The organism is Halobacillus ihumii (genome assembly GCF_902726645.1).
Lineage (GTDB): Bacteria > Bacillota > Bacilli > Bacillales > Halobacillaceae > Halobacillus_A > Halobacillus_A ihumii.
Map to the genome: position 1 here is coordinate 1 of NZ_CACVAO010000001.1, position 230,686 is coordinate 230,686.

Here is a 230,686-nt window from a genome sequence, read left to right on the forward strand (position 1 = left end):
AAGTAAAGAAGCACTTAAACGGACGAATGACCGTATCAACCAAATTGCTAAAAAATATGTTTAGGTCGCCATTCTTGGCGGCTTTTTCTTTTATCCTTACTTATGGCTTTTTGCAAGAAGACCATTGGGCTACTTCACCGCAAGCAGGCAGTGTAGCCAGTCTTCAATGGGTGGAGCAGAATTTGCAAGAATTGCTCGAGGTTGTCCCGAAAGATCACCTTCTATTAGGAATTCCTTTATACTCCCGGTTATGGGAGGAAAACAATGGGGAAGTAAGTTCTACTGCATTAACCATGGAAGAGGCCGAACGCTGGGTGGAAGATAAAGGGTTAACACCTGAGTTAGATGAGTCAACGGGGCAGGAATATGTGCAGAAGACAATCGATGGTACGACCTATAAAATGTGGCTGGAAAATGAAATATCTTTAAAGAAACGGATAAATCTCATGGAAAAATACCAATTAGCGGGAATTGCCTCATGGAGTATTTCCTTTGCTGATCGTGAGGCATGGGAATTTATAAATGAGCAACTACATGAAGAGTAAGGCTGATTCATATGGCGAAAACCCTCGAAATGTTTTAGTTTATGGAAATGTGGGAAGATATAGTTGATGTTTTATAAAGAAAAGAGGGGGAAGGTCATGATTACGTTTAAGGATGTGACGAAAACATATCCTGATGGCACCACTGCCATTAAATCTATCCAACTAGAAGTGCAAGAAGGAGAATTATTAGTTCTGATTGGCCCAAGCGGATGTGGTAAAACAACGACAATGAAAATGGTCAATCGTTTAATAGAACCTACAGAAGGGTCCATTCACATACATAATCAGGATATTAGGGAGTATAGTATTCACGAGCTCCGCTGGAATATTGGTTATGTACTGCAAGAGATTGCTCTGTTTCCGCACATGACGATTGAGGAGAATATTTCCGTCGTGCCTGAAATGAAGAAATGGAAGAAGAAAGCTTTATCAGATCGAATTGATGAGCTGCTTAACATGGTAGGCTTAGATCCTGCTATTTATCGAAAACGTAAACCGAGTGAACTTTCCGGTGGACAACAGCAGCGTGTCGGCGTGTTACGTGCTCTAGCAGCGGATCCTGACATCATTTTGATGGACGAGCCGTTTAGTGCGCTCGATCCGATCAGCAGGGAACAGCTGCAGAAAGACATAAGACAATTGCAGCAGGAGATTAAAAAGACGATTATTTTTGTCACCCACGATATCGACGAAGCAATGGCGATCGGGGATCGTGTTTGTTTAATGAAGGAGGGAGAGATCGTTCAGCTTGACCAGCCTCAGAACTTAATTTTACACCCTGCTAACTCCTTTGTTGAGAACTTTATAGGTGAGAAGAAGTCCCCCTGGCAAACGGCTATTGATGTCATCATGGATCAAACAGAGCCGCAGGTTTACACCGCAGACGACATAGCTGCAGGGAATATTCCACAAGAAGGGACCTTTGCGATAAAGTCTGACAATGGCCAGTTTATATTTGGGCTCCATAATGGCGAAAAGGTAGAACTGCCACCGCTAAGTCATGATATGTCGCTGCGGGAAGCAACCCAAGTTTTTGAAGACGTAGACTACCCGCTTCTCCCTGTAGTCCAAAACGGAAAATTAATTGGAACACTCTCTTATAAAGATATAGTGCGTCACCTAAAGCAGCAAACAAAAACAGATAACGGGGTGATCCGCACATGAATACATTTATCGAAGTGTTCCAGCAAAGACAAGATGTTTTCTTTGGTAAAATTTGGGAGCATTTGCAGATTTCCATTATTGCCCTCGTTATTGCTACTTTAATTTCGGTCCCGCTTGGCCTGTTGTTAACGAGAAATCAGCGTGTTGCTGAGCCAATTATAGGGGTAACAGCTATTATGCAGACGATCCCGAGCCTGGCTGTGCTCGCTTTCCTTATTCCATTTTTTGGAATAGGAAAAACCCCCGCTATCATTGCACTGACGGCATATGGGTTGTTACCGATCATCAGAAATACGTACACAGGTATTAAAGAGGTCAGTCCGGCCTTAAAAGAAGCCGCTACCGGAATGGGCATGAGTTCGTTTAAACGGCTGTCAAAAGTTGAACTTCCGCTAGCTATGCCGGTTATTATGGCCGGAATTCGGACATCAATGGTATTAATTGTCGGGACAACGACCATCGCAGCACTCATCGGTGCTGGAGGATTAGGAGATCTGATTCTGCTCGGTCTTGACCGCGGCGGGGATATCAACTTAATCTTATTAGGAGCGATTCCAGCAGCGTTACTTGCCATCATTTTGGATTTTATTCTGCGTTTATTTGAACGAACATCAGCGAAATCAGGCTTTAGGTCGCTTGTAAGCCTACTTGTTATTGCAGCGTTAATTGCTGTTGGGCCTTTAGCCTTTGGCGGTAAAGTACAGAACGACCTTGTCATCGGGGGAAAGATTGGTTCTGAGCCTGCCATTTTAGCTAATATGTATAAATTATTAATTGAAGAAGAGACAGATTTAAATGTCGGGTTACAGACGAATTTAGGGAAGACGGATTTGGTTTTTAGTGCCTTGCAAGAGGGAAGCATTGATATTTATCCTGAATTTACCGGAACAGCGCTCGTAACCTTATTAGGCAAACAAGCGAAAAGTAATGAACCCGAAGAAGTCTATCAGCAGGCTAAACAGGGTATGGCTGAAGAATTTAACATGGCATATTTGAAACCAATGCAATTTAATAACACCTATGCAGTCGCTACAACTCAGGAATTGGCTGAACGTTATAACCTTGAAACCATAGGTGATCTGAAACCAATTGAAGATCAGATTACTGCTGGCTTTACTCTCGAATTTAAGGATAGGGAGGATGGTTATCAAGGCATGAAGGAAGTTTATAACCTTAATTTTGGAGAAGTGATTACCATGGACCCAGGGTTAAGACAGGGCGCCATTTCCAGCGGGGAAGTAGACATTATCGATGCTTATGCTACAGCAGGGTATATGATTGAGCTAAACTTAAAGGTCTTAGATGATCCTAAGAATTTATTTCCGCCATATCAAGGTGCTCCTTTAATGAGGCAGGAAACACTCGATCAATATCCACAGCTTGCTGATGTTTTGAATCAGTTAGCTGGCAAGATTACCGGTGATCAGATGCGCCAAATGAACTATGAAGTAAGCTTTGAAGATCGTAACCCGGAAAAAGTGGCACGTGAATACCTTATCAGTGAAGGACTTTTGGAAGAATAAGGAGGGTCAATCATGGTTACAAATCCAGATCAAGAACAGATTCGAAACCTATTGCAGGAGTCCAAAACGATCGCAGTTGTCGGGTTATCAGATAAACCCCATCGCACGTCTTACCAGGTTAGTGAGGCCATGCAGCGTGCTGGGTATAAAATTATACCAGTGAATCCTACCATAGAGAATTCTCTAGGGGAAAAAGCCTACCAGCAATTAAGTGACGTAGAAGAACCAATTGATATCGTCAATGTGTTCAGAAGATCTGAATTCCTTCCAGGGATTGCAAAGGATGCAGCCCAAATGGATATTAAAGCTTTATGGGCTCAACAAGGGGTTATTCATCAGGAAGCTTATGAAATCCTTGAAGATCATCATGGGATGGTCATAATGGATATGTGTATTAAAGTAGCTCATTCAATTTTAGCCGGCAAATGAAAATTTTTAGGAAAATCCCTGCTGTAGCAGGGATTTTTTGTGCAACTTTTGATAAATTTATTTGCGTCTTAGAATAAAACCGCTACAATATAACAAGTGATGTATTTATAAAGATGTGCAAAAAGTTCTTGTGACGGTACAAAACGTAACGTTCTAAGAAGACCTTTTCATACGGCAGCTTGTTGAACTTGATGCATATAACGTTTACACATGAGAACATTTGTTCTATTATAGATTTAGATTGTGTCGTATTTAGAAAGGAGCCGATGGGAAATTGTCGAAGCAAAATCAAACTTATTCAGATGATTCCATACAAGTATTAGAAGGGTTGGAGGCTGTCCGGAAGCGGCCGGGGATGTACATTGGGTCAACGGATCAGCGAGGTCTTCACCATTTAGTTTTTGAAATTGTAGACAATGCTGTGGATGAAGCTTTAGCTGGGTTCGGTCAGCAAATGGCAGTCGTTCTTCATAAAGACGGAAGTGTGTCTGTTAAAGATGAAGCTCGTGGTATGCCTACTGGGATGCACAAGACGGGTAAACCTACACCTGAGGTTATTCTGACTGTACTGCACGCGGGTGGCAAGTTTGGTCAAGCTGGATATAAATCAAGCGGAGGCTTACACGGTGTAGGTGCATCAGTTGTTAATGCTTTATCGGAATGGCTGGAAGTGCATATTTGCCGTGATGGAGAGAAGTATTACCAGCGTTTTGAACGTGGCGGGGTTCCGGTTACGACCCTTGAACATAAGGGGAAAACACGAAAAACAGGCACGACCATTCGGTTTAAGCCGGATGAAACGGTTTTTTCGGTGAAGAAATTTAATTTTGAAACCCTCTCTGAACGACTGCGGGAAGCGGCTTTTTTGTTAAAAGGCTTTCGGATTAACTTAGAGGATGAACGTGAAGGAATAAAAGAGTCCTACCAATATGATGATGGGATCGAATCGTTTGTAGCTTACTTGAACGAGGAAAAAGACACACTTCATCCGATTGTTTCTTTTGAAGGAAAACACTCAGAGATTGAAGTGGACTTTGCTTTTCAATTCAACGATGGATTTGCCGAAAGTATTCTTTCCTTTGTCAATAATGTCCGCACAAAAGATGGCGGTACACACGAATCAGGCTCGAAATCTGCGATCACTCGTGTATTTAATGACTACGCAAGAAGGGCCCAGCTGTTGAAAGAGAAGGATAAAAATTTAGAAGGAAACGATATACGCGAAGGATTCACAGCTATCATATCGGTTAGAATTCCTGAAGCCCTCCTCCAGTTTGAAGGCCAGACGAAGAGTAAGCTGGGGACATCAGAAGCCCGGTCTTCCGTAGATGCAGTTGTTGCAGAGCAGCTTTCATACTTTCTAGAGGAAAATCCAGATGTTGCTTCGATGCTGATTAAAAAGGCGATCAGGGCTAAAGAGGCCAGAGAAGCAGCCAGAAAAGCAAGGGAAGATGCGAGATCAGGGAAAAAACGGAAGCGAAAAGACGCTTTGTTAAGTGGCAAGCTGACTCCTGCCCAATCCAAAAACGCAGCGAAAAATGAATTATATCTCGTTGAGGGTGATTCGGCCGGAGGGTCAGCGAAGCAAGGCCGGGACCGTAAATTCCAAGCGGTACTCCCGTTACGAGGTAAGGTTATCAATACGGAAAAAGCTAAGATCGCGGATATTTTTAAAAATGAAGAAATCTCAACGATTATTAATACCATCGGCGCTGGTGTCGGCGGTGATTTTACGTTAGAGGATTGTAATTATGATAAAATTGTCATTATGACAGATGCAGATACGGACGGTGCCCATATCCAGGTGTTGTTATTAACTTTCTTTTACCGGTATATGCGTCCTTTAGTAGAAGCGGGTAAGATATTTATTGCTCTGCCGCCTCTATTCAAGGTATCAAAAGGGAAAGGGAAGAAAGAAAAAACCGAATATGCTTGGGATGAGAGCGGCATGCAGAAACTGATCAAAGAATTTAAAAATGGTTATACGATTCAACGATATAAAGGTTTAGGTGAGATGAACGCTGGTCAGCTGTGGGAAACGACAATGAATCCGGAAACGAGAACATTGATTCGAGTCACGATCGATGACCTCGCCCGGGTGGAGCGTCGGGTCACAACGCTGATGGGGGATAAGGTAGAACCTCGCCGTAAATGGATTGAATCCCACGTTGCTTTTGGTCTAGAAGACGAAGCAAACATTCTAGAAAACGATAAAATCCAGACATAAAAGGGGGATTTTCTGTTGGCTGAGGCAGAAAAATTTTTAGATTTACCATTAGAAGAAGTATTAGGCGATCGTTTTGGCCGCTACAGTAAGTATATTATTCAAGAACGCGCACTCCCTGATGCCCGCGATGGATTAAAGCCGGTTCAACGCCGAATTTTATACGCGATGCATCAAGAAAAGAATACACATGATAAGGCTTATCGGAAGTCTGCAAAAACCGTTGGTACAGTAATCGGAAACTATCACCCGCACGGAGACTCCTCTGTTTATGAGGCGATGGTTCGCCTTAGTCAGGAATGGAAAGTGCGTAAATCGTTAATTGAAATGCATGGTAATAACGGAAGCGTGGATGGAGATCCACCCGCTGCCATGCGTTACACGGAGGCAAGGTTATCAAGTATATCTTCAGAACTGCTTAGAGATATTGAAAAAGACACGGTGGAACACATACCAAACTTCGATGATACCATTCAAGAGCCGACTGTATTACCGGCTAAGTTTCCTAATTTGCTTGTCAACGGTTCTACAGGTATCTCGGCCGGTTACGCCACTGAAATCCCGCCGCATAACCTTGGGGAAGTTATTGATGCTGTGATTATGAAGATTGATAGACCTGATGCTGGTTTGGATGCGTTAATGACAAAGCTAAAGGGACCTGATTTTCCAACTGGCGGCACCATTCAAGGGATGGAAGGCTTAAAGAAAGCTTACGAGACTGGTAAGGGTAAAATTGTCCTGCGTGGACGTGCAGCTATCCAGGCTGTGCGCGGCGGCCGTGAGCAAATTGTTATTGATGAAATCCCTTTTGAAGTAAACAAAGCTACGCTAGTGAAGAGGATGGATGAGCTTCGCATTGACCGGAAAGTAGAAGGTATTTCTGAAGTGCGTGATGAAACAGATCGTACTGGTATGAGGATTGTTATTGAACTTAAGAAAGATGCTAACAGTGAAGGGGTCCTCAATTACCTGTATAAACATACAGATCTGCAAATTACCTACAATTTTAATATGGTAGCCATCCATGATCGCACCCCTAAATTGATGAGCTTACCGCTAATGTTAGATGCTTACATTCAGCATCAGCGCGAAGTCGTGACACGTCAATCTTTGTATGATTTGAATAAGGCAAAACGGCGTGCCCATATTGTAGAAGGCCTCATTAAAGCGATTTCGATTCTTGATGACGTAATTGCCACGATTCGAAGTTCGAACGACAAACAAGATGCGAAAAAGCGATTAATTGCAGCCTATGATTTTACAGAAGAACAAGCTGAAGCCATCGTAACTTTGCAACTTTACCGATTAACTAATACAGACATAACAGAGCTGCAAAAAGAGGCGGAGGAGCTTAGAAACCAAATCAGTTATTTAGAAAAATTGTTAGCGAGTGAACATGAACTTTTTAAAGTGATCAAAGCAGATCTTCGAGCTATGAAGAAACAGTATAATGATAACCGCTTGACACAAATTGAAGAAAAGATACAAGAATTGAAGGTTGATCTTGAGGTAACTGTAGCAAGTGAAGATGTACTTGTTTCTGTTACAAAAGATGGCTATATTAAGCGGACAAGCTTACGATCTTATGCTGCCTCCAACGGCAAAGACTTTGCTATTAAAGATGGAGATCATATACTCAGATTGTCTGAAGTTAACACGACAGATAATTTGCTGCTGTTTACGAATCTCGGGAAGTATTTATTTATCCCCGTGCACAAGCTTCCAGACATTCGCTGGAAGGATCTCGGACAGCATATCGCGAATCTCGTTTCGATAGAGAAAGAAGAATATATTGTAGAAGCATTGCCAATCAGGGAATTTAAAGAAGACGAATACTTGGTTTTCTTTACGAAAAACGGAATGGTCAAGAAAAGTGAGCTCAGTTTATATCAAGCCCAGCGGCATTCCAAGCCATTGGTTGCCGTTAACTTAAAAGGAGCAGATGAAGTTGTAGATGTTCATGTCACTTCAGGGGATGCTCATTTGTTCATTGCTTCAAACAAGGCTTATGGACTCTGGTATCATGAGGAAGAAGTAAACGCTGTCGGCCAGCGGGCAGCAGGTGTGAAAGCTATCCAGCTAAAAGAAGGCGAACACGTAGTTTCTGGACAAGCGTTTGAAGCCGCGCAAGACCCGTCTGTCGTCATCACCACCCATCGAGCTGCAGTCAAACGAATGCGGTTGAAGGAATTTGAGCAAACCACAAGAGCAAAACGTGGCGTCATCATGTTGAGGGAGCTGAAAAAAAACCCGCATCGACTCATTGATTTACATGTCGTTTCAGCTCAGGATAAACTCGTCATAAAAACAGAAAATGAAAAATTGATTACAGTAAATCCTATGGACTTTAAGGCCAATGATCGTTACAGCAATGGATCGTATGTGTTAGACACGGAGCACAACGGTCAAGTAATAGAGGCCTGGATCCAGCCAGAATATGAAAGTCCTTTTGCTGCTGAAGACGAAAAGTAGCTGCCAGCCCTTCTCTAGCGGAGAAGGGCTCAGGCTGTCGAGAAAGTCTCGACAGCCTGATTTTTTCTGATTTCTTTTATTTTTCACCGCTCTCATTTGTTATCCTATTGATAAGAATCTATTTAGGCGGTGATCTTTTGTTTCAGTCAAGAAAAGAACGACAAAATGAAATGGAAATCGTAACGATTGAAGAGCTTGTCCCGGAAAATCACTTACTCCGTAAGATTGACCAATACATAGATTTCTCCTTTATCCCCGAAAAAGTACGTCCCTTCTATTCTGAAGATAATGGTCGTCCATCTCTGGATCCCCTTGTATTATTCAAAATGATGTTCATCGGTTATTTTTATGGCATACGTTCCGAACGTGAGTTAGAACGACAAATTCAGACCAATGTGGCTTACCGATGGTTCTTGGGGTTGAACTTAACGGACGCTGTCCCTCATCATTCGACGATCAGCTGGAATCGCAGAACACGTTTTAAGGAGACCAATATCTTTCAAGAGGTCTTTGATGAAATCGTGCTTCAGGCCATGAACCACCGCATGGTGGCAGGGCGTGTGCTTTTCACAGATTCGACTCATTTGAAAGCGAACGCCAATAAGAAAAAGTTCTCCAAACAAGAAGTTCACGTAGAAACAGCTGACTATATCGAAGAGTTGAATGAAGCTGTCCTTCAGGATCGGGTGGATCACGGAAAAAAGCCCCTCAAAGAAAAAGAGGAGGTGAAGAAAACCAAAGAAGTTAAAATCAGTGATACCGATCCGGAAAGTGGATCTACCGTATGAGAAAAGAGAAAGTCGAGCGTAGCTTCGCAGATTCAAAAGAACTGCATGGGCTGCGTTATTGCCGCTTGCGTGGAAAAGAGAAAGTGAAGGAACAGGCGCTGATGACGGCTGCCTGTCAGAACATGAAAAAGATTGTCCTCCATCTAGCCAGGGTGAGCTAGGCGAAGGAGAGTCTTTTTCTATCTTAAAGAAATTCCAAGGAGCGAGGCCCCTTCCACTCCTGCGGAAGAACGAGTGAGCCGAGATCGCCGAGCGTGGGTTTCGCGAGGAAGCTCGGGCGCTCGTCCGCGGAAAGGGAAGGGGCTTTCGCTCCTGGCGGCAAGAAAAAAAGCTTGTAGAAAAACACGGGGTTTCTCTACAAGCTGAGCCCTTCTCTAGCGGAGAAGGGCTTTTTATATTCCCGGATTTTAGAAGTTTTTATAATATTGTTTTTTCTGAAAAATATGATAAACTGAATGTATATTCACAAATGAGGGGATGGTGTATGGCTAAATTACGGGATACAATCATAGAAACGTCTCTCATTTTATTTGAGCAAAATGGCTTTCATGGTGTAACAGTCAATCAAATTGTAAAGGCGTCCCATACGTCAAAGGGAGGATTTTATCACCATTTCAAGTCTAAGGACGAACTTCTTTTTGTCATCCATGACACTTTTATTACATACGTTCTGAAAGAAGCAAAAGCAGCCAACCAAACACATGCTTCACCTGTTGACAAGATCCAATCGATCGTTCGGGCTTTCGTAAAAGTATTTGACCTATATAAACCGCATATTTCCGTTTTTTATCAGGAAAATCTTTATTTGAAGCCGAAATATGAGGATCAAATCAAGCAGAAACGCGATCAATTTAAGCAAATGGTGCTGCGGGTGGTAGAAGAAGGACAGCAGCTCGGTTATTTTCGCAAAGAATTACCAGCGATAATTACCAGCATGGCAATTTTAGGAATGGTGAACTGGATTTACAAGTGGTATAAGGAAGATGGTGATTACAGCATTGAGCAGATTGCCGATGTTTATGTGGATATAATTCTTCACGCATTGTTGCCTGCTGCAGAGGAGGAAGAATATCGACAAACCATGTTACAGGTTCCTTTTTTTTACTCTGCAAAGTAAACGCTTACAGGATTATTTTTTTGGCTAATACAGACCAACTGGTCGGTCTTTCACATTAAGGAGGAGCATTATGAATTTCGAATTAACGAAAGAACAAGAAATGACGAGGAAAATGGTCAGAGATTTCGCCGATGGGGTGATTCGTCCGCGAGCAATCGATATTGATGTGAATGCAGAGTTTCCCAAGGACATTTTTGATGAAATGGGCAAACTCGGGCTGCTTGGGATTCCTTTCCCGGAGGAATATGGCGGATCCGGAGGGGATACTGTGTCATATGCCCTGGCTGTCGAGGAGATCGGCAAGGTCTGTGGTTCGACAGGACTTAGTTATGCAGCAGCTGTATCGCTAGGCGCGAGTCCGCTGTATTATTTCGGGACTGAAGAACAAAAGCAGCAATACTTAACGCCTCTGGCTAAAGGGGAAACACTTGGTTCCTTCGGCTTAACCGAACCCAACGCTGGATCTGATGCTGGGGGGACAAAAACACGTGCAGTTCTAGAAGGTGATCAGTATGTCATCAACGGAGAGAAATGCTGGATTACGAACGCTGAGTATGCGGACACCATTACAGTGACAGCTGTTTCCGGAAAAAGGGAAGACGGAAGAAATATCATTTCCGCCTTTATTATTCCGAGGGATACACCGGGCATGAAGATTTCCAGCCCCTATGAAAAGATGGGCGTTCGCGGGTCTAACACATGTGAAATTATTCTTGAAGATGTCAAAGTACCGAAAGAAAATATTCTGGGGGACCCTCAAGGTGGTTTCAAACAATTTCTGCATACTCTTGACGGTGGGAGAATTTCCATCGCTGCCCTAGCAGTGGGAATTGCGCAAGCTTCATTAGATAAAGCGCTTGCTTATGCAAAAGAGAGAAAACAGTTTGGAAAGCCAATTTCAGATTTTCAGGCCATTCAGTTTAAATTATCTGATATGGCAATGGAAGTGGAACTTGCTCGAAATATGGTGTTAAAGTCAGCCTGGCTTAAGGACCAAAAGAAACCGTTTACAAAAGAGTCGGCCTATGCCAAGCTATTTGCATCCGAAACGGCCTTCCGGTCTGCCAACCAGGCGATCCAAATTCACGGAGGCTACGGGTATATGCGTGAGTATGAGGTGGAGAGATACTTAAGAGATGCCAAACTGCTTGAAATCGGGGAAGGTACATCTGAAATCCAACGGTTGGTTATTGCTCGTCAGTTAGGCTGTTAATATTTTTGAGGAGGTTATTCCATGTCGTCCCTTTTACAAATGACTGTAGGTGAATTGGTAGAGAAACAGGCGGAAATGTATCCGGACCATGAAGCAATGGTGTATCCGGAGTTAAATCTAAGGAAAACGTATCGGGAATTTAATGATATGGCAGATAACGTTGCTAAAGGTTTGATGGCTCTAGGAGTAGAGAAAGGGGAACACCTGGCTATTTGGTCAGATAATAAGCCCGAATGGCTCGTCACGCAATTTGCTACTGGAAAAATGGGTGCTGTACTCGTAACTGTGAATACAAATTATCGAGCCCAGGAACTTGAGTATCTGCTGAAACAGTCTGATGCCACTACCCTTATTCTGGCAGAAGAGTTTAAAGGAACATCCTATGTCGATATTTTAAAAGAAATCTGCCCCGAATTGGACTCCTCCATTAAAGGGGATCTGCAGAGCGACCGGCTGCCATACCTGAAAAATATTATCGTGCTGGGTGATAAAGAATATCCGGGTTGCTTTTCCTGGCAAGATATCATTGATATGGGCCGTTCCATCTCAACTGAACAATTGGACCAGCGTAAGGCCACTCTATCCTATAAAGATGTTATTAATATGCAATATACCTCTGGAACGACGGGATTCCCTAAAGGGGTTATGCTCAGCCATTACAACATCGTTAATAATGGAAACCAAGTCGCTGATTCTATGAAACTAACAGAGAATGACCGGCTCTGTATTCCGGTTCCTTTCTTCCATTGTTTCGGCTGTGTTCTGGGCACAATGGCAGCTGTATCAAAGGGTGCGACGATGGTAATTTTAGAGCAGTTCAATGCTGAAAAAGTGTTAAAAGCTGTTAAGGAAGAGCATTGTACAGGGCTTCATGGAGTCCCTACGATGTTCATTGCTGAATTAAATGATCCTAGTTTTGAAAAGTACCAACCCGACACGTTGAGAACCGGGATTATGGCAGGGTCCACCTGTCCGATGGAAGTTATGAAAAATGTAATGAATAAAATGGGGGCAGAAGAAATCACCATTGCATACGGGCAGACAGAATCGTCCCCTGTCATTACTCAAACACGGACGGACGATTCGGTTGAACGCAAAGTAGGAACAGTTGGGCGTGTTCATCCTAATGTGGAGGTGAAAGTAGTCGATCCCGCTACTGGGGAAGAGATGGAGCGAGGGATTCCTGGAGAATTGTGTACGCGAGGGTACTTAGTTATGGAAGGATATTACAAAAATGAGGAAGCAACTGCTGCAGCAATTGATCAGGATGGCTGGCTTCATACGGGTGATATTGCCGTGATGGATGCAGAAGGTTATGTGGAGATTACCGGGAGAATGAAAGATATGATCATTCGTGGCGGTGAGAATATCTATCCACGTGAAATTGAAGAGTTTTTATACCAGTATCCAGACGTGCTTGATGTGCAGGTTATTGGCGTTCCTGATCAAAAGTATGGTGAGGAAATCATGGCGTTTATCATTACGAAAGATGGGGCTGAAACGAGCGAACAGGACATCCGGACATTCTGCGATGGACAAATTTCAAAACATAAAATTCCAAAATATATCCGATTTACAGATGAATACCCGATGACAGCCAGTGGCAAAATTCAAAAGTTCAAGCTGAGAGAAGATGCTGTGGATTTTATTAATTCTTATTCATAGGAGGGATTGCTTTGTTTTCTAAAATATTAATTGCAAACCGCGGTGAAATTGCTTCAAGAGTAATTCGCACTTGTGCCAGATTAAATATTAAAACGGTAGCCGTCTACTCAGAAGCTGATCAGCATGCACCCTATGTGGAAGAAGCAGATGAGAGCTATTTAATTGGCAAACCGCGTGTGAATGAATCGTATTTGAACGCCGATAAAATTATACAGGTTGCTCAAAAATCAGGAGCAGAAGCCATTCATCCTGGTTATGGGCTGTTAAGTGAAAATGCTGATTTTGCTAGAAAAGTTCGCGAAGCCGGAATCACGTTCATCGGGCCTTCCGCTGATGTGATGGCAAAAATGGGCGATAAAATTGCTGCTCGAAATGAAATGAAGCAAGCAGGTGTTCCGATTGTACCTGGTACTGAGGAAGCTGTAGCTGATGTAGAGGCAGCCAAGACCACCGCTAAAGATTTTGGCTACCCGCTTATGCTTAAAGCTGCAGCTGGCGGGGGCGGAATCGGGATGCAGGCTGTTCAAAATGAACAGGAGCTCGAAAAAGCCTTTGAAGGCAACCAAAAGCGTGCTGAAACATTTTTCGGAAATGGCAAAATGTTTATGGAAAAGCAGATTATCGATCCAAGGCATATCGAAATTCAAGTGTTAGCTGACGAGTTCGGAAATGCTGTGCACTTATTTGAGCGGGAATGTTCCATTCAACGCCGCCATCAAAAAGTTGTCGAAGAGGCTCCTTCCCCATTTTTATCAGAAAAAACAAGACAGCAGATGGGGGAAAGCGCGCTTAAAGCTGTTCACTCTCTCGGTTACGCCAATGCAGGTACGATTGAGTTTCTAGTGGATGAAGAGGAGAATTACTATTTTCTAGAAATGAACACACGCCTTCAGGTAGAGCATCCCGTAACGGAAGAAATCACGGGACTTGACCTTGTAGAACAGCAGCTGCGGATTGCTGCTGGAGAGAAGCTGGCAATAACACAGGACGACCTCTCCATTCAAGGTCATGCGATTGAAGTGCGCATTTATGCAGAGGATTCGAATACCTTTTTCCCGTCCCCTGGGCAAATAACGAATTTAGTATTGCCGCAAGGAGAAGGAATTCGTCATGAATTAGCTGTCCATGGCGACTCACAGGTTACGCCTTTTTATGACCCGATGATTGCAAAGCTTGTCGTTAGCGGGGCTTCTCGTGAGGAAGCGATCGATCGGCTGACCAAAGCGCTTCATCAATATGAAGTGCAGGGGATTAAAAATAATGTCATGATGTTAAAACGTATCATCACACATGAGAAATTCAAACAGGGTGATACGAAGACATCATTTATTGAAAACTACTATTTACCAACACTTACAAATCACTAAGGAGGAAGAACAATGAACGAAGTAAAAGCATCTATGGCAGGCAGCGTATGGAAGATTGTAGCTCAAGCAGGAGATCAAGTGAAGAACGGGGAGGATATCGCGATTTTAGAATCGATGAAGATGGAAATCCCGATTCCTTCTGAGGCTGATGGAACTGTAAAAGAATTGAAAGTATCTGAAGGCGATTTTGTTAATGAAGGCGACGTTATTGCCATTATTGAATAAATAGGAGCGGGTAAGATGTTGAAGCGGCCGGAAAAAGTCACCGTTAAAGAAGTTGGCCCTCGTGACGGGCTGCAAAACGAAAAGAAGAGTATCGCTACGGAAGACAAAATTGAATGGATTAATCAATTATCGGAAGCGGGCTATGACTATATTGAAATCAGTTCCTTTGTCCATCCGAAGTGGATTCCTCAGCTGAAAGATGCAAGAGAAGTTGCCAAAGGAATTATCCGTAAAACAGGGGTTACTTATGCAGCGCTGGTACCGAATATGAAAGGTCTTGAAGCAGCTCTTGAAACCAATATAGATGAAGTATCTGTGTTCATGTCCGCAAGTGAATCTCACAACAAAAACAATATTAACAAAACCATCGAAGAAACCTATCCAGTACTAGAAGAAGTGGTCAAAGAAGCAAAGGCGAGTAACAAACGAGTACGGGGATATGTGTCAACAGTGTTCGGATGTCCATATGAAGGGGATATTCTGCCAAGTCAGGTGTTGAGTGTATCCAACAGGCTGTTTGATATGGGAATTGATGAGCTGTCGCTCGGAGATACGATTGGTGTCGCGAATCCGCATCAAGTTGATGAGACCCTGCAATTTTTAAAAGGGAAACTTAATTTTTCTAAACTAGCCATGCATTTTCATAACACACAGGGAATGGCTTTAGCCAATGTCTTAGTTTCCTTACAGCATGACATTCAAATATTTGACGGTTCCTTAGGTGGTCTTGGCGGCTGTCCTTATGCTAAAGGAGCTTCCGGAAATTTAGCTACGGATGATTTAGTTCACATGCTTGAATCGATGGGCATTGAAACAGGTATTGCTCAAGGGAAGCTGCTGGAGGCGGCCAGCTACATTCAAGACAAACTTGGCAAGTCTCTGCCGAGTCACCAAATGCATGTGCACAAATGAATTCAGTAACGGAGGTGTATTTCATTGAGTCCATTAGTTACTCTTGAAATCACGGATGAACGAATTGGATACCTTACCTTAAATAGACCTGAGGCCGCGAATAGTCTGTCTACTGCTTTATTAGACGAACTTACGAGCGTACTTGCAGAGGTAAACCGATCTGACGTCAATGTACTCATTGTCACAGGAAGCGGTGAAAAGGCCTTCTGTGCAGGAGCTGACTTAAAGGAAAGGGCCGGGATGTCACAAGATGAAGTCGTTCGAACGGTGGAGAAAATCGGGGATGCGATCCGTAAGCTGGAACAGGTTGAGATCCCAACCATTGCTATGATCAATGGCGCAGCATATGGAGGAGGACTTGAACTTGCCCTTGCCTGTGACATTCGAGTGTTGACTTCTAATGCCAAGGTTGGGCTAACCGAAACGTCGTTAGCGATCATTCCAGGCGCGGGCGGCACGCAGCGGTTGACACGTTTAATCGGCCTAGGGAAAGCGAAAGAAATGATCTTTACTGCAAAACCGATCCAGGCTGATAAAGCACTGACGATTGGCTTAGTTGAAGGCGTTTATACAACTAGTGAGCTAAAAGCTGAAACCCATGCACTTGCTGCGCAAATCGCTAAAAACGGGCCAATTGCGTTAAAACAGGCAAAGAAAGCGATCCAACATGGCAGTCAAACGGACTTGTCTACAGGTCTTGAGATCGAGCGGATGTGTTACAAGCGAACCATTCCGACAGAGGACAGGATCGAAGGATTGCAAGCTTTTAAAGAGAAGCGAAAACCTGAATACACAGGTAAATGAACGAAAAGGCGGTGGAGAAGATGAATGAAACATTAGAACATATGAAAGAAAAAGTATCTTCAGGCGGCTCGTCAAAATATCACGAAAAAAATAATGAAAAAGGCAAGATGTTTGTTCGGGAGCGTCTGAGTCAATTATTTGATGATGATTTAAATATTGAAGATGCCTTTTTTGCGAACTGTATGGATGGTTCTCTTCCAGCAGATGGTGTCGTGACAGGAATTGGGAAAGTTAATGGAGAACAAGTTTGTGTGATGGCTAATGATTCTACTGTTAAAGCGGGTTCCTGGGGAGCTCGTACTGTGGAAAAGATTATCCGTATTCAGGAGACGGCGATGAAACTAGAGATTCCAATGCTTTACTTAGTGGATTCAGCTGGAGCGAGGATAACTGATCAGGTTGAAATGTTCCCTAACCGCAGAGGAGCAGGACGTATTTTCCATAACCAAATTAAATTATCCGGGCGTGTCCCGCAAATTTGCTTGCTTTTTGGTCCATCAGCCGCAGGAGGAGCCTACATACCTGCTTTTTGTGACATTGTAGTGATGGTGGATGGTAATGCCTCGATGTACTTAGGTTCACCGCGAATGGCTGAGAAAGTGATTGGCGAGAAAGTGACACTTGAGGAAATGGGCGGTGCTAACATGCATTGTTCTGTTTCTGGTTGTGGAGATGTGCTGACTAAGGACGAACCGGAAGCGATTGCTTATGCAAGGAACTATTTATCCTATTTTCCTTCAAACTTCCGCCACGCAGCTAAACGGCAAGAACCTGTTAAGCCCGCTTCATTAGAAAAGACTATTTCGGAAATTATCCCAGATAATCAAAATGCTCCCTTTAATATGTATGACCTTATCGATCGCTTAATTGACGAGGGATCATTTTGTGAAATTAAAAAGAAATTTGCTCCTGAAATCATTACAGGATTAACGCGAATTGATGGCCGCACCGTAGGGATTATTGCTAATCAGCCGAGAGCGAAAGGCGGTGTATTATTCCCGGATTCTGCCGACAAATCAGCTAAGTTTATGCAGCTTTGTGACGCCTTTAATATTCCGCTGCTCTTCCTAGTAGATATTCCAGGGTTCATGATCGGAACGAAAGTAGAACGGGCAGGGATCATCCGACATGGTGCAAAAATGTTATCAGCGATGAGTGAAGCAACCGTTCCTAAGATCTCCGTGATTGTGCGGAAGGCCTATGGAGCAGGTCTTTATGCAATGGCTGGACCAGCCTTTGAACCAGATGCTTGTATAGCACTTCCTTCCGCACAGATTGCGGTAATGGGACCAGAAGCAGCTGTTAACGCAGTTTATGCTAATAAAATTGCTGAACTTGATGAAGCAGATCGTCCTGCTTTTATTAAGGAAAAACATGAAGAATATAAAGAAAACATTGATATTTATCGGTTAGCGTCAGAATTAGTTGTAGATGATATTGTTCAACCCGATCGCCTGAGGGATGACTTATCTTTACGATTTGAAGCTTATTCAAACAAGAATGTTACATTTACTGAGCGTAAACATGGTGTGTATCCTGTATAAAAAGTAAATCCACTGCCTTTTAATAGGTAGTGGATTTTTTAATAGTTTTCTTTATTTGTTTATAGGATGATTCTGTCCGATCGAGCGAATTTCGTTTACGGCATCGGGGTTCTCAAGGGCACTCAAGTCTCCGGATGGTTCATTTAAATAAGCTGATTTAATAGCTCGTCTCATAACTTTAGCATTGCGTGTTTTAGGTAAGTCCTGGACAGCAAAAACTTTTTTAGGGGCAAGAGCTTTACCAAGTTTATGGGCTAAATAATCTTTGAGTTCATCGATCAAAGCCGTTGTCTGTTCTTGTTTTAATACAACAAAGGCTACAGCTTCTTCGCCTTTAACTTCATGAGGAACCCCAATTACACCGGACTCAATCACAGCATCATGGGAGACGAGGACGGATTCAACTTCCGCAGGTCCTAAACGTTTTCCTGCTACATTTAATACGTCATCGGAACGGCCGGTGATCGTATAGTATCCCTCTTCATCAACCGTAACCCAGTCTCCATGAACCCAAGTGTCTTCAAACCTGCTCCAGTATGACTTTTCATATCGTTCATTATCTTTATAAAATCCTTTCGTCATGCCGACCCACGGTTGTTTTAAAACGAGCTCTCCAACTTCATTGACTAGCGATTGCCCATTGTCGTCATACACATCAACGTCCATGCCTGGTAACGCTGCGTTAAACGTTACGGGCTGAATCGGTTTAACGAGGACGTTTCCGAATATCCCTCCAGAAACTTCAGTTCCACCAGAGTAATTAAAAATAGGGACTCTGGAATGCCCGACATGTTTAAATAACCAGTGCCATGGTTCAGGATTCCACGGTTCTCCGGTTGAACCGATTAGCTTTAAAGAAGATAAGTTATGTTTTTCTATCCAATCAAGACCGTGCTTAATCATGGATCGAATCAGGGTTGGAGAGATACCAAGGTGTGTCACGTCGTAACGATCAACCAGCTCCCACAATCGATCTGGCTGGGGATAGTCAGGAGTTCCTTCAAACATAACGATCGAAGCGCCGTTCATTAAACCTCCATATACGAGGAATGGGCCCATCATCCACCCCATATCGGTGTACCAGAAAATTGTATCCTCTGAAGTAACGTCCATACACATCCCCGCATCAAAAGCAGATTTGATGGGGAACCCGGCATGTGTATGAAGAACCCCTTTAGGCTTGCCTGTTGTGCCAGATGTATAAATAAGCATGTATGGATCATCCGCTGAGGTTGATTTCGTCTCATATGTTTTATTATGATCTTTCACTTGATTATAGGTCAGATCGCGCTTGTCCTTCCAAGTTACATTCTGCTGCGTACGTTCGACTACAATTACATGCTCGAGTGAATCACAAGCATCTGCAGCCACGTCAGCTTCGTCTTTCATATTAATGGATTTACCTCTACGGTAAAAACCATCGGCCGTAATTAATACTTTTGATTCGGCTGCCTGGATTCGTGTCGCAATTGCTTCAGATTTATAGCCGGAAAAGGTCGGGCAAAAGATCGCACCGATTTTCGAAACGGCCAGCATAGAAATCAGCGTCTCTGGAAGCATTGGTAAATAGATGGTCACGACATCGCCTTTTCCTAATCCTAGTTTCTCTAACCCATTAGAAAAGGAATTTACTTCTTCATAGAGTTCAGCATAAGTAAATGAACGTTTCTCTCCATCATCACCTTCCCAATAAAGGGCGATGTCATGTTTCTTATCATCGTTGTGAGCCCACTTATCAAGAGCATTGTCAACCACATTCATCTTTCCGTTTACAAACCAATCAGGATATTTAATTCCAGAGGAAAGGTCGAGTGTTTTTGAGTACGGCTGATCCCATTCAATACCAAGTTCCGATACAGCTTGATCCCAGAACCAGGTGATATCCTCGGTTGATTTTTTCTGAAAGGCATCATAATCTTCATAGCCGTGTTTTTTCATCCACTTGTATAGTCGTGTGTTCTGTTTCTGTTCATTTGTAGGGAACCATGCTGCTTCGTATGTAGACATAATAATCCTCCTAGTTTGATCCTAATTATCAGAAATATCCTAATTATATTATAACTGAAAACGGTTCATAAATGAATGATACTTCATGTTATTTTGAAAAATATCGGTCTGGAAGGGGATAGTTTTCTATCAACATGGTATAATTTTATTGTTTTGTCAGTCATTTAGTGATAAAGTCAAAATCGGATGAAAGTCGAAGGCGAATAACGAATATTTCCAAGTTGATTTGAAACATTTATTATTACCATCGATTATAAAAGAATGTTATTCTATAAGTGAAATAGTTACTTGTAGATATGGAATTTAGGAGGTAGATTATGAGAATTATTGTAGCAGGGGGAGACGGGTTCTGTGGTTGGCCAACCGCATTGTACCTATCCAAACAAGGACATGATGTAACCATTGTCGATAACTTGGTACGCAGAAAGATTGATGAAGAGTTAAATTCTAATTCTGTAACACCAATTACTACATTAGAAGAACGAGTAGCAAAATGGAAAGAACTGACCGGAAAAGAGATTCAAACGTTTATCGGAGATCTCAATCATTATGATTTTCTTCGTGAAGTATTCCGTCAAACAAATCCGGATGCTTTCGTTCACTTTGCTGAGCAGCGTTCAGCTCCATATTCTATGATTGATCGTGAGCACGCCGTTTACACGCAATCAAATAATGTGATCGGTAACCTAAACGTCCTTTATGCGATTAAAGAATTTGCTCCAGAATGTCATCTCATTAAATTAGGAACAATGGGAGAGTATGGAACACCGAACATTGATATAGAAGAAGGATACATTGAAATCGAACACAAAGGACGGAAAGATCTACTTCCTTATCCGAAACAGCCTGGTTCTTTCTATCATTTATCAAAAGTACATGATAGCCATAATATCATGTTTGCTTGTAAAATCTGGGGTATCCGTGCAACAGACTTAAACCAAGGTGTTGTTTATGGGTTACATACAGATGAAACGAAAATGGACCCTGAACTTGCAAACCGCGTCGATTATGATGGGGTTTACGGAACAGCATTAAATCGTTTTATTAATCAAGCTGCAATTGGTCATGATATTACGGTATATGGCAGCGGCGGACAAACACGTGCTTTTTTAAATATTGAAGATACCGTACGTTGTGTGGAAATTGCTGCAGAGAATCCGGCAGACCAAGGAGAGTTTCGTGTATTTAACCAATTCACAGAGTGGTTCTCCGTCAATGACCTGGCCGAGAGAGTTCAGAAGATCGCTAAAGAAGAGGGGCTTGACACGAAAGTTAAAAAGATTGAAAACCCTCGTATTGAAGCGGAAGAGCATTACTATAATGCAGTAAACACGAAGCTTCGTGATCTTGGTCTGGAACCGCATCTGCTTACAGATGATGTAATTCGTGATATTTTACAGGTGGCTGTGGATAATAAAGACCGTATTATTGAAGAGAATGTTTTACCATCTATAACTTGGAAGTAAGGAGTTAACTGCTTTGAAAATCGCCATCATAACAGAGACATTTTTGCCATCAACGGATGGAGTCGTAACAAGACTGAAGGAAGCAATCAAATATTTGCGCAAACAAGAACACGACATTATAGTTATTGCTCCAGACCTGGGTGTAACAGAATATGAGGGTGCGATTGTCGAAGGCGTGAAGACGACGACAATGCCTTTTTATCGTTCGAAAAAGTTTTCAATGCCGCAAAAAAAAGTGAAGAGTCTCCTTCAAAAGCATAATCCTGATTTAGTTCACGTCGTCAATCCTGCGTTTGTTGGAGCTGCGGGGGTTTACTATGCCAGCAAGCTGAACTACCCTTTACTGGCTTCTTATCATACGCATGTGCCTAAGTATTTAAATTATTATCGACTATACCCATTTGTCCCGGCAGTATGGTGGTATTTTCGAAAGCTGCACAACTTCGCAGATTTGAATTTATGCACTTCGAAAGCAATTCAAGGTGAACTACACGAGAAAAATTTTCACAATGTCCATGTGTGGGACAGGGGCGTTGCCATTGATCATTACCACCCCAATCACAAAAATGAAGCAATGCGGGAACGGCTTTCCGACGGTGAACCAAGCAACAAACTTCTTGTGTTTGTTGGAAGATTGGCACCGGAGAAGGAAATTGAAAAGATCAAACCACTACTTGAAGAACGCGATGACTTGTCCCTTGCTATCGTAGGCGATGGCCCGAATAGAGAAACACTTGAGAAAACATTCGAGGGTACAAAAACCGTTTTTACTGGTTTACTTCATGGTGATGAATTAGCTCAAGCCTTCGCTTCTTCTGATGCCTTAATTTTTCCATCCGTGACGGAAACACTAGGACTTGTGATATTAGAATCGATGGCGTCAGGCTTGCCAGTAATTGCAGCGAAGAGCGGACCGACAATGGAACAGGTTGAAGATGGACGTACAGGGTTATTATTCGAAAATGAAAACACAGCTAGTATGATCGCAGCAGTCGATCGTTTAGAAGATGAACAGCTATATCAGTATTTAAGCAAGAATGCACGAAAAGAAGCAGAAAAACACAGTTGGCAGAAACCAGCCAAGCAAATTCTCGACTATTATTATCAAACATTAGAGGTTTACCAGCAAAACCAGGCTAAACCAACAAAAAAATCAAAAGTTAAAGTCACAGAGTAAAAGCTCTGTGACTTTTTCTGTCTACTATATAAATACTCTCTCTTGAAACTTAGTAGTAACTCCGAAAAGTTTCAAAAAAACATCAATAAAATCATTCTTTCTATCATTCATGCAAACAAGAATCATATTAAAAGAATCGCGAGAGTTTGTAAAGATGGAGATGTCATCGATAATGAGTATCTTTCCGCATAGTATTATCGTTGCATTGTATGTGAACTCTTTGTGAAAAACCGTCTAATGGTTTGTATAAATATGATGAATCAGTTATTTTTAGTAGTGAATGACCAATCAGTCAATAATTGACTGGCAGGTATAATGATAACGATGGAAATTAGAGAGGGGAATAAATAATGTCATCCACCAATGGAAAACATGAAACAAATGATCAGTTATTCTCACCAGAATTCAACCAAAATCCTTACCCAGCTTTCAGCAAACTAAGACAAGAAGATCCTATTCATCAAACGTTATTGCCAAATGGGAATTTTTCTTGGATTGTAACACGTTACGATGATGCTGTAACCGTTCTAAAGGACCCTCGTTTCATAAAAGACTACACGTACTTTCTTGGGAAGGAACAAGAGGAAGAACAGTCAGAGACGAGTATCTTTGTCAAAAACATGCTTTTTTCTGATCCACCTGACCACAGACGATTGCGAGGGCTCGTGCAAAAGGCTTTCACACCGAAAATGATTGAAGGTTTACGAGGAAGAATTGAAGAAATTACTAACGAATTACTTGATAAGGTCGAGCCAAATGGGAAGATGAATTTGATTGATGCTTTTGCTTTTCCTTTGCCGATTATTGTCATTTGTGAAATGCTCGGCGTTCCTAGTCAGGACCGCGACAAGTTTCGGACCTGGTCAAATACACTTGTAGAAGCTTCTAATGATCCAGAAGAAGCTGCACAGCTCCAAGTACATATGGAAGAATTTGTGATGTACCTTAGACAGTTAATTGCTATACGGCGTCAAGATCCTAAAGATGATATGATCAGTAAATTAATCCAATCTGAAGAAGAAGGGGACAGCCTTTCTGAGCAGGAACTTTATGGTGTTATCTCCTTACTGATCATTGCTGGTCACGAAACTACAGTTAATTTAATTACGAATGGAGTATTTGGATTACTGGAAAATCCTGAACAAAAGCAACAATTGATAAACGATCCATCAATAATAGAGTCTGCACTGGAAGAATTCCTTCGTTACAATGGCCCAGTTGAATTCAGTACAGACCGTTGGGCTGCCGAAGCTATAGAATTACGTGGGAAGACCATTGCTAAAGGAGACCATGTGATTGTTGCATTGGACTCAGCCAATCGTGACCCAGAACAATTTGATGACCCAGATGTATTTGATATTACCCGCGGTAAAAGCAAGCACCTCGCGTTTGGAAAAGGAATTCATTTTTGTCTGGGAGCTCCACTTGCCAGATTAGAAGCAGAGGTGGCTGTAACAACATTATTAAGACGTATGCCTGATCTTCAATTGAATACAACTCCTGAAAAATTGGAGTGGCGTCCTGGAATGCTGATGCGCGGTTTAAAAGAATTGCCTGTAGCATTTTGATTTAAAAACACTGCTGGATTATTTGTCCAGCAGTGTTTACCATTTAGTATAAAGGATTATTTTTCTGCGTATAGATCTGTTGTTGTTTTTTCTCTTGATGATAAACCTTCGAGAATCATATTCTTCATATAACCATGGAATACAAACTCTCCGATGGTAATGGCTATAGCTAAAAAGAACGACACGGTTCCTAACGGTACGGATTCTTCAAATAATAAGGATCCTAATAACCAAATCCCGAAGAATGCCACCCCCATATCTGCTATAGTCGCTATCATATTTCCTAACTTAGGTAAGATTAGCAAATCACCTATTATGAAGGAAACCATTGTTAATCCTATGCTTGTGATTAAAATGTCTGTCAGGGAGATTCCAAAGAAAACCCCTAAAAAGAACCATAATATTGCAGTCATCATCACAAGTTTTATAAAAAATGCTTTTATATACTTCATAATATCCTCCTTCTACTATCTCTAAGTTATGTTGTCCTTTTTCTTACCGTTTAATCGAATCGTAACTTGAATATGAAGTGCTTGTTTATAATTGTTTCCAGGATTCCATAAATCACATGTGCCAAGATAAGGTAATAAATTCTTTTAACTGTATAGAAGATACAGTGCGAATGAAATCAAAAAACATACACACAATACTATGGATGTTCTAACTAGAAAGGGGAAATAATCATGCCACAACAACAAGCTCAACAAACTCTTCAGCAAATTGCTCAGATCGCTCAGCAGCTTCAACAACAAGAACAGCAAAATGCTCAACAGCTTCAACAATCACAACAACAAGGTGGAGCTAATATGAGCGCGCAGCAGCCAATGGCTCAACGCGAACAAAATGCTGCCCAGCAGCTTCAACAAATTCAACAACTTGCTCAACAGTGTCAACAGCAAATGAACCAGCAGTAAGGAGCAAGTGATCCTTTCGCCCCGTATCTCAGTGATACGGGGCGATTTATTTTGGCAAAATAGGAGGTTCTCACATCAAAAATGTCATTTACTTTAGATGATCAACATAAATCTAACTTGCAGGTTTAAATATAAGTATTTTTAGGTTTGAGCAATAACAAATGGGGTAAAAAGTTAGCATTAGTATGAAATGGGAAACTGAAGAGGCAATCACTTTTTAGTATAGCCATGTAAGACCATTGGCTATTTTCACATCCTTAATCATTGAGGAGGAATAACGATGAACATAACTTCTGATCAGAAGAAAAAATTACTGCCGGTAACTACTGATCAACAACGTATGAATGATCTTATTTCTAAATTGGCAAGGGATAAAGAGAAAGTAAAAAAAGATGATAAGGCCTATTACGACGAGACAAAGGATAAAAAAGTTATCGAACAGTATTATAGCAAAATTAATTTTAACAACTTAGACGAAGATGCTTTCTTAAAGAAATTAGGGGATCTCCTTAAGGAAACCCATACGAATCCATTGTCATATGATCCAAGCGAATATGTTTATCCATGGGTGGATTTGAGACCAGACGGTGATCTAATCAGTATTTATTCCGGAAACCAGAGGCGTCCTGAAGACGTTATGCGTGAGGATTATGAAACCTCCTTACGCCGCCAGCAAGAAGTAGAAAAATTAAATGAAACAGACAGTGAACAGATTCAGTCAGAACTTTTCCGTATTGAAAAGGAATTCAAATATAATTGTGAGCATGCTGTGCCTCAATCCTGGTTTAATGAACAGGAACCGATGCGCGGTGACCTCCATCACTTATTTACCTGTGAACCTGTATGTAATTCAATTAGATCTAATTATCCTTATTATGACTTTACAGACTATACTCCAGGAAACATAAATATGGAGCGTATAGAGGAATCTTGCGGGAAAGCAGAAGAGGAATTATTCGAACCTGAATTTGCAAAGGGAACTGTTGCAAGAGCAATGCTGTATTTCCTTCTTAGATACCCTGATCAGGTCGAGCAGAAATATCAAAAAAAGATTGATACAGAGCTGTTGCTGAATTGGCATCAAAAATTCCAGCCCTCCCTTTATGAGAAGCACCGAAATCAAGCGATTTATCAACTTCAGGGGAACCGTAATCCATATATTGATTTTCCTGAGATGTTTTTATAATAAGATAATGCACAATTAAGTAAATTATTTATTCTGGATTCCTGTCACGAGTCAACCTCCTGAAAACATATGTTACCAATGAGGTTTACGTTAAGACAGGAGGAGAACAATGAATTCTCATTACTTTAATACGCCCCAAGTCAATCCAAGTGGATATCATCCATATATATCCTATCCTTTTTATAATTACAGGGGCTATGTACCGTATTATTATCGTCAGCAGCCGGTGAGGGGGCAAGCTACTTGGACAGAAGGGGGACAGGTTACGCAGTGTGGGATTCCTTGGTCAGAAAATCACTATATGACAGCAGCCGTTGGAGAAAATTCTCCTTATCAATGTGGGCAGACTCTGAAGGTTAGAAACCTAGCTTCCCAGAGAGAAGTACTGGTAACCATTGTAGACAAAGTGCCAGGATATCCTCCAAATAAAATTAATCTGCATCGTCAAGCTTTTCAAACATTAGGAGGTAGTTTAGACGCGGGTGTGATCAATATTGAGATCACACCATCACCTGAATTAGAGCAGGAAAAATGGGGGAAATATTTATTAGAAGTTACTCAGACTGCCTATCCTGGGTATAATGTAATTGAATATAATTCAGTAGGGAAAACACAATTATCTGCCACACAAATAAAAGAAACCTATGAATATATATTAACGTCCCCACAGGAACGTATTAAGGTGCGAGGAAATGTTGTCTATAATCCTGAAACCGACAGAGTAATTTCATTTGATATCAAGGAAGTATGAGTAGCATAATACCTTATACAACGAAATTGTAAACAGGCATGGAGCTTTTGAAGCACACATGCCTGTTTTATGTGGATTATTTACTTGCCTTCATCCTTGATTTCTTCACGCAAACTTTCAATGCTGTCTTCACGGCGTTGATTCTTTTCCTGAATTTGGTTCATTTCTTCTTGGCTCATTTCTTCAGAATGTGCTTTAACATAATCGTTTGCTTCATCCATATTTTGCAAAGTGTGACCAATATTCTTTTCAATTCTTTCTTTATTATTAGAACGGTCGTCTGGTTTTGCCATGCGCGATACCTCCTTTTTTCCTGGTATAATTAGTATGCACGGGGGTAAAGAGTCTATGTACCAGTTGGAAAAAATATAGTTGTGTTACTATTAATTAAGACCAAATCAGTTGAACAGGAGGAATTTAGCATGTGCAAACACCATCCTTTTGTTAAGGGAGTAAACGTTGATCAACATACAAAATGTGCCCATTATCATACAGATGTCGATATTATCGCGATTAAATTTTACTGCTGCAATGACTATTATGCTTGCTATTTTTGCCATCAGGAAGTTTCAAACCATAATGTTTCAAAGTGGCCGAAAAGCCGCTGGAGTGAACGAGCTATTCTATGTGGAAGCTGTAAACATGAATTAACCATTTCTGAATATATGGCTTCTACAAATTGTCCTCATTGTGAAAGCCGCTTTAATGAGAAATGCAGTAATCACTTTCATCTTTACTTTGAGATGACAGAGCCACCTTCAGACACCACGTGCCATTCGTAAATTATTTTAAGTTTATTTAAACATCCGTATCTTTCAGCAGACTTTTTCCGTTTATACATATGAAAGACATTTTAGAGGAGGTAAAAACATGCGGCCGCTTGTTCATAACACTCCAACTGCAAGAGAAACAGATTTTGAGTCAGCTATAGAGAACCATATACCTGATTTACAGAAGTATTGTCTATCTCTTACCAAATCAAAGTGGGATGGGGAAGATCTCATGCAGGATACGTTAGCAAAAGCTTATAAAGCATGGACTAGGAGCCAAAGACCGATTGTTAAAGCCTATTTATTTCGTATCGCTTCAAACTCTTGGATTGACGGACACCGTAAAGTCAAAGTGAAAGAGGATTTCGGCAAAGACCTATCAGTATTTAGCCAAAGGGATGCATCAATTTCTGATTCTGTATGCCGAGCCATAGAACTGCTTCTTAGAGAATTAACTCCAAAACAGCGAGTTGTCTTATTACTCGTAGAAGGACTTGGACTTACTTCAAAAGAAACCGCAGAAATGCTATCTGACAGTGAAGGCTCAATTAAGGGTACGCTCCATAGAGCTCGTAAAAAAGTAAAAAAGATAAAACACTCTTATGAAACTTCAGACCTTGCAGGAGAGGATCCGATCCTTTATGTAACTGCGCTTCGTAATGGAGATCCGTCCGCTTTTATACAGCTGTATCACAAAGAAACACAGGGTTTACGCATGATGAAGGGGGCCAACCCAACACCAAGTCTTGATAGCCTGCCTATAGCTCATACGATTATCGGAGATGCCACTGCTTATCTGTTAATTTCCTTTGTTTCAAGAAAAGGAAGTATTATGTTTATTCCTTTTTATCAAGAAGAATTATTTTCTTTGTTGTTACAAATTGAAGAAGCCAGCAATGGTTTACTACATGCGAGTTAGAAAGGTTGAAGATACTCATGTCAAATGTAATTCCTTATGTAGTGGAGCAATCAACGAGAGGAGAACGCTCCTACGATATCTATTCACGTTTATTAAAGGACCGAATCATTATCCTAGGGAGTCAAATTGATGATGCCGTTGCAAACTCAGTTGTAGCTCAACTCTTATTTTTAACGGCGGAAGATCATGATAAGGATATTCATTTATATATTAACTCGCCGGGGGGATCGATTTCTGCCGGAATGGCGATTTATGATACGATGCAATTCATCAAGCCGGATGTGTCAACAATTTGCACAGGATTAGCTGCCTCTATGGGCGCATTCCTCCTTTTAGCAGGGGAAAAAGGAAAACGGTACGCTCTTCCGAACGCTGAAATGATGTTACATCAGCCTTTGGGAGGAACAAAAGGTCAAGCAACGGATATTAAAATCCATGCTGATCACATTATTAAAACGAGAAAAACCATAAACAGAATAATCTCAGAGCGTACAGATCAGCCGCTCGAAAAAGTAGAGAAAGATACAGACAGGGATTATTTTCTTACAGCTGAGGAAGCGAAAGATTATGGTATCATTGACAAACTAATGGCCCATGGGAAATCGTAGTTATACCATAAAAAAATTATGTTAACAATAACATAGAAGCGCAAAATCGATACAACGATTTTGCGCTTCTTTTTTGTGAAGTCCCGCCTCTAATTAGATAATTTTGGGACTTTTGTAGTTTTTATTAAAATAATATGTCTATAAAATATATACATACATATTCATGTACTAGAGCAGTGAGAGGAAAGAGGTTTTTGTTTGATAGGTAATATAAAACAACACGATTTGGAGTGGTTAAGATGAAACTAATAAGAGAGGATGGTAATGTTAAAATAGACGGAATTTTAAAGATAGATGACACGGAAAAATTTCTTCTTGAGCTTCAAAATTACTTTTCCAGCAAACCTAGAGAAAAAATAGATTTGGGTTTCTACAAAGATATTGAAATGTTAGATAGGGAATTAAACAGGTTAAACATTGATGAGAAAAGGTTATTACAAATAAAAGTAACCGCATTAATTACATATCTTGATGAAGTAAGTAGCATTCATTTCCCATCACCCTTTATCATAGGGGTATTCACGGCTGTGATTTCTTTAATTCTTGGCGTCATGATAAAGGATTTAGCAGCATTTCCAGTGTGGGTAATTTTCGCAATTATCATTTGTTTCGTTTTGTTTATCCCAGGCATATCGTGGTTAAATTTGATCCAATCTGGAAAGGATGCAGAAGTTAAACAAGCCCTTACAACGCTTCATAGCATATTAGATATACGAAGTTAAATAAAATAATCAAGTTGGGTGTTTTCTATTTTGGAAAACACCTTTTTAATAGTGATGAAATTTAACGACGACCTATTATATTAACTATATTTATCGAAATTTTCTGGTAAAATGTTACTTGTAATAATGGTTAACATAATTGATCATTGTTTACCTATTCGGTAAATGGGAGGGACGATGTCTATGACGATAAATCTCAGGCCAATGAATGAAGAAACATTTAAAAGTTATTATCAAACTTCTTTAGAAGATTATGCTGAACAACATGTTATAGCCGGTAATTGGAAGGAAGAGGATGCACTATTACTTGCAAAGAATCAATTTGAAGAACTGCTGCCAAATGGATTACACACTAATGAACATATTCTTTTTTCTATATATGAGGAAGAGGAAAAAATCGGGATTCTTTGGCTGCATGTTTATACCAATGACGGTGTGAAGCAAATGTTTATTTATGACATAAAGTTAGATGAGGATCAGCGTGGTAATGGATATGGAACAGATACGATGAAGGCTCTTGATGACTATGCAAAGAGTGAAAAGGTTAAACAAATCCGCTTACATGTTTTCGCTCATAATAAGCGAGCTATCTCCCTTTATAAGAAAGTTGGGTATGAAGTGGAGGGTCATTATATGAGGAAGACTCTTTCATGATGAATATAAAAGTTAACTACAAATATTTCTAGTTCAATTAGGGAAAGAGGGGAAACGTGTGAACGATAAACACAAGGAAACAAACTTAAATGGTGATCTAGCAATGAAAAAGAATGAGTTATTAGCTCTTTTCCATCAAGAGCTGCGTCTAGAGGCCGCCACACCAGGTTATACGAGAGAGGTCACAGAGCACCTTGTGCGACATGTAGCCAAACAAAAAAATGAGAAAGGCTTTATTATATGCTCCCATGTAAACGCGGAAAACGCTTCTGAAGTCATTGATTATGAATTGGATTACTTCAATAATCTTGGCCAAGAATTCGAATGGAAAGTTTATAGCTATGATCAGCCGCATAACCTCAAAAGTCTTCTTATACATAAAGGGTTTGATATGGAAGAAAAAGAGGCTCTCATGGTACTCGAACTTAATGAAAAGCACCATTTGTTAACATGGTCAGTTTCTGCTTTTATAAGAGAAATTACCAATAAAGAAGGGATTGAAGAGATCATTGCCTTAGAGAACACAATATGGGGAGAACCTCATAATGATTTAGGTGAAAGACTCTGGAAAGATAAACAAAATGATCCAGATTCTTTATTTCTTTATGGGATATATGATGAAGGCTCCCTCGTTAGTGCTGCCTGGATGTATATTGAACCAAATTCCTCTTTTGCGAGTTTGTGGGGTGGGTCTACATTACCTTCCCAACGTGGAAAAGGTTATTACACTACATTGTTAGCTGTCAGGGCCAAAAAAGCATATGAATGCGGGCGAAAATACCTAACAGTAGATGCTCGTCCGATGAGCCGACCGATCCTCGAAAAGTATGGATTTGCCTGCCTAGCTTATACTTTCGGCTGTCATTCTCCTTCTCATAACTCGATCAACACTAAGGATTACTAATACACGACTAAGTAATCCTTTTTAAATTCTTGAAATGTTCTTTGGAATGTTAAGGTATTATTTCAATACCCTAGATAAATAAAATACATAAAATCGATTGAGATAACATCAATAGTAAAAGGGTGTTTATTAAACTTAATTCGAGGTGGTCTAAATGGCACAAAAAGTTTTGCTATTTGGAGACATAGGGATTGATGACACGATTGCAATTATCTATTCTTTTTTCAACAAAGATATTGAATTAGTAGGAATCGTTGCTGATTATGGGAATGTATCCAGAGAAACAGCTGTAAATAACGTGTACTATTTATACGATCTGTTTGGAATTGAAGATGGGCCGCCTATTATTGGCGGAGCAGAAGTACCTATGACTGGTGAATATCCAATGTATGCCCAAGAAGTACATGGTGAATCTGGTCTTGGACCTATTACACCATCAGATTATGAGGGCGAGAGTGAAAACTTTTTTGAGATCGTGAAACTAATAGAGAAATATCAAGATGACCTCATTATTGTAAATATTGGAAGGCTTACTTCTCTTGCTACAATGTTTATCCTGTACCGATCTCTTATGAAAAAAGTGGATGGTTTTTATATTATGGGGGGTGCCTTTTGGGTACCTGGTAATGTAACAGCTGTGTCAGAAGCTAATTTTTATGGAGATCCTATTGCCGTTCAAATTGTACTCAGGTATGCTCACAACGCAACTATTATCCCACTAAACGTAACTCAACAAGCGATTGTAACTCCGGAAATGGTGGACTATATTGCTTATAAAGGTAAAACAAAAATCATTAAACCATTGTTAGATTACTATTATGATTTTTATAAAGAAAGTAATCCAGATATCCCGGGCAGCCCAGTACATGATGTTCTTACAGTTATGGCATCGATAAGGGATGATTTGTTCACATACGAAACCTTTCCCATTCATATCGTCGAAGCTACCGAAGAAATCCAAAGAGGACAAAGCATTGCAAATTTTATGGAAAGTGATATGGCTGAATCTGATGAATTAGACAGACCACACCGAATAGCCTTCGACTTAGATTATCCAAAGTTTTTTAATGATTTTATGAGCATCATGACAGGGCAGCCATTCAACTCCAAGAATTCAAGCTAGTAAAAAACTGTTTACAAAAGCTAGGAATTCTTCTTCATAAGAATGGTCATATTTATGTAACGAATAAATGCTGCACGATGGTAAATCGAGGAATGGGGTATCAATTGCCAGCATTCGGCCCTCTTGTATTTCCCTGTTGATGGCGAACGAGGGAAGAAAGGAGATGCCCATACCTTCTTGTATAAATCTTTTGGCAGCATGTGACTGAGTAATCCTAAGAAACCTGGAGGAGGGAACATATCTTTGAATTTCCCTTTTTAACAAATCCCAGTATCCAGGATGGTGATGTGTGAAAATGATGGATTGGTTCATAAGCCCATAAGGGTCTAAAGGTGGGGCCGTCTCTGAATCATAACCATCATGAGGGACTGCCAAAGTGATCGAATCACTAAACAACTTTTTGCAAAATAAGCTGCCACTGCTGCTGGGTAAGCAAGAAAAAGCAATATCTATTTGATCATCTTCAATCATCTTTTGTAATTGAGAGGATTCGGTAACTTGAATGGCCAGTTCTATGTCGTGGTTTTTCTCCTGATATCTACGGATGATACTTGGAAAAATACTATCAATTAATAATGAAGTCATCCCAATTGTAAATGTTTTATGATACCCTTGTTTAACACTTTTCATCTTTTGTAAGACATTTTCGTAATTTTGTATAAGGCTCATTGCTTCGATACGAAATATTCTTCCAAACTCAGTGAGTTGAATATGCCTGCCTTTTTTCTCAAACAGTGTTTCCTGCAATTCCTCCTCAAGCTGTCTGATATGAAGACTTACTGCCGGTTGAGTGATGTAAAGTTTCTCAGCAGTTTTCCTATAATTAAGCTCTTCCGCAGCTATTGAAAAAGTGTTTAACCATTTTATTTCCATTTGACTCCTCCTATAAGTAATGCTTATTAAATTCATCATCATTACTTAATTTTTATTATGATACTTCTATCTTACAATAAAAAGAGAGGAGGGGATATTATGTTTAACCCTGGTTTAAAAGGTGTTACTGCTGTGGAAACGTGTTTGAGTCAAATAAATGGTGAAAAAGGGGAGTTGTATTATCGTGATCAGTCCGTTCATGATTTAGTAGGGAGCTATAGCTTTGAAGAAATTAGTTACTTCTTAATGAAAGGAAAGTTTCCGAATTCTAACGAGTTACAATCACTGAAAAAAGTACTGACAAAAGAACGAAGTATTAGCAGTGAAATGAAGAAATGGATTGACCACTTAGTTAAGAAACAATCAATTACAGCAACCATTCGTTCAGCTGTTTCTTTCTTAGATGATTCAGAAGATCGGTGGCCGATTCAAACCCATGAAGCTTACCGGCTGTTAGCGAAACTGCCTACGATCGTTGCTTATAGTTATCGTAAAAAGATGAACCTTGAGACAATAGAACCAGATTATCAATTAGATCATGTTGGGAATTTCCTTTATATGTTATTTGCCGAAAGAAAAACAAAAGAAGAGGTTCAAGCACTTGAGACATATATGATCTTGACTGCAGAACATGGAATGAATGCTTCTACATTTTCTGGAAGGGTCGTTACATCTACTCAAAGTGATATCTATTCTGGCATAACGGCTGCAATCGGGGCTTTAAAAGGACCATTACATGGAGGCGCGCCAACTGGAGTACTAGATTATATTGATGAAGTAAAACAAAAATCTGTTGAGGAAATAATCAAAGTAAAGTTGGCCAATGATGAAAAAGTAATGGGATTTGGCCATCGAGTATATAAAGCAAAAGATCCTAGAGCTGAAGCGTTAAAAGCAAAGTTACTAACTATTGAGCCTAAACCAAATTGGATTGATTTTACATTAAAAATAGAAAAAGAAACTGTTCAATGGCTGAATGATTTAAAACCTGGCCGAAAACTATATGCGAACGTAGAATATTACGCCGCATCGTTAATGAAAGCCATTGGCATTCCGGCAGAATTATTCACACCGATTTTTTGTTGCAGTCGAATCGTCGGTTGGACTGCGCACATTATAGAGCAATCGAGAAATAATACGATTTTCAGACCTGAAGCTAAGTTTCTAAACCATAACTAAAATTTATTATTCTGTCTCATTATCATAAGTTTACTTAGATTATGAGACAGAATATGATTTAATTTAATGAGTACCTATAATATATGTTATGTCTACTCGAAAAAATAAAATGTAAATTATATAATTCTTACTTTCCATCACTTATTTTCAATTTCATATAGTCTATTTTCAGTAAACCGAATATATTTTCTTTCTAAGTAAAGTCCTTTATCTTTGTATATCCAGTCAGAAAATCGTTTAACGTTTTCATACCCACTTATATATAAACGATAGTGTGTATCGAAAGATTTGAAAATGGGCTCAATCCTTTTGATAACAAGAATATCGAAAAGAGATTCCATGAAATTTAATGACCCCCCTACTATATTTACGAATTCTTTTTGTTCGTAAATGCAGCCGTCACCATCAAAGTATCCTCTAACAAAATGTGAAAGGTATTGCTTCGGGACATGAGGAAACTTTAAATCTAATGACTTCTTTGGTTTTATATTGTGTAATTCCATTATATCTGTTTTCATAATTTTACTGTTCAATGTGAGGATGTATATTTTTGTTGTTTTACTTTGTATAATTGGATGGTTTGATTTCATTTCTAACTTTATTTTCTCTAAGATCCTTTTTTCTTTTTGAGCGATACTAATAGATTGAATATCTTTTGGAACAATACCATCGGCAGCAAAGAACCCTAAAATGTACGCCATGTTATTGGACCAGGTTTTAAAGTAATCTTCATTAACCGTATAGCGGCGTTTCCAACTCCCGTGAGGCCTTTTCGAAATATTTTCCTTTTTTAGGATCATTCTAATATATCTAGCGGAAACATTGGCTTTTTTTGCAATATCCTCCGTCCTTTTCCCCATATTATAAAGCCTTATAACCTCTTCATTAGACAATGTTCTTTTTGTTCTAGGCCTACTTTTAGACTGTTCATTCATGAAATTCGGCTCCCTCCTCTTATTTATATCATTATACCGAATATATGTTCCCTTTGGGATAATAATTGTAAGTAGTTTTCTAAAAACTTTCTTTACTCCAATTATTCCTTGAGGTCTAACCTTCCCTTGTATCGAGTATAAATGGTAAACAGAGGTGATTTTTTGAAAGAAACCCAAGAAGTACGTTCTACATCAAGCACACCTGAAGGTATGATTTATGTAGTTGATCCATCGCCATTGAACTGGTTATATATCCTATACAATACAATGGAAGAAGCAGTCAGAGCAGATCGCTCAGGAGCCATTATTCCTTCCCTTGCTGAGTATCAGTGGGTTAACGATACCGTTTTAGAACTAAAACTTAAGGATGGAGTTACATTTCAGAATGGTGAACAATTTACGGCAGACATCGTTAACAAGAGCATTCATGAACTGCTGCGCTGGTTAGTCCCCCACCCTCCTGGGTCCTTCCTTAATTTTTTCAAACCGGCTTCTTTAGACATCATTGATTCTCACACTGTACAATTAATTTTCCAAAACGAGATGGGCTGGCTGTGGCAAAGTTAAGGGCTGCACATTTCGCGAATTTTTGTTTTGGGATAATCTTGGCTTTGGATATCAAAAACTTGGTACCGGGGAAGGCCATTGGTGAGTACTTGACGCTGCCGGCCCGTGGGGTACCGGTCCATTTGTTTTATCAGAGGGTCATTCCTCCATTGAAAATACGATTGCTTTTATTAATAAAGATCCTTTAGCTGCAACATGGCTCACTGAAAAAGAGCTGCGAACACCTTACGTCACTTTAGATGCTAACGCTAACTATCGTAATCCGAGCCGGGGACCGCGATTAAACAAAGTCGTTTTCCGTAATCATTTTTCAAAAACAGAGGCGTTACGTCTTTGTACGACAACAGAGGGATATGTGGATTTAGTAACTGAACTGACCCCTAAGGATGTGCAACAGGTTGAATCCTCACCTTATGCTAAATTGGTTACTTCAGAAGGGAATGAAGTAGTTACAGGGATCTTTAATCGGTTTCAATCTGATGTTGACTTGGACGACTATAATCTGCGTATGGCCATAAATATGGCTATTCGACGCGATGATATTATTCAGAATGTGTACGGAGGATATGCGACACTCACCCCTGCATTAACGCCGCCATGGGCATATGATTTCCCAGAGGAGTTAGAACCGATTATGTATAGCAGACAACAATCCCGCCAGCTATTTGAAAGCTCAAGTTATCCAAAATCCAGACCTTTAAAAATAGTAGCCTTTAAGAAACATGAAAATCTATTACTGGCCGTGGCTGCCCAAATAGAAGAAACTTTATCCATTTGGGTTGAAACTATAGTTATTCCAGTACAAGAAGAAACGAAATGGATACGGGTAGTCGCTGAAAAGAAACTCACTCCAGGATGGGATATTTTAATAGCAAGTGCGACAACACAATTTTATGAAGGGACTCCTGCTTTTTTTCACAGAGAACTTTTTGGTTTTGACGGAGCCCTTCGAACAGGGCCGGAACTGCCAGAATTTGATGAAGTCTATAGAGAGATGGTAAGTCAAATTCGGCGTAAGGAGTTACTTGCGGCAGCAAAAGATGTAGATCGATTTGTATATCAAAATGCTTTATCACTATTTTTATGCGTGCCGCACAAGCTCTACGCCGTAAATAGACATGTTGACTTTAAGCCTTACCGAACTACCTTTGAGCTTGCCGAAACAGAAGTTGGAGAAATGCATTGGTCGCGAAGAAGATAATCTATGAAAAGGAGGCGGCCACTTTATAGTGACCGCCTCCTTTTAAAAAATTGAATCTATCCTTTCAAACCCTCTTTTGTTGAAACCCACTTCGTTACATCATTAAAGTGTTTTCGAGCACTTGCAGGTACATCTTTTTCTGGATATCCAATATAAAGAAAACCTAATACCTCTCCGTCTTTGGGGAGTCCGAACAATTCTTTCATCAGTGGATCATACGTTGGCTTTCCTGTTCTCCAAAACCCTCCCAAACCTAGTGCATGAGCAGTTAAAAGCATATTTTGAATAGATGAATACACAGCACCATATTCTTCTTTAGCAATTACTTTCGGGTCGTCCGCGGGCTCAGCAGCCACCACAATTACAGCGGGGGCTCGGAATGGCTTTTTCATTCTTTTAGCTAATTTCTTCTGATTAACTTCTGTTGATGGATCGTCCATATCTTTTTCAGCAATTTTTGCTAATACTTCTCCTAATGGTTTCCTTCCCTCACCAGTTAGTACAAAAAAGCGCCAAGGCTCAGTTCTGTGATGACATGGAGCCCAAGTTCCGGCCTCGAGAATTTGCTCTAATAATTCTTGAGGAACAGGTTTATCTGAAACTAGCCCCACACTTCTTCTTGTTTTGATAGCTTCTAATACGTCCATTATGATATCCTCCTCAAAAGGTATTTCTTGTATATTGTTAGTATATGATTGATTCATATGAAAAAGGATTCACATATAGTTTACTATACATGAACCCTTTCAACTACTAATATCTATTTTTTAAGAAACGACGTCGTATCCTTGGTCCTCAATCGCTTCATTCATTTCAGATTCACTAATACCGTCTTCGTAAGTGACATTTACTTTACCTGTTTCAAGATCAACGTACACACTTTCCACACCATTTAATTCTTTAAGTGCTCCTTTAACAGCTTTTTCACAATGCGCACATGTCATTCCTTCAACTTGTATCGTTTTAGTTTGCATGATAAATTTCCTTCTTTCTTGATCATTTTTGAATTTTGACTCGTTTCAAACGTAATGAATTACTTACAACACTTACTGAGCTAAATGCCATTGCTGCTCCTGCTAACCATGGAGCTAGTAATCCGGCAGCTGCAATAGGAATACCAGCTGAATTATAAAACAAGGCCCAGAATAAATTTTGGCGAATATTCTTCATCGTTTTTGTACTAAGTTCAATCGCCTTAGCAATTAAATTCAGATCACCACCTAAGATGGTGAGATCAGCTGTTTCAATAGCTACATCAGTTCCTGTACCTATAGCGATCCCAATATCAGCAGTAGCGAGAGCTGGTGCATCATTAATGCCATCTCCCACCATTGCTACACGCTTGCCCTGCTGCTTGATTTGATCAATATGGTATGCCTTCTCTTCAGGGACGACTCCAGCTATAACGCGATCAATTCCCACTTCCTCAGCGATAGCCTGAGCTGTTCTTTCGTTGTCACCCGTTAACATAATCAATTCCAAACCCAAGCTTTTTAATGTCGTTAAAGCTTCTTTTGACTCTGGTTTTACTTGGTCGGCGACGGCGATTACACCTGCTGTTTCATTATTAACAGCAATTAGCATAGCCGTTTTCCCTTGAGACTCCCATTGTTCCATCGTTGTTTCATACTTGGAAAAATCAATTCGTTCTTTCTCCATTAATTTTCTTGTTCCCACGAGAACTCGTTCGTCTTGAATGTCAGCTGTAATACCATATCCAGGTATAGCTTCGAACTGATCTACTTGCAGCAGTTCACTATTGTTTGCGCGACCATATTTCACAATTGCATCTGCAAGAGGATGTTCTGATTGAGCCTCCGCGCTCACTAACAGGTTAAGAACTCGTTCATTCTCCTTAAGAAAATCGGTTACCTCTGGTTCCCCTTTGGTAATAGTTCCAGTTTTATCAAAAACAATGGTTTCAAGCTTGTGGGTCGTCTCGAGATATTCGCCGCCTTTATATAAGATCCCCATTTCAGCACCTTTCCCCGTACCTACCATAACAGAAGTTGGTGTGGCTAAGCCAAGAGCACAAGGGCAAGCGATAACTAACACAGCGATGGACGCTTCAAGTGCTAAAGCTAAGTCACCCGGGCTGATCACAGTAATCCAAAGGATAAAGGTTAACGCGGCAATTCCAACAACAATCGGCACAAAATATCCTGAAATGATATCAGCCAGTCGCTGAATCGGTGCCTTAGAACCTTGGGCCTCTTCTACAACTTTTATAATATTGGACAGTGCAGTATCTTTACCCACCTTGGTTGTTCTCATCCGGACCGTTCCATTTTTGTTAATCGTTGATCCAATAACCTGGTCATTTATTGACTTTTCTACAGGAAGAGACTCCCCGGTAATCATGGATTCATCTGCAGTAGTTCTGCCTTCCACAATGATTCCATCGACTGGGAATTTTTCTCCTGGCTTAACGAGTACAAGATCATCAACTTGAACTTGATCAACAGGTAGACTGATTTCTTTTCCATTTTTCAGTACTGTGGCTTCTTTAGCCTGAAGGTTTAATAGTCCTGAAATCGCCTGGGTAGTACGCCCTTTTGCAACAGTTTCAAAATATTTACCTAAAAGGATTAGTGTAATTAAGACGGCGCTCGTTTCAAAGTAGAGATTAGGTACAACATTGGGATTAATTAAAAATCTAATCAATTCGGCTACACTATAGAAATAAGCAGCACTAGTACCAAGCGCAACTAAAACGTCCATATTTGCTGTCTTGTTGGAAAGGTTTTTATACGCGCCTTTGTAAAACTGCCAACCGATGACAAACTGAACGGGTGTTGCTAACGCTAATTGAAGCCATGGATTCATGAAAGCATGAGGCAATGGTAAACCGAACAAATGATCTGCCATCGTCATTAAAAGCGGTAGTGATAGTACAGCGGAAATCAGTAGTTTTATCCTTTGCTGTTTGATCTGCTGCTCTTTATGGGATTGCTTGCTTTCACGATCTCCACTAAGTTCCGCATCATAACCTAATTTTTGTATTCGTGCGATGATATCCTCTATCTCCAATAATCCAGAGCGGTATTCCACCTGCCCTGTTTCATTGGCCAAGTTAACAGATGCCTGCTCGACTCCATCCATTTTGTTTAAAACTTTCTCGATTCTTGTTGAGCAGGCAGCACAGGTCATACCGGTAATATCCAGCTCAACGGTTTCTTTCTCAACACCGTAACCAAGCTTATTGATTCGCTCCTCGATCATGTCAGGATCAGTTTGACTAGGGTCATATTGAATGGTGGCGTTTTCCATAGCTAAATTGACTTGCGCCTCGATTCCTTCTGTTTTGTTAAGTACCTTTTCTATTCTTGTAGAACAGGCGGCGCAGGTCATGCCGGTAATTCCGACATTTATTTTCTTTTGTTCACTCACGAGCCATCCCCCCTTTTTTTTACTTGGAGAACTGCTGAATAACTTTCATTAGCTCATCAATAGCTTCTTCGCCTTCACCCTTTTTTATGGCACCGGCAACGCAATGATGGGTGTGTCTTTCTAACAAGGAATACCCTACCTTGTTTAAGGCATTATTTATAGCTGAAATTTGTACAAGGACATCCACACAATAGCGATCATTTTCTACCATCTTTTGGATGCCCCGTACTTGACCTTCAATTCGTTTCAGACGATTGATAACAGCCTGTTTTTCATCATCTGTCCTTGGAGTTAATGGTTGTTTTCCACTATTTTCAGGTAATGTATGCTCATCCATTTATGACGCTCCTTTCTTATCTACATATAATATACCCCATACAGGTATTATCAGTCAACAAATTAAAACTATGTATTTTAATGACTATTGAAGTTTAACTTAATACTGATACGGGGTATATAAACATCGTAAGTCAGATGAGAGGTGATTAGATGTTAGAGGTTATTTCATGGATCGCATTAGGAATAGGAGTGATAAGTTCCTTAATTGTTATCATGGATATTATCAAACATCCACAAATGATGACAATCATGAATGTAGTATGGCCCATTAATGGTTTATTCTTTGGGCCTTTCGCTTTATGGACTTATTTTAAATGGGGGCGGCTAAAAGCTAAAAACCTCGAACTCGAGGACAATCGAGGCAGATCCGCAAAGGTATTCGTGTCCACAAGTCATTGTTCAGCAGGCTGTACCTTGGGGGATGCTGTAGGTGTACCCATTGTTGCTTTAACAGCCATGACTATTGCAGGGTCAACTTTATTTGCTCATTATACAGTTGAATTTATTTTAGCCTATGTGTTCGGTATTATTTTTCAATTTTATGCGATCTATCCAATGAATAAAAAGCAGGGTATCATAGGATCGATAAAAGAAGCAATTAAGGCCGATTCCTTTTCTTTACTTGCATTTGAAATAGGCATGTTCGGATGGATGGCCATTGTTCATTTCTTGATTTTTACGGAACCTCCAAAGCCAAATCAACCTACTTACTGGTTTATGATGCAAATTGCCATGGTTTTAGGGTTTCTAACTAGCTACCCTGCCAATTGGTTATTAGTTAAAAGAGGAATTAAAGAAGAAATGTAGTTTTAATTTTTCTAAGTAGGATATAGTAATACAAAACATACTATAGGAGGGTATCTTAATGAGTCACCAACAATACCAAAGTTTAATTGAAGTACTTCATGAATGTATGGAAGCTTGTAATCATTGTTTTAGCTCATGCCTTAAGGAAGATCACGTAAAAGCAATGAGTGAATGTATTCGAAAAGATCGTGAATGTGCTGATATTTGCTCGTTTTTTGAACAGTCCCTCACACGAAATACACCTTATGTAAAAGAAATCGCACATCTTTGTATTGCAGCTTGCCGTGATTGTGGAGAGGAATGTGCTAAACACGACCACGATCATTGTCAGGCGTGTTCAGAGGCATGTAGAAAGTGTGCGGATGAGTGTGAGAAGCTCGTTTCATAAGAGTTAAAAATCTGACAGGAAAATACGACCCTGTCAGATTTTTTACCGAGAACACCTGAGGAAGCTGTTTTTAATTGATTGCTGTCAGCGACCGCGATCCAAAATGGTGTTCGAATGAACGCTGACAACCTCTGCTTCAGGACCACCAAGACTTATCTCTAATCATGTTTTATAACAGTTTGGCCATCTGATTGTACGACTTTACCTTCTTTCATGAGCTTCCCAAGGGCTCTTTTAAAAGCTGATTTACTAATATGGAAAGTGTCTCTGATTTCATCGGGCTGGCTTTTATCGGTGTACGGCATTACGCCGTCATGTTCAACTAGATAATCGTATATTTGTTCCGCATCAGGGTCCATACTATACTGTTTTAAAGGCCGTAATGAAAGATTTAAAGTACCATCATCTTTCACATCGATTACTCGTCCTTCTATAGTTTCGCCTAATCGGGGTTCGACTTTCCGTTCAAAAGGGTGAATAAATCCACGATAACCTTCTTCTGTAAGAACAAAAGAACCAGCTTTAGTAGATCGATAAACACGACCTACAATGGTTTCATTTACTAAAGTTTTTGGAGCAATAGTAAGGTCCTCTAGTACTTCCCCTTCTGAAATGGGTTCTGCGAAAACTCTTCCTTTCTTATCTTTCTCTAAACTTACAAATAACCAATCTCCTGTTTTGGGCCAGGCACCTTTCAGTGCCGGCAAGTGGTCTTTGGACACAAGGAACTCTTTATCCACTCCAATGTTCACGAACGCACCCAGGTTACTCACCACTTCTTCTACCTCTGCCCAGCCATAGGTGTCTAAACGGACTTCAGGCAAAAACATTGTTGCAGTCAGCGCCTTATTTCTGTTCGCATAAACAAAAACGGTTACACTTTCTCCTACTTCCTCAATTTCTTTATTTACTTGATCATGTGGAAGTAAAACTTCTTCCTCATCTTTGCTGATTATAAATCCTTCAGCTATCCTTTTTGCTACGTTCATGGATTGGATTGTACCAATTATAGACTCTTTCATATCTACACCTGCTTTTCCATTCTGTTTTTTTAGTTCAGAACCTACGCATATCGAAATAGTTATTTCTCTCTTTCAGCTATATAGTCTGCCAGTAGCTGGTAAGACCGTTTCTTGGCGTTAAAATCAAAGATATTCGTAATAATAAGAAATTCATCAGTTTGATAATCATTTTTTAATCTTAAAAGCTCTTGATAAACTTTCTCCGGCGTACCAATAATCGCTCTTTGCCGATTACGTGTTATTTTTTCAAGTTCCCTGGCTGTAAAGGTATGATTCTTTACTTCTTCTATAGAGGGGACGCGAGTTTCCAACCCCTTCTCTACTTGTAAAAGCCACATATCCTGACTCAACGCAAGTTCTTCTGCCTCTTTCATTGTCTCGGCACAAACAACGAATACACACGCATTTACTTTTGGATGTTGTAACCCTTCTGAAGGTTTAAACTTTTCACGATATTCAGTCAGAGCCTCAACAGCATGTGCAGGATTAATAAAGTGTCCAAATGTAAAACCTGTCCCATTAATAGCCGCGTGTCTTGCTCCGCGTTCAGAGAGGCCCAATACCCAAATATCAGGATTAGTCGTTGTATGAGGTCGAGCTGAAACTCCATAGTAGTCGTGTGTTTTTGGTATGGTGCCATTCAAAAACCATTGTAATTCCTTCACCTGTCTCGAAAAAGAACTTAACGGTTTATTCACCCCATCTGTTAGCGCTGCTCTCGTTCTCTGACCTCCCCCAGGTGATCGGCCTAATCCTAAATCAATCCGGCCAGGAAATAAAGCTTCCAATACTTTAAAAGTTTCGGCTACCTTGAGCGGGCTGTATTGCGGTAAGAGAACGCCACCGGAGCCAAGGCGGATTCTAGAAGTTTGAGAAGCTATTCTGGTTATCATAATTTCAGGAGAACTAACAGCTAAGCCATTTGTGTTGTGATGTTCAGCAACCCAGTACCTATGATATCCCAGTGACTCTGCCCATTGAGCCAATTCGATGGAATGCTGCAGTGCATCTTCAGCTGTTTGGCCCTTTGAGATCGGACTTTGGTCTAGCACACTTAACTTCATAATGATTCCCCTTTTATTTCTTTACACTAGTACTAGTATGTACGGGTATATTTCATTCTACTGATAAACTTCGTTCATTATCTGATGTAAAATAGCCAATTGTTCTTCGAATAAAATTTTGTATCGTTTCTTTAGTACATCAAATTCTTCTTTCCCTTCATCTGTTAAGGAATACCAATAGACTTTCTGGCGTTTTTTTTCATATGATTTATAACCGTCTTTCCTATGAAGGAGACCTTCTTCCGTCATATCATGCAACGTATCAAGTAAAGTTGACGGGGCCGGAATCCAATTGTTTGTTAACTTATGAAATTCTTCTTTAAAATGTTCGCTAATCATTGGTTGACGAACTTGCAGCAAATGCATAATATAAAACTTAGTGAATTGAGCTGCACTCATATTTAAAGCGAATTTTTTCGGGTTATTTTTATGCGACAATGCAACCTCACCCCTTTTGTGTTATACATTCATTTTATAATAAAAAGGAGTGGGTTTGTCTACTAATAAGGACATTTGTTCGGTTATTGATATGTTTTTTATTTTACGTTTCGGAGTTGCTACTAAGTATCAATCAAGAGTCGTTAAAATGTTCATAAAAGTGTTCACGTTTTTTCGATTTTGAAGAATAATTATTTGTGCGTGATGACAATGTTGTTCTATTGCCGTTATAGCTTTGACCTTTTTTGTATTTGGATAGTCCCATACATATTTAAGAAATGACAGCTCCATCCGTTCAGGGCAGCCTGGTGCGAGATCTACTCGCGTTCTCCCTATATGTCTCAACCAGCGTGTAAGGACACTGCGTAAACAAACATATCGATTAATATTTAGAAAAATAATGATATCAGCCAGCTGTAATCTTGGCTCCCATACACCACTATAGTTCCCTTCAATCACCCATTCTTTCTTTTGCAGGTACATATCTTGTTTCTCAGCTAATTCCTCCAGGGTAGATTCTTTCCATCCTGGTTTCCAAAATAGCCGATCCATATGTACAACACTGTATTGAAAAGCCTGACCGATTTGCTTTGCTAAGGTAGATTTTCCTGATCCAGCTGAACCAATGATAGCAACTCGCTTCATCTTGTTCCCCTCCATGTAATTAGAATGACACGGCGCTAACTTATACTTATCATTTGCTTAGAAGATTGCACTCACAAGTTCATATACTCTTACATAGTTTATCAGTATCTGCATTGTAATAAAAGAAATGTCGTTTTTTGAAACTTATGACACTAACCTTTCGTCTATAGTAATGAAACCATTCATTTTTGCAAGAAAAAAACTCACCATTGTGGGGGCAATAGTGAGCTTTTCTCCTTGACTTTCTATTTAATTAAGATCGCTTTTTTACTTATTCACTTAGAACCTTTACAGTTACACTTTGTCTTCCAAAGTTTAATGCATCTTGACGGTTTGGCATATATACATCAATGCGATTTCCGTCAATTGCTCCACCAGTATCACCGGCAATAGCCACTCCATAACCTTCAACATACACTTTAGAACCTAATGGTATAACATCCGGATCTACAGCGATTACTTTCTGGTTAGGATTTGCATTAAGATCGATACCTGTTGCCGTTACACCACTGCAGCCTGTGCAATTAGCCGTATAAGCTGTTGCTTCTGCCGTGAATTCCTTAACTACGTCATTACTGGAAGATTGTTCACTGGACTGTTCTGCTTCAGCTGTAGTGTTTACTGGCTCAGCCTCTGGTGCTTCTTCCTGTTCAGGTGCCGGAGCTTCTTTCTGTTCTGGTTCTGGTGCTGGAGCCGGTGCTTCTGCTTTTTCAGGAGCTGGCGCTGAAGCTGCCTGAGCTTTCACTGCAAATTGATCACCAGGATGAATGAGTGTGCTTGAAAGGTTGTTCCAAGCCATTAATTGGTCTACAGTTATGCTATATTTTTCAGAAATACCGTAAAGGGTATCTCCTGATTTAACTGTGTACGTCTTGGATGTTTCTACTGTAGCCTCACTATTACCTGATACGGTTAGTTTTTGGTTCGGAACAATTAAATTTGAATTTAAATTATTCCATTTCTTAAGTTGATCAACTGTTACATTTTTATCATTAGATATACCCCAAAGAGTATCACCTTTATCGACTGTATATTCTTCAGCACTAACGGAAGTTGCAAATGCTCCTGTTAATGCAGCAGTAGCAGCTAGAGAGAAAACTGATTTTTTCATAGATTTATGTCCTCCTCTTAATTGATGAGTTGTTTTAACCACAATTAAGATACTACCAGATATATAGATTTTTTTAAGAACAAACAGCTAACAGTTTCTTTTCAACTGTGACACTTTTTTTGCACTGAAGTTACAAAGTAGGCATTTATCTCTATAAAATTACTATAATTTATATCTATTAGTCTTACAATGTCGAATAACGGGTCTCGTTTTATACTTTTCAATAGGAAAATTTAAATATTATTGAAGTGTCAACAGACTTTCCAAAGAAAAAACCTGCTCCATTGTAGTGGAGCAGGTTTTTTGTATGAAATCATCTATTCTGATAAAGCAGCTACCTGTTTCTGAACAGCTGGATCTTGTAAATACTCATCATAAGACATTTCTTTATCAACTATACCTTGAGGTGTGACCTCGATAATACGGTTAGCTATAGTCTGGATGAATTCATGGTCATGAGAAGCAAATAGGATCGATCCTTTAAAATTTATTAATCCTTTGTTTAAGGAAGTAATTGACTCAAGATCCAAATGGTTTGTCGGCTCATCTAACAGAAGAACGTTTGCTCCTGACAGCATCATTTTAGACAGCATGCAGCGAACTTTCTCTCCTCCTGAAAGAACATCTGGTTGTTTCAAGGCTTCTTCACCAGAGAATAGCATGCGGCCTAAAAACCCTCTAAGGAATGTTTCGGTTTCATCCTCCGGTGAATATTGTCGCAGCCATTCTACTAAGTTCATATCAGATCGTTCAAAAAACTTGGAGTTATCTTTAGGAAAGTAGCTCTGGGAAGTGGTTATTCCCCACTTAAACGTTCCTTCATCAGGTTCAACTTCCCCCATAAGGATTTGAAAGAGTGTTGTTTTTGCTACTTCATTGCTCCCTACGAAAGCTATTTTATCGTCTTTATTCATCGTAAAATTTACATTATTTAAAACCTTTACTCCATCAACCGTTTTGGATAGATTTTCTACCGTCAATAAATCATTTCCAATTTCTCGATCTGCTTTAAAAGCAATATAAGGGTATTTTCTTGATGAAGGCTGAATATCATCTAGACTTATCTTTTCAAGCAATTTTTTTCTTGAAGTGGCTTGCTTAGATTTCGATGCATTTGCACTAAATCGAGCAACAAATTCCTTAAGATCTTTAATTTTTTCTTCTTTTTTCTTATTTTGTTCCTCAGCCATTTTCTGGGCCAGCTGGCTTGATTCATACCAGAAATCATAGTTCCCGACATATATTTGAATTTTACCAAAATCTAAATCGGCAATATGTGTACACACATTATTTAAAAAGTGTCGGTCATGGGAAACTACAATAACGGTATTCTCAAAATCAATTAGGAAATCTTCGAGCCACTGAATGGCTTTAATATCTAAGTGGTTTGTCGGCTCATCCAGCAAAAGGACATCAGGGTTGCCAAACAGAGCCTGTGCAAGAAGAACCTTGACCTTTTCAGAACCGGCTAAGTCTTTCATTTCCTTATCATGCAGGTTCTCAGTAATTCCAAGTCCGGTTAATAAACGGGCAGCTTCAGACTCTGCTTCCCATCCGTTCATTTCAGCAAATTCACCTTCGAGTTCAGCTGCTTTCATTCCGTCCTCTTCTGTGAATTCGCCTTTCATATAAATAGCGTCTTTTTCCTGCATGACATCATAAAGTCTTGTATGACCCATAATAACAGTTTCCAGAACCTTATACTCGTCGTACTCAAAGTGGTTCTGCTTAAGGACAGCAAGCCGCTGGTCGTTCTTTAAAGAAACATCTCCTGTTTGCGGTTCTAGTTCCCCACTTAATATTTTTAAAAATGTAGATTTACCAGCGCCATTGGCTCCAATTAATCCATAACAATTTCCAGGCGTAAATTTTATATTAACATCCTCGAAAAGCTTCTGATCGCCAAAACGAAGACTAACATTAGTTACATTTAACATAACGAATCCTCCAGTATCTCAGTGTATAACATTCAAATTATATCATTCATTATAATGATCGAATAGGCTTTTTATTAGTTTTGTATTGCAATTTCGGTGTTTTCACTTATCCATTCATTAAATAGATGGAAATCTGCTTCAACTACACTTTGGTAATAAGCGGACCACACCATGAGCTGCTGAATAAATTGAGTCCTATTCGACTCAATCTCATGAAGAATCGCTTCTTCACTGTGATGATCCATCAAGCCGTCTTCGATATCTACATCAGCACGAGCATGAATTTTCGCTGTGATTTTCGCCATTGTCTTAACCGTGTCCACCATGGAATCAAATTCCTGTAAATCATCATCCCTTAACTCGTTGGTGAAAAGTGACCGCTCCCGGACATAAAAATCATGTCCGTTAAATGTCAGATATCCTAAATAAGGATCGGCTTTGTGATGCATCGCCTGCTGGGTATGAACAACTCTTCGACCTTGATGTTGATTGTCTTTCCAAAACGTCTCATCATAAGGAAAAAAGTAAGCAGGAATAGGTGTTCTTGCTTCTTTAGCTTCCAGAATAATATTACTATTACCCTCGCCTGCAATCATAATATAATATCTTTCAAGTCCTGTCGATCCAATCCCGTCTCCTGCCTTTTTCTTGACATCCTTAACAGCATAGAATTGCGGCTGTCTTTTGATGTTAGATGGAATGGATTCGATATAATCTTCCCATATACGGAGAAACTCCTCTTTTTCCTGATGTGATAAGTCAACTAAGTTATCATCATTGATCGCAGTCTGGATGGAATCAAATTGAGATGCTGAGGATTCTTCTTCAGTTGAGGTCCACTCCTCTTCAAGGTTATGAAGGACGCTCTGGATCGGGCCAGTCGTGTTAGCTTTCGTAAACTGTAAGTGAACGGGATCCTCTTCTCCAGAATGGAACCTTTGCAACTGACCGATATAGTCGTTTAAAAATGACTCCACAAACTCTTCCGTATCATCCTCAGTATAGCCGTGTTGATTGCTCATTAAACGAATGCTGACGACCATACGCAGCACATCATATAAATAAGATCCAAAATATCCCTCATCAAAATCATCTACGTCAAACACAACTTCTTGCTTCTCATTTTGAAAAGCACTGATATTATCGAAATGAAGATCTCCTAATAACCAGGTAGGTTTGTTCTCAGGTGTATGAAACGTAAAAGGAAGACCTGTAACGTCATAGTAGAATAAGTAAGCACTTCCTCTAAAAAAGCTGTAAGGATCCTTGCTCATTTTCCTATACTTGTGCCTTCTATCTTCATGCGACAATCCCATTAGCTTGCCGTCAAACTGATTAAAAATAGTAGCTAAGAGTTGCTTTCTCAAATACCTTTTTGTTTCTGTTATTTCGTTTCGAATGCCTATACTCATTGTTTCACTTCCTTTTTCGATGAATCCGATCCGTCCCCCAGTATAAAAGCACAGTTTATAATGTACAAAAAAAGTACCTTCAGCCTAAAATACTTAAATATATACCATGCCGCCCCGTTAGGCGAGCAGCATAAAAAAAGACCCTCAAATGAGAGTCCTTCACTATACTATGACTTGTAATATAAGCTGTTATTCTCTACTACTTGAAGCACTTTGCTGCTTGCTTCCATTTCATTTCCGCAAATCGGGCAAATTGCTTCTTCATTTGTTCTGAAGTTATCTCTCATCCAGCAGTTGCAATCGTCTGATTTACATACCCAAATTTTTGTTTCTTCTTCAACTATTTCAGCCTGGTTCTTTTTACCGAATGCCATACGTTTCGAAACCTCCTCTGGACATGAAAGAATTATGTAAAAGAGACTGACTACCACTCGAGTCAGTCTCTTTCCACCTTATAATTTAGTTACATTAGCAGCCTGTGGTCCACGGTTGCCTTCAGTAATCTCAAATTCAACAGCTTGGCCTTCTTCTAGGGATTTAAATCCCTCTTCTTGAATCGCGCTGAAGTGAACGAATACATCGTCTTCTCCTTCAACTTCGATAAATCCAAAGCCTTTTTCAGCGTTAAACCATTTTACTGTACCAGTTTTCATAAAAATGGGTCCTCCAATGTTTCTTAAAATTAATATGCGTTCCATAAAAAATGAAAAAAATCACATATTATAAAAAGTACCAATGGGCATTGATCACTCTTTGTAATAGGTGATTCATTATATGTTTGGCACAAATTAATATTATCTATTATCATACTATAGTTCACCGGTGAAGTCAACTTCAGGCGCATACACCTGCTCTATTCATTCTATCCATAAAGTCTGAATTTTATACGTACTTTTTAAACTTTTTCAATCACACCACAGGCAATTCTCTTGCCAGCATCCCCGCTAGGTTGAGACTGATAGTCATCAGGACCCTGATGAATAATAACAGCTTTCCCTATAATATCTTCAACATGAAATCGATCCGTGAAGAATATCATTCTTGAACGTCCTTGATTAGAAAATAATACAGGAAAGTCTCCAGCATGATTGCCATGAGGCTGATCATCAGGATTCCAGTGTCCGCCAGCAGATTGGAAGGGATTTTCACCATCACCAATTTCACATGCTCCATTTTCATGAATATGAAAACCATGTGGTCCAATCTGAACTCCATTTTTTACTTGAAAATCAGGAAGGCCCTCTACCTGAACAAATACCTCCACTCCGTATGGTCGTTGATAAAATTGCACAACCCCTCTTAGTTCAGGAGCAAGCGGACTGCTTTTAAAACTTACTCGTGCCTGCTCAGCCTGATAAGTAGGTCTTGTGGGTGGATATGGATGTTGATAATACATGGCATCTCCTCCTTTTATACCAATATATGTAGCGAACCTTCAAAACATGTCCTTTCAAATTTACATCAATATCACGATGTGCTACACTCCATTTAATGTCTCAACAAGTAAAAGGAGAGATGACATGAAAAAAATATGGATCACATCATTAATCGCTGTACTTGCTTTATTTAGTTTGGCTGCCTGCTCAGGAGGAGATAATTCTGAAAGTAGTAAAAAAGATGAAAGCGCTAAGAGTGAGAAGAGTGAAGGTGAGAGCAAGACAGGTCCTGTTGCAACCGTAAACGGCCAAGAAATTCCGCGTAAGGAGTTTAATCAACAGCTGGAAGGTACTAAACAACGATATAAACAAATGGGTATGAAGATCGAAGGTAAAGAGAAACAAATGGAACAAGGTGTTGTTAACCAACTAATCGGCATTGAGCTATTAAGTCAAAAAGCGACGGAAGCAAATATTAAAGTATCAAAGGAAGAAGTAGAAAAAGGATATGAACAATTTGCCTCCAAATTTCCCTCTGAGGAAGAGCGAAAGAAAGCCCTTGAAGAAAGCGGCATGACCGAAGATAAGGTGAAAAAGCAATTAGAGGAAAATATCAAAATTCAAAAATATGTAGCAGAAAATACGAAAGAAGTTACAGTAAGTGACGAAGAAGCCAAGAAACAGTATGAGTCTATGATGAAAGGTCAAGAAAATGCTCCTAAATTCGAGGAAGCCAAAAAGCAAATTAAACAGCAAATCAAGAGTCAAAAGCAAGGTCAGCAAGTTACAAAGCTTGTCGAAAAACTTCGTAAAGAAGCAGATGTGAAAGTGACCCTATAACTATATAAATACAAAGAAGATCCTGGAACGAACAAGTCCAGGATCTTCTTTGTATTTATCATACGATTTTCTTTAATTTATCATGCTGCTCTTGCAAATAAGTCACGTTAACAGGGTGCTTCAGGCTATACGTGAGCCTGTTGAAACTGTGATCTAATTCCTTACGCCAAGTGTCTCTGGCCGCTTGTAAAGAAAGGTGACATTGCTCTATATAATACTTTTCTATAGTATATTTTACCTTGTAAATCGCATCATGAAGCGGCGTGCTTACCCGCTCACTGAACTTCTCCTTCATCCGCTCCTTCTCATTATGCTCAAAAAATGATTTTGTTCCTTTAAATAGTTGTAATACATCTGAAAGCTCTTTTTCATGAAGAGACAGTTTTTGATCTATAGAAGGTGGAGCAATCGTGTGCCATTCAATGTTGCTTAGTGTAAGCGAACGATTAATCCCTCGTATCTCTGTTTCATAATCCTTCTTATACTGATCTACTAACTCCTTAATAAATACTTCGATTCTAAGAGTTACAGCTTTTATTTCCTGGTTCATTTCAAATTCCACTTCGTTCAATAGTTCGCCTGCCGACTCCTCAATTTGTTCTTTAGCTTCTGAACGATCCCCCTTAATGACTGCGGGGTTAAAATGGTTTTTAAAATAATCATTGAAGTTTAACATCATTCGCTGGTGAACAAAGTGCAGTTGTTTATCCACTTTTTGTATGACTGCTTTTTCTCCTCTTGCTTCTGATTTTTGCTGAAGCACTTGCTGAGCTCGGCTTTGTTCATCCTCTAACATGGCAAGCTTCTCTTCCCTATCCTGCTCGCTAAGCCTGGCATGCTCGATAATGGTTTGTAAGGAAGATACCGCTTCGTTAAGATCATGTTCAATCGAATGATGGAGTACTTCTGTTAGTTCCTCTTGCAAAAATCGTTCAAATCGCTCTTCAAAAGGAAGTAAGCCGCTGTCGATTTTTTCATGGGTTTGCTTTTCCTTTAATCCTTGCAAACTTGATAACGAATAGATACGCGGTTTGCGAATTTGAAACTGAAGAAGCTGTTCCTGTAAATAACGTTCAACTTGTTGTTTTTCCTTCTCATTTTCAGCTAAATCTGCCGCATTGATAATGAAAAACATTTTATCCATAGAGAATGCATCCTTCACTCGTCCAAGCTGAGTTAAAAAGGATTGATCCGCTTTAGAAAACGGATGGTTATAATAAGTTACGAAAAGAATAGCATCAGCATTTTTAATATATTCAAATGATACATTGGTATGGCGGGCATTTACAGAATCTGCCCCCGGGGTATCCACAAGTGTTATACCTGCGCGTGTCCATTCACAATCATAATGAAGCTCCATCCACTCAATAAAGCATGATTTCTTCTCTTCTGAAACGAATGCCGCAAAACGATCCAACGTTATGGTCATTTCCTCATTAATTTTAGGAGCCATTTCTTCATAACCAGCCAGAAAAGCTTGAAGAAATGATCGTTTTTTATGGTCCAGCTTCTGCAGTTTATTTTCTTCTAAAGAAACAATGTCTTGATAGGCTTCTTCTATACCTCTGTAGCTTTTAAGAACTTTCTTACCAGCAAAGGCGAGGTCTTCCAATAACTGTTCTTCGCCTTTAACTCTGACAGTCACTTTCCCATGAGGATGCTGCTTTGATGAGGCTGTGATTTTATTGATCGTTGCTGTGGTTGGATTAGGAGATACCGGTAATACTTGCTCTCCTAATAACGCATTGGCAAATGATGATTTCCCTGCACTAAAGGCTCCGAATAAAGCTATCGTATATTGCTGGTGGTCAAGTCTCTGCTGTTTCCCGCGAAGCTGAGTGAGTAGATCCTCAAAGCCATCGATATTACTTAATATATTCTGTGCCTCGACAAGTTTATTGTGAATATGTGTCTTTTTCGTTACAGCTGTTTCTCGAGGTTCCTGATCTTTGTCTTGCTTTACTTCACTTGGCTTCGCTTCCTGGTATTCCAACTCATGACTGGACTGAACCCGTATACGTGAGTGCCGATTCCGCAGTGCGCGGTCAACTTGATTTTCGTTCTCTTTGCTAGGAGCTTGTTCGGTAAATGCATGCCGTAACCGCTGCTCGACTTCCTTAATAGCAGATTCCATTTCAGAAAGTTCTTTTTCTGCTTGTGATTTATGTTCATATGCCTTAAATAACTGCTGATGAGCTTTCGTTTCAGCTTCATTTCTCTGCTGTAGCAGTCTCTCTACCTGTTCCCACCATTGATTCAACTGGCTGCGGCCATAGCGTTGAATATCTTTAGCCAATTGATCGGTGTATCGAAGTACATACTCCCCCGTAACAGAAGCACCTGTTTCAATTAATTGTTGTATTCTGGATGGCGGATACTCAATACTGAAGGATTGTGTCTCATGAATGACCGTACTGTCGGCCATCGCATTTCCCTCGAGCAACTGCATCATCCGTTCACGTAACGGCCAGGTTACACTCTTTTCTATCGTCTGTTTTAATTGCTCATGGAAATTTTCAAATCGAAAATCTCGCTCTTCTTCCGTTTTCTTCTTCGTAAGAATAAAACCTATCCTAAAACCAGGCTGCATCGATTCCAAATATAAACGAGCATACTCCCGTAATTCACTTGGCATTAAATAAGCATTAGATAAAAATGCAAGCACTCTATTTTCGAATTGTTCTCGAGTTTTGGGTATTCTCTCCTTCTGAACATCTAATAAAGATTCTGCCTCACCGGCTTCTTGTTCCGCAATGATTTGATCATCATGTCTGATCTGGTTATAAAGGGTATCCATTTGTTCTTCATAAACTGATCTGTAATTACTAATGCTTTCATGAATAATGGCAGAAGCGTGATGTAAGGCCGTTTGACTTGGTGAAATGTTCTTAAACATCGCTCGGAAAGTTGCGCTGACTTGTTCAATTTGATTAGCGGAATGCGTTCGTTCTTTTAATGATGTATAAAAAATGTGCTCAGGCTCAATTCCCCACATATGCAGGGAATTCTCAACACTTTGCTGAAATTGGTTAAAAGTTAACTCCGCTTCATTATGTTTATCCACTTGATTAATAATGATGGCAAACGGAATCTGACGTTGCTGCATTTCCAGTAAAAAGCTTAGATTGACTTCAGATTGAACATGATTATAATCCATCACGTAAAACATGTAGTCCATCAAGTGCAGGGAAGATTCGGTAATTAACCGATCTGCATCCCGCGTTGAATCAACACCTGGAGTGTCTAATATTTTCACATGGGAAGGAATCTCCGCTAATGGCCGTCGAATATCAAGCCCGGTTATTTTTTCTCCTTCTCGGCACATTGCTTGGATGGTTTGAATATCAATCGATCCCTCATATTTGACCGGATCATGCTCACTGAAATAGGCAACCGTCGCTTCAGGTCCATTCGATAATTTAACGATGTTTGCACTCGTTGGAATTGGACTAGAAGGCAATATGGAATGGTCAACAAGATGGTTGATCATCGTTGACTTCCCTGCTGAAAAATGTCCGGCAAAGCCGATCATGATTTCTTGCTTGGTAACCTTTTCAATTAGTTCCAATACTTTATTAGCTTGGATCTGGTTATATTTTTCAAGTTCACTGTATAACGATTCTAACTTGGTAATCGTATTAGTATGGGCATCTACGGTGGATACAGACATGCTTTTAATCTCCTTTATGTCTTGTATGTTACTTTTTAGTTTACTCAACATCGATAGAAACTCTCAAGTTTAACCTCATTTCTTCCACATAAATAATTATCGTTGTATTTCTAGTTCCTTCATATATGTTGGCATTCCTTGAACAGGAAATGAAGTGGTAAACAATTCCCGAAGTTGCTTTTTATAATGAGTTGATACATAGGGAAAAGCTCCTCGATAAATTTCTTTCGCATAATGAAAAGGGGGAACTTTATCTTCCCGCTTATTGATGACCGTGAAAGTCAGTGCACGATAGGTTCTGCCCTGTGAAGCGACTTCGACAATAGTGGGTCTGTAATGCCCTTCATAAACCCCTTCACGATCATATAAGTAATCGACTGCCGGAGGTGTAATCTTATAAAGGACCCCTTCCACAGAAGAGGAGCGATTTTCTTTGATATCAGCCCTGCCGCCATCGTGAACATGGTGGGAGAATTGCAACCGGAAATGGGCTAATCTAGCTCCGCCCACTACGTCTTCAAATAACGATTCCACCCCAGCTTTTTTTATCCGTTCAAGATCCATACAGGACCCATACGCAAAGTAAAACATATCGTTACCTTCAGGATATCGAGCCAGTTTCCAATTACCGTGGGGCAGGACCTCCCCATCTTCCATCTTTTCTCCGCCTGCATATACTGCGGCTTCGCAGCTTTCGTGATCTGTATGTACTGTAACTGAATTCCGATCATAGACTGCTCCCGCGGCTCTGTTATCCTCATCAAGTTGTTCCATTATTTGATCAGATACTTCGTGTAGTTCACCGTACACGGTTCCGGTTTGGGTAAGCTTTATGTAAGCATCGCAGGCATGACTTTTAAATAAAGTTGCCTTTATTCGAGCTTGTGAACATAAAAGCGTTGAATCGTCTAAGTGATCATGATTTTTTTCTCCTTTACAAAATGACCCATAAACAAATAAACGCACCATTATCCATTATCCCTCCTTTATGATCGTTGAATAAGCAGGAAGCTGATAATCGCTTTTCGCAGACAGCACAGCCTGAATAACAGCTTGTTCAACGACGTGAGTTGCTAAATAGCTCAATCCATTTAAGTCGACATTCACCTGATTTGTTGTCATCGCAAATAATGTATCTCCATCCACAAATGTATGAGAAGGACTGATCGTTCGTGCTAGTCCATCATGTGCAATTGAGGCCAGTTTATTAGCTTCAGACTTAGATAATGCAGCATTACAAGTGATGACCCCAATGGTCGTATTTCCGCTAAATCGATTCGTCTTTGCCGTATTCATTTGTTCCAGCAGAACCTGTTTGCTGCCTAAGAAACATCCCTGCTTGCGATCGTACGCCCCCGCTAGGAGGTTTCCGGTTGCAGGATCGATTACATCCCCAAAGCTGTTCACGGCTACGACCGCCCCAACCTTTAACTCTCCAACTTTGATCGCATAATGGCCCACTCCACCTTTCATGGCATAGGAGGCTCCTAATAATTTACCTACAGATGCCCCCGTGCCTGCTCCCACGTTTCCTTTTAAAAAGGGTACGTTTAAAAAAGCATTTCTCGTTGCCTGCTGCCCCATATCATTGTCAGGGCGGACTTTTTCATCACCAACCATCAAATCAAATAAAATGGCTCCGGGGACGATCGGAACCTTCGTGACCTGCACATCGAAGCCAATTCCTTTTCTTTCAAGCTCATTCATGACACCTGACCCGGCCTCTAGACCGAAAGCACTCCCCCCAGCTAAAAATACACCATGCACTTGTTCGACAAAATTCTCCGGGTTCAAAGCATCCGTCTCCCGGGTGCCAGGTGAGCCGCCGCGTACAGCCACGCCTGCTTTCGCGCCATTTTCGCAGACTACAACTGTACACCCTGTAGCCGCTTCTTTGTTATCTGCATGACCGAAAGCGAATCCATCAATAGAGGTAATCGGAATTTCATTCACGGCATTCTATCCTTCCTTATGTTTGCTTTTTTACAAAAATGGTAATCTTAATCTATGGAGGTGTAAATATGCCACGTAAACAAATGGTTGTTCATGGCAGAGTTCAAGGGGTTGGATTCCGAGCTACCACAGAACAGATCGCATCTCAGTACAGTCTCACTGGCTGGGTGAAAAATAATTCTGACGGGACCGTAGAAATAGTAGCTGAAGGAAGCGAACAGGAACTCGCCTCGTTTATAAAGGTAATAGAGAAAGGACCAAGCCAGTTCGCTAAAGTCCAGTCACTCGATATAACTGATTTAGAAAATGAAATGGGCTATGAGAACTTCAAGGTGCTTCATTAAAGAGTGACCGCAGATCAGGTTTCTGCGGTCCTCTTTTTTAATTAGTTCTAGGTTGTTCGGAACTTAGGGATATGGTAAATGACCCACTAGGTACTTCTATTTATGCATGGGTCTTACAATAACCTCATTTACATTCACATAGGAAGGCTGTGTAACGGCATAAGCTACAGCTTTTGCAATATCCTCTGAATTCAGCGGGGTCATTTCTTGTTTTTTAAACATATCAAGTACGTCGCCGTCTGTGATGTGGTCCGTTAACTCTGTATCTACGGCTCCTGGAGAAATATTAGTTACTCTGACACCTGAACGCGATAGTTCTTTTTCCATGCCCATGGACAGAGCTTTTACTGCATATTTTGTTGCACTGTACACCGTACTTGACGGAAATACTTCATGCCCTGCTACAGAGGAAACATTTACGATATGTCCTCCTTCTTGAGCTAACATCTCAGGCAGTGAAGCATGAACACCATAAAGAACTCCTTTAATGTTTACATCAACCATCTGCTCCCATTCATCTACGTGATCATTTTTTAAGAAAGATAACAGCATGACACCGGCGTTATTTATATAAATATCAATACTGCCAAAGTCGTCTTTCGTTTCTTTTACCAAGTTTTCCACATCAGCTCGTTTCGTGACATCTGTTTCAACCACTTTTGCTCGTACATTATATTGCGTCTCTACGTCATCAGCGAGCTGCTGCAAACGTTCTGCTCTTCTGGCAGCGAGAACGACATGAGCTCCTTCATCCGCTAAGTGTTTAGCGATGGACTTGCCAATCCCGCTGCTTGCCCCTGTAATAATAGCCGTTTTATTCGTTAATTTTCCCATTATAGTAACCTCCTTTGTGATTCCTCCTCTTATTTACCCGTTTTGTAAGGGAACTATTCATAGAAAAGGAGATTCCAGGTATGAAAAAGTCACCTCTACAGGATAGAGGTGACCTCGCTAGTATGTGTATACTACTGTTCTTCAAAGAACTTGCGGTTCAATTCAATGTATTTATTTTCCTCTTCAGGAACTTCGTCTTCAATGTAAATTGCCTCAACAGGGCAAACCGCTTCGCAAGCCCCGCAGTCGATGCAAATCGCAGGGTCAATGTAAAACATATCTTTCCCTTCTTCGATACAATCGACCGGGCATACATCAACACATTCTCCTGCTTTTTCATCTTTACAAGGTGAAGTTATAACAAATGCCAACGGGATCTCCTCCTTCTTTTATAGATACAAAAGTGCTCCTATTAAATACACACCCTATAAGGCAGTAATTTAAACACTACTTTTTTTATGATAACGTTTATAGGTGGAAAGTGCAATTTTTGCGCCAATTTTTGTTGAAAAAAATCACTTCATGTTTAGTCTTTCCACACTCGTTCGACGGTATATTCTCCACCCTGTTTTTGAATTAAGAAGATATCAGGGCGTGAAAGCCGCTTCCAATCCATAAACCCGATTTCACGATTGTATTTTTGCAGAAGCAGGGCTAGTAAATTGCCATGCGTGACTAGCAATACATTGCCTTCCACCCCGGCTTCTAATTCATCAATAAGCGACAGTACTCTTTCTTTTGCTTCTAAAGAGGATTCTCCACCAGCCATCTTTAGTTCGGGGTCCTTGAAGGTATCATGAAGCACTTCTTCCCAGTCATCAAGAGGATCACGGCTCAAGATTCGTTCTTCTAGACGCTCATCTTTCTCGATGATCATGCTGTTATTCTCCGCAAACGGTTTTATCGTTTCGATCGCACGTAAAAACGGGCTTGAAATGATTCGATCGATTTCATAACCTGAATGCTCGAGAAATGCTGCTAACACTTGAGCTTGACGTATTCCCAATTTCGTTAAAGGTGAGTCTTCATGCTGGCCTTCTGTTTCACTGTGACGGACTAATATTAATTTGTCCATGAGTGGACCATCCCCCTTATTGCTTATCATATTCCTATTATCGCTGATGTCGTACATATTGACAAGGATAGACAGATCATTTGTTCTTTTTCTATCGAAAAATATAAAACAGCTGAGTTAACACGCTCAGCTGTTACTTACTTCCTTAAAATAATGTTTGTAAAAACCTCCAACTCGGCCGGAGTTATCAACAATAAAGTAAAATTCATCACTCTCATTTTTTACATCATATGTTTGACCAGGTGTCAGCACATTGTTAACGACGAATTTTTCAGCATCGTTATGTACACACTCAATATGTTTAATGGTTTTATGATTTTCCCAATTTTTGTGAATCATCGTAACCCTCCTTATTTATGTCTATCATACATTTATTTTTACCATGAAACAATCACTCGAGCGATTTACATAGTCAGCCTTTCATGTTTACCCATTTCTGTTTATTGAACATCCATTCCAATAGAAATGGCATAAACAGGACAATCGTCAGCAAGCGGATCGTTTGCAATGAACTTACGATGGCAGGGTCTGCCCCGGCATCCTTAGCTGTTAGCGCCATTTCAATCAGTCCTCCGGGGGCTAAACTTAAAATGGCTGTAGTCAGCGCCATGTCAGTCCACTCTGATAATACAAAGCCAAATAAAAACGATAGGGAAATTAACAGCAAGGCAAGCCCCAAAAAATAGCCGCAATATCGCCCTGCACGAATCACGTCGTTTAAGATAATTTTATGACCTAAGTGGACACCGATCATAAGCTGAGCACCTATAAATACGGAATCCGGCAATGGAAGTAGAGCAATTCCAACCGTTTGACATACGCCAATAAGAAGCATCGGTACAATAATGAGAGAAGCAGGAATTTTTTCTCTTAACACATATCCCGCCACAAGGCTTGCGAAATAGATTAACAGCGTCCAGAAACTCCCCGTTGCAGCCTCCGTTTCAACAGCCGCGGCGGCCGATTTATTCGTATACAACCAGTGCGTAGCAGCAAATGGAATAATAAATAATACCGATAACAGGCGAATTGTATGAAAAATGGTAACTAATACAGTGTTCCCCTGTAAAGACTCACTCACAGCTATCATGGCCGATAGCCCTCCAGGCACACTGCCGATTAACGTGGTTTTCGCTTCCATAGCTGAACGCTTGGAGAGCACGAAAGCAAAAGAAAGACTTGTAGCCATAATGGCAAATGAGAAAAGTGTGTATGGCAATAAATAAGGCCCTATATTTGCCCATGTTTCAGATTGGAAAGTCAGCCCTATTTGAATCCCGAGCAGCCAAAAGGCAAGATCTCGCAGCAATGAACTAGATTGAGTCTGATGATCGCTCTTTACTTTGTACAGTATTAATAATGTAACCGGACCAAGAATCCAAGGAAGCGGCAAAGCTAAAAAAGCAAAGAGCAAGCCTCCAATAAGAGCAATCAAGTACGTAAGAATATAGTTTTTACTCAAAAAATACTACCTTCTTCCATCGTCAAACTGAATAAACCAAATAGCATGAGGATGGGGCTGGGACAAAAGTGTTTTTATCAAATGAAAATCCGAACTAATTAAAAACTATAATTGGTGCATATAAACCGCTGCGAAAATATACTTCGCTGTAACAGCACACCGTTCGTCTTTCAGTTAAAGAATTTAGTTATGTCCCAGCCTCATCCAAACTTTATTCAGGCAAGTTATTCCTGATTAGACCTTGTAAACAAATGGGTCAAATAACCATAGCCCTCTTCTTCCATGCTTTCTAGGGGGATGAATTTCAGAGCAGCAGAGTTGATGCAATAACGTAAACCTCCCGCTGCCTTAGGCCCATCTTCAAAAATATGACCTAAATGTGAATCAGCTTTATCACTTCTTACTTCTGTACGAATCATACCGTGCGTCTGATCCAGCAGTTCATTGACCTGCTGTTTTTCAATCGGCTTCGTAAAGCTTGGCCATCCGCAGCCTGCATCATATTTATCTTTTGAACTAAATAAAGGCTCTCCAGATACAATATCAACATAAATTCCTTCACGTTCATTATCATTGTATTCATTCTGAAACGGGCGTTCTGTAGCATTTTCCTGAGTCACTGCAAATTGAACATCCGTCAATCGACTTTTTAATTCTGCTGGATTCTTCTTGTAGCTCCAATGATCTTTAATAAAGTCAGCTCTGCCGGACCCCTTTTTATAACGTTTATAATGATAGGAGTTTTTCCGGTGATAATCCTGATGTTTATCTTCTGCCGGGTAGAATGTGGCCGCTGGTATTATCTCTGTCACGATTGGCTTGTTAAACTTCCCTGACTCCTCTAGACGTGCCTTGCTTGCTTCAGCGATTTGTTTTTGAGCGTCATTATGATAATAAATGGCTGTAGTATACGAATATCCTCTATCAGCAAATTGGCCAGCTTCATCTGTCGGATCAATTTGCTGCCAGAAAATTTCCAGCAGGCGTTCGTAAGAAAATACCTCAGGGTTGTACACAATTTGCACAGCCTCGCGATGACCGGTCGATTCGGTAATGACTGACATATATGTTGGATTCTCCGTGCGTCCCCCTGTATAACCAGAAGTGACAGACTCAATGCCAGGACGTTCCTCAAAGGGTTCCACCATACACCAGAAACATCCTCCAGCAAATGTTGCTTTTTGTAGTTGTTGTTTCATCATCCAACCTCCTTCAAGAATTTTTCAGGTTTCTTCTATTTTTTCTAATTCCACAAAAAAAATCAAGAAACATGCCCAGCCGTTTAAATATATAACTTAGGCTGGGATGTTCCTTGTCGTTTTTTTACTTCTTTCTTTTCTTGATCTACGCTTTCGCTTTCATTTTTACTTTTACTGGCTAAATTTTCGCTGTCTTCTTTATCGTTCGTTTCCTCATCAGATTCATTCATTAACTTCATCATATTTATCATAGCTGGGATGTTTTTAACCATCGGTCCGTATTGCTGTACCATAGGGGCTGCTGACTGCACGGCCTTTAAAGCTCCTTGTAGATGCCCAAGCCAGTTGCCACCGCCAGCTGCTGTCTGCGCCGCAGCGGTTGGTGGAAATGCATTCATGAATGAACCGCCGCCAAACCTTGCTGCATCGCCATATGACCTTGCACCGCCACGATTCAAAAAGGGAGCAAGAAATTTCTGTATACCCTGAGGTTGCTGATAGCCAGGGTTATATCCTCTTCCCCAGCCCATTGGACCTTGAGGCGGCGGTGGATTTCTATAAAACATACTGGACCCCTCCGTCACTTGTTTTAACATAGCCTATGCGCAATGCCGCGCAGCTGAGTGGGCTAATTAATAACCTCTTGTTCCTCTGGAACCCAGTTAATAGGCTCTTCCCCAATAGATTGGAGAAATCGGTTCGTCCTTGAAAACGGTTGGCTGCCAAAGAATCCCCGATGTGCGGATAAAGGACTCGGATGAACAGATTCAATGACTGCATGTTTGCCGCGATCCACAGAGCTGGCTTTTTCTCTCGCATGGTTTCCCCATAAAATAAACACTACAGGCTGATCCCTCTCGTTTAACGCTTCGATAACGCGGTCGGTAAACCTTTCCCATCCGATTCCTTTATGGGAATGGGCCTGATGAGCTCGGACGGTAAGAACAGTGTTTAAGAGCAGCACACCTTGTTCAGCCCAACCTTCTAAATTACCGTGGTTAGGTGGTCTCACCCCGAGATCATTCGCTAATTCCTTATAGATATTGCGCAGTGATGGCGGAACCGTCATACCTTCCTTAACAGAGAAGCTGAATCCATGTGCCTGCTCTACTCCATGGTAAGGATCTTGTCCAATAATAACTACCTTTGTATCTTCAAAAGAAGTTTTATGAAAGGCAGCATAAATATCATTCATGTGGGGAAATACTTTATGTGTTCCATACTCCATTTTCAAACGTTCTCTCAATTTTAAATAATATGGCTTGCGAAGCTCCTCTTCAAGGATTGCAGCCCAATCGTTCTGAAAGATTCTCATGCTCATCCCTTTCTTTATCACGATTATTTCATGCCTGTGTTTTAAATATTTCCCGGGCAAGCGCAGGAAGTGACAAACGCCGAATTCATCATCCTTGATCAGTTGACGGAATAGAGTGAAATTAATCGGTATTTGCAAATCGTTGTATTGTTTTTTAAAATAAGTTCTTCAATAATACCTGTACCGATTTGGTCCGCTTTAATATTTCTTCTAACTTCCAGCTTTTCATTCATGGGAAATAGTTTGTAGCCGTCAAAGACGATCTGAAACAAATTATCATCTGCGTGAACCCTTTGTTCTTTCCCATCAGTAATTAATGACCATTCCATGGATAGTGGTGTAGACATAAAGCACCCTCCCCTATTTAATTTTCGCGCATCTTAAACCCTATTGAAACGTAAACTCAACGGTGGACCCTTCCTGAGTCGAATGGATATGAAGTTTAGCCGGAATCTCCTCTTTCAGCTGGGATACGTGAGAAATAATCCCGAGCATCCGGTTGCCATCTTGTAATCCTCTTAAACAATCAATCGCCTGTTCAAGAGACAATTCATCTAATGTACCAAACCCTTCATCGATAAAGAGCGTATCAAGTTGGACTCCGCCTGCATGCGACTGAACCACATCGGCCATACCAAGGGCTAAACTTAAACTTGCTTTAAACCCTTCTCCCCCTGATAATGTCCTCACTGAACGCTGCTGCCCGGTATGGTGATCAATCACTTCTAAATCCAATCCACTTTGAGCCCCTTTTTTGGCAATTTCCTGGCTTCTAACCAATTGATAACGATGATCTGTCATTTGATCTAGACGAATATTAGCCTGAATTAAAATTTCATCCAGGTAAGAAGCAAGCACATATCGTTCTAAAGAAAGGCGTAACGGATTGTTTCCTTTGGCCAGATTGGCCAGTTCTGCTAGATCATAGTATTGTTTAGCTTTATCTCGTTGTTGTTCGAGTAATGATTTCATGGTGTACTGAGCATCTTTATTTTGATTATAATTGATTTCTAATTCATTGATTTCTCGTTGTTTAACTTGAACTTGTTGCTTCTTATACTGCCATTTTTGTTCTAACTCATCAAGCTTAGGTCTCTCTTGATCAGTCAAGCGTGAAGATACTTCTTTATTTCTTTCTAGAACTACAGCCTTCCGTTCTTGATACTCCTTTAGCTTTTTGTTAAGAGAACGAACTTCATCTTTAGGTAATAAGGCATGTTGGTACTGCTCAACTGAATGAAATTCAAATTGGTCAAGCGTTTGATTGAATTCCTTTTCTTTATCCGAAAGAACAGATTCTGCTTTTTGGAGGAACTGTTGAACCTGAGATTCCTGTGTTGCAGCTTCCTTAAACATTTGATCAACTTTATTAAAATGCTCATGGATCATTTCCCATTCCTGCAAAGCCTCACGGTATTGTTTTTCATAAGCAGCCACGAGCTTATTCATTTGTTCGCGGTCTGTTGTTTCAAATGAATAAGCTTGTTTCACTTCCTCTCTTCGGGTTGAATAATGAATCCTTTCCTGCTGGAGAAAGTGATATTGCTGAGTATGCTCGTCTTCCGCTTTTACCACTTGTTCAAGTTTTTCCTCAAGCTGGGTTAGTTGTTTCGCCGCTTCTTGAATTGTAACTAGCTGTTGGTCTAGTTCATGAAACTTGTGTTCTTTTGATTTCAACTGCTCGCAGACTTCAATATAGTAGTTGTCCAATGCTTCCTGGGATCGATCGGCTAGTTGGTCGTCAAATGTTGTGATTAAGTTATCGACAAGCTGCTTTTGGGATTCTCCCTCTGCCTTGATTGTTAATAACTGTTCCTGATGCTTTTGAAAAATTTGATCTTGCTCATCAAACGTCTCTTTTAGTACATCTATTTCCCCAGCACTTAGAACTCCTGGTGGTTTAGCTGCTAGAGAAGGATGTTCATCGGATCCACACACAGGACAAGCTACACGGTCTTGCAAATCACTCGCCAGATGATAGGCATGATGCTGTTTCAAATCCTCAATAGCAGCATCATATTTATCCTGAGCACTTTTGCGTTTCGCTTTATTTTCATTAAACGTTTGCACTAGAGATTGATAGCGTGATCGCAAGTCAAGCAGCTTTTTCCATTCCTTTTTGAGTGAAGACACATCTTCTTTCCGTCGCTTCAAGGCTTCGAGTTGTTCTTTATGATGATACCGCTCAGCAGTAATCTCCCTCTCAGAAGCAGCTTTTTCCGCAAAATTCTGTTTTTGCTTAAGGGAAACTTCTTTACTCTCTTTTAATTCCTTCAACCTGTTTTCTTCCCTAGTTAAGTCTTCATCACATTTCTTCAGCTTGTCATCTAATATAAGAAGCTTATCTAAGTTTTCTCTCATGTGGCTGCTCTGCTTCCATTGCTCCTTTAACTGCTCGCGATAGGATTCGTTCTCCGCCGCTTGTTCATAACTTGCTGCCACTTCTTTTAGGCTTTGTTCAATTTCAAGCTTTCTCTGCTTCTTATACTGCTGATCACGCTTAAGATCTGTTAACTCTTTCTGCCTATCCTTTACTTGACGTTCGTAAGGAAGAACTTCCAACGCTTTCTCAGCAGCTGCTGCCTTTTGCTCTATATCTTGAAAATATTGATGTTGGTCAGCCAGCTCCGCCGCTTCTTTTTGCAACGCTTCTTGTTCTTTAAATAATTCCTCTACTGTTTTCGCATCATAATATAATTCCTGAGCATGCTCGGTCTCTTTCATCAGCGACGTCAATTGCGATGTTTGTCCATTTTTATGCTGCAGCTGATTTGTCAAATGGTTGTTCAGTCTTTTAAGAATATGGTCGGGATCTTCAGCTTTCGTATCCGCAGGCTTCTCGTCCCCCCAGTTAATTCGATTGACGGCTTGATCAATTTTCCATTGAAACTGTTCAATCTCCTCCTGCAAAGATCTTGAAGATTGCTTGAAATAATCTGTGAGTTCCTCATAAAAGTGCGTTCTGAAAATGCGCTGTAAAATCTCTTCCCGTTCTTTACTATTTTCAGAGATTAGCTTTCTGAATTCACCTTGGGGGATCATGATCATCTTTCTAAACTGTTCATAGTCGAGACTAAGCAATTGTTCAATGTGATCATTGACTTCTTTAATCTTAGATGCAAGTAATTGGGCGCCTTGTGATTGAATCATATAAAGCTCTGCCCTTGTAGGCTCCTCTTTAAATCCTTCCCCACGCTCTTTCTTTTTCAATTGTTTCGGCATACGGACAATTCTGTATTCTTTTCCTCGTAACTGAAAATGGAAGTCAACAAATGTCGTTTCATCTGGTTCAGAAAAATGACTGCGTAACGTATCCTGGTCTCGATCAGTTCCACTGGCTCTGCCATATAGCGCAAAACACATGGCATCGAAAATAGTAGTTTTACCTGCACCAGTAGGACCAGTAATTAAGAAAATAGATTCTTCTCCTAACTCTGTAAAATCAATGATTTGCCGAGTTTTATAGGGACCAAAGGCATTCATTGTGAGAGACAATGCTTTCATTTCTTACTGCCCCCTTTCTTGATGTTTTAACGTTTCGATTGAATCTTCCACAAGCTTTTTACGGTGATCAGAAATTGGTTCCTCCTTGATTTCTTTATAAAAAGAGGCGAAAAGAGTTGCTGGAGACAAACGCTGGCGTTCTTTCATCTTCTGGATGTCCTCTGACTGTTTAGGCTGAGAGGAAAGTTTCCGCTCCAGGTGCAAGATATTAGGGTATAGCTTTCTCAGTTTCCCCATTGGATCAATCAGCTGGCCATCATCAAGCAGACGAACATGTAAATAACTTTCAGGATGATCAGCGGCGTCTCCGCGCATCAGTTCGTCAAAATAGCCTTCAATTCGTTCGAAATCACGCATGGGACGAAGCGGTACTCTATCTATTTCAAGCTCTCCCTTTTCGTTGATATCAACAATCGTCACGGATTTATTGTGAGTCACTTCAGAAAAAGAGTATTTTAAAATGGATCCACTATAACGAATCTTTTCTGCGCCGACCCTTTGGGACTGATGTAAATGGCCCAAAGCCACGTATGTGAAAGGCTTAAACAGTTCTGTATCAATGTATGGACTCCCGCCAATCATCGACAACCTTTCTTCCGATTCAGACTCCATACCACCCGCAAGAAATGCATGACCGATCCATATGTGGCGTTCATCCATATCGTACTGCTCTGTAATATACTTAATTAGCTTTTCAGCTGCTTGTTGATGTGAACGCACTTCGTGATCATTAAATCTATAAGCCACTTCCGCTGGTTCCACATACGGGATGAGATGGAAGTGAATCGGACCCCCTCCATCATAAAGAGTCACGGCTTGATATTCCTTCGAAAGTTTAGTATCAAGGTAAAGTTGCTGTTTTCTAAACAGTTGTGATCCAAATTCGAGACGATCCGGACTATCGTGGTTACCAGAAATAGCAAGAACCGGGATGTTAAAATCATTAATAATTGTCGTTAACGTATCATTTAATAGTTCGACAGCTTGCTTAGGCGGAATAGCACGATCGTATAAATCACCCGCGATGATGATCGCGTCAGGCTGTTGTTCTTCAACGATTGTGAGGAATTGCTCCAAAATATAGCGCTGATCTTCCGTCATATACACATTATTAACGATTTTCCCTAAATGCCAATCTGCAGTATGTAAGATTTTCAAAAGGACCCCAACTTTCTTCATCATAACTTGATAGATCATAGCTTCTATTATACTAGATACAGTCGAAGCTTGAAAAAAATAAAAGATATCCACCGAAGGGATATCTTTATAATCTTATTCACTTTCTTCTAATTGATAGGCTTCGTATAAGCGGTCAAAAACGGCTAAAGCGTTTGTAAACGGAATATTCCACTCTAAATAGCTGCTTAATTCATGGTACGAAGTAGCCTGTTTAGGAAAACTGTGATCTTTAAACATCCAATCAGCAAGCTGTTTTTCATCGTCTGCCTGCTTGTTCCCGCGATAACGCATCATATAATGGTAAAATGATCGCATATTCTCTCTCCTTTATAATCATACTTCGAGCAAATAAATATAATTTCAAAGTAAAGACAGGAGGAATTAATCCTCCATGAATTCCTGATGCGCCTTAAGTTTTTTTCTATAAACAACTCGAGATAATATAATGCTTATTTCATACAAAATAATCAAAGGAATCGCCACGACAATTTGCAGCACAAAATCAGGAGGCGTAATCATCGTCCCAATAATAACCAGAACAAAGTACGCATACTTTCTGATTTTTATAAGAAATTCTGGATTGACGAGGCCTAGACTTGTTAAAAACATCACGACAATCGGAATTTCAAAGAGTAAGGCGAATGGAATAGTCACGCGAAAGACGAACTTAAAGTAACGTTCGACCGTAAACAATTCATTAAACATACCATCATTTAATGACAGTAAAAATGGCAAAATCAGTTGGACAAACACTGTATATCCAAAACTTAAACCAGCAATAAACAGTAAGAAAACGGCAGGTATGTATGCTAAAGAAATCTTTCGCTCTTTAGGCGTAAGAGCTGGTTTTACGAATAACCAAAGCTGCAAACTGAGCATAGGTAATGTAGCAATTAACGCCACAAGGCTGGCCATAGAGAAAAAGATCCAAATAATTTCCCCAGGACTTGTCATGTTGAGTTCAAACGGAATATCTCGTTCAAAGAAACTGTAAATTTCCCTAACATAAATAAATCCTAAAATAAAAAAGAGAATAAACGTAGCCAATGTCCAAATAATTCGCTTCCGAAGTTCACTAAGATGGTCGGTCACGTTCATCTCTATATCGTTATGATTATATTGTTCATCAGACATTTTCTGCACCTCCAGGCGATCTAGAGCCTGACACAAAGAAGATGTAAGAGCTGAATTCCCCCCTTACATCTTGCCGTGTTATTTACTTATTTTTGTCCTCTTTTTTTGAATCCTGATCATCAGACATCATATCACCGGTAGCTTTCTTAAATTCTTTAAGAGAACTTCCAAATGCCTTTCCGATCTCAGGCAATTTGGATGGTCCGAAAATGACTAATGCAATAATTAAAATCAAAATCAGACCCGGCACACCAATATTAGATAACATCTAAATCACTCCCGGTATGGTAATTAATTCTTTTTGTTGGAATCTTTATCATTAATCAACTGTTTAGCTTCAGAAAGCTCTTTCTGAGCATCACCCGATAAATCTCGGGCAGAATTTTTAAATTCCTTCAATGTTTGTCCTGTTGCTTTTCCGATCTCAGGCAATTTCTTCGGTCCAAAGACAACTAGTGCAACGAGTAAAATAAGTATTAATCCAGGAATTCCTATACTTGACAGCATGCCATTCACCGTCCTTGTAAAAAGAAGTAAATCTTTTCAGTAATTAAATTCTATTATGGTAATAAATTGCTAAGTATATCGCCAATTACAAACCTGCTATTTCTCTTAGAAAAAAGCTTGCCCTAATCATATCACGTTCTCGTTGAAATGTCTTTTAGTTATAAATATTTTCTCAAAAGAGTGCGGGCGCTAGCATACTCATCTTGTGTATTCATATTAAAAAAGTGATCGCCTGCCATATCCTCAGAAATGGATTGAAAGTCCGAGATGTATTGTACGTTGATTTGATCAAGCAACGAGCGCATACTTCGCTGTTCGTCTTGTAATAATTGCTCAACTACTGGAAGCAGACTTCTACTGTAAATCCCTGAGAGTGGTTGAAGCCTGTCTCCATAGATAGGCACAAGAGCTTGTGTTTCTTTAGAAGCCTCTTTAAACATACTATAGAAAACTTCCTTCTGAATAAACGGCGTATCACAGGCTGACACCAAAACGAAAGGCTCAGATCCATGATTAAGAACAGCATGTAAGCCGGCTAGCGGTCCGGCATTTACAAAAATATCATGTACCACCTCAATAGCAGGATCAACTGTTGGAAATGGCTGATCCTGGTTGATGACCACTCGAACACAACATTGAGATAATTCACTAGTAATTCGCTCGATCACCGTTTGCTCCCCCAGAGGAAGAAGCGCTTTATCACTGCCCATTCTGGTTGAACCACCGCCGGCGAGGATGGCCCCGCAAACCTCACTCGGTTCAATCATCAGGCCCTCACCCGATCATAAATTCTAAAATAATAATCGTAGGGGTTTTTTTCATCCTTGATTCCTTTTGTTTCCTCAACCAGGCGCCAATCAGCTTCTTCATAGGCCGGAAAATAAGCATCTCCCTCAAAGGCATGATCTATATATGTCATATACATTCGATCTGCATAAGGAAGCATCGCCTCGAACAGAACACCACCGCCAATTACAAACCATTCTTTTTCAGGATAGGTTTGATTGAGCTTAATAATCTCATCAATTGAATGAATGATTTCACATCCTTCGACTTCATAATCCTCCCTTGAAGTAAGGATGATATGTTTTCGATTAGGAAGAGGCTTTCCAAAGGAATCAAATGTTTTTCTTCCCATAATGATCGTTTCATCCCATGTGGTCTCTTTAAAAAATTTGAAGTCGTTAGGAATATACCATGGCAAGTCATTATCTTTACCAATTAATTGATTCTTATCCATTGCAAACACAAAAGAAATCATTTATCTGCTCCTCAATTATAAGTGATAGTCGATCCATTACTTACATCTATCTTGATCGCTCGTAAAATGCAGCAAGTCAAAAATATCATACAGCTACCGGGGCTTTAATCCCTGAATACGGGTCATACCCTTCTAGCTGAATGTCTTCGATAGTAAAGTCAAACAGACTGGATTTATCCTGATTAAGAAGAAGTTCAGGTAATGTACGAGGCTCCCTTTTAAGCTGCGTTTGAACCTGCTCAAGGTGATTGCTGTAAATATGAGCATCTCCAAGTGTATGGATAAACTCTCCTACCTCAAGGTTACATTCATGAGCAATTAAATGTGTTAATAAAGCATAGCTCGCGATATTAAAAGGAACGCCGAGAAAAATATCTCCGCTTCTCTGATAAAGCTGACAAGATAAGCGGCCGTCGGCAACATAAAATTGGAACATCGTATGACAGGGCGGCAACGCCATATTTGAGGGTACATCTTCAGGATTCCATGCCGTCACAATATGCCGTCTTGAGTCGGGGTTTGTTTTTATGCTGTGGATAACATTAGCCAGCTGGTCAATCGTTTCCCCTCTTGACGTCTTCCAGTCACGCCATTGCTTCCCATAAACGGAGCCTAGATTTCCAAACCGCTCACTAAAGTCATCTTCTTTAAGAATACGTTGTTTGAACTCGCTCATTTCTTGCTCATATACAGTTTTAAATTCTGGATCACGTTGAATACGTCTGCCGAAATCAGTCATATCCGGTCCATTATACTCATCGCTTTTCGTGTAAGATTCAAAGGCCCATTCGTTCCAAATATTATTGTTATGCTGTAACAAATAACGAATATTCGTATCCCCATGGATAAACCAGAGCAATTCACTTACGATCAGCCGAAAAGGAACCCTTTTCGTTGTCAGAAGCGGGAAGCCTTCCTGTAAATTGAATCGCATTTGGTAACCGAAAGCAGAGTATGTACCGGTTCCTGTTCTGTCTTCCTTTTTAGTTCCGTTATCTAACACATGCTTACATAAATTTAAATAACTCATCTCGTTCTGACTCATCACTGTTCCTCCTATTATTCATTGACGACTTCCCACTCACCCAGAAAGCGCTGCAAATAATCCAGCATATATTGGTGACGTATTTGAGCTTCTTTCCTTGCACTTTTTGTATGGATCAAATCAGACAGTTTTAGTAGTTTATCATAAAAATGCTGAATGGATCCGGATGTCTCTTTACCTTCCTGGTGAATTAATTGACTGTGGGCACCTCCAAAGGCAAAGGTTCTGGCGATTCCAATGGCACCGATGGCATCAAGTCGATCAGCATCCTGGACGATTTTCCCTTCCAACGTTTTTGGTGTTTGACCTTTAGAGAACGAAACATCTTCCATGGCTATTTTAATCTGCCAGCACACATGCTCCGTGATTCCTTGTTCAGAAAGAAACCTCATGGCATGTTCCCTGGCTTGTACAGGTTCTGGAAACAATTTGGCATCTCCTACATCATGTAGCCACCCCGCAACTTCACAAATAAACGGGTCTGCTCCCTCTTTTTCAGCAAGTACCTTTGACCAATGGGCCACCCTTTTCATGTGGTAATAATCATGGCCTGTAGGGTCGCGGTCAAACAACTGATGCACGTAATTTTCTATAGTTTTTTTCAGTGGCTCTTTTATCACGTAAACACCTCTAAAACTGAAATAAATCCATTTGCCTGGGGTTTAAATCTGTATAATTAATGTCGAGTAACTTCTGAAATTGCTTGGCGTTATCAGCCGCATCTCCTCCAGAGTTATTATTAAATAGTGCCGTAATATGAGGCGTTTGCTTTTCAAGCCATCGGATTCGCTCCGCCCACTCGGTTAATTCCTGCTCATTATAACGATACAGAAAACGCACCTTTCTCCAGTCTTTTCGTCCATTTTTATTCCAACCATGTACATTCCTACCGTGAAAGCGGATTAACGTCTTTGTAGGATGAGTGGGTTCTGCAACTAAAGGAACTGATCCTTCCCCTGCTTGCGGCTCGTCACAGATGGTATGAATCCACTCATAATCTTTCATAAATGCTAAAGTCTGTTCTTTATATTGGGGTTCAAACCATGTCCGGTTTCTAAACTCCAGTGCTAACGGGTAGGGCTCGAGCCACTCTTTAAGCAGCCGTAGTTTTTTAATATGTTCTTTTTTCACATCAAACCAGGGAGGAAACTGAAATAACAAAGCATTAATCTGACCAGCCTCATACACCGGTTGGATCGACTCTTCATAACGTTTCACTAAGTCTCGAGCCTCTTGCACAGATCGCGTTTCTCGGTCATGACCTGTTAGCTGCTGAAACGCCTTAATTACAAAAGAGAACTGATCCGGTGTTTGCTTAAGCCATTTCTGGTAATGGGTGATGGGCTGAATTGCATAAAAGGCTGTATCAACTTCAACAACAGGAAAATGTGAAGCATAAGCTGCCAGCTTCTCTTCAGGTCTAATTTGGTCTTGATACAAAGCAGGATGATCTCCCCAGCCTGTTAACCCAATTTGGATGCTCAAACCTTTCCCCTCCCTAAGTGAACTTGCAACATCAGTCGCTATTTTTCGCTAAATAGATTGTATCAAAAAACTACCCCCTCTGACGATAAAATTGTCCAGAGAGGGTAGTTGCTTAAAATAAACCTGTTATCAAACCAGCATCTGTAACATCCATATGTAAAGCGGCAGGTTTCTTAGGGAGCCCTGGCATCGTCATTACTTCACCTGTTAAAGCTACAATAAAGCCAGCTCCTACTGATGCTCGCAATTCTCGTACTGTTACTGTAAATCCTTCAGGCCTTCCCAACAATTCAGGATCATCCGATAGAGAATATTGAGTTTTTGCCATACAAATAGGGAGATTGTTATAACCGTCTTTGTGTAATTGCAGGAGTTGTTTTCTAGCTTTTTGAGTAAAGTCCACGTGCCTCCCACCATAGATTTTAGTAACAATTTTATGGATCTTCTCTTCAATGGAGTCTTCCAGCTCGTAGGTATAATTCAGAGTGTCAGTTTTCTTCTCACAGCTTTCTATGACTTTTCTGGCTAACTCTATACCCCCTTCTCCTCCTTTAGAAAAAACATCTGCAAGCGCGACCTCCACACCGTTAGAGTTACACCAGTTCAGAAGGAAGTCGAGCTCAGCCTCTGTATCTGTCGGGAATTTGTTGACTGCTACTACGAATGGCAAATTGAATTGCTCAATAGTCTCAATATGTTTCTTTAAATTTGAAATCCCGTGTTTTAGTGCTTCAACATTTTCTTCTTTAAGGTGATTTTTGTCTACCCCGCCATGCATTTTCAATGCTCTTATAGTTGCCACGATCACTACTGCAGCTGGTTCAAATTCCCCTGCACGTGTCTTAATGTCTAAAAATTTCTCTGCTCCTAAGTCCGCGCCAAATCCTGCCTCCGTCACAACATAGTCCCCAAGCTTAGCGGCGATTTTCGTTGCCATTACACTATTACAGCCGTGGGCGATGTTAGCAAAAGGACCGCCGTGAATAATAGCAGGAGTATTTTCTAACGTTTGGACAAGGTTAGGTTTAATCGCATCCTTTAACAATAAGGTTAAAGCACCTTCGAATCCCAATTGATGGACAGTGACAGGTTCCTTACCGTATGTATAGCCAATAACAATCTGGGACAGCCTTTCCTTTAAATCATGAAGGTCGTTTGCCAAACAAAGAATCGCCATGATCTCAGAAGCTACTGTAATCGTAAATCCATCTTCACGCGGCACACCTTGCGCCGGACCTCCTAAACCCACGTTAACATGTCTTAAAGCTCGATCATTAATATCAAGGACGCGCTTCCATTCTACTCTTCTTGGATCAATCTGTAATTCATTACCTTGGTGTATGTGATTGTCAATGAACGCGGCTAATGCATTATTCGCAGTCGTAATGGCATGGATATCACCAGTAAAGTGAAGATTTATTTCCTGCATCGGGACAACTTGCGAATACCCTCCTCCAGCTGCTCCTCCTTTTATGCCCATTGTAGGTCCAAGCGAAGGTTCCCTTAACGCAATAATCGTTTGATGTCCTAAACGATTTAAGGCTTGGCCCAAACCGACAGTTACCGTTGATTTCCCTTCACCCGCGGGAGTTGGATTAATGGAAGTTGCTAAAATGACTTGGCCAGCAGGTCTGTCGGATAATTTATTCAGTAAACCGTCCGATAACTTCGCCTTATAATGCCCATATGGTTCGAAATCATCGGCTTCTAATGACAGCTTTGAAGCAATATTACGAATAGGTTGGATTTCAGCCTCCAGAGCAATATCTATATCTGATTTCATTTGTCATTCCCCTTCCTTTTTCTGATTATTTATAGTATAACTCATTCAAGAGGAGCTTTAGAGTATTTTCCAAAATAAGATAATTAAATTTTCATACAATTAACATCATACATATTGACTGCAATTTCAAGATACGATATATTATTTTATAAGCAAATAAGATGAACGGAATGATAAAGGACAAGGCACTGCCCATAGACATGTTGGATTTTATTATTCCATGTGTCTATGGGTTTTTTGTTTATCTTACTTTGTAATTTTTCCACGTTTTACGTGCAAGATTTAGGAGGAAATGTGTTATGCAAAATGGTTCAGTAAAATGGTTTAATGCAGAGAAGGGTTATGGATTTATTCAAGTAGAAGGCGGAGACGATGTATTTGTTCATTTTTCCGCTATTCAGGAAGAAGGTTTCAAGTCCCTGGAAGAAGGCCAGGAAGTAACCTTCGAAATTGTCGAAGGGGATCGTGGACCTCAAGCATCTAATGTTGCTAAACAATAAATATTGACTATAAGCGCCATACTAAAAAGGTTGGCGCTTTTTTTATTGAAATAAATAAGAAATAACCGTATAATCAATGGCTGTTGCAGCTTTTCTGCAACATTATTCCATGTAAATATAGGAGGGCTTCTCGGTGAGTAATGAATGGTTATGGCTTGTATTTGCCCTTTTAAACTTCACCCTGTTACTCGCAATCTACAGAATGTTTGGAAAACCAGGGTTATTCGTATGGATTGGTATGGCAACAGTCATCGCAAATATACAAGTCGTTAAAACGATTGAGTTATTTGGCATGACCGCAACATTGGGGAATATTTTGTATGGGACAGCGTTTTTAGCGACAGATATTCTAAATGAAAAGTATGGAAAACAAGATGCTAAAAAGACTGTATGGATGGGGTTTTCTACATTAATTATTATGACGATTGTGATGCAATTATCCATTCAATTTATTCCTGCTGAAAGTGATATAGCCCAGCCTGCATTAATGACTCTATTTGGCATTGCTCCCCAGATTGCTGCGGGAAGCTTATTAGCTTTTATAGTTAGTCAATATTTTGACGTTTGGTTTTATGACAGGTTAAAGAAGTTGTTTCCAGGTGATCGTTCACTATGGATTAGGAACAATGGAAGTACGATGATTAGTCAGCTCTTAGACACGGCTATTTTTTGCGGAATCGCATTTTACGGTTTGTATCCCTTTGACGTGTGGTTGGAAATCTTTCTAACGACGTACTTCATTAAATTTATTGTGGCAGCGATGGACACCCCATTTATGTACGCAGCAAAAAGAATCAACCATAGGGAATCCAATTAGGAGGGGTAATAAGTGATTGAAGTGTACACGGACGCATCTACTATAGGAAATCCTGGTCCGAGTGCTGCCGGGATCTATATTAAGCAAAATAAACAGCACTTTGAATATGGAGTATATCTCGGGGAGTATACGAATCACGAAGCAGAGTTTTTGGCAGTCATTAAAGCCCTGGAAATTTGCCAACAATCTTTTGCAGGTGAAATTCTATCAGTAAGATCAGATTCGCAAGTCGTTGTATCTACTGTCGACAAAGGGCATACGAATAATCCAGCTTTTGAGCCGCTGCTGCAACACATAAATAGCTTGCAAGAACCTTTCTTTTTTGTATTTTATAAATGGATTCCGGAAAAAACCAATAAACATGCAGACCGTCTCGCACGGGCTGCGCTTAAGAGAAGCTAACCTAGTGCAAACCCTGGTTAGTTTTTTGATGTTGAATCCAGCCCTCGCTCCTCTAATGCTACGTAAGCTGATTTTTTGGAAGTGATTGCCGGCGATGATAGATGTTCCAATACGCTTATAAAAAAACTAGGATCAAATGTATGCTGAAATTTGAGTGTTTCTTTTAGTGCAAGCATAACCTTCCACTCCTCGACATTCGTTGAGTTCTTTCCGAAATAAATGAAATGAACATCTTCATCTGAAAGCTTAAATCCTTTTGACCACAAATCTTCCAGGTAATAAGCCAATGATTCTTTTTGCCTCATAATACGCTCCTTGTAACTAAATTATCTCAACAATTGACATTCATCGACAAAACTCTCCCCTGTCTGCATTCATTATAACAAATAAAAGCCAGGTTGTAGTTACCTGACTGAAATGGAAAGCTAATCGGGTGTTGCATGTTAAATCACTCTTTTTTTAGTTCGGAATCTAGCAACTTCTAATACCGATTGAGCAGAAGGTAAACCAAACTTAGCTAATCCCCAGACCACCAATCCTGTATAGACACATACGACCCCTAAGATCCATAACATCATCATAATACCACCCCTAATTGATAATGATTTTCATTTATAATTAGAAGTGTATCAGATACAAATTTATATAGCAATCATTCAATTTAAATTTTCAGAACCTTTACGAAGTACTCGTTCTTCCGCCGGGATCCGGATGGCTAATACGAAAAGATGTAGAAGGGGAAAAATCAATGCAGTAAGATAAGCATGAAACATTAAAGGGATGAAAAACAATTCCAAAAATACAACAACATAGTTCGGGTGCTTTACATATTTATATGGCCCCCTAGAAACAAGAGGTTCTTGAGGAATGACGATAATTCTAGTGTTCCAGCGCCTTCCTAAGCTTGTGATACACCACACTCTCAGCAACTGGAGAATAAGAAACGAAATAAAAGCAACCGGGAACAGCCAGCCTATTTCATATTCAACTGTTTGCCACTCCACAATAATAGCTAAAAAGAATAACGAGTGCAGGCCAATAAATAGCGGGTAATGGCCTGATTCAAATTCGACACCTCCCCGTTTAAGCATCCAGGCTTTATTCGATCGGGCTATCACTAATTCTGCTAATCTTTGAAGAACGATGAGGCCAAATAGTAACCCAAGCATTTAGCTCCACTCCAGACTTACAAGTTCGGATGTAAAGCCAGGACCTAAGGAAGCCATAATAGAACGTGTTTTTCGGTCAGGATTACTTTTCATAGCTTGCTCAAGCACAAAATGAACGGTGGGAGACGACATATTGCCATGGCCTCTTAAAATATTTTTGGAAAAGTCCAACGCACTCTTAGGCAGATTCCACACATCTTCATAGGCTTCCAATACTTTTTTTCCGCCCGGATGTGCAACGAGAAAAGGAAGCTGCTCTATGTCCCAATCCATCTGCTGAAGAAAATCTTGAACATGTACAAACCAAAAATTTCGCACTAGGTTTGGAATGCTCTTGTTAAATACTACTTCAAACCCTGTGTTCACGACCTTCCATCCCATTACTGACTGACTTTGCGGCTTCGTTCTTGTGCTTACATGCTCTATTTTGGGGACAGTAGCGGTTTGGCGACCAACCAAAGGGGATGCCTCTCCTGCCATTAAAACAGCGGAAGCGCCATCTCCAAATAATGCAGTTCCCACAAAATTGCTCACACTCGAATCATTGGGCTGAAAAGTTAAACTGCAAAGTTCAACACAAACGACTAACACGTTACTTTTCTTAGCCCCTTGCAAGTATTCATGAGCTTTAGCTATTGCACTCGTTCCCCCTGCACAACCAAGCCCAAAAATTGGCGTCCGTTTGATTGATTGTTTGCACCCTAACTCGTCAATTAGATAAGCATCGAGCGTAGGAGTCAAAATACCCGTAGAGGAAACGACGATCATGTGATCGATCAGATTTGGATCTATTGCTTGCGTAAGAAACTCTTGGCTGCTCAAACATTTTCTAATCGCCTGTGCACAATATCGGAGGGCACTCGCGTGGTAGAGTTCGTTACTTTCTTTCAGCGAATGCCCTTTTTCGTACCAGGATAATTCAGCTGATAATTGACGCCGCTCTATATCAGCATGTTCAAAGATCGGCATCAGCCTGTTTTTCTCATGATTTGACATGGGAAAAACACGATGAACAAGCTTTTGAATTTCTGACTGTGTATAATGATAATCAGCGGTTTGAATACCTGTTGAAAGTATGTAGGACATGTGAACACCTCTTTTTACCTTAAGGTGCCCTATTTAGTGATATTTATCATTTAAAAACCGTATATAGTCATTCCTCCATCGACAAAAAGCGTCTGTCCTGTCATGTAGTTTCCAGCATCGGATGCTAAAAAAACGGCAGCACCAGTGATTTCTTCAAGTTTCCCGATACGTTTCAAAGGTGTTCTGTCTAAAATATCCGCAACATAATCTTCATCATTTAATAACTGTTCTGTCAAAGCGGTTTCAAAATACCATGGACCGATGGCGTTCACATTAATCTGGTCAGAACCCCACTCCAGCGCCAGGTTTTTGGTCATTTGGATTAATGCACTTTTGGTCATGGCATAAACAACACCTGTCCTTAATGCGGTATGGCCGCCCACTGAAGAAATATTAATAATTTTACCCCTTTTCACCGGCTTCATAGTTTTAGCAGCATATTGAGCTAAGAAAAAGGCGCTTTTCATATTGGTAGAAATGATCTTCTCCCACTCTGCCTCTGATACATCCTCTGCCAGGCTTCTAATATTCATCCCAGCATTATTCACCCATATGTCGAGCGGACGACCATCACGAATGTCGTCTACTTCTTCGATGATGCTATCATAGTCGTTGACATCAGCTTGTACAGTCCAAGCTTTCTGCCCATAGAATTCTATTTCACTTTTTGTGTTTAGTAAGTCCTGTTTATTTCTGGCGATTATTATTACATCTGCTCCGGATTGAGCAAAAGATATGGCTGTAGCCCGTCCGATCCCTTTTGTTCCACCTGTGACGACAGCTAAGTTGTTATCTAATCTGAAATTTGGTAAGTACATAGGAAACCTCCTGAAACTGAATATTCAATATATTTTTACTTTTTCCTAATTCTTTACATTTACAATAGTTACCATTACACTGTATTTTGTGAAGATTATAAAAAGGGGGAAACAGAATGAAGAAATGGTTGTTTGCTATCGGATTGACCGCTGCATTAGTTTTGGCTGGCTGCGGAAGCTCTTCTTCTGAAGAAGAAAGTACTCCAGGTGCTGAAGAAACGAGCAGTCAGGAAAATAAAAGCAATGAAATGACAGTAAAGAAAGAAATACTTAATGAACAAATGAACATGGCAAATACTTTCAGACCACAACATACAAAAATCGCCAACTACCAAACGCTTGTGGCTGACGAAGAATCCACTTCCAAAGCCATAAAAACCGCGGGCAAGGAAGCCCTAACAGCAGCGAAAAAAGCAGCTGATTCAGTTGAATCTTACAAAATCAAATCTGACCTACCAAAAGAAATTAAAGCTCAATATGAAGAGGCATTGCCCTCTCTTAAAGCTTACTATTCCGAAGTAGGTAAGGCTCTTAATAAGAGTATAGAGAATGCCGACTTTACTACGGCCGACGAAAAGTTCGATAAATTTCAACAGAAACTCGATGGTGTTTATAAAGATGCAGGCCTCCTTGCAACTGATTTAATGGGTGAATTTTCATAATGAGTGTACCCGGCTGTTCCCTGAACAGCCGGGTATTTTATTTATAACTTATATATATCCTGATACTTATTAGTTAAATAGGCTATTAAATAGTCAGGATTTAAACCCTCACCCGTCACATCATTGATCATTTCTAACGGTTTTTTCATCTTACCGAATTTGTGGATGCGCTCTGTCAACCACTGTTGAATTTGCTTGAAATCTCCTTTTTGAATCACATCATTGAAAGATATTTCCTGCTTCATTGTATGATGAAGTTGGGCTGCATACATATATCCTAGTGAATACGAAGGGAAATAACCAAAATCTCCTCCAGACCAGTGAATGTCCTGCAAGACCCCTTCTGAATCATTTTGAGGTGTAATACCGAGATATTCCTGCATTTTCTCATTCCATAAACCTGGTAAATCTTTCACTTCGATTTCGCCGCCGATTAATGCTTTTTCCAACTCATAGCGAATCATAATATGAAGAGAATAAGTAAGCTCGTCGGCCTCGATTCGGATCATTGAAGGTTTTACTTCATTCACTGCTCTATAGAAGTCCTCTAGGCTGGTGGAAGAAAATCGATCGGGGGCGTGTCTTTTAAACAGCTCATAGTGATTTTGCCAAAATGGCTTACTCCTCGCAACAAAATTTTCCCAAAATAGTGATTGAGATTCATGTATCCCCATAGAGGTTCCAGTGTCAAGCGGAGTAAATGCTAAAGCTGGATCAATGTTTTGCTCATAAAGGGCGTGTCCTCCTTCGTGAATCGTACCGAACACAGCCGTCCGAAAATCTTTTTCATCATATTTTGTCGTTACACGAACATCATTAGAATTTAGACCAATTGCAAAAGGATGAACGGTTTCATCTAAACGTCCAGCTTCAAAATTATAACCCATGCGTTTTAAGATTTCGTGGCTGAAGGCTTCCTGTTTGTCCTTAGGAAAATGCCCTTTTAATAAAGAAGGATCAGGTTGGTCTGAAGCCTGTTTAATTTGTTCCAACAATCCGGTTAGTGCTTTGCGAACCTTCGGAAATACTTGATCGAGCACTTCAACAGTAACCCCTGGTTCATAATTGTGAAGCAGTGCGTCATATTTATGATTATCATAACCCCAGTAATCTGCGAAAAGACGGTTATAAGAGACAAGTTCCTCTAAATATGGCTGGAAACCCTTGAAATCATTAGATCCTTTAGCTTCAGCCCACATAGATTCTGCTTTAGATTGTAACGTCACATAAGCTTTATACTCTTCTGCAGGGAGTTTCACAGTTCGTTCATAGCTTTCTCTGGCCTCTTCGACGGCTTTTTGTATAATTGAGTCAGTTGAAGCATCAGTCAAAGTATCTAAGTACTCTTTCATTTTTTCTGATGTTTGTATTTCATGAACTTTTTGAGATAACACACCTATTACTTCTGATCTTTGATCGACTGCTTTTTTAGGTGCTTTTGTGCGCAAATCCCAAGCCATTAGTCCAATTGCTTCTTCATAAGAAGCTTGTTCTTTAAGCAGATTCTTAAACTTTTGTTCAATTGACTGGATCATAGCTCTCCCCCTATTACCTTTTCAAACTGTTAAACGATTAATGACAAATTGGATCGACATTGATCACCATGACGAAGTTATCTTACCTTTTTCCCAAAATACTGGTAGTAATCCGTTTTAATGAAACCATTAAAGAGCTTACGCTTCTTCGTGGCCTTCTTTCCATATAACGATTCAAAGTTTTCATGAGACGTGAGGATGTAAGTGCTCCAGGACGGATAATCTCTCATAATCACCCCTAAATCACGATACATCTCTTCGACTTCTGGCCGATCCCCCATTCTTTCGCCATAAGGAGGATTGGATATCAGATAGCCATTTTCCTGTCTCGGGCGAAAATCCTTCACTTGCATTTGCTTCCATTTTACAAGGTCACCAAGTCCCGCTTCGATAGCATTGTTTTGTGCAATTTGAATCATGTCGTGGCTAATATCAGATCCGGTGATATCTAACGGCTGATCATAATTAGCAAAATCCTCTGCTTCCTCGAAAGCCTGATCCCAATTATTCTGTGATATAAACTCCCAGTTTTCTGATGCAAATTCACGATTGAATCCAGGTGCAATATTTTGACCGATTAGCGCCGCCTCTATCGCAATCGTTCCTGACCCGCAAAAAGGATCCACAAATGGCTCGTCTGGATGCCAATTAGTAACTTGAATTAACGCTGCTGCTAATGTCTCCTTTAAAGGGGCCTCCCCTTGACCAACACGGTAGCCTCGTTTATGTAAGCCGCTTCCGGATGTATCAAGAGTGAGCAAGGCTTCATCTTTATGTATAGCAATTTCAACGCGGTAAAAGTCACCCGTTTCCTTCAAAATAGAAGCTACCCCGTATTTTTTCTTCAACCTTTCAACAACCGCTTTTTTAACAATTGATTGGCAATCAGGCACACTATAGAGTTTAGATTTAACTGACTTACCAACAACCGGGAATTCTCCATCTTCAGAAATAAATGACTCCCAGGGAAGGGCTTTCGTTTTTTCAAACAATTCATCAAAGCTGAAGGCTTTAAATTTGCCAACCAGCAGCTTTACACGATCAGCTGTCCGAAGCCATAAGTTAGCACGAGGAATGGCAGATACAGGGGCAGTAAATACAACACGGCCATTCTCTACTTGTATATCTTCATATCCTAAAGCACGAACTTCACGTGCGACAATTGCCTCAAGCCCCATCGCAGCTGTTGCAATTAAAGTTACATTTTGTGACATGTTGTTCCTCCTATAAGTAAAAATAAAAACACCCTTCCTCCTAGCATGCTGGCTTAAGAAGAAGGGTGTTATTTCATGTTGATTCATTGACCTTTGAATACTCTGTAAGCCATGTTCTGTTCCATCGTACTGCAAACGGCGGTCAACCTCGTACTCCGGTGGTAACCATCTATCTGCCGCTTATCGCGGCCTTTCATCAGGTTGAATTCCCTTCAAAAAGTGCCCCTACCTTAATTTGGGTTGCTCGCTCGTGGGGTTTACCTCGTTCCACCCAAAATATTTCTATTTTGGCTCCGTCACTGTGGCACTTTAAAGGTAGCGACCCCCTATCCGATAAGGACTTAGGTGTCTTCCCTGCCGTTAACTTAAAAGTTACCCTGACTTATGGTTTCGTCAGGCACGAACACTACAAACATCTCAGTTTGTGCGAGCATGGACTTTCCTCTGCCTCACAAAAGTGAAGCAGCGATTACCCGAGTATTCAAATGTACATCAATCTTATGCGTGGCTCGTTAAACAGTCACGTTCTCATAGTATACCAAATAGAACTTGGGCTGTCACCCGGTAATTATAGGGATTTACTCTTCTGCATACTTTTTACCAAATACCGCCTTTTCCAAGTTAGACACTCGCTTTAAGATATCATAATTAACCTGATGATTATTATTCGTTACCTGTCTTGATCGCTGCGGCGGTGCTGCTTCTCTTGTTGGCGATTTCTTTAAGCGGTCATTTTCCTGGATCAGTCTGTCTATCTCTTTGTTAAATGTTTCATAATCCTGAATCACTTGATCCAGAAATTCATCCACTTCTTCCTGATTGTACCCACGCATAGAAGTCTTAAAGTCTTTTTCTAATATCGTTTTTCCATCCAAATTAAACTTTTCATCACTCATTACTCTCACCTCTGTTCAACACATTACTTATATTTTTTCAAAAGCTGGCTTCAATGTCAATTTAATCTGCATTAAATTTACTAATTATTGACTCCAGAATTCTGGATTTCTCATGCGTACCTCTTCGACTGTTTCTTCTAAATCTACTGGAGTTATGTAGATTAGATCATAGGAATGGTGTTCCAAATAGGTTTGGACAAGGTTTAGGAAATATTTCGGCGTCCCGGGGGTATCTTCATCATAAAGTACCATACAGCCATCTGAATGTTCGATAAGGAATTGATCCCTCGCACGAAATTGGTAAGGTCCTTCATATTCCTTCTCATAAATCGGCTTATAAAAATCAGCTAGTTCTGTAATTTTATCATAAACAAGCTGAAGTTGATCAGGCCATTTGGAATGTTGGTTTTGAAATGGGGGGATGACACCAAGCTTGATGGGGTATTCCTCTTTAAGGTCTACTATAACTTCCGCTGCCCAGAGCTCCACGCCCATCTGACCAGAAAGTATTACCCACTCAAGACCTTCTTCTATTAATTGAACTAACCTTTTCTTAATCGCTTCCTTTACAAAATCAACTTTAGGATCATCATGTTTAAATATACCCATTTCCATAGGCTTGTACCCGGTTATAACCATTGTTCTCATGTCATCACTCTCCCTCCCTATTGTATGATAGTTTTTCCTAATATTACACCCTTATTTCTGTGGAAAAACAAGTAGTTTAAAATTACCTTAAGGGATACCTTCGGGGATTTCGTGCAAAAATAAGCCACTAAAAAATTAGTGGCTTAGACTTTATTCTTCTGGCATATTAAACGGTTGAGGCGGCATAGGAATTGATGGCATCGAATCCATTTGTCCCTGCATTTGCCCCTGAGGCATTCCCATCGGTCCTTGTTCCATTTGGGCATCCATCCAGTTATACCCCTCCGGTTCCATACCTTGAGGCATATAATGATCCTCTACATTATAATTGTTCGTTTGTGAAACGGTGTGTGGGAAGTAATGATAATTATTTAATAAATGATGATTTTGTATCGTCAAATGGGATGGGTGGATATGGTCCATATTCTCCACAAAGTAATTATCTTGCACACAATGATGCACTGGGTAAATAACCGGGCGACAGTGTCTCACATGAGGACATTGACGATGAAACATTTGTAAATCACTCCCTTATGTCTTTTCCTAACAGCCTATGTCACAAATGCTGAGATTGTACTGGGCATATACCCGAATATCTACAATTATCGAACAAAAACTATACAATCAAAAAAAAGACTGTCCATTTATAGACAGTCTTTAAATTTATTTCGTTTCCTCCTGCAAATCATTAGAAGAAAATGAGAATGGCAGCAACTCTTCCATAGAGACCGTTCTCGTGTTTCCATGAAGGTTAGTTGTGTGAATCTTCCCATCTGGATTAAAAAACTCACTCATAACTTGACGACAGGCTCCACACGGTGGAACCGGACGTTCCGTATCTGCAACGACAGCTATTTCCTTAAACTCATGATGTCCATCGGCTATGGCTTTAAATATCGCCACTCGTTCAGCACAACAAGTTACAGGATATGCTGCATTTTCAATATTACAGCCTGTATATAAGGTACCATCCATCGTAAGCAAGGATGCTCCTACCTTAAACTTGGAATAAGGAACATAGGCTCGTTCTCTTATTGCTTTTGCTTCTTGTATTAATTTTTCTTTGTTCAATCAGGTTCCCTCCCTCATATTGGGAAGACTATTATAAAAGATTGCACACATTTTGTAAAGCGGTTTCACCCTGCTGTACCGCTATTTTTCCAAATCATTTAAGACCATATCCAGAACATAGTGGGAAGATTGATGCAGTTCTTTAAAACGCTTCCTTTCTACATCATGATAATAACTGTGTAATATCAACATTTCCATATTCTCATGGGTGGATTTTACCTGATTGGGATGCACAGATACACTGCGACTTTTCACAAATTCCTCGGCTTCTTCTAACCATTGACTTGTCAACTCAAACATGGGAGCCGTTTCGCTTTTCACTTTATGAAAAAATTCCAAGCTTTTTGTATCTGCTGGATACTCAGTTTCTATAAATTGTTCATGAAGATCATCAATCATCTGTTTAATCTTTATTGTAGTTTCTTTAAGTGACATTTATCTTCCAACACACCTTTTTCCTCAACCATACCATTTATAAGCTGCTTTAATCAAAAACTTACCCTACAGACCTACGTCTGGCAGATGCTGCAAACTTTTTTACGTGTAATTGCTGTTGTTCTTTTCTTACCTCCTTTAACTGATCTCGCAGGCGCAACACTTCCTCTTTATAGAGATCAATTTCTTTGCGGTGTGATACTGCCATTGTAAACACTGCTTCATCCGCTTTAAGGGAGATTCTTTTATCCATCTGGGAGAACTTGTTCCTCAACAGGTCCAGCTGCTCTTCGTACAAGGCCATGGAAACAACAGATTGTTTATCCATTCATTATCCTCCTTCAAAAGCTTGTTAAGGTTAAAATTCTCCTTCCCCTGCATAACTCCTTCCCACATGACAAGACTAGAACTAATGCTACAAAACAACCTACCTTACGTAAGGTATCGACACAAGAATGTCTTAATCATGAACCCTATCCCCAATAAATAAACCATGATTATGAAATGTCGATTTATTGTCAAATATTATTTATAGGACTCAGCCTATGATGAAAGGAGGCCGCATTCAATGCCTAAGAAGAAGCCAAAAGAAAAAAAGAAACCCACTCCGGCTAAAACTGATAACCCTAAGTTATCAGGGGAAGACCGCCCATCCACTTAACCATAAAGGGAGGCGCTTATGTTTATTAAATCCCGCCTCCCTTTCCCCCATAAAACTCTTCTTCTGTTCGAATTTATGTGTTTGGTGCAGCAAAAGGTGTAAAAATTAAGGATTATTTGTTGTTATTTGCGGGAAAAAGTATAATAGAGTGAAACTTCATCGTATCCTAAAACGTTTAATAGGATATGAAGATGCTCCCCCATATTTCTGTTACACTTGGCGGCTTTTTTTTGGTATGATACCCTCATGGCATTAGGGAGGGAAGTACTTTGAATTATCCCAATGGAAGAAAAGGCGTAAGCCAGAAATCGTTAAAACAAGGGAAAACAAAGGCCACTTTTAGTAATAGAGGTATGACCTTAGAAGAGGATATTGCATTAACCAATGACTATTATAGACACGCAAATATTGCAGTTGTACACAAAAAGCCGACACCTGTCCAAATAGTAAATGTAGACTATCCAAAAAGAAGTGCAGCAGTCATTAAAGAAGCATACTTCAAACAAGCTTCAACAACGGATTTTAATGGAGTTTATCGAGGTCGTTATATTGACTTCGAGGCGAAGGAAACAAAGAATAAGACCTCCTTCCCTTTAAGCAACATCCACCAGCATCAAATTGATCATATGCGCGCATGTGACACTCACGGAGGCATATGCTTTATTATTGTCAAATTTGCCGTATATGAAGAGGTTTATTTTCTACCCGCAGTCAAACTTTTTTTGTATTGGGATGATCAATTTCAAGGCGGGCGAAAATCAATTCCCTATGAGCATATGAAAGTTGAAGGAGAACTCCTCCCCTTTCATTATCAAGCAAGGGTTGATTATGCTGCTGCTTTAGATAAGCTCTATTTTTGAATTGGAGGAAGAGCAACATGGCCAACGAAAGCCAATCAAGAAGTGCAAGACGAAAGCAATTAAAGTCGAATAAAAAAGGAACGAAAAAACCTACCTTCAAACGTATCGTAATGATTCTCTTGACGATAGGCATCGTTCTTATGATAGCCGTAGGCGGCTTATTCACCTATTACATTGTAACGGCACCTGAATTAAATGAAGAGCAATTATCTGATCCTATCTCGTCAAAACTGTATGATAAAAATGGTGATTTTATAACGGACCTAGCCGGCGAGCAAAGAAGAACTAAAGTTAGCTATAACGACCTTCCACCTACACTTATTGACGCGGTTTTAGCCACCGAGGACGTCCGATTCTTTGAACATATTGGAATAGATTTCAGACGTATTGCCGCCGCTATCATCGCGAATATTAAGGAAGGATTTGGGGCTGAAGGTGCCAGCACTATAACACAGCAAGTTGTTAAACGTTCCTTTTTATCAAGCGATAAGACATTAAAACGTAAAGTACAGGAACAGTATTTAGCTATTAAACTAGATCAGGAATACTCCAAAGAAAAGATTTTAGAAATGTACCTTAATAAAATTTATTATGGACAAGGTGCCTATGGGGTAGCTGAAGCAGCTCAAACTTATTTTGGCAAAAACGAATTAAGTAAACTTACATTGCCAGAAATAGCTATACTAGCGGGATTACCGCAACGGCCTTCTGCCTATAACCCATATAAAAATCCAGAACTTGCGAAACAACGAATGAGCGTTGTACTTAGTCTGATGGTCCAGCATGGGAAGATTAGTGAAGAAGAGGCTGAGAAGGCAAGACAAACGAATGTAGAAGATTTACTAGCTGAACAGACTGAAAGAGAGTCACCATATAAAGCATTTATCGACCAGGTTCGAGAAGAAGTAGAAGCAAAAATGGATGGTGCCAACATTTACAAAGATGGCTTAAAAATCTACACAACACTAGATCCTGAAGCACAGAAATATGTTGAGCAAATGCTTGGAAAAGAAAGCACGATTAATTGGCCAGATGAAAAAGTTGAAACTGGTATAGCAGTGACCGATACCCAAACAGGTGCTGTTCGAGCTATTGGCGGCGGTCGAAACTATAAAGAGGGTAACTTTAACTATGCTACGGACACCCAAAGACAGCCAGGATCAACCTTAAAGCCAATTACAGCTTATGGTCCAGCTATTCAATATAATAAACTGTCAACTTATCATCAGATCAAAGACGAACCGATAGATATTAACGGGTACTCCCCTAATAACTATGATGACAGGTTCCGTGGATGGGTAAGTATGCGTTATGCTCTCAGTCGTTCCTTGAATATTCCGGCTGTGAAAACATTGCATGAAACAGGTATTGATAAAGCACAGAAATTTGCGGAAGGACTAGGCATTAACTTCAAAAATGATCAGATGTATTTAAGTGATGCGATCGGCGGGGGAAATGCAGAAGTTAGTCCACTACAGCTAAGCGGTGCATATGCAGCGTTTGGAAATGAAGGAGTTTATAACGAACCGTATACAGTTAGAAAAGTAGAGGTTCCAGGCCAAGGAACGGTTGACTTAAAACCTGAACCTAAATCAGCCATGAACAGCTACACGGCTTATATGGTTACATCCATGTTACAAACAGTAATGTCAGAAGGTACAGGAACAGCAGCCAATGTCCCAGGTCTTCCTGAGGCAGGTAAAACGGGTACAACCAATAGTGAAACCGACGATGGGACTGACATTGTTCCAGATTCTTGGTTCAGCGGTTACACAACAAATTATTCGATATCGGTTTGGACTGGTTATCCAAAGGGATACCAGGATTTATCCGAGGCAACTCAAGATATCCCTAAACAGCTGTTTAAGTCAGTTATGAGCCATATTTCAGAAGGAACAGAAACAAGCGACTTCCAAAAACCCGGATCCGTTGAAAAGGTTGAAGTAGAAGAAGGCTCACGCCCAGCTAAACTACCTAGCCCATATACTCCGGAGAGTCGTATAGTAACAGAATTGTTCCACGTTGATAATACACCGTCTCAAGTTTCTCAAGTATTTCAGAAACTAGAGCCAGTTCAAGATTTGTCAGCTTCCTATGATACGGAAGCACAGGCGATTAACCTTGAATGGGGCTATGAAGAACCTGAAGGAGTCTCATTTGAAGTAACGGTATCCATTGATGGCGGAGAAGCAAGACAACTTACGAGAACGAAAGATAGTACGGTGGAAATCACGAATGCTCAACCTGGTTCTACCTATGAATTTACGGTAACTGCCGTAAGTGATAATGAGAATGCAGAAGACAGTGATCCAGCTACTGCTAGTGTAGAAATTCCTGCTGAGGATGGAGCCGAAGAAAATCCTGAAGAGGAGAATCCTGAAGGTGAAAATCCTGAAGATGAGCAGAACAACGAAGGCAATGAAAACAACGGTAATCAAAATGGTAACAACGGTAACAATGGTAATAACGGTAATAACGAGAATAACGGTAATAATGGTAGCGGAAATGGTAATGAAAGTGGAGATGGTCAAGGAAATAATGGCGGAAATCAAAATGGCGGAGACCAAAGTGAAGACGATACCGGTTCTGGAGAAGGCGGGACCGGGGACTCCGGCTCTGGAGGTGGCTCCTCCGAGGATGATAACACTGGAGGAGATAATTCAGACGGTGAGCCTGGAGGAACCGAGGGTGATTCCGGCCAACCACAAGAGCGTGAAGAACCCGCTGCGTAAATAACGCAACCCCCACTGTATAAGACAGTGGGGGTTTTTATGAATAGAATTATATTTATTTTAGCAATTGACTTACACGAAAACTCCCGCTTGGAAAGCTCAGTGTAAGTTAACTGCGTGGTTTTTCCTAACACTTTGAAAAGAGGCGGGAGATGAACCTTCTACTTTTTCCTCATTCGTTTCTGCCCTTCCCTGCAAAGATGCAGCAACGGACACTCCTCACACTGAGGACGCTGCGCCTTACAATGATAGCGTCCGAAGAAAATCATCCGATGATGGGTATCACTCCACTCTTCTTTTGGAATTTTACGCATCAACGTCTTTTCAACCTCTAATACAGAATCTTTATACCTGCAAATAGCCAGCCGCTTTGAGACGCGCTCAACATGCGTATCCACCGCAATAGCTGGTTCCTGAAAGGCTACGGAAGCTACCACATTCGCTGTTTTTCTTCCGACACCTGCTAAGCTTTCAAGCTCCTGCTTCGTCGACGGCACTCTACCATCAAACTTTTCAATGAGGGTATGGGAGAGCTTTTGAATATTCTTAGCTTTATTTCTATACAATCCAATAGATTTGATGTCATGCTGTAACTCCTCCAGAGGAACGGCTAGATAATCCTCGGGACTTTTATACTTCCGAAATAATTGTGGAGTAACCTTATTAACTAAAGCATCTGTAGCCTGAGCTGACAATACAACAGCCACTAGAAGTTCAAAAGCATTGCTGTGAGTCAGTTCACATTCAGCGTCAGGAAACATTTCTTCAAATGCATCTAGACATTCTCTTATTTGACTTTTATTAAGCATAACGTTTCTCCTATAAATCCTCCTCTAACCAATTATAGTACAACGATACATCTCTTTTTGGCTTTGGTTTGGAAGAGGAAGCATTTTTTACTTGGCCTTGTCTGAATTGCTTGCCATGCTGACGAGCCTGGTCAACAGTTTGGATTCCTTTTCGCTTCCACTCTCTTAGAATCCGGTCGATATATTTAAAGTTAAGTTTCCCCATCAACACAGCTTCTCTTAATGCTGCTTTTATAAGAGCTGGTGCTTGTTCTTCCTGATCAAGCCAGATATTAATATTCTCTATTTCAAAAGGAGATAATGGCCGGCCGAACTCTTGCTCGAATAAAGGAAATAAATTTTCTGTCTGCTTTTTGTCATCTGAATAGGAATTTGTACGTTCCGCAAATAATTTTTCCCATAGCGGCTCTAAGGAATAAGATTCATTTATGACTAATTGTTCACTGTGTTTCTGCTCGATCGTAACGAATTGTTTTTGCATCAATTTTCTTAATACCTTAGAACAGTCCTGGCTTGAAAAAGAAAGATATTCAGCCAATTGTTCAGGAGTAGGAAAAGGATTCCCCTCCAGGTAAAAACGGTGAATTTGCAACAAAACAACAAGCTCATGCTCGTCCATTCCTAATCGCCGATATTGCAGTAACAACTGTTTCGGAATCATCATTTGGTGATTGATGATGTCCTCGAACCTTTGATATTTCGCCAAGGTGTTCACCTCATTCTGTGGTGGTTATAGAAGGAAAAACACCGATAGCTAAAAACATAACGTATCGGTGCTTCTGCTCTATTAAGGATATAGTCGATTCAATAAGCGAGGGAATGGAATTGTTTCACGTACATGTTCCACACCAGATATCCATGCTACTGTTCTTTCTAATCCTAGTCCGAAGCCTGAATGCGGTACACTCCCATATTCACGAAGTTGCAAGTACCATTTGTAGGCATCCCCCGTAAGATTGTGCTCTTCGTAACGCTTACGCATGAGCTCAAGATCATCAATTCGCTGAGAACCTCCGATAATCTCACCATACCCTTCCGGTGCAATTAAGTCAGCACATAATACAACCTCAGGACGATCAGGGTCTGGTTTCATGTAAAATGATTTGATTTCGGCAGGATAGTTCGTAATAAATACTGGCTTTTCATAACTTTCAGCAATTGCTGTCTCATGTGGGGCCCCGAAATCTTCTCCCCATTCGATATCCTCAAAGCCCTTCTCCTTTAAGAGATTAATTGCTTCATCATAACTAATTCTAGGAAAAGGTGCTTTAATCTTTTCAAGAACATTCGTATCGCGCCCAAGTGTTTCCAATTCTAGAGCACAATTTTCAAGAACAGCTTCCACCACATGGGTCACATATTGTTCTTGAACTTCCAGACTATCATCATGATCCATAAAAGCCATTTCCGGCTCAATCATCCAGAACTCGATTAAATGACGGCGAGTTTTTGATTTTTCTGCTCTAAATGTTGGTCCAAAACTAAATACTTTACCAAAGGCCATAGCTGCTGCTTCCATATACAGCTGACCACTTTGGGACAAGTATGCATCTTCGTCGAAGTATTTAGTATGGAATAATTCTGTAGTCCCTTCTGCAGAAGATCCAGTTAGTATCGGGGGGTCAATTTTGACATAATTATTCGTATTGAAAAATTCATAAGTTGCTCGAATAATTTCGTTTCTAACTTTCATCACAGCATGCTGTTTTTTAGAACGCAGCCACAGATGTCTGTGATCCATTAAAAACTCTGTCCCGTGTTCCTTAGGCGTAATTGGATAATCTACGGCTTCATGAATCAATTCAAAATGGTTCACTTGTATCTCGTACCCAAAAGAAGAACGAGAATCTTCCACAATTACTCCAGTGACGTAAAGGGAAGACTCCTGAGTTAAAGCTTTCGCCTCTTGAAACTTTTCTTCTCCGATATCATTTTTAACTACGATGCCTTGCATAAATCCTGTACCATCACGCAACTGTAAGAAAGCGATTTTTCCGCTTGATCGTTTATTGTGGAGCCATGCCCCGATGGTTACTTCTTCGCCCACATGATTTGAAACTTCTGCAATTGTCGTTTTCATGAGATTCCCTCCAAGCTAGTTAACTATCTGATTGATTTTTTTCGACAAAACGCTTTAAACGTTTAGCAGCTTCCTCTAATTGATCGATCGATGTGGCATAGGAAAGCCTTACATTCTCCGGTGATCCAAAACCAGATCCAGGTACAAGAGCCACCTTTTCTTCTTCGAGCAACGTGGTTACCCATTCATCTACCGTATTAAAACCGCACTTTTTTGCAGTTTCTATTACGTTAGGGAACAAATAGAAAGCGCCTTTTGGCTTCTCGCATGATACACCTGGTATTTCTAGCAGCCAGGTATGTAAAGCATCCAATCTTTCATGGAAGGCCTGACGCATCTTTTTCACCTCTTCGTTTGAGCCTTTGTAAGCTGCTAAGGCTGCATATTGGGAGATTGAGGTAGGATTAGATGTCGAATGGGAAGCCATATTTGTCATAGCCTTAATGATCTTAGCCTGTCCCAAAGCATAGCCGATTCTCCAGCCCGTCATAGAATGGGATTTTGATACACCGTTTATAATAATTGTTTGTTTAAATAATTCATCTGATAACTGTGCCATAGACACATGTTGATCGTCAGAATAAATCAGTTTTTCGTAAATTTCATCGGAAACAATTAAAATGTCATGCTTCACACACACTTCACCAATCGCTCGAAGTTCATCCTCTGAATAAATCATACCAGTCGGATTACTAGGGGAATTGATGATAACAGCTTTTGTTTGTTTAGTAATCGATTCCTCAAGCTGTTGAGGTGTAATTTTGAACTGATTTTCCTCTTTTGCTTTAACGATAACAGGGGTGCCTTCTGCCAGTTTGATCTGCTCAGGATAACTTACCCAATAAGGGGCCGGAACAATGACCTCATCTCCCTTATTCAACAATACTTGAAACAAAGTAAATAAGGCATGTTTTGCACCTGTGGTCACAATGACCTCATCGGTGGAATAATTCAGATTATGATCATCTTTCATCTTTGACAAAATGGCCTTTTTTAAATCGGGGATTCCTCCTGAAGGTGTGTATTTCGTCAAACCTTCTTCCATAGCGTCTGCTGCTGCAGCAATAATATGATGAGGGGTATTAAAATCCGGTTCCCCTGCTCCGAGGCCTATCACATCATGTCCTTCTGACTTTAGTTCTTTTGCTTTAGCAGTTATCGCCAATGTAGATGATGGTGTAAGTGTTTGTACGCGCTTAGCTAATTCCATGAAACTCATCCCTTCGTTTAAGTTTGAGGCTGGCGAAATGCAAATCTTTGAATCGGCTCGCCGTTCTCAGCCTTTACATATTCTAAAACATATCTTTGATTTTCATCGATATAAGTAAGTTCCCATGCTGGGCTATTCTCTTCATAGGCAAGTTGTATATCTAAAAATGAGCAACTGGAACAGTTAGCCTGCAGCTCTTTTTTTAATTGATCAGAGGAGACCATGTTGCTGGTATTGATTGTTGTAAGCACCTTCATATTTTTAAGATTAATAAAGGCAGCCAATTCCTCATCACTTTCAGTTTTGCCGCGAACGATATGGATTGGCCGTTCGCCGTTGTAACTCGTTACCTCTGAAACATTAGCAATTTTCGTCTCGGATAAAGCCAGACTTTTAGCTTCACTATATCCTTCAGTGTGATTGCTCTGGATTTGTACATACATCCATGTTAGTAAACATCCCGAAAGTAAAATCAATAGACCGACGATTAAAAGAACCCATTTCAGCCAGCTAGGTGCGGTATATCGTGAAGACTGCTGTTTCGTTATCATCTTCATCTAGAGCGAGTCCAAACATTAAATTTTGTTCTTTCAGTGTACGGTTAAGTGTATCAACAACCTTATACAGATCGTCTGATTTCTGAATCCTTACAGTTGAAAGGGTTTCGATCTTGTTTTCCATATTTACATCCCCCATCGTCTTTTCCAAGGTTCTTCATCGGTACATACGTAAAACATTATAACAGGAATTATACTTAAATTAGAAAGAGTTTCGGTATTTTCCTTCATAACCACTTTTCCATATCCTGAACTAACTTAGATGTCGATTGATAAGTCAGCGGAATTTCGGGAATCGAGGAAATAAAATATTTTCCGTATTTAGCTTCAATTAATCGCTGGTCACATACAAAAACTATTCCGCGGTCGGTAGTCGAGCGAATCAATCGTCCAAACCCTTGTTTAAATCTTAATATTGCGTGAGGAAGAGACTGTTCCATAAATGGGTTAAGGCCCTTGCTCTTCAGTCTGCTATCCCGCATGATCTGAGCTGGCTGATCAGGAGGGTCAAAAGGCAGACGGGCGATTACTAAACATGATAGATCATCACCGGGAATGTCGACTCCTTCCCAAAAAGAGCTGGTCCCTAATAAAATCGCCTGGTCAAAAGTTTGGAAGTTCTTTTTCAGACGATCTCTGCTGCCACTCGAGATTCCTTGAGCAAATATCATAAATTCCTCAGGAGCCGCTACCTCCTTGAGTAAGTAATAGGTTTTTTTCAACATCTCATAAGACGTGAATAAAACAAGCATGCGGCCGTTTGTGACTTGAGCTATTGAATAAATCGCTTCGCTTATAGAATAGATGAATTCTTCTGTCTCTGTCTTAATACTAGGAAAGTCATTTGGAACCATAAGCCTTACATGCTGTTCATAATTATATGGGGATGGGATAGATAGTTCATGCAGGTCATCCCTCGTTTCTAATCCTAAAAGCCGCTTCATATAATTGAACGACCCGTTCGTGGTCAAGGTAGCACTCGTTAAGACTACACTCTTTTTTGTTGCATATAATTTTTCATTTAATTGGTCAGCTACGTCTAAAGGCTCACTATATAAATAAATTGAGTTAGACGCCCCATCAACATCAATTTCAATCCATTTCACCTTATCCCCGCCGAGATCGAAAAAGCTTTCTAATTGGTGAATAATGGTTGAACACATCTCTGCATGATTAATCAGCCTCTGCCTTAACACCTGTACTTCTTCATTATGGTCACTCGTAACTATTGATTCGAGGACCTCTATTAAAGCAGCTGTCTCTCTTTTAATGGAGTGAATAGGTGCGAGAAACCTATTGGTCATTTCGTAACTAGTGTAAACAAACTTATCGTCATTGGATTCTTTAAGTAGATATTGAACGCGGCCAACATCACTTTTCGATTGCTTGTTATTACGAACAGATTTTACCTTTCGAAAGAGATATCTCGATAAATGGTTTAACTCTTCTTTTGCTGCTTCTACGTAATGACTGCAGTGGTCGAGTTGTTTCTTCACATCTACATTGAGTGATTTGAATACTGCAGGGTGAAACAATTCATTAAATTGGGTTAACTGCCGCTGCAGCTCTTTGTAGTTCAAGCGAATACCAAAGTAACGACTGGCAACAGACTCTAAATGATGGGCCTCATCAACTAACAGCCGCTCAAAATCAGGAAGTTTCTTTTCATGACTAATCAGTTCTAAGCAAAGCAGAGAATGATTAGTAATGATTATGTCAGCCTGTGCAGCCTTTTCCTCTGCCCACTGCCAATAAGAGGAAGGGTCTTGTTTTACAGATTTCGTGTTTTTTGACGCTTCCGAGGAAATTTTATGCCAAAATTGCTGACCGCTTGAAGGCAGTTGAATTTCATCAATGTCCCCAGTACTCGTATGGGTTAACCATACTAAAATCATAGATTTTGTTAAGGAAATATCATAATTATCATGATAAGATCTTTCTAACTCATAACTGAAATGCAGCAAACTAATATAATGACTTTTTCCTTTATATAAGACTGCTTCAAGCGGCCGCCCTACTAATGCTTCCAGACGCGGAATTTCTTCTTCTAACAACTGATTCTGTAGGGAAGTGGTGTGAGTAGAAATCATAACTCTCTCTTTATGACTGATTGCATAATGTACGGCAGACAACAGGTAGGCAAGAGACTTTCCGATTCCAGCCCCAGCTTCTATCAAGGCATGCTTCTTCTCCTTAAAAGCCTTATACACGGCTTCTGACATTTGCTTTTGCCCATCTCTCGTTTCAAAGCGGCTTATAATTTGCTGTAAACCTTCTTTACCTTCATATGCATGATGAAGCCATTCACTAAACGGAGGCTGCTGATCTCGAGTAACTTTGGAATTCAACCGTCTTTTTTTAATTGGAATCCCATAGTGAATATCAAATTTGTCTACAACTTGATGATTGTATCTGTTTTTCTCAATAGCATTTTCGATTAAGGATCTCATATCACTCTTGAGATTATCTGACAATCTTAACAGATGCACCAGTGTCCGTTCAGGTAATCCCTCTAATTCAGTTAATAATATCGTGAGCAAATCAGCTGTTACTGCAGCATCAGATAATGCACGGTGTGGATTATCGTGCCCTATATGCAAAAGCTGCGCCAGTTGTCCTAATTTAAAACTTGGTGATTCGGGCAGAAAAATGCGGGAAAGTTCAACTGTATCTATTAATTTATTATGTAAAGCAGAAAAACCGCACCGCTTGAATTCCTCATTAAGAAAACTTAGATCGAATTCAATATTATGGGCAACAATATAGCAGTCCTTCAATAAATGATATACGTCCTCAGCAATTTCCGAGAACAACGGAGCATGGATTAGGTCTTCATCTTTAATTCCTGTTAAGGATGTAATAAATGGAGGAATCTCGCGTTCCGGAAAGATCAGGCTGGAAAATTCTTTGACCGTCTTTCCCTCTTTCATAATTACGATACCAATTTCAATCATTCGATCCTGCTTTGATAATGCATTACCAGTGGTCTCCAAATCAACTATAGCAAAGGTAGACAAGTTAGAACCCCCCTTTTTCGTTCATCTTTTATGTATTCCAGCCCTGTTTAATTCAGTATTCACTAGTCTAAAACCATTCATGTAAATGAAATAACTATTTCTCTCTACTTCCAGTGAGCACTTCCTCATCAGCGGACTCAAAAAAGTAAGGACCTGAACCCCTGATAGGAGCTAAGATCCTTCCATACCATTCATACGAACTCCTAACTACAGAGGCATTGCTGTAAGCGGAGGCTCCTCTTCTAAAAGTTCAAGCAATTCATTACCTTCGCCCATAATCGCGATCTTAGGTTTAAAATCTGCTAATTCCTCTTCACTCAACATGGCATAGGAGACAATAATAACGATATCATCCGGCTGAACTAACCGTGCTGCTGCCCCATTCAGGCAAACAACGCCACTACCTCTTTCACCGGCAATAACATATGTTTCTAGTCGTGCACCATTATTATTATTTACGATTTGAACTTTCTCATGTGGAAGAATTCCCACACTGTCTAATAGGTCTTTATCAATGGTTATACTGCCTACATAGTTCAAGTTTGCTTCTGTGACCCGTGCACGATGGATCTTAGCTCTCATCATAGTGCGATACATGATGACGCCCCCTCCTTGCTCTTTACCCTAACGTCTTAATCCCATACTCATTAAAGATTACGTTGTCGATGAGTCTTGCGTTTTGAAAATATACCGCTGTAGCAAGAATCACTTGTTGATCTATCGTTTCGACTCTCTGTAACATCGGATAGGATAATAATTCAATATAGTCTATTTTACCATGAGTTTTCTTTTCAAGAAACTGTCGAACTTTTTCGATCACTTTCTCTGGATTAGTCTCCCCATTCTCTACATGTTGTCTTCCACATTGCAATGCTTGTTGAACATAAGGAGCTTCTTTTCTTTCCTGATCAAGCAGATTCACATTCCGACTGCTTTTCGCTAACCCATCTTCTTCCCGTACCGTGGGAACAGCTATCAGTTCGATGGGGAAATTTAAATCTTCGAGTAATGCATCTACAACAGCGATCTGCTGGGCATCCTTCAATCCAAAATAAACCCTAGAAGGACGAACGATATTAAATAATTTCGTCAATACGGTCGCTACTCCATCAAAATGTCCAGGACGGCTTCTCCCGCATAACACATCTGTTCTTCTAACCACAGTTAAGTTTATGGAGAGCGGATTTGGGTACATCGTCTGCTCATCTGGAAGAAAAATAACGTCGACCCCATGTTTCTCAGCTATTTCTTTGTCATGCTTCTGATCGCGAGGATAAGAGTCTAAATCTTCATTCGCACCAAACTGGAGCGGATTGACAAATATACTTAATACGACGAGATCGTTCTCCAATCGTGCTTTCTTTAAGAGTGCCTCGTGGCCTTCATGTAGAAAGCCCATAGTAGGTACAAAGCCTATTTTTTTCCCTTGTGCAATCCATTCACTTGTTCTCTGCTGCAATTCTTTAATATTTGTGGTGATCTTCATAACTATTCTCCTTAGTCTTCTGGAAGCAAAGCCGTATCCATTGTAAAGCTGTGCTGCTCTTCAGGAAAATCCCCATTCCTCACTTCTGATACGTATTGACTTACAGCATCAGTCATCTGATCGTTGCTGTTTAGATATGGTTTTACAAACTTAGGCAGTCGCTCCACACCATACTTCAGGACATCATGGTAGACTAGTACTTGTCCATCACAGTCCACACCTGCGCCAATCCCAATTGTGGGAATAGAAAGATCCTCAGAAATACGTTTCGCAAGCTGTTTTGGAACACACTCTAAAACAAGTGCCATAGCTCCTGCTTGCTCGATTTCCTTAGCTTCCTTAATCAACTTTTTAGCTGTCTTTTCGTCTTTTCCCTGTACTTTATAGCCTCCTAGAACATGAACAGATTGAGGAGTCAGACCTAAATGTCCAACTACAGGGATCCCCCCTTCGGATAACCGTCGAATCACCGGTAATATTTCACCAGCTCCTTCAAGTTTCAACGCTTGTGCGCCCGTTTCTTGAAATAGCTTTGCTCCATTTTTCAGAGACTCTTCTAGAGAAATGTGATAAGACATAAATGGCATATCGACCACAACAAATGTGTCTGCCGCCCCTTTTCTTACCGCTTTGCCATGGTGAATCATGTCGGTAAGCGTAACCGGAATGGTAGAGTCATATCCTAATACAACCATACCCAGACTGTCACCAACCAGTATCATATCCGTTCCTGCTGACCGAGCAATTTTAGCAGATGGGTAATCATAGGCGGTAATCATCGTTATTTTTTTCTGGTCCTGTTTCATTTTAAACAGGCTGTTCTTATTAAGCACTATATCCACCCTCTCCCCAATGAATTTCTGCAGAATACAGTTTTTCAACATTTCCTGTTTCATCCCGTGCCAGCAAGGCTCCATCAGGTTCAATCCCAACGAGGGTAGCCTGCCATGATTTCCTCATGGTAGAGACGGTCACTATTTCGCCAATTTTGTAGCCGTATTCTTCCCACTTCGGTTTCACTTCAGAAAATCCATTTTGTATAAACTGATCATATGTACGTTCAAACTGGCGTAATATACGTTGAATTGTTTCCTGAATGGACCAATCTTGTTGTGACTCTATCCGAAGAGAGGTAGCTTTATGCTGTAATTCTTCCGGAATATCTGCTTCTGCTTGATTCACATTCATTCCGATACCTAAAACTACATACTGAATTTGGTCCTGTTCAGCCTGCATTTCTGTTAAGATTCCTGAGACCTTTTTATGATTAACTAATAAGTCGTTCGGCCACTTAATATAGGGAGTTATTGAGGGCTGACCAGCAATAACCTCGGCTAAAACTGTGGCAGCCAGTAAAGTAAGCTGAGGGGCTTGATAAGGAAGCAATTCAGGACGTAACAAAATACTCATCCAAATACCCTTTCCTTTGGGGGAATCCCAATTTCGAGCCATTCTTCCTTTGCCCTGAACCTGCTGATCAGCTATAACGACCGTTCCATGAGGTTTTCCTTGTTTGGCTAATTGATGAACCACTTCTTGTGTGGAAGCTACTTCTGGATAATGATGAAGGTTATGACCGAGCCAATCTGTATTCAACCCCCACTGAAGAGTGTTCTCACTTACTTTATTAGGGAACGAAACGATTTTGTATCCCTTTCTTTGAACCGCTTCAATTTCATAGCCATCCCTTTCTAGCTCTTTCATATGTTTCCAAACGGCTGTTCTTGAAATTTGCAAGCGTTTCGATAAAGATTGACCAGAGATATGTCCTTGTTGTTCACTTAACAGTTCAATTAATTGTTTACGGGTGGATTCCATTGATCGACCCACTCCTTTATTTGTTCATATTGGTTTGGCAATTGTTTATTTACTACAGCATATTCTATTTTTTCAATACCTGATTTAATCCAAGGTCCTTTTTGCCTTTGAGGCCATAACTGGATAAAGTCCTGAGCTCCAAATGCCAAATCGTTCCGTGACTGGATCGGAAGTTCAGCTGAGATATTAAAAAGAAGTTGTTCTTCAATCTGATATCCCAATGCTCTTAACAGCTTGGCGAATGAGGGGATCAGGGGATTTGGCAATTGATAAACGAGCCAATGAGTAACTTCATTCTTTTGTTGAAACTCACGTAACGCATAGTGCAATGAAAAGGAATCCCTTTTGACTTTATTGGACTGTTTCCAATTTTTCACCCACTGAAGAATATCTACCGAATTGTCTTGTTCATAATAATAAGCGATCAATACAGCGAATCCGTCTAAGCGATCTTCCGGTATAATTTCTTGTAAGTGTGGCTTTTTAGAAAAAATGGGAAGTTGCGAGTGCACACCAAGTTGACTACATAATTGCAGACCTTTTCGAAAGTCATCCCCTGCTGTCAGTTTAGCAAATTCAACTGCTACCCGTTCTATAGCAATATGGCCAAGTTTAGCTACTTGACTTTCTATAGCTGTACTTACTTCTGAATCGACCTCAAACTGAAGCTGACTTGCGAATCTCAAGGCCCGCATCATTCGTAAAGGATCTTCACTGAAACGGGTCTGAGCGTTCCCCACTGCCCGAATACGCTGATTTGTTAGATCCTCTTTTCCACCGTAAGGATCAATGATTTCCCCTTTAAGATCCATAGCCATAGCGTTAATCGTGAAATCCCGTCTTGACAAATCTTCCTTTATCGATTGTACAAATGACACTTGGTCAGGATGCCTGAAATCGGTATAGCCTTGCTCTGTTCGATACGTTGTCACTTCAAAGGATTGTGATTGGTAGCGGACGAGTACTGTTCCGTGTTCTACCCCAATCGGAATAACATGATCAAAAACCTGGGTTACCTGATGCGGGAGAGCTGACGTAGCTATATCAATATCACCGACTGATCGGCCTAAAACAAGGTCACGTACGGCCCCTCCCACTATGTGACCTTCATACCCTTTGTGGTGAAGTTGTGTTATTAAGCTAAAGGCCGATTGAAAAAGCGGATCATTGTACATCATGTAACACCTGACGATAGAGCGCTTCATATTGTTCAACGATGGCAGTTGAAGCAAACTTATCTCTTACAAATTGCTTCGCCTGTTCTGAAAAGTGATCATGCATAGCAGAGTCCCCTAATATTTTTTCTGCAAAATAAACAACTTGTTCCGTATTTCCTAGCTCTGTAATAAATCCAGTTTCCCCATGATTGATAACTTCAGGTATTCCACCGATATTTGTCCCAATACATGGGACACCGCACGCCATGGCTTCTAATAATACGAGGCCAAAGCTTTCTTTTTCTGATAACAGTAGCTTTAAATCAGAAATGGAAAGCAATTCACTTACATTTTCCTGTTTACCAAGGAAAAGTACTTGATCTGCTATTCCTAATTCTTCTACTAGTTGATAACAAGCAGCATACTCTGGACCGTCACCGACGAGGATAAGTTTAGATGGGATATTTTTTTGAATTTGAGCAAATGTCTGTATGACGTCAGGAACCCGCTTTACTTTCCTGAAATTAGAAATATGGATGATCACTTTTTCATCCCTATCGATATGATATTGGGCCTTGAGTTCATCATTAGGCCGCCTGTAATATTCTCGTTCGTCCACAAAGTTATAGATGACGTCCATTGTCTTTTCCGTTTTTAGCATTTCTTGAGTTTGTTTTACTAAACTTTTCGATACAGCCGTAACACGATCAGATTGTTCAATTCCGAATTTAATCATCTGTTTTAAACTCGAATCAATTGCCAATACTGTAATATCTGTGCCGTGCAGAGTCGTAACAATTTTAACATCATGATCAGCCATTTGCTTGGCAAGAATCGCTAATACAGCATGAGGCATTGCATAATGGACATGCAGAATATCGAGTTTTTCACGATTAATAACCTCTGCCATTTTATTAGCCAGCGCTAAATCATAGGGAGGATGCTGAAAAACGGGATAGCTGCTCACCTCTACTTCATGGTAATAAATGTTTGGATAGACTCGATTTAACCGAAATGGGACTTGTGATGTAATAAAGTGGATTTCATGTCCTCTTTCAGCTAATATTTTCCCTAATTCGGTTGCAATTACCCCTGATCCCCCGACAGTGGGATAGCAGGTTATTCCTATTTTCGACATACAACTACACCTGATCTTTCTTTCCAAACTTCTCTTTAACAATGTCTCGCCAGTGAAAATCCCCACGGTCCAAACCCCTAATGAAAATTTCAGCACTGGCTAAATTAGTAGCCAATGGAACACGATGTACATCACAAATACGCAGCAATGCACTCACATCCGGTTCATGGGGTTGAGCCGTTAGAGGATCTCGAAAGAAAATAACCATATCAATTTCTTCCTGCGCAATTTTTGCACCTATTTGCTGGTCGCCTCCAATGGGGCCAGATTGAAACCTATAAACATCTAAGCCTGATGCTTCAGAAATTCTTTTTCCGGTTGTACCAGTGGCAAATAATTGATGTTTCCGTAAAATATGCTTGTACGCTGTGGCAAATTGGATGATTTCTTGTTTTTTCTCATCATGCGCAATTAATGCTACATTCATGCCATAACCCCCTATTAATCGAGTAAATGCTCAAGACCATATACAAGTGTATCGATATTCATTACTTCAGTAGCTGCCAACTTAACACCTGACATAAAAGATTCGCGATGAAGGGAATCATGCTGGATGGTCAGTGTTTGTCCAAGCCCGCCAAATATCACCTCTTGATGGGCTACAAGGCCTGGGAGTCTGACACTGTGTATTTTCATTCCATCCACATCTGCACCCCGTGCGCTTTGTAATGTTTCTTTTTCATCAGGATGTCCTTGCAAGTGTGATTCTCGTTCTTCTTTAATTAACTCAGCTGTCTTTATTGCAGTCCCCGATGGAGCATCAAGTTTTTGGTCATGGTGCTTTTCAATAATTTCAACGTCAGGGAAGTGTTTAGCGGCCCATTTAGAGAATTGCATCATTAACACTGCACCTACTGCGAAATTGGGCGCAATAACGGCTCCGAGTTGTCTGGTTTCACTCAGATTCGTTACTTCTTCCAGTTGTTCTGCAGTAAAACCTGTGGTTCCTACCACTGGTCGAACTCCATTTTCAAGGGCCAGCTTCGTATGTTTATATCCAAATTCAGGAGTAGTTAAATCAACCAGCACATCAGCGTTTACTTCGCTGAGACAGACTTCAGCATCTGTATAGATTATAGCATCTAATTCTGGCAATCCAGCAATTTCATTGATGTTTTTTCCTTCATGTTTGCGGTCAATGCATGCCACTAGTTGAAATTGGTCTTCTTTAGCGATCATTCTAAGTGCTTCTTGTCCCATTTTTCCTCTTGGACCAGCTACAATCACATTAATCTGTTTCATTCTGTATTTCCTCCATCCTTTCGTGTCCAGCGATTTTTATCTCTTGTTTCAATTTTGCTCATGGACCTTTCAAATGCATCAGATAAATCAATATCGAGAGAATTAGCAAAGCATGTAAGCACGAAAATGACATCACCCATCTCTTCTGCTAATGCCTTTTCGCCCTCCGATGACTTCTTTTTCTTTTCGCCATAACGATGATTGATTTCTCTAGCCATTTCCCCTACTTCTTCAGTTAGTCGTGCCTGCAAAGCCAATGGGGAGAAGTATCCCTCTTTAAATTGTGATATGTATTGATCTACGCGCTGTTGGATATCTTCTGTAGTGTACTTCATGATTCACTTCCCTTTTCTTATGCTACCATTCCTTCTTAAATGGTAGCCAAAAGCAGAGCTTTTGACAAATTATTAAACTTTTGACCATTGTAGCCTGCAAATCACTTGTTTATAATATAAGTCGTGTAACTTTTTTGGAGGTGTTGGATGTGCATATATTTGGTTTAAAGGTGAAAAATGTTTTGTTTATTATAGTTGGAGCAGCCATATTTTCATTTGGATTGGTCCACTTCAACATTCAAAACGAATTGGGAGAAGGTGGCTTCACCGGAATAACCCTATTACTTCTCTACCTGTTTAATTGGGATCCCGCATTAATGAATATTCTCTTAAACATCCCTGTCCTGATTATCGGTTGGCGTATTCTCGGACGAAATACTTTTTACTACTCGTTAATAGGAATTGTCGCTGTTTCCCTATTTATCCGTTTATCACAAATTTACTTAATTGAAATTGATCTAGCGTCAGACTTAACATTAGCTTCTTTGTTTGCAGGAGTTTTTGCCGGGATTGGCTTGGGCATTATCTTCCGTTATGGCGGAACAACCGGAGGCGTCGACATCATCGCAAGACTCATCCATAAGTATTTAGGCTGGAGTATGGGCCGCGCTATGTTTGTCTTTGATGCCATCGTTATCTTTATCTCTATTATTACATATTTGAATCCTATAAAAGGAATGTACACTCTTGTAGCTGTTTTCGTTGGGGCACGAGTAATCGATTTTATACAAGAAGGAGCTTATGCTGCTAGAGGAGCTACCATTATTTCACAAAAAAACGACCAAATTTCAAACAAGATCAATAAAGAAATGGATCGAGGAGTTACCGTACTACAGGGAAAAGGCTCTTTTACAGGCTCTAACCAGGACGTTCTATACTGTGTAATTGGAAAGAATGAAATCGTACGATTAAAAACACTCATTAACACCATCGATCCTCATGCTTTTGTTGCTGTCAGCCATGTTCATGATGTCATCGGTGAAGGCTTCACTTTAGATGAAAACAAGAACCCGATAGAAGACTGAAGAAATAAAAAACCCATTGTTCAACAACTGAACAATGGGTTTTCACATTAGATTTTGAAGACTATTCTTCATTCATCCCAACGAATATAAATACAAATCTTAGTAATTCAGCTAAAGCAACTAGTGCCCCGGCTACATATGTCATAGCTGCCGCGTTGAGAACCTTCTTAGTCTTTCTCTCTTCATCATTTCGGATAACACCTGTCGATACCAGCTGCCCCATCGCCCTGCTTGAAGCATCAAATTCTACTGGTAAGGTAATCAGCTGGAACAAAACGGCCGCTGCAAAGAAGATAATTCCTGCTAAAGCAAGGCCACTCATACCGAGTAAAAATCCACCGATGATTAAAAAGATAGAGATGTTTGAACCAAAACTGGCTACAGGTACTAATGCGCTTCGGAACCGTAGAAACGCATACTCCTGAGCATCCTGAATCGCGTGCCCTACCTCGTGGGCAGAAACAGCTGATGCAGCCATCGACCGGCCATGGTAATTTCCTGAAGACAGCCGAATTACTTTAGAACGCGGATCATAATGATCAGATAACATTCCTTTTACTTCCTCAATTCGAACATTAAACAAGCCATTGTCATCGAGAATTTTTCGAGCTACCTCAGCACCTGTCATTGATGATGAGGTCGGAACTTTAGAATATTTTTTATATGTGCTCTTTACACGAGAAGAAGCCCAAATGGGTACAATTAACAGAATCGCAAAGTAGATTAAAAAACTCATGTTCATTCCTCCGTCTTGGATGTAGACTACATTTATATAGGTTAATTTTAGTCAAAAGTTACTGAAAAATCAACTATTAAGTTTGTCACGAGCATGTTTTTCCCGTTTCTCTGCGACATATTTTCTCGTCCCCACATAAATAAGCGTAATGAGTATTGTAGTTCCTATAATGGCTGCTGTCCATAGAAAGGCGTCAAAACCTATGAGCGAAGACTTATCATCGAGCAGCTTGTCCAATTGATTAACGACCTCTTGCTTGGCCGCTAACGTTTCGCTTCTAGTGTAATCTTCTATGGACTGTGAAACAGGCTTAAACTCGTCCTGTTCTAAATACAGCTTCAACGTTGGCAGAAGTGCCTGCCAACGAGATGCTATATCCGTCACCGGCACATCCGCTTGCCTTAATTGCTCTCGCAGGGAGTGTAATTCATTACGAATGGAATCATAAGGTTGGTGACTTCCTACTGTATTCACATAGAATAAAAACTTATTCACTTCCGAATCACTTATATCTTTTTGCTCCTTGACTATCGGTTGAATGAGCTCATAAAACGTTTTCTGATGCTGTGTTGATAAAGTATTTATATATTGTTCCATTTCTGTACGGCGGTTATTCACCATTCGATTGGCCAGCCCGTATTTTTCATCCTCCACTAAATGACGGTATTGATCCGAAAATTCACTCCATGTATTATGGTCAGCGTAAATATACTTCGAGTCATTGAAGCTTGGAACAAACAGGCTTAAACAGACAACGAAACAAAGCAGAAGAGCCCGTCCCATCACACTCGCCCCCTCATATTCTATCTTATTCGAATGTATATGAGAGAAGAGGAAAAATTAGACCGACTCGATTTGTCGATTTCTTTGTGTCATGATATAACAAACCCCAATACAGAAAATACTTAACCAAAATGTAAAATACCCAATTTGATTCATATGTTCCATGATAGAAGGATAAATCGGCATTTGTTCAAACACATAATCAATCACATCATTGTGTAATGTCCAAATCGCGGCAACTATAATATGTCGCGTCCGTATTTTATAAAAGGGGGTATAAAGCAGTCCTTGTATAGCCATAGCTCCGTGAGAAGCGATTAGCATATAACCCGTCCAGGGGAGCGAGCCATACTCCAAAAGCGTCAAACCATTCATGACAACTGCCCATATCCCGTACTTTAATAACGTAATCATGGCAAGGGCTTCGATATAGGGAACATTTTTATGAAACAAGTAAAAGCCTAAAAATATAGTAAAAAAAAGACTTGCTGTAGGGCTGTCGGGAACAAAGATAAGGAAGATGGGCTTAGTAACTGTTAGCTGGCTTTCATACCAAATGTAACCATAAATGGTTCCAGCTAAATTGATAATAAATAATAAGATAACGAATACTCGATCGGCTAAGATGTATGTAAAAATCGATTTCATAGGTTTTACCACTCCTGTAATAAATGAACCGCGCTCGAACTTGAGCGCGGTTCATGTTACTTCATTATAAATTATCACCGGTTCCAGAACCCTTTTTCTCGGTTCCTTGGGCTTTAATAAATTCAGCTAATTGCTGAAGTTCTTCATCAGATCCCTTAAACACACCCGCCGGCATTTCACCGATACCATTACGTGCTATGTCTTTAATTTGTTCAACTGACATTGCAGTATCTAATAAAGATGGATAGTTTCCCTGCCCCTGGAGCTGATCTCCGTGACAACTCATACAGTTTTGTTCATAGATCGCATATCCTGGAGCTTCAGTGTTGACCTCTGCCTCTACAGCTTCTACATTTACAGCATACTTTTCTGTGCGTTCAGCATAGTCGGCATGTTCAACAGCTTCATATGTTAACCAGAAAGTTGCAATGAAACCTAGCATCATAAGTCCAACTGAGATTGGACGCTTCGATGGCCGACGAACCGGTCCGCGATCAAGAAATGGAGCTAACAGCAATGCTCCAAATGCTAGTGAAGGTATAATAATTGCCCCGATGACAATAAAGTTTCCTCCAGCATATTGATACTTCAGGAATTGATATAAGAATAAGAAATACCAGTCAGGCAACGGAATATAACCAGCATTGGTTGGATCAGCCTGTTGCTCAAGCGGTGATGGGTGAGCAGCAGTTAAAATTAAAAACCCAATCAGGAATACCGAACCAACTAACCATTCTTTTAGAAGGAAGTTTGGCCAAAATGCTTCCGTACGTCCAGGGTATTCTGAGTAATCTTTTGGTAAATTGGCTTTTTGTTCAGCGGGAATTCGTGAATCCCCGACGAACTTCATCCCTTTTCCCCTATGCACAGCGTTCCCTCCTTTAAATCACTTCATTTTATAGTGGACCGGAAATACCTTGCTTACGGATTAACATAAAGTGTACGGCCATTAATCCGAATAGTGCAGCTGGCAAGAAAAATACGTGAATCGCAAAGAAACGAGTTAATGTTTGTGCCCCAACAATGGTTGGGTCTCCGGCAAGCAGCGTTCGTATTTCATCACCAATAAACGGTGTGGCTGCCGCAATCTCAAGACCTACTTGTGTGGCAAAATAAGCTTTGTTATCCCATGGGAGCAGGTAGCCAGTGAACCCTAATCCGAGCATAACAAAGAATAATAAAACACCAACAACCCAGTTCAATTCCCGCGGCTTCTTGTAAGCGCCCTGGAAGAATACCCGTAATGTATGTAGAAATAACATTACAATAACAAGACTCGCACCCCAGTGGTGCATCCCACGCACAATTTGTCCGTAAGCTACTTCTTTTTGTAAATAATAAACGGACTTCCAGGCGTTTTCGATATCAGGTACATAATACATGGTTAAAAACATACCGGATAGAATTTGAATTACTGTAATAAAGAATGTCAATCCGCCAAAACAATAAACAAATGCAGAGAAATGATGGGCTGGGTTGACATGCTCTGGTACTTCATGGTCGGCGATATCACGCCAAAGCGGAGTGACGTCTACACGCTCATCGACCCAGTCATAAATCTTTTGTAGCATGAATTACGCCCCCTGTCTTGATTGAGTTTCTCCGAGATAAAGCATGTTTTCTTTGACTTTGGTCTTGTACACCGGTAATGGTGCAGTAGGTGGTGTTCCCGGAATGTTGACACCATCTTTTGTATACCGACCGCCGTGACATGGGCAATAGAATTGGTTTGGGTATTCCTGATTGGAAGCCCAGGCTACAGTACACCCTAAGTGCGTACAAATTGGTGAGAGTGCTACAATCTCATCATTTTCATTTCTGTACACCCATGCAGTCTTTTGTACTTTTGACTCATACCATGCATCCACTTGTTCAACCTGCCATTCAAAACGCTGTGGCTCATTTGTAAGTTCATCAATTGGTGCTACAGAATGAAACTCTCCAGCAGCTTGCGGCGTCAATACCGGATCAATGGCAAAACGAACCATTGGCGCAAGCATTCCAGCAGCCATAAAGCCACCTACACCAGTCAGTGTGTAGTTTAAAAATTGACGACGGGATACTCGTTGTTTATCGCTCATTCTTTTCCCCCCTCTATGCTGTAATCCATGCGACATGGATCGTTTACATACAGTTTACTAGGACATTACTATGATAGCGCAATCTTAATGCGGGGTCAATGAATTCCCAAGTGTTATCTCAACTTTTACTAGTTACCAATAAGCTTGGATTAATTCATTAACTTGCTTCACTTGTTCTTTAACAAAAGATTGAGTTTCAGTAGATTGTAAGTCCCCATCTGCTTTACCTGGTATCCATAGTAAGTGCCCAATTAAACGACTTTCATACCTTTTCCACTTTGGATCTAACGTGAACAGAAAGATATGTTCAAAAGGCTGTTGTTGAAAGTGTTCTATCCACTTATTGACACGAGTTATTTCTTCTTCATGCTGGTTTGTCAAGTAATGATACTCGGGGGATAAGAATATTCTTCCCCGGTATTCTTTCTCAATTAAGTTCGTGAAGATCTGAATGAGTTCTCTCTGAAATGCTTCTTGGATCATTTTCTGTTCTGATGCTGGATCGAAGGGGATTAAGGGAATTAACACCGTATCCACATATTGTTTTTCTGGAAGGTATTGCTTCGTATCCTGCTTTGTCCATTGCATGTCCTATCACTATCCTTTCTTACTTGTCCTTATTTTACTAAAAAAAACAAAAAATAAAAGCTGGGAGGAGAAATTCCTCTCAGCTTTTTAATTTAAGTGATTTATTAACTTCGATTAATTCGTTACTTAACGCAATGAATTGAGTTTGGTCACCTTTCATTAAGGCAAGGTCAATTTGTTTTTCAAGCTCTCTTTTTCTGAACGTCATCAAACTGGAATGGAGAAATTTATCAGCCTCTGCTTTGTCACGATCGTTTACATAATAATCTTTAGGTAAATATGGATTATCTTCTAGCACGAGGGCATACATAGAACATTTATGGGCATCTTCGAAATTCATCTGAATATAAACTGGTTCTTCTTGATTCATTCTCAAGTCATGAAATGATTTCTCGGCATCATTGGTCATAACTTGCCCTTTGTAAAATCTAAACGGCGGATCTTGTACCCCTTGAGCGCTAATCTCCATTCCTCTTGGGCACAGTTTTACTTCTTGTACAAAATGAACGTAAGAAAGCAGTGATTCATGATTGATCAAATAATTGAGAATCCAAACACTTTCTCTTTTCTTTAATTGGTAATTGTTCAGAAACCAACGAACAAAGTCCTTTTTTTCATTAACAGAAATAGGTGTTTGCATCGGCGCCCCTCCTGCGCTTAATTGATCACATTATTCTTCTTTCAAACGGCTGACAAAGTCTTCTATTTCGGTATCGGTTGGATCGACAGCCAGGTACTCTTCTAAGACTTGACGTCCTTCATTCATTTTTCCTTCTTCTACTAAGAAATATCCATAAGATTTAAGGAAAACATCGTCCTCTTTAAGTGAGGGATAAGCATTTTCATAATGTACGAGTGCCTGCTTATAATCCTCCACTTCCTCATACGCTTTAGCCAATTCGAATAAATAGAACGGATCTTCTTCACCAAGGGTAATTAATTGATTAATTAAGTCTATGATGGCCTCATAATCTTCATCACTTTTATAATTCTCGATTAGGAAAAGCACTGCTTCTTTATAACCCGGATCTAGAGCAACTGCTTCTCTCATCAAACGGTAGCCCTCTTCTTTCTCACCTGATTTGTGATAAAGCGTTCCAGCTAAGTGGTACAATTCCTTATTAAACTCATCCTTAGCTAACCCTTCACGAACCATTTCCAGGGCTTCTTTTGGCATTCCCTCCGAATTGTAGGCTTGGGCTAATAGTGGATAAACAGACTGGAAATATGGATCTTCCTTAATAAGACGTTCCCATACATGGATCGCAATATCATTCCGGAAAGCCTGAAATGCCACAAATCCATAACGGAACATGACATCCGGGTTATCTTCCTCCACCTTTTGAAAGTAATCAAGAGCCTGCTCAAATTCTCCGGTAGCTGCGTATGCTTCTGCCAGCCTTGCAGCAACCTCGATATCAGCAATGACCGGCTGATGATGAAAGGCATTTTCATAAAATGGAATACTCTTACTGTATTCCCCATTGGAAAAAGAAAGCTCTCCTAAAGCGAAATCAATAACCGCTTCATTTGGTTCTACTTGCTTTGCTGTTAACAGTTTCTGTTCAGCAACTTCAAATAGCCCTTGTGATTGATAAAGATCAGCAAGCTGGATAAGTGCCTGTAAATAATCCTCATCCTCTGGACCAAACTGATCTAAAATCTCTATTGCTTCATCGTCTTCTTCTAAATCAATATGGATCTCCGCCATCATAACCTTAAGCTCCTGTTCTTTAGGATAGCGCTGGATTAATTCGTGTAAGATTAATTTGGCTTCTTCAAGCATTCCCCACTGAATATACAGTTCAGCAATAGTGAATCGTTCTTCTTCGTCTGCTTCAGGCAGATAAGTTTGCAAGGTGTGTAGGGCTTCTTCTGTTTGCTTGGCTTCCATTTGATGGATAGCTTTTTGAATCTCTTCCATAATGACTTCCTCTCTAGCATTTGTAACAATATCAGACGGTCTATGAACGATTAACAATGTAGTTCCCTAGTAGATTTCCCTCTTTGTTACCATCCAACCTGACTTTTCACAATGTATTTATACAAAATGCTGGTAAATTGAACCTTTATAATGGATGCCTGGCACAATCGTCTGCACTTGCTGATTAACTTGTACAATTTGTCCACGCATAACGGTAACCTCTGGAACAGCCTCATAATATCTAAAATCAGCGTGATCATCAACCATCAAGCCTTCTTCATCATAGTAAAGGTTGTAATCCGCATAACCGCTATCCATAAATCCGCCTTTGTAGGGGAAAATTCCACTGTCTTTAAGGTTCGCTTTCGATAACGGGGCTTCAGACAGAGCGTTAGTTACTCTAATGATACCATAATGTTCGCATAATTTTATCCACAACTTATCGTGAATCCTCTCTCTCTTTCTACTATTTCTGACAAGGAGGCCAAACGGTATTCGTTTATGGGATTGAGCCTGAACTAACCAGTCCCATGCGACTTCTTTCAACTCGTCTTCGTCCTCACTATCGATGAGTATAAATGGACAGGATTCCCTGGCAAAATAACGTACCATTTCTTGTGTAATCGACTGTGGTTTGATGGTAGGAACAAACATATAATCAATGGGTAAATATTTAAACTGCTTTACGAACTGCTGATAAATGACTTTAAAATGAAAACTGCTATGGATAGGAAATTGGATGAGGAGAAGGGTACACCCCTTTTGTACATAACGTTGACTATCTTCGATCAGTGAAGGGGATTGACTTAATGGCGTGTCTAAATCAAGCATCACGTATCCGGGTGTAGCGACAAATCCGGTCGCATCCATTTGTTTACATTCGTAATTTCTGGATGAACGTTTCGTAAAATGCTGCTGAGAAACGGAAATCTGCCTAGTAATAGCCTGGGTGCCTTTGAGTGTTTGTACATAAAACCAATATGCTCCCATACGATACCTCCAACAAGGCTTTTTATATCGTATGAGAGCAAACTTTACTCTATGAAAATTTTTACTTCATAACCTGTGATAAATGATCAAAAAAACTAGGATAGGAAATGTTTATACAATCCTTGTCTTCAATCAATACTTTTGAGTCTGTAATCAATGAGGCAACAGCTGCCATCATACCAATTCGATGATCTCCAAACGATGGAAGTGCTCCTCCTGTCAATGGGGTGGGGCCGTGAATCATTAATCCATCTTCCATTGCTTCTACATCAGCGCCTAAAGCTGATAAATTGTTCGCCACAGCTGCGATTCGATCCGTCTCTTTCACCCTTAATTCTTTGGCATCTTTGATTACAGTCGTGCCCTCAGCTTGAGTAGCAGCTAGGGCTAGAATCGGGATCTCATCAATGAGATTAGCAATTAAATCCCCTCCAATGGTAACCGCTTGAAGTGAGCTTGATCGAACAGTAACATCCCCAACTGGTTCACGGCCAACTGTCCATTGATTCGAAATGGTCAGATCAGCACCCATCTTTTTTAATGCCGTAACGATTCCATCTCTTGAAGAATTCAATCCTACCCTTTTAATAGTAATCTCACTGTCTTTTGTTAATAGACCAGCGACGAAAAAGAAAGCGGCCGATGAAATATCTCCAGGGACATGTATGTCAGCAGCGACCGGCTGCTGATTTCCACGTATTGTATGGGTTTGTCCCTGTGATGCAATGGAAATTCCATACTGAGGCATAAGCATTTCTGTATGGTTTCGCGTAACCCCTTTTTCATAAACAGTGGTTTCTCCCTCAGCTAACATTCCCGCTAATAACACAGCAGATTTTACTTGGGCACTTTTAACGTTCAGGTTCACCTTTGACCCTGTTAGCTTTTCCCCTGCAAAAGCTAACGGTAGACGAGCAGCCTCTTCCCGTCCGTATATTTTTGCGCCCATTTGCTCAAGGGGTACCACAACTCGGTCCATCGGTCTTTTAGCAAGTGATTCATCTCCGTAAGCTGCCGTGAAGAAAGGCAGGGCAGCCAATACACCGCTCATTAAACGGGCCGTAGTACCTGAGTTTCCAAAATAAATCGGTGTTGTTGGCTCTTTTAACTGGTTAATGCCTTGTCCATAAATGGTCAGTCTATCATCCGACTGATCAATGCGTACACCAAGTTTTCTAAAAGCCTCGACCGTGCGGAGGCAATCCTCTCCAGTTAGAAAATTATAGACATGTGATGTCCCTTCAGCCAATGCTGAAAAAATAACTGCACGATGAGATATGGACTTATCTCCAGGGACTTGTAACGTACCATGCAATCCTTTTGATGAGGGGTGTAACTCGACAGTACTCATATCCATGACCTCCTTAGGCTTGAATGGTTACCTCATAACCGTTATCCGACAGCAGCTGATAACTTTTCTGCTGCTCTTCTCCTGTTTGAAAACTAATTCGTAAAGCACCTGTGATTCCTTCTCGGATTTCAAGAATTCGAATATTTTTAATGCTAATTTCTTGTTCAGCAAGTAATTGGATTACATTCTGGATAGCACCCGGCTGGTCATGAATATCAACATAAATATCATAAAATGCCGGAATAGCTCCTTTTTCACGAATGGGAAGCCCGTCACGAAATTTTTTTGCTTCCCCCAAGTATTGAAGCGTTAGTTGGGATTCTTCATGGTAAAGCAGCTGCTTCATTTGCTTCATCTCACCAATCCAGTCATCAAGCATTTGGATTAGTAGCTTTTTATTTTGAAAAAAAATATCCTGCCATAATTCAGGATTACTTGAGGCGATTCGTGTGATATCTCTAAAGCCCCCTGCAGCTAAATGCTCTAGCGAAGGGTGTGTTTTTTGCCACTCCCTTGCTTGATGCACAAGAGATGAAGCAATTAAATGAGGGAAATGAGAAATAACAGCTGTCATTTCATCATGCTCTTTAGTAGAAAGCGTTAAAAATCTAGCTCCAGTAGTGGAGAATAGTTCCTTTAATGTACGAGCATCTGCCTCATCTGCTCCCTTTGCCGGTGTGAGTACGAAGATCGCATTCTCGAACAAATGAGGTTTAGCTGCTGTAAATCCTTGTTTATGCGACCCTGCCATGGGATGCCCTCCGACAAAGGATAAAAATGGATTTGTAAGCTTCTGTGCGGCTTGCAACACCTGGTTCTTCACGGATGACACATCTGTAACAAGTAAAGGTTTGTCAATGCTAAGTTCGTTAAGCTGATTTAGATAATCGATCGTTGCGGAGATTGGAGTCGCCAGAATTAACACATCCGCTTGATCTACTCCTGAAGCGAAGTCTTTTGCGAATTCATGAACGACACCTTGATTCTTAGCAAGGGAAAGGTTTGTGTGATCGGCATCCATTCCGATCACTTTCACCTCTTTTTCCCTAGCTACATTCATAGCAAGTGACCCCCCAATCAGTCCTAGGCCCACTATAAAAATAGTTTTGCTCATTTTACGTGATCCTCAAGTTTCTGTTTCATCGCTTGTTGGAGAAGTACCATGTCTTCTTTGCTTCCAATAGTCAATCTGATGGAATTAGGGATACCAAGTGCCTCGCCAGAACGAACAATGAATCCTTTACTCAGCAGATGTTCAAACATTTCGTCCCCGCTCATCGGTAAATGAATTAGAACGAAATTTGCTTCAGATTCATAATAATTCAAGTTATTTTCATCTAGAAAAGCTAACAAATCTTGTTTATTTCTTCGGTTTTCACTCGTTGTTTCTTCAATAAAGGATTGATCATTTAAAGCGATAATAGCTGCCGCTTGAGCAATCGTGGAAGTATTGAAAGGTTCCCTCGCTGGTTCAAGACTATGTATGACATTACGGTTTGCTACTCCATATCCAACTCTAAGCCCTGCTAAACCATAGGCCTTTGAAAAAGTACGCAGAACCATTAGATTCTCATATTGCTGTAAAGCTTGAATCGAATCAAACGTATCCTCCGTGACCATATATTCGTAATAGGCCTCATCAATAACAACCAAGACATGTGAAGGACACTTCTCCATAAAATCGTGAAGAACACTTCTAGATATATGAACTCCGGTCGGATTATTTGGTGTACATAACCAGATCACTCTCGTATTTTCATCAACTTGCTGAAGCATTTCCTTTAAGTCATGATGTCCCTCAATCACAGGAACTTCCCGCACCTCTGCTCCTTCAATTAGCGCATTATGACGATATTGAGGGAAAGTAGGTGTTGCCATGACCGTATTTGCTCCTGGTTCCAGAAAAGCACGACAGATAATTTGCACCACTTCGTCAGACCCGTTTCCAAAGATAAGCTGTTCTTCCTTCACATTAAGAAAAGAAGCTACCTTTTCACGTAATGTAGCTGCATAGCCATCAGGATATTTTTCAAGCTGGGCGATCAATTCAGGCAGCTGCTGTTTAACTTGTTGGGAAAAGCCAAAAGGGTTCTCGTTTGAAGCTAGCTTTACTATTTTATCTAGTCCATATTCACGTTTTACCTCTTCAATCTGTTTTCCAGGTTTATACGGGGTCATTTGATTCAAAATCGCTTTTGACTTCATAAATCACGGGGCCTCCTTAATTTTTCAGATCGGGTCTCAGCTGAGTTGCATTATAATGATAAACATGGTTAACTTCTGTCTGATCAAGTGAAGTATCGACCGTGACCATGACGCGGATACATTTGGCCAGACTTTTAGGAACTGGAATCTCCGTCATGCACATGACTGGTACATATGTCCAATCCTCAAGCAGCCGTAAAGACTTCGCTGGGAAAGCTGCATTCAGATCCTCTGTTACTGTAAAAAGTACAGAGGTCACGTTCTCGGGTTTTATATCATTCTGAGTAATAACATCGATCATAAGTTCGTGTGCTTTTTCTATAATTTCTTCCCCATGATTTTGATCAACTGTTGTGGCTCCTCTCACGCCTCTGATCAATCAAGCGTCCCCCCTTCAACTTTTATAAAATCTGTCAGGAACTGAAATAGTTCCCTGTCACCCAAGGGCGCAACAGCAGGGGATCCAATTTGATTTAATAAAACAAAATGGATGGCGTTGCCTACTGTTTTTTTATCCCACTTCATTCTTTCAATAGTACGTTCTGGATCTATTTGAGAGATAAGGTGGAGAGGATAACGATTATGACGAAGCCAGGCAGTATAGGAGTTGATCGGTAAATCAGCACCCAATTTCTGTTCACTAATTTTCATCGCAAACAGAATCCCAATGGCCACGGCCTCTCCATGGGTAATCTCTCCATATCCAAAATCTGCTTCTAAGGCATGAGCCAAAGTATGTCCTAGGTTTAAATGCTTGCGCAAGCCAGCTTCTCTTTCATCAGCTTCAACAACCTGTGCTTTCACTCTGATGCCTGAAGTCAAATGTTCCATCAGCTCTGCCTGATCTACCTCTGATAAAGATGTGTGCATTAATTGTTGAAACCATTTATGATCACTTAGCAGAGCATGCTTTACTACTTCACCAAACCCTGACCTGACTTCCTGGCTTGTTAAGGTATTCATAACTTCTGTATCGTAAATGACTTGTACAGGGCTGTAAAAACTGCCAATCAAATTTTTCCCCTTATGATGATTTATAGCTACTTTACCGCCTACACTGCTGTCATGAGCTAAGATAGAAGTAGGCACTTGTAAGAAGTCAACTCCTCGCAAATAAGTTGCTGCTACAAAACCAGTCAGATCACCTATCATTCCCCCTCCAAGAGCAACAATCAATGAATGGCGATCCAATTGTAATTCAAGACATCGATCCAGCAAGCTGCTGTAACAAGCCATACTTTTCGACCCTTCACCTGCTGGAACAATTTCGAATGACACTTCAGTATCCTCTCCAAATGCTGAGATCACGTCATTTAAATAAAGAGGAGCGACATTTGAATCCGTAACGATAAATACTTTGGCATAATCGCTTTTTAATAAATCAGAAATTTCATGCCGCAATCCACTCCCGATATTGACGTCATAATGATTTTGAAATGACTTAATCGTTAATGTAGTCATCTAGAAACTGCGAACCTCCTTCCTATAATCATCTACTGCCCGTTTTAAGCGCGGAAAATAATCAGAAGGGAATTCTTCCGTAACAGCTTTAGCTATTTCAAAGGCTACGATATGCTCCATAACGACCGAAGCTGCCGGGACCGCACATGAATCTGAACGTTCAATACTAGCCTGAAAAGATTCCTTTGTCTCAATATCGACACTTTGAAGTGGCTTATACAGAGTTGGGATGGGTTTCATAACCCCTTTTACAACGATTGGCATTCCTGTAGTCATTCCGCCTTCAAAACCACCGAGACGATTTGTTCTTCGATAATATCCGCGATCTTCACTCCATAAAATTTCGTCGTGGACTTCGCTGCCGTTCCTTCTCGCCGCTTCAAAACCAAGTCCAAACTCTACACCCTTGAAAGCGTTAATACTCATAACACTTCCAGCAATTCTTCCATCCAGTTTTCGATCATAATGGACATAGGAACCTAACCCTGGCGGCATTCCCTCTACATATACTTCAGCAACTCCGCCAATTGAGTCTCCCTCTTTCTTAGCTTGATCAATGGCTTCCATCATTTTACCTGCTGCCTGTTCATCAAATGTTCGAACAGGAGAAGCCTCAGATATAGCAGCTCGCTTTTGAACCGACAGGGTCTCATCCACTTCACTAACAATGCCTGCAATCTCGCGAACATAACCGGCTACTTCAATTCCAAGTTCGCGCAGTAATACTTTCGCAACAGCGCCAGCCCCTACTCTCGCTGCAGTTTCTCGGGCTGACGAGCGTTCTAAAACATTACGCATATCGCGGTGGCCGTATTTCAATCCGCCGTTAAGGTCTGCATGCCCAGGTCTTGGTCTTGAAATGGTTCGCCTGACTTCAGCTTCCTCAGCTAATGGTGCATCACCCATAATATCACGCCAATGCTTAAAGTCATCGTTATGTACCACTAGTGAAATTGGTGAACCCAAAGTGTACCCGTGGCGAACACCACTCGTGATTTCAACCAAATCTTTTTCAATTTGCATCCTTCGCCCGCGGCCATGCCCTCCTTGTCTGCGGATAAGTGATTCATTAATTTGATCTGCGACGAGTGGCAAATGTGAAGGTACTCCCTCGATAATCGTCGTCAGCTGTTTTCCATGTGATTCTCCAGCCGTTAAATAACGCATATACGACAGCCCCCTGTTGTAATTTTTAAATAATACTATATCATACACATCGAGATTTGTGTGCTTTAACGTTGCAAAGTTCTAAAAATAAGAAAAAATCTTCGGTTAGATTCCTTGACTGCAAAGGCTTGAAAGGAACAGACCCTCTTTAATCCTTTTTATAAAAAAATGTATCAAAAGACTTTAACTGGTATTGATGAGGAGAAAATATTTGTTCTGTGCTTCCTACAAAGAAGATGCCATCTTTATTTAAAGCTTCACTAAATTTAGTATAGATCGTTGATTTCGCATCTTCTGTAAAGTAAATGAGAACGTTTCTGCAAACGATCAAATCATTTTGGGTTTCATACTGGTCAGCCAATAAATTATGCTTTTTAAAGGTTACACATGATTTTATGTTGTCGCTAATTTTATATAAACTTTGTTGCTTTGTAAAATACTTCTGCTTCATTTTTATCGGCATTTCTCTTAAAGCTCGTTCAGGATATACTCCAAGTCTGGCTCGCTGAATAGCCTTTTCATCGATATCTGTAGCAACGATTTTAATTTGATCAATAGGAAGATATTGACTTAGTATGATAGCTAAAGTATAGGGCTCCTCCCCAGTAGAACAAGCCGCACTCCATATTTTTATATGTTTACGATTATTTAATAAATGTGGTACAACTTTATTTTCAAGAACTTCCCACCTTTGTCTATTTCGGTAGAACTCGGAAACATTGATCGTAATTCTGTCTAATAGTTCATTGAATAAATTCGGATTCTTATGTAGGGAGTGATAATATTCACGAAAATCCGCGAATCCTTTTTTATCACGTAAGGACGTTAACCTCCGTTTCATCTGCGCCTCTTTATAAAGATATAGATCAATTCCTGATTCCTGCTTGAAATTAGCTATAAACTCCTGATAGTCATGACTCATGGATCGTACTCCTTACCTTTCTCTGTTTATCTTAATAGATTACTTCAACGAATAGGATGTGTAAATCATTTAGCCATAAAAAAAACGCCTTTGAACAAGGCGAATTTTTCGTCGTATTAATAAACCCAGGCTGAGTTGTCTTTGTTATAAGTGTTAAGTTCTGCTTGTTCGAAAAATAGATTGATTTCGCGTTCAGCGCTTTCGATGGAATCTGAACCATGAATTACGTTCTTTCCAACTGTTACACCATAATCACCGCGGATCGTTCCTGTTGTAGCATCTTTAGGATTTGTTGCCCCCATCATTTGCCTCGCTGTAGCAATAACATTCTCACCTTCCCATACCATAGCAAATACTGGTCCGGAAGTAATAAAACTAACAAGTTCTCCAAAGAAAGGTTTGTCACGATGCTCTCCATAATGTTCTTCTGCAAGGGAGTCTTTAATCGTCATTAGTTTTGCCCCAACTAATTTATAGCCTTTTTTTTCGAACTTAGCTACAATTTCACCGATTAGATTTCTTTGTACGCCATCTGGTTTAACCATTAGAAAAGTCTTTTCCATAATTTCCACCCCATGATTATGTATGATTTGAAAGCGCTTTTAACAAGCGCCAATAAAGATTCTACCAAAGAATATGGATTGTGGCAATCCATTACGCACGTCTTTTACCAATATACTTGGCAATTCCTTTTAAGGTTTGCTTAGCACGGATATTTGGTAACTGTTCCAATGATTCATAGGCCTTGTTTAAATATTGATCACTTATCGCCAGAGACCGTTGAATTGAACCGTTGGATTGGATCTCATTAATTAATGGCTCGATAGCAGCAGAAGTAAGCTCAGTGTTACTACTAAACACATGTTGAGTTTGCTCTTTAAACTTACTATCTTCCAGAGAAAATAAGACTGGCAAGGTAATATTTCCTTGAAGTAAATCACTGCCAGCCGGTTTACCCAGTTCTTTCTCGGAAGCGGTAAAATCCAGCACATCGTCAATAATTTGATAAGACATCCCAACATAGTAGCCGTAGCGGTATAACGCTAGCTCTTCTTCTTTAGAAACATTTGCTGCAATGGCTCCCAGCCGACAACTAGCCGCAATAAGAATAGCTGTTTTCCTTTTTATTCGACGCAAATAATTTCGGAAATTCTGCTCTACGTTATATTTATCCTGAATTTGTTCAATTTCTCCGAGACATAACTCCACCATTGTCTTTGCCAAAATTTGGTGCGCCCTAGGATTATCAAGTGTCGATAAGTTTTCCAGTGAACGAGCAAAAATGTAATCCCCTGTGTACATGGCAATTCGATTATCCCACTTAGATTTAATAGTAGGTTCGCCTCTTCGCAATTCTGCTTCATCAATTACATCGTCATGAACGAGCGAAGCGGTATGTATAAGTTCGAGTGAGACAGCGACCGCTTTCATACGTTCAAGATTATAATCTCCGAATTTTCCTGCCAGTAAAACAAAAACAGGCCGGATCCGTTTCCCACCTGCTTTTAGCAGCTGGCTGGAGGCTTCTCTTAGAACAGGATTCTCCGATTGGATCGTTTCATTAACTGCCTCTTCAATTTTATATAAATCTTGCTTTAAAAAAGAGTAAATCATGGCTAATTTCATAATTCTTCATCCTTGATCATAACGATTGCTTTTCCCCAAGATGCATAGCAGCGACTCCGCCTGTAAATGACTTCACCTTAACATTGATCAGCCCTGCTTGTTGAAACATTGCTGCTAACTCATCCTTACCTGGAAAATCTTTTGCTGATTCATGAAGCCAACTGTATTCCTGATAACTCTTAGCAAATAACTTACCAAATAGCGGCATAATGTTTCTGAAATAAAAATAGTAAAGTCGTTTAAATACAGGGCTCTCTGGTTGTGATGTTTCTAAACAAACTACCTTGCCGCCAGGTTTTACCACACGGTGCATTTCTTTTAATACTTGCAGGTAATCCGGTACATTTCTCAACCCGAAACCAATCGTGACATAATCAAACTGATCATCGTCAAATGGCAGTTCCATAGCATTCCCATGCTCAAATTCTACATGCTTCATTTTAGATTGCAGCTTCTTTTTTATGCCAACTGAGAGCATATTCACACTAAAATCAAGGCCTACTACCTTCCCTGAAGGCCCGACCTCTTCAGCCAGCGCCATCGTCCAATCTCCAGTCCCGCAGCATACATCAAGCGTATGATCCCCTTTTGAAACGTTCATTCGTTTCATGACCTCTTTACGCCATAGTCTGTGCTGTTGGAAGGAAATAATAGAATTCATACGGTCATAACGTTTGTAGATTTTCTCGAATACGTGATGAACACGTTCTTCCTTTGTCTGTTGCTGCATCATTTACCCTTCCTCTACAATGTGCTTCTCATAAAATTTGTGATGAATAGCGGTATGGATATAAGATTTTAACCAATTAAAATGAATCGGAAGCTGGGATACGGTAGCTTCTAAACGAGTGATATGTTTTTGCAGCATTTGCTCTAGACTTATCATAACTTGACCGCTTGATTCCGGTTTTCTAACCAGCCTGTCTATCAGTGGAGAAAATTTACCTTCCTGATAGCTTGTCTTCTCATCAATCAGCCTTTTCGCTAACAGCCACTCTCCGGCCATATCATTAATAGTCGTCTTTTGTACATACGAGGCTACTCGTTGAATTAACAAGGATTCAATTTTCTTTAAGGAGAGTAAAAACTCCTGGAACGAGTCTACATCTTTGTAATAGAGCTCCATTTTTAATTCGTTAATTTCCTTAATCGCTCCAGCTAGCGTTCGAATCATAGGTATATCGTTAAGCTGTGATAGCAAATAGTAATAAAGGCCACTGTAATAGTCACCAGCAAGCACAGTGAGTTGGCGTGTACGAATCGTTTCCTTCTCATCATCCTCGTCGGTCAATGTGACAAGATCATGAGTGTCGAGAGCGATTTGAACAAGCATCGTAGTAATCACGTACTGTTCTTTTTTCACAGGAGATAGGGTTGTATGATCCATGATAGAAGACAAGATAACCAGCTTGTCTTCATCAATAACTGGCTCTGGAATAAATTTCGCCAAAAAGGGGTGGCGAACTTGAGAGGCAATTTTTTGTTTTAATTGTTTGAGATTCACTTCTGATGTGTTCACCTATATCACCTGATCCCTTTCATAAACACGGTTAAAGCACATCAATTATACCATAAATCGATGCGTGAAGCTGTTGTTATGTAGGATAAGATCTAAACATGGCAAAATTACTCTGCTTCTGTTGACATCTCTCCATGACGAGTTTGAATGATGGCCTTGCCCCGAACTTTAACAGCTGAGGTATGCTCAGTAAACTGGGCAATCATTACTTCTCCACGATCTAGTTTTTCTGAATGATGGAAGCGAGTGTCTGTGCCTCTGGTCAACCCTATTACGTTCACACCGTCCTCTTCAGCTCTTATTACGAAAAAGTCATTTTCGGATGCTGTCATCAATCTATCCCCTTTCTTCTAGTCATACTATCTCTTATTCCTTTTATTATGTCAAAGATTCGCTCTTTTTGCTATTAAAAAAAGGGTGCTAAAGTTAGCACCCTTTCGGCCCTATGTAGCCATTATTTAACGGCGTCTTTAAGAGCCTTGCCTGGTTTGAAAGCAGGAACTTTGCTTGCGGAAATTTCGATTTCTTCACCTGTTTGTGGGTTACGACCTTTACGAGCCGCGCGCTCACGTACTTCGAAGTTACCGAATCCGATTAGCTGTACTTTCTCACCATCTTTTAGTGATCCCATGATAGATTCAAATACAGAGTCAACTGCTTGAGTTGCATCTTTCTTAGAAAGCTCTGCTTTTTCTGATACAGCGTTAATTAGATCAGTTTTATTCATGACATTCACCTCCTCCCAAGAAGGTTGCTTTCATTCAAGTGAAATTACTTTCACTTAAAATGCTTATTTAACAGTCATCATGTGATGACAAGCCTTATAATAAACGAGTTTGCCACATAATTCAATAGAGAATCGTGTATAAATCGCATAGTAAAGCGATTCTCCTAGTTTTTTAACCGTTTTTGAAGATTGCTTTCAGCAATAACGCACAAAAATTAAAAACCCCCTAAACCTTGTTATATCAAGGTTTAGGGAGGTTTTTAGTGAAATTTACACTTTAAGATTGTATGTTGATGAAAAAATTCATCCAAGCAGATAATTTTTTTCAAAAAAAATTAAAAACGGCCCGCTTAGGAGCCGTTATAGGATAATCGCAATCATTCCGCCAGATCCTTCATTGATGATTCTCTCTAGTGTATCTTTCAATTTGTACCTGGCATTTTCTGGCATAAGTGAAAGTTTTGCTTGAATCCCTTCTCTTACGATAGAGCTTAGAGATCTTCCAAAAATATCCGAATTCCAAATGGAAAGTGGATCTTCTTCAAAGTCCTGCATTAAATAACGAACAAGTTCTTCACTTTGTTTCTCTGTGCCTATAATCGGAGAGAACTCTGATTGTACATCCACTTTAACCATATGGATCGATGGAGCTACCGCTTTTAGCCTGACACCAAATCTTGAGCCTTGTCTAATGATTTCCGGTTCATCCAAGGCCATGTCCTCAAGGGTTGGTGCTGCGATTCCATATCCTGTCTGTTTAACCATTTGCAACGCATCTGCAACTTGATCGTATTCTCGCTTTGCATGCGCAAAGTCCTGCATAATTTCAAGAAGGTGGTCTTTTCCTCTAATTTCTTCTCCAACGATCTCTTTCAATACATGATCATATAAGTGTTCAGGGGCCTGCAAATCAATTTCTGCAACGCCTTCACCCAGATCCATCCCTGAAATATGGGCGCCCGTAATATGCTCATACTGGTCAAAATTTCCGATAACATGATCAACATCACGGAGCCGTTTAATATCCTGTACAGTCTCTTCAATCGCATTTTGTAAATTATTCCGAAGCCAGTGTCTGGAATCAAGTACCATCACCCAGCTAGGTAAATTGACGTTCACCTCTAGAACAGGGAATTCAAACAAGGCTTCACGAAGTACGTTCTGCACATCCTGCTCACGCATGCTTTCCACAGATAAGGCGAGTACTGGGATGTCATATTTCTCAGCCAGTTCCTGTCTGAGTCTTTCTGTGCTTTCATGATGAGGCTGTGCCGAGTTTACGACCATAATAAACGGCTTACCAACTTCACGAAGCTCCTCAACGATCTTTTCCTCTGAGGCGATGTAATCTTCACGGGCAATTTCCCCGATTGTTCCATCCGTTGTGACAGCCACTCCGATCGTAGAGTGCTCCTGAATTACTTTATGTGTACCAATTTCTGCTGCTTCATGAAAAGGTATAGCCTCTTCGTACCATGGTGTATGAACCATTCTAGGTCCATGTTCATCCTCATAGCCAACTGCTCCATCTACCGCATAGCCCACACAGTCTACCATTCTTACTCGAATGTCTAAGTGTTCATCGATATTAATTGTGGCAGCCTGATTAGGTACAAATTTAGGCTCTGTTGTCATAATTGTTTTACCGGCCGCACTCTGAGGAAGTTCATCCAGAGCTCGCTCTCTTTCCGATTCTTCTTCCATATTTGGGATGACTACAAGTTCCATGAATTTTTTTATAAACGTCGATTTTCCTGTGCGTACAGCACCGACTACCCCTAAATAAATATCTCCATTCGTCCGTTTGGAAATATCGCTAAAGATATCTACCTTCTCCAAAGGATCCCCTCCCAGATAATATTTCACCTCATACAAGCCTGGACACTCTCATTCTATGACTGGTTGCTATCGGATTATGCCAGATATTTTAGAAGTTATCTATATTTATTAGATGGAGGGGCGAATCATGCACAATTGATTAAGCTTGTGATAAACAAATTCACTTTTCCATGAAACGAATCTCGCAGTCATATAAAAGAAGCTGGGACGAATTTGAATTAAACATAAAGTAACCCGAACTATTTTATCAAAATTAGTTCGGGTTATTTGTGTGTCAAGAAAGGACTTTCTACCATCGCTGCGTCAAAACACTTCGCTTTCCGCGGCCCTCGCGCGTAGTGGGGTCGTTCGGTGTTGGCACATGCCCCACACGATGTGGGGTAGTTCGGCGTTGAAACAGGACGTTTCGATTTTAGCCGAACTTCCTCTTTCCCCGTTTTTAACCGAACATCCTCTAAAAGACGATCTTCCTCAGGCTGTCGCCTTACGGGATCTCACCATGTACTTTAGTCCCGCAGGAGTCTCCGCATTTTGACTACGCTAATTATCCGCGTTTATACTATTCAATTTTATTGTTCGATTTTTGGCATCATTGCTTTATATATGTCCCAGCCTCTTTAAGAAAATTATGATGGAAGTTGAGACATAAAGATAGGCTCGCCATTTTTTATGGTATATGGTTCAGAATAGGCCGGAGCAAATGGGGCATAATCTGTAAGTAAATATCGGATGTCGTCCCCTGTAGTATAGTTGTGATCTTTATTACGTATATATTCATACAAATCTTTTCTATAATCAATGAAGAGTTTTCCACGCTCATTAATGTAAATCGGCAGCATCTGTTGAGAATAAGGGCTATCTACGGCAGGCGGTTCGTCAAGCCCCAATGCTTCATAATCCAAGCTATAGACTCCCTTTGCAATCTGTTCCTTAAAGGGCGGGTATTTATGTTCTTGCTGATAAAACCGAACCTTTGTTTTCAATGAACGAATAGCTTCTGATGTTCGCAAATCAACCAATTTCACTGTTGGATTCTCTTCAGGAGTGATCAATGTGTATTCATAGTTACCTCCATTGATAAATGCGGTTCCAGGTGCCTCACCGATCAGGCCTTTTTGCTGAAGTTTGCTAAAGTCTATCGGATACTTTAAGAAGATAGGAGTATCCTGGTCTTTAGTTTTAATCGGCAACAATCCTGATTCCTGCTTTTTGTACTGGTCAACAGCTTTTTGAATCGCATTTAATTGCGCCTGATTGGGCATCTGATTCTTCTCTAGCTTTGAATCTGGATATAAACAGCCTGTTAATAAAAAAGCGATTAGAGGTATTATCATCAACTTTAAAATATTCATATGGTTGACCTCCTTATTACCATTATGTCGTTGGACCACTAAATACAATATACATAATTACAATTCCGCCAAAAATCATAAATAAGTAGGCGAAAATTCCAGTAATTATAGAAAACAGCCCTTTAGACTTGTAGCGACTTATGTAAATCAGTCCTATTGCAATAAATAAAGAAAGTATTCCAGCGAACGATATGTACATCTTTAACATGGATAAAGACATGCTATTTCCTCCTATACTCATAAGCACTCTGAGGTATTATATCATAGGTTATCCATCGAGCGTAGACAAAAAAAATCCGGAGCTTTTAAAAGCTCCGGCACGACTAAATAATTCCCCATTTAGCTCTTTCATAATAAAAGCTACGGGTTATTGTATGCGTCTTAGCAAGGGACCGCCTCCTAAAAGCGCCTACATATTACTATCCTTTTAAAAATTTACTAAGCGTATTCATATCCAGAGGCATATTTTGCTTAACAATTGCCTCCACAATTTTGTCTTCTTTTTGTTTTGAAACAGGCTTACCAGCAATAGATGATAACTGCTTGACTAATTGGCGGACTGTTTTTTCATCAGTAAAGTCAGCATGCTTTACAGAGTCCGCCACTTTATAAACATCATCGGGGTTGATGTTTGCTTTCTTTTGCAAATGATCAAAGATATTCTTCTGAAAACCGCTCATTATTTTGACCTCCTCGTGCAATTGTTTCTTGGTAGTATATGCACGAGAAGAGCGATGTGTTAGTTATTCATTTGATCATCTAGAATATTTGTTAAGTCCTCCATTTCACGACGTCGAATTCGAGTCATTAGCTGAGTCACGACATCTTTGGGATCAGCTTCTTCAAATAAGACACTGTAAATCCCAGTTGTTATCGGCATATCTACATTCTGTGTTTTGGAAAGCTGAAAAGCTGCTTTCGTTGTGCGAACTCCTTCTACAACCATGCCCATATCCTCAAGTACTTGATCCAGATTGGCTCCCTGGCCAAGTTTATAACCAGCTCGCCAATTTCGACTGTGAGAACTTGTACACGTTACGATCAAATCGCCAATTCCTGTCAGTCCTGAGAAAGTTAGAGGATTTGCACCCATAGAGGTTCCTAGTCTTGCAATTTCGGCTAGGCCCCTCGTAATTAAAGCTGCTTTAGCATTATCTCCAAATCCGAGACCATCAGAAATACCGGCACCCAGTGCAATGATATTCTTTAACGCTCCGCCGAGCTCAACACCGACCAAATCCGGTGACGTGTAAACTCTGAACTGTTCATTAATAAATAAATCCTGCACTGTGGAAGCAATGTTCAAGTCTTTAGCAGAAACCGTTACTGTAGTCGGGTGTTTTAAACTTACTTCCTCTGCATGGCTTGGACCAGAAAGGACAACAATATCATGATACAACTCTGCTGGAATTTCTTCTGATATAACTTCAGACACACGCTTATACGTCTCCGGTTCTATTCCTTTCGATGCGTGGGTAATCGTTACTTTTTGGGATAGATGAGGAATAAGCTGTTGACACACTTCACGCATTGCTTTCGTTGGTACAACAAGAATAATGTGTTTTGCATCAGACGTCACCGCAGCTAGATCCGAATATGCAGTAATATTCTCTGGAATCGTGATATCCTTTAAATATCGTTCATTTCTATGAGTCCTGTTAATTTCATCAGCATGATCCTCGCGATGTGTCCAAAGATGAACCTCATGGCCATTATCTGCTAACACGAGGGCCAGCGCTGTTCCCCAGCTTCCTGCTCCTAATACAGCAACCTTTTCCATGATTACATTCTCCTCCCGAAATTATTTAACTTCTCCTTCTAGCAAAAATCTTTATAGGTGTTCCTTCGAATCCAAATGCTTCACGAATTCGATTTTCAAGAAATCGTTCATAGGTGAAGTGCATCAATTCCGGATCATTTACAAATACCACAAAACTCGGCGGTTTTACAGCTACCTGTGTAGCATAGAAAATTTTAAGTTTTTGTCCCTTGATCGATGGGGTCGGATTCATGGCCAGTGCATCCATAATGACTTCATTTAAAATACTGGATTGAACCCGTTTAGCATGATTTTCGCTTGCTTCAAGTACTCTAGGTAATAAAGTATGTGTCCGCTTTTTGGTTTTAGCGGAAAGAAATACAATTTGAGCATAATCCAGAAATCTAAAGTTTGAACGGATATCATCTTCAAATTCTTTCATCGTTTTTTCGTCTGTTTCAACGGTATCCCATTTATTCACAACAATTACCACTGCTTTACCAGCTTCGTGAGCATAGCCGGCAATTTTTTTATCCTGCTCCTGGATGCCTGCCTCTGCATCAATCAATGATAAAACCACATCTGATCTTTCAATTGCTTTTAACGCACGAATTATACTGTATTTTTCAGTAGCCTCATAAATTTTACCCCGTTTACGCATTCCCGCTGTATCAATGATCACGAAGTCTTTTCCGTCTTTCGTAAATGGTGTGTCAATCGCATCTCGAGTCGTTCCTGCTATCTTACTTACGATAACACGATCTTGACCTAGCAAAGAATTCACTAAAGAGGACTTGCCTACATTCGGCCTGCCGATTACACTAAATCGGATAATGTCCTCATCTTCTTCTGTTTGATTGAGTTCAGGGAAGTGTTTAACCGCCGCATCCAGCAGATCACCTAAACCTAATCCATGGGTACCCGAGATCGGAAATGGCTCTCCAAACCCTAAAGAATAGAATTCATAAATATTTTCCCGCATTTCAGGATTATCAACCTTATTTACCGCCAGCACAACTGGTTTATTAGATTTAAATAAAAGTTTGGCTACTTCTTCATCAGCGCCAGTAATGCCATCTCTGCCATTAACCATAAAAATAATAACATCAGCCTCATCAATAGCAACTTGAGCCTGAGCCCTCATCTGTACAAGCAGAGGCTCATCTCCTAGTTCAATTCCACCTGTATCAATAAGATTAAAGTTTGTAGTTAACCATTCAGCCTCAGCATATATCCGATCACGGGTAACACCCGGCGTATCTTCTACAATTGAAATTCGGTCTCCCACCAGTCGATTAAAAATAGTTGATTTCCCGACATTAGGTCGTCCGACAATTGCGATAACTGATTTTCTCATGAAAGGATCATCCTTTCTTTCATCCAAGTTAATTTTAATATGACTTATTTCTTACAAAAAAATACTGCTCTTTAATGGAGAAGCCCTTTTAGCTTCCAGCCATAAGAACAGCAGACAACATCTAACTTTATTATAGTAGCAAATTCTTAATAAATATACAATTGCTTTCTTACCATTTGCACTGAGGATGAACGGTTGTTTATGCATAAATTCTGCGTTTATTACGCTGTTGACGTTTTAGTTTTACTAATGATCGTTTGATTTGGTAGATCCCCTGTAAGAGAAATAGCAATATAATCCCTTTTCCTATTAATAGATTCATTTCAATTAAATTCATATAGTCAGAGGTCTGATAGTAAGTCAAAACTAAAGTAGACCATAAGGTTCCTAAGGTATTCACTAATACCCACAAACCTACCTGGCTATAGAAAGGGAACCCCAGCTTATGAACAATATAAATAACCCCGACAAGCAGCCACTGTATAGCTGGGAAAAGCGACCATACAGGATTAACTAAGAAAAACAGCTGAACTCCAGCACATAATAGACTAAATGAAAAGGGTAAAGCATGATACCAAAATTTCTTTTGTTCAATCCAGAATATAAGTCCAAACAGAGAAAGCACCCCTAGTAAGGTATAGGTGGAGACATCATGATTATTATTCAGATGAGAAAAACTGATCATTTGAAACGCAATGAACACCATAAGTACATCTCGCTTTATGGAGTTTCGATTTAGAAAAAAGTATGCAAGGATCATTAAAAACCATGCATACCAGTAGTAAGCAACCGCCATATCCCTCTCCTCCTATATCCCTAGTATGGCGGCAAATCTTCATCAGTAAACGTAAATCACCCCTTAAGTTTTGGGCTTCTCTGCTCTAACCAATCTTTCGCTTTTCCTGTTGTCACGTGAGGCTTACCTCGTAAACTGCTAATTTCTGAAGCCCCTAACAGCATCATGGCCATTTTTAACTCTCTCGTTATAAAACGAATATCTGAAACGACAGCTTGTTCACCTTGCTCAATAAGAGTACGAAGTAAAGAACCAGCCATTCCAAACGCATTCGCTCCGAGGACTAAGGCTTTAGCACCGTCCAGCCCATTGCGAATTCCACCAGAAGCCAATATGTGAAGGTCCTTAGAAGTAGAGGTGGCCTCTATTAACGATATGGGAGTAGGAATTCCCCAATTCTCAAACGAACTCAAAGGCTTCTCACGCCGCATGTTTTCAACGCGTGAGAAGTTTGTCCCTCCTCTTCCTCCAACATCTATATATGTAACCCCTAATGAGCTAAGATGCTCAACTGTTTCCTTGCTCATCCCATAGCCTACTTCTTTTATAATCACAGGAATTTGAAGGGAACGAACAATTTTTTCAATATTTATTGAACGTTTCGTAAAATCACGATCACCTTCCGGCATAATTAATTCCTGTAATGTATTCACGTGAATTTGTAATGCGTCAGCCTTAATCATATCCACTGCATCTAATGCTTGTTCTACTGATGCCTCACTGCCTACATTTGCTAAAATTACCCCATTAGGATTCTCTTTTCGTACGATTTCAAAGCTCGGTCGTTCTATTTTATCTTTAATCGCAGCCATTTGAGAACCAACCGCCATGCCGATGCCTGTTTGAGCTGAGACCCGTGCCAGGCTTTGGTTAATCTCTATCGTTTTCTTTCCGCCTCCACCCGTCATCGCGTTAATAAAAAGAGGGGAACTTAAGTTAAGTTCCCCTACTTTCGTACTTAAATCGAGATGCTCCCAATGTAAATCGGTCAGGCTTTGATGAATTAATTCAATATCATCAAAATGATTATATGCATCTCTTTTATGACTGAGTGCGTGACGTATATGGTCAAGTTTTCTTTGTGATCTTGACATATCAATCACCATCCACTATTTTTTATATTTGTCTAATTGATCACCGATCATATCGCTAAGAGAGAAGCCTGAACTGTCTTCTTCTTTCTGATATTGTTTAATCTCTTCGCGGCTTTGGTCTCGTTCAAGTTCTTTCATACTTAATGAAAGGCGTTTAGCACCGCCGTCCACATCAAGTACTTTAACTTTTACAGTCTGTCCTTCTTCAAGAACTTCCCCAGGTGTACCAATATGGCGGTTAGAAATTTGAGAAATATGCACTAAACCTTCTACCCCTGGAAGCACCTCAACAAATGCTCCGAAGCTAACAAGTCTTCTTACAGTTCCTTCGAGCACTTCTCCCTGATTGACACGCTCCTCAATGTCATGCCAAGGACCAGGCTGTGTAGCTTTTAAAGATAGTGAAATCCTTTCATTATCTCGATCTACCGAAAGAACCTTTACATTGACAGTTTGCCCTTCTTCGACAACATCTGAAGATTTCTCCACATGTTCATGGGAAAGTTGAGAGATATGCACAAGTCCATCAATACCTCCCAGATTGACAAAGGCACCAAAATCCGTCAGTCTTTGAACCGTTCCTTCGATAACTTGTCCTTCCTCAAGGGACTGCAGTACTTCCTGTTTTCTGGAAGACTCTTCTGCTTCAACTACAGCACGGTGAGAAAGAATGACACGATTTTGTTCGCGGTCAAGTTCAACCACTTTCAAACTAAGATTTCTTCCTTTATAATCTTCGAAATCTTCCACGTAATACGTCTCTACTAAGGAAGCTGGGATGAAGCCACGGAGACCAATATCCACGACTAGTCCACCTTTAACGACGTCTTTCACTTCTGCTTCGAAGATTTCTCCGCTTTCAAACTTAGCTTCAAGTTCCTGCCAAGCCTGATCTGCATCTACCGCTCTTTTTGATAGAACGATTTCATCATCTTCTACTTTTTTAACCTGCAGAGTTAACTCGTCTCCTTCGTGTACTACGTCGGAAGCCTTTTCTACATGCAAGCTGGATAATTCACTGATGGGAACAATTCCTTCCACTTTATATCCAACATCTACAAGGACTTGTTTTTCTTCAATCTTCACGACCTTACCAGTCACGATATCCCCTGCAGAAAATTCTTTCATTCCTGATACTTCATGGTTCATTTCATCCATACCAAGCTACCTCCTTCAATTTCCGACACAACCAAAATACAGAAATGCCCTTTTGTCTAACTTCTAATATTTGGAGCAGTTTGTCAAGTGATTATGCTTTTTTACGATGAAATTCATGCAATTGTCTGATTTCTTCCATTATTCGATCTGTAACGACTTTAGCAGATGCTTTTTGCTCACGATATTCAGTCATATCAATCGGTTTCCCGTACACCACTTTAAGCGGTTTGAATTTCTGATAAGGTCCAATGATGGCACAAGGAACAATTTCAGCATTAGATCTTAGCGCAAAGAAACCCGCTCCTGCCAGCCCTTCTCCTACTACACCATTACTCTGTCTGGATCCTTCTGGAAACAGACCAAGGGTATGGTTATCTTTTAGAATCTCCAGACCTTTTCTTAGAGCATTTCGGTCGCGCATTCCGCGTTTGATCGGAAAAGCATTTACGCTTTTTAGCAGTTTTTCGAGAAAACGGTTTTTAAATAGTTCTTCTTTTGCTAAAAAATAAACATTACGACTGTTTGTAATCCCAACAACAGGAGGATCAAAGTTAGAAATATGATTCGAACAAATGATTACAGGCCCATCCTTAGGTATATTTTTTTTGCCGACTACTTTGATTCGATACAAAGGAAAGAAAACGAGACTACAGACTAATTTCCCTAATTTATACAAATTCACACTTTATCCCTCCCTGATTTGCTTTTTCTTTACAATCATAACGATTTGGCTGACAACCTCGTCGATTGTCAGCGAAGTCGTATCAACTTCAATCGCATCCTCTGCTTTCACTAATGGAGCTGTCTCTCGTTTTGAATCAATTTCATCACGTTTTCTAATCTCCATTTTTAACTGTTCCAAATCAGAAGTAAAACCTTTCTCAAGGTTTTCTTTATGACGGCGTTCAGCCCTTTCCTCTACAGAAGCAACCATAAATATCTTCACCTCTGCATCTGGAATTACATGTGTTCCGATATCGCGGCCGTCCATTACCACTCCGCGCTCCTCTACTAGTTCTTGTTGTCTCTTCACCATTTCTTCACGAACTTCACGATGTTTGGCGACGATAGAAACCTGACTAGTTACTTCGTTTGTCCGAATATCGAGGGAAACATCCTGACCGTCCATCATCACATGTTGGCCGTCACGCTTTTGAATGAGCTCTATATCTGTAGTTTTTAATAAATCAGCCAACTCAATTTCTTCTTCAAGGTCTGCTTCTAGTCGTATTGCCTTAAGTGTTAACGAACGATACATCGCTCCTGTATCTATGTAAATGTACGATAATTGATGCGCCACTCGTTTCGCTACAGTACTTTTTCCTGCTGCTGCCGGCCCATCAATTGCTATTGCTAAAGGTAAATCAGATTTCATAAAATTTTTCCTCCATCTTCTCAGTGCCACATACGAAAGCGCACCTACTTAGAAGAAAGCGCGCTTGTATCTAACGTATTAATTGCTTGCTATATACGTAAATCACTTTATTTATTCCTTTAAAGAATAACAAAAAACTACACGGAATTCCATTATAATGTGACTAATTTACCGTTCGTCTTTTCATATACATCTGCTGCTCATAACAATACTGAATAATTGCTTGGCGATGCTTTTCAGAAATGTTTATAAACTCAATCGAAACACTGTTCTGCCTGCCCTTAGATGCCCCGACTCTTATAACCTTTCCCTTCGTTTCAATATATCGGTACTGCCCGGAACTCATGGCTAAGACCAAGGTAACGTTAAGGACCTGACCTGGTAAAAGACTATGGCGCCCCGAAGGTATGATAGCAGCCCCGCCTCCACTGATATCCTGAGTAACGGTAGTGAAACTGTTCATCGGCTTATCCCCTGTTTGGATGGCCGTATCAACGGATGCATCTACTCTTACGTATTTTCTTCTCTGGATTCGTTCAAGGTGGTCAATATCAGGGGACGTCAATACGAGCACAGGTATATTTACAAGCTTTCTTGCCACTACTTCCGTTTCAAACCGGTAAACCGAGCTGTCTTCCCCCACGAAGCTAGCGTAAAATTCAGTTCCCTCAAAGAAGAACCCGGTTTTCCCGGAGTCCATTTTTACAGGATAATCAATATAAATAAAATTTTTTTCTTTATCAACAAGTTTACACTTGTACCTTTCCGGTTCGTTTTGACTTCGTTTATACAATTCCAATGTGATGGGGGTCCCCACTTTCATAATACCCATCCCTCTCCTCAGCGTGACTTTAGTATTACATATATTATCGCAAAACTTCCTTCAAAAAGGAAGATAACAGGGGATAAAAGAATTAGTTAATGATTTCATATATTTCATAAGAACCTTATCAAAACTAAATATAAAAATAGAGAGCTGCTTCATGAAATGCCCCAAACTTCCGTACGTATCAAAAATTTGGGGTACATTTCATTTTTGTGCAGCCCTCTTCTTAAAGAGAAGTTTTAAATTTAGGTTCAACGGAATGGAGAATTTCTACTTTCTCCTCAGTTCCATCCCATGCGTTAATAAAAATCCGATAGGTTTCGTTATCCATAGTTGTCATAAACTCATAACAAAGCACTTGTTCTTCCGCTTCATTTTCGATCACGGATAAGTGTTGTTCACGAATTTCCAGATTTGGATTTACTTTTTCTCGTGCTTCCTCTTCGGAAATCGCTGGTTCTTTTAATGCGTCATCATCGTGGTGGCTATAATAATCGATAGCTGTGAGTCCAAGCAAATCTCCGTTATCGAGTGCTACTTTTACCCTAACAGAGTCAGGGTAATGACGAATACCGTCTTTGCTGTAGACAAATCGATAGACACCCACATGCTCATACTGATTACTTTCAACCAATTCTACGTCAGTTAAGTTAATCCGTTTTAAATACGACTTGGCTTTCTCAGATCCTTTATACAGGCTGATCTTAGGCTCTTTTACCTTCCGGCTGATCATAACTGTTAATGGATGACCGCCTTTTTTCGTTATATCAATGTAGCCATTTGTATCACCTTTTTGGTAAGAAGCTGTAAACGTATCGATATTTGCGCCTTTACCACTACTGGTTAGCGTTAAATCCGACTTGTTTACACCTTTCAACCATTTAGTTGCAATATCTCTGGCTTGTTCCTTGTTAATCTTTTCACCTTTAATTTTATTTAATTCCTTTTCTGAACCAGTTGAAACAATACCGGTTTGCATATTGGTTTCGTGATACCCTTCCATAGATTTCTCAACAGTTTTAAACCCATTGATTATCGTATTATCACCATTTTCATCACTTGTTGCTAAAGCCAGCTGTACATCCATCCAGCGCAGATTCTCGCTCAATACCATACTTTGAACCTGTCGGAGTTCTTTTTTAATTTCACCTGATTGTTTATAAAGAGCTTCAAGACCCTTTAGTTCTTCATCCGTAAGAGGTTTTTTTTCTAAATCCCTTACAGCCGTATTGTACGAAAAATCTCCTATATTAGCTAAAAACTCTTCAGTCTTATTAAAGGGAAGCAATGTTAAAGGGAGCTGCCCTACATTTGATTTAGCTTCAGATGTAAGCCTCCAAATCTCTGCCAATTGCGGGGAAATTTGAGCTCTCGTATTCATAGCCAACGTAGCACCTATTTTGTCATGCAGCAAATCCATGTCATAGGTAAGCTCATGAAAGGCTCGTTGATAATTGTTCTCTGCCTGTAAAAGTACGGCATTTTTCTCTTGATGTTCTTTGTATCCAAAAACTCCGAGACCGATTATCGTGATTGCTAACACAGTTATTGTAATCCAGCGAAACATATTCCCACCTCCTATTTACATACAGAATATATGTTTTCCAATTCGCTTAATCTGCGGTCGTGACCATATCCAATCGGATGTAGCTGTATTCGGGTTAAAATAATACAAAGCCCCGCCTGAAGGATCCCAGCCATTTATGGCATCCAGGACAGCACGTTTTGATGTTTCATCCGGCGTTAACCAAATTTGACCGTCACTAACAGCTGTGAAAGCACGCGGTTCAAAAATTACTCCTGAAATCGAGTTGGGAAACGATGCACTTTCCACTCGATTTAAGATCACTGCTGCAACAGCCACTTGTCCGACATATGGTTCACCTCGCGCTTCACCGTGAACAGCATTTGCCATCAGCTGGATATCGTTCTGTGAATAACCACTTGGAACATTAACCGCGGTTGGTTCCTGCGGAGGAGATGCCGGCTGTTGTTGTTGCTGTTGTGACTGTTGTTCTTGCGAAGGCTGTTCTGTCTGTTGTTTATTAGGTACACCTCCATAATGTGTGAAGTCGTTACCTTGACGGATTTGCTTCTTAACATACCCTTTATCATATTCACTGGCTTCTACTAATTTTTCTTTGACCTTAGGACCAGCCAGGCCATCCACTTTCATTCCAAATTCGTATTGAAAGTTGCGAAGAGCCCAATACGTTCCCCACCCAAACACTCCGTCAATCTCTCCATTGTAAAACCCCAGATATTGCAAACGAGCCTGCAATTCAATCACATCATCGCCCACAGCACCGTGTTGAATGACTTGATTGGAAAAGGCATGAACTGGTTTAATATGATTCAACTCAGTAAATGGTTGAATGAATAATACAAACATTAAACAAAACAACAATGTATTCTTCCAAATCATCTTGCTTCCACCCCTGACCATTACATATATTTGTAGCGTTAGTTTTTATCAAAGTTGCTACTTTATACATGTGAAAGCTATTCCTGTAAGATAGGTTGATGGTAAATAAAAAAGCCCCCTTTAATGAAAAAGGAGACTACTCATTTTTATACGGATGAATAAGCTGCTCATGATGCTTGTTTGCTATTTTGATTTTTTGCACACCAATTAACCAGAGGATAATCATGAAAGGAATTACATAGTAAAGCCATTCATTTGAAACAACGAAGTAACCATAGAAACTATGCAGTAAAAAGGGAATGAGAAAAGCTAAAAAGATATGTAACTTACGGTGTTCGGACGAAAACTTTGCCTTTCCCATATAGTACCCCATCAACACACCAAACAGTGCATGGGAAGAAACGGGGAATAAAGCACGGAAGAAAGCAAATTCAATCCCATTTGCAAATAAATAAATAATATTTTCCAGCGTAGCAAATCCTAGACTAATCGCGACGCCATAAATAATTCCATCATAATGATGGTCAAATGAAGTATGATAAAAAATAACGAACATAAAAACAAACCATTTAAAAAATTCTTCTAACAGCCCGGCTAAGAAGAGTGATTTTAATAGTGGTGTTTGAAATAAGCCTTCACTTTCGAAAGCATATTGAATAAACAGCAGCGGAAATACAAGGAGTGCACCAAATATAAACATACGTATAATTAGAGGCAAGGGCTCAAGTTCTATCCGCTTGCTTAAATAAATAAAGGTCATAAGTGCAATAGCCGGAGCAATCGCCACGGTAAGTATGGCCATAATCCATCCGCCCTCTCTTTCTTTCCCACTTAATTCATCGTATCATGAAGAAGTAGGAAAAGGAATAAGAAACGAGTAGGCAGGTGATAACGTATGAAACGGATTTTAATCATTCATACAGGTGGAACAATTTCGATGAAAGAAAATAAAGAAACAGGTGAAGTTAATACGGATGGTAATCATCCTTTAGAAGAGATTTCTTCTTTTTTGTCGGGAACAACAATTATTGAAGATGAATTCTTGTTTCATCTTCCATCTCCCCACATTCGTCCAGATCACATGTTAATGCTTGGCCGGTTTATTCATGAGAAACTGGCAAAAGATAGGTTTGATGGAATTGTGATTACACACGGGACCGACACTTTAGAAGAAACCGCCTATTTTCTTGATTTGTTTTTGCAAACAAAAAAACCAATCATTGTGACAGGGGCGATGCGTTCCAGTAATGAAATTGGTTCAGACGGGCTTTATAATTTATTAACGGCTATCCGCGTTGCGAGTTGTGATGAGGCCCAGGACAAAGGTGTATTAGTTGTCATGAACGATGAAATCCATACTGCACGTAATGTAACAAAAACATCTACGAGTAACGTGGCAACTTTTCAAAGTCCTCAATATGGGCCTATCGGTATTACTACAAAGCGGGATGTTTTTTTTCATCATAAAACAACCAGTCATGACTCTTATCCCATTCAGCAAATAAGCAAAAAGGTCTCCTTGATTAAAGCTTATGCTGGCATGGATGGGATATTAATTGACGCGGCACGAACAGGTGGCATTGATGGAATGGTCATTGAAGCATTAGGACAAGGAAATCTGCCTCCGGAAACAGTCGAGGCTATTAAGGAAACAATACAGGCAGGAATTCCTATTGTCCTTGTCTCTAGATGCTATCAAGGTATCGTTCAGGACACTTATAGCTATGAAGGCGGCGGGAGACAACTTAGGGAAATGGGAGTTATCTTTGCAAATGGCCTTACTGGACCGAAAGCCAGAATCAAGCTGATGGTGGCATTGGAAATGACAAACAACCCAATCGAATTATCCCCGATGTTCAGTTATTAAAAACCAGTGAATAGCATGATTTACAATAAAAACAGGGTCATGGAATATATCCACGACCCTGTTTTTATTTTTGAGTGATATTTTGTGCGATCTGACCGCCATGAAAACGTCCATTCTCGATGAATATTTTATTATTATTGAAACCTGCTGCTATCACGCCTGCTATATAAATACCAGGTACATTCGTCTCCATTGTATGTTCATTGAATGATGGGCGTCCTGATCCTTCATTGATCGCTACTCCCATGCTTGTTAGGAAGTCATTATCTGGACGATACCCAGTCATAGCAAAGACAAAGTCATTCTTGATGCATTTCTCTGTCCCATGACATTCATATTTGACTTCTTTGTTGTTAATCTCTAAGACATTTGCACAGAATTCCATGTGAACAATTCCTTTTCGGACAAGTGCCTCAAATTGAGGAAGAATCCATGGCTTAATACTTTTTGAATAATCTTCCCCACGATAAAGCACCGACACCTTTGCTCCTGCCTTTACTAGCTCAAGAGCCGCATCTGCAGCAGAGTTCTTCCCGCCTATGATGGCGACGTCTTTATCGTAATAAGGATGGGCCTCTTTGAAGTAATGCTTGACTTTGTCAAGCTCTTCTCCCTTTACATTCATATAATTTGGCTGATCGTAATACCCTGTAGCCACAATAACGTATTCAGCGAAGTATTCTACTGTTTCCCCAGTATTTTTAGCTGTACAAAGTTGAAAACCTTTCCCTGTCTTCTGAACTGATGTTACTTTTTCAAATGAATTTATACGTAATTGTTTACGCTCTGCTACTGCTCTGTAATAGGAAAGAGCTTCGTTCCGTACAGGTTTTTGACGTTCCGTAATGAATGGAATCTCGCCAATTTCAAGCTTTTCACTCGAACTAAAAAATGTTTGATGGGTAGGGTAGTGATATATGGAATTGACTACATTTTCCTTTTCAATCAGTAACGGGTCAATCCCCTGTTTTTTTAGTTCTATGGCTGCGCTCATTCCACAGGGTCCAGCCCCGATAATAATTACCTTTTCTTGTAACACACTTGTCACTCCTCTTTCCTTGCCTGCAAATGAAAATCTCCTACCATATGAATGATAGGAGATTTAACAAATGGAATCAACTTATATCCATCCACGGAACCTAGAAGCCTCAGCCATTTTACGTACGCCAACCATGTAGGCGGCAAGTCTCATGTCCACCCTGCGGTTTTCTGCGGTTCGAAAAACATTATCAAAGCCCTTAATGATTACTTTATGAAGCTTTTCTTCTACTTCTTCTTCCGTCCAATAGTAGCCCTGGTTATTTTGAACCCATTCAAAATAGGAAACCGTAACTCCGCCTGCTGATGCAAGGACATCTGGAACGAGAAGTATGCCTCTATCAGAAAGTATTTTAGTTGCTTCAAGTGTCGTTGGTCCATTGGCAGCTTCAACAACGATTGTTGCTTTTATGCTATTGGCATTTTTCTCTGTAATCTGATTCTCAATCGCTGCCGGAACGAGGATATCACAATCAAGTTCAAGTAATTCTTCATTAGTGATGGTGTTTTTAAACAAATTGGTAACGGTCCCGAAACTATCACGACGATCAAGTAAGTAATCAATATCTAATCCATCCGGATCATGCAATCCACCGTAGGCATCAGAAATACCAATGACTTTAGCTCCTTTGTCATGCATGAACTTAGCAAGAAAACTACCGGCATTTCCGAAGCCCTGCACTACAACTCGCGCGCCTTCTACATCGATTCCTTTTTTCTTTGCTGCTTCTTCAATACAAATGGTAACCCCTTTGGCAGTTGCCGTTTCCCTGCCGTGTGATCCACCTAACACGATTGGTTTCCCTGTAATAAATCCAGGATTGTTAAATTCGTCAATTCGGCTGTATTCGTCCATCATCCAAGCCATAATTTGCGAATTTGTAAATACGTCTGGTGCAGGTATATCTTTAGTCGGTCCAACGATTTGACTGATAGCCCGCACATATCCCCGACTGATTCCTTCGAGTTCCCTGAAAGACATTTCTCGTGGATCACAGACAATTCCTCCTTTACCACCGCCATAAGGTAAATCAACAATTCCTGCTTTTAAACTCATCCAAATTGATAGTGCTTTTACTTCTTTCTCTGTGACATTCGGATGAAAGCGAACCCCGCCCTTAGTTGGCCCGACAGCGTCATTATGCTGGGCTCGATAACCAGTAAAAATCTTTATCGAATCATCATCCATCCGCACAGGAATTCGGACTGCCATCATGCGAACAGGTTCTTTTAAAAGATCATAGACTTCATTTGGATACCCTAGTTTATCAAGTGCTTTTTTTACCACTGTCTGAGTGGAATTTAATACATCAAATTGATCGTTCTCGGCTACCATGCATTTACCTCCTATATCAAACCATTCACTTTACGGTCATCTTTCAGTCAATAGTATACACCTTACGCACTATTATGCAAAGCAAATATGGCTCATTTCATACGTAATTTCAACTTGACTGTAAGCGATTTCATTCATTTACTTTTATTTTCACAAGAAAGCGTGACAAATTGCTCAATAAGATCATCATAACTCCAGCCAATAACTTGGGCTGAATCAGGAAAAAGACTGGTCGGAGTCATACCAGGAAGCGTATTCACTTCAAGAATAACCGGTTCCTGCTCTTCGTTAATAATAAAATCAACGCGGGAATATACATTACAACCCAATAACTGATGTGCTTGAATCGCTTCTGCTTTTAGTCTATCTGTTAGCGCTTGCTCTATTTCAGCTGGTACAATATGTTCGCTTCCTCCCGGCTGGTACTTGGAATCAAAATCATAATAGTCGTTTTTAGGAATGATCTCTATAATAGGCAGTGCCATTTCGGTCCCCTGACTTCCTACCACAGGTACAGTTACTTCTCTGCCACTAATATAATCCTCCACTAACACTACTGGATCTGAAAGTAAGGCTTTTTCAATTGCTGGCTCAATTTGTTCTTCTTCTTTAATAATAGATAGCCCGAGCGTAGACCCTTCCTGATTGGGTTTAATTACAAAAGGCAGTGAAAAAGCTGACTTAATTTCGGAAGCAATTTCGCTTTTATCTTTATAATGATCTCGATGAAAAGATTTACTCTTGGCAGTCAGAATTCCATTATTAGCAAATATTTGTTTAGATTTAGATTTATCCATTGCTAATGCTGAAGCTAGTACTCCTGATCCCACGTAAGGAATCTCAAGCATATCCAGCAAGCCCTGAACCTTGCCGTCCTCCCCGTGTTTACCATGTAAACCTAGAAATACAAGATCAACATTTAATTGTAATAATTCATCCAACTTACCTGGGTTGAAGTCTATGCCAGTAACATCATGGCCCCTATTTTGTAACGCTTTAATAATTCCTTTACCTGTAGAGAGGGATACTTCACGTTCACCAGAAATACCGCCATATAGAACCACAATCTTCATTCCTGACACTCCATTTCTCCAAAAACTATGTTCGCTTCCATCCTATCTTAACATGTTCACTGCACTGCTTCTATTTAAAAAAACAAATAAAAAGAACGAAGCTTAGTCACAGCATCGTTCTATTTGTAAATCAGTTTGAAAAATAGGTATAAATATTTTGCATTGCATCATTTTTCATTACAATCTTTCCATATTCGATCAATCTGTGGGAAGTAACAGCTGAAGCGGAGGCAAACTCAGATAATAAGGCAATCACCTGCTCGGGATCAAGGTGCGCAATAGTCTCATCATCCAGCATCATATAGTAATGATTGTGATAGGAATAAACATCTCCGCCGTACACGCCTAACTGATACAGTTGCAAGCCTGCCTGAATAACATCCTCAAATTCATCAAAGCAAAACATCATTTCATTACTTTCATCTAATGTCACTTTCATTTCGATATAATCTTCATCTTCCTCCATATAATCAGAATCTGATTTTGTAACAACTACTAACATGCCTTGGGCCTGTAGTAAATAAACTTGAACGAGAAGAACTCCATTTAACTCTACACCGAGTTCAATGCCAGCATCATACATCATATCACTAAACACGCGATGTACCCTCGGCAGGTCTTCCCATAACTCATCACGGGTTAGACCTCTGTCCGTTAAATCATCAAAAGTCAAAAATATTTTGAACTTTTCGTTGGACATTCTTTCTACTCGCATGTAATCGCCCCCTCGGTAAAGGATACCTTTATCTATATCTTATGATACCTGCTTTAATTATGGCACTTTTTTTAGCATTATATCCATGATTATGCTATAGGGCAATAGCTAATTATTTGTTCGCCTATTTAGTGTGGTGTAAGTCTTATCAAATGAACTTCCGGTGCAGTACCCAGCCTCAGCGGAACTAACGATGTCCCATATCCTTCACTATTTAAGAAAGAAGTGTGTACTCCATCCTCCCACCGGCCCCGGGAGTAAGGTCCTTTACCGAAAATTCTAATCTGACCACCATGAGTGTGACCTGTTAAAATTAGATCATAAATTTCATAAACATCATCAGGGAATTCCTTTAAAATAACTGGTTCATGGACAACCAATATGTTTGCCTTCTGTGAAGAAAGCAGAGCAGGTATGGATGCTTCACTAAAATAAGGATCAATTCCGCTTAAAGTCAGTCCGCTTCTCCCTAAATATGCCCACTCATTAGAAAGCGGAGTCACCCCTTTTTTTCTAAGAAAAGAAATAATGTGTTCAGATTTGAACTCGTAATCATTGTTGCCAGCGATAAAATATAGTGGCGCACCCCAAGTTTGTAATCGCTTGACGTTTCTGGAAAGCTTCGTGCCAGTGACCCGGCGATCAGCCAGATCACCACCAATAATGACAGCATCAACGTCCTTGATCTTAGCAAGGGTTTGATCGTTTATCAAGCGATTATGGATATCGGAAATATAAAAGATTGTATAAGGATCTTTTATAGAAACTTTGCGGCTGTGTATTCTTACTTTGTCAGATTTGGCTGTGCGGTTCATTTTGAAGATAAACCATAAAACTATAAGGAAGCCTCCATAAAAATAGCGTATATAGACCACTCCTTCTATTTAAACATTATGTTGACAAAATTAAGGCCGCCATGTGCTCCCACACAGCGACCTTTTTTTATACTTCTTTAACGCTAAGTATTCGGAAGCCTGTTTTTTCCAGCTTTCTAGTGAATTGCTCAATATTGTCTCTATTTTCAACCTTCAAAACGATCCGGCGTGCAAGCTTGTCGGTTTCATCAAAGGTGGCAAGTGAAATAACATTTTCATGATAGCTTTTAATAATATCCCCTAAACGTTCTATTCGGCCCTCCGATTCTTCTGAGGTAAAGGCAATTCGTATTCCCTTCTTCTTAGCACCGAATGCACTTTCAAATTGTTCAATGACATCAAACCTCGTAATTAGACCTTTAAAGTTCTGTTGATCATCTACAACCGCTAACAATGGAAAACCTTTAAATAAAGGAAGAGTTCGCTCAAACACTTCTTCATCATCTATCGAGAGTTCCTTGTATAAAGCAACATCCCCTGCCACGCAGCCTCTTAAGAATGTTTCTTTTTGCTGTTCACTTTCAAAAAAAGCTCGGTAGATGATTTCCCTGGAGATCATTCCGATGAATTTCTGATCTTCAATGACTGGCATTGCATGCAAGTCATATTTATTCAACCGTTCCAATACTTGTTTTAGATCTTCTTCTTTTTGAGATACATATGATTTGTGTATAGGTTTCATAATGCTTTTAACAAACATAGACTCACCCCTAAGTTTTTATCGTCTGAACTAAATATATTCGACATCAAACATCATTTTCCTGCCAGCTGCCATGGATTTATCAGAGATTACTCTTTGCCGCTCTATCTCTTCCTGAACAACTTTAACCAACCCCAGTTCTGCCAATGGGTGAGCCAGTCTTGATGAAAACCCATGCTCCTACCTTATTTCCTAATACGAATCGCCAATGCTAGTATAAAATCGATCATAAAATGCGTCGTGATCGTAACCGGTAAACTGTGAGTTAGTTCGTACATGTAACCAATTAAGAAACTAACACAAACAACAGAAAAGAATAAAACAACTTTCGTTAAATAGCGAAAATGAATAATCGCAAATATGAAGCTTGCGATTAAGTATCCAAATTCTGTTTGAATCACCCCACGAAAAAGCAATTCTTCTGAACATGCAATAAGCAAAGTTAACCATATGATCTTTGTGACTGGCTGGCTTTTAAAAACCTTCTCATTAATGCCCCCATCATCGTAAAAACGTTGAGGCAGATACGCCATCAATACAAAGTCAACAAGCAGAACGCACAAAGCTGGTAAAACCCCATAATATAACCACTCATGAACAGATAAATGGAACAAGGTTATCCAATCGCTAAAAAATGATTCGAACAAAATCCAGCTTAAGATAAAAGCTAAGAAAAAAAGAATGAGCTGGGTGTACACTAGGTGTTTTGTGATCTCTCGATTTGACATTTGCTTTATTAATTGTGCTTGATTAGTCAGTTGCATGATAGTCTCCTTGATGAAAGATCTTTGCTAACCGAGACTTCCAGTCGTCAGCAAATCTAACAGAACAGGCTTCTGAATCTAACTTCATGTCTTCCATACGAAAACCACAGTTGCTGCAACATGCTACTTCCGGAATTCTCGTTTCCGGTTGAAAAGGAGAATAAAGCTTTTTCCTTTTACAATCTGGATGATGAAGCCAACTTACCATTTCCTGGAGCTTCCTATTTTTATATTTCCATCTGTTTTGAAGAATCCACCGAATCTTCTCAGCAATTCGTGTCCACTCATGTTTATCTGTAATAACAGGATGATGATTAATTAACTTCTCCTGCTCCAGTTGATATTTAATAAAATTCCACTGCGTTTCAGATAACCTAAGCTCCTCAGCCATTTCTTCATCATTCAATATGGAGTCTTGTCTATTAACAATGACATAAATGGAATGAAGAATTCCTTCGACATCCTCTGGTTTTACCAGTTCATTTTCAATAAACATTTGCGGTAAGTGATAATCACCAGGAGTGTACAACATCAAACTTGCACAAGGCTTTCCATCTCGCCCAGCTCGGCCGATTTCCTGTATAAATGATTCCAGTTCTGTCGGGAAGTGATAGTGAATCACTCTTCGGATGTTTGATTTATCAACCCCCATGCCGAAAGCACTTGTACAACAAATCACGTCCAGCTGATCGTTCATGAACTGCTGCTGGACGAGGAGACGGTCCATTTGCTCCATCCCACCATGATAAAATGCGATTCTTTGGTCCACTCTCGTTTTCAGCTCTTCCGAGATCCGTTCGGCCCACATTCGACTAGAAAAATAGATCATAGTGGGGGATTTATTTTGGGATAATACTTGAGTAATTCTCTCTAATTTTTCTTCATGACTCGCTGTTTCTTCTACAGCAAAACTCATATTTACTTTGTCCATTGGATAGACAACTGAGTCCATCTCTCGCCGGGCTAGCTGTTCCTTAATATCCGTTTGCACCTCAGGGGTAGCCGTGGCACTTAGAGCCAGAACTACAGGGTCACCAACTTGTTTAATCGAATGGCTTAGTTTTAAATAGTCTGTCCTAAACTCATGACCCCATTGCGAGATGCAATGGGCTTCGTCAATCACAAATAAGTCAACATGCAGTTTTGTCAATTGGTACATCACAGACTTATTTTGCAGCATTTCAGGGGATAGGTAAATCAGAGAATATTGATCCAGCTTTTCTAATACCTTACGCTTTTCTTTATAATCCATAAAGCTGTTTAAGGCAATAACCGACTTGAGTCCAGCAGCTTTCATTTGCTTCACTTGATCAACCATTAGTGAAATAAGCGGTGACACAACGACCGTGCTTCCAGAAAACAGTAGAGCAGGCAGCTGGAAACAGAGTGACTTTCCAACACCAGTCGGTAAGATGCCCAATACATCTCTGCCTTCAAGTACCTTGCCAATAATCTCCTCTTGTCCCTGCCTAAACTGACGGTAGCCAAAATGCTTATAAAGCTTCTCTTTTAAATCAAGATTACGCATATGACATTGGCTCCTTTTTCGCTGCTGCTAAAACTAATCGAAGTTCAAAGTAGGAAAATTGACCTTGAAATGCTTCGTAAATCCGTTTCAAACGTCTTGTTTGCAGACGAGAGGCTGATGCCAATATAGCCTGTTCATGCTCTTCATTGATAAATGGACGGATCGAGAAACCTGGAACCACTAGTGCAGCTTCGATTACATGATCTTGTATAGTACTTAGTTTTAACTTTCGGATTGCTGCAATACTCTCTAATGTAAATCCCTTCTCCAGGAACTGATACGTTCTTTTTGCAGAACGTGTGATAAGACTAGAAGAAGACAATCCTTCCAGACAAGTTGCTATTGCCGGGTAGCATGATGGGCTAATTCGGCATTGTTCGTACAAGTAATAGGATACATGTGATAGCAATATATCGACTTCCTGTTCCGATAGGTTATGATCACGTGCAAGTTGTTCTCTCGTTTCCCCTATAATCCTTCCCCCTGTTAACCTGCTTGTAAACAGGACTGCTTCCACTTCAGTCCGTTTACTGAGCAAATTCGCTAATTCTTCATATAATTGTTCTTCTACTTCCTTCATACCTTCCTTGATTCGACTATAGTGGTGTTTGACCCATTGTTGAATCGGTGGCTGCTCAATAATAGCTAAAAAAGACCGATTATTCACTGACAGATTTGTCACGGTTTGAATCAGTAATCGAAGCCGGCCTTCGAATACTTGCACATTTGCTGCATCTGCCATGCCCGAGAAATAGTCTGGACGCGGTCCTTGATAGTTGGCAAGGTAGTCAACTCCGTCTTTTGTCAGTGAGGCAAACTGCTCATTTTCTATTAAAATTAAGTCATTATCAACAGCTATTTGGATAGTTGTCGCAAGTTTTGGCTTGGAAAGGTTCGGGCATATTCCAAAAAAATCATCAATACCATACACACGAGCGTCCTGCAGAGTTTGAGCTGAGCGTTTTCCCTTTAATAAGTGGAAAATCCCTGAAATTGTACGCTCCCTTTTCATTTGGTTTATACATGTTAAAAGAATATATAGAAACAAGTGAACCCTCCTTCTGCTGCTTATCTATTGAAAAGTTCGAATCATCATCTTACAATGGCTATGTAGCAATTTTTGATAAACCTTTTGCCCCTCTGAGAAATAACTTCACGAGGTGACATTTGAAGGAGGTTAATTTTTGGCAAAGTTTACAATGGTTGACCAGGATACATGTATTGCTTGTGGAGCATGTGGTGCCGCTGCCCCTGATATCTTTGACTATGACGATGAAGGGTTAGCTTACGCCTTGCTGGATGATAATATGGGAAACGAAGAAGTTCCTGAAGTTTACGAAGAAGATATGGAGGATGCATTTGAAGGCTGTCCGACAGACTCCATTAAAATATCTGATGAGCCTTTTGAAGGCGACCCTCTCAAGTTTGAATAAAACCTCCCTTCTTTTAAATAAAGAAGGGATTTTTTTAATCATTTTTAGTAAGCTGACTATATCTAAATAGCGTTGCTTCTTTATCAAAACTTGAGTACCAGCGGTTTCCAAGTTCATCAATAATTCGGTAATGCTGACTAATTACATTTTGCTGAAGCTTAAATCGTTTTCTCTCCTCGCTTGTCGTCCACCACACTCTACCCTTTATAATCCTCTTTTCAGTACGATCCACCTGATTGTGAGCAATGGTTTCAATGATTTCGAGTGGAGCATCTCCCAGCAAGCCTTTCAGGACATCGCTTTCCAGAAACAAGGCACATACCGCTACAACTGTTGTCCAACTAGCCAATGTTCTTTCCTTTTCAATTTGCACGAGCGTCTTCTTTGATACTCCTAGGATCGCAGCCATACGGTCCTGAGTATACCTATACTCAACACGTATTAATTTGATTTTCTTCGATACCTGCTGTATCAATTGTTCTCTATCCATACCACCGTCTCCTCATTAGTATGTATATCATTTTATCATGCCCATCAACATTATACTATCGATATACGCATGAAGGAGATATGAGTATTTACATGAGTCAATTCATAATGACTCTTTTACAAAAAGACTGATAAATCACTTTCTATGTTGCTCCATCGCCTGTCGTTGAATCTGATTAAGGTCCGTATTTTTAATAGAAGAATGGGGGTGGAAAGCGAGTTATTTCCCGACCACCTTCCCCTCATCCAGATGATGAATAAGAAAATAACCCGAATGAAAAATCAGTTCGGGTCATTTAAGTGCCAACCTCTACTTATTCCTCTGCAGGAACTGGGTTCAGCGCCTTCGGTGTTTCCACCGTTTTACTCAATTCATATGGACCTAACTTGCCGATTGACGTGTTTTCGAATTCAACTCGATCATAACCGAAATGTTGAGCGGTCATTAAAATGGATTCTATGGCTGTCAGCATTTGTTGTTTATCAACAGACTTAGGATTATTAAGTTCGACGATGAGTTCATTGCCTTCTTCATGTGCAGATTGAATGGTCACCTCAGGTGGTAGCGGAGAATCCACTTCTGGATCCTTCTCATCTTTCTTTAACTCTTTTAAAGCGGTGCTTATCGTACTCTCATTCTTGATCGATATGGGAACGAAAAAGGAACTGTCACTTGAAGAAGGCTTAAATACTTTGAAAATGAAACTACCCTCTTCGATAACCGACAATGATGATACTTTTCCATAACTGCCCAGCGATACCGGTGAGCCGTCCTCAGTCTGAATGGAAATATTCTCAACATTGTAAGGCTCCACTGACCATTTTATACTGTTAACAATTGAAGTGCTCATCGCATTTCCGCTAACCGAAAAGTTATTAGGAAACGTCACCTGAGCCTTTTCATCGTTTTCATCAATTGAAATGGTGATATTTTCAAGAATATTTTCTGATAATCCAAGCTGTTCTGTATTGATATTGCTTCCTTCACGTTCATTCTCTTCAGATACAACCGTAAGAGGAACGATATGTTGAACACTCTGATCAACAGCTGCCAAAGGCTTCATATTACTGGAAATTTCTTCAACCACCATACTTTTCAACTCATGAACAGTTTGATCAGAGGACTGCTGGTTGGTTTTTAAAGGAAGATCATTTCCGCTGCTGGAACCTTCCGACTTTTCCAGCTTCAAATTTTGATGCTCAGCAGATTGCGGATGATCGACAGCCCCTTCCTTCATGGAATAATATGAAAAAGGCACTACTACGGCCAGAATGAGCACTGCAATGACGGAAGCTATACCAGGAAACAGCCATCTTGGGCGCCTTGAAGACTGTTGGTTAGAGTCAGCGGTGATCAGGCGATAATAATCATCTTTACTTTTTGTGTCATCAATTTGCGGGAGCTCATGCAGCATTTTTTCTATACGTGTATCTTGTTTATCATTATGCTTCATGCTCACTACCCCCCTTTACACCTAATCGTTTCTTTAAAGCAAGCATTCCTCTATGCTGAGTAGTTTTAACCTTACTCTCCGAAAACTGCAAAATGGCTGCGGTTTCTTGTATCGTCATCCCCTGTATATACCTTAAGATAATGACACTTTTTTGATCTACCGTACACTGATCTAATGCTTCGTAAACTTCTCTCATCCTGTCATTCAGTTCCGCCACTTCGTCCGGCAAGGCTTCCTCATCCTTTATTGATTCACCTTTTTCTTCCCAGTTAAAAAAGTCCATAATCTTTTTTCTTTTACGTCCCTGCTTGCGGAAGTAATCAATAGTCACATGTCTAGCTATCGAAAATAACCATGTTTTTTCACTGCTCCTGCCATCAAATGATTGATATGATTGAAGCACTTTTATATAAACCTCCTGGGTTAAATCTTCAGCGGCTGATCGATTTTTTACCATATAATAAATAAATTGAAATAAATCTCGATGATATTTATCGTAAAATTCATCAAAGAACGGTTTCACACCTTGAACCTCCCGTTCATTCATATTGTCGTTTATGTACCATTAAAAGTTACACCTACCTATCATAATACCGATCATTTAAAATGAAAACCATAAATGTTCATATAAAAAAGAGCTGCTAAAATCGCAGCTCAACTTTAAATATCCTTATACACTTGTAAGCGAATGTTTCTTTTGATAACGAGAAAACAATGTTCCTAACACCGGGGAGAGCACAAGGATAAAAATTACGTTGCTTGCGGCATGATTTAAGTCCATCGGCAATCCTGCTAAATAATAAGCCCAAAACGGCTGTCCTGCAACTCTCATTGTAAAAGAAATAATTAGTCCATAGACAATTCCGCTTAGAAACCCATATATTGATAGCATCCATACTGGAATGTTCGCCCAGTATTTGCCGATTAAACCTGCTCCCAGTCCGATTATAGACCAGGATAGAATTTGCCATATAGTCCAGTACCCCATCCCTAGAAAAACATTAGAGAGAAATGTTGTTAAGAAAGCCATAATGACTGCTGCCAGCGGCCCTAGCCAGAAGCCTGCAATGATAATAATGGCAGTAACAGGCTGTACATTTGGAATGTTCGCCATCACCAGACGTCCTGCAATTGCCATCGAAGCAAGCATTGCAATTAACGTTAATTTATACGTATTCATGAATCATGATTCCCAGGATTGAAAATCAAAGACAATTTCGTCGCCCTGTTTTACCTCGTATTTATTTGCTCCAACCATTGAAGTTTCCCCGTTTATGGTAAACATCCAGGCCTTTTGCTCTCCTTCGCTGGCAGTAATTCCTTCAAGTCCCGTAATAAACCCATCTTTCTCTGCCACCTCAAAGTTGTTTTTCATCACTTCCATTAACACAGTGCCTTCTTCAACTGTTACTTCTTCATTGGCGAGCACTTTTTCCCCTTTGTTCTTAGATAGTTCGATGTTAAGTGTTACTTCCTGCTTCTCCTCTTGGCTGGTGCTGGCCTCTTCTCCTCCACCTTCAGTTTGACAGCCAGCGAGCACGAACAAGGTCACCATTAATGCTGTGATTAGTGCATACATCTTTCTCATGATTACAAAACCCCCATTCTATTAATAAATACATTGCTGCAATGCTAATCGGGGATGATGATGGTTGACTACTCAGGTCTACCCAAATGATACTAAAAAAGCCTGCTCCTTTATTAGAAGAGCAGGCTTAAGACATACCAGTAAAGCTATGTAAAAACACTACATAAGATTAAACCGGATATCTCAAAGGCTCAATCCCCGAAGCTTTGAAACAATATATTAAATCAGGCAGGTCTACTGACTCGTGCATCATTCTACTAAAGAGCCTTCCCACGATTATTCGCAGTGGTTTCCCTTGTTCGTCAACACTTACAGTTGCGAGGACAGTACTGGCTTTTCACCAGATTCCCTATTACACCATATCGGGTACCTAATTTTCTCATTTAATTCTATTTTATCGTACAGCATGGTCAGGGTATTTTCAAGCTATTTCTCCTCTTGTTCCAGTTCTGTCGGCAGAGTAAAGGTGAAAGTTGTTCCCTCATTCACTCTACTATGAACATGAATCGACCCTTTATGAGCCTCAATGATGTTTTTGGCAATAGCGAGTCCCAGACCCGTTCCTTTCTTACTATTTTCCCTTTTTCTAGACTTATCTGCTTTATAGAATCGTTCAAATACAAATGGGAGATCTTCTTCAGGTATTCCCAATCCTGAATCTGTGACTTTCACGATCCATTGATCAGATGTTCGTTCGGCTATTACATCCACCGATCCGTAATCATTCGTATGCCGAATCGCATTATCTATTAAATTCGTTAATACCTGCTCAATGCGATCTGCATCGATATGAATGGTTCCTTGCGCGTCATTTGAATAAAGCTGAAGGTTGATCTCTCTTTCGTTTGCCAATCCCTGAAATTTACGAATAATTTTTTCAAGAAACGGCATTACTTCGACTGTATCCTTATAAAGAGTCATATGACCGGCTTCCATTCGAGCGAGATCCAGTAATTCATTCACTAGCCTGCTGATACGGAGTGATTCATCATGAATAATTTTAGCCAGCTCGTTTTTATCTTCCTTCGTTTCGGCTACATCATCCACAATTGCTTCACTGTATCCCTGTAACATTGAAATCGGAGTTCTTAGTTCATGTGAGACGTTTGCAATAAAATCTTTTCTTAATTTATCCAAACGCCGCTCCTCTGTCATGTCTCTCAGTACCGCTACCGCTCCCCTTATATAAGTACGATCATAAAGAGGGGTCATTAACATTACCCACGTTCGTCCTTGCACAGTAATTTCAGTCATCACTTCCTGCTCAGTCTCAATAACCTCATCAAATAGTTTTCGCATGGGCTGAGGCACTTCCCTTTTTCCATGGGCAGGTTCGTTCCCGTCATTTTCGTATATCCAGGACTGATAAAATTGATCAGCGGGCGGGTTAGAGACTAAAATTTCTCCCTGCCTATTAATCGTAAGCACTCCATCCGCCATGGAACGTAAAATACCGGACAATTGTTCTTTTTCTTGATTAACAGCATTAATGTGAAACTTAAGTTCTCGTCCCATACGATTAAAAGCCATAGCCAGTTCTCCGATTTCATCATGTGTTAAAATCGGAATCTTTGTATTGAATTCCCCTCTTGCAAGTTCCAAAGCGCCCTCTCGCATTTTAATTAACGGAGCGGTGATTCTTGTTGATAAGAAAAAGGCGAAGATTGTAGTCAAGATTATAGCGATTCCTGCGCCAAGGAAAACAATTTTAGTTGTTTGATCAGACGTCTTTTGAATGGTATCAAGCGATTGGTAGACAAATACTGCACCTTCACCATTTGAAAGTGGGGTACCCACGACCATAATCTCCAAATCTGACTTGGCAAATCCCGCCACTTTCATCACATCTTCATTCTCTTTAATGACTGAGGATAGTTCAGGATCACTCATAAACCAATCGTACCCTACTGCAGGCAAATCGTTTGAATTACTATCAGAAGAAATAAATTCAGTCGAATCGTAGGTTACAAGAACATGGCTGGAGGGATCCTTAATTAGTTCAGCCATCGATTGAATTAAATTCTTATCATCATACTCTTGTACGACCTCCGATACTTTTGAAGCGGTTTGTAATAGCTCGCGTTCAGCATCCACCACATGGTAATTTTCAAAGAACTCAAGAAGTAATACAGTGAGTATGACTAAAACAAAACAAACGAGCAATAAAATCGTAAACCATAATTTCCCGACTACACTGCGCCAGAACATTACTCGCCACTTACCTCAAATTTATAGCCTACACCCCAGACTGTTACGATCATTCCAGCTGCATCTGTAGAAACTTTACTCAATTTCTCGCGAAGGCGTTTCACGTGAGTGTCGACAGTCCGTAAGTCACCAAAAAATTCATACTGCCATACCTCTTTCAACAATTGTTCACGATCAAAGACCTTATCCGGTTTCTGGGCCATGTAGTTCAAGAGTTCATACTCTTTAGGTGTCAATGATACTTCTTTATTGTCCGCTGTAACCCGATGTGCATCATTATCAATGGTCATATGCGGGAATACCAGCACATTTCGAGCAGCTGTATCTGTCTCGAGAAATTTAGTGGACGAAGCACGTCTTAGAATCGCTTTCACCCGTAAAACTACTTCTCTTGGGCTGAATGGTTTCACAATATAATCATCTGTTCCTACCTCAAAGCCTTGAACGCGATTAGACTCCTCCCCTTTAGCAGTCAGCATAATAACGGGTGTAGCCTTCTTCTCTCGCAGTTCCTTACACACCTCTATTCCGTCCATTCCAGGCATCATAAGATCAAGTAATATGACATCATAATCTTCCTGCAAAGCTTTTCTTAAGGCTTCATTTCCTTCTTCGGCTTCATCAACTATATAATCTTCTCGTTCTAAGTACATACGGATTAACCTTCTAATACGTTCCTCATCATCTACAACTAAAATTTTTGCTTCATAATCCATATTTATTACACTCCTTATTTCATCAAACGGCTATTTGTTACCTATTATATTAAAAGACAGGAGGGGTGTACAAACCCTTCCTGTCTCAACTCTAAGTTATGCGTACGAATGGAGCCCGGAGATGATTAAGTTTACCGCTAGCAAGTTAAACATAATGATGGCAAAACCACCAACAGCAAGCCAGGCTGATTTCATACCTTGCCATCCCCTTGAAAGTCTGAGGTGTAAATAGGCGGCATAGAAAAAGAAAGTAATCAAGGCCCACACCTCTTTAGGGTCCCATCCCCAAAAGCGGTCCCAGGCTTGTTGGGCCCAAATCATGGCAAAAATAAGAGCTCCGAGTGTGAAAATTGGGAAGCCAATGGCCACGGCACGATAAGATATCTCATCGACCAGTTCCGGGTTGACTTTTCTCAGAAGAGGCTGAACTGCTGCCCCAATCCGTTTTCTAAGAATTAAACGAGCAAGCCAGTAAAGCACGAGTCCCCCAAGGAATGACCAAATCATCGTATTAAACTTAATGGCGGCATCCTGCCCGCGCATCCACTGTGGCACTTCAAACAATGGAGACATACCTTCTGTAATAAGTTCTCCATCAGTTGGACCCGCAATAGCCGGCATTTGATACTTAATTTCAGTTGGCTGTTCCTGGATAGGTGCTTCAAAAGTGACTTGATAATTCACCGCATTAAACGATGAGGAAATAATGATAAAGGCTAACGCTGTAGCCAGCATATAGATGACAAACTCAAGCCAAAACGTGTGTTTAGATTTTTCACTTTGATCAATTTGGCGAATTAAAAATATCAAACCAGCCACAAAACTTACGGATAAAACAGCTTGTCCAAGCGATGCTGTTGTCACATGAATGTAAAGCCAATGCGATTGCAAAGATGGAACGAGCGGTGAAATTTCACTAGGAAACATACTCGCAAACGCAATGATAAGCAACGCGATGGGCAGTGCGAACAGTCCCAGTACATTAATTCGATAAATAAAATACATGACGATAAACGCCAGAACCAGCATCATGCCAAAAAATGTTGTGAATTCGAATAAATTACTGACAGGAGCATGTCCACTCGCTATCCATCTTGTAATAAAATAACCTATTTGTGTGAGAAAACCCACAATCGTTAAGGTGATTCCTATTTTACCGGCAATACCAGATTTTTTCCTTTGCTTGTCACGTATCGTTCCCCCGAAGAAAAACGTAGCGACTAGATAAATAATAAATGCGGCGTAAAGTAAGTTACTGCTAACTGTACTTAACTCCATTGTTCGCCCTCCTTTATCACCTTCAAAAAGATATTAATCCTTCATTTCCTGTTGGTCATTTGGAGCTTCTATTCCTGTTTCACTGATGACCTTGTCAATTTCCCGTCGTAATGCAAACCAATTTTTATTCGTATGTCCCGCAATCCATACACCTTTTTCTTTTGGCTTAATCCATATCCGGCGATGATTCCAGTACATTCCCTGGATTACCCCAATCATGAAAATGGCTCCGCCTAACGCAATGAATGGGAGTGTATAGTCTTTGCGCACAGTTAACCCGGTTACATCACGAACATCAAAATTGATTAGGCCAATTTTATAATCATTTTCCCCGGTTGCATCCACATTGGCCCCGATCCCTACGAAACTAACCTCTGGTTCTGATTCACCAGGAGGGTAAACATTGAAGACAAACGCTGGATTTTTCGGGTATTTAGATACAGATACAGGTTTTCCATCCTTAAGCTCATACTCAGGGTAATAAGAATCGAGAACCACTCGATAGCCACTATCCAGTTGATATTCTGATTTTGGCTCAGATAAATCTACAGTGAATTGACCATATGAGCTATCTTCATTGTTTTTATCATGAATCTTAAAGGTCATTTCTTTAAACTCATTTAACTGATAACTCGCTTGGTAAAGAGCGAATCCGCCGAACTTGAGTGGGTGATTTACTTTAATCTGATCTTCTTTAATTTTCTCGAGCTCAGGGTCGCCACCTACAACGATCGGATCAGTACGTTTATACACAACGGCATTTGTTTGATAGGTTTTTGGTACTAATCCTCCTTCGTTCTGAAGAGCTTCCTGGAATCTTTCATCATCTTCATCATATGTTTCTAGTATAAACTCTTTGTTCTTAATGTAGTATTGACCTTCTGTACCGTTAATTACTGCTGTTTCTCCTTCTCTTACCCAGACGAAGTCATCTACGTACAGAGCAGGTATAAACCTTAATAATGTACCTAGCAAAAAAATTATTAATCCGATATGGTTCACGTAAGGACCCCATCTGGCAAAACGGTTTTTCTCAGCCAGGATATGTCCATCTTGTTCTGTCACTTTATAACGGCTTTGTTTTAAGTTTTTTCTCACTTGTTCAATATCTACGGAACTTGATTCTGTTTTACCAAAAATTCTTTGTTTTTTTAAAAATAAATCATGGCGCTCAGGCTTCTGAGTTCTAAGCGTTTTATACAGTGGTACAAATCGATCGATACTAGCAATGACAATAGAGATTCCAATCATAGCTAGTAATAGCATGTACCACCAGGAACTGAATAAATTATGAAACCCTAGTTGGTAGTAAATTTGACCAGCTAATCCATATTGATCTTCATAATGGGTAGCAGCATCGACATTTGGTGGTATGTACATTTCTTGTGGAAAAATCGTGCCGACTGCTGAAGCGATCAGGGTAAGAACAATGAGCCACACACCGACTTTTACGGAAGAAAAGAAATTCCAGATTTTATCGATAAACGTGCGGTTATATGTTTGCGAACGCCTGGCACTTCCATCATAGCGCATGTTCAATAGTTTTTGATTGTCATTTCCATCTATGTGCTGATTGCCTTGTATCGGTTTCCCGCAAGACTCACATAGTACCGTTCCCTCCGGATTCACGTGACCACATTCGCATGTAATGTTATTCATAGTAAAACCTCACAATTTCAAATAAACTCTATGCCTCGGGAGTAATTTGCTGCAGGTAGCCATCTAATTTTTCTAAAGTAAGCGGTCCCACAACATGTTTCACAACTTTCCCCTCTGGACTAATGAAGAATGTAGATGGAATTGGACCGACATTATATCGATTCATTACTTGTCCGTTCTCATCTTGTAAAATGGGGAAGGAAATTCCATAACGATCCAGGAACTGTTCTACAACAAGGTTTGTAGAATCTAAATTAATCGCAAGTATTTCTACACCCTTTTTCTTGTATTCAGAGTAAAGCTTTTCCATGTAAGGCATTTCTTTTTTACATGGTTCACAATAAGTGGCCCAAAAGTTTAGCATTACTCCTTTACCTTCTAAATCACTCAAGGCAATCGTTTCTCCATTTGATCCGAATTTCTCTAATTGAAAATCAGGAGCAGGTTCACCTTCAGCTACAACTGCTTTATCGCTATTGAAATTAGAGACTAGCGCAAATACTACAAGTCCCGCCATCACAGCGAGTAAAATGGTTCTGAATACTAACCTTTTTTTCTTTTTTTGTACAGTCTTTTCCTTCATAGCACTCACTCCTATGACTATTATAACATCGATCGACAAAGCTAAATTTGAATATTATTCAACATTTTTTCCAGCCATTTGACGTAGTTGTTTAATTTCATGAGGTTTTAACGGACGATAATCCCCCGCATTTAAGCCTTGAAGAGTAAGTGATCCATAACGTTCACGCTTTAACTTATCTACAGGGTAGCCTAAGCCTTCAAACATTTTTCGTATTTGGCGATTCTTTCCCTCATGTAAAATCACCTGAATAATTGCACTGTTCTTCTTTCTGTCAGTTGAGAGCACTTTCGAATGAACAGCTTTAAATGTTTCATCTTCAATTGTGACTCCTTTTTTAAATCGTTTTAACTGTTCATCATCAGGAATTCCCTTAGTCTTTACAATATATACTTTATCCACCTCATGACTGGGATGCATCAATAAATTAGCAAACTCCCCGTCATTCGTTAACAACAGTATCCCCGACGTGTCATAGTCAAGCCTTCCTATTGGAAAAATACGCTCTTCTACATCAGGTAAATAATCCGTGACGACTTTTCTGCCTTTATCGTCATTCACACTTGAAATCACACCTCTTGGTTTATAGAGTAAATAGTAGACTGGAACTTCTTTCGTAAGCGGTACTCCCTCTACTTCAACATCATCATTTGAGCTAACTTTTGTACCTAACTCTTTAACAACTTTTCCGTTAACAGTTACTTTACCATCAGTAATCATTTTCTCGGCTTTTCTGCGTGAAGCCACACCAGCATGTGCGATCACTTTCTGCAGACGTTCCATATTTGACATAGGACCGTCCCCCTTTATGTCTGAATTTTTCACGATAAACAACTTGAAAGCCACGCCATTCTTATGCAGCGCGGCTCGTCAACCCTTCATTATTATACATGTTTCAGCTACAAATAAACAAAAGAATCATCCTGTTTATCCAAACAGGATGATAACGATGACAATTGATGCTATTATACCAGCTAAATCAGCGAGAAGTCCAACCTTCAGAGCGTCTCCCATTCTTCTTATGCCTACCGCTCCAAAATAGACCGTTATGATATATAGAGTTGTGTCTGTACTCCCCTGCATAACAGAAGCTAATTGACCAATAAAGGAATCTGGTCCAAAGGTACGAATCAGCTCAGTTGTAACGCTTAAAGCTGCCGTGCCAGAAATAGGTCTTATTAAAGCTAATGGCAGAATCTGTTCAGGAATAGCAAAAATGGAGGTCAATGGTTTAACGAGGCCAAGAGCAGCATCCATAGCACCTGAGGCTTGAAAAATAGCGATCGAAACCATCATGCCTAACAAAAAAGGAAGTAATGAGATAGCAATCTGAATGCCTTCTTTACTTCCTTCTACGAATACTTCATATGCAGGTACTCGTTTGATCGTGGCTGTTACAAGGACAATTAGAATGACTCCTGGGATAAGCCATATACTCATAATGTTTGTCCTGTCTTTCTACGACGATAATAGAAAAAACGATCAATGATCAGGGCTGCGAATGTCGATATCATCGTAGCAAGAATCGTTGCCCCTACAATACTCGTAGGATCAACCGAACCATATTTCATGCGAATAGCAATAACAGTTGTAGGTATTAAAGTCAGAGAAGAAGTATTGATGGCTAAAAAAGTGATCATAGAGCGGCTGGCTCTTTCGGAACCTGATAGTCGTTTCATCTCTTTCATTGCTTTAAGTCCCATCGGTGTGGCTGCATTTCCCAATCCGAACATATTTGCCGTCATATTGGATAAGATGTATCCAAGTGCTGGGTCATTTTCAGGAATATCAGGAAACAATCTTTTAACAATCGGTTTAAATAATTTAGCCAAACCAGATAATAAACCGGCCTCCTCAGCAATCTTCATTAAACCTAACCAAAACACAAGAACTCCCGCCAGACTTAGCGTAATCATAACGCTTTCTTCAATAGTGGCAAAAATAGTTTCATTCACTTTATCCATAGTTCCGTTGAAAGCAGCATAAGCGATTCCGCTTACCGCAAGAAAAACCCAAATCAAGTTGACCATGGTACCACCCCCGTGAGACGTTTTAAGTAAGCAGCCCACTCACCGACAAATGAATCATAGGGTCGTTCATTCCATACAGGAGTTTGAATCAATAACTGATCAGCAATTTGAAAATGGCGTACCCCTGCCAAATGAGGATCTACAGTAGATAAGGCAGGATAAAAAACGGAATCAATTTGCTTTTGTTCCTCAGAGGTCAATGGATAAAAGATATCCCGCGGCAGGTAATATCTTTCCCCATTGGACGTTGCGAAACCTTCTTCCTGTAATTGATATGTTTCATAATGATCAAATCCAAACTCATACATGCGTTGATGATCCTGCCAGTCATCAGGAGCATTTAAAGTGACCGCCACCAACTTCATCCCATCTTTCTCCGCGCTTGTAACAAGAGTACGACCCGCTTTTTTCGTAAAACCAGTTTTCCCGCCAGTCGTAGGGTCATAAAGCCTGGTTAGCAGCTTGTTCTTATTTTTCCACGAGTAAGAACGATTGTCAGACTTGTACATTTCACTTCCCGTAACTTCGCGAAATGTCTCGTTTTTCATTGCATAAGCCATGAGCAAGGCCAGATCGTAGGCACTTGAGTAATGAGATTCTCCATCCAGCCCATGCGGATTTTCGAAATGGGAATCGTTCATACCAAGCCACCTGGCTTTCTGATTCATCATATACGTAAAACCTTCAACACTGCCCCCAACATGTTCAGCAATGGCCACAGCTGAATCGTTGCCTGACCTCAACATTAGTCCATAAACAAGATCAATAAGCGGAATTTTTTCACCTTCCGTTAAATAAATGGACGATCCTTCTGTTCTGATTGCCCGCTCACTAACCTTTACATCTTCTGATAATTTACCAGATTCGATTGCGATGATAGCTGTCATTATTTTCGTAGTACTTGCGATTAATGAAGACTCGTAGGCATTCTTTTCATAAAGAACTCGTCCAGATTTAGCATCTAAAAGAACAGCATGTTCAGCAGATACCGAAACAGACGTTTCTGCATCTGTTACCTGTGGAAATAGTATGGCAGAAGCTAGTAATGCAATTATGATCATACGAATATACTTTCCCAAGAGAGGTTTTCCTCCTAACCTATTCATTTGCTTAACATTATGCTTCAACTTGTCAGCTTATGAAGGTGTGGACTAGAAAACTAATCACAATTGAGAATTCCGGATGCTTCCATACATGCTGCTTACAAATAAAAAACCTGCCGCTTCTAACTGGCAGGTTTTATATCTGGTTCTTATCTTATTTTTTGACTGCTTGTACGCAATCATGACTTTCATAACAATCGAGTTCCTCGCGGATATCCTGGAAGTCATATCTAAGAGCAGCAAATAGCACCACAATTGAGGCAGGTGGATCATACTGAAATATAACCGAACTATTTCCTGTATAAGAGGCACGACTGTCTTCGTACCATGTGTCACCTTTCGGGGAATAGAATTCTCCTATACACTGATGATAAATTCCATACATGGTTCGTTCTGCGGCTGCTGTCGGAAAAGAACTCTTTTGCAACAATACAGCTACTTTGTCATTCGCCTCGTCGCACAACACATTCAGCCTTCTCAATGATTTTAATAGTTGTTTACAATAATCTTCATCGAAAGAGCCACGTTCATGCTCAAACTCATGTAAAGAATGCGTATCTAAATAATCATCTACTCTGAATACAACTTCTCTCAAGAACTCGTGGACTTTAATAGTCTGTTCCTTGATCATTTGCTGCCTCATGGCCGCCTCCTAGATAAGTCAATATAACAGCTTCTACGTAGAACAACAAATAAAACTAAAGGCCTAATTCAAAGGTTGGTGTTTCTTAACAAATGTATCATACCACATTTATAGTGAGCCGTCAGAATTTTCATGATTAAATTTTTCAAAAAATAAATCTGCTTCTTCCTCAACATCGTGGTGTTGTTCAATTTCCTGAAGAGGAGGCAGCTCTTCAATGGAGGACAATCCAAAATAGGTAAGGAATTCTCTTGTTGTTCCAAATAAAACAGGTCTGCCGATTGCCTCTTTTCTTCCTTTTTCCTCAATTAACCCTCTGTTGGATAGTGTTTGAACAGCTCGATCACTTTTAACTCCCCGTAAATCATCAATTTCAATACGTGTAATAGGCTGACGGTAAGCAATGATTGCCAGCGTTTCTAAGGCTGCCTGCGATAACCGTGTGGAAGTAGTCGTATCCAGCAGTTTCTTATAGTATGGAGCATGCTCTGGCTTTGTTGTTAAGTGGAGGGTCCCATTAGTATCCATCAATGTAATGCCCCGATCAGCCTGCTGATAGTCCATCGTTAGCTGTTCTAGGATTGTCTTCAAAGATGCCTGAGACACTTCTAATAGCTCAGCTAATTTCTTCTCAGTAACCCCGTCTTCGCCTGATGCAAAAAGAAGCCCCTCCATAAGTGCTTTCTGTTCTTCCACGTTCATGATGTTTCCTCCATTTTATATACAATTAATTCGTCAAAATGATTTTGTTGAACACATCTTACTTCCTTGCTTTTCATTAGTTCAAGAATCGCAATAAAGGTGACTACCGTGTGTGGTTTAGAGCGCTCCACAAACAATTGAGAGAAGTGGAGGCCTTGCCCTAGGTTAGATTGATCAATTTGCTGCAAGATGTCATCCATCCTCGTACGAATAGAAACCTCATCTCTCTTTATCGTGGTATCTGCAGGCTTGACATCTCTGGAGCGTTTTAGCAGGTGGCCCATTGCCGCGACCATATCATAGATGGAGGCTTCGCCTTCCATCAATTCCTGTTCTTCTCCAAACAGTGTTAAGTCCATTTGAGGTCTTGTATAAATTCGATTTGCTTCCAATTCTTTTTTCTTGAGCTCTCCAGCAGCTTCCTTATATCGTTTATATTCAATTAGACGATGAATTAAATCATCTCGAGGGTCCTCATCCTCCTCCACCACGTCGATTTCATTTCCTGGTATGGAAGGAAGCAGCATCTGACTTTTTATGGCTAATAGTGTAGCTGCCATTACTAAATACTCACTCGCCACATTTAATTCTAGTTCCTGCATGGCATGAACATAATTCATATACTGTTCTGTAATGGTTGACACCGGTATATCATAAATATCGATTTCATAGCGATTGATTAAATGAAGCAAAAGGTCAAGCGGTCCTTCAAAACCTTCTAACTTCACATGGTAGCTTTCTGTCATAACATTCGTCCTTTGTATTGAATCGTTCACACTTACATTTTCCTATCATTATGTTACCAGAAAATTCGACACCCGTTAATACGATTTTTAGGAAGCGGCTTCTCCTTGTCCTTTTTCCTGCAATGCTTGTAAAATGATTTAAAAGGGGAGATTACAATGTATCCAGAAGCGTACCTTGAATACTTAGCCCATTTTCATGGAACGAGGGATTATTTTGAATGTCACGAGGTTTTAGAAGACTATTGGAAGGAAAACGATCCACAGAATAGAGACTCTGTGTGGGTTTGCCTCATTCAGTTAGCTGTCTGCCAATATCATTTTAGAAGAAAAAATACTACAGGAGCTCTAACATTAATTATGAAAACGTTACATAGACTTGAAATCAATCGATGTCAGTTAGTATCTCTCGGCATTGATGATAAACTGCTGAAAAAGCAGCTCGTGGATCAAAAAAGAAGATTAGATGAAGGGAGAGACTACACAAGTCTTACTCTACCTATATTTGATTCTCACTTGATCGATGAAGTGAAACAACTCTGTACTGATTGGGGGGTAAGCTTTGGAACACCTAGTGACTTAACAGATCTTAATTTAATTGATAAACACAAAAGACGAAGGTCAACGTAAAAAGAGGAAGGGTGTCTGATCAGACACCCTTCCTCCTCTTACTTATACATTTGATGATGAACTCTCCATCTCACACTTATCAAGAAAAGATTCTGTATACTCATCAGAACATACAAGATACTCTTTCTCGAAATGGTTACATACATGAGAGTACATCTTTTTGCCAATTCCCAGGTTACGGTGGGAAGGATTGACGGAAACGTGCTGAATGATTGCCTCATTCCCTTCAATCCGCACACCTATAGCGCCAAGGATATCTTCTTCCTTCCATAGGAATAGCTGCCAATCAGAATTGGTCTCGTATTCCCTAACAATTTCCTGAAGCTTTTTCACATCTTTGCTTTCAGGCATAAACGAAAGAAGGCCCATAGCAATCTTTTCAAATGATTTTTTATATCGAATGAACATATTAACCCCTCGATTATAAAAATTCTTAATTCATATTTTCCAAGACTTTCTTCTGACCCTATACACCTACATGACAATAACAAACCAATAATAGAACCCCCATAACAGGCTGAGCAGAAGTAAAATTGTAAATAGGATCCAGTTTTTCTTTCGCATGAGGTTTCCTCCACTACTAGAGTTAAGACCTAGGGAATAGCATACATAATTTTATTAAAAGATTCAACCCACTACCTGCTTTAACCCTTTTAAAAAGCGAAAACCGTCTGATTCACGTTCCTTAGTTCGAAACGGAATCATATTTACGAGAGATAAATAGAGATTAAACCAAAACAGTAATTGAAGTATTTGGCCGTACTGAATCAAGTCACTTATAAATAATCCGGCTGCAAACGTAATATTCAGAAGCGGTCCGCCTAAGCTGATCCAAGCTTGCTGCCATGGGTTAAAAGCAACTTGTTTCTCATTAAACGAATAACCTCCAATAAAAAAAAGGAGGTTCAATTGTAGAGTCAGCTTACCGAATCTCTTTGAAAGAATCATACGGCCGCTGCCGATTACAAGAGTCGAGCGATCAGTTCCAAACCACAAGCCAAAAACAATATGACCAAATTCGTGAATGAACAGGCCTAGAGGGGCCACTATCACCAGCAAGCTCAGAAGTTCAAGCATGTGTACCCCTGCCACCTTGTTTGAATTTTCTTATCTTCCACTCTTACATTATGCATTACATCCCAAGGACGTACACGATCGACAATTTAATTTCCATCGATCACTGGTCCCTCTTACTCTGCATCAAACACTCTTACTTCTTTCATGGTATCCCCATTCTCCATAGCTCTAGCAGTTTCTAAACCTGATGTAATTTTCCCGAAAACAGTGTGTACTCCATTAAGGTGAGGCTGTGGCTCATGTACTAAAAAGAATTGACTGGATCCTGTATCTTTACCTGCATGTGCCATTGATAAGCTTCCTGCCTCATGTTTGTGAGGGTTGTCCTCTGTCTCACATTTAATTGTTGTACCACTTCCGCCTGCACCAGTTCCTGTAGGGTCACCGCCCTGGCTTACAAATCCCGGGATTACCCTGTGGAATGTTACACCATCATAAAACCCTTCATTTGCTAATTTTTCAAAATTAGCTACTGTATTAGGAGCTTCATTGGGGAAAAAGTTTATCTCAATCTTTTCTCCGTTTTCCATTACAATGTATCCTTTTTTACTCATGCACTACATCTCCTTTAACTTTTATGTAAAAAATCAGTTAATCAATCCTTATAATATCACTTACAGACCTTCTAGACAAAGAAATAAGGAAGGCTACACTGCCTCCCTTCTTCCAAGCTGCTGCCCATTGCTACTATTATTTCAATTCTTTCTGCTTCGTATAGGATAAGTCAAGCCTTGTGATTTCATCGAATTTCTCACGGCGTACGACTAATTGATGCGTTCCATTTTCGATGAATACAACAGCTGCTTTCCCAAAACGGTTATAGTTATTCGCCATAGAATAGCCGTAGGCACCTGTACTAAACACAGCCAGTAAGTCATTATGTTCTACTTCTGGAAGCTCCACATCCCATAATAGCATATCTCCTGATTCACAGCATTTTCCAGCGATTGCGTATTCTTTAAAACCCTGGTCGTTCATACGATTAGCAAGCACCGCCTCGTACTTCGCCTGGTAAAGAGCGGGCCTGATATTGTCTGTCATGCCTCCATCTACAGAGACATAGGTGCGCACACCTGGTATTTCTTTGATCGAACCTACTGTATAAAGTGTAATACCTGCATCACCAACAATGGCTCGTCCAGGCTCGATCCAGATTTCGGGCAATGGATAATTTGAATTTGCTGACTGCTGTTTAACTTCATGAATTAGTGCGAGGGCATACTGGTCCAGTGATAGCGGATCGTCCTCTTCAGTATATCGAATACCGAAGCCACCGCCCAGATTTAGTACTTCTGCAATAAACTGATACTTGTTACGCCATTCCTTCATTGTCGTAAATAACTTTCTTGTGGCTAGTGTGAATCCACTTGCTTCAAATATTTGGGATCCAATATGACAATGAAGGCCTTTTACATGAATTCTCTCGTTATCATGGAGCAGCGAAAAAGCTTTCTCCGCTTGACCGCTTGATAAATCAAAGCCGAATTTTGAATCTTCCTGTCCTGTTAAAATATAATCATGTGTATGTGCTTCGATCCCTGGTGTAACACGCAGAAGTACATTCATTGTTGTATTTCTTTGTTCTACAAGTTCAGACAGCAATGCAATTTCGTAAAAGTTATCCACCACAATACAGCCAATTTCAGCTTCAACCGCCATTCGAAGTTCAGCCAAGCTTTTATTATTGCCGTGCATATGAATTTTCTCCACCGGAAATTCAGCCTGAAGGGCAGTATGAAGTTCGCCTTCTGAAACAATGTCCAAACTTAAGCCTTCTTCTTTCGCGACCTGAAGCATAGCAATGGAGGAAAATGCTTTGCTTGCATAAGCCACCTGTGCAGGTACTTTCTGTTGTTCAAAGGTCTGAACAAATGCCTTTGCATTGTTACGAATACGTTCTACATCATATACATACACAGGGGTCCCATAGGCCTGCGCTATTTCTTGTGCCGGGACTCCCCCGATTAATAATTGTCCACTACTACTGATCGTCCGATTCATTACCTTTTCCGCCTTTCCTCCTTTAATAAAAAAGAAAATGTTCCTTTTATTACGAAAAGGAACATTTCAAATTATTTTAAATTTATCACAACTTTAGAACACTGGCAATGAACTAGATCAGCATGTTGCTCTTTCTTTCGCGGCACTTATCCTTTACGCCTGTTATTTTGAGGATGAACAATACTCGGACGTATTTTAGAAAGCGGTACAGACATACGTATCAATACTTGCATAAGTGCTTTTCCATTGAATGGCAGAAAAGGCCACAAATAAGGAGTGCTTAATGATTTCGTTCTAGCTAGCAATAGTACGTATGCCGTGGAACCTACAACAAATCCTGGTAATCCAAATATAGCGGTAAAAAGCACTAAACCAACACGCGCCATTTTATTAGCTACAGATAATTCGTAACTTGGAGTCGAGTAAGAACCAATGGCAGCTAAGGCTATATACAGGATAACTTCCGGGACGAACATCCCGACGTCAATCGCTATTTGTCCAACCAAAACAGCAGCTATTAAACCCATAGCTGTTGATAAAGGTGTTGGTGTATGGATTGCCGCTATCCTGAGCATTTCCAAGCCTAAATCAGCAATTAATAACTGAATGATGATCGGAATTGTGGATTCTTCAGTCGGTCCAATAAATGATAAACTTTGTGGGAGTAATTCTGGATTTACGACAAACAACATCCATAAAGGCAATAAAAACACAGAAAAAAGTATCCCGATAAAACGGACCCATCTAACAAATGAACCTACCATTGGTGACTGACGATATTCTTCTGCATGCTGAACATGATGAAAGTATGTGGTAGGTGTGATGATCATACTGGGCGATGTATCCACCATAATTAAAACGTGTCCTTCAAATAAGTGGGCAGAAGCCACATCTGGTCTTTCAGTATAACGCACGAGCGGAAATGGGTTATATCCCTGTCGCACTAAAAATTCTTCGACGGATTTATCTGCCATCGATAAACCATCTGTATCTATATTCTTCATCTCTTCTTTAATCAGTTTAACGATACCTGGGTCAGCAATATCATTAATGTAGGCTATACAGATATCTGTTTTTGAACGCTGGCCCACTTGTAACATCTCAAACCGTAAACGTTCATCTCTAATTCTTCTTCGGGTGAGTGCCGTATTTTCTACAATATTTTCAGTGTAACCATCTCTTGAGCCTCTAATAACCTTTTCAGTATCTGGCTCGCGAGGGGTACGCCCAGGATAAGAACGCACATCGATGATAAAGGCTTCTGATGCTCCTTCTACAAATATGACAATCAACCCGGATAGTATCCTGGTAATAGAGGTTTCAATCGACTGGGTAAGTTCAACCTGTTGATGAACTAATTCGTCATGGATAGATTGAAATGCCTCATCTTTTCCTTCTTTTTCATCATCCAGCTCATTGAGCTGGCGTAAAATCTGGATGATATACGATGTATCACATAACCCTGTAACATAATATAAATTAATTTCATGACCTAGAATAGTTATGCTTCTAAAGCCTACATCAAAAGAGGTGTTTACACCGATTCGTTCATTCATCAGCTTTCTATTCTGTTCAAGCTTCATGACAATCGGTGTTTCTTGTTCAGTCGGGTTTGACATCGTCTCAACTCCTTCGTTGCTTCTACTACCCCTTAGGTTTAAAAATAAGAGCTACTAAAAATCCAAATAATATCGCAGTTGCAATTCCTGTTGATGTTAATTCAAAAATACCAATGGCTACACCAATAAAACCATGATCATCCGCCTGATCCATTGCCCCGTGCAGCAATGAATGTCCAAAACTAGTGATAGGAATAGTCGCTCCGGCACCTGCGAACCGAATTAAATTATCGTACAAATCGAAGGCATCAAGCACAGCACCCGCCACTACGAAGGAGGACATAACATGAGCAGGAGTTAATTTAGCAACATCAAATAACAACTGGCCAATCACACATATTCCACCTCCAACAACGAAAGCCCAAAAAAATTCCATCAGTTATCCTCCTTCGTAAGAACAACGCCATGAGCGATACAGGGAATTGTTTCTTTTTGCTGAATCATCATCGGGTTCATTAACGCACCCGTTGCAACGATGAGGATGCGCTTATACTTCCCTTGCTTTAAGTCATCTATTAATTTTGAATAGGTGACTACAGCCGAACAAGCACAGCCACTTCCGCCGCTAAAAACCGGCTGATCACTATGGTAAACCATCAGTCCACAATCTTTATGGACTTCATCTACATCATAACCGTCATTCTTCAGCATATCTCTCACAATAGGTGTTCCCACGCTCGATAGATCCCCCGTGGCAATCACGTCATAGTCAGAAGGCATGCGTCCCATATCTTCTAAATGGGTTTTAATGGTGCTCCATGCCGCTGGTGCCATCGCTGACCCGAGGTCAAAAGGATCGTTCGTTCCATAATCCATAACTCGCCCGATAGTTGCTGCCTCTATCCGGATCGAGGATGGTTGTGTAGATACAAGAGCAGCACCACTCCCAGTCACTGTGAAGGTAGCTGTTTTCGGTTTTTGTCCTCCGTATTCAGTTGGGTATCTGTATTGCCTTTCCGCTGTAGCATTGTGAGAACTAACTGCTGCAATGGCCTGCTTAGCATAACCAGATTCAATCAGCGCTGCCGAAAGTGCAAGAGTCTCCATTGAGGTTGAGCAAGCTCCAAACATCCCAAGTAAAGGAATTCCAAGCTGCCTTGCCACATAGTTTCCTGTTACATTTTGATTCAATAAGTCCCCTGTTAATAAAAGGTCGATATTCGTTTGATCAACCCCTGCCTTTTGCAAGCAATATCGAACGGCTTCTGACATTAATTTTCGTTCCGCGAGTTCCCAGTTTGCCTCGCCACAATGCAAATCATCAAAACTAAAATCAAATAAACTTTTTAATGGACCTTCTCCTTCAAGCGGTCCGACCACAGTACCTGTTGATTGAATATAAACAGGTTTGGCGAATGTCCATGTTTGCTTCCCTGCTTGTCCCACAAGTCATTCCTCCTAAAATAGCAAATGCCAAAAATAGCGAATGATCCCTAACACGTAAGCTGCCACGACCCCAAAAACGATTACGGAGCCAGCCAGCTTGAAAAGATTTGTTGCAACCCCCAGTACAATACCTTCACTCTTGTGTTCTAATGCAGCCGATGTAATGGAATTCGCAAACCCTGTAATAGGTACAGCTGAACCCGCACCGGCAAATTGTCCTAAACGATCATATACCCCAAACCCTGTTGCAAGAGAAGCTAGGAGAATCATCGTAGCGACTGTGGGATTACTTGCATCCTTTTCACTAAAACCGAACCATGATATATACATTTCCGATAAGAGCTGTCCAAAAGTACAAATTAATCCCCCCACGATAAAAGCTTTTAAGCAATTCATAAAATAAGGGGGCTTTGGTTGATAATCCTTACTTTTTTGCTTGTAATTTTCAGCGTCAAATGATTGCATGATTTAGTCTCCTTTTAGCGTACAAAAATCACCCATTGAAATAGAGAGCCCGCGATTTTACCTAAGGCAAATGCCATAAGCAGGGGGAACAAGTAAACTTCTACTCCAATCCGTTTAAATAATAAGGGAAACACATTAATGACCTCTGTTAATGCCGCAGCCAGTAAACCAATAAATATTCCATGAAACAGCCCCCAGATGATCAGTCCAATAATAGGAATGCTAATGGAAAGGTCACCAAAAGATAGGTAGATCCCGAAAAAGACACCAGTCAGGATGGCTCCTTCGTACCAGCGAATTTTAGATATAGAACGACTAAGCTGCATTAAACGTGGTACCACACCTAAAACGGTCAGAAAAGCTACAAATCCTGTCCCTACTGCAAAACCGGACGCAAGCCCAATAATCGCTTCAATGATCCTCATCTTGCTCCACCTTGTTCTCATTTATGGCTACGTAGTGATCCAAGTCTTCTTGATATTTAAATACTTCTACTTCCATAGGGTTAGGCTCCTCATTGAATTTCTTATGAAACCAATGATTAAAAAACAAAATCATACCCAACCCTAATCCTATAGAATAAGGGACCTGAATCCACAGAGGATGCTCTTTCTCTTCCCCTGTTAACATGAAATGCAGCTTTTGTTGAACATCCTCCATACTGACATCGTAATGAAAGTTCATAATCGTCATGGCAGCTCCTATAAACAGAAGTAACCAAATTGCAGAAATCAAGATTAGAGAAGGTTTCTTCGCCGGCTTCTCATCAACGTGGACCACGCATTGATTCGGTCCTAATATTTCAAGTTCAATATGCGGAAATCGCTGGAGAATAAGTTCAATTAAAGGATGAATATCTATGACAACGATATTTTTATCCTTATCCTTTATGTTATAAATAGCCATATTTTCAATGATTTGCTTATAACTGCTTGAACCGGCCACCTTTGCCACATCTTTGACACGAACTATATGATCGGTTGAGGCACGAATAGACTGCCTCATTCGGATATATACAGGAGTAGCCATTTGTTGTACGCCTCCCCCGAAAGATTTCTTTTGTTAGTATGTGTGAAATAAAAAGAATCATACAAAAAAAGCTACGCACGAAAGCGTAACTTTTTTATCTTTTACTTATAGGGAAAGGTTTTTCATTCATTCATGGTTTCTTTCATATGCTCGAGAATTTTCTTCTCCAATCTTGAGACTTGAACTTGGGATATCCCCAATCTTTCAGCAACTTCACTTTGAGTTTGATCTTTAAAATAACGCAAATAAATTATTAAGCGTTCTCGTTTTTCGAGTTTATTCATCATATCATGGAGTGTTAAGTGCTCGAACCAATGGGAATCTTCTTCAGCAATCTGATCCACAAGTGTGATCGGGTCACCTTCACTTTCATAGACCGTTTCATAAATGGATTGAGGGGACCTGCCCGCTTCTTCTGCTTGAACAACATCCTCTGCCGTAAGATCGAGAGAATCCGCTATCTCATTTACTGTTGGAGATCGCCCTAATTCCTTCAACAGCTCTTCTTTTTTCCCACGCACTTTATGGTACGTTTCCTTTAAACTTCTACTGACTTTCACACTGCCATCATCTCTAATAAACCGTTGAATTTCACCGATAATCATAGGAACAGCATACGTTGAAAATTTCACCTCATAACTAAGGTCAAATTTATCGACTGATTTCAATAAGCCAATACAGCCAATTTGGTACAAATCATCAGGGTCATAACCTCGCCTTAAATATCGCTGCACAACCGACCATACAAGCCTGGTATTGCGTTCAACTAAATAATGCCTTGCCTCTTGGTCTCCGGATTGACTCTTTTTTATTAGCTCCCTTACTTCTTTATCGGATAGACGTTCTTTAGTAATATCTGTTTTCATACTCATCGCCCTAATTAGCCAGTGCTCTTGTTGACGTGAGTTGTTTTACCATCCGGATTGTCGTGCCTTCCCCTTCATCTGATTTGATTTCGACTCTATCCATGAAATTCTCCATGATGGTAAATCCCATACCTGATCGTTCCCACTCGGGTTTCGAAGTGAAAAGGGGCTCCCGGGCTTGTTCAATATCTGTCATCCCAATCCCATTATCTTTAATGACGATTTCGATCTGTTCATCTTCCATCGCACACTCGAGAGTTACTGTTTGATCAGGTTTATCTTCATAGCCATGAATAATCGCATTCGTAACAGCTTCTGATACAACTGTTTTTATGTCGGTGAGTTCATCCATAGTAGGGTTCATTTGACTTATAAAGGCAGCTACAGAAATCCGTGCGAGCGATTCGTTCTGGCTAACACTTAAAAACTCGATTTTCATATGATTTTTCATGACGCCACCCCCAGCATCTGCAAAGCGAAGTCTTCATTGTCAACCAATTTAACGATCTTAAACATTCCGGAAAGATCAAATAATCTGCGCACTTCCGGTGAAATGGAACAGATTACCATCTCACTGCCTGCTGCCTGAATTTCCTTATATCGTCCAAGCATGACACCTAGACCAGAACTGTCCATAAACGATAATTTTTCTAAGTTAACGATCACATTTCCTACATTATTCTGGGCAAGCTGTGCCTGCCATTCTTCACGAAGACTTGTCGCCTCGTGATGATCCAATTCTCCAGCTAACCTGACGAGCAGCACATTTTCTTTTACAGCAAAATCTACATGAAGACTCAAGTTCTCTTCCTCCTCTATCTTTTAGAGTCACTTAAGTCTTTCGCAGATTTCTTTGCTTTTTCCTCCTTCAAAACAATACTAGTGACATATCGCTAAAACTTCTGAAAACTCGTCAAATTTCTGAATGAGCGTTCGAACAACTCTAAAACATTTGCACGTGTAATCGGCTTTGTAGCCTCTAATCTGACTTTTGTTACTTCCTGTCCATTGTTTGTAATTACGACCCATCCGAAGTGATCTCCGTTTTCGACTGGCAGATCAAGTGACTTACGAACCTTGAGTGTTGCTTTATATTTTCCTTTTGGCTGATTCTTTTTCTTTAGGACGACGACATCCTTTTCAGGTGCTAAAGGAAGGACTTTTGGTGTCCCTCTCGTAGTTTTCACTGAATGAAGAACATCATTTTTTGAAAAAAGTTGAACCCCTTCATACTGACTAAAGCCGTAATCGAGCATGCTCGTTACATCAGCATTACGTTTCTTAGGAGTTTCAGCTCCCATAACAACGGCAATCATATGAAGATCACCTTTCTTCGCAGAAGCTGTGAGGCAATATTTTGCTTTATCTGTATAACCTGTTTTTAAACCGTCAACTCCAGGATAAGATTTAATCAGCTTGTTAGTATTCACGAGCCAAAATTCATTTTCCTGTCCTTTACGTAAATAATCTTCATAGGTGCTCGTATATTCTGTGATCTTCTCATGTAATAACAATTCTCGCGCCATCACGGCCATGTCTCTTGCCGTACTATAATGTCCTTCCGCGGGAAGGCCTGTGGGATTTTCAAAGTGAGTATTCTTCAAGCCTAGATCTTTTGCCTTTTTGTTCATCAATTTGACAAAAGCTTTTTCACTGCCTGCAATTCGTTCAGCCATAGCAACACTTGCATCGTTTCCAGAGGCAATGGCAATTCCTTTGATAAGATCTTTTACAGTCATTTCTTCCCCAGCTTCAAGAAATATTTGGGAGCCTCCCATCGATGCTGCGTTATCACTGACTCTGACTTTTTCGTCTAATGAAATATTACCTTTCTCAAGCTCCTCCATGATTAGGAGGAGAGTCATAATTTTAGTCATACTGGCTGGAGGCAATTTTTTGTCTGCCTGCTTTTCGTATAACGTCATTCCACTGTTTTTCTCCATCAAAATAGCGGATGGCGCCGATTTAACCAGCTCTTCAGCTGTTTCCTCTGCGTGTGCATAGGTTGGTGTATACAACACCCCTACAACAGTGATACATATTAGTAAGCTGAGCAATCGTTTCATATGTTTCCCACCTTCTTCTTTAAGTGTTCCTATATTTCCCTGTATGAACACTTCTATACGGGATATCAGACGTAAAAAAGAACCCTAACCGTGGTGGTAGGGTTCTTACCTATAACTTATTGTCGTTTTTTGATGACTTTATGAATCAATCGTGGCGCTTCTACTTTTTTATCCGATATCATATAAGCTTGTTTAACTTTTTCGATCGACGAATCGGGATTCTTATCATCACTATGAAGAATCACTAACGTTTCGCCTTCCTTTACTTCATCACCGATTTTTTTCTTTAGTGTAATACCGACACCGTGATTGATCAAGTCATCTTTGGTAGACCGTCCAGCACCCAAATACATGGCTGCTACACCAATAGACTCTGCATCAATTTCAGCTATATAACCATCCTGATCTGCGACGACTTCAATGTGGTGTGCAGAACTTGGCAGTTTAGTTAAGTCATCCACCATGGACAGATCTCCATTTTGAGCTTGAATAAAGCCTCTAAAAGCCTCGAACGCCTTCCCATTCTCAAGGTTCTGCTCCAGTGTTTCGTAAGCCTCATCGTAACTTGAAAAGACTTCAGCGAGAACCGTCATATGAGAAGCCAGTTCCAAAGATAGCTTTCTTAAATCTTCTACCTTTTTCCCTTGAAGGATTTCAGCCGCTTCTCTGATTTCGTTAGCATTCCCTACTTCAAATCCGAGCGGCTGGTTCATATCACTGATTACAGCAACCGTATTTCTGCCAAGATTGTTCCCGATATTCACCATTTCACGAGCAAGTGACTCAGAATCTTCAAGCGTTTTCATAAAAGCTCCACTACCAGTTTTAACATCGAGCACAATGCTATCTGCTCCGGAGGCTAATTTTTTACTCATAATCGATCCTGCAATAAGCGGCAATGAATCAACTGTGCCAATAACGTCCCTGAGCGCATATAATTTTTTATCAGCAGGGGCAAGGTTCCCGGTTTGACCAGCTACAGCTAATTTATGTTCATTTACGTTGTTAATAAATTCTTCCTTCTCCATTTCAATCTTCAGACCCTTAATGGACTCCAGTTTATCGAGGGTACCTCCAGTATGACCAAGCCCGCGACCCGACATTTTAGCTACGGGCACTCCGACTGAGGCTACGAGGGGTCCGACAATAAAGGTAACTTTATCACCAACGCCTCCTGTAGAATGTTTATCCACCTTATGGCCCTTTATCGCCGAGAGGTCAATGGTTTCCCCAGAATCGACCATCGCTTGAGTTAAGGTGGCAGTCTCTTCCTGTGTCATTCCTTGAAAATAAATGGCCATAGTAAAAGCAGCTGCCTGATAGTCAGGAATATCTCCTTTCGTGTATCCTTCAATAAAGTATTCAATCTCAGTCTTGGTTAACTCTCCACCATCTCTTTTTTTTACAATGATGTCGTACATTCTCATATTGTCCACCCCTATTTTATGCTGGTAATGTCTTTAGTAAATCTTTTACAAAGCCAAGAAAGTCCTCTCTAACTTTGGCAGTTGTTTCAATGACTTCATCATGTGTTAGAGGCTGATCTAAGATCCCAGCAGCCATATTCGAGATACAGGAAATGCCAAGAACGCGAATACCCATATGATTCGCTACGATAATTTCGGGAACGGTTGACATACCGACTGCATCTCCTCCGAGGGTGCGAATCATTCGAACTTCAGCTGCAGTTTCATAAGCAGGACCTGTATTTCCCACGTAAACACCTTTTTGAATGTTTAAATTTAGCCGTTCAGCGCTTTGCTCAGCATGGTGAATTAATGCGCGATCGTAAGCCTCAGACATGTCAGGAAAACGGGGGCCTAATTCTTCATCATTTATCCCCATCAAAGGGTTGTCTCCCATGTTGTTAATATGATCAGTGATAACCATTAGGTTTCCAGCCTCAAATGATTCATTCACTCCTCCTGCTGCGTTTGTGACAAACAACGTTTCCACTCCTAGTTCTTTCATGACGCGAACTGGAAATGTTACTTGCTTCATATCATATCCCTCATAATAGTGGAACCGCCCCTGCATAGCAATAACTTGACGGCCTTCAAGCTGGCCAATGACCAGCTGGCCTTTGTGGCCTGATACAGTTGATTCCGGAAAATGCGGGATCTCTTTATATGGAATCATGGTAGGATTTTCTATTTCATCGGCAAGCACGCCTAAGCCTGACCCCAAAATAAGTCCTACTGTTGGTTCAACCTCTACCTTCTTCTGGATAAATGCTGCTGCTTCTAGACTTTGTTGTCTCATAATCGATTCTCCCCTATTGAATATTGTTTAAGAAGCTTTTTCCATGCTTCGGCATGTCAACTGAAAAGTTTTCTGCGACCGTGGCCCCGATATCAGCAAATGTCTGACGTTGTTCAAGCTCTTTACCCTCATTTATACGATTGTGATAAACAAGCAATGGTACTAGTTCCCTCGTATGGTCTGTACCATGATGAATAGGATCATTACCATGGTCAGCTGTAATAATTAGTAAGTCGTCATCATCAAGCTTATTGAGCACCTCTGGAAGACGGGCGTCGTAGGCTTCAAGTGCCTCACCATAGCCTTTCGGATCGCGACGATGGCCAAACTTAGCATCGAAATCCACTAAGTTCAAGAAGTTTAAACCAGTAAAATCCTGGTCCATTGAGGCAACCAGCTGGTCCATGCCATCCATGTTATGTTTTGTACGAATCGCTTCAGTGACCCCTTCTCCATCATAAATATCAGATATTTTGCCTAAGGCAATAACATCATAATCAGCATCTGCCAGCTCATTCATAACTGTTCTTCCAAATGGCTTTAAAGCGTAATCATGACGGTTTGACGTTCTTTCAAAATTCCCTGGTTTACCGATAAATGGCCGTGCAATCACTCGTCCTACCATATATTCATCAGCCTTAGTCAATTCACGTGCGTACTCACAAATTTCATAAAGTTCTTCCAGTGGGACTACCTCTTCATGGGCAGCAATTTGCAGAACAGAATCAGCGGATGTATAGAAGATTAGATCCCCTGTATTTAAGTGGTGCTCTCCTAATTCTTTTATAATCTCAGTCCCAGAAGCTGGTTTGTTTCCAACAATCCCACGCCCTGTTTTAGTCTTGATCTTATCAAGCAGTTTATCAGGAAATCCATCTGGAAAAGTACGGAATGGCTGATCGATATACAGCCCCATGATCTCCCAATGTCCTGTCATCGTGTCCTTTCCATTTGAAGCTTCTACCATAGTTGTATAATGTGCAGTTGGAGCGTCCACCTGGTTAATTCCTTGAACTGGTGCAATATTTCCGAAACCCAGCCTTTCCATATTCGGCATTGTCAACCCATTCATATGTTCGGCAATGTGCCCGAGAGTATGGGCACCCTTATCATTGAATTCGCCAGCATCTGGTGCCTCTCCAATTCCAACTGAATCCATAACAATTAAAAATACTCTTTTAAATGATTTCATTATGTCATACCTCCTGAAATTTATTGTCTCAACTTCGCCCAAAACTATCTATCAAAAGAAGATGTAGGATGTCAGACAACTGAAAATAAAAAAGGATTACGCTCGTGGGTGGAACGAGCGATAAACATCGTTAAGCCGTGTTTTGGTCACGTGTGTATAAACTTGAGTTGTTGAAATATCTGCATGTCCAAGCATTTCCTGAACTGCTCGTAAATCTGCCCCATTTTCCAGTAAATGAGTAGCAAACGAGTGACGTAAAGTGTGGGGTGTTATTTCTTTATTGACTCCCGCTTCAACAGCAACCGCTTTCAATATTTTCCAAAACCCTTGTCTTGACAATGGTTTTCCATGATGGTTGACAAACAACTCGTCAACCTTTTTGTGTTTAACCAATCTCTCCCGGGAACTATCCAAGTATCTTTCTATAGCCGCTTTAGCAAGTTCACCAAGAGGAATAATCCTTTCCTTAGATCCTTTTCCCATGCAGCGTACGAATCCCATGGTTAGATGCAGGTCGCTTACTTTTAATGTGATAAGCTCTGTGACACGCAACCCTGTCGCATATAGCATTTCAAGCATCGCTTTATTTCTGAATGACAGCGGATCATGAGCCCTTATATTCAAAAGCTTCTCTACATCTTCTGAAGAAAGAATTTTAGGAAGTTTGCGCTCCTTCTTCGGTGTCTCTATATGTAAGCTGGGATCCTGATTAGACACTTTTTCCCGAACCAGGAACTGATGAAAGAGGCGAATCGAAGAAAGCAAACGTGCTAATGTTGCAGACGAACGACCTTTATCATTTAGTTCATACAAATATTTCATAATATGAGCACGAGAAACATAGTCCCAATCTGTTATATTTTCTTTTGTCTGTAAAAAAATTTGGTACTGTTGTAAATCCCGTTGATAGGACTGTATCGTATTTGGAGATAAACCTCGTTCTACTGTTAAAAAGTGATAGAAATCCTCCAAGGCAAATTTCATGCTCTTACTCTCCTAATCGAAAGAAAATTGAAAGCCGATCTGTCCATTCTGAATCTAGTGGACTGACAACTTTAACAGCTGTACCGTCAGGCGGATCATAACGGTGCTGCCGCTCATACTCCTGATGTATCATCCGTATAGCTGCATAAAATACACAGGTACATACGGTAAATACGATAAGAACCTTTATTAAATCCTGAAAGCTGCGTTTGATTTTAGACATAATTGCCCCCCTTTTTGTACAACCATTTATAACAGGGTATGCCTAAAATCAATCCAAATATACATAAGATTCCCATCAATACTTCAAACGTACATGATTTTTATTTATTTGTAAATAGAAAGGCACAGGAACGTTATGAACCTTTAAACGATTTCTCCACGATCATCTTACCCCGGCCTAAATAGGTAAAACCGCTATAAAGATAGATTCATAGCGGTTCCATCGGATTCAAATTCATTCAGTTAGGAAGAACTGTTTGCGGGTATGACTGTTTCCTGGCAGACACGACAAATCCCATGAAAAGTTAGACGATGGTCTTTAACTTGAAATTTCCACTGACCTTCTATTAACTTCTCTACATCACCCAATAGATCCTCTTCAATTTCTTCTACAGATCCACATTCAATACAGACGAGATGATGGTGAAAATGCTCAGCCCCTTCTTTACGAAGGTCGTAGCGAGATACTCCATCACCAAAGTTTATTTTATCCACAACCTTAAGCTCAGAAAGCAATTCTAGGGTACGATATACCGTAGCAAGACCAATCTCAGGCGCTTTCTCTTTTACGAGGAGGTAAACGTCTTCGGCACTTAAATGATCTTCTTCATTTTCTAGAAGCACTCTCACTGTGGCTTCTCGTTGTGGTGTCAGTTTATAACTTTGGGAATGCAATTGCTTCTTTATACGTTCAATGCGATGCTCCATCTCGTTCGTCCCTCCCTCGTAATTCCAATTTCATTATAAGCAGAGACAGAACGAGTGTCAAATTAAAATAATTATAAAGTGTTAATGATAATCATTCTAAATAATTTTATTTTTTAATTGTATATCCATTTTACCACTACTTCAAGAATAGGGTTGGCAATAAACACCTCTACAATCGAGGCCCCCATTAAGATTACTAAAAGCACGCCAAACATTGCACTGTAGCGGGCAAAGGCCTGGATAATCGGTTGATGGACCCGACGAATAAACAGCTGTTTGCACAAGGTTAGTGAAAAAATCAGCGCCAGCGCCCCTGCGACTAGATAGACAGGAATAATCAATAAATTTTGCGGTGCAATGGAAGCTGAAGAGAGCAGCAACCCATACCAGCCCATTTGATTAACGAGAAATCCCACAGAGAATCCAACGACAAGGCCCTTGATAAACAAAAGAACTGTAATAATAGGCATACCTACGATCGAAATCCCCAGCAAAAAAAGTAACAGCATATATTTAATATGATAGAGGATACTGTCCCTTAAAAGTGTCGATTTGGATTGGCCTTCTGCCCCTATCATTTGTTCAAAGAATTGCTTTAAATAAAAAAACAAATCCTGTTTTTGAACGAAATTCATACTGTTGACAATTACAGCACCAAAAATCATACCCATGATAAATAGAACGAAAATAAATACGAATATGCTCATATGATTATTAACATCTTTTCTTACCATTTTTGCGCCCTGTCGCATGGATTCTTCATCCTTTCTCATAAACGATCTATGATTAATCTATGATGAAAGAATGAAAAATAGACCAGGTTTACGAGAGTTTTGGCTGTACTTTTCCGTACACTCCTCCTCCTCCTTCTGCAATGGTCAATTCACCTGCTCTCATGGCGAGTATGGACGCTGCTACGTTCTTAGGTATAATCTCTATCATTTCTTCAAAGCTTGCTTCATGAATGATAGACATTTCTGTCCCAAAGGCATCAAGTATTTTCTCATACGTTTTCTTCCCGACCCCCGGTAGATAATCTAAAGGAACTTGATAAATATAGTCAGGGCGGGCCGGGACAGTAGAATCGCTTGTACTCAATTCTTCAATTCGATCGGCCACACCTTTCACCATCTTTCTTGATCCACACGCTTCACAAGACTTGTCATCAGGAGAACCCGGGTGGAAGCAAGCGGCACAAACTGTTCTGTGATATTTGCCCAATTTTGGATTCATTCCAAAGTTTTTTCTAATGCCTCTGCCATCCGACTGTCTAAGCGCTTTGCCAAATTCTAAAAAAGTAGGTTCTTTCACCTCGACAAGCTGATATTCTCTTGCCAGTCTGATCGCGGAATGAGCATCTGAATTTGTAACAAAGGGATACTCATGAAGTTCTTCAATTTGATCAGCCATATCGGAATCAGAACTCAGTCCCAGTTCAATTCCATCTATAATGTCAGGATGAAATACTTCCCTCAGACTACTCCTTACCCCCTTGCCATACATACTCTTAAATGGGGTGAATACATGAGCTGGAATGAACCATCCTCCATGAGAATGAACATATTCTTGCAGTTCCCTTCCTGTTCCGTAGAATCGCTGTGAACTTAAATTGATATTTGTCATCTTATAAGATAGCCACTCTGTGAATGCTTCCATTTTCGCAAGGGATGGAAAATAACAAAGCACGTGAATTGGACCATTGCAAGCCGCATCATAAATTTCAATTTCAGAACCGAGAATTAGCACTGTTTCTTCAAAACGAATTCCGCCATCTTTAAGTTCTTCTGCTCCCCCTTCTTTTATCAGGTGTACAAGCTCCTCCTGGACAGCTGGTACATGAGCATCAATAACCCCTACAATATCAAGCCCTTTTCTCCGGCTGGCTTCCTCAAGAATCGCTGTAATTGTCAATGACTTTGACCCGGTAATTTTCACTGGATTTCCAAGCCAATCACTTCCTACATGAACATGAAGATCGGCGAAACATTTTTGTAAGCTCATATAGCTGTTCCTTTCAGTTTTAAATAGAGTAATGCATAAGCTGTCTTAGCATCGTGAATTCGCTGCTCATTGACAAGCTGCTCCGCTTCCTCTAACGTCAACTCCTGCATTTCAACAAACTCATCATCATCTAAGTCTGCCGCTCCTTTTAGCGGCTTCAATTGGTCTGTATAATAGAGGTGAACAAGCTCATCAGCAAATCCTGGGGAAGTATAAAAGGAAGTGATTAATTCCAATTGATCCGTCGAGTAACCTGTTTCTTCCTCTAGTTCTCGTAACGCGGTCACTTCCGGCTTTTCTCCGCTCTCAAGCTTTCCTGCAGGGATTTCTAAAATGCTTTTTTCAAGCGCTTTACGATATTGTTCTACAAATACAATTTTACCTTCTTCCGTCAAGGCTATAATGGCTACAGCCCCTGGATGTTTAATTAATTCCCGTTTGGATGTTTGTCCATCGGGTAAAGTAACACTATCAACTTGCAATTGTACGATCTTACCTTTATATATAATTTCTGTATGAGTTGTTTTTTCTTCAAATTTATTCAAAAACTTTGTCATCCTCTCTTCTATCTTTATGTTAGTTTAACATAGAGGGAATTATACTCTGCAAAACTATATCATCTACATCAATTGAAAGGGAGATAATATGAATAAACGTCAACTAGGAACATCCAATTTATATGTTTCGGAAATCAGCTTAGGCTGTATGTCACTTGGACAGGATAAGCAGCAAGCTAAATCCATTATAGACAAGGCTTTAGATGCTGGGATCAACTACTTAGATACAGCCGACCTTTATGATTTCGGTATGAATGAGGAAATAATAGGAGAGGCCATTCAAGGCCGCAGGGAAGATTTACTGCTTGGCACAAAAGCAGGCAACCATTTCAAGCAAGGAGAAGAAGGCTGGTCATGGGATCCATCTAAGGCTCATATCAAAACGGCCGTCAAAGACAGTCTGCAGCGTTTAAAAACAGATTACATTGATCTATACCAGCTGCACGGAGGCACTATTGATGACCCAATTGATGAAACGATTGAAGCGTTTGAAGAGTTAAAACAAGAAGGGTTGATTCGTGAATACGGTATTTCTTCTATTCGGCCAAATGTAATCCGAGAGTATGTGGAAAAATCAAATATAGTCAGCGTGATGATGCAATATAATGCATTAGACAGAAGACCTGAAGAAGAGATTCTCGATCTGTTGAAAGATAATCAGATCAGTGCTTTAGCACGGGGACCACTAGCAAAAGGCATGCTCTCTTCTAAAGGAGAAGAAGTAGCTCGAGTGAAAGCTAATGACGGATTTCTGGATTATAGTTATGATGAAGTTCTCACTATTTCAGAGAAATGGCAGCAGTTGGCGAATGACCAACGTTCAGCTTCTTCTCTCGCCCTTGGTTACATTTTACACCACCCCGCTGTAGCCACAGCTGTATTTGGAGCAAGTTCCATAGAACAGTTGAACGAGAACGTAAGCTACCTTGAGTCATTACCGCTTACGAAACACTTGTATGAAGACATACAGGCGCTGACAAAGCCCATTACTTACCAGAAGCATCGGTAAACCTTCCCATGTTAGCGAAAAAACGCCCACCTTATAAGGATGGGCGTTTATTTCTTAAACGATTTCCAATCGAGTTCACTTTCATTTAGCAGTTGTTCGAAACTTTTGTTTTCTTCTTTTCTTTTCCTTTCCTCCGCTCTCCGCTGCCGATCTTGTTCCAGCTTTTCTTCTTCTACATGTTTGAGCTCTGACTTTTTGGCTCGAAGCTTATCAAGAACCTCCTGATTCAGATGCTCACTAACTAGATCTTGCTGCTTTTTTCTATTACTCATAGCGGCACCTCATTTTTGATCGTACCGGTAGGGATAATTGGATTTAGGATGCCTTCAGGGCTGCTTAAACGGAAGAACCCTTTACTCGTGAAATCCAATTTCATATCAGCTTTAAAAAACGTAGCCTGCTGCCGGTCAATGATCACCTTAAAGTTTTCATTCTCAATTGTTTTATCGGTATCCTTATACATAGTATCCGTTAACCTGACCGTTGGCTGACCGTTTGCTCCGCAGCCTAACCCGTCTGTATCATAAAATAATCGCAGAAATGAATGATTTTCCTCTTGTAACTGGTTAAGCTGTTCATTTGCAGCATGTGTTATCGTTAACTTCATCCTTTATTCCTCCCAATTATCTTTATCGTAAGAAAAACGTCATGGGTTGTGCAATAAATTTGCTTTAAAACCACTTTTTTTGAACTTAAGGGCGTCCTTACAATTACTTTAAAGGGCGTCAGCCAAAGAAGAGATGATTTATTTTTTATTAAATTGCCGTTTAAGAGCATGTTCGACCAGTCCTGGAGCTAATTGATAAGCTTTGCTGCCTGAATCCATCCAGGCGGGCAAATTGATTTCTCTCCGCTGAGTAAATAACTGTTTTACAACAGTAAGGCCTACCTTATTAGGATCCAGCATCATGTTCTCAACCGCTTTCTGATAACCTCCTGAAGGGTCAGCCGACTTAAAGAAATTAGTTCGTACAGGTCCGAGGTTTACCGAGGTCACGTAAACCCCATCTTTTTCAACTTCCATCCGAAGTGCATTTGTAAATCCAATGACCGCATGCTTTGATGCTGAATAAACAGATGATTTTGGAGTAGCTATTTTTCCTGCTTGTGAAGCAATGTTTATAATATGTCCTTGTTTTCGACTTAGAAACCTCGGTAAAAGCTGATGGGTAGTTCTAATGAGTGACTTTACATTTACAGCGAGCATCCGATCAATATCCTGCCATTTCGCTTCAGAAACATAATCAAAAACGGCCATGCCAGCATTGTTTATAAGGGCATCTATCGGTCCGTGTTCAAAACAGATCCGATCAATAACGTCTTTCCAGTCAGCATCATTCGATAAGTCCGCTTCATACCAATAGCATGGCACCTCAAACGCCTGTTGAACATGATGTGAAATAATTCGCAATCTGTCTACCGATCGTGCAGCAAGGATAGGAGTACCTCCTCTCCTTGCAACGTGGATAGCTAAATACATTCCGATTCCGCCAGAAGCTCCGGTTATTAAGATTTTTCTTCCTGCTAATTGTCTTTCCATACCATCACCTGTTTACATAATATATTTTTCGTCTATTTTCAATAGTCGTTTGAACGAGTTGCTGGTGTTCTAAATAATCTAGCTGACCAATCGTTTCGGACATGGTCAATCCGAATTGACTTTCTATTTGCTTCGGAAACAGTTTTTGACAAACTTCATAGGCACATAAAGGCGTTGCTTGAACCATTGCAAGCACTTTATAAGCACGTTCAACTTGTCTCCTTAATCGCCTATGAACAAGGTCCATAACTTGATCAAAAGTCTCACCGTGCCCTGGATAAACGGTATGAACATGATAATCGGCTATCTTTTCCATAGACTCCCTGTATTGTATTAAAGGTCTGGGGCGTTCCTCCCCTTCTATGTAAGAAGGTTCAAGCAATGGATTGGATGATATATGTGCAAGTAAATGATCTCCTCCCAGTAAAGCACCATCTGGTTCTCTCACGAAAGACAAATGTGATTGAGCATGACCGGGAGTTTCAATCACCTGCCAATCCTCATGTCCTGGCAAGTGGTCTCCTTCGAGCAATTCTTGTGTCAAGGTCCCTTTCGAACTTAGCTTCAAAGGATTGCGTAACCCCTTCAGGAAACTGAAATACTGTGATGGAACACCAGATTCAACATACATTTTTTCAAAGAACTTTTCATACCTGATGAAGAATTGTTCCTCCCTCTCCAGCCACGGCCGAACTTTAGCATGAGCAGCCACGTTTTGAACTCGAGGAAGGTACTCAATGAGCCCCATGTGATCAGGATGATGATGGGTCAGTATTACTTGTTCAATATCCTTTGGACTATAGCCTAATTGCTTTAATTGTGTCTGTAAAGCCTGCCAGGCCTCATCTGTTTTCACTCCTGCATCCACAAGTGAGAGCAGGTCGCCTGCTATCAAATAAGTATGAACATCGCCGACTGCGTATGGCGTCGGCAATGTAAGTTTGTGTATTGTATCTTTCAAGGTTTTCATAAATCATCCTCCACATAATGAATCGCTGTTCATTTATTTTTAATTGTAGCATGATTTAGAAATATATCCACCAGAATGCACTTCTCATACATTGCTCTGGATTCTAAGATCGAAAGAAGTAGTGAATGGTTTCCGTTACTATTTTGGGAAGTTGCTCAAAACTATACGGAAGCTGTAATCGTTCTGTCCATTGGTGTGCATCCTTGCCCAGTGGACCAATGTTAATAATAGGCATCGTCAACGATTCCATGACATTCGCTGGCAAATTAAATCCCTTCCCTTGGATTGGCATTTGTCTCAGCAGTTCTTCTAGAGGAGATTGTCGGGAAGCCGGACCGATAAAACTTAAGTCAGACAAGCCGGGAAAATATTCTTGTTCCGACACAACTACATCAAACTCTTTTTCTGCAAAAGCGATCGCCTGTTTAGCAGCCCGTTGAATAAGTGGATCCTCACTGGAAGAGACTGCCGGATAAAAAGGCGGACTGTAAAACAGGACAATCATAGGAGTAATGTCTTTACACAAAGAGGCTAATTGCTGGACAAGTAACGTGGAAAAGTCACGGTCTCCTTTATCACGCTGTTTGATCAATAAATTTTGCCGCCGCTCCACTTCAGATTTTCCATGACGTTGAACAGCCTCGTTATACAATTGATCGTAAGTGAAAATATGAATGGACGGATCAAACGAGGAGGTCTGTGTCGACTGCAAATAATAAGATGCCTGTTTAGCATAATGTGAAATAATATTTTTCTTAGCCCTTTCCGCAGCCTGAAGCATTTTATCATTCAGCTCGCTGATGGTTTGCTTCATGTAAAGAACGTTATACATTGTCACAGCAGCTTGGGGAGTCTGAACAGAATATTCTTCTTTAAGATCCCGCTGCATTAAACTGATGGGAGGCGGCGTCCTCTCTCCATTCACTTCCTCTATAAATGTCTCGTTTAATTCTAATTCTTTTGCCAAATAACTAATCATCAGATTAGCATTCAGACCTCCGAACGGCTCTCCAGCATGAGTTTCTTTTCCATAACATAAAAAACCCGGAAGCACTTTTCCTATCGAGCCGGTGTAAAGGTAATACGATGGGTCGCCCGGATATTTACTAAACATAGGTTCACCATTAATGGTTGTCTTATATTCCAAATCCTCTTCCTGTTTCATTTTTTCAAGTACAGGAAGAGCTGTCAGCATCCCTTTAGAATTCACTTCTTCATCCGGAACAGCTAAAAGCAGCAGATTTCCTTCAAACTCACCGTTCATCGCCTTTTCAAGTAATGATAAATGAACGACAAGCCCAGCCTTCATATCCATTGTGCCTCGCCCAAACAACCAATCACCGGTTTCTAAATCGTCAGCAGCATCTTCAGGAAGCTCATCGAGATCTTTCCGGAATTCCTGAGTCAGTTCCTTCGGGTAAAAAGCCAGGTTTTCCCATGAACCATAATCCTGAACAGATACTATATCAGCATGAGAGAGAAGGACAATCGTTTCTTTGGCATTCCCGCTTTTCACTAATGCTGTTAGAAGCTGACGTCCATCATCTAACGGATGAAGGGTGAGGTGCGATGGATTGTTTTTATAATAATCATGATCTTCTAAAATATAATATAAGTATTCAAAGATTGCGATTTCGGCTTTAGTTCCTGTAATACTCGGGTACTCCACTAGAGAACAAAGAAGATCGGTTAATTGCTGCTTCGTCTGCCATTTGTTCATATGCTCATACTCCTTTTTTCATTGACTTTTCTTTAAGAATAAACCACAATCAAAACGTAACTAATCGAAGAGGTGACTATCTATGACCAGAACCATGATTTATGCTCATAGAGGCGCAAGTAAGCTTGCTCCAGAAAATACAATGCCTGCATATGAAATAGCTAGTGAATCTGGAGCCGATGGACTTGAGATTGATGTTCAGCTGACAAAAGATAACATCCCAGTTCTTATTCATGATGAAAATGTCCGCCGCACGACCAATGGTACAGGCTTTGTGCACGATTATACATACGATGAAATTAAGAGACTAGATGCCGGCAGCTGGTTTTCTTCTAAATTTTCTGATTGTTCCATTGTAACACTTGATTACTTTTTACGCTGGTTTAAAAATCAGTCTATGAAGTTGAATGTCGAGTTAAAAACAAACGTAATCGAATATAAAAACATTGAACAGATGGTGTATGATCATTTAAGCTATCATCGGCTGCTGGATCACACTGTGGTTTCAAGCTTCAACTTAGCAAGTGTAGAAAAAATAACAGCAATTGATCCAAATGTACAAACAGCTTTTCTAACCTCAACTAGAAGACGGCACCTCCCAAAGTTTGCCCGCACCCATGGAGCTTCTTCCCTGCATGTAAAATACCGTATGCTTGATAAGACTCTTGTGAAACAGTGTCATCATCACCGAATGCCTTTACGTGTTTACACAGTAAATCGTCCAAGCTGGATGACAAAATGCTTCAAACTGGGCTGTGAAGGCATTTTCACGGATGTCCCGCACGAAGCTGTGGAATTCCGTAAGTTATTTGAATCGAAAAAGTAATTTTACCTGTCAAACTTGGAACAACGAATAGAATATGCCACACCACCGATAATATGGAATGGTTGTTTATCGGTGGTGTTATTTATTTCAATTCTAAATCGGTTCCTTTTCGATTAAGGTTCCTCCAATCCTTAATTCAAATTATTAGCGCACCCGCACTTCTTTTGGTATTTTGTTATTATGGTTTGTTAAAAGTTTCCGATTTCACTTCCGGCGCTGACACCAGTTGGAGAGTGCAACAAAAACGAGGGATCCCCGTTCACTTGGCCTTTTCCTACATAAAAAATTCACGTGTATCCATTAAAATCAGATGGTATGATGAGAAGGAAAGGAGGTCTTTTATATGGAATTGTTTTTTCTTGGAACAGGTTCAGGCGTTCCTTCAAAAAAGCGAAATGTGTCGTCATTAGTGTTAAGGATGCTTGAAGAGCGTGGAACAATATGGGTCTTTGATTGCGGGGAAGCAACCCAACATCAAATTTTACATACAACAATTCGTCCACGTCGTATTGAAACGATATTTATCACACATTTACACGGGGATCACTTATATGGACTTCCAGGATTGTTAAGCAGCCGTTCCTTTCAGGGAGGAGAAACGCCCGTTACAGTATACGGCCCTAAAGGTCTCAAGGAATATATAGATGTCAGTTTAAAGGTCAGTGGCACCCGCTTACGTTACCCTTTGCAGGTAGTCGAAGTATCCGAAGGGATCCTTTTTGAAGATGGAAAATTTACCGTCCATGCGATAAAGCTAAATCATGGATTAGAAAGCTATGGCTATATCATTAAAGAGAAAGATAAGCTCGGCGAACTGCTGCCGGATAAGCTTAAAAAACTTGGGATCCAGCCAGGGCCGATATACCAGCATATTAAGGAAAATGAAGTTACAACATTAGAAAATGGACAAGTCATTAATCGGGAAGACGTAATTGGTCCTCCTAAGCGAGGAAAGAAAATTGCGGTCTTAGGTGATACCAGATACATACCTGAGTTAAGTGAACAATTGCACGGTGTTGATACACTTGTCCATGAGGCCACTTTTGCAAGCGAAGAAGAAACAATGGCCTATGATTATTTTCATTCCACAGTCAGCCAAGCCGCAACACTCGCCAAAAAAGCTTGTGTTGGAGAGCTGATCTTAAATCATATATCCTCTAGATACCACGGGACGGCTATCAAACAACTCGAGCAGGAGGCCAGGGCCATTTTCCCAAGGACAACCATTGCCTCTGACTTGTATCAGCATGCAATTGAGCGAACTGAATAGGAGGATCCTCAATGGATACACTCGGAGTGGCTGCCTGCTTATGGCGGAGGAACCAGGGATGATATGAACGATCCATAACCATTCAGGGGGAGTTGGGAATGAGCTTTTTATGATTACGAGATATTCGACCCTACTCTTCCTCTGGTGACATTTGATACAATAGAAGCAGTAAGCTAGGTAGCCAAATTGAAATCGATTACCGAGTTCTTCAATATTGAAAATTAATCAATAGGTTGTTATTGTAACTAGTTAAAAATGCGGCGAACCTTAGAGTGAAATCTCTTAGGAGTCGTGTTTTTTGTTTGAATGCAAATGAGAAACGATCTACGATTTCGGGAGGAGGTTAGCTTCATGCAAGACACAATACGCAGAATGATATTTTACTTTTTAGGAATTATCATATTAACATTTGGTATCGCGTTAACGATCCAATCGAAGTTAGGCACTTCTCCCTTTGATGCCCTTCTCGTCGGATTGTTTCGAACGTTCGGACTGACCGTGGGCAGCTGGGAAATCGTTGTCGGTCTCACCATGATCTTATGCAATGCGCTGGCAGAAAAGCGCCGTCCAGAATATATGGCTTTGCTCACTTCTTTAATTACTGGTATATCAATAGATGGATGGCTGTTTGCCATAGATGAATGGGCGGCACCCGAAACACTGTTAACCCAGTCTGTTTGCTTGTGTATTGGTATCATTTTCAGTGCACTAGGGATAGCGGTCAATTTACAAGCTGATTTCGCACCTAATCCATTTGATCGTTCTATGCTAGTAGTCAGAAATTTAACGGGCTGGAATGTTTCTGTATCGCGAGCAGTTATCAGCATAGTTCTCATCTTGCTTGCCGCCGTATTTAACGGAGCTATAGGTGTAGGTACAATTATCATTACCTTTATAAGCGGTGTACTTATCCATCTATTTACTCCCTATGTTTCACGGGCTGATCAATTTTTTGCAAATCGTCATGGATATACAAAGAAGCATGCGTAATTACGCATGCTTCCGTCTTTAGTCCTGCTGTTTTTTCAGAGCTTCCTGAAGTGACACATTTTTTAATTTTCGTTTAGAAAAATAGAGCGAAAGCCAATAAGTCCCCATCATGATGACAAATCCAAGACTAGTCATGACCCAGTTCAAATTAACGGGCATTAAAAAGCCTGTTTGTTCAACGAGAGAACCCATCATCCCTCTAATCGCCATTATCCCAATAGGAATAGCAACGAAATAGAAGATGACCACAAGTGGTGTGTACACATTTAAAACAAGTTTCGCTATCTCGTCGTCGTGATAGCCGAGCACCTTAAATAATGAAATCGAAGGGGTGTTTTCCTCTACGATGAGATTCGTCAATAAAGTTAAGACAATAACACCGATTAGAACGGCGAAAAACGCCATTATAAAAATAGAATAACGTGTAGGTTTGGACATAGCTTCAAAACTATCAATCACCTTTTGTTTATTCTCAATTTTATAAATATTGTGAGTGTTAACAGGCTTTTCATTTTGCCAGACAGCAGAATAGGATTCTTCAGGATATCCTAGAAATTCGGCCATTGCAGCTCTTGATAAGTAGACATTAGTGCCAATATAAATATTGGTTATCCCTGCAATGCTCACTTGAAGTTCCTGATCATTTAAAGAATTCACTAACGTAATGCTGTCCCCTGTCGAAACATTTAGAACAGATGCTGCCGGCTCACTAATGATAACGCCTTCTGAGAGACAGCTATTCAACTTTTCCTCATCATTGAATAGTTGAACATGTGTAGTTTGTTCTTCCATTCCAAACCCAGTCAGATTAACCTCTTCTCCCTTCACAGAAAGTTCAGAGACCAGAAATGGACTTTTGCTGCCACTTACCCCATCTGTACGAATTGATTGATAATAGACCGCATAGTCATAAGTCAATATCTTTTTATATGTTGTATCAACCAAATCATCCATGGCCTGGGCCATAGTAAACCCGAATAAAAGCAAAATTGTGGAAAACATTACACCAAGAAACATGTAAAACACTCTTGCTTTCCTTCTAAACAGAAGTCTTAGACGAAATTTATTCACAAACCTCAGACGCTTCAAAAATGGAAGCTTTTCAAACCTGGACTTCTTACCACTGGCTACCCCCTTCGAATGTAATAATGAAAGAGGCGAAACTTGCAAACTTCTGTTGACCACTGCAAACGTGACTAGTAATAATAACAGAACAGGGATGACAAACCCGATTACTAGAACCATTGGACTCCAGTCAAATAAGGTGATTGCCGGCAAGTTAAAATACGTTCCATAAAGGTTGGTAATAGGAATCGAAAGTACTCCGCCTGCCAACAGACCAAGAGTTGAACCTGTAAAACTGACGAACATTGCGTAACCTATATAATGAAGACTGAGTTCACGTCTACTGTACCCTAACGCCATCAAAGTCCCAATTTCTTTTCGTTGCATATCAATAAGACGCTTCATTAATATAAGAATCATAATAATTGACAATCCCAGAATAAATAACGGAAGTGCGGTAACTGTCGCATGCGCTGCTTCAATTTCAGACTCTACAAATTGAATGCGAGCATTATCGCTGCTTGGCACAAATTGCAAAAGCGATACATCATTTGTAATAGCCGACCGAAAATGTTCTGGAACTTTTCCATCTTTAGTTAGTCCTAAAACCTCCGTTTGCAATGCTTCCGAAAAGTGCTGTAAGGTATTCTCAGCTGTGACCCCAACACCAAATTGCTCACGATTACTTAGGATATCTGTTTGTTGTTCTATCATATAAATGTAATCAGGTAAAAAAACGTATCCAGTAACTGTCGCTTCTTTAGAGCCTATTTTAATTCGATCACCGATTTCAAATCCATGTGTGGAAGCATATCCCTCTGCAATCGCAATTTCTCCAGGTTGATCAGGACGTTCCCCTTTAGAATAATAAGGAATGTTAATCTGATCTGTCGCTTCAAACAGTCTCAGCGTCGATTCTGCTACTTTAAAATCATGGTGTTGTCTTGTTTCCAGGACAACGTCAAATTCTTCTCCCCATTCGTCGATCAGATCATGTGATAATGACTCACCAGGAACAAAATGAAAGCTCTCCTGGTTATGTTCAGAAGAAAACTGCTTATTTCTATTTTCTAATGTCGATATCGCCATCGACAACGAAACATAAAGCATGACAGATAAAAATAATAACAGGATCGCACCACTATACTGCCATTTTCGCTGCTTAAGATTGCGTGGAATCGATTTTCGTAAAATCATGCCCATGTCACCTTCTCTGGATCAATCGGGTTGTCATTTTCTACCTTCTCAACGATTTCACCGCTCTTCATTTTGATTGTAATATCAGCCATGTCCCCTATCCCTTGGTTATGAGTAATAATCAATACAGACGTCCCGAACTGATCGTTGGCTCTTTTAAGTAATTTTAGAATCATTTTACCTGTTTCTTCATCCAATGCTCCTGTTGGTTCATCACATAACAAAAATTCTGGGTTTTTAATTAAAGCACGGGCAATTGCTACTCGCTGTTGTTCCCCACCGCTGAGCTGATAAGGAAACTTATCTTTTTTATCCCACATTCCCACCTCTTCCAGCATTTCTTTAAGCTCAAGCGGATGCTCACTTAACTCTCTCCCCACTTCTACATTTTCTTCAACAGTCAATGTTGGTATTAAATTATATTGTTGAAAAATAAACCCTGCATACTTTCTGCGAAATTCAGTTAACTGTTTATTCGTTAAGGTTTCAAGCTGCCGTCCAGCTATTTCAACTTCCCCAGATTGATGGCGGTCAATTCCTCCTATTACGTTCAGTAAAGTCGATTTACCTGAACCAGAAGGCCCCATAATCGTAACAACTTTATGATCAGGAATTGTAAAACTAGCGTCCCGAAGAGCTGATATGGTTACTTCTCCACTCTTATATGTTTTATCCACTCCTTGTACACGAATCACCATTCCATTCACTCCTTTAATTATGAAACATTTAACATTGAATATTTCATTTCTATGTTTATCTTACATGACAAATGCATCCACTACAAATACTTTTTGAAATAAACTACCTTTTATATTTCATTTTTTGTCTATTAAGCTTTACTAAGCTCGTGTAACTAAAATAAACCTTTTTCTATACCTAGAATCCTTTTAAAAAATTAATAAGAAGTAAAGCTTTTACACAAAATAACAAGGAACGAATAATAACGGTAAAGGGTGTATATCATGAAAGTTGCAGAATTACTTGTAAAGTGCCTCGAGAATGAAGGTGTAGAATACATTTTCGGGGTCCCTGGAGAAGAAAATATCGATCTTATGGACGCCCTCCTTGGGTCAAAGATCGAGTTTATTGTCACTCGCCATGAAACGAGTGCGGCCTTTATGGCAGGGACATACGGAAAGTTAACAGGGAAACCAGGGGTCTGTCTCGCCACACTTGGTCCTGGTGCGACGAACTTATTAACCGGTGTAGCCAATGCAAATATGGACCATTGTCCATTGATTGCGATAACAGGGCAAGCTGGCATGAATCGTCAGCACAAGATTTCACATCAATATTACGATCTTGTCGATATTTATGAGCCTGTCACGAAGTGGAATGCACAAATTAAAACGGCTGAAATTGTCCCTGAAATAGTGAGAAAAGCCTATCAAGTGGCGGGCCAGGAAAAACCTGGTGCCACACACATTGATCTGCCTGAGGATATTGCAGGAATGGAAGTAGATGCAGAACCGCTTCTCATTACAGGTCATGCAATTCCTCAATCCGATGAAAAAGTGATCCAAGAAGCAGCTGCTCTCATTAACGATGCCAAATATCCACTTATCCTTGCTGGTGACGGTATTACACGAGCCCAAGCCACAGATCTATTTCGCAAATTTGTGAAAGAAACTCAAATTCCTGTCGTACACTCATTTATGGGAAAAGGATCTCTTTCATGGAAAGAAAATTTAAGCTTGATGACCGCAGGGATAAGCGGCAAGGACCATATTACATGTGGGTTTGAACGCTCAGATTTAATTATTTGTATCGGATTTGACATGGCTGAGACGCCACCAAGAAATTGGAATCCTGATGGAGCTACAAAGATCTTACACATTGATACAGAAGAAGCTGAGATTGATTCATGTTACCCAGTAGCCTTAAATGTCGTGGGAAATATTAAGGAAAACATTGAAGAACTCTCAAAAGTTGTGTCCCACAAAGAAAGAGATCTTGATTGGGTTTCCACCATAAGAACTCAAATCTTAGATGAGTTCGAGCATTATAAGCAGGATGATGGATTTCCCATCAAACCACAAAAAATTATTTCTGACCTTCGTGACGTATTAGGAGATCGAGACATAGCAATTTCGGATGTAGGAGCACATAAGATGTGGATGGCACGAATGTATCACACAGCTGAACCAAACACTTGCCTCATATCGAATGGCCTGGCCTCCATGGGGGTAGCCGTTCCAGGTGCAATCGGTGCAAAGATGGCTCTACCTGATAGAAATGTAGTCGCTGTCTGCGGGGACGGTGCTTTTCAAATGACCGGAGCAGAATTAGAGACAGCGGTCCGACTTAATCTCCCTATCGTCATTTTGTTGTGGAGGGATGACGGCTATGGACTGATCGAATGGCATCAAATGAAGAAGTTCGAGCGCGCTTCCCATATTAGCTTCGGCAATCCTGATTTTGTCCAGCTTGCAAAATCGTACGGATTTGAAGCGATGAAGATTGAGAAAACAAAAGAATTGAAACCAACTTTGGAACAAGCTATAGCCATGAACAAGCCAGTGTTGATTGATTGTCCCGTGGATTATAGTGAAAACATGAAACTGACTGAGAAACTGAAAAACATTAACTGCTGAAGAGGTGATCCCATGAAAATTGGTTCCATTATAAACGGCCAAGAATTCAAAGAAGAACATCGTGAAACATTATCTGTCTTCAATCCTTATAATCAAGAAAAAGTAGCTGAAATTTCCTTGGCAGGAGTCGAAGATGTGAATAAGGCAATCGATCAAGGCTTTAAAACCTTTCATAGCACAATGAAGACGATGCCTGCCTATAAAAGGTCGAATATATTACTCAAGACCGCAAACCTGCTTGAAGACAGAAAAGAATCCTTCGCCGAAATCATAGCTAGGGAAGCAGGCAAGCCGCTGAAATACAGTCGTGGTGAAGTGGATCGTGCTGTACAAGTGCTTCGTTTTGCTTCAGAAAAAGCGAAACATATTTATAGTGAAGTGATTCCTATGGACGCAGCTGTTGGAGGAGAAAATCGTTTAGGATTTACCAAACGGGCTCCCCTTGGAGTTGTCTCAGCGATTACTCCGTTTAACTTCCCGCTTAACCTGTCCCTTCACAAACTGGCACCTGCTATAGCTGCAGGTAACGTAGTGATATTTAAGCCAGCTGAGAAAACACCTGTTTCAGCTTATATGCTTGTCCAATTGTTCCATGAGGCCGGCCTTCCGACAGGAGCGTTGAACCTTATTATGGGCAAAGGTGAAGTTGTCGGCGACGCCCTTGTACAACATGACAAAGTTCAGAAAGTTACTTTTACCGGGAGCCTGCCTGTAGGGAAGAATATACGAAAAAAGGCCGGGTTTAAAAAAGTTACCTTGGAACTTGGCTCCAATTCCCCAAACATTCTTTTTGATGACGCTGATATGGAGCAGGTGGTTGAAGACCTGGTAAAAGGGGCATTTGCTTTTTCCGGTCAAGTTTGTATATCAGCCCAGCGAATCTATGTTCACCATTCCCTTTATGATTCATTCCTAAAGGAATATGTTAAGCAAACAGAAGCACTGACGGTAGGTGATCCGCTAAATGAAAATACTGATTTTGGGCCTATGATCAATAAGGAAGCTGCAGAAAGAGCCAAAACATGGATCGATGATGCTGTCTCGAATGGAGCAAGGATTGCAACAGGCGGGGAACTTAAAGAAACGATGTTGTCACCTACTATCATGACTGACGTAAAAAGCGATATGAAAATTATTGCTGATGAAGTTTTTGCCCCCATAGTTTCAGTCATTCCATTTGAAACAGAAGAAGAAGTCGTTAAGCATTCAAATGATTCCGTTTACGGCTTGCAGGCGGGCGTATTCACAAAGGATATTAATCGTGCCCTCCGTGTTGCGGATAAACTTGAGATGGGCGGTGTGTGGATTAATGAAATTTCAACGTACCGCCAGGACAATCACCCATACGGTGGCGTGAAACAAAGTGGTATTGGACGTGAAGGCGTCAAATATGCCATAGAGGATATGACAGAACTAAAATTCATTGGCATTAACTTGAATGAAAAAAGACTATGACAACAACGTCATAGTCTTTTTCGTTACTCATTTCATGTCATTGTGGTTGGCTTCCATATCAGAGTCTTTAATCCATCCCCGTGCCTCCATCGCCTTAACGAGGTGATTAATCCCCACCATATAAGCCGCATCCCTCATACGGCATTTTTTATCATTTTTCATTTCCAGTACTTTCTCAAAACCAAACAGCATATGTTCCTCCAGCTTTTGGTTCACTTCTTTCTCTTTCCAATAATAGTTCATCGTATTCTGAACCCATTCAAAATACGATACCGTAACACCGCCGGCATTACAAAGAATATCAGGAATCACGAATACTCCTTTTTCTTCAAGAATCTTATCTCCATCAGGAGTCGTTGGACCATTGGCCGCTTCGGCTAGGATTCTCGCTTGTATATTCTCGGCTGTTTCCTTCGTAACTTGATTTTCAATAGCTGCAGGAATAAGGATATCTACAGGAAGCCCGAACATTTTTTCATTCGTGATCGACTCTGCATCAGAAAAATCTGAAGCGTAGTTTTTACCACCTTTTACAAATTCAAGCAATGACGGAATATCAATTCCCTCTTCGTTGTATATTCCTCCACGGGCATCTGTAATGGCTACAATCTTTACCCCTAGTTGATGCAAAAACTTAGCGGTCATACTTCCTACATTACCGAAACCTTGGAGAGCAGCTGTAGATTTACTTAATTCCAGATCTAATACTTTAGCAGCTTCACGAATTGTAAAAACAACACCTCTTCCTGTAGCTTCCAATCGTCCTAGAGAACCACCGAGAACTACCGGTTTACCAGTAATCATCCCAGGAATGTTATAGCCGCGCAGCTGATCAAATTCATCAATCATCCACCCCATAACTTCAGGACTTGTATTAACATCAGGAGCAGGTATATCCTTTTGCGGCCCAATGATCGGTGTAATTTTTCGAATGTAGGTACGGCTTAGTGTTTCGAGTTCCTGTACGGAAAGTTTTTCGGGGTCGACAATAACCCCTCCCTTTCCGCCGCCAAATGGAATATCCACGATCGCCGTTTTTAAAGACATCCAGATCGAAAGGGCTTTTACCTCATCCACGTTAACATTTGGATGGAACCTGATTCCACCCTTCGTAGGCCCTAGTATATCAATGTGTTGGGAGCGAAAACCTGTGAAGTTTTGAATCGTTCCGTCATCCATTCGAATCGGAAGTGATACTTCCAGAACTCTCAAGGGCTTTTTCAGTACATGATAAACATTTTCGTCTAACCCAAGCTCTTTTACAGATTCCCGAATTAATCCTTTCACAATATCATACGGATTGTGATCATGTGTGGTAATATCTGATTCAGCTTTATCTTGATTCTGCTTTTCTTCTTCCATGTCCAATCACCTCTAGTCTATGATCTCTCTTTCTAAAATTCCAATAAGTTCATCTTTTTATACCAAAACAAGAAAGGAAGGAAAGAAGGAAAGAAGGAAAGCAAATCAATGGCGTGTATCTTCAGGTTATTTATTTTTAAAGTCATCTAAAAAGTCTTTCTGAAAACTGGTCGTCACTCTGGCATCTGATGGATTTTTCAATTTTTGAAAAGGATTATGCCCGTACTTTTCTGTTAGTGTATCAATCACTTGATACAGCTTTTCCTTACCCGCATGCTGCTGATAGCTAAATAAGTCGAGTTGCTGGGTAACCTCAGCTTGCTCCACTAAATCTTGGGCTGTGATACCAAGTAGTCTGATAGGCTGTTGGTTCCAATGCTCATCAAATTGGTGAAAAGCTGCTTGAAAAAGTTCGTCTGCCGTTTCTATAAAGTCAGGAAGCTGGCGGCTTCTTGTTATCGTTTTACGATCGTGATAGCGGATCATCAGTTGCACATTTCGAGCCAGCACACTCTTTTTCTTCATTCGTGCCTCTACCTTTGCTGCCAGCCTTCTCAGAACTTGTCGCACTTCAACTTCGTCCGTTGTGTCGTGAGGCAATGTAGTTGAAGTGCCAATACTTTTAAACTCATGAACTGCTTCCGGGTCTACTGGGCGATTGTCAATCCCATTCGCTCTATTCTGTAACCGCTCTCCATTAATTCCAAGCACACTTTTCAGTTCGATTACTTGATGATTGGCAAGATCACCAATTGTCTCCACTTTCATTTTTCTAAGTTTGCCTGCCGTTTTCTCTCCAACTCCGTACATCTCTTCAATTGGCAGCGTCCAAAGCTTATTAGGAAGGTCTCTCTTACGTAAAATGGTGATCCCCATAGGTTTTTTCATATCTGAAGCCATCTTAGCTAAGAACTTATTGGGCGCAATTCCGATACTGCAAGGTAAATCAAGCTCATTCTTTATCCTTGATTGAATTCGATTCGCAATTTCAGGCGGTGACCCCTGTTCATGACAAGCCGTAATATCCATATAACCCTCATCAATGGAGACAGGCTGAATCATGTCCGTCACTTCGGCAAGAATCTTAAACATTTCCTTAGAAGCTGCTCGATACCTTTCAAATGTAGGAGACATCACGATTAAGTCTTTGCAAAGCCGTCTTGCTTCCCCTACTGGCATGGTCGTTTTTACACCGTATTTCCTGGCTTCATAACTGCTTGTAACGACTATGCCGCGACGCTCTTCAGGATTCCCGGCAATCGCCAGCGGCTTACCTTTTAGGGAAGGGTCAAAAGCCATTTCAACCGATGCATAAAAACTATTCATATCGACATGAAAAATAACCCGGCCATTTTTAGGGTACCACTTTGACATAAAAATCCTTCCTTTTTCGAACGGTTGTTCTTATAGTATACCATAACAAAAGACAGCCATGGTTTACATGGCTGTCTGACTTCCTGACATTTTATTTATTTGCTGCTTCATCAATAATGGCTGTTACGAACTCAGCAATTTTGACTAACTCTCCAACAGGCATTCTTTCATTGGTTGTGTGAATTTCCTCATAGCCTACTGCCAAATTAACCGTCGGGATGTTGTGGCCGGCAATGATGTTTGCATCACTACCGCCGCCGCTCGTTAGTAATTTGCTTTCACGACCAATTTGTTTGGCTGCTGTTCGGGCCACTTCTACCACATGATCGCCTTCCTGCTGTTTAAAACCTGGGTACATAATATCAACTTGGAGTTCGACTTCTCCGCGCATCTCATCAGCTGTTTGAATAAAAGCCTGTTTCATTTTTTCTACTTGCTCATTCATTTTGTCAGGCACAAGTGAACGGGCTTCTGCTAGGATTTCAACGTGGTCGCAAACGATATTCGTTTGTTTTCCGCCTTCAAAACGGCCAATATTTGCCGTCGTTTCTTCATCAATACGTCCTAGCGGCATTTTAGCTATAGCTTTAGAAGCAAGTGTAATAGCTGATACCCCCTTCTCCGGTGCGAGACCTGCATGAGCTGTACGTCCTTTGACAGTCGCATTAATTTTCGCCTGAGTAGGAGCAGCTACGATAATATTCCCTACCTGTCCATCGCTGTCAATGGCGTAACCATATTTCGCCTTTAAGTGAGAAGGATCAAGAGCCTTTGCACCGACAAGTCCGCTTTCCTCTCCAACTGTAATAATAAATTGCAGATCACCGTGTTCAATATTTTGTTCTTTGATCGAACGAATAGCCTCCAATATTGCTGCTAAACCAGCTTTATCATCTGCCCCAAGAATGGTTGTTCCATCGGTCACGATATAGTCACCTTCAATAGTTGGTTTCACCTGATTGCCGGGAACAACTGTATCCATATGGGAGGTGAAGTAAATCGTGTCGACACCCTCTTTTGTTCCCTTTAAATTACAAATTAAGTTTCCAGCTCCATGTCCAGTCTTATCTTTCGCATTATCTTCGAACACCTCAAGACCAAGGTCCTCGAATTTTTTTGTCAATACTTTAGCAATAGTTGCTTCATCTTTTGTTTCGGAATCTACTTGAACGAGTTCAAGAAATTCCTCAATTAAACGATCTTTATTCACAGCTGCCATCATTTCTACCTCCCAATGTATCTATGTAAAAACTTATCCCTTCTAGTACGTTAGCGCAAACTGCGGCAAAGTGTCAATTAGAGAGGAATATTTCCATGTTTTTTATAAGGACGGTCTTCGTGTTTATTTTTCAGCATGTCAAGCGCCTTAATTAGTGTTGTTCTTGTTTCTCTTGGATCTATCACATCGTCAACCATTCCAAGCCCTGCCGCTACATACGGGTTTGCAAAACGCTCTCGATATTCATTGATTTTGTTCTGTCTTGTTTCTTCAGGATTCTCGCTGTCTTTTATATCTTTAGCAAAAATAATATTGGCTGCCCCTTCTGGTCCCATCACGGCAATCTCTGCGTTCGGCCAAGCATAAACTAGGTCAGCTCCAATAGACTTACTATTTAAGGCCACATAGGCTCCGCCATACGCCTTACGCGTAATAACCGTTAATTTGGGCACTGTAGCCTCAGAGTAAGCATATAAAATTTTCGCCCCGTGTCGAATGATTCCTCCATGCTCCTGCTTAATGCCCGGGAAGAATCCAGTAACATCCTCAAAAGTAATGAGAGGAATATTAAAGGAATCACAAAAGCGAATAAACCGAGCAGCTTTATCACTCGAATCAATATCCAAACCGCCTGCCATATACTTAGGCTGATTACAAACGAGCCCTATTGTCTTCCCTTTCAACCGGGCAAAACCTACAACGATATTTTTAGCAAAATCTTTATGGATTTCAAAAAAGGATCGCCCATCGACTACCTCTTCGATAATAACTCGGACATCATAGGGCCTGATTGGGTCAAAAGGGATTTTATCCGTTAAATCCGGACGATAATCCTCTTCGTCAGCTACCTCAATGGGTTCGGGTTTCTCCTTATTATTAGCTGGTAAATAACGGACTAAATCTCGAACAGCATCAAGAGCAGATGCTTCATCCTCTGTCTTAATATGAGCATTTCCACTCAACGTGTTGTGAACATCAGCTCCCCCCAAATCCTCCGCTGAAATTTGTTCACCAGTTACTGTCTCAATTACCTTTGGTCCCGTAATGAACATTTGCGATGTTTTTTCCACCATAATGACAAAATCAGTGATAGCAGGAGAATACACGGCTCCACCTGCACAAGGGCCCATTATGACTGAAATTTGCGGAATTACGCCAGAATAAATCGAGTTACGATAGAAGACTTGTCCATACCCATCAAGGGATGATACCCCTTCTTGGATACGTGCACCGCCAGAGTCATTTAATCCTATAAAAGGGGTGCCATTTTTAGCGGCGAGATCCATAACTGCTGCAATTTTTTTGGCATGCATTTCACCAAGCGCTCCCCCGTATACAGTAAAGTCCTGGGCGAATAAATAAATATCCCGTCCCTCTATTTTTCCAAATCCGGTCACTACCCCTTCTCCAGGTGCATCATTTCCGTTCATGCCAAAATCACTTTGACGATGCTCAATGAAAGGATTAAGTTCAATAAAGCTGCCTTCATCTACTAAATATTCGATTCGTTCCCTGGCGGTCCATTTCCCTTTGTCGTGCTGTTTGTTGATTCGTTCATCACCGCCGCCAAGTTCGGACTGTCTTCTTTTATCATAAAGTTCGTTAATTTTATCATAAATGTCCATTTTTACTGCTCTCCCTTCGGATTTGTTAATTCAAAGAGGACACCGCCGGAAGCCCTCGGATGTAGAAAGGCGATTTGACTATCGTGTGCTCCTTGCTTCGGTTCCGTATTAATCAACGGGATACCTTCCTCTTGATATTGCTGAAGACGCTTAGAAATGTCGTTCACCTCTAAAGCAATGTGATGAATTCCCTCGCCTTTTTTTGAAATGAACTTACGAATAGGAGATTCATCGCTTAGCGGTTCAAGCAATTCAATTCGCGTTTCGCCGATAGGAAGAAAAGCAACCCTGACCTGCTCTGAAGTTACTTCTTCTACAGCCTCGACTTCAAGCCCCAATGTATGTTGGTAAAAAGCTAAGGATTGTTCGATATTCTCAACAGCAATCCCTATATGAGAAACTTTCTCAGGGGCAGATCTTGTTTCCCGATTCATTAGCTGCTTAATATAGATAGCCGTTGCATCAGTAGGAGCCCCGCTTGTGAATATTTTCCTAACACCCTGTGCCTCCAAATGAGGGATATCTTCAGCAGGAATTACACCGCCGCCGATAACGGGGATGTCAGAAGCTCCTTCGTTTTCAAGAGCTGCAACCACTTTTGGAAAAAGTGAGTTGTGAGCACCCGACAAGGAAGAAAGGCCTACCACATCCACATCCTCCTGTACAGCTGCTCGGGCAATTTGCACTGGGGATTGACGTAACCCCGTATAGATGACTTCCATTCCATGATCTCTTAAAGCCTGGGCTATAATCAGCGCTCCTCTGTCATGTCCATCCAGACCTGGTTTAGCGATCAGTACGCGTATAGGTTTCATTTTCCATCATCCTTCCTACATTCCTGTATACTCTCCAAATTCCTCACGAAGTACGTTAGCTATTTCACCTACTGTTGCATAAACCTTCACAGCATCAACGATATGGGGCATAACATTATCGTTCGCCTTGGCGGCCTGTCGAAGCTCTGCAAGGCAACGCTCTACTCGTGCCTGATCCCTAGTACTGCGAATGTTATGTGTCTTACTAATCTGATCAGCTTCAAGCGCTTCATCAACCCGCAGCAAGTCAGGATTCACTTCTTCTTCCAGTTTGTACTCGTTTAGGCCAACCACAATATCTTCCTTGGATTCAATGCGTTTCTGAGCTTCATATGCTGTTTGGTGAATTTCTCTTTGCATAAAACCCTCTTCGACGGCTTGAACAGCTCCGCCTAATTCTTTAATACGCTCAAGATATTTATTAACCTCGGTTTCGATCTCATCGGTTAATGCTTCGACATAGTGAGAACCGCCCAACGGATCAATCGTATCGGCTACACCACTTTCCTGAGCAATAATCTGCTGAGTTCTTAAAGCTATCCTTGCCGAATCTTCTGTTGGCAGAGCTAATGCCTCATCACGAGAGTTCGTATGTAAGCTTTGGGTACCACCCATCACAGCGGCTAGAGCCTGCACTGTCACACGAACGATATTGTTATCAGGCTGCTGTGCTGTTAACGTGCTGCCGCCTGTTTGTGTATGAAAACGCAGCTTCCAGCTTTTCGGATTTTCCGCTTTGTAATGATCTCTCATTATTTTTGCCCAAATGCGTCTGGCTGCGCGAAACTTTGCTGCCTCTTCGAAAAACTGATTGTGAGCATTGAAGAAGAAAGCCAGCCTTGGAGCAAATTGATCTACCTCGAGACCTGAATCAATCGCTGCCTCTACATAAGCCATCCCATTCGCAATCGTAAAAGCGACCTCTTGTACGGCTGTTGAACCAGCTTCACGAATATGATACCCGGAAATACTGATGGTGTTAAATTTAGGTAGATGCTCATGGCAGTAGCCAAAAATATCAGTGATAAGTCTCATGGACTGTTTCGGTGGGTAAATATATGTACCACGTGCAATATATTCCTTTAATATGTCATTTTGAATTGTCCCCGTTAGCTTTTCTGGACTAACTCCTTGTTTCTCGCCTACAGCAATATACATCGCTAGTAGAATAGACGCCGGGGCATTAATCGTCATGGAGGTACTAACTTGATCGAGCGGGATTTGATCAAACAATTGCTCCATATCAGCCAGTGAATCGATCGCCACTCCGACCTTGCCGACCTCCCCTTCTGCCATCGGATCATCCGAATCATATCCAATTTGTGTAGGAAGATCAAAGGCTACGGACAAACCTGTCTGTCCTTGGTTTAATAAATATCTAAATCGCTGGTTTGTTTCCTCAGCAGAACCGAATCCAGCATACTGGCGCATCGTCCAATACCTGCTACGATACATGGTGGGCTGGATTCCCCTTGTATAAGGAAATTGACCCGGGAAACCAAGATTCTCGGTATATGTCTTATCCGGTTCGATCGGCGTATATAATTGATCGATTTCAATTTCTGAACTTGTTGTAAAGGTTTGTTTGCGTTCAGGGAAACGCTTTTCTGTCTTTTTCACATCTTGTTTCCACTTTTCTTTAATCTGTTGAAAATTATTTTGATCCTTCACTTTTCGTTTCCTCCTCCTTAAGAACCTTCCTCTCTAGCATACCAAAAATAAAGCGCTTACGTTTCTTAAAATTACTGGAATTCACAATTATATTGTAAATGATTTTCTTCCCTTGTCCAAAACTAGGATTGCATGTAAAATAATTAAAGGAGATTGTAAAAAGGAGGTTATATACCTTGGCTCATTCTAAGAAAAAGAAATCCAAGCGCGAGCGCCGTATGAAAGTTGTCATCTACTTGATGATTCTTTCCATGGTTCTCTCCTCTCTTCTTGCTGGAGCGTCTTTCTTTATGTAATATAACAAAGCCGCAAGTTAAGCGAACATACACTTAACTTGCGGCTTATTGATTTACGTAAAACTAATTAAAAAATTGGGAGAGCTTCTCTTTGCCCCATTGTTCATACATGTCATCGAACGAAGCAGAAGGGTCATCAACGATGATGATTTCTGTTCCTTCCTCGACAATTCGGTAGAGCTGTTCGACTCGCTCATTTGTCAAGCGAATGCATCCAGCTGAGACCGCTTTGCCTATGGACTCTGGTCGATTTGTTCCATGCACACCAAAAATTCTCCCGTCAGTACCGTTTGCATCAAACCCTATCCACCTGCTTCCAAGAGGATTTTCAGGAACTCCTCCTGGAATATCTTTTTTTCGATAATAAGGGTCTTTAGCTTTGACACGGATTGTGAAATGTCCTTCCGGGGTTAGCTCTTTTGTTTTGCCCGTAGCCGCCTTTGAATGGAAAATTTCTTTTCCGGATTGGTACACCACAATTTCATGGGATGATTTGTTGACAAATACGACCGGTTCTTCTGTTATGGCAGGGGGTAGAAATGTGCTGATCGTCATGACAAATATTGCAATTAGCTGCATAGCCTGTCATCCTTTTTTCTAAGTTTCCCCGCTGACAGAAGTCCCTATACATCACTCTTCTTAAAAGACCTTTTTATAATCAGATAGTCTTCGATCTCATTTAATAAATGAAATAAACTTGCTCGTTCTTCAAACTCTTCTCTCGTAACAGGCAGTTCATCATTTCGAAATTCTTCTTTCATATCCTTTAACTGGTCCAAATAAAGAACTGCCGTATTTCCTGGATGAATTCCTTCAGCTAATTCTTCGAAAAAACTCCCAATCTTCTGGGCATGTTTATTAGGACCTGAAATGCGTGTAACAAGGGGCAGCATTCGCTCCAGCAATTCAAATTGTTTTGTCCGCATGTGAAAATAATGATAGTAAGGGCTATGTGTGCGGAGTAAGTGATTTTCTACATCACGAAACGACAGTGATTTCGCTTTTTCTAATAAGGCAGCTGTATCCGTTAACTCTTTCCCTGTCCAGCCTTCATTATTATCCCTAAGGAAGCCTGCCAGTTCCTGTAGGATGATCGCAAAATTATCCTCGATTTGACGCTGAAAACCTTCCAGCTTCCCTTCAAGGCTTGGCATATACATATTTAACAGTAATGCAGTCCCTATCCCGACGACCATTAGCAGCACTTCATTCCAGATGAGAGCTCCTGTAATGCCACCCGATCCATACAAGTGCAGAATGATAACAGAACTGGTAACAATACCAGGGGTGATTTTCAGCCATACTGCAGTAGGAATAAATACGAATAACATTAACCCTATTGCGATTGGATGATAACCAATTAACTCAAAGAAAACAAAAGAAAAAACCATTGCCACTAAACAGGCTGCCAATCGATTCCAAGCGGATAAAAATGAGCGCTTCCTCGTGATTTGAATGCACAGTATAGTAAGAATTCCAGCAGAAGCGTAGTTTTCGACATGAAGAAGCTGAGCAATCCATATAGCAAAAGGTGTTCCTACAGCTGTTTTAATCGTACGGTATCCTATTTTCACGACACGGTCACCTCAAGCAATACATTTCTATGTAAAAAAAGGATCTTTGACGTGAGCAAAGATCCCTTTATCCCATTCATTATACTTCTTCACAATATTCCTCAAAACTGCGCTGAAGTTTACCGATGACCTCCATCGGTTCAAATCCTTCGATATCATGCCGCTCAACCATTGTTTGAATCTTCCCGTCTTTCATAAGAGCAAATGACGGAGAGGAGGGAGGGTATCCTTCAAAAAACTGACGAGCTCTTTCTGTAGCCTCGCGATCCTGTCCGGCAAAGACCGTAACCAAATGATCTGGACGCTTGTCGTAATGGATGGCATGGGAAGCGGCAGGACGAGCAATTCCTCCGGCACAGCCACAAACCGAATTAATCATCACTAAGGTAGTTCCTTCTTTTGCTAACGCCTCTTCCACTTGCTCAGAAGTCGTTAACTCTGAATAACCGGCATTGGTAATTTCATCACGTGCCTGGGTAACAACGTCATTCATATAAATATTGAAATCCATATACATGGCTCCTTTTCTAAGTATTATCAACATTTTACCAAGTTTTGCGCCGTCTTTCAACGAAGTTGCAACTTGTCTAACTTATTGAGAGAGGTAAGACTGCAATTGCATCTAATCCGTATTTAATTACACTATTCAAGTATACATGGCCTTAAAAAGGAATAATTGCATAAAACTTTGCTGAAATTGCACTTTTTGACAAACAGAAGAGTCCGGGACAGAACTGAATTATGCATAAAATAATCCGGACAATTTTATTTGAATTTGTCCGGATTATTTGCATACCAAGAAAGGAATCTACCATCGCTCCGTCAAAATGCTTCGCTTTCCTGTGGGATCTACGACTCGCGCTGTTCCCGCAGGAGTCTACACATTTTGACTGTGCTAATTGTCTGCGTTTATACGATTTACTTTTTAATGTTTGTTTTTTGGAATCATTGCTTTACTTATGTCCCAGCCTCTTTACATTTAATATTAATAAACAGAAGTATGCTCTTGGGACATGTTTTCAAGGATTTCCTTAACACGGCCAAGGAAGTTTCCAGCTACAAGACCATCAAGTACTCTGTGGTCCAGAGATAAACATAGATTAACCATATCACGCGCTCCAAACATTCCATCCTGATACACAGGCTTTTTCACAATAGACTCAACTTGCAGGATAGCTGATTGAGGGTGATTAATAACTCCCATCGACTGGATAGAACCGAAAGAACCGGTATTATTCACTGTGAATGTTCCGCCTTCCATATCCTTCGAAGTCAATTTGCCTTGTCGAGCTTTGCTTGCAAGGTCGGTAATGTCCCGGGCAATCCCCTTAATGCTTTTCTCATCAGCATCTTTAATAACAGGCACAAAAAGCTCGTCATCTTTAGCAACAGCAATATTCAGATTGATAGCCTTGCGCTGAATGATCTTGTCACCTGCCCAAGTACTATTAAGCTCAGGGTAGTCTTTCAACGCTTGAGCTACGGCTTTAACAAAGAAAGAGAAGAAAGTCAGGCTGTATCCCTCTTTTTCTTTAAACTGTTTCTTAAGTGAATTACGAAGTTCAACTAAATTGGTGACATCAACTTCAACCATCATCCAGGCGTGAGGGATCTCGGTTGTGGATTTCACCATGTTTTGCGCGATCGCTTTTCTCACACCCGTAACAGGAATCTCGACATCTCCTTCACCAGCTTGTACATTAGGTGCAGCTGGAGCAGGTTTAGTGCCTCCCTGTTTCGGTACGGATTCAACTGATGGCTGGTCAGGTGCTTCTGTTGATTCTTTAGCAGCAGGTATTTCTCCGCTTTCAATAATTTTCTCGATATCTTTACGGGTAATTCTTCCGCCGCGGCCGGAACCTTCAACTTGATTCAAATCGATCTCATGTTCCTGAGCTAGTGTCATCACAGCTGGAGAGAAACGTTTTTTGCTGCCGTTTTCTTGCTTTGGTTTATTTTCCTTCGAAGCTGAAGCTTTTTGCTTAGGTGCGTCATTCTTAGAGTCCTCAGTTATTTCTTCCTTTTCTTCACTTTCAGCACTAGCATCTATAGATCCGGCACCTTCTACCTCGATATAACACATTAACTCACCGACTTCTATCGTATCACCTTCTTGGGCAATAAGCTCTTTAATGGTTCCCGTAAAAGAGGATGGAACCTCTGCATTTACTTTATCTGTCATAACCTCTGCAATTGGATCATATTTGTTGATCTGATCTCCTGGCTGCACAAGCCATGAATTGATCGTCCCCTCAGTGACACTTTCACCAAGCTGGGGCATGTTGATTTTTTCTAATCCCACAAAGAACGCCTCCTCTAATTAAAATTCCGCTAAATCCCGCATAGCTTTTTCAACTTTATCAGGATTCATCATAAAGTATTTCTCCATCGTTGGAGCATATGGCATTGAAGGGACATCAGGACCAGCTAAACGTTTAACAGGTGCATCCAGATCAAACAAGCAATTCTCACTAATTACAGCAGACACTTCAGAAATGATTCCGCCTTCCTTATTGTCTTCAGTTACAAGCAGGACTTTTCCTGTTTTTGAGGCTGCTTCGATAATAGCTTCCTGATCAAGTGGATAAACCGTTCTTAAATCGAGAATATGAGCATCAATGCCTTCTTCCGCCAGTTTCTCTGCAGCTTGCAAAGCAAAGTGCACACAGAGTCCATACGTAATCACCGTAATGTCTGAGCCTTCACGTTTTACATCAGCTTTACCAAGAGGAAGAGTGTAATCTTCTTCAGGTACCTCACCTTTGATCAATCGATATGCCCTCTTGTGCTCGAAGAAAAGGACTGGATCGTTATCGCGTATAGAAGCTTTTAGCAGGCCTTTTACATCGTAAGGAGTAGAAGGCATTACAATTTTAAGCCCCGGCTGGTTCGCAAACACCGCTTCTACAGATTGGGAATGATAAAGGGCACCATGTACTCCTCCGCCATATGGCGCACGAATGGTCATAGGTACATTCCAGTCGTTATTTGAACGGTAACGAGTCTTGGCGGCTTCTGAAATAATTTGGTTTACAGCTGGCATAATAAAATCAGCAAATTGCATTTCCGCAACAGGTCGCATGCCGTACATCGCAGCCCCGATTCCAACTCCTGCAATGGCTGACTCAGCCAGAGGAGTATCTAACACTCGATCTTCTCCAAATTGATCATATAAACCATCTGTAGCGCGGAACACGCCCCCACGCTTGCCGACATCTTCACCCAGAACAAATACTTTCTCATCACGCTGCATTTCTTCTTTCAATGCCTGGGTTACAGCTTGAATATAAGATATGACTGCCATTTTAAAGCTCCCCCTCCTTACTCTTCATATACATAGTTCAATGCAGATTCAGCTTCAGCGTATGCAGCATTCTCGGCATAATCTGTCGCTTCATTGACTAATTTGTTTAATTCTTCGTTCATTTCAGTTTCTTTTTCTTCAGTTAAAATGTTCTGCTCACGCAAATAGTTCGCAAAGGTAACAATCGAATCTTTTTTCTTTGCCTCATCTACCTCATCGCGTTCTCGGTAAGTACGGTCATCATCGTCACTAGAGTGCGGAGTTAACCGATAGGAAACCGCTTCAATGAGTGTCGGTCCATCGCCATTACGCCCGCGATCTGCTGCTTCTTTAACAGCTTCATAAACAGCCAGCGGATCATTTCCATCCACAGTATAACCAGGCATGCCATAACCTACAGCCCGATCAGATACTTTCTCACAAGCAAGCTGCTTCTGAACAGGGACCGAGATGGCATATTTATTATTTTCTACCATGAAAATTACAGGTAATTTATGAACTCCGGCAAAGTTTGCTCCTTCATGGAAGTCTCCCTGGTTTGAAGAACCTTCTCCAAATGTAACGAAGGAAACAAAATCTTTTTTCTCCATTTTTCCTGCCAATGCAATACCTACAGCATGAGGAACCTGCGTTGTAACTGGTGAAGACCCTGTTACGATGCGGTTTTTCTTTTGACCAAAATGACCTGGCATTTGGCGTCCACCAGAGTTTGGATCTTCTGCTTTAGCAAAACCGGAAAGCATTAAATCTTTAACAGTCATGCCAAAAGAGAGCACAACACCCATATCACGATAGTAAGGCAGGGCATAATCCTTTTCACGGTCGAGTGCGTAAGAGGCGCCCACTTGAGCTGCTTCTTGACCTTGACAGGAAATGACAAAGGGGACCTTTCCAGCTCGGTTTAGCAGCCACATACGCTCGTCAATTTTTCTTGCTAACATCATGGTACGGAACATGTCTAACACTTGATCATCAGATAAACCTAATGATTTATGGCGATTTTCAGCCACGTGAATCCCTCCTTTTATATTTATCCATGTATTTGATTGCCGTCTACAGCCATCGCCGCCTCGCCAATTGCTTCAGCAAGTGTTGGGTGCGGATGTATACTCTGAGCAATTTCCCACGGAGTAGCATCAAGTACTTTAGCAAGCCCGGCTTCTGAAATCATATCTGTCACATGCGGACCGATCATGTGTACACCAAGCAAATCATCATTCTCTTTATTAGCAATTATTTTCACAAAGCCATCCGTCTCCCCAAATACGAGTGCCTTGCCGATAGCTTGAAACGGAAACTTCCCGACTTTAACCGTAAAGCCTTGTTCTTTCGCTTGTTGTTCAGTCAGCCCGACACTGGCGACTTCTGGATTTGAATAAATACAAGTTGGTACCTGATCTGCAATCATTGGGTGTGGGTGTTGATCTGCCATATGTTCGACAGCAATTATACCTTCATGTGAAGCTACGTGGGCTAGCTGCATGCCGCCTATGACATCACCAATCGCATAAATATGAGTTTCTTTCGTTTGATAATTCGCATTGGTTTTAATAAATCCATTTTCTACTTCGATATCAGTATTTTCTAACCCGATGTTGGTAACATTAGCATTCCGTCCGACAGAGACAAGCATCTTCTCTGCCTCATAAGTTACCGGATCTCCATCCAATTCTGCCTGGATTGTTACACCTTCACCAGTTTGAAGAGTTTCCGAAAGCACCTTTGCCTCGGTGACGATCTCAACACCCTTCTTCTTCATTTGTTTTACCATCTCTTTAGAAATGTCCTGGTCCTCAGTAGGTAAAATGTTCGGCAAGTATTCCAACACCGTCACTTTTACACCAAAATCAGCTAGCATAGATGCCCACTCGATTCCAATAACGCCTCCACCAACAATAATAATGGAAGCTGGCAGCTTATCCATATGAAGAGCTTCATCTGACGTCATGACAAATTCCCCATCGACTTCTAAGCCTGGCAGTGATTTAGGACTGGAACCTGTAGCAACTAATACATTTTTCGGTACCAGCATTTCATTTTCTTCTCCATTGTTCATTTCAACAGAAATCGTGCCAGCCGTTGGTGAAAAAATAGAGGGGCCTAAAATCCTCCCAAATCCCTCGATGACATCAATTTTTCCTTTTTTCATCAACCCCTGAACGCCTTTATGTAAGGTGTCAACAATAGATTGTTTACGTTGTTGAACCTTGGTAAAGTTTAAAGTTGGTTCTGATGTAGTAACGCCAAAATCCTCGGCTTCTTTTGTCTGACGAAATACTTCTGCACTTCGTAAAAGTGCCTTAGAAGGAATACACCCGCGATGCAAGCACGTCCCTCCTAATTCTCGCTTCTCTACTATCGCAACCTTCAATCCTAGTTTAGAAGCACGTATGGCAGCAACATATCCGCCAGTTCCGCCGCCTAATACGACTAAATCATATTCTTCAGCCATACCTGTTTACTCCTTTCTATTCCACAAAGTTTGGGTATTGTTTCGGAATTTCCTCGTTTTGCAGCACTCGAAGTGTCCCTTCGTTCAAAGCCTCTAACTCGTTTTCGCCAGGATAGACGAGAACATCTGCAATCCAGTCAATTCGTTTAGAAATTTCACTTATAAACGCCTTCCCATAAGCGAGCCCGCCTGTTAAAGCGATTGCGTCTACTTTTCCTTCAAGAACAATACTCATGCTCCCGATCTCTTTAGCAATTTGATAGGCCATGGCCTCATAAACAAGCTTTGCTTTTTTATCACCATGTTCAACCATCTTTTCTACTTCGACTGCATCATTTGTATCTAAATAAGCCATCAATCCGCCTTGTCCAACAAGCTTTTTCATTACTTCGTCACGATAAAATTGACCAGAATAACAAAGAGAAACCAGATCTCCAGCAGGTACAGTTCCCGCACGTTCTGGAGAAAAAGGCCCGTCCCCATGAAGACCGTTGTTCACATCAATAACTCGGCCATTAATATGGGCTCCCACTGTAATCCCCCCACCCATATGAGTGACTAACAAGCGGGAGTCTTTATAGGATTGTCCAAGGTCTGCTGCTGCCCTTCTGGCTACAGCCTTCTGATTCAGAGCATGAAAAATACTCTTTCGCGGAATTTCCGGGACCCCGGAGATACGAGCCAGATCATGTAATTCGTCAACGACAACAGGATCAACAATATAAGCTCCGATATTTAAACCTTTAGCAATTTCAGATGCGATAATTCCACCTAAATTAGAGGCATGTTCCCCGTTGTATCCTTCTATTAAGTCGGCAATCATCGCTTCATTCACTTCATACGTACCGCCTTCAATTGGACGAAGCAACCCGCCACGTCCACAGACGGCACTCAATTTACTAATATTAATGCCTTCTTCGTCAAGCACACTTAGAATCACATGCTTGCGAAATTCATATTGATCGATAATCCTTTTATATTGATTAATCTCATCTGGTTTGTGGCGAATCGTCTTTTCCAAGACAACTTGTTCATTGTCAAACACACCAATTTTCGTTGACGTTGAACCAGGATTAATAACAAGTATTCGGTGTAATTGCAAAATCTTTGACCTCCGTTAATCTATCTTCTACTTAAAATATGGTGACCGTTTTGCAGAAATTGGCTGCGAGATTTGCGCATTTGTTCAATTCGCTCTTCAGCCATTCGATCTGCAGCTACATAAGATGGAATATTGTCTCGTCGGGAGATCTCAAATACTCCTGCTACATTAGCGTAGATTGTCTCTACACGCTTCATTGCACGCTCTTCATTGTATCCATTAAGTTCGTCAGCTACATTGATGACCCCGCCAGCATTAATTACATAGTCAGGTGTATAAACGACTCCCTTTTCATGCAGGATATCTCCGTGTCTCGTTTCTTTTAATTGATTATTTGCTGCGCCAGCAATTACTTTTGCTTTAATTTGCGGAATTGTATCATCATTAATGGTTGCTCCTAATGCGCAAGGTGCATAAATATCACAATCGACACTGTAAATTTCATCTGTGCCAACAGCTTTTGCCCCAAATTCATCAACTGCACGCTGAACAGCCTCTTCATTAATATCTGTTACGATTAAATTCGCACCTTCTTCATGTAAATGACGACACAGATTGAACGCTACGTTGCCCACGCCTTGAACGGCGACTGTTTTACCTTCTAATGAATCACTTCCAAATCCTTCTTTAGCAGCTGCTTTCATACCACGATACACACCATAAGCAGTTACAGGTGATGGATTTCCTGAAGAACCAAATGCTTCTGAAATGCCCGTAACATAATCGGTCTCTTCATGGATAAGATCCATATCCTGAACAGTCGTTCCCACATCCTCCGCTGTAATATAACGGCCGTTGAGTCCTTGGATAAAGCGTCCAAACGCTCTGAATAAGGCTTCATTTTTAACTGTTTTAGGATCACCGATGATAACAGTTTTCCCTCCTCCGAGATTTAGACCGGCAGCCGCATTTTTATAGGTCATTCCCTTAGCAAGACGAAGCGCATCTTCGATGGCTTCAGCCTCCGTTTCATATTGCCAAATTCGCGTTCCGCCTAAAGCAGGTCCAAGGGTTGTATCATGGATAGCGATGATCGCCTTTAAACCAGATTGTTCGTCTTGACAAAAAAGTAATTGCTCATAATCGTATTTAGTCATATACTTGAAAATTTCCATTGTTGATTCCTCCAATTATTTGCTTGTTTGTAACGCTAGTGCTAATGAATATACTTTACTCTGAGCAGAATCAGCTCGAGATGTTAATACAATAGGAGCTTTAGCCCCGCTAATGACTGCCGCCACTTTTGCGCCGGCAAAATACATGAATGATTTGTATAGGGCGTTTGCTACCTCAATTGTAGGCACAACGAGGATATCTGCTTCCCCAGCAACCTCTGAAGTAATTCCTTTTTGATCTGCTGCCTGACGGTTTACTGCATTATCAAATGCCAACGGCCCATCTATGATACAATGTTTGATTTGACCGCGACGATTCATTTGAGTCAGAAGAGCTGCGTCCTGTGTAGCTGGCATGGATGAATTAACGACCTCAACAGCTGCTAGCGGGGCAACCTTTGGCACTGTCCAGCCTGACTTAACTGCCACTTCTACTGCATTATTAATAATGTGAACCTTTTCATCCAAGGTTGGGGCAATATTCATCGCCGCATCTGTTAAAAAGATAAGCTGTTCCTGATTTGGAACTTCAAATAAAGCAACATGTGACAAAACGCGATTTGTCCGCAAGCCGAATTGTTTATTCAACACGGCCTTCAGCAGCTGTTTCGTATCTATCTGCCCCTTCATCACCACATGTGCTTCCCCGTTCCTGACGGCCTTTACAGCCTCTTCGGCAGCCAGACCAGCTTCACTATGCTTAAGTCGAATCCCTTCTTGAGACAGATCAAGTTCTACTTGTTCTGCAAGATTTTTAATTTCAGGCTGATCACCCACAAGCAGGAAGTGCCCAATGTTTAGTTGCAGGGCATGTTTAACGGCTCTCAGGACTTCTTTGTCGGCTGCTTGAGCCACAGCTACTACCTTTAGATTTTTCTGATCTATCTTATGAAGCAATTCATCTAAGGTCTTCAATCTGTTCACCTCTAATTCATAAATCGTAAATCGTAAACCATGCAATATTTTGCAGGTTATTTAACTCGATCTTTATCCAGCTTATATTTATCCAGCTTGTAATAAAGATTTCTAATCGAAATACCTAAAGCCTTTGCTGTTTTTGTTTTGTTAAAATTGTGGGAGCGAAAAGCATCGGCCAATAGGTCTTTCTCATAATCATCCACGGCATCCTGAAGCGTGCCGCCAAGCCATACTGCCTCTTCTCCAGGGATGTCTGAGAAAGTAGATTCGTGATTGACAAGAGAAGGAATATGTTTCTTTTCAATTACATCCTGATGATTCTCCATGTAAATCATAGCCCTTCCGATCATGTTCTCAAGCTCGCGAACATTTCCAGGCCAATCATAATCCATCAGTTTGTCTAATGCTTCATCATGGATGGTTCCCACTATCCTTCCATAATCCTCATTCAGTTTTTGAATAAGGTGACTAGCCAGCGGAACGATATCTTCTTTTCTTTCCCTTAGAGGAGGGATGTAAATCGGTAAGCGATTCAAACGATAATATAAGTCTTCCCGGAAGGTTTTTTTCATAATTGCTTTCTCTAAATTAATATGAGTTGCTGCAATCACGCGCACGTCTACATGAACTGGTTTCGTCCCTCCAACCCGCACAATCTCCTGATCCTGCAATACACGCAGAAGTTTGGCCTGCATAGTTAGCGGGAGCTCACCGATCTCATCCAAAAAAATGCTGCCATGCTTGGCTTCTTCGAACAATCCCCTCCTGCCATCCCGCTTTGCTCCAGAGAACGTTCCATCTTCATATCCGAACAGTTCGCTCTCAAGTAACGGTTCAGCAATGGCCGCACAATTAACCCGAATAAATTTATTGTGTCTCCGCTTACTTTCATTATGAATTGCATGAGCAAAAAGCTCCTTACCAGTTCCCGATTCGCCGCGCAGCAGTACTGTGGCAGGTGTTCTTGCTCCAACTTTTGCCTGCTCAAGAGCTAAGGTCATCTCTTGTGAGTCTCCAATGATGTCATCAAATGTATACTTCGCTTCCAGGTTTCTTATAATTTGCCGCGCTCGTTTTAACTCACTCGTTAGTGATTGAATCTCCGATACATCATGTAAAACACCGACACTTCCCTTTAGCTTTCCATCTACAATGACGGGAGCTACATTGACAAGGACTTCTTTCTCAGCTGGCCCCACCTTCATTCTTACACCACGCACGGCGCGCCTCGTTTTAAGTACTTTCATATGCATACTTTCACCTTCAGAAATGTCCACAGTTGCAGGCTTGCCCACAATTTCCTTCTCTTTCAGTCCGGTTATGCGGGTGTAAGCGGGGTTAACCATTAATCCGTTTCCATTTTCATCTACCACAGAAATCGCCTCATCTGAAGATTGAATAATAGCTTCAAGCATCGTTTTGACCTCTTTTAAATCGGTATTCTCTTCTGCAAGATCAACGACTTCTGTTATATCTTTAAAAACTGCATACGCCCCGATCACTTGCTGGTCTTTTCCGATAATAGGGATCCGTGTGGTGATTACTTTGTATCCGCTTTCAAGTTTGAGCTTTTGGTTTACTTCCTTACGTTTAGACTTCAACACTTGGGGAAGTCTGGAATCTGAAATAATATGCCGTACATACTTGCCCACGACCTCACTCTTATTCTGTCCAAGGATACGTTCTGCACTTTTGTTCATAAACGAAACTTGTTCACTTTCATCAATGACAATCATTCCGTCGTGAATACTATTTAATATCAATGTTTGGTTATCTGTTTGCTGCTTTATTTCGGTAAGTAATGATTCCTTCTCCTCTAACAGCTCAGATGTAATGTAAGCTACGTCACCTGGAATTAATACTGTGTGACTTGAACGCTCTGCACGAACCTGCTTGAAAACCTGATCACTGCCTGTAGCCTCTATAACAATGTCTATATCTTTATGTATAAAATTACGCCAGTCCTCACCTGTCTCGATCCCCCATAAGGACGCTTGTTTTAGTCCTTCGGCATTAGGATTCACGTCTGTTACAGCAACAACCATCATACGATCGGTTTCTCTCAACAACCGTAATAATGCCATTCCGCCTTTGCCTGCTCCGATAATGAGTACACGTTTCATTTCATCACACCTTGCAATATTTTGCGCATTTACATCGTATCCTATTCTGCATAATTTAGCAAGGGGAGTCTATTTTCAGCTCACACTTGATTTGATATACTATACAAGCATTGAATAATAAAGGAGAACAGGTTTATGCGTATCATCGCGTTATTATTATTGGTTACCCCCGGGGTAATTGCCGTGATTGGAATAAAATTAATTCGTGACGCTCTGTTTAATGTTTTTCACCCAATATTTTTTCACGTTGCGATTCAGGGGATTGTAGGATTGCTGTTTGTTGTAGGTGGAGTAGCTTTTATAGGAGGATTTATACTTCACAGAGACCGAAAGCGAAATTTGACAAAAGGACGTTTCAAAAAGAAGTAGAGCCGAATGCTCTGCTTTTTTTAATCATAAACGGGCAACCTTAATGAATGTAAGGCCAAATAAAAATTCGCACCTATTTTAATAAAGGAGTGCTGCTTGTGAACGACCTCGTAGAATTTTACCGAAATCAATATCCATTCGATTTGTTAACAGATCAAGAATTTAATGAAGTTTTCAGCAAAGCAGAAGTTAAAGAATACAGCAGTAATGAGTTTATCATCCATGAAGACGAGAGTGATGAAAGCATTGATATCCACTTCCTCATTTCAGGTCTGGCTAAAAATATTATGCACCGTTCAAACGGAAAGCAGCTTTCCGTTCGCTTTTATTATCCTGGAGATTTAGTTGGGGTCATGATTCTTTTAACAAGCGGGGAAATGAGGTTCTCTGTGCAAGCACTTGAGCCTGTAAAAACACTCCGCTTTAAACGTTCTACCTTTCTTGAAGTCATGTCGAACAATACCCAATTTTCAAAAGTCGTCATGGATGGAATCAGCCATCTTATGAAAAGCCTATATGACGAAATTAAATATAAAAGTTCAACCGATGAACAGGATGACCGAGAACTTTATAAAAAAAGAGCCGGTGCCTACATGGAGCCGCCAGCTTTTATCCATCCAGCCGAATCAATTGAGAAAGCAGCTCGAATGTTACAGCAAAAAAAGATCGAGGCTCTGATAGTGAGTGAAGATAATAAAAACCTGCTCGGAATGGTAGGATACGGAGATTTACTGCAAGCTTATTTCGAAAACAGCCATAAAGATTCTGTGAAAAACCATATGTCAGAAGAATCCTATTCCATCAGTGACCAGGAGTTCATATACGACGCCTTAAGTTATTTAAAACATCATCCAACAGAAATTATACCTGTACACCATAAGGATAAAATTGTCGGGATCCTTAGACAATCCTCCTTTTTTACAATTAAGAACTCGGTGTATTTTGATTTAACTTACCGTATTTCTAATGCTACGAATCTTGAGGAGGTTCAAACATTATCTCCAGTTTATAATAGCCGATTTCAAGAATTTGTAGCGAGTCTGATTGAGGATCAAATGTTTGCTTATGATATCGCAGAATTGATCACCAACTATAATGACCGTATTCATAAACAAGTCATTCAAATTGCCGAAGATGAAATGGTTGCTGAAGGTTACGGCACCCCTCCTATAAACTATTGCTTTCTCGTAATGGGAAGTGAAGGACGTAAAGAACAGGCGTTTTCAACAGATCAAGATAATGGGATGGTACTGGCTGACTATGATCAATCAAAGAACAAACAGCACATCGAGCAATATTTCCGCTATTTTTCTGAGAAAATTAATGCCATGCTGGATCAATGTGGCTTTCCCTACTGCAAAGGGGATATTATGGCAAAGGAAGATAAATGGAGACAGCAAACGAGTGAATGGCGGCAAAGTATTAATTCATGGATTGAGAAAATGGATGCTGAGGAAATTAGGGACTTCACGATATTTGCAGACTTCCGCCCTATTTTTGGAGATTTTTCACTAGCTTATGATTTAAAAAAATATGTCACTCTACGAGTTCAAAAATCACTTGGACTACATCAGCTGCTTATGAAGGATACACTAAGGTTCAGGGTGCCAGTCCAGCCATTTGGCCGTATTTCAGGAGTAGGGAAAAAACGCACCCTTAATATTAAAAAGTCAGCCATTATGCAGATCGTCAATGCCATTCGAATTTACAGCATGAAATATGGTGTAGAAGCGATCAATACAGTGAACCGTCTGGAAGCGCTCGCAGAACAGGAACGTTTTCACCCAAGGGATGTAGAAAATGCCAAGCTTGCTCTCCATCGGCTAATGCTTTTTCGGATAAAGGAAAACTTGAACCAGATGCAAACGGATCAGCCTCTCTCAAATGAGTTACCTTTAAATAAATTAAATAAATCTGAGCGACGTTCTTTAAAAGATGCTTTACTAATAGCGAAACGATTACAACAGGTACTTGAACTTAGTTATAATCGAAATCGGGTGATGTAATGCTTCCTACCGACTTGCAAATTTTAAAGTATATCTTTATTGAAAAACCAATTTACTATACTAAAATACGGCAGCAAATGAATTGGATGACGTACCAGAAGCTCCAGGAAAAACTAAAGGCTCATAAAAATGACCCAGAAATAAGAAAATCTAACCTGCTTGATCTGGATTACACAGTGTTTGATTTAGAAACGACTGGATTCATCCCGGAAATCGGCCATGAAATTATATCTATTGGTGCTGTTCGAAATCATGGCCTCGATTCTTGCCATATCGATACTTTTCACCAGATTGTCCGACCGATCAGACCTGTTTCTGCCGCCACTCTCAATCTAACCGGTTTGACACGGGACCAGTTAGCAAATGGACGAACTTTTGTGAACAGTTTGAAGCATTTCCTTGATTTCAGCAGAGGGTCCGTCCTTGTAGCCCACCCCGCAAAATTTGATGTGCGTTTTCTCCAAACGATGCTTAAACGCTGGAAATTGCCTGAATTTAACCCAGCAGTCATTGATTCGCAAGTAATGGCTGAGTGGTTATTTCCATCATTGAAGCCTCAACTGGATCCGCTCATAAAACAGTTTAAAATCGAACGAAGAGAACGCCATCATGCTTTGAATGATGCTATGATGACTTCTGAACTGTTTTGTAAGCTACTTGATTATACTATGAAGCGCGATATTCAGACATTTGATGAATTAGATCAAATGTTACTTCAGACAAAACGAGCGAGAAAGTCTTAATAAGAACTTTCTCGCTCGTTTTGTTACATGAAAAAGGTACGATAAAGGGAGCGGACAGCCGGTTCTAACCCACTGGATTTAATTCCGAACATCATGGACACTTCCGATGATCCCTGATTAATCATCTCAATGTTAACATTCGCATGTCTAAATGCCGTGGCAGCCTGACTCGCAATCCCAACTGTTTCATTCATCCCTTCGCCAACAAGCATGATCATCGCCATATCTCTTTCCACCGTTATCGTATCAACTTTTAATTCTTCAGCAATTCGATTGGTAACGATCGTTTCTTTTGCTTTTGGCAATTGATGTTCACGAATAATGACCGACATGTCATCAATTCCTGAAGGTGCATGTTCAAACGAGATCCCTTCATCTTCTAATATTTGTAAGAGACGCCGGCCAAAACCAAGTTCTCGGTTCATTAAATATTTACTAACATATAAGTTTAAAAAGCCCGAATCACTTGCTATCCCTTTTACATGTCCCTCTTCTGCTTCTCTCACTGAAACGATCATGGTACCGTCCCCATCAGGATTATTTGTGTTTTTAATACAGACTGGAATTTTTTCCTTAAAAGCCGGGATCAAAGCCTCGTCATGAAATACCGAGAATCCAGCGTATGAAAGTTCTCGCATTTCTTTGTAGGTCAATGTTGTCAGTTTCATCGGATTATCGACAATTGTAGGGTTTACACAGAAAACAGAATCTACATCGGTAAAGTTTTCATATAAATCAGCTTTCACACCAGCTGCAACTATTGAGCCTGTAATGTCCGACCCTCCGCGGGAAAACGTTACGAGCTCTCCTTCAGGGGTGTACCCAAAAAATCCCGGAATCACAAGGATCTCCTTCTGTTTTCTAAGTTCATACAGATGATCAAAACTTTCATCGAGAACTAATGCTCCTCCTAATTCATCACGTACAAGAATCCCCGCTTCTTTCGGGTTTACATAAGATGATTCCTGTCCACTAGATCGTAAATAAGCACTTAAAATCAGTGCCGTTCCATCTTCACCACATGATTTTAAACGATTCATTCCTGACTTATAATCTGTTTCAGTATGTTGGCACGCTTCATTAATACGGCTCTGAATCGTATCAAGAACTTCTTCTGAGATTTGCAAGTCCCTCACAATAGATGCGAAGCGCTCAATTACCCTGTCATAGGCTAACTCATCCCTTGCTCCATTATAAATGGAGTCTCCTAATGTAATTAAAAGGTCCGTTGTTTTTGTGTCATCAGGGTGCCTTTTCCCGGGGGCTGACACGACAATCACTCTTCTATCATGGTCTGAGGTAATAATATTTGTCACTTTTTTTATTTGATTTGCATCTGCTACAGAACTTCCACCAAACTTAACAACCTTCATTATGTACAACTCCCCAATTCGATTAATAATTTAGAATTGTATCATAAACACATCCTTTTTGAAAATTAAAAATCCCTCACCTATAAGTGGTGAGGGATGGCTTTTCAATTAACTAGCTTTATGTTCAAGCCGCAGACGATCAGCAACCATCGCGATAAACTCGCTGTTTGTCGGTTTCGCTTTCGTGGAAGAAATTGTATATCCAAATAAGGACGAGATCGCATCAATGTTACCCCGATTCCATGCTACTTCGATTGCATGACGAATCGCACGCTCAACTCGAGAGGCTGTGGTATTATACTTTGTAGCAATATCCGGATATAAAACTTTTGTAATGGATCCTAGAAGTTCAAGATCATTATAAACCATTGTAATGGCTTCTCTTAAGTACAAATATCCTTTAATATGGGCTGGTACGCCTACTTCATGGATAATATGTGTAATGCTTGTATCTAGATCAGGTTTTTTCGGTTTAGTATAGCTGCTGCCAACTGCACGATTAATCGGGTCGCCAGCGTGTTTAATTTGTCTGACCTGCTCACTGAGGTGATCCAAATCAAAAGGTTTCATCATAAAATAAGCTGCACCTAGCTCAACGGCCTTCTTGGTAACTTCTTCTTGTCCAAAAGCGGTAAGCATAATAACTTCTGGTGGATTTTCAAATTCTCTAACTTGCTGCAGGACAGCAAGTCCATCAACGTGCGGCATAATAATGTCTAATATCAGTACATCCGGCTTTTTATTAGCTAGCATGTCCAAACAGTCCCTGCCATTATATGCTGCACCAATCACTTCAATATCCTGGGTATCTGAAAAATGCTCCTCAAGAAGTTTTACTAATTCACGATTATCATCTGCTAAACAAACTTGCACCTTTTCCATTACAATTCCTCCTCACAAAATATTCCTATTCTTCCACTGAACTTATTCGACATTTAAAAAAAGAACCCTTTTTATTATAACAAATAAATCCGAATTATTTAATATTATCTTTAAAATGCTTCTTATTGCTCTTATTTTCTTTAAAATTCGATAAAAAGCAACATCGATTGTCGAATTTTGTCGAATTGAAAAAGGGTGTTCAAAAGCTTTCTTTTGACACACCCTTTTTCATTATCCAGCTTTATTTAATTCTTGTTCTTCACTTTTATAAATATCAATGCCTGCTTCTTTCAGCATCCATTCGATATGAACCCCATAACCTGAGGTAGGATCGTTTACAAATACGTGCGTAACAGCACCGATAATTTTACCATTTTGAATGATTGGACTGCCGCTCATACCTTGTACAATACCGCCTGTTTTCTTCAACAGTTCAGGATCAGTTATTTTTACAATCATTCCTTTTGTTACAGGCTTATCTTTAGGCATATTACTGACGATCTCAACATCAAATTCCTGGAGCTTCTCGCCTTCAAGTACTGTTAAAATTTTTGCCGGACCTTCTTCCACCTGTTCTGAGTAACCAACAGGTAGTCCATCCGGATACTTCTGATTAATAATTCCTTCGTCTAATTTGCCGAAGATACCGAACGGGCTATTTTCCGTGATCGTTCCTATCCGGTCTTCTTTCAGGGAAAATTCAGCTCTTTTTTCACCAGGGACACCTTGGCTTCCTTTTTCAATTGAGGTTACATTCGATTCAACAATAGTCCCTTTGTTGATTTCAATCGGCTGCTTCGTGTCCATATCTGCAATGACATGGCCAAGAGCACCATATTTACCGGAGTCAGGATGATAAAAAGTCATCGTCCCTATCCCAGCGGCTGAATCGCGAACGTAGAGACCAATTTGATATTGATCATCTTTTTTATTTAACGATGGAGTAAGTGACGTTTGGAACGTTTCTTCGCCTCTTTTTACTGTTAGTTCTACTGGTTCACTTTGATCTCCAGACTTTTCCACAATCTTGGAAAGCTCCTCCATACTGTTCAATTCTTCTCCATTTCCTTTGAGAAGAATATCTCCAACTTGAATGTCTGCTTTTTCTCCCGGTGAAGTTGACTCTTCTTTATTTTCATTAACAAGATGATGTCCAACTACAAGAACACCTTTCGTTTGGAGCTGAACTCCAACCGAATGACCGCCAGGAACTAAACGGATATCCTTCATCTTTCTAACATCCGTTTTCTTTAAAGGAATTCCTGCAAATTCATGAAATACCTCACTAGTGTTTGGTTCGACACTGTCAGAAGAAAAAGCTGTTCTTGCTTCATCTGTTTGACTCCAAACTTGAGAAGATTCAATTGGTTTGGAAGTACTGATACGAAGTTCTGTAGGGATGGATAAATATTCTTGAAATGGGCTAAATAAAGGTAAAGCGAGCATCAACAACAGGAGAACGGAGCCACATATATATCTAATTTTAAATTGATGGAACACTGTTAAACACTCCCTCTCACTCCTGTGCCAATGAATTGGCTTACTTATAATGTGGTCCTCAACTGCTGTTTTTAAACGAGCATAATCACAGAAATTATAGGATGCATTGCCTTAGAAAGAAACATTCTCCAATCTTAAAGTAAAACAGAATTGAATAAGCAAATATGGATCAAACAAATCGGTTCATCCAGCGGAGTCTGGAAATTGTTTTCATATAAAAAACGTATGGAAAACCATACGTTTTTTACATTCTAAGCATTTTGTTTATGTTTAGTAGCCAAGGTTAACAATTCTTTCGCATGTTCGATCGTCGTATCAGTCAGCTCAGCACCTGAAATCATTCTGGAAATTTCATCGGCTTTATCATTCTCGGATAACTCGGTAACTACAGTTGACGTCCGATCGTTTGTTACATCTTTTTCAATTCTAATATGCGTATCAGCCATAGCTGCAACCTGTGGCAAATGTGATATGCACAAGACTTGCGAGTCACTTGAAATTCCTTGAATCTTCTCTGCAATAGCCTGGGCTACGCGACCGCTGACACCTGTATCAACTTCGTCAAAAATGACACTTGTTATCCCTTGATGGCGTGAAAAGATACGTTTTAAGGCAAGCATAATTCGAGACATTTCTCCGCCTGAAGCGACTTTGTGCAGGCTCTTCAGCGGCTCTCCGGGGTTCGTAGTAATCAAGAATGTAACGGTGTCAAAACCCCTGGAATGCAGACGGACATGCTTCCCTTCAAATTCAAGGTCGTCTGGACGTCCCTCTTTAATTTCTACATTCGTCTTAAATGAGGCTTTTTCCAAATAAAGATCCGTTAGCTCTTCATGAATCAGGTTGGCTAAATGTTTAGAGGCTTTTGTTCGAATATCATGAATATTCTTTGCCTCAAGAGCGGCATCTTTACCAAGTTCCGTAATCTGTTCTTCCAATTTACTGAGGTGGGAATCCTTATTTTTAATTTCATCAATCTCTTCTTCAATTTTCGAAGCATACTCCAGCATATCCTCTACGGTTTGGCCGTATTTCTTTTTTAATCGATTTAGTTCGCTTAACCTTGACTCAATATCATTTAAGCGTTCTGGATCAAATTCAAGTTCAGCCATCTGAGTACTTAACTGAAAAGTCAGTTCCTCCATAACATAATAACTGTTGGACATTTCCTCTGAAAGCTTCCGTATTTGATTGTCATAATCTGATGTATTCTCTAAAGAGGTCATCGCCAAACTCATCCAGTCCAGACCTCTTTGTTCACCATATAATGCGTTGTAAGCATCATGAATCCCCTGATATACCTTTTCATAATTCATGAGCTTTTTTCGTTCTTCTTCAAGTTCTTCGTCCTCAAACGGTCGTAAATCTGCCTCATGAAGCTCTCGCAGTTGAAACTCAAGCAAATCTAATCGCTGGGCCACTTCCTGTTCATTTTCACTAAGCTCATTGTATCTTTTTTTAACGGTTTGGTAATTTGAATATAACTGATGGTATTCCTCTAGAGAAGGCGTTAACTCGTCTATAATAAACATGTCAAGAAGGTCGATATGATGATCCGGGTTCATCAAGGATTGTGTTTCATGTTGACTGTGAATATCAATTAAGATTGAACCAAATTCCCTTAAAATTCCTAGTGTTACGAGCTTTCCATTTACCCGGCAAATACTTTTGCCTTGGCGAGTGATCACCCTTTGTAAAACAACCATGCCGTCTTCACCAATTTCAACCCCGAATTGCCTGCCTTTTTGATATACCGGATGAGTTGCTTCAACTGTAAATAACCCCTCAATTTCTGCTTTATCAGTCCCATGACGGACGAACTCAACAGATCCACGACCTCCTGACAGGAGCTGTATGGCATCTATAATAATGGACTTACCTGCGCCGGTCTCTCCTGTAAGTACTGTAAGTCCTTCCTTAAATGTGATGGATACTTGATTAATGATAGCAAAGTCCTTTATCGATAATTCAGTTAACATGTCGAATCACCTCAGCTATAACATATTTAACAATTGTTCACTGATGCTTTCGGTTTGTTCTTTACTCCTACAAATAATCAAACAAGTGTCATCGCCGCAGATGGTCCCCATAATTTCTTCCCAATCAAGATTGTCAATAAGAGCCCCTACTGCATTAGCATTTCCCGGCAATGTCTTTAAAATTATAAAATGACCCGCTTGATCAATACTAACGAAAGCATCCATCATGAGACGTTTTAATTTTTCTAAGGGATTGAAACGCTGGTCTGCAGGTAAGCTATATTTATATCGGCCATCGAGCATAGGAACTTTTACAAGATGTAATTCTTTGATATCTCTCGAGATTGTTGCTTGTGTGACATCATAGTCCATTGCCTTCAACCGGTTTACTAACTCATCCTGTGTCTCAATATCATCGTTCGTGATTAACTCGCGAATCTTAATATGCCGCTGTCCTTTATTCATATCCATCCCCCATAACAAAAGGGCTAAATAGTAGCCCTTGAATGTCATCTATATAACCCTATTTTCGAT

Annotated in this window: 244 protein-coding genes, 1 other RNA gene, 1 pseudogene and 1 riboswitch (1 of these 247 cut by a window edge); of the genes and pseudogenes, 56 read left to right on the forward strand and 190 right to left on the reverse strand. The window is 40.4% G+C overall.

Annotation, left to right across the window (positions count from 1 at the left end; all coding sequences use genetic code 11):
* From G6R08_RS00005 to G6R08_RS00075, 16 genes and pseudogenes are all read left to right on the forward strand, one after another.
* Positions 1–545 (forward strand): glycosyl hydrolase family 18 protein (locus G6R08_RS00005; protein WP_240339619.1); only part of this gene is annotated, 545 nt, incomplete at its 5' end.
* A 96-nt stretch (positions 546–641) separates the two neighbouring features.
* Entirely contained in the window at positions 642–1,709 is a 1,068-nt protein-coding gene (locus tag G6R08_RS00010; protein WP_163526122.1) for an ABC transporter ATP-binding protein, read from the forward strand.
* Entirely contained in the window at positions 1,706–3,232 is a 1,527-nt protein-coding gene (locus G6R08_RS00015) for an ABC transporter permease/substrate-binding protein (RefSeq protein WP_163526123.1), read from the forward strand. The genes G6R08_RS00010 and G6R08_RS00015 overlap by 4 nt, the downstream gene beginning before the upstream one ends.
* Before the next feature lie 12 nt (positions 3,233–3,244).
* On the forward strand, positions 3,245–3,661 hold the full coding sequence (locus G6R08_RS00020) for a CoA-binding protein (protein ID WP_163526124.1): 417 nt from the start codon (positions 3,245–3,247) through the stop codon (positions 3,659–3,661).
* 274 nt (positions 3,662–3,935) lie between these two features.
* Positions 3,936–5,888, forward strand: a complete 1,953-nt coding sequence (gene parE / locus G6R08_RS00025; protein WP_163526125.1) for a DNA topoisomerase IV subunit B — start codon at positions 3,936–3,938, stop codon at positions 5,886–5,888.
* 15 nt (positions 5,889–5,903) lie between these two features.
* Positions 5,904–8,357, forward strand: coding sequence for a DNA topoisomerase IV subunit A (gene parC, locus G6R08_RS00030; protein ID WP_163526126.1), 2,454 nt, complete (start codon positions 5,904–5,906; stop codon positions 8,355–8,357).
* Between the two features lie 170 nt (positions 8,358–8,527).
* A pseudogene (locus tag G6R08_RS00035) lies at positions 8,528–9,133 on the forward strand (transposase); the annotation flags it as partial.
* A gap of 8 nt (positions 9,134–9,141) precedes the next feature.
* The gene (locus G6R08_RS22405) at positions 9,142–9,306 is read left to right on the forward strand and encodes a transposase (RefSeq protein ID WP_420810360.1); all 165 of its coding nucleotides are present in this window, start codon (positions 9,142–9,144) and stop codon (positions 9,304–9,306) included.
* A 323-nt stretch (positions 9,307–9,629) separates the two neighbouring features.
* Entirely contained in the window at positions 9,630–10,262 is a 633-nt protein-coding gene (locus G6R08_RS00040; RefSeq protein WP_163526127.1) for a TetR/AcrR family transcriptional regulator, read from the forward strand.
* A gap of 70 nt (positions 10,263–10,332) precedes the next feature.
* The gene (locus G6R08_RS00045) at positions 10,333–11,475 is read left to right on the forward strand and encodes an acyl-CoA dehydrogenase (RefSeq protein WP_163526128.1); all 1,143 of its coding nucleotides are present in this window, start codon (positions 10,333–10,335) and stop codon (positions 11,473–11,475) included.
* A gap of 21 nt (positions 11,476–11,496) precedes the next feature.
* Entirely contained in the window at positions 11,497–13,140 is a 1,644-nt protein-coding gene (locus tag G6R08_RS00050; protein WP_163526129.1) for an AMP-binding protein, read from the forward strand.
* 11 nt (positions 13,141–13,151) lie between these two features.
* Positions 13,152–14,507, forward strand: coding sequence for an acetyl-CoA carboxylase biotin carboxylase subunit (locus G6R08_RS00055; protein WP_163526130.1), 1,356 nt, complete (start codon positions 13,152–13,154; stop codon positions 14,505–14,507).
* 12 nt (positions 14,508–14,519) lie between these two features.
* Positions 14,520–14,732, forward strand: coding sequence for an acetyl-CoA carboxylase biotin carboxyl carrier protein subunit (locus G6R08_RS00060; protein ID WP_079530021.1), 213 nt, complete (start codon positions 14,520–14,522; stop codon positions 14,730–14,732).
* Between the two features lie 15 nt (positions 14,733–14,747).
* Entirely contained in the window at positions 14,748–15,644 is an 897-nt protein-coding gene (locus G6R08_RS00065) for a hydroxymethylglutaryl-CoA lyase (RefSeq protein ID WP_163526131.1), read from the forward strand.
* Positions 15,645–15,668: 24 nt separating this feature from the next.
* Positions 15,669–16,448, forward strand: coding sequence for an enoyl-CoA hydratase-related protein (locus G6R08_RS00070; RefSeq protein ID WP_163526132.1), 780 nt, complete (start codon positions 15,669–15,671; stop codon positions 16,446–16,448).
* 20 nt (positions 16,449–16,468) lie between these two features.
* On the forward strand, positions 16,469–17,992 hold the full coding sequence (locus G6R08_RS00075) for an acyl-CoA carboxylase subunit beta (RefSeq protein ID WP_163526133.1): 1,524 nt from the start codon (positions 16,469–16,471) through the stop codon (positions 17,990–17,992).
* Between the two features lie 51 nt (positions 17,993–18,043).
* On the opposite strand, the gene G6R08_RS00080 is transcribed toward G6R08_RS00075, so the two are convergent.
* A complete protein-coding gene (locus G6R08_RS00080; protein WP_163526134.1) occupies positions 18,044–19,999 on the reverse strand; it encodes an AMP-binding protein in 1,956 nt (651 codons plus the stop codon).
* Positions 20,000–20,316: 317 nt separating this feature from the next.
* Here G6R08_RS00080 and G6R08_RS00085 point away from each other — a divergent pair, with 317 nt between their 5' ends.
* From G6R08_RS00085 to G6R08_RS00095, 3 genes are all read left to right on the forward strand, one after another.
* On the forward strand, positions 20,317–21,465 hold the full coding sequence (locus G6R08_RS00085; protein WP_163526135.1) for an NAD-dependent epimerase/dehydratase family protein: 1,149 nt from the start codon (positions 20,317–20,319) through the stop codon (positions 21,463–21,465).
* Between the two features lie 13 nt (positions 21,466–21,478).
* Complete coding sequence (locus tag G6R08_RS00090; protein ID WP_163526136.1) at positions 21,479–22,642, forward strand: glycosyltransferase family 4 protein; 1,164 nt, start codon at positions 21,479–21,481, stop codon at positions 22,640–22,642.
* A 350-nt stretch (positions 22,643–22,992) separates the two neighbouring features.
* Complete coding sequence (locus G6R08_RS00095; RefSeq protein ID WP_163526137.1) at positions 22,993–24,210, forward strand: cytochrome P450 family protein; 1,218 nt, start codon at positions 22,993–22,995, stop codon at positions 24,208–24,210.
* Between the two features lie 56 nt (positions 24,211–24,266).
* Here the strand turns inward: G6R08_RS00095 and G6R08_RS00100 are convergent, their stop codons facing one another.
* Positions 24,267–24,662 (reverse strand): DUF2512 family protein, encoded by a 396-nt coding sequence (locus tag G6R08_RS00100; RefSeq protein ID WP_240339620.1) that lies wholly within the window; start codon positions 24,660–24,662, stop codon positions 24,267–24,269.
* Between the two features lie 231 nt (positions 24,663–24,893).
* Here G6R08_RS00100 and G6R08_RS00105 point away from each other — a divergent pair, with 231 nt between their 5' ends.
* The 3 genes from G6R08_RS00105 to G6R08_RS00115 all read left to right on the forward strand — a co-directional run bounded on the left by G6R08_RS00105 (position 24,894) and on the right by G6R08_RS00115 (position 27,061).
* Positions 24,894–25,124 (forward strand): hypothetical protein, encoded by a 231-nt coding sequence (locus tag G6R08_RS00105; protein ID WP_163526138.1) that lies wholly within the window; start codon positions 24,894–24,896, stop codon positions 25,122–25,124.
* 280 nt (positions 25,125–25,404) lie between these two features.
* The gene (locus G6R08_RS00110) at positions 25,405–26,310 is read left to right on the forward strand and encodes an endonuclease I family protein (RefSeq protein WP_163526139.1); all 906 of its coding nucleotides are present in this window, start codon (positions 25,405–25,407) and stop codon (positions 26,308–26,310) included.
* Between the two features lie 109 nt (positions 26,311–26,419).
* Entirely contained in the window at positions 26,420–27,061 is a 642-nt protein-coding gene (locus G6R08_RS00115) for a DUF3889 domain-containing protein (protein WP_163526140.1), read from the forward strand.
* 80 nt (positions 27,062–27,141) lie between these two features.
* On the opposite strand, the gene tlp is transcribed toward G6R08_RS00115, so the two are convergent.
* Positions 27,142–27,354: a small acid-soluble spore protein Tlp gene (gene tlp, locus G6R08_RS00120; protein ID WP_163526141.1), complete on the reverse strand. Its 213-nt coding sequence runs from the start codon at positions 27,352–27,354 to the stop codon at positions 27,142–27,144.
* A gap of 129 nt (positions 27,355–27,483) precedes the next feature.
* Between tlp and G6R08_RS00125 the strand changes: the two genes are divergently transcribed.
* The 7 genes from G6R08_RS00125 (at position 27,484) to G6R08_RS00155 (ending at position 32,761) form a co-directional block, all read left to right on the forward strand.
* Positions 27,484–27,843: a CHY zinc finger protein gene (locus tag G6R08_RS00125; protein ID WP_163526142.1), complete on the forward strand. Its 360-nt coding sequence runs from the start codon at positions 27,484–27,486 to the stop codon at positions 27,841–27,843.
* Positions 27,844–27,931: 88 nt separating this feature from the next.
* Positions 27,932–28,750: an RNA polymerase sigma factor gene (locus tag G6R08_RS00130; protein ID WP_163526143.1), complete on the forward strand. Its 819-nt coding sequence runs from the start codon at positions 27,932–27,934 to the stop codon at positions 28,748–28,750.
* A 17-nt stretch (positions 28,751–28,767) separates the two neighbouring features.
* Positions 28,768–29,358 carry an ATP-dependent Clp endopeptidase proteolytic subunit ClpP gene (gene clpP, locus G6R08_RS00135; RefSeq protein ID WP_163526144.1) on the forward strand — a complete coding sequence of 197 codons (591 nt, stop codon included), beginning with the start codon at positions 28,768–28,770 and terminating at the stop codon, positions 29,356–29,358.
* 239 nt (positions 29,359–29,597) lie between these two features.
* Positions 29,598–30,080, forward strand: a complete 483-nt coding sequence (locus tag G6R08_RS00140) for a hypothetical protein (protein ID WP_163526145.1) — start codon at positions 29,598–29,600, stop codon at positions 30,078–30,080.
* Between the two features lie 177 nt (positions 30,081–30,257).
* Positions 30,258–30,734, forward strand: coding sequence for a GNAT family N-acetyltransferase (locus tag G6R08_RS00145; RefSeq protein ID WP_163526146.1), 477 nt, complete (start codon positions 30,258–30,260; stop codon positions 30,732–30,734).
* A gap of 58 nt (positions 30,735–30,792) precedes the next feature.
* Complete coding sequence (locus G6R08_RS00150; protein WP_240339621.1) at positions 30,793–31,638, forward strand: GNAT family N-acetyltransferase; 846 nt, start codon at positions 30,793–30,795, stop codon at positions 31,636–31,638.
* Between the two features lie 154 nt (positions 31,639–31,792).
* Positions 31,793–32,761 (forward strand): nucleoside hydrolase, encoded by a 969-nt coding sequence (locus tag G6R08_RS00155; protein WP_163526147.1) that lies wholly within the window; start codon positions 31,793–31,795, stop codon positions 32,759–32,761.
* Here the strand turns inward: G6R08_RS00155 and G6R08_RS00160 are convergent.
* Positions 32,753–33,634: a LysR family transcriptional regulator gene (locus G6R08_RS00160; RefSeq protein ID WP_163526148.1), complete on the reverse strand. Its 882-nt coding sequence runs from the start codon at positions 33,632–33,634 to the stop codon at positions 32,753–32,755. The two genes, G6R08_RS00155 and G6R08_RS00160, sit on opposite strands and share 9 nt — an antisense overlap.
* Positions 33,635–33,733: 99 nt before the next feature.
* On the opposite strand from G6R08_RS00160, the gene G6R08_RS00165 reads away from it, so the two are divergent.
* The gene (locus G6R08_RS00165; RefSeq protein ID WP_163526149.1) at positions 33,734–34,813 is read left to right on the forward strand and encodes a citrate/2-methylcitrate synthase; all 1,080 of its coding nucleotides are present in this window, start codon (positions 33,734–33,736) and stop codon (positions 34,811–34,813) included.
* A 137-nt stretch (positions 34,814–34,950) separates the two neighbouring features.
* On the opposite strand, the gene G6R08_RS00170 is transcribed toward G6R08_RS00165, so the two are convergent.
* Entirely contained in the window at positions 34,951–35,748 is a 798-nt protein-coding gene (locus G6R08_RS00170; protein ID WP_163526150.1) for an LAGLIDADG family homing endonuclease, read from the reverse strand.
* Positions 35,749–35,910: 162 nt separating this feature from the next.
* On the opposite strand from G6R08_RS00170, the gene G6R08_RS00175 reads away from it, so the two are divergent.
* Both G6R08_RS00175 and G6R08_RS00180 read left to right on the forward strand, forming a co-directional pair.
* Positions 35,911–36,315: an ABC transporter substrate-binding protein gene (locus tag G6R08_RS00175; protein WP_205439375.1), complete on the forward strand. Its 405-nt coding sequence runs from the start codon at positions 35,911–35,913 to the stop codon at positions 36,313–36,315.
* A gap of 214 nt (positions 36,316–36,529) precedes the next feature.
* Positions 36,530–37,516 carry an ABC transporter substrate-binding protein gene (locus G6R08_RS00180; RefSeq protein ID WP_240339792.1) on the forward strand — a complete coding sequence of 329 codons (987 nt, stop codon included), beginning with the start codon at positions 36,530–36,532 and terminating at the stop codon, positions 37,514–37,516.
* Between the two features lie 56 nt (positions 37,517–37,572).
* Here the strand turns inward: G6R08_RS00180 and G6R08_RS00185 are convergent, their stop codons facing one another.
* From G6R08_RS00185 to G6R08_RS00200, 4 genes are all read right to left on the reverse strand, one after another.
* Complete coding sequence (locus tag G6R08_RS00185; protein WP_163526151.1) at positions 37,573–38,163, reverse strand: nitroreductase family protein; 591 nt, start codon at positions 38,161–38,163, stop codon at positions 37,573–37,575.
* Positions 38,164–38,283: 120 nt separating this feature from the next.
* The gene (gene copZ, locus G6R08_RS00190) at positions 38,284–38,490 is read right to left on the reverse strand and encodes a copper chaperone CopZ (RefSeq protein ID WP_163526152.1); all 207 of its coding nucleotides are present in this window, start codon (positions 38,488–38,490) and stop codon (positions 38,284–38,286) included.
* Between the two features lie 22 nt (positions 38,491–38,512).
* On the reverse strand, positions 38,513–40,906 hold the full coding sequence (locus G6R08_RS00195) for a heavy metal translocating P-type ATPase (protein WP_163526153.1): 2,394 nt from the start codon (positions 40,904–40,906) through the stop codon (positions 38,513–38,515).
* A 19-nt stretch (positions 40,907–40,925) separates the two neighbouring features.
* Complete coding sequence (locus G6R08_RS00200) at positions 40,926–41,243, reverse strand: metal-sensing transcriptional repressor (protein WP_079530046.1); 318 nt, start codon at positions 41,241–41,243, stop codon at positions 40,926–40,928.
* Between the two features lie 152 nt (positions 41,244–41,395).
* Between G6R08_RS00200 and G6R08_RS00205 the strand changes: the two genes are divergently transcribed.
* Both G6R08_RS00205 and G6R08_RS00210 read left to right on the forward strand, forming a co-directional pair.
* Positions 41,396–42,052, forward strand: coding sequence for a DUF4396 domain-containing protein (locus G6R08_RS00205; protein ID WP_163526154.1), 657 nt, complete (start codon positions 41,396–41,398; stop codon positions 42,050–42,052).
* Positions 42,053–42,110: 58 nt separating this feature from the next.
* Positions 42,111–42,440 carry a four-helix bundle copper-binding protein gene (locus G6R08_RS00210; protein WP_163526155.1) on the forward strand — a complete coding sequence of 110 codons (330 nt, stop codon included), beginning with the start codon at positions 42,111–42,113 and terminating at the stop codon, positions 42,438–42,440.
* A 158-nt stretch (positions 42,441–42,598) separates the two neighbouring features.
* Here the strand turns inward: G6R08_RS00210 and G6R08_RS00215 are convergent, their stop codons facing one another.
* The 10 genes from G6R08_RS00215 to G6R08_RS00260 form a co-directional block, all read right to left on the reverse strand.
* Positions 42,599–43,462: a CvfB family protein gene (locus G6R08_RS00215; RefSeq protein ID WP_163526156.1), complete on the reverse strand. Its 864-nt coding sequence runs from the start codon at positions 43,460–43,462 to the stop codon at positions 42,599–42,601.
* Positions 43,463–43,521: 59 nt separating this feature from the next.
* On the reverse strand, positions 43,522–44,526 hold the full coding sequence (locus G6R08_RS00220) for an LLM class flavin-dependent oxidoreductase (protein ID WP_163526157.1): 1,005 nt from the start codon (positions 44,524–44,526) through the stop codon (positions 43,522–43,524).
* Between the two features lie 57 nt (positions 44,527–44,583).
* Positions 44,584–44,964: a PadR family transcriptional regulator gene (locus G6R08_RS00225; protein WP_163526158.1), complete on the reverse strand. Its 381-nt coding sequence runs from the start codon at positions 44,962–44,964 to the stop codon at positions 44,584–44,586.
* A 129-nt stretch (positions 44,965–45,093) separates the two neighbouring features.
* Entirely contained in the window at positions 45,094–45,624 is a 531-nt protein-coding gene (locus tag G6R08_RS00230; RefSeq protein ID WP_338035416.1) for an NB-ARC domain-containing protein, read from the reverse strand.
* A 256-nt stretch (positions 45,625–45,880) separates the two neighbouring features.
* Positions 45,881–46,720, reverse strand: a complete 840-nt coding sequence (locus tag G6R08_RS00235) for a 3D domain-containing protein (protein ID WP_163526160.1) — start codon at positions 46,718–46,720, stop codon at positions 45,881–45,883.
* Between the two features lie 317 nt (positions 46,721–47,037).
* Complete coding sequence (locus G6R08_RS00240) at positions 47,038–48,657, reverse strand: ABC-F family ATP-binding cassette domain-containing protein (protein WP_163526161.1); 1,620 nt, start codon at positions 48,655–48,657, stop codon at positions 47,038–47,040.
* 74 nt (positions 48,658–48,731) lie between these two features.
* Positions 48,732–50,069 (reverse strand): DUF2252 family protein, encoded by a 1,338-nt coding sequence (locus G6R08_RS00245; protein WP_163526162.1) that lies wholly within the window; start codon positions 50,067–50,069, stop codon positions 48,732–48,734.
* Between the two features lie 167 nt (positions 50,070–50,236).
* On the reverse strand, positions 50,237–50,443 hold the full coding sequence (locus G6R08_RS00250; protein ID WP_163526163.1) for a cold-shock protein: 207 nt from the start codon (positions 50,441–50,443) through the stop codon (positions 50,237–50,239).
* A 78-nt stretch (positions 50,444–50,521) separates the two neighbouring features.
* Positions 50,522–50,722 carry a cold-shock protein gene (locus G6R08_RS00255; protein WP_079530056.1) on the reverse strand — a complete coding sequence of 67 codons (201 nt, stop codon included), beginning with the start codon at positions 50,720–50,722 and terminating at the stop codon, positions 50,522–50,524.
* A gap of 242 nt (positions 50,723–50,964) precedes the next feature.
* On the reverse strand, positions 50,965–51,465 hold the full coding sequence (locus G6R08_RS00260) for a superoxide dismutase family protein (RefSeq protein ID WP_163526164.1): 501 nt from the start codon (positions 51,463–51,465) through the stop codon (positions 50,965–50,967).
* 124 nt (positions 51,466–51,589) lie between these two features.
* Here G6R08_RS00260 and G6R08_RS00265 point away from each other — a divergent pair, with 124 nt between their 5' ends.
* Complete coding sequence (locus tag G6R08_RS00265; RefSeq protein ID WP_163526165.1) at positions 51,590–52,285, forward strand: SurA N-terminal domain-containing protein; 696 nt, start codon at positions 51,590–51,592, stop codon at positions 52,283–52,285.
* 58 nt (positions 52,286–52,343) lie between these two features.
* On the opposite strand, the gene G6R08_RS00270 is transcribed toward G6R08_RS00265, so the two are convergent.
* The 3 genes from G6R08_RS00270 to G6R08_RS00280 form a co-directional block, all read right to left on the reverse strand.
* Positions 52,344–55,955: a dynamin family protein gene (locus G6R08_RS00270; protein ID WP_163526166.1), complete on the reverse strand. Its 3,612-nt coding sequence runs from the start codon at positions 55,953–55,955 to the stop codon at positions 52,344–52,346.
* A 96-nt stretch (positions 55,956–56,051) separates the two neighbouring features.
* Positions 56,052–56,924 (reverse strand): gamma-glutamylcyclotransferase family protein, encoded by an 873-nt coding sequence (locus G6R08_RS00275; RefSeq protein ID WP_163526167.1) that lies wholly within the window; start codon positions 56,922–56,924, stop codon positions 56,052–56,054.
* Positions 56,925–56,930: 6 nt separating this feature from the next.
* A complete protein-coding gene (locus G6R08_RS00280) occupies positions 56,931–57,908 on the reverse strand; it encodes a P1 family peptidase (RefSeq protein WP_163526168.1) in 978 nt (325 codons plus the stop codon).
* A gap of 68 nt (positions 57,909–57,976) precedes the next feature.
* Here G6R08_RS00280 and G6R08_RS00285 point away from each other — a divergent pair, with 68 nt between their 5' ends.
* Positions 57,977–58,252 (forward strand): acylphosphatase, encoded by a 276-nt coding sequence (locus tag G6R08_RS00285; RefSeq protein ID WP_163526169.1) that lies wholly within the window; start codon positions 57,977–57,979, stop codon positions 58,250–58,252.
* Positions 58,253–58,348: 96 nt separating this feature from the next.
* Here G6R08_RS00285 and G6R08_RS00290 read toward each other — a convergent pair whose 3' ends face one another.
* The 21 genes from G6R08_RS00290 to G6R08_RS00390 all read right to left on the reverse strand — a co-directional run bounded on the left by G6R08_RS00290 (position 58,349) and on the right by G6R08_RS00390 (position 76,035).
* On the reverse strand, positions 58,349–59,086 hold the full coding sequence (locus G6R08_RS00290) for an SDR family oxidoreductase (RefSeq protein WP_163526170.1): 738 nt from the start codon (positions 59,084–59,086) through the stop codon (positions 58,349–58,351).
* 131 nt (positions 59,087–59,217) lie between these two features.
* The gene (locus G6R08_RS00295; protein ID WP_079530064.1) at positions 59,218–59,457 is read right to left on the reverse strand and encodes an indolepyruvate ferredoxin oxidoreductase subunit alpha; all 240 of its coding nucleotides are present in this window, start codon (positions 59,455–59,457) and stop codon (positions 59,218–59,220) included.
* Positions 59,458–59,612: 155 nt separating this feature from the next.
* On the reverse strand, positions 59,613–60,161 hold the full coding sequence (locus G6R08_RS00300) for a histidine phosphatase family protein (RefSeq protein WP_163526171.1): 549 nt from the start codon (positions 60,159–60,161) through the stop codon (positions 59,613–59,615).
* Positions 60,162–60,287: 126 nt separating this feature from the next.
* Positions 60,288–60,500: a DUF6501 family protein gene (locus G6R08_RS00305; RefSeq protein WP_163526172.1), complete on the reverse strand. Its 213-nt coding sequence runs from the start codon at positions 60,498–60,500 to the stop codon at positions 60,288–60,290.
* A gap of 73 nt (positions 60,501–60,573) precedes the next feature.
* Entirely contained in the window at positions 60,574–61,623 is a 1,050-nt protein-coding gene (locus tag G6R08_RS00310; protein ID WP_163526173.1) for an AbrB family transcriptional regulator, read from the reverse strand.
* A 224-nt stretch (positions 61,624–61,847) separates the two neighbouring features.
* The gene (msrB, locus tag G6R08_RS00315; protein WP_163526174.1) at positions 61,848–62,822 is read right to left on the reverse strand and encodes a peptide-methionine (R)-S-oxide reductase MsrB; all 975 of its coding nucleotides are present in this window, start codon (positions 62,820–62,822) and stop codon (positions 61,848–61,850) included.
* A gap of 83 nt (positions 62,823–62,905) precedes the next feature.
* Complete coding sequence (locus G6R08_RS00320) at positions 62,906–63,388, reverse strand: YqfQ family protein (RefSeq protein WP_240339622.1); 483 nt, start codon at positions 63,386–63,388, stop codon at positions 62,906–62,908.
* Between the two features lie 62 nt (positions 63,389–63,450).
* Positions 63,451–64,137, reverse strand: a complete 687-nt coding sequence (locus G6R08_RS00325; RefSeq protein ID WP_163526175.1) for a uracil-DNA glycosylase — start codon at positions 64,135–64,137, stop codon at positions 63,451–63,453.
* A gap of 98 nt (positions 64,138–64,235) precedes the next feature.
* Positions 64,236–64,484 carry a DUF2584 family protein gene (locus G6R08_RS00330; protein WP_163526176.1) on the reverse strand — a complete coding sequence of 83 codons (249 nt, stop codon included), beginning with the start codon at positions 64,482–64,484 and terminating at the stop codon, positions 64,236–64,238.
* A 40-nt stretch (positions 64,485–64,524) separates the two neighbouring features.
* A complete protein-coding gene (locus G6R08_RS00335; protein ID WP_163526177.1) occupies positions 64,525–67,641 on the reverse strand; it encodes an AAA family ATPase in 3,117 nt (1,038 codons plus the stop codon).
* Positions 67,642–67,644: 3 nt separating this feature from the next.
* Positions 67,645–68,892, reverse strand: a complete 1,248-nt coding sequence (locus G6R08_RS00340; RefSeq protein WP_338035417.1) for an exonuclease SbcCD subunit D — start codon at positions 68,890–68,892, stop codon at positions 67,645–67,647.
* A 21-nt stretch (positions 68,893–68,913) separates the two neighbouring features.
* On the reverse strand, positions 68,914–69,135 hold the full coding sequence (locus G6R08_RS00345; protein ID WP_163526178.1) for a YozE family protein: 222 nt from the start codon (positions 69,133–69,135) through the stop codon (positions 68,914–68,916).
* A gap of 66 nt (positions 69,136–69,201) precedes the next feature.
* Positions 69,202–69,954 (reverse strand): twin-arginine translocase subunit TatC, encoded by a 753-nt coding sequence (tatC, locus tag G6R08_RS00350; RefSeq protein WP_163526179.1) that lies wholly within the window; start codon positions 69,952–69,954, stop codon positions 69,202–69,204.
* Positions 69,955–70,036: 82 nt separating this feature from the next.
* Positions 70,037–70,222, reverse strand: coding sequence for a twin-arginine translocase TatA/TatE family subunit (gene tatA, locus G6R08_RS00355; protein WP_079530074.1), 186 nt, complete (start codon positions 70,220–70,222; stop codon positions 70,037–70,039).
* A 23-nt stretch (positions 70,223–70,245) separates the two neighbouring features.
* Positions 70,246–70,461, reverse strand: coding sequence for a twin-arginine translocase TatA/TatE family subunit (gene tatA / locus G6R08_RS00360; protein WP_163526180.1), 216 nt, complete (start codon positions 70,459–70,461; stop codon positions 70,246–70,248).
* Positions 70,462–70,619: 158 nt separating this feature from the next.
* Positions 70,620–71,228: a molybdenum cofactor guanylyltransferase gene (mobA, locus tag G6R08_RS00365; RefSeq protein ID WP_163526181.1), complete on the reverse strand. Its 609-nt coding sequence runs from the start codon at positions 71,226–71,228 to the stop codon at positions 70,620–70,622.
* A complete protein-coding gene (locus G6R08_RS00370; RefSeq protein WP_163526182.1) occupies positions 71,228–71,722 on the reverse strand; it encodes a dihydrofolate reductase in 495 nt (164 codons plus the stop codon). Before G6R08_RS00370 ends, mobA begins: the two co-directional genes overlap by 1 nt.
* Before the next feature lie 85 nt (positions 71,723–71,807).
* Complete coding sequence (locus G6R08_RS00375) at positions 71,808–72,767, reverse strand: thymidylate synthase (protein ID WP_163526183.1); 960 nt, start codon at positions 72,765–72,767, stop codon at positions 71,808–71,810.
* 14 nt (positions 72,768–72,781) lie between these two features.
* Entirely contained in the window at positions 72,782–73,387 is a 606-nt protein-coding gene (locus tag G6R08_RS00380) for an HD domain-containing protein (RefSeq protein WP_338035418.1), read from the reverse strand.
* A 10-nt stretch (positions 73,388–73,397) separates the two neighbouring features.
* On the reverse strand, positions 73,398–74,252 hold the full coding sequence (locus G6R08_RS00385; RefSeq protein WP_163526184.1) for a DUF72 domain-containing protein: 855 nt from the start codon (positions 74,250–74,252) through the stop codon (positions 73,398–73,400).
* 112 nt (positions 74,253–74,364) lie between these two features.
* Positions 74,365–76,035: a formate--tetrahydrofolate ligase gene (locus G6R08_RS00390; protein WP_163526185.1), complete on the reverse strand. Its 1,671-nt coding sequence runs from the start codon at positions 76,033–76,035 to the stop codon at positions 74,365–74,367.
* Positions 76,036–76,334: 299 nt separating this feature from the next.
* Between G6R08_RS00390 and cspD the strand changes: the two genes are divergently transcribed.
* From cspD to G6R08_RS00405, 3 genes are all read left to right on the forward strand, one after another.
* Positions 76,335–76,535: a cold-shock protein CspD gene (gene cspD, locus G6R08_RS00395; RefSeq protein ID WP_163526186.1), complete on the forward strand. Its 201-nt coding sequence runs from the start codon at positions 76,335–76,337 to the stop codon at positions 76,533–76,535.
* Between the two features lie 133 nt (positions 76,536–76,668).
* The gene (locus tag G6R08_RS00400) at positions 76,669–77,352 is read left to right on the forward strand and encodes a queuosine precursor transporter (protein ID WP_163526187.1); all 684 of its coding nucleotides are present in this window, start codon (positions 76,669–76,671) and stop codon (positions 77,350–77,352) included.
* Positions 77,353–77,364: 12 nt separating this feature from the next.
* Positions 77,365–77,754 (forward strand): ribonuclease HI family protein, encoded by a 390-nt coding sequence (locus G6R08_RS00405; protein ID WP_163526188.1) that lies wholly within the window; start codon positions 77,365–77,367, stop codon positions 77,752–77,754.
* 17 nt (positions 77,755–77,771) lie between these two features.
* Here the strand turns inward: G6R08_RS00405 and G6R08_RS00410 are convergent, their stop codons facing one another.
* From G6R08_RS00410 to G6R08_RS00430, 5 genes are all read right to left on the reverse strand, one after another.
* Positions 77,772–78,059, reverse strand: coding sequence for a DUF6123 family protein (locus G6R08_RS00410; protein WP_163526189.1), 288 nt, complete (start codon positions 78,057–78,059; stop codon positions 77,772–77,774).
* Positions 78,060–78,197: 138 nt separating this feature from the next.
* Positions 78,198–78,335: a hypothetical protein gene (locus G6R08_RS00415; RefSeq protein WP_163526190.1), complete on the reverse strand. Its 138-nt coding sequence runs from the start codon at positions 78,333–78,335 to the stop codon at positions 78,198–78,200.
* A gap of 75 nt (positions 78,336–78,410) precedes the next feature.
* The gene (locus tag G6R08_RS00420) at positions 78,411–78,923 is read right to left on the reverse strand and encodes an isoprenylcysteine carboxyl methyltransferase family protein (RefSeq protein WP_163526191.1); all 513 of its coding nucleotides are present in this window, start codon (positions 78,921–78,923) and stop codon (positions 78,411–78,413) included.
* On the reverse strand, positions 78,924–80,009 hold the full coding sequence (locus G6R08_RS00425) for a type III polyketide synthase (RefSeq protein ID WP_163526192.1): 1,086 nt from the start codon (positions 80,007–80,009) through the stop codon (positions 78,924–78,926). It lies immediately after the preceding gene.
* 50 nt (positions 80,010–80,059) lie between these two features.
* Positions 80,060–80,827: an SDR family NAD(P)-dependent oxidoreductase gene (locus tag G6R08_RS00430; RefSeq protein ID WP_163526193.1), complete on the reverse strand. Its 768-nt coding sequence runs from the start codon at positions 80,825–80,827 to the stop codon at positions 80,060–80,062.
* 116 nt (positions 80,828–80,943) lie between these two features.
* On the opposite strand from G6R08_RS00430, the gene G6R08_RS00435 reads away from it, so the two are divergent.
* Positions 80,944–81,489, forward strand: coding sequence for a hypothetical protein (locus tag G6R08_RS00435; RefSeq protein WP_163526194.1), 546 nt, complete (start codon positions 80,944–80,946; stop codon positions 81,487–81,489).
* Between the two features lie 41 nt (positions 81,490–81,530).
* On the opposite strand, the gene G6R08_RS00440 is transcribed toward G6R08_RS00435, so the two are convergent.
* From G6R08_RS00440 to G6R08_RS00480, 9 genes are all read right to left on the reverse strand, one after another.
* Entirely contained in the window at positions 81,531–83,024 is a 1,494-nt protein-coding gene (locus tag G6R08_RS00440) for a carboxypeptidase M32 (RefSeq protein ID WP_163526195.1), read from the reverse strand.
* Positions 83,025–83,101: 77 nt separating this feature from the next.
* Entirely contained in the window at positions 83,102–84,238 is a 1,137-nt protein-coding gene (locus G6R08_RS00445) for a THUMP domain-containing class I SAM-dependent RNA methyltransferase (protein WP_163526196.1), read from the reverse strand.
* A 100-nt stretch (positions 84,239–84,338) separates the two neighbouring features.
* Positions 84,339–84,719, reverse strand: an RNA gene (gene rnpB / locus G6R08_RS00450) — RNase P RNA component class B.
* 97 nt (positions 84,720–84,816) lie between these two features.
* Positions 84,817–85,134 (reverse strand): cell division regulator GpsB, encoded by a 318-nt coding sequence (gene gpsB / locus G6R08_RS00455; RefSeq protein WP_079530091.1) that lies wholly within the window; start codon positions 85,132–85,134, stop codon positions 84,817–84,819.
* Between the two features lie 84 nt (positions 85,135–85,218).
* A complete protein-coding gene (locus tag G6R08_RS00460) occupies positions 85,219–85,782 on the reverse strand; it encodes an SLOG family protein (protein ID WP_163526197.1) in 564 nt (187 codons plus the stop codon).
* A gap of 150 nt (positions 85,783–85,932) precedes the next feature.
* A complete protein-coding gene (locus G6R08_RS00465) occupies positions 85,933–86,298 on the reverse strand; it encodes a CotD family spore coat protein (RefSeq protein WP_163526198.1) in 366 nt (121 codons plus the stop codon).
* A gap of 147 nt (positions 86,299–86,445) precedes the next feature.
* Positions 86,446–86,853, reverse strand: a complete 408-nt coding sequence (locus G6R08_RS00470; protein WP_163526199.1) for a cytidine deaminase — start codon at positions 86,851–86,853, stop codon at positions 86,446–86,448.
* 81 nt (positions 86,854–86,934) lie between these two features.
* Positions 86,935–87,288: a DUF1798 family protein gene (locus G6R08_RS00475; RefSeq protein ID WP_163526200.1), complete on the reverse strand. Its 354-nt coding sequence runs from the start codon at positions 87,286–87,288 to the stop codon at positions 86,935–86,937.
* A 61-nt stretch (positions 87,289–87,349) separates the two neighbouring features.
* On the reverse strand, positions 87,350–87,616 hold the full coding sequence (locus G6R08_RS00480) for a hypothetical protein (RefSeq protein ID WP_163526201.1): 267 nt from the start codon (positions 87,614–87,616) through the stop codon (positions 87,350–87,352).
* A 602-nt stretch (positions 87,617–88,218) separates the two neighbouring features.
* Here G6R08_RS00480 and recU point away from each other — a divergent pair.
* Positions 88,219–88,809, forward strand: a complete 591-nt coding sequence (gene recU, locus G6R08_RS00485) for a Holliday junction resolvase RecU (protein ID WP_163526202.1) — start codon at positions 88,219–88,221, stop codon at positions 88,807–88,809.
* Positions 88,810–88,826: 17 nt separating this feature from the next.
* On the forward strand, positions 88,827–91,541 hold the full coding sequence (locus G6R08_RS00490; RefSeq protein ID WP_205439376.1) for a penicillin-binding protein 1A: 2,715 nt from the start codon (positions 88,827–88,829) through the stop codon (positions 91,539–91,541).
* A 161-nt stretch (positions 91,542–91,702) separates the two neighbouring features.
* On the opposite strand, the gene nth is transcribed toward G6R08_RS00490, so the two are convergent.
* The 16 genes from nth to G6R08_RS00570 form a co-directional block, all read right to left on the reverse strand.
* Positions 91,703–92,350, reverse strand: coding sequence for an endonuclease III (nth, locus tag G6R08_RS00495; protein WP_163526203.1), 648 nt, complete (start codon positions 92,348–92,350; stop codon positions 91,703–91,705).
* Between the two features lie 10 nt (positions 92,351–92,360).
* A complete protein-coding gene (locus G6R08_RS00500) occupies positions 92,361–93,056 on the reverse strand; it encodes a DnaD domain-containing protein (RefSeq protein ID WP_205439377.1) in 696 nt (231 codons plus the stop codon).
* An 81-nt stretch (positions 93,057–93,137) separates the two neighbouring features.
* Positions 93,138–94,430 carry an asparagine--tRNA ligase gene (gene asnS, locus G6R08_RS00505; RefSeq protein ID WP_163526204.1) on the reverse strand — a complete coding sequence of 431 codons (1,293 nt, stop codon included), beginning with the start codon at positions 94,428–94,430 and terminating at the stop codon, positions 93,138–93,140.
* A gap of 19 nt (positions 94,431–94,449) precedes the next feature.
* Positions 94,450–95,640, reverse strand: coding sequence for a pyridoxal phosphate-dependent aminotransferase (locus G6R08_RS00510; RefSeq protein WP_163526205.1), 1,191 nt, complete (start codon positions 95,638–95,640; stop codon positions 94,450–94,452).
* A gap of 17 nt (positions 95,641–95,657) precedes the next feature.
* Positions 95,658–96,197 carry a cell wall elongation regulator TseB-like domain-containing protein gene (locus G6R08_RS00515; RefSeq protein WP_163526206.1) on the reverse strand — a complete coding sequence of 180 codons (540 nt, stop codon included), beginning with the start codon at positions 96,195–96,197 and terminating at the stop codon, positions 95,658–95,660.
* On the reverse strand, positions 96,151–96,321 hold the full coding sequence (locus G6R08_RS00520) for a YpmA family protein (protein ID WP_079530103.1): 171 nt from the start codon (positions 96,319–96,321) through the stop codon (positions 96,151–96,153). Before G6R08_RS00520 ends, G6R08_RS00515 begins: the two co-directional genes overlap by 47 nt.
* 103 nt (positions 96,322–96,424) lie before the next feature.
* On the reverse strand, positions 96,425–99,214 hold the full coding sequence (gene dinG / locus G6R08_RS00525) for an ATP-dependent DNA helicase DinG (protein WP_163526207.1): 2,790 nt from the start codon (positions 99,212–99,214) through the stop codon (positions 96,425–96,427).
* A gap of 207 nt (positions 99,215–99,421) precedes the next feature.
* On the reverse strand, positions 99,422–99,811 hold the full coding sequence (panD, locus tag G6R08_RS00530) for an aspartate 1-decarboxylase (protein ID WP_163526208.1): 390 nt from the start codon (positions 99,809–99,811) through the stop codon (positions 99,422–99,424).
* 22 nt (positions 99,812–99,833) lie between these two features.
* Complete coding sequence (gene panC / locus G6R08_RS00535) at positions 99,834–100,700, reverse strand: pantoate--beta-alanine ligase (RefSeq protein WP_163526209.1); 867 nt, start codon at positions 100,698–100,700, stop codon at positions 99,834–99,836.
* 11 nt (positions 100,701–100,711) lie between these two features.
* Positions 100,712–101,533 (reverse strand): 3-methyl-2-oxobutanoate hydroxymethyltransferase, encoded by an 822-nt coding sequence (gene panB / locus G6R08_RS00540; RefSeq protein ID WP_275897912.1) that lies wholly within the window; start codon positions 101,531–101,533, stop codon positions 100,712–100,714.
* Positions 101,526–102,518, reverse strand: a complete 993-nt coding sequence (locus G6R08_RS00545) for a biotin--[acetyl-CoA-carboxylase] ligase (RefSeq protein ID WP_163526211.1) — start codon at positions 102,516–102,518, stop codon at positions 101,526–101,528. Before G6R08_RS00545 ends, panB begins: the two co-directional genes overlap by 8 nt.
* Positions 102,494–103,696, reverse strand: a complete 1,203-nt coding sequence (locus tag G6R08_RS00550; protein WP_163526212.1) for a CCA tRNA nucleotidyltransferase — start codon at positions 103,694–103,696, stop codon at positions 102,494–102,496. The genes G6R08_RS00545 and G6R08_RS00550 overlap by 25 nt, the downstream gene beginning before the upstream one ends.
* The gene (bshA, locus tag G6R08_RS00555) at positions 103,683–104,813 is read right to left on the reverse strand and encodes an N-acetyl-alpha-D-glucosaminyl L-malate synthase BshA (RefSeq protein WP_163526213.1); all 1,131 of its coding nucleotides are present in this window, start codon (positions 104,811–104,813) and stop codon (positions 103,683–103,685) included. The genes G6R08_RS00550 and bshA overlap by 14 nt, the downstream gene beginning before the upstream one ends.
* 4 nt (positions 104,814–104,817) lie before the next feature.
* Positions 104,818–105,240 (reverse strand): methylglyoxal synthase, encoded by a 423-nt coding sequence (gene mgsA, locus G6R08_RS00560; protein ID WP_163526214.1) that lies wholly within the window; start codon positions 105,238–105,240, stop codon positions 104,818–104,820.
* Between the two features lie 14 nt (positions 105,241–105,254).
* Positions 105,255–106,055 carry a 4-hydroxy-tetrahydrodipicolinate reductase gene (gene dapB, locus G6R08_RS00565; RefSeq protein WP_163526215.1) on the reverse strand — a complete coding sequence of 267 codons (801 nt, stop codon included), beginning with the start codon at positions 106,053–106,055 and terminating at the stop codon, positions 105,255–105,257.
* Positions 106,052–106,390: a nucleotide pyrophosphohydrolase gene (locus G6R08_RS00570; protein WP_163526216.1), complete on the reverse strand. Its 339-nt coding sequence runs from the start codon at positions 106,388–106,390 to the stop codon at positions 106,052–106,054. Before G6R08_RS00570 ends, dapB begins: the two co-directional genes overlap by 4 nt.
* Before the next feature lie 149 nt (positions 106,391–106,539).
* On the opposite strand from G6R08_RS00570, the gene G6R08_RS00575 reads away from it, so the two are divergent.
* On the forward strand, positions 106,540–107,415 hold the full coding sequence (locus tag G6R08_RS00575) for a YitT family protein (protein WP_163526217.1): 876 nt from the start codon (positions 106,540–106,542) through the stop codon (positions 107,413–107,415).
* A gap of 61 nt (positions 107,416–107,476) precedes the next feature.
* Here the strand turns inward: G6R08_RS00575 and G6R08_RS00580 are convergent, their stop codons facing one another.
* The 38 genes from G6R08_RS00580 to prsW all read right to left on the reverse strand — a co-directional run bounded on the left by G6R08_RS00580 (position 107,477) and on the right by prsW (position 140,926).
* Positions 107,477–108,151: a zinc metallopeptidase gene (locus G6R08_RS00580; RefSeq protein WP_205439378.1), complete on the reverse strand. Its 675-nt coding sequence runs from the start codon at positions 108,149–108,151 to the stop codon at positions 107,477–107,479.
* Positions 108,152–108,220: 69 nt separating this feature from the next.
* Positions 108,221–108,934, reverse strand: coding sequence for a sporulation protein YpjB (locus G6R08_RS00585; RefSeq protein ID WP_163526219.1), 714 nt, complete (start codon positions 108,932–108,934; stop codon positions 108,221–108,223).
* Positions 108,935–108,991: 57 nt separating this feature from the next.
* Positions 108,992–109,582 (reverse strand): lipoprotein heptaprenylglyceryl N-acetyltransferase LhaT, encoded by a 591-nt coding sequence (gene lhaT / locus G6R08_RS00590; RefSeq protein ID WP_163526220.1) that lies wholly within the window; start codon positions 109,580–109,582, stop codon positions 108,992–108,994.
* Positions 109,583–109,646: 64 nt separating this feature from the next.
* The gene (locus tag G6R08_RS00595) at positions 109,647–110,450 is read right to left on the reverse strand and encodes a menaquinol-cytochrome c reductase cytochrome b/c subunit (RefSeq protein WP_163526221.1); all 804 of its coding nucleotides are present in this window, start codon (positions 110,448–110,450) and stop codon (positions 109,647–109,649) included.
* 28 nt (positions 110,451–110,478) lie between these two features.
* On the reverse strand, positions 110,479–111,153 hold the full coding sequence (gene qcrB, locus G6R08_RS00600) for a menaquinol-cytochrome c reductase cytochrome b subunit (protein WP_079530118.1): 675 nt from the start codon (positions 111,151–111,153) through the stop codon (positions 110,479–110,481).
* 3 nt (positions 111,154–111,156) lie between these two features.
* Positions 111,157–111,663, reverse strand: a complete 507-nt coding sequence (locus G6R08_RS00605; RefSeq protein ID WP_163526222.1) for a QcrA and Rieske domain-containing protein — start codon at positions 111,661–111,663, stop codon at positions 111,157–111,159.
* 132 nt (positions 111,664–111,795) lie between these two features.
* Positions 111,796–112,251 carry a DUF2487 family protein gene (locus tag G6R08_RS00610; protein WP_163526223.1) on the reverse strand — a complete coding sequence of 152 codons (456 nt, stop codon included), beginning with the start codon at positions 112,249–112,251 and terminating at the stop codon, positions 111,796–111,798.
* Between the two features lie 79 nt (positions 112,252–112,330).
* Positions 112,331–112,891, reverse strand: a complete 561-nt coding sequence (locus tag G6R08_RS00615; RefSeq protein ID WP_163526224.1) for a ReoY family proteolytic degradation factor — start codon at positions 112,889–112,891, stop codon at positions 112,331–112,333.
* Between the two features lie 30 nt (positions 112,892–112,921).
* Positions 112,922–114,175, reverse strand: a complete 1,254-nt coding sequence (locus tag G6R08_RS00620) for a tetratricopeptide repeat protein (protein WP_163526225.1) — start codon at positions 114,173–114,175, stop codon at positions 112,922–112,924.
* A gap of 117 nt (positions 114,176–114,292) precedes the next feature.
* Positions 114,293–115,165 (reverse strand): hypothetical protein, encoded by an 873-nt coding sequence (locus G6R08_RS00625; protein WP_163526226.1) that lies wholly within the window; start codon positions 115,163–115,165, stop codon positions 114,293–114,295.
* A 61-nt stretch (positions 115,166–115,226) separates the two neighbouring features.
* The gene (gene aroA, locus G6R08_RS00630; protein ID WP_163526227.1) at positions 115,227–116,516 is read right to left on the reverse strand and encodes a 3-phosphoshikimate 1-carboxyvinyltransferase; all 1,290 of its coding nucleotides are present in this window, start codon (positions 116,514–116,516) and stop codon (positions 115,227–115,229) included.
* 13 nt (positions 116,517–116,529) lie between these two features.
* Positions 116,530–117,630, reverse strand: a complete 1,101-nt coding sequence (locus G6R08_RS00635) for a prephenate dehydrogenase (protein WP_163526228.1) — start codon at positions 117,628–117,630, stop codon at positions 116,530–116,532.
* Positions 117,627–118,721, reverse strand: coding sequence for a histidinol-phosphate transaminase (gene hisC / locus G6R08_RS00640; RefSeq protein ID WP_163526229.1), 1,095 nt, complete (start codon positions 118,719–118,721; stop codon positions 117,627–117,629). The genes G6R08_RS00635 and hisC overlap by 4 nt, the downstream gene beginning before the upstream one ends.
* A gap of 16 nt (positions 118,722–118,737) precedes the next feature.
* The gene (aroH, locus tag G6R08_RS00645; protein WP_163526230.1) at positions 118,738–119,100 is read right to left on the reverse strand and encodes a chorismate mutase; all 363 of its coding nucleotides are present in this window, start codon (positions 119,098–119,100) and stop codon (positions 118,738–118,740) included.
* Complete coding sequence (gene aroB, locus G6R08_RS00650) at positions 119,097–120,182, reverse strand: 3-dehydroquinate synthase (protein ID WP_163526231.1); 1,086 nt, start codon at positions 120,180–120,182, stop codon at positions 119,097–119,099. Before aroB ends, aroH begins: the two co-directional genes overlap by 4 nt.
* Positions 120,183–121,349 carry a chorismate synthase gene (aroC, locus tag G6R08_RS00655; RefSeq protein ID WP_163526232.1) on the reverse strand — a complete coding sequence of 389 codons (1,167 nt, stop codon included), beginning with the start codon at positions 121,347–121,349 and terminating at the stop codon, positions 120,183–120,185.
* 148 nt (positions 121,350–121,497) lie between these two features.
* Complete coding sequence (locus G6R08_RS00660; RefSeq protein ID WP_163526233.1) at positions 121,498–122,271, reverse strand: CheR family methyltransferase; 774 nt, start codon at positions 122,269–122,271, stop codon at positions 121,498–121,500.
* Positions 122,272–122,387: 116 nt separating this feature from the next.
* Positions 122,388–122,834: a nucleoside-diphosphate kinase gene (gene ndk / locus G6R08_RS00665; RefSeq protein WP_079530131.1), complete on the reverse strand. Its 447-nt coding sequence runs from the start codon at positions 122,832–122,834 to the stop codon at positions 122,388–122,390.
* Between the two features lie 91 nt (positions 122,835–122,925).
* Positions 122,926–123,897, reverse strand: coding sequence for a heptaprenyl diphosphate synthase component II (gene hepT, locus G6R08_RS00670; protein ID WP_163526234.1), 972 nt, complete (start codon positions 123,895–123,897; stop codon positions 122,926–122,928).
* Between the two features lie 16 nt (positions 123,898–123,913).
* A complete protein-coding gene (locus tag G6R08_RS00675; protein ID WP_163531014.1) occupies positions 123,914–124,627 on the reverse strand; it encodes a demethylmenaquinone methyltransferase in 714 nt (237 codons plus the stop codon).
* 3 nt (positions 124,628–124,630) lie between these two features.
* Entirely contained in the window at positions 124,631–125,416 is a 786-nt protein-coding gene (locus G6R08_RS00680; RefSeq protein ID WP_240339623.1) for a heptaprenyl diphosphate synthase component 1, read from the reverse strand.
* A 107-nt stretch (positions 125,417–125,523) separates the two neighbouring features.
* Positions 125,524–125,748: a trp RNA-binding attenuation protein MtrB gene (mtrB, locus tag G6R08_RS00685; RefSeq protein ID WP_163526235.1), complete on the reverse strand. Its 225-nt coding sequence runs from the start codon at positions 125,746–125,748 to the stop codon at positions 125,524–125,526.
* A 122-nt stretch (positions 125,749–125,870) separates the two neighbouring features.
* Positions 125,871–126,143 carry an HU family DNA-binding protein gene (locus G6R08_RS00690; RefSeq protein ID WP_079530134.1) on the reverse strand — a complete coding sequence of 91 codons (273 nt, stop codon included), beginning with the start codon at positions 126,141–126,143 and terminating at the stop codon, positions 125,871–125,873.
* Positions 126,144–126,503: 360 nt separating this feature from the next.
* Positions 126,504–127,982 carry a stage IV sporulation protein A gene (gene spoIVA, locus G6R08_RS00695; RefSeq protein WP_163526236.1) on the reverse strand — a complete coding sequence of 493 codons (1,479 nt, stop codon included), beginning with the start codon at positions 127,980–127,982 and terminating at the stop codon, positions 126,504–126,506.
* 626 nt (positions 127,983–128,608) lie between these two features.
* Positions 128,609–129,334, reverse strand: coding sequence for a hypothetical protein (locus tag G6R08_RS00700; RefSeq protein WP_163526237.1), 726 nt, complete (start codon positions 129,332–129,334; stop codon positions 128,609–128,611).
* Between the two features lie 22 nt (positions 129,335–129,356).
* On the reverse strand, positions 129,357–129,554 hold the full coding sequence (locus tag G6R08_RS00705) for a DUF2768 domain-containing protein (protein ID WP_163526238.1): 198 nt from the start codon (positions 129,552–129,554) through the stop codon (positions 129,357–129,359).
* Positions 129,555–129,753: 199 nt separating this feature from the next.
* Positions 129,754–130,014, reverse strand: coding sequence for a stage VI sporulation protein F (locus G6R08_RS00710; protein ID WP_079530138.1), 261 nt, complete (start codon positions 130,012–130,014; stop codon positions 129,754–129,756).
* Positions 130,015–130,073: 59 nt separating this feature from the next.
* On the reverse strand, positions 130,074–131,114 hold the full coding sequence (locus tag G6R08_RS00715) for an NAD(P)H-dependent glycerol-3-phosphate dehydrogenase (RefSeq protein ID WP_163526239.1): 1,041 nt from the start codon (positions 131,112–131,114) through the stop codon (positions 130,074–130,076).
* A gap of 25 nt (positions 131,115–131,139) precedes the next feature.
* Positions 131,140–132,450, reverse strand: coding sequence for a ribosome biogenesis GTPase Der (der, locus tag G6R08_RS00720; protein ID WP_163526240.1), 1,311 nt, complete (start codon positions 132,448–132,450; stop codon positions 131,140–131,142).
* A 199-nt stretch (positions 132,451–132,649) separates the two neighbouring features.
* Entirely contained in the window at positions 132,650–133,246 is a 597-nt protein-coding gene (locus tag G6R08_RS00725) for a YphA family membrane protein (protein WP_163526241.1), read from the reverse strand.
* Positions 133,247–133,302: 56 nt separating this feature from the next.
* Entirely contained in the window at positions 133,303–134,340 is a 1,038-nt protein-coding gene (fni, locus tag G6R08_RS00730; protein ID WP_163526242.1) for a type 2 isopentenyl-diphosphate Delta-isomerase, read from the reverse strand.
* A 15-nt stretch (positions 134,341–134,355) separates the two neighbouring features.
* Positions 134,356–135,498 carry a 30S ribosomal protein S1 gene (rpsA, locus tag G6R08_RS00735; protein WP_163526243.1) on the reverse strand — a complete coding sequence of 381 codons (1,143 nt, stop codon included), beginning with the start codon at positions 135,496–135,498 and terminating at the stop codon, positions 134,356–134,358.
* A gap of 91 nt (positions 135,499–135,589) precedes the next feature.
* A complete protein-coding gene (locus tag G6R08_RS00740; protein WP_163526244.1) occupies positions 135,590–136,180 on the reverse strand; it encodes a lysophospholipid acyltransferase family protein in 591 nt (196 codons plus the stop codon).
* 3 nt (positions 136,181–136,183) lie between these two features.
* Positions 136,184–136,873 (reverse strand): (d)CMP kinase, encoded by a 690-nt coding sequence (cmk, locus tag G6R08_RS00745; protein WP_163526245.1) that lies wholly within the window; start codon positions 136,871–136,873, stop codon positions 136,184–136,186.
* A gap of 163 nt (positions 136,874–137,036) precedes the next feature.
* Positions 137,037–137,696 (reverse strand): flagellar brake protein, encoded by a 660-nt coding sequence (locus G6R08_RS00750; RefSeq protein ID WP_205439379.1) that lies wholly within the window; start codon positions 137,694–137,696, stop codon positions 137,037–137,039.
* A gap of 229 nt (positions 137,697–137,925) precedes the next feature.
* Positions 137,926–139,266 carry a germination protein YpeB gene (gene ypeB / locus G6R08_RS00755; protein WP_163526247.1) on the reverse strand — a complete coding sequence of 447 codons (1,341 nt, stop codon included), beginning with the start codon at positions 139,264–139,266 and terminating at the stop codon, positions 137,926–137,928.
* A gap of 15 nt (positions 139,267–139,281) precedes the next feature.
* The gene (gene sleB / locus G6R08_RS00760) at positions 139,282–140,124 is read right to left on the reverse strand and encodes a spore cortex-lytic enzyme (protein WP_163526248.1); all 843 of its coding nucleotides are present in this window, start codon (positions 140,122–140,124) and stop codon (positions 139,282–139,284) included.
* A 136-nt stretch (positions 140,125–140,260) separates the two neighbouring features.
* Positions 140,261–140,926, reverse strand: a complete 666-nt coding sequence (gene prsW, locus G6R08_RS00765) for a glutamic-type intramembrane protease PrsW (protein WP_163526249.1) — start codon at positions 140,924–140,926, stop codon at positions 140,261–140,263.
* A 93-nt stretch (positions 140,927–141,019) separates the two neighbouring features.
* On the opposite strand from prsW, the gene G6R08_RS00770 reads away from it, so the two are divergent.
* Entirely contained in the window at positions 141,020–141,991 is a 972-nt protein-coding gene (locus tag G6R08_RS00770) for an asparaginase (RefSeq protein WP_163526250.1), read from the forward strand.
* A 64-nt stretch (positions 141,992–142,055) separates the two neighbouring features.
* Here the strand turns inward: G6R08_RS00770 and G6R08_RS00775 are convergent, their stop codons facing one another.
* From G6R08_RS00775 to G6R08_RS00815, 9 genes are all read right to left on the reverse strand, one after another.
* Entirely contained in the window at positions 142,056–143,030 is a 975-nt protein-coding gene (locus G6R08_RS00775) for a YpdA family putative bacillithiol disulfide reductase (protein ID WP_163526251.1), read from the reverse strand.
* A gap of 81 nt (positions 143,031–143,111) precedes the next feature.
* Positions 143,112–144,365, reverse strand: a complete 1,254-nt coding sequence (locus G6R08_RS00780; RefSeq protein WP_163526252.1) for a Glu/Leu/Phe/Val family dehydrogenase — start codon at positions 144,363–144,365, stop codon at positions 143,112–143,114.
* Between the two features lie 134 nt (positions 144,366–144,499).
* Positions 144,500–145,438: a D-alanine--D-alanine ligase family protein gene (locus G6R08_RS00785; protein ID WP_163526253.1), complete on the reverse strand. Its 939-nt coding sequence runs from the start codon at positions 145,436–145,438 to the stop codon at positions 144,500–144,502.
* A gap of 130 nt (positions 145,439–145,568) precedes the next feature.
* A complete protein-coding gene (locus G6R08_RS00790) occupies positions 145,569–146,153 on the reverse strand; it encodes a genetic competence negative regulator (protein WP_163526254.1) in 585 nt (194 codons plus the stop codon).
* A 128-nt stretch (positions 146,154–146,281) separates the two neighbouring features.
* On the reverse strand, positions 146,282–146,968 hold the full coding sequence (locus G6R08_RS00795) for a metallophosphoesterase (protein ID WP_163526255.1): 687 nt from the start codon (positions 146,966–146,968) through the stop codon (positions 146,282–146,284).
* A gap of 127 nt (positions 146,969–147,095) precedes the next feature.
* On the reverse strand, positions 147,096–147,728 hold the full coding sequence (locus tag G6R08_RS00800) for a CBS domain-containing protein (RefSeq protein WP_163526256.1): 633 nt from the start codon (positions 147,726–147,728) through the stop codon (positions 147,096–147,098).
* Positions 147,729–147,913: 185 nt separating this feature from the next.
* Positions 147,914–148,492: a CPBP family intramembrane glutamic endopeptidase gene (locus G6R08_RS00805; protein WP_240339624.1), complete on the reverse strand. Its 579-nt coding sequence runs from the start codon at positions 148,490–148,492 to the stop codon at positions 147,914–147,916.
* Positions 148,479–150,020: a RecQ family ATP-dependent DNA helicase gene (locus tag G6R08_RS00810; protein ID WP_163526257.1), complete on the reverse strand. Its 1,542-nt coding sequence runs from the start codon at positions 150,018–150,020 to the stop codon at positions 148,479–148,481. Before G6R08_RS00810 ends, G6R08_RS00805 begins: the two co-directional genes overlap by 14 nt.
* Positions 150,013–151,068: a YpbB family protein gene (locus G6R08_RS00815; RefSeq protein ID WP_163526258.1), complete on the reverse strand. Its 1,056-nt coding sequence runs from the start codon at positions 151,066–151,068 to the stop codon at positions 150,013–150,015. Before G6R08_RS00815 ends, G6R08_RS00810 begins: the two co-directional genes overlap by 8 nt.
* A 136-nt stretch (positions 151,069–151,204) precedes the next feature.
* Between G6R08_RS00815 and G6R08_RS00820 the strand changes: the two genes are divergently transcribed.
* A complete protein-coding gene (locus tag G6R08_RS00820; RefSeq protein WP_163526259.1) occupies positions 151,205–151,453 on the forward strand; it encodes a ferredoxin in 249 nt (82 codons plus the stop codon).
* Positions 151,454–151,487: 34 nt separating this feature from the next.
* Here G6R08_RS00820 and G6R08_RS00825 read toward each other — a convergent pair whose 3' ends face one another.
* The 17 genes from G6R08_RS00825 to G6R08_RS00905 form a co-directional block, all read right to left on the reverse strand.
* Entirely contained in the window at positions 151,488–151,943 is a 456-nt protein-coding gene (locus G6R08_RS00825; protein ID WP_163526260.1) for a helix-turn-helix transcriptional regulator, read from the reverse strand.
* A gap of 313 nt (positions 151,944–152,256) precedes the next feature.
* Positions 152,257–153,396, reverse strand: coding sequence for a GerMN domain-containing protein (locus tag G6R08_RS00830; protein ID WP_163526261.1), 1,140 nt, complete (start codon positions 153,394–153,396; stop codon positions 152,257–152,259).
* Complete coding sequence (gene sigX / locus G6R08_RS00835; protein WP_240339625.1) at positions 153,386–153,919, reverse strand: RNA polymerase sigma factor SigX; 534 nt, start codon at positions 153,917–153,919, stop codon at positions 153,386–153,388. The genes G6R08_RS00830 and sigX overlap by 11 nt, the downstream gene beginning before the upstream one ends.
* A 147-nt stretch (positions 153,920–154,066) precedes the next feature.
* Positions 154,067–154,576 (reverse strand): ECF transporter S component, encoded by a 510-nt coding sequence (locus G6R08_RS00840; protein WP_163526263.1) that lies wholly within the window; start codon positions 154,574–154,576, stop codon positions 154,067–154,069.
* 3 nt (positions 154,577–154,579) lie between these two features.
* Entirely contained in the window at positions 154,580–154,984 is a 405-nt protein-coding gene (locus G6R08_RS00845) for a DUF4430 domain-containing protein (protein ID WP_163526264.1), read from the reverse strand.
* A 210-nt stretch (positions 154,985–155,194) separates the two neighbouring features.
* A riboswitch (cobalamin riboswitch) is annotated at positions 155,195–155,373 on the reverse strand.
* Positions 155,374–155,410: 37 nt separating this feature from the next.
* A complete protein-coding gene (locus G6R08_RS00850; RefSeq protein WP_163526265.1) occupies positions 155,411–157,192 on the reverse strand; it encodes an ATP-binding protein in 1,782 nt (593 codons plus the stop codon).
* Complete coding sequence (locus G6R08_RS00855; RefSeq protein ID WP_163526266.1) at positions 157,192–157,908, reverse strand: response regulator transcription factor; 717 nt, start codon at positions 157,906–157,908, stop codon at positions 157,192–157,194. Before G6R08_RS00855 ends, G6R08_RS00850 begins: the two co-directional genes overlap by 1 nt.
* A gap of 96 nt (positions 157,909–158,004) precedes the next feature.
* Entirely contained in the window at positions 158,005–159,186 is a 1,182-nt protein-coding gene (ccsB, locus tag G6R08_RS00860; protein ID WP_163526267.1) for a c-type cytochrome biogenesis protein CcsB, read from the reverse strand.
* 33 nt (positions 159,187–159,219) lie between these two features.
* The gene (gene resB, locus G6R08_RS00865; protein ID WP_163526268.1) at positions 159,220–160,845 is read right to left on the reverse strand and encodes a cytochrome c biogenesis protein ResB; all 1,626 of its coding nucleotides are present in this window, start codon (positions 160,843–160,845) and stop codon (positions 159,220–159,222) included.
* Between the two features lie 28 nt (positions 160,846–160,873).
* Positions 160,874–161,428, reverse strand: coding sequence for a thiol-disulfide oxidoreductase ResA (gene resA / locus G6R08_RS00870; RefSeq protein WP_163526269.1), 555 nt, complete (start codon positions 161,426–161,428; stop codon positions 160,874–160,876).
* A 54-nt stretch (positions 161,429–161,482) separates the two neighbouring features.
* Complete coding sequence (locus tag G6R08_RS00875) at positions 161,483–162,211, reverse strand: pseudouridine synthase (RefSeq protein ID WP_163531019.1); 729 nt, start codon at positions 162,209–162,211, stop codon at positions 161,483–161,485.
* 144 nt (positions 162,212–162,355) lie between these two features.
* Positions 162,356–162,868, reverse strand: coding sequence for a spore maturation protein (locus G6R08_RS00880; protein ID WP_163526270.1), 513 nt, complete (start codon positions 162,866–162,868; stop codon positions 162,356–162,358).
* On the reverse strand, positions 162,865–163,458 hold the full coding sequence (locus G6R08_RS00885; RefSeq protein ID WP_163526271.1) for a nucleoside recognition domain-containing protein: 594 nt from the start codon (positions 163,456–163,458) through the stop codon (positions 162,865–162,867). The genes G6R08_RS00880 and G6R08_RS00885 overlap by 4 nt, the downstream gene beginning before the upstream one ends.
* Complete coding sequence (locus G6R08_RS00890) at positions 163,446–164,537, reverse strand: D-alanyl-D-alanine carboxypeptidase family protein (RefSeq protein WP_420810362.1); 1,092 nt, start codon at positions 164,535–164,537, stop codon at positions 163,446–163,448. The genes G6R08_RS00885 and G6R08_RS00890 overlap by 13 nt, the downstream gene beginning before the upstream one ends.
* Positions 164,538–164,715: 178 nt before the next feature.
* The gene (locus G6R08_RS00895) at positions 164,716–165,204 is read right to left on the reverse strand and encodes a DUF3907 family protein (RefSeq protein WP_163526272.1); all 489 of its coding nucleotides are present in this window, start codon (positions 165,202–165,204) and stop codon (positions 164,716–164,718) included.
* Positions 165,205–165,312: 108 nt separating this feature from the next.
* Entirely contained in the window at positions 165,313–165,906 is a 594-nt protein-coding gene (scpB, locus tag G6R08_RS00900) for an SMC-Scp complex subunit ScpB (protein ID WP_163526273.1), read from the reverse strand.
* Positions 165,903–166,652, reverse strand: coding sequence for a segregation/condensation protein A (locus G6R08_RS00905; RefSeq protein ID WP_163526274.1), 750 nt, complete (start codon positions 166,650–166,652; stop codon positions 165,903–165,905). The genes scpB and G6R08_RS00905 overlap by 4 nt, the downstream gene beginning before the upstream one ends.
* Positions 166,653–166,808: 156 nt before the next feature.
* Between G6R08_RS00905 and G6R08_RS00910 the strand changes: the two genes are divergently transcribed.
* Entirely contained in the window at positions 166,809–167,279 is a 471-nt protein-coding gene (locus tag G6R08_RS00910) for a DUF309 domain-containing protein (RefSeq protein ID WP_163526275.1), read from the forward strand.
* A gap of 42 nt (positions 167,280–167,321) precedes the next feature.
* Here G6R08_RS00910 and G6R08_RS00915 read toward each other — a convergent pair whose 3' ends face one another.
* The 23 genes from G6R08_RS00915 to G6R08_RS01025 form a co-directional block, all read right to left on the reverse strand.
* On the reverse strand, positions 167,322–167,687 hold the full coding sequence (locus tag G6R08_RS00915; protein WP_163526276.1) for a GNAT family N-acetyltransferase: 366 nt from the start codon (positions 167,685–167,687) through the stop codon (positions 167,322–167,324).
* Between the two features lie 219 nt (positions 167,688–167,906).
* A complete protein-coding gene (locus tag G6R08_RS00920; RefSeq protein ID WP_163526277.1) occupies positions 167,907–168,356 on the reverse strand; it encodes a site-2 protease family protein in 450 nt (149 codons plus the stop codon).
* Positions 168,357–168,469: 113 nt separating this feature from the next.
* Positions 168,470–168,910: a peptidylprolyl isomerase gene (locus G6R08_RS00925; RefSeq protein WP_163526278.1), complete on the reverse strand. Its 441-nt coding sequence runs from the start codon at positions 168,908–168,910 to the stop codon at positions 168,470–168,472.
* 136 nt (positions 168,911–169,046) lie between these two features.
* Positions 169,047–170,357, reverse strand: coding sequence for a diaminopimelate decarboxylase (gene lysA, locus G6R08_RS00930; protein ID WP_163526279.1), 1,311 nt, complete (start codon positions 170,355–170,357; stop codon positions 169,047–169,049).
* A 146-nt stretch (positions 170,358–170,503) separates the two neighbouring features.
* Complete coding sequence (locus G6R08_RS00935) at positions 170,504–171,976, reverse strand: spore germination protein (RefSeq protein WP_205439380.1); 1,473 nt, start codon at positions 171,974–171,976, stop codon at positions 170,504–170,506.
* A gap of 25 nt (positions 171,977–172,001) precedes the next feature.
* Positions 172,002–172,352 carry a stage V sporulation protein AE gene (gene spoVAE / locus G6R08_RS00940; RefSeq protein WP_079530179.1) on the reverse strand — a complete coding sequence of 117 codons (351 nt, stop codon included), beginning with the start codon at positions 172,350–172,352 and terminating at the stop codon, positions 172,002–172,004.
* Entirely contained in the window at positions 172,352–173,362 is a 1,011-nt protein-coding gene (spoVAD, locus tag G6R08_RS00945; protein WP_163526280.1) for a stage V sporulation protein AD, read from the reverse strand. Before spoVAD ends, spoVAE begins: the two co-directional genes overlap by 1 nt.
* Before the next feature lie 12 nt (positions 173,363–173,374).
* Entirely contained in the window at positions 173,375–173,827 is a 453-nt protein-coding gene (spoVAC, locus tag G6R08_RS00950; protein ID WP_163526281.1) for a stage V sporulation protein AC, read from the reverse strand.
* 14 nt (positions 173,828–173,841) lie between these two features.
* On the reverse strand, positions 173,842–174,252 hold the full coding sequence (locus G6R08_RS00955) for a stage V sporulation protein AB (protein ID WP_163526282.1): 411 nt from the start codon (positions 174,250–174,252) through the stop codon (positions 173,842–173,844).
* Entirely contained in the window at positions 174,239–174,856 is a 618-nt protein-coding gene (locus G6R08_RS00960; protein WP_163526283.1) for a stage V sporulation protein AA, read from the reverse strand. The genes G6R08_RS00955 and G6R08_RS00960 overlap by 14 nt, the downstream gene beginning before the upstream one ends.
* A gap of 122 nt (positions 174,857–174,978) precedes the next feature.
* A complete protein-coding gene (gene sigF, locus G6R08_RS00965) occupies positions 174,979–175,722 on the reverse strand; it encodes an RNA polymerase sporulation sigma factor SigF (protein ID WP_079530184.1) in 744 nt (247 codons plus the stop codon).
* A gap of 10 nt (positions 175,723–175,732) precedes the next feature.
* Positions 175,733–176,173, reverse strand: coding sequence for an anti-sigma F factor (gene spoIIAB, locus G6R08_RS00970; protein ID WP_163526284.1), 441 nt, complete (start codon positions 176,171–176,173; stop codon positions 175,733–175,735).
* The gene (gene spoIIAA / locus G6R08_RS00975) at positions 176,170–176,523 is read right to left on the reverse strand and encodes an anti-sigma F factor antagonist (protein WP_163526285.1); all 354 of its coding nucleotides are present in this window, start codon (positions 176,521–176,523) and stop codon (positions 176,170–176,172) included. The genes spoIIAB and spoIIAA overlap by 4 nt, the downstream gene beginning before the upstream one ends.
* Before the next feature lie 92 nt (positions 176,524–176,615).
* A complete protein-coding gene (locus tag G6R08_RS00980; protein WP_163526286.1) occupies positions 176,616–177,788 on the reverse strand; it encodes a D-alanyl-D-alanine carboxypeptidase family protein in 1,173 nt (390 codons plus the stop codon).
* A 116-nt stretch (positions 177,789–177,904) separates the two neighbouring features.
* Positions 177,905–179,215, reverse strand: a complete 1,311-nt coding sequence (locus tag G6R08_RS00985; RefSeq protein ID WP_163526287.1) for a pyrimidine-nucleoside phosphorylase — start codon at positions 179,213–179,215, stop codon at positions 177,905–177,907.
* Positions 179,216–179,231: 16 nt separating this feature from the next.
* Complete coding sequence (locus tag G6R08_RS00990) at positions 179,232–180,050, reverse strand: purine-nucleoside phosphorylase (protein WP_163526288.1); 819 nt, start codon at positions 180,048–180,050, stop codon at positions 179,232–179,234.
* Between the two features lie 13 nt (positions 180,051–180,063).
* Positions 180,064–181,242 carry a phosphopentomutase gene (gene deoB, locus G6R08_RS00995; RefSeq protein ID WP_163526289.1) on the reverse strand — a complete coding sequence of 393 codons (1,179 nt, stop codon included), beginning with the start codon at positions 181,240–181,242 and terminating at the stop codon, positions 180,064–180,066.
* Positions 181,243–181,338: 96 nt separating this feature from the next.
* A complete protein-coding gene (gene xerD, locus G6R08_RS01000; RefSeq protein ID WP_163526290.1) occupies positions 181,339–182,226 on the reverse strand; it encodes a site-specific tyrosine recombinase XerD in 888 nt (295 codons plus the stop codon).
* 4 nt (positions 182,227–182,230) lie between these two features.
* Positions 182,231–182,449, reverse strand: a complete 219-nt coding sequence (locus G6R08_RS01005; RefSeq protein WP_205439381.1) for a YqzK family protein — start codon at positions 182,447–182,449, stop codon at positions 182,231–182,233.
* Positions 182,450–182,691: 242 nt separating this feature from the next.
* Positions 182,692–183,156 (reverse strand): ferric iron uptake transcriptional regulator, encoded by a 465-nt coding sequence (gene fur, locus G6R08_RS01010; RefSeq protein ID WP_079530193.1) that lies wholly within the window; start codon positions 183,154–183,156, stop codon positions 182,692–182,694.
* A 113-nt stretch (positions 183,157–183,269) separates the two neighbouring features.
* Complete coding sequence (gene spoIIM, locus G6R08_RS01015) at positions 183,270–183,908, reverse strand: stage II sporulation protein M (RefSeq protein WP_163526291.1); 639 nt, start codon at positions 183,906–183,908, stop codon at positions 183,270–183,272.
* A 70-nt stretch (positions 183,909–183,978) separates the two neighbouring features.
* Positions 183,979–185,157, reverse strand: coding sequence for an endonuclease Q family protein (locus tag G6R08_RS01020; RefSeq protein ID WP_163526292.1), 1,179 nt, complete (start codon positions 185,155–185,157; stop codon positions 183,979–183,981).
* Positions 185,154–185,702, reverse strand: coding sequence for an NUDIX hydrolase (locus G6R08_RS01025; RefSeq protein ID WP_163526293.1), 549 nt, complete (start codon positions 185,700–185,702; stop codon positions 185,154–185,156). The genes G6R08_RS01020 and G6R08_RS01025 overlap by 4 nt, the downstream gene beginning before the upstream one ends.
* A gap of 100 nt (positions 185,703–185,802) precedes the next feature.
* On the opposite strand from G6R08_RS01025, the gene G6R08_RS01030 reads away from it, so the two are divergent.
* Positions 185,803–186,723, forward strand: a complete 921-nt coding sequence (locus G6R08_RS01030; protein WP_163526294.1) for an aldo/keto reductase — start codon at positions 185,803–185,805, stop codon at positions 186,721–186,723.
* 47 nt (positions 186,724–186,770) lie between these two features.
* On the opposite strand, the gene G6R08_RS01035 is transcribed toward G6R08_RS01030, so the two are convergent.
* The 5 genes from G6R08_RS01035 to G6R08_RS01055 form a co-directional block, all read right to left on the reverse strand.
* Positions 186,771–186,995 carry a YqkE family protein gene (locus G6R08_RS01035; protein ID WP_163526295.1) on the reverse strand — a complete coding sequence of 75 codons (225 nt, stop codon included), beginning with the start codon at positions 186,993–186,995 and terminating at the stop codon, positions 186,771–186,773.
* Positions 186,992–187,330: an iron-sulfur cluster biosynthesis family protein gene (locus G6R08_RS01040; RefSeq protein ID WP_163526296.1), complete on the reverse strand. Its 339-nt coding sequence runs from the start codon at positions 187,328–187,330 to the stop codon at positions 186,992–186,994. Before G6R08_RS01040 ends, G6R08_RS01035 begins: the two co-directional genes overlap by 4 nt.
* Positions 187,331–187,468: 138 nt before the next feature.
* Positions 187,469–188,263: an SDR family NAD(P)-dependent oxidoreductase gene (locus G6R08_RS01045; RefSeq protein ID WP_163526297.1), complete on the reverse strand. Its 795-nt coding sequence runs from the start codon at positions 188,261–188,263 to the stop codon at positions 187,469–187,471.
* 4 nt (positions 188,264–188,267) lie between these two features.
* Positions 188,268–189,233 carry an MBL fold metallo-hydrolase gene (locus tag G6R08_RS01050; RefSeq protein ID WP_163526298.1) on the reverse strand — a complete coding sequence of 322 codons (966 nt, stop codon included), beginning with the start codon at positions 189,231–189,233 and terminating at the stop codon, positions 188,268–188,270.
* Between the two features lie 103 nt (positions 189,234–189,336).
* Positions 189,337–190,953 carry a M20/M25/M40 family metallo-hydrolase gene (locus tag G6R08_RS01055; protein WP_163526299.1) on the reverse strand — a complete coding sequence of 539 codons (1,617 nt, stop codon included), beginning with the start codon at positions 190,951–190,953 and terminating at the stop codon, positions 189,337–189,339.
* Positions 190,954–191,035: 82 nt separating this feature from the next.
* Here G6R08_RS01055 and G6R08_RS01060 point away from each other — a divergent pair, with 82 nt between their 5' ends.
* From G6R08_RS01060 to G6R08_RS01070, 3 genes are all read left to right on the forward strand, one after another.
* Positions 191,036–191,779: a glycerophosphodiester phosphodiesterase gene (locus G6R08_RS01060; protein ID WP_163526300.1), complete on the forward strand. Its 744-nt coding sequence runs from the start codon at positions 191,036–191,038 to the stop codon at positions 191,777–191,779.
* Between the two features lie 343 nt (positions 191,780–192,122).
* Positions 192,123–193,049 (forward strand): ribonuclease Z, encoded by a 927-nt coding sequence (rnz, locus tag G6R08_RS01065; RefSeq protein WP_163526301.1) that lies wholly within the window; start codon positions 192,123–192,125, stop codon positions 193,047–193,049.
* A 351-nt stretch (positions 193,050–193,400) separates the two neighbouring features.
* Entirely contained in the window at positions 193,401–194,039 is a 639-nt protein-coding gene (locus G6R08_RS01070) for a YczE/YyaS/YitT family protein (protein WP_163526302.1), read from the forward strand.
* 18 nt (positions 194,040–194,057) lie between these two features.
* Here G6R08_RS01070 and G6R08_RS01075 read toward each other — a convergent pair whose 3' ends face one another.
* On the reverse strand, positions 194,058–196,301 hold the full coding sequence (locus G6R08_RS01075) for an ABC transporter permease (protein ID WP_163526303.1): 2,244 nt from the start codon (positions 196,299–196,301) through the stop codon (positions 194,058–194,060).
* Entirely contained in the window at positions 196,298–196,999 is a 702-nt protein-coding gene (locus G6R08_RS01080; protein ID WP_163526304.1) for an ABC transporter ATP-binding protein, read from the reverse strand. The genes G6R08_RS01075 and G6R08_RS01080 overlap by 4 nt, the downstream gene beginning before the upstream one ends.
* A 264-nt stretch (positions 197,000–197,263) precedes the next feature.
* Between G6R08_RS01080 and G6R08_RS01085 the strand changes: the two genes are divergently transcribed.
* Positions 197,264–198,895, forward strand: a complete 1,632-nt coding sequence (locus tag G6R08_RS01085) for an acetolactate synthase large subunit (protein WP_163526305.1) — start codon at positions 197,264–197,266, stop codon at positions 198,893–198,895.
* Positions 198,896–198,907: 12 nt separating this feature from the next.
* Positions 198,908–200,350, forward strand: a complete 1,443-nt coding sequence (locus tag G6R08_RS01090) for an aldehyde dehydrogenase family protein (protein ID WP_163526306.1) — start codon at positions 198,908–198,910, stop codon at positions 200,348–200,350.
* A 27-nt stretch (positions 200,351–200,377) separates the two neighbouring features.
* Here the strand turns inward: G6R08_RS01090 and G6R08_RS01095 are convergent, their stop codons facing one another.
* The 6 genes from G6R08_RS01095 to G6R08_RS01120 all read right to left on the reverse strand — a co-directional run bounded on the left by G6R08_RS01095 (position 200,378) and on the right by G6R08_RS01120 (position 208,416).
* Positions 200,378–201,712 (reverse strand): Glu/Leu/Phe/Val family dehydrogenase, encoded by a 1,335-nt coding sequence (locus G6R08_RS01095; protein ID WP_163526307.1) that lies wholly within the window; start codon positions 201,710–201,712, stop codon positions 200,378–200,380.
* A 126-nt stretch (positions 201,713–201,838) separates the two neighbouring features.
* Positions 201,839–203,086 carry a DNA polymerase IV gene (locus G6R08_RS01100; RefSeq protein WP_163526308.1) on the reverse strand — a complete coding sequence of 416 codons (1,248 nt, stop codon included), beginning with the start codon at positions 203,084–203,086 and terminating at the stop codon, positions 201,839–201,841.
* A 91-nt stretch (positions 203,087–203,177) separates the two neighbouring features.
* Complete coding sequence (locus tag G6R08_RS01105; RefSeq protein ID WP_163531027.1) at positions 203,178–204,305, reverse strand: M20/M25/M40 family metallo-hydrolase; 1,128 nt, start codon at positions 204,303–204,305, stop codon at positions 203,178–203,180.
* A 77-nt stretch (positions 204,306–204,382) separates the two neighbouring features.
* Positions 204,383–205,930, reverse strand: coding sequence for an acyl-CoA carboxylase subunit beta (locus tag G6R08_RS01110; protein ID WP_163526309.1), 1,548 nt, complete (start codon positions 205,928–205,930; stop codon positions 204,383–204,385).
* A 2-nt stretch (positions 205,931–205,932) separates the two neighbouring features.
* Entirely contained in the window at positions 205,933–206,745 is an 813-nt protein-coding gene (gene mce, locus G6R08_RS01115) for a methylmalonyl-CoA epimerase (RefSeq protein ID WP_163526310.1), read from the reverse strand.
* 15 nt (positions 206,746–206,760) lie between these two features.
* On the reverse strand, positions 206,761–208,416 hold the full coding sequence (locus G6R08_RS01120) for an acyl-CoA mutase large subunit family protein (protein WP_163526311.1): 1,656 nt from the start codon (positions 208,414–208,416) through the stop codon (positions 206,761–206,763).
* A 176-nt stretch (positions 208,417–208,592) separates the two neighbouring features.
* Here G6R08_RS01120 and prli42 point away from each other — a divergent pair, with 176 nt between their 5' ends.
* The gene (gene prli42, locus G6R08_RS01125) at positions 208,593–208,712 is read left to right on the forward strand and encodes a stressosome-associated protein Prli42 (RefSeq protein WP_139377165.1); all 120 of its coding nucleotides are present in this window, start codon (positions 208,593–208,595) and stop codon (positions 208,710–208,712) included.
* 63 nt (positions 208,713–208,775) lie between these two features.
* Here prli42 and G6R08_RS01130 read toward each other — a convergent pair whose 3' ends face one another.
* From G6R08_RS01130 to G6R08_RS01180, 11 genes are all read right to left on the reverse strand, one after another.
* Positions 208,776–209,291, reverse strand: a complete 516-nt coding sequence (locus G6R08_RS01130) for a L,D-transpeptidase (protein ID WP_163526312.1) — start codon at positions 209,289–209,291, stop codon at positions 208,776–208,778.
* Positions 209,292–209,335: 44 nt separating this feature from the next.
* Entirely contained in the window at positions 209,336–210,286 is a 951-nt protein-coding gene (locus tag G6R08_RS01135) for an aromatic acid exporter family protein (protein WP_163526313.1), read from the reverse strand.
* A 79-nt stretch (positions 210,287–210,365) separates the two neighbouring features.
* A complete protein-coding gene (locus tag G6R08_RS01140) occupies positions 210,366–210,803 on the reverse strand; it encodes a BrxA/BrxB family bacilliredoxin (RefSeq protein WP_163531039.1) in 438 nt (145 codons plus the stop codon).
* 468 nt (positions 210,804–211,271) lie between these two features.
* The gene (locus G6R08_RS01145) at positions 211,272–212,588 is read right to left on the reverse strand and encodes a dihydrolipoamide acetyltransferase family protein (protein ID WP_163526314.1); all 1,317 of its coding nucleotides are present in this window, start codon (positions 212,586–212,588) and stop codon (positions 211,272–211,274) included.
* Between the two features lie 18 nt (positions 212,589–212,606).
* Positions 212,607–213,590, reverse strand: a complete 984-nt coding sequence (locus G6R08_RS01150) for an alpha-ketoacid dehydrogenase subunit beta (protein ID WP_163526315.1) — start codon at positions 213,588–213,590, stop codon at positions 212,607–212,609.
* A gap of 17 nt (positions 213,591–213,607) precedes the next feature.
* Positions 213,608–214,546, reverse strand: a complete 939-nt coding sequence (locus G6R08_RS01155; RefSeq protein ID WP_240339797.1) for a thiamine pyrophosphate-dependent dehydrogenase E1 component subunit alpha — start codon at positions 214,544–214,546, stop codon at positions 213,608–213,610.
* 74 nt (positions 214,547–214,620) lie between these two features.
* Positions 214,621–216,042 (reverse strand): dihydrolipoyl dehydrogenase, encoded by a 1,422-nt coding sequence (gene lpdA / locus G6R08_RS01160; RefSeq protein WP_163526317.1) that lies wholly within the window; start codon positions 216,040–216,042, stop codon positions 214,621–214,623.
* Positions 216,043–216,058: 16 nt separating this feature from the next.
* A complete protein-coding gene (gene buk, locus G6R08_RS01165) occupies positions 216,059–217,144 on the reverse strand; it encodes a butyrate kinase (protein WP_163526318.1) in 1,086 nt (361 codons plus the stop codon).
* A 20-nt stretch (positions 217,145–217,164) separates the two neighbouring features.
* Complete coding sequence (bcd, locus tag G6R08_RS01170) at positions 217,165–218,259, reverse strand: branched-chain amino acid dehydrogenase (protein ID WP_163526319.1); 1,095 nt, start codon at positions 218,257–218,259, stop codon at positions 217,165–217,167.
* A 15-nt stretch (positions 218,260–218,274) separates the two neighbouring features.
* Positions 218,275–219,198 (reverse strand): phosphate butyryltransferase, encoded by a 924-nt coding sequence (gene yqiS, locus G6R08_RS01175; RefSeq protein WP_163531041.1) that lies wholly within the window; start codon positions 219,196–219,198, stop codon positions 218,275–218,277.
* Between the two features lie 32 nt (positions 219,199–219,230).
* A complete protein-coding gene (locus tag G6R08_RS01180; RefSeq protein ID WP_163526320.1) occupies positions 219,231–221,300 on the reverse strand; it encodes a sigma-54 interaction domain-containing protein in 2,070 nt (689 codons plus the stop codon).
* A 135-nt stretch (positions 221,301–221,435) separates the two neighbouring features.
* Between G6R08_RS01180 and G6R08_RS01185 the strand changes: the two genes are divergently transcribed.
* The 3 genes from G6R08_RS01185 (at position 221,436) to G6R08_RS01195 (ending at position 224,418) form a co-directional block, all read left to right on the forward strand.
* Positions 221,436–221,669: a DUF2627 domain-containing protein gene (locus G6R08_RS01185; protein WP_079530227.1), complete on the forward strand. Its 234-nt coding sequence runs from the start codon at positions 221,436–221,438 to the stop codon at positions 221,667–221,669.
* 98 nt (positions 221,670–221,767) lie between these two features.
* Positions 221,768–223,675 carry a DUF294 nucleotidyltransferase-like domain-containing protein gene (locus G6R08_RS01190; RefSeq protein WP_240339627.1) on the forward strand — a complete coding sequence of 636 codons (1,908 nt, stop codon included), beginning with the start codon at positions 221,768–221,770 and terminating at the stop codon, positions 223,673–223,675.
* Positions 223,675–224,418, forward strand: coding sequence for a 3'-5' exonuclease (locus G6R08_RS01195; RefSeq protein ID WP_163526321.1), 744 nt, complete (start codon positions 223,675–223,677; stop codon positions 224,416–224,418). Before G6R08_RS01190 ends, G6R08_RS01195 begins: the two co-directional genes overlap by 1 nt.
* A gap of 23 nt (positions 224,419–224,441) precedes the next feature.
* On the opposite strand, the gene G6R08_RS01200 is transcribed toward G6R08_RS01195, so the two are convergent.
* The 6 genes from G6R08_RS01200 to G6R08_RS01225 form a co-directional block, all read right to left on the reverse strand.
* Positions 224,442–225,791 (reverse strand): aspartate kinase, encoded by a 1,350-nt coding sequence (locus tag G6R08_RS01200; protein ID WP_163526322.1) that lies wholly within the window; start codon positions 225,789–225,791, stop codon positions 224,442–224,444.
* Between the two features lie 108 nt (positions 225,792–225,899).
* Complete coding sequence (spo0A, locus tag G6R08_RS01205; protein ID WP_163526323.1) at positions 225,900–226,673, reverse strand: sporulation transcription factor Spo0A; 774 nt, start codon at positions 226,671–226,673, stop codon at positions 225,900–225,902.
* Between the two features lie 231 nt (positions 226,674–226,904).
* The gene (spoIVB, locus tag G6R08_RS01210) at positions 226,905–228,173 is read right to left on the reverse strand and encodes a SpoIVB peptidase (RefSeq protein ID WP_275897914.1); all 1,269 of its coding nucleotides are present in this window, start codon (positions 228,171–228,173) and stop codon (positions 226,905–226,907) included.
* Positions 228,174–228,424: 251 nt separating this feature from the next.
* Positions 228,425–230,152: a DNA repair protein RecN gene (gene recN, locus G6R08_RS01215; protein ID WP_163526324.1), complete on the reverse strand. Its 1,728-nt coding sequence runs from the start codon at positions 230,150–230,152 to the stop codon at positions 228,425–228,427.
* Positions 230,153–230,167: 15 nt separating this feature from the next.
* Positions 230,168–230,617 carry a transcriptional regulator AhrC/ArgR gene (ahrC, locus tag G6R08_RS01220; protein WP_079530233.1) on the reverse strand — a complete coding sequence of 150 codons (450 nt, stop codon included), beginning with the start codon at positions 230,615–230,617 and terminating at the stop codon, positions 230,168–230,170.
* A 58-nt stretch (positions 230,618–230,675) separates the two neighbouring features.
* Positions 230,676–230,686, reverse strand: the end of a protein-coding gene (locus G6R08_RS01225) for a TlyA family RNA methyltransferase (RefSeq protein ID WP_163531047.1). 811 nt of this gene lie beyond the right edge of the window; 11 of the gene's 822 nt are visible here — the last part of the coding sequence; the start codon falls outside the window, past its right edge — the gene reads right to left on this strand; the stop codon is at positions 230,676–230,678.

Coding starts and splice junctions, on each gene's coding strand:
- G6R08_RS00010 (WP_163526122.1), top strand. CDS start 642: ATGATTACGTTTAAGGATGTGACGAAAACATATCCTGATGGCACCACT.
- G6R08_RS00015 (WP_163526123.1), top strand. CDS start 1,706: ATGAATACATTTATCGAAGTGTTCCAGCAAAGACAAGATGTTTTCTTT.
- G6R08_RS00020 (WP_163526124.1), top strand. CDS start 3,245: ATGGTTACAAATCCAGATCAAGAACAGATTCGAAACCTATTGCAGGAG.
- G6R08_RS22405 (WP_420810360.1), top strand. CDS start 9,142: ATGAGAAAAGAGAAAGTCGAGCGTAGCTTCGCAGATTCAAAAGAACTG.
- G6R08_RS00040 (WP_163526127.1), top strand. CDS start 9,630: ATGGCTAAATTACGGGATACAATCATAGAAACGTCTCTCATTTTATTT.
- G6R08_RS00045 (WP_163526128.1), top strand. CDS start 10,333: ATGAATTTCGAATTAACGAAAGAACAAGAAATGACGAGGAAAATGGTC.
- G6R08_RS00050 (WP_163526129.1), top strand. CDS start 11,497: ATGTCGTCCCTTTTACAAATGACTGTAGGTGAATTGGTAGAGAAACAG.
- G6R08_RS00060 (WP_079530021.1), top strand. CDS start 14,520: ATGAACGAAGTAAAAGCATCTATGGCAGGCAGCGTATGGAAGATTGTA.
- G6R08_RS00065 (WP_163526131.1), top strand. CDS start 14,748: ATGTTGAAGCGGCCGGAAAAAGTCACCGTTAAAGAAGTTGGCCCTCGT.
- G6R08_RS00075 (WP_163526133.1), top strand. CDS start 16,469: ATGAATGAAACATTAGAACATATGAAAGAAAAAGTATCTTCAGGCGGC.
- G6R08_RS00080 (WP_163526134.1), bottom strand. CDS start 19,999: ATGTCTACATACGAAGCAGCATGGTTCCCTACAAATGAACAGAAACAG.
- G6R08_RS00085 (WP_163526135.1), top strand. CDS start 20,317: ATGAGAATTATTGTAGCAGGGGGAGACGGGTTCTGTGGTTGGCCAACC.
- G6R08_RS00095 (WP_163526137.1), top strand. CDS start 22,993: ATGTCATCCACCAATGGAAAACATGAAACAAATGATCAGTTATTCTCA.
- G6R08_RS00100 (WP_240339620.1), bottom strand. CDS start 24,662: ATGAAGTATATAAAAGCATTTTTTATAAAACTTGTGATGATGACTGCA.
- G6R08_RS00105 (WP_163526138.1), top strand. CDS start 24,894: ATGCCACAACAACAAGCTCAACAAACTCTTCAGCAAATTGCTCAGATC.
- G6R08_RS00110 (WP_163526139.1), top strand. CDS start 25,405: ATGAACATAACTTCTGATCAGAAGAAAAAATTACTGCCGGTAACTACT.
- G6R08_RS00115 (WP_163526140.1), top strand. CDS start 26,420: ATGAATTCTCATTACTTTAATACGCCCCAAGTCAATCCAAGTGGATAT.
- tlp (WP_163526141.1), bottom strand. CDS start 27,354: ATGGCAAAACCAGACGACCGTTCTAATAATAAAGAAAGAATTGAAAAG.
- G6R08_RS00125 (WP_163526142.1), top strand. CDS start 27,484: ATGTGCAAACACCATCCTTTTGTTAAGGGAGTAAACGTTGATCAACAT.
- G6R08_RS00130 (WP_163526143.1), top strand. CDS start 27,932: ATGCGGCCGCTTGTTCATAACACTCCAACTGCAAGAGAAACAGATTTT.
- clpP (WP_163526144.1), top strand. CDS start 28,768: ATGTCAAATGTAATTCCTTATGTAGTGGAGCAATCAACGAGAGGAGAA.
- G6R08_RS00140 (WP_163526145.1), top strand. CDS start 29,598: ATGAAACTAATAAGAGAGGATGGTAATGTTAAAATAGACGGAATTTTA.
- G6R08_RS00145 (WP_163526146.1), top strand. CDS start 30,258: ATGTCTATGACGATAAATCTCAGGCCAATGAATGAAGAAACATTTAAA.
- G6R08_RS00155 (WP_163526147.1), top strand. CDS start 31,793: ATGGCACAAAAAGTTTTGCTATTTGGAGACATAGGGATTGATGACACG.
- G6R08_RS00160 (WP_163526148.1), bottom strand. CDS start 33,634: ATGGAAATAAAATGGTTAAACACTTTTTCAATAGCTGCGGAAGAGCTT.
- G6R08_RS00165 (WP_163526149.1), top strand. CDS start 33,734: ATGTTTAACCCTGGTTTAAAAGGTGTTACTGCTGTGGAAACGTGTTTG.
- G6R08_RS00170 (WP_163526150.1), bottom strand. CDS start 35,748: ATGAATGAACAGTCTAAAAGTAGGCCTAGAACAAAAAGAACATTGTCT.
- G6R08_RS00185 (WP_163526151.1), bottom strand. CDS start 38,163: ATGGACGTATTAGAAGCTATCAAAACAAGAAGAAGTGTGGGGCTAGTT.
- copZ (WP_163526152.1), bottom strand. CDS start 38,490: ATGCAAACTAAAACGATACAAGTTGAAGGAATGACATGTGCGCATTGT.
- G6R08_RS00200 (WP_079530046.1), bottom strand. CDS start 41,243: ATGGATGAGCATACATTACCTGAAAATAGTGGAAAACAACCATTAACT.
- G6R08_RS00205 (WP_163526154.1), top strand. CDS start 41,396: ATGTTAGAGGTTATTTCATGGATCGCATTAGGAATAGGAGTGATAAGT.
- G6R08_RS00210 (WP_163526155.1), top strand. CDS start 42,111: ATGAGTCACCAACAATACCAAAGTTTAATTGAAGTACTTCATGAATGT.
- G6R08_RS00215 (WP_163526156.1), bottom strand. CDS start 43,462: ATGAAAGAGTCTATAATTGGTACAATCCAATCCATGAACGTAGCAAAA.
- G6R08_RS00220 (WP_163526157.1), bottom strand. CDS start 44,526: ATGAAGTTAAGTGTGCTAGACCAAAGTCCGATCTCAAAGGGCCAAACA.
- G6R08_RS00230 (WP_338035416.1), bottom strand. CDS start 45,624: ATGGAGGGGAACAAGATGAAGCGAGTTGCTATCATTGGTTCAGCTGGA.
- G6R08_RS00235 (WP_163526160.1), bottom strand. CDS start 46,720: ATGAAAAAATCAGTTTTCTCTCTAGCTGCTACTGCTGCATTAACAGGA.
- G6R08_RS00240 (WP_163526161.1), bottom strand. CDS start 48,657: ATGTTAAATGTAACTAATGTTAGTCTTCGTTTTGGCGATCAGAAGCTT.
- G6R08_RS00245 (WP_163526162.1), bottom strand. CDS start 50,069: ATGAGTATAGGCATTCGAAACGAAATAACAGAAACAAAAAGGTATTTG.
- G6R08_RS00250 (WP_163526163.1), bottom strand. CDS start 50,443: ATGGCATTCGGTAAAAAGAACCAGGCTGAAATAGTTGAAGAAGAAACA.
- G6R08_RS00255 (WP_079530056.1), bottom strand. CDS start 50,722: ATGAAAACTGGTACAGTAAAATGGTTTAACGCTGAAAAAGGCTTTGGA.
- G6R08_RS00260 (WP_163526164.1), bottom strand. CDS start 51,465: ATGTATTATCAACATCCATATCCACCCACAAGACCTACTTATCAGGCT.
- G6R08_RS00265 (WP_163526165.1), top strand. CDS start 51,590: ATGAAAAAAATATGGATCACATCATTAATCGCTGTACTTGCTTTATTT.
- G6R08_RS00270 (WP_163526166.1), bottom strand. CDS start 55,955: ATGTCTGTATCCACCGTAGATGCCCATACTAATACGATTACCAAGTTA.
- G6R08_RS00275 (WP_163526167.1), bottom strand. CDS start 56,924: ATGGTGCGTTTATTTGTTTATGGGTCATTTTGTAAAGGAGAAAAAAAT.
- G6R08_RS00285 (WP_163526169.1), top strand. CDS start 57,977: ATGCCACGTAAACAAATGGTTGTTCATGGCAGAGTTCAAGGGGTTGGA.
- G6R08_RS00290 (WP_163526170.1), bottom strand. CDS start 59,086: ATGGGAAAATTAACGAATAAAACGGCTATTATTACAGGGGCAAGCAGC.
- G6R08_RS00300 (WP_163526171.1), bottom strand. CDS start 60,161: ATGGACAAATTAATATTAGTCCGTCACAGTGAAACAGAAGGCCAGCAT.
- G6R08_RS00305 (WP_163526172.1), bottom strand. CDS start 60,500: ATGATTCACAAAAATTGGGAAAATCATAAAACCATTAAACATATTGAG.
- msrB (WP_163526174.1), bottom strand. CDS start 62,822: ATGAAACAACAACTACAAAAAGCAACATTTGCTGGAGGATGTTTCTGG.
- G6R08_RS00320 (WP_240339622.1), bottom strand. CDS start 63,388: ATGTTTTATAGAAATCCACCGCCGCCTCAAGGTCCAATGGGCTGGGGA.
- G6R08_RS00325 (WP_163526175.1), bottom strand. CDS start 64,137: ATGAGAATCTTTCAGAACGATTGGGCTGCAATCCTTGAAGAGGAGCTT.
- G6R08_RS00330 (WP_163526176.1), bottom strand. CDS start 64,484: ATGTCTACACCACTATCCATGGAATGGTCATTAATTACTGATGGGAAA.
- G6R08_RS00335 (WP_163526177.1), bottom strand. CDS start 67,641: ATGAAAGCATTGTCTCTCACAATGAATGCCTTTGGTCCCTATAAAACT.
- G6R08_RS00345 (WP_163526178.1), bottom strand. CDS start 69,135: ATGCGATCATTTTACCATTATATGATGCGTTATCGCGGGAACAAGCAG.
- tatC (WP_163526179.1), bottom strand. CDS start 69,954: ATGTCTGATGAACAATATAATCATAACGATATAGAGATGAACGTGACC.
- tatA (WP_079530074.1), bottom strand. CDS start 70,222: ATGTTATCTAATATTGGTGTGCCGGGTCTGATTTTGATTTTAATTATT.
- tatA (WP_163526180.1), bottom strand. CDS start 70,461: ATGCTGTCAAGTATAGGAATTCCTGGATTAATACTTATTTTACTCGTT.
- mobA (WP_163526181.1), bottom strand. CDS start 71,228: ATGATTGAACCGAGTGAGGTTTGCGGGGCCATCCTCGCCGGCGGTGGT.
- G6R08_RS00370 (WP_163526182.1), bottom strand. CDS start 71,722: ATGATTTCTTTTGTGTTTGCAATGGATAAGAATCAATTAATTGGTAAA.
- G6R08_RS00375 (WP_163526183.1), bottom strand. CDS start 72,767: ATGAGTCAGAACGAGATGAGTTATTTAAATTTATGTAAGCATGTGTTA.
- G6R08_RS00390 (WP_163526185.1), bottom strand. CDS start 76,035: ATGAAATCAGATATAGATATTGCTCTGGAGGCTGAAATCCAACCTATT.
- cspD (WP_163526186.1), top strand. CDS start 76,335: ATGCAAAATGGTTCAGTAAAATGGTTTAATGCAGAGAAGGGTTATGGA.
- G6R08_RS00410 (WP_163526189.1), bottom strand. CDS start 78,059: ATGAGGCAAAAAGAATCATTGGCTTATTACCTGGAAGATTTGTGGTCA.
- G6R08_RS00415 (WP_163526190.1), bottom strand. CDS start 78,335: ATGATGATGTTATGGATCTTAGGGGTCGTATGTGTCTATACAGGATTG.
- G6R08_RS00420 (WP_163526191.1), bottom strand. CDS start 78,923: ATGCTTGGGTTACTATTTGGCCTCATCGTTCTTCAAAGATTAGCAGAA.
- G6R08_RS00425 (WP_163526192.1), bottom strand. CDS start 80,009: ATGTCCTACATACTTTCAACAGGTATTCAAACCGCTGATTATCATTAT.
- G6R08_RS00430 (WP_163526193.1), bottom strand. CDS start 80,827: ATGTACTTACCAAATTTCAGATTAGATAACAACTTAGCTGTCGTCACA.
- G6R08_RS00435 (WP_163526194.1), top strand. CDS start 80,944: ATGAAGAAATGGTTGTTTGCTATCGGATTGACCGCTGCATTAGTTTTG.
- G6R08_RS00440 (WP_163526195.1), bottom strand. CDS start 83,024: ATGATCCAGTCAATTGAACAAAAGTTTAAGAATCTGCTTAAAGAACAA.
- G6R08_RS00445 (WP_163526196.1), bottom strand. CDS start 84,238: ATGTCACAAAATGTAACTTTAATTGCAACAGCTGCGATGGGGCTTGAG.
- gpsB (WP_079530091.1), bottom strand. CDS start 85,134: ATGAGTGATGAAAAGTTTAATTTGGATGGAAAAACGATATTAGAAAAA.
- G6R08_RS00460 (WP_163526197.1), bottom strand. CDS start 85,782: ATGAGAACAATGGTTATAACCGGGTACAAGCCTATGGAAATGGGTATA.
- G6R08_RS00465 (WP_163526198.1), bottom strand. CDS start 86,298: ATGTTTCATCGTCAATGTCCTCATGTGAGACACTGTCGCCCGGTTATT.
- G6R08_RS00475 (WP_163526200.1), bottom strand. CDS start 87,288: ATGTCACTTAAAGAAACTACAATAAAGATTAAACAGATGATTGATGAT.
- G6R08_RS00480 (WP_163526201.1), bottom strand. CDS start 87,616: ATGGATAAACAATCTGTTGTTTCCATGGCCTTGTACGAAGAGCAGCTG.
- G6R08_RS00490 (WP_205439376.1), top strand. CDS start 88,827: ATGGCCAACGAAAGCCAATCAAGAAGTGCAAGACGAAAGCAATTAAAG.
- nth (WP_163526203.1), bottom strand. CDS start 92,350: ATGCTTAATAAAAGTCAAATAAGAGAATGTCTAGATGCATTTGAAGAA.
- asnS (WP_163526204.1), bottom strand. CDS start 94,430: ATGAAAACGACAATTGCAGAAGTTTCAAATCATGTGGGCGAAGAAGTA.
- G6R08_RS00510 (WP_163526205.1), bottom strand. CDS start 95,640: ATGGAATTAGCTAAGCGCGTACAAACACTTACACCATCATCTACATTG.
- G6R08_RS00515 (WP_163526206.1), bottom strand. CDS start 96,197: ATGAAGATGATAACGAAACAGCAGTCTTCACGATATACCGCACCTAGC.
- G6R08_RS00520 (WP_079530103.1), bottom strand. CDS start 96,321: ATGGAAAACAAGATCGAAACCCTTTCAACTGTAAGGATTCAGAAATCA.
- panD (WP_163526208.1), bottom strand. CDS start 99,811: ATGTATCGCACTATGATGAGAGCTAAGATCCATCGTGCACGGGTCACA.
- panC (WP_163526209.1), bottom strand. CDS start 100,700: ATGAAGATCACCACAAATATTAAAGAATTGCAGCAGAGAACAAGTGAA.
- G6R08_RS00545 (WP_163526211.1), bottom strand. CDS start 102,518: ATGGAATCCACCCGTAAACAATTAATTGAACTGTTAAGTGAACAACAA.
- G6R08_RS00550 (WP_163526212.1), bottom strand. CDS start 103,696: ATGATGTACAATGATCCGCTTTTTCAATCGGCCTTTAGCTTAATAACA.
- bshA (WP_163526213.1), bottom strand. CDS start 104,813: ATGTCGAAAATAGGAATAACCTGCTATCCCACTGTCGGGGGATCAGGG.
- mgsA (WP_163526214.1), bottom strand. CDS start 105,240: ATGAATGTAGCATTAATTGCGCATGATGAGAAAAAACAAGAAATCATC.
- dapB (WP_163526215.1), bottom strand. CDS start 106,055: ATGAAACAGATTAATGTGATTGTAGCTGGTCCAAGAGGAAAAATGGGA.
- G6R08_RS00570 (WP_163526216.1), bottom strand. CDS start 106,390: ATGAAGTACACTACAGAAGATATCCAACAGCGCGTAGATCAATACATA.
- G6R08_RS00580 (WP_205439378.1), bottom strand. CDS start 108,151: ATGAGTTTTTTAATCTACTTTGCGATTCTGTTAATTGTACCCATTTGG.
- G6R08_RS00585 (WP_163526219.1), bottom strand. CDS start 108,934: ATGGGACGGGCTCTTCTGCTTTGTTTCGTTGTCTGTTTAAGCCTGTTT.
- lhaT (WP_163526220.1), bottom strand. CDS start 109,582: ATGAAATCGATTTTTACATACATCTTAGCCGATCGAGTATTCGTTATC.
- qcrB (WP_079530118.1), bottom strand. CDS start 111,153: ATGCTACAAAAGATTTATGACTGGGTCGATGAGCGTGTAGACGTCACT.
- G6R08_RS00605 (WP_163526222.1), bottom strand. CDS start 111,663: ATGAGCGATAAACAACGAGTATCCCGTCGTCAATTTTTAAACTACACA.
- G6R08_RS00610 (WP_163526223.1), bottom strand. CDS start 112,251: ATGCAATGGACAAAGCAGGATACGAAGCAATACCTTCCAGAAAAACAA.
- G6R08_RS00615 (WP_163526224.1), bottom strand. CDS start 112,891: ATGCAAACACCTATTTCTGTTAATGAAAAAAAGGACTTTGTTCGTTGG.
- G6R08_RS00620 (WP_163526225.1), bottom strand. CDS start 114,175: ATGGAAGAGATTCAAAAAGCTATCCATCAAATGGAAGCCAAGCAAACA.
- G6R08_RS00625 (WP_163526226.1), bottom strand. CDS start 115,165: ATGGGAGCATATTGGTTTTATGTACAAACACTCAAAGGCACCCAGGCT.
- aroA (WP_163526227.1), bottom strand. CDS start 116,516: ATGAGTACTGTCGAGTTACACCCCTCATCAAAAGGATTGCATGGTACG.
- G6R08_RS00635 (WP_163526228.1), bottom strand. CDS start 117,630: ATGAGCAAAACTATTTTTATAGTGGGCCTAGGACTGATTGGGGGGTCA.
- hisC (WP_163526229.1), bottom strand. CDS start 118,721: ATGAAGTCAAAAGCGATTTTGAATCAAATGACCCCGTATAAACCTGGA.
- aroB (WP_163526231.1), bottom strand. CDS start 120,182: ATGACTACATTAACGATTAAGTCATTTCAAAATCATTATGACGTCAAT.
- aroC (WP_163526232.1), bottom strand. CDS start 121,349: ATGCGTTATTTAACGGCTGGAGAATCACATGGAAAACAGCTGACGACG.
- G6R08_RS00660 (WP_163526233.1), bottom strand. CDS start 122,271: ATGAGTCATGACTATCAGGAGTTTATAGCTAATTTCAAGCAGGAATCA.
- ndk (WP_079530131.1), bottom strand. CDS start 122,834: ATGGAAAAGACTTTTCTAATGGTTAAACCAGATGGCGTACAAAGAAAT.
- hepT (WP_163526234.1), bottom strand. CDS start 123,897: ATGAAATTAGCCATGATTTACTCTTTTTTAAAGCAAGATTTATATAAA.
- G6R08_RS00675 (WP_163531014.1), bottom strand. CDS start 124,627: ATGCAGCAACAGACAAAGGAAGAACGTGTTCATCACGTATTCGAGAAA.
- mtrB (WP_163526235.1), bottom strand. CDS start 125,748: ATGACAGCATCCGAAAATGACTTTTTCGTAATAAGAGCTGAAGAGGAC.
- G6R08_RS00690 (WP_079530134.1), bottom strand. CDS start 126,143: ATGAATAAAACTGATCTAATTAACGCTGTATCAGAAAAAGCAGAGCTT.
- G6R08_RS00700 (WP_163526237.1), bottom strand. CDS start 129,334: ATGAATATTTTAAAGTTGATGATAATACCTCTAATCGCTTTTTTATTA.
- G6R08_RS00705 (WP_163526238.1), bottom strand. CDS start 129,554: ATGTCTTTATCCATGTTAAAGATGTACATATCGTTCGCTGGAATACTT.
- G6R08_RS00710 (WP_079530138.1), bottom strand. CDS start 130,014: ATGAGCGGTTTTCAGAAGAATATCTTTGATCATTTGCAAAAGAAAGCA.
- G6R08_RS00715 (WP_163526239.1), bottom strand. CDS start 131,114: ATGGAAAAGGTTGCTGTATTAGGAGCAGGAAGCTGGGGAACAGCGCTG.
- der (WP_163526240.1), bottom strand. CDS start 132,450: ATGAGAAAATCAGTTATCGCAATTGTCGGACGACCTAATGTCGGGAAA.
- G6R08_RS00725 (WP_163526241.1), bottom strand. CDS start 133,246: ATGGCGGTTGCTTACTACTGGTATGCATGGTTTTTAATGATCCTTGCA.
- fni (WP_163526242.1), bottom strand. CDS start 134,340: ATGTCAAGATCACAAAGAAAACTTGACCATATACGTCACGCACTCAGT.
- rpsA (WP_163526243.1), bottom strand. CDS start 135,498: ATGGATGAAATGAACCATGAAGTATCAGGAATGAAAGAATTTTCTGCA.
- cmk (WP_163526245.1), bottom strand. CDS start 136,873: ATGAAATCTGATTTACCTTTAGCAATAGCAATTGATGGGCCGGCAGCA.
- G6R08_RS00750 (WP_205439379.1), bottom strand. CDS start 137,696: ATGAAAGTGGGGACCCCCATCACATTGGAATTGTATAAACGAAGTCAA.
- ypeB (WP_163526247.1), bottom strand. CDS start 139,266: ATGTTTCGCTGGATTACAATAACTGTGTTAGCAATCACGATAATCGGT.
- sleB (WP_163526248.1), bottom strand. CDS start 140,124: ATGATTTGGAAGAATACATTGTTGTTTTGTTTAATGTTTGTATTATTC.
- prsW (WP_163526249.1), bottom strand. CDS start 140,926: ATGGCCATACTTACCGTGGCGATTGCTCCGGCTATTGCACTTATGACC.
- G6R08_RS00770 (WP_163526250.1), top strand. CDS start 141,020: ATGAAACGGATTTTAATCATTCATACAGGTGGAACAATTTCGATGAAA.
- G6R08_RS00780 (WP_163526252.1), bottom strand. CDS start 144,365: ATGGTAGCCGAGAACGATCAATTTGATGTATTAAATTCCACTCAGACA.
- G6R08_RS00785 (WP_163526253.1), bottom strand. CDS start 145,438: ATGAAGATTGTGGTTCTATATGGCGGTATTTCTGGTGAACGTGAAGTA.
- G6R08_RS00790 (WP_163526254.1), bottom strand. CDS start 146,153: ATGCGAGTAGAAAGAATGTCCAACGAAAAGTTCAAAATATTTTTGACT.
- G6R08_RS00795 (WP_163526255.1), bottom strand. CDS start 146,968: ATGAACCGCACAGCCAAATCTGACAAAGTAAGAATACACAGCCGCAAA.
- G6R08_RS00800 (WP_163526256.1), bottom strand. CDS start 147,728: ATGTTTGTTAAAAGCATTATGAAACCTATACACAAATCATATGTATCT.
- G6R08_RS00805 (WP_240339624.1), bottom strand. CDS start 148,492: ATGCAACTGACTAATCAAGCACAATTAATAAAGCAAATGTCAAATCGA.
- G6R08_RS00810 (WP_163526257.1), bottom strand. CDS start 150,020: ATGCGTAATCTTGATTTAAAAGAGAAGCTTTATAAGCATTTTGGCTAC.
- G6R08_RS00825 (WP_163526260.1), bottom strand. CDS start 151,943: ATGGATAGAGAACAATTGATACAGCAGGTATCGAAGAAAATCAAATTA.
- G6R08_RS00830 (WP_163526261.1), bottom strand. CDS start 153,396: ATGAAGCATAATGATAAACAAGATACACGTATAGAAAAAATGCTGCAT.
- G6R08_RS00840 (WP_163526263.1), bottom strand. CDS start 154,576: ATGAATACGTATAAATTAACGTTAATTGCAATGCTTGCTTCGATGGCA.
- G6R08_RS00845 (WP_163526264.1), bottom strand. CDS start 154,984: ATGAGAAAGATGTATGCACTAATCACAGCATTAATGGTGACCTTGTTC.
- G6R08_RS00850 (WP_163526265.1), bottom strand. CDS start 157,192: ATGTTCTGGCGCAGTGTAGTCGGGAAATTATGGTTTACGATTTTATTG.
- G6R08_RS00855 (WP_163526266.1), bottom strand. CDS start 157,908: ATGGATTATGAAGCAAAAATTTTAGTTGTAGATGATGAGGAACGTATT.
- ccsB (WP_163526267.1), bottom strand. CDS start 159,186: ATGGAGTTAAGTACAGTTAGCAGTAACTTACTTTACGCCGCATTTATT.
- resB (WP_163526268.1), bottom strand. CDS start 160,845: ATGAATAACATTACATGCGAATGTGGTCACGTGAATCCGGAGGGAACG.
- resA (WP_163526269.1), bottom strand. CDS start 161,428: ATGAAGGAAAAGACTGTACAAAAAAAGAAAAAAAGGTTAGTATTCAGA.
- G6R08_RS00875 (WP_163531019.1), bottom strand. CDS start 162,211: ATGGAACGTCTGCAGAAAGTGATCGCACATGCTGGTGTGGCTTCACGC.
- G6R08_RS00880 (WP_163526270.1), bottom strand. CDS start 162,868: ATGAGTATATGGCTTATCCCAGGAGTCATTCTAATTGTCCTTGTAACA.
- G6R08_RS00885 (WP_163526271.1), bottom strand. CDS start 163,458: ATGGTCAACTTGATTTGGGTTTTTCTTGCGGTAAGCGGAATCGCTTAT.
- G6R08_RS00895 (WP_163526272.1), bottom strand. CDS start 165,204: ATGAGGCAGCAAATGATCAAGGAACAGACTATTAAAGTCCACGAGTTC.
- scpB (WP_163526273.1), bottom strand. CDS start 165,906: ATGAACGTGGAAGAACAGAAAGCACTTATGGAGGGGCTTCTTTTTGCA.
- G6R08_RS00905 (WP_163526274.1), bottom strand. CDS start 166,652: ATGACAGAAAGCTACCATGTGAAGTTAGAAGGTTTTGAAGGACCGCTT.
- G6R08_RS00910 (WP_163526275.1), top strand. CDS start 166,809: ATGTATCCAGAAGCGTACCTTGAATACTTAGCCCATTTTCATGGAACG.
- G6R08_RS00915 (WP_163526276.1), bottom strand. CDS start 167,687: ATGTTCATTCGATATAAAAAATCATTTGAAAAGATTGCTATGGGCCTT.
- G6R08_RS00920 (WP_163526277.1), bottom strand. CDS start 168,356: ATGCTTGAACTTCTGAGCTTGCTGGTGATAGTGGCCCCTCTAGGCCTG.
- G6R08_RS00925 (WP_163526278.1), bottom strand. CDS start 168,910: ATGAGTAAAAAAGGATACATTGTAATGGAAAACGGAGAAAAGATTGAG.
- lysA (WP_163526279.1), bottom strand. CDS start 170,357: ATGAATCGGACGATCAGTAGTAGTGGACAATTATTAATCGGGGGAGTC.
- G6R08_RS00935 (WP_205439380.1), bottom strand. CDS start 171,976: ATGTCAAACCCGACTGAACAAGAAACACCGATTGTCATGAAGCTTGAA.
- spoVAE (WP_079530179.1), bottom strand. CDS start 172,352: ATGGAATTTTTTTGGGCTTTCGTTGTTGGAGGTGGAATATGTGTGATT.
- spoVAC (WP_163526281.1), bottom strand. CDS start 173,827: ATGCAATCATTTGACGCTGAAAATTACAAGCAAAAAAGTAAGGATTAT.
- G6R08_RS00955 (WP_163526282.1), bottom strand. CDS start 174,252: ATGAGGATCATTGAAGCGATTATTGGGCTTGCGTCCGGTTTTGCAGTA.
- G6R08_RS00960 (WP_163526283.1), bottom strand. CDS start 174,856: ATGGCTACTCCTGTATATATCCGAATGAGGCAGTCTATTCGTGCCTCA.
- sigF (WP_079530184.1), bottom strand. CDS start 175,722: ATGAAAACAGATATTACTAAAGAACGTCTATCCGATAAAGAAGTAAGG.
- spoIIAB (WP_163526284.1), bottom strand. CDS start 176,173: ATGAAAAATCATATGAAAATCGAGTTTTTAAGTGTTAGCCAGAACGAA.
- G6R08_RS00980 (WP_163526286.1), bottom strand. CDS start 177,788: ATGAAACGATTGCTCAGCTTACTAATATGTATCACTGTTGTAGGGGTG.
- G6R08_RS00985 (WP_163526287.1), bottom strand. CDS start 179,215: ATGAGAATGTACGACATCATTGTAAAAAAAAGAGATGGTGGAGAGTTA.
- G6R08_RS00990 (WP_163526288.1), bottom strand. CDS start 180,050: ATGAGACAACAAAGTCTAGAAGCAGCAGCATTTATCCAGAAGAAGGTA.
- deoB (WP_163526289.1), bottom strand. CDS start 181,242: ATGAAATCATTTAAAAGAGTATTTTTAATTGTTATGGATTCAGTTGGA.
- xerD (WP_163526290.1), bottom strand. CDS start 182,226: ATGAAATTTGCCTTGGAGGATTTCTATCACTTTTTAACAGTAGAACGA.
- G6R08_RS01005 (WP_205439381.1), bottom strand. CDS start 182,449: ATGTCTAAAATCAAACGCAGCTTTCAGGATTTAATAAAGGTTCTTATC.
- fur (WP_079530193.1), bottom strand. CDS start 183,156: ATGGAGCATCGCATTGAACGTATAAAGAAGCAATTGCATTCCCAAAGT.
- spoIIM (WP_163526291.1), bottom strand. CDS start 183,908: ATGCGACAGGGCGCAAAAATGGTAAGAAAAGATGTTAATAATCATATG.
- G6R08_RS01020 (WP_163526292.1), bottom strand. CDS start 185,157: ATGAGCTTACAAAAATGTTTCGCCGATCTTCATGTTCATGTAGGAAGT.
- G6R08_RS01030 (WP_163526294.1), top strand. CDS start 185,803: ATGAATAAACGTCAACTAGGAACATCCAATTTATATGTTTCGGAAATC.
- G6R08_RS01035 (WP_163526295.1), bottom strand. CDS start 186,995: ATGAGTAATAGAAAAAAGCAGCAAGATCTAGTTAGTGAGCATCTGAAT.
- G6R08_RS01040 (WP_163526296.1), bottom strand. CDS start 187,330: ATGAAGTTAACGATAACACATGCTGCAAATGAACAGCTTAACCAGTTA.
- G6R08_RS01045 (WP_163526297.1), bottom strand. CDS start 188,263: ATGGAAAGACAATTAGCAGGAAGAAAAATCTTAATAACCGGAGCTTCT.
- G6R08_RS01050 (WP_163526298.1), bottom strand. CDS start 189,233: ATGAAAACCTTGAAAGATACAATACACAAACTTACATTGCCGACGCCA.
- G6R08_RS01055 (WP_163526299.1), bottom strand. CDS start 190,953: ATGAACAAATGGCAGACGAAGCAGCAATTAACCGATCTTCTTTGTTCT.
- G6R08_RS01060 (WP_163526300.1), top strand. CDS start 191,036: ATGACCAGAACCATGATTTATGCTCATAGAGGCGCAAGTAAGCTTGCT.
- rnz (WP_163526301.1), top strand. CDS start 192,123: ATGGAATTGTTTTTTCTTGGAACAGGTTCAGGCGTTCCTTCAAAAAAG.
- G6R08_RS01070 (WP_163526302.1), top strand. CDS start 193,401: ATGCAAGACACAATACGCAGAATGATATTTTACTTTTTAGGAATTATC.
- G6R08_RS01075 (WP_163526303.1), bottom strand. CDS start 196,301: ATGATTTTACGAAAATCGATTCCACGCAATCTTAAGCAGCGAAAATGG.
- G6R08_RS01080 (WP_163526304.1), bottom strand. CDS start 196,999: ATGGTGATTCGTGTACAAGGAGTGGATAAAACATATAAGAGTGGAGAA.
- G6R08_RS01085 (WP_163526305.1), top strand. CDS start 197,264: ATGAAAGTTGCAGAATTACTTGTAAAGTGCCTCGAGAATGAAGGTGTA.
- G6R08_RS01090 (WP_163526306.1), top strand. CDS start 198,908: ATGAAAATTGGTTCCATTATAAACGGCCAAGAATTCAAAGAAGAACAT.
- G6R08_RS01095 (WP_163526307.1), bottom strand. CDS start 201,712: ATGGAAGAAGAAAAGCAGAATCAAGATAAAGCTGAATCAGATATTACC.
- G6R08_RS01100 (WP_163526308.1), bottom strand. CDS start 203,086: ATGTCAAAGTGGTACCCTAAAAATGGCCGGGTTATTTTTCATGTCGAT.
- G6R08_RS01105 (WP_163531027.1), bottom strand. CDS start 204,305: ATGGCAGCTGTGAATAAAGATCGTTTAATTGAGGAATTTCTTGAACTC.
- G6R08_RS01110 (WP_163526309.1), bottom strand. CDS start 205,930: ATGGACATTTATGATAAAATTAACGAACTTTATGATAAAAGAAGACAG.
- mce (WP_163526310.1), bottom strand. CDS start 206,745: ATGAAACCTATACGCGTACTGATCGCTAAACCAGGTCTGGATGGACAT.
- G6R08_RS01130 (WP_163526312.1), bottom strand. CDS start 209,291: ATGCAGCTAATTGCAATATTTGTCATGACGATCAGCACATTTCTACCC.
- G6R08_RS01140 (WP_163531039.1), bottom strand. CDS start 210,803: ATGTATATGGATTTCAATATTTATATGAATGACGTTGTTACCCAGGCA.
- G6R08_RS01150 (WP_163526315.1), bottom strand. CDS start 213,590: ATGGCAGTCATATCTTATATTCAAGCTGTAACCCAGGCATTGAAAGAA.
- G6R08_RS01155 (WP_240339797.1), bottom strand. CDS start 214,546: ATGTTCCGTACCATGATGTTAGCAAGAAAAATTGACGAGCGTATGTGG.
- lpdA (WP_163526317.1), bottom strand. CDS start 216,042: ATGGCTGAAGAATATGATTTAGTCGTATTAGGCGGCGGAACTGGCGGA.
- bcd (WP_163526319.1), bottom strand. CDS start 218,259: ATGGAAATTTTCAAGTATATGACTAAATACGATTATGAGCAATTACTT.
- G6R08_RS01180 (WP_163526320.1), bottom strand. CDS start 221,300: ATGAAACGTGTACTCATTATCGGAGCAGGCAAAGGCGGAATGGCATTA.
- G6R08_RS01185 (WP_079530227.1), top strand. CDS start 221,436: ATGCGTATCATCGCGTTATTATTATTGGTTACCCCCGGGGTAATTGCC.
- G6R08_RS01195 (WP_163526321.1), top strand. CDS start 223,675: ATGCTTCCTACCGACTTGCAAATTTTAAAGTATATCTTTATTGAAAAA.
- G6R08_RS01200 (WP_163526322.1), bottom strand. CDS start 225,791: ATGAAGGTTGTTAAGTTTGGTGGAAGTTCTGTAGCAGATGCAAATCAA.
- spo0A (WP_163526323.1), bottom strand. CDS start 226,673: ATGGAAAAGGTGCAAGTTTGTTTAGCAGATGATAATCGTGAATTAGTA.
- recN (WP_163526324.1), bottom strand. CDS start 230,152: ATGTTAACTGAATTATCGATAAAGGACTTTGCTATCATTAATCAAGTA.
- ahrC (WP_079530233.1), bottom strand. CDS start 230,617: ATGAATAAAGGACAGCGGCATATTAAGATTCGCGAGTTAATCACGAAC.